Genomic DNA, 228,342 nt, shown 5'->3' with positions numbered 1-228,342 from the left:
GTCAGGTTCTGCAAGCTTGGCTCGGTCAGCGGCCCCACACGGCCATTGCGACCCAGCAGCCGGACGCGCACCCCCAGCAAGGCCAACGCTTGCGCCAGCTCCAGACCGATGATGCCGGTGCCCACCACCGCCACCGAGGCGGGCAGGGTGGTCCAGTTGAAGACATCGTCATTGACGATGAGGCGATCCCCCAACGCGGCGCGCCAATCTTCGGGCACGTTGGGTGTCGAGCCGGTGGCAATGATGATGCAGCGTGCATGCACTTCGTCGTCGCCCACGGCCAGCACGCCGGGTTTGACGAACCGCGCGTGTCCGCGCAGGCGGTGGGCGTCAGGCCAGTCGTTGACGGTGTCCACCACAAAACCGACAAAGCGGTCGCGCTCGCCCCGCACCCGCTGCATCACGGCCTCGCCATCGACCGCATCGAGCGCCGCCTTGAGACCAAATCGCGGCGCTTCGCGCACTGCGTGGGCGGCTTCTGCAGCGGCAATCAGCAGCTTGCTGGGCATGCAGCCGACGCGGGCGCAGGTGGTTCCGTAGGGTCCGGACTCGATCACGACAATTGAATCGGTGTGCTTGCTGGCGGCCCGGTAGGCGGTCATGCCGGCCGAGCCGGCGCCGATGATGGCAATGTCGACGGTGTGTTGGGTCACGGGGCCTCCGGTCAGTCGGTCAATTTTTCGCGCAGCCAGCGGCGGATCGAGCCCGGTCCAACCCCGTGGATGCGCTTGAATGCCTTGCGGAATGCGGCTTCGGTTTCGTAGCCCATCCGCTCGGCAACCTGGGCGACCGACACCGACGGGTCCCGGAGCATCAGCTCTGCCTGGGTCATGCGCCAGCGGGTCAGGTAGTCGATAGGCGGGGCGCCAACACGCTCGGCAAAGTGCTGGGCAAATGCACTGCGCGACATGCCGGCCTCGCTGGCCAACGCTTCGAGGCTCCACGCCTTGCCCGGCTCACGGTGCATGGCGGCCAGCGCCTTGCGCAGACGGCCATCGGCCAAGCCTGCCAGCACGCCGCGCAGGTCGGGCGACTGGTTGATGAAGTAGCGCACCGTCATCACGAACAGCGTGTCGGCCAGCTTGTCGAGCACCGTTCGGGTGCCGACATCAGCGCAGCCGGCCTCGCTGAGCAGCAGTTGCGAGAGGCCTTTCAGCGCGCCGCCACCGGCGGCGCGATCAACCAAAATAACTTCGGGCAACGCCGCAAGGATGGGGTTGCGCTGGCCGGCGCGAAAGTCGAAGTAGCCGCAGACCATGGTGGTGAAAGGGCCGTCACCTTCGGAAATACGACGCGGCTCCTCACCGTTCAGTGTCGGGTCGGCGGTGAGCATGTGCCAGGCGTCGTGCGGCAACACGACCAGGTCGCCGGCATGCATCTGCATCGGCTGATCGCTTGGCCGCGTATGCAGCCAACAAGATCCCGAGCCGATCAGGTGAAACGCGGCGCGTCGAAAGCCGGCAGTGGTGTGTTGCCAATGGCCACAAAACCGCGGGTTGTCGTAAATGCCGGCGTGCAGTTGGTAGGCACTGAGCACCGTTGACAGCAGGTCATCCTGTAGCGCTTCAGACATGGTGAGATTCTCTAGTGTCCCGAGTCAGAAATCCGCAGACAAAACCGTTTGACGGAATCGAGGATTTGGTCTGCGGTCTTGGTCCAGACAAACGGTCTGGGATTTTGGTTGTAGGTTGAGAGGTAATCGCGGATGGCTTGCTCCAGTTCGCGGGTGCTGCGATGAGTGCCACGCCGAATCTGCTTGCGTGTGATCTCGGCAAACCAGCGTTCGACCTGATTGATCCACGATGCAGAGGTCGGGGTGAAATGCGGGTGGAATCGTGGATGTCGTGCAAACCAGCGCTTTACCGCAGGGGTTTTGTGGGTTCTGTAGTTGTCCATCACGACATGGACTTCGGCATCGTCGGGCACGCTTTGGTCAAGCGTTGCCAGGAACTTCAGGAATTCGGCGGCACGATGGCGTCGGTGCAATTGCCCGATCACCTTGCCGGTCGCCACATCCAGCGCGGCGAACAACGTGGTGGTGCCGTGGCGCATGTAGTCGTGCGTGCGCCGCTCCGGCAGGCCGGGCGTCATCGGCAGAATCGGCTGCGTGCGATCCAGCGCCTGAATCTGACTCTTCTCGTCGACGCAGAGCACGACGGCTTTCTCGGGTGGCGCCAGGTACAGCCCAACAATATCCCGCACCTTGTCAACAAACAGGGCGTCGGTGGAAAGCTTGAACGTCTCTTGACGATGCGGCTGCAAGCCAAACGCCCGCCAGATGCGCGACACCGACGACTGCGACAGCTTCATGTGGTCGGCCAAGGCGCGCGTGCTCCAGTGCGTTGCGTCCACCGGCTTGGACTGCAGCGTCTTGGCGATGACGGCTTCCACCAGGTCATCCCCGATGCGCCGGGGCGCCCCCGGTCGCGGATCGTCCAAAAGCCCATCCAGACGGCGCTCCACGAACCGCCGCCGCCACTTGCCAACCATCTGCTTCGAGACGTGCAACCGTGCCGCCGCCTCGATGTTCTGCGCCCCCTGCGCGCAGGCGAGCACGATACGTGCGCGCATCGCCAGCGCCTGGCTGGTCTTGTGCCGGCGCGTCCATTCGACCAGCCGATTGTTCTCTTCCGCCGTGAGCTTCAGTTCCGGCAATGGCCGTCCACGTCCCATGACAATCCCCTCGATATCTCGATGATACCGAGACAGACGGAGTCGTCATTGGTTCATATTATTTATGACTCACGACACTAGGAACAAGGCAGCAAAAGGGGGCAACAGTGGCGGCAACTGGACGATTAGACCCAACGCCAAGACGCTTGGCGGCAGTCCGATTGGGGCAGGCCGGTCACGATGCGCTCACGTTAAAGCCAATTGGTCGCCGTTATGTCACAACGCATTGCGCAATGGTTGCGGTTTCCCGAGCAGGCTGCAGCGCTCGATTTCATCGCCCCCCTGCTGTTACGGCTTTATCTTGCACCGATCATGTGGCTGGCCGGTGTCACCAAACTGAATTCGTTCGAGTCTACGGTGGAATGGTTCGGCAATCCGGATTGGGGCCTGGGATTGCCGTTTCCTTATGTGATGGCCGGGCTGGCCACCTGGACCGAAATTCTTGGCGGGCTCGCCCTGCTGCTGGGCTTTGCGGTGCGCTGGGTCAGCCTGCCCCTGATGGCCACCATGTTGGTTGCAGCCGTGACGGTGCACCTGAAACACGGTTGGCAGGCCATCGCCGACCCGGTGATGTGTTTGTTCAACTGCAACGATGCCGAGGCGGCCAGTGAGCGCCTCGCGCAGGCCAAAAGTATTCTGCGAGAACATGGAAATTACGAGTGGCTGACTGAACAAGGCAGTTTTGCGGTAGTCAATAACGGCATCGAGTTCGCCGCAACTTATTTTCTGATGCTGTTCGTGTTGTTTTTTATCGGCGCTGGAAGGTACTTCAGTCTCGATCATTGGATTGCCCGTGCCTTGGGTCGCGGGTCGGCTGTCGGTTCACGTTGAGCTGCGGCTGTCTATTACCCAAGTGTGGTCTCTTTTAGGAGTTTTTCTCATGTCAAAGAAAACCGTTTCCATCACTGTTGGTTCCGCCCTGCTGGCCTTGGGTGGTATGACCGCTTCGCCGGCATTGTTTGCCGCGTCTGAGCTGCCGCAGGGTTACATGGTTGCCGAAGCGCATGGCGACAAGAGCGGCGAAGCCAAGTGTGGTGAAGCCAAGTGCGGCGAGAAGTCGGGTGAAGCCAAGTGCGGCGAGAAGTCCGGCGAAGCCAAGTGCGGTGAAGGCAAGTGCGGCGAGAAGTCGGGGGGCTAATCCCTTTGGCAACGCCAACCGCCCCGGCACGGCTGGCCCGCGTGTCCGGGGCGGGTTTGGGTTTGCGCCGTGAATTGCTGGCGCCGCTGGCCGAGCTGCCTGCGGACCCGGCAGCCGGTATCGGCTTCATGGAAGTCGCCCCCGAAAACTGGCTACAGATTGGCGGCCGTCTGGGCCGCCAGTTTCGCGCTTACACCGAGCGCTTCCCGTTTGTTTGCCATGGCTTGTCCTTGTCGATTGGCAGCCCGGCACCGCTGGATGTGCCATTCATCAAACGTGTCAAAACCTTTCTGGATGCCCGCGGCATTCATGACTACAGCGAACACCTGACGTGGACCGGTGACGAGGGGCAACTCTATGACCTGTTGCCCATTCCGTTTACCGAAGATGCAGTGCACCACGTCGCCGCCCGCGTGCGTCAGGCGCAAGACCTTCTCGGCCGTCGTATCGCGCTTGAAAATGCCAGCTATTACGCGCCACTCGCCACCGAGCTGGACGAGGCGCAGTTCATCACCGCCGTACTCGAAGAAGCCGATTGCGACCTGCTGCTGGACGTCAACAACGTCTACGTCAACAGCGTCAATCACGGCTACGACCCGGTGGCCTTTCTGGACCGGTTGCCGCTGACGCGCGTGCGCTACCTGCACATGGCGGGGCATTACCAAGAAAGCCCCACGCTGCTGGTCGACACCCACGGTGCCAACGTCATCGACCCGGTCTGGGAGCTCCTTGACGCCACCTATGCTCGGCTCGGCCCAGTGCCGACGCTGCTGGAGCGGGATTTCAACCTGCCGCCGCTGCCGAAGCTGTTCGAAGAGCTGGCTGGCATTCGTGACCGGCAGGCACGTGTAACATTGACGGTCAGTGAGGCGGTTTGATGGGTCATTTCGAAACGGTGCAAAGGCAGTTCATCGCCCACCTGCGCGACCCGCAAGCCTGCCCCGATGCCGGCATGCCCGCCGAGCGCGCCAAGGTTTACGAATCGCTGATCTACAGCAACATCGAGTCACTTTTGAGTTCCGGATTTCCAGTGCTCAAAGGGCTTGACACCGAGGCCCGCTGGCACCAGCGCGTCCGTGCGTTTCTCAAGACCCATCGCTGTGCACCGGCCGAATTCCACCGCGCTGCTGGCTGTTTTGTTGACTTCGTCTTCGAGCAGCCCGACGCCTTGCCGGACGACTGGCCTTTTCTGGCGGAACTGGTCCACTACGAATGGGTGGAGATGGTGCTGGCGATTGCCGCCGACCAGGTCGACTGGGTACAGGTCGAACACGGCGCGGCCGATGACGACTGGGTGCTGTCACCGCTGGCTGCAGTGCTGGCCTACTGCGCCCCGGTGCACGCCATTTCACCCGGTCAGCCGGTGGAGATTGCCCAACAGCCGGCCACTTTTCTGGCCGTGCGCCGAAACCGCCGCGACGCCGTGCAGTTCATGCAACTCAATGCCCTGACCTGGCAATTGCTGGTGTGGATGCGCGACAACGAAGGCGCCGGCATCAATGAGGCCATCGACGCCTTCGCCGAGGCCTTGCCGCAGATCGCTGAAGCCCTGCGTCTGCAGGCCCCCGGACTCGTCGAACACCTGCGCGACAGCGACGTGTTGATCCCGCGACACGCGCTGCGAGCCGATGTGGACTGCTTTCCCGACTCACGTCCGGAAGCCCGGTTGCCGGCGCTGCGGCGTGGCTTGCTGGGCTGATCGGGTTTCGCTCAAAGACTCGGCCGCTTGGTACTCGGGCCGGAAGCGATTGCACCAGAGGGTCCTTCCGCCGAGCCCGGCCGCAGTTTATAATCGCCGGCTTGACGACGCACGTGGTGATGTAGCTCAGTCGGTTAGAGCGAGGGATTCATAACCCCTAGGTCGGCGGTTCGATTCCGCCCATCACCACCATTTTTGCGTCATCGGGTAGAGCATCCGCCCTTGGTTCGTGGCACGCGCCATTTGGCGTGCGTGGTTCTGACTGGTTTCAAGCTCGTTCTGAAGGCGCGCGTTGGCACGTTGCAAGTTCGCCACGGTGTCGTCGTGTTTCAGCTGCCATTCGCGCTGCTGTGCCAGAAGGTCGCGCTGCGACATTTCGACGGCGGAGTCGAGCGTGATGCCCTTCACCGATTCACCCTTTGCCAGCTCGGTCCATTCTTCGGGCTGGAAGCTGAGCGCCCTGAATTTCGTGGGCTCCAGCGCGCCAAGCGCCTGGACAACCTCGATATCTTCGAACTGGTTGAAGAGCTGGAACTGCGCGATGGCGTAGTAGCAGGTGCTCTTGCCGATGTTCAGTTCGGCGCAGGCGGCGCGGAGGGCTTCGCCGCCCTCAGACGCTTGGATATCGGCCAGCCAGTAGCCCTGCATGACACCCGCCACCACTCCGGCATCGCGGCACTTTTTAAGCTCGTTGCGCCGGTGTTCAGGGGCGGCGACATCAAGCTTGGGCATCAGCTCGCTGCGTTCGATGTAGGCCCGCAGCGTTTGACTGAGCTGCGGCTTTTCCACACGTGTGGAAACTGCTTTTCCACTTGTGTGGACAGCCTCAGCATCTTCCACACGTGTGGAAAGAGCGTTTCCACTTGTGTGGACTGGCGTTGTTTTGGCGGCCTTTGTCATTGCGCAGCCCCTTGCGCACGTCCACTCACTGGCATGTCGTCGACCTTTGATCGTTGGGAATAGAAAGCCCCGGCGCGTGGGGCGCCGGGGAAGGTGCGAGCCGCCCACATGGGCGGTCGGAGGAGATCGCGGAGGCTCATGAGCGCTCCAGGTGGCGCGTGAGCGCCTGTTGTTCCCGCGCCAGGCGGGCGGCCTCAAGGCGCAGATGCCCCAAGCGCAGCGTGTCGGCCTCGCGGGCGTCCACCAGGTCCAGGCACAGCGGCTGGGCCAGGGCGCGTAGCGGTAGGTCGCACTCGGTGGCGGCGCAAAACGCAGGCAGGTAGCGGGCGGGAAACTCTTTGTATTCCTGGCTCACGGCCGTCCAGCTATTGAGCTGGCGCAGGGTGATTTTCTTGGCGCCGGGCAGCAGCGCATTCATGCGGTCCACAACACGCTCACGCGTCATTCCGTGCTGACGCGCCATACGCAGTGAGGTGTTCAGGGCGCCGAGCAGCTCGAGGTTGATGTCGAGATCGAGGTCGGGCGGAGGCGGGTCAACCAATTGCTGGAACAAATCAGCCTGATTGCTGGAAGAAGATGTGACCTTCTTCACCCGTGACGCCGTTCTGGCGTTGTGGGAACCTACAATCATGCTGCGGCTCGCAGTTCGGCCAACTCAAGTCGGGGATACCGTCCCGGCCAGAGTTTCGAAACGGGTACGCCGATGGTGCGGGAGATGTGGGCAGCCACCCGACGGCTGACACCTCTGCCGTAGATGACCTGATGCACCGTGCTGGGCGGCACTTTCAGTGCCTTTGCCACCTGCGCACAGGAGGTTCCGGCTTTTTCAAGTGAGGCTTTGATGTCAGCTGCGTGCATGTTGCAAATGTGTAATTTTTTGCATTTGCGACGATCCTATTAGGGGAGTGTCGCAATGTCAACACCACATTCATCTGCTTACGTAAACGACGTGGAATCGGTGCTCCAACGAGTGGCCGTGGTCAGCGGCGCCAAGAACGACAGCCAATTGGCGAAATGTCTTGGTGTCGGGCGGTCGTCAGTGCCCACGTGGCGCAAACGCGGCAACGTGCCGCACGAGGCGATCACCAAGTTCGCAGTTGCGAACAATCACGATCTGCAGTGGCTTCTGACCGGACGGCCATCAGAGGCGAGCGGCGCCCCGTCGGTCGCAGACCTGGCTGATTCGCTGTTGGCGCGCGCAGAGTCGCGAGGTTCGAAAAGACGCTACAGCGTCGAGTCGCTTGAGCAGCGTGCCGCTGCAGTTGCGAGCGCGCTGTCGGTAGGAAAGCTAGAGGATTCGCCCGCGATCGCTGCAGCCTTCCGGCGCCTGGCGCTGGATAACGACCTGGACGCGGATTCGCTCATGCTGCTGGCAGTCGCGATAAGGTCAGACCTGGAGCGCTTGAAATAGCGCCAGCCATCACGGGAGAAACAGAATGAACAGAACCCTTGCAAGCGCCGCCTTGGCACTCGCACCGACGGTCGCGCTGGCCAGTTACTGCCCGAAGTACGAATTCGCCGAGCTGCAGATCATGACGCTGGAAGAACTCAAGGCAGAGCGCGCAATGGTCTCGCGGCGCGTAGTCGACGCGTTTGTTGAAGACCTGGAGATCACCGAGGCTGACCGCGCTGGGTGTGAGGACCAGGGGCGGCGGTTGGATCGGGTGATCAAGGTGCGCGAGAGTGAGGCGGCGACTGTCAGTGGCGGGGAGTGAAAGCCCGAAAAGGTCCGGTTCTGGCGCTTACTGCATCGCGTTTGCCCTCAGCCTTGCTTGGCTCTGCATCTTCGGTTGGGTGACCCTTGAGAAAGGTGGAGTTCACGAGATTCTCGAGCTCGATCTCAATGAATTTGGCGACCTTGCTGCTGGCTTCGCGGCGCCGATGGCGTTGGTGTGGCTGATAGCGGGATACTTCCAGCAGCAGGTTGAGATCCGCCAAAACACTGCCGCACTTGATCAACAGGACGCGAGCCTGAGACTGCAGGTCGATGAGCTGAAATGTTCGGTTGAAGCACAGCTGCTACAGGCCGCAACTAGTCGAGAGCAGCTTACTGTGGCCTCAGCCTCTGCCGAGTTTCATCGCAAGGAAATGATGCGTTCAAAACAGCCTCTAATCAGCATGGCTACTGGTGGCAGTGGTGCGCATCGACAAGCCGGCCAAATCTACATTGATGTCCAAGTTCAAAATCACGGTCACGCGTTAACGCAGGGCAAGTTTACGATCCACCCTGAAGAGGGCAGTCAGATCACTTTCGGAAATGGTCAGGTTAGCGAAAGCATTGATCGAATTGGCGCCGAAGGAACTCATCGGTCCAGAATGGTTTGCCAACCAGGCTTCGTAGGTGAGTTCGCTATGAGCCTTCACTACACCGACGGGCTGGGTGATCGGCAATGCCTATTGGTCACTGCGACCAAAAAAGACCCTCAGAAGATTAAGTTCGAAGTCCACCCGTGGTCCCCATTGGCGGATTGACGCAGAGCACAGACCCACATAGCCTCTAAGTCGTCCAGCTAACTGCCGGGCGAACTGTTTCAGGGGCCTTTCATCGCTCCTCGGTACCGACCATGTCGGTCATGAGCACCGGCATTGAAACCATCCTCCGGCACTACGCCGCCCAACACGATCTGCCCGCCGACCTGGTGGTAGCAATGGCGCGGGTCGAATCCAGCCTCAACTCTTGGGCGCACCGCGCCGAGCCGGCCTATCGCTGGCTATGGGATGTGCGTCGCAACGTGGCGTATCGGCCCAGCCTGGTCCAGGCCAAGGCCAAGGAGCCGCCGGTGGGGTTCCCGGCGCCTGCCGGCATCAGTGCGTTGAGTGAATGGCAGGCACAGCAAGCTAGCTGGGGCTTGCTGCAGGTGATGGGCGCCACCGCCCGCGAGCTGGGCCTGACCGGCCCTATTCCGCAACTACTGGACCCGACTCTGGGCGCCGACTACGGCTGTCGCTACCTCGCAACACTGCGCCGCCGCTTTGTGGCAGATCACGGCTGGCGCGGCGTGGTGCAGGCGTATAACACTGGCCACCCGAATAGTGCCAACGACTACCCTAAAAAGGTGGCCGCCTTCGGCACCGGTGGGGTGCTGGCATGAGCCAGAGTCAAGGCAACCCGGTCGGATTGGTCGAACAGAACCGCGCCCTGGGTGAACGCAATTGCTGCCGAGTGCAGCGGGTCGCCCTGTTGCTGATGGAGTTGGATCAGCACGAGCACGTGATTGGCGGACTGGAGGCCGCCATGCGGGCGGTCACGATGCTGTACGGCGCGGGGGCTGCCGCAACTGCGCGCCAATACTTTTGCGAGTCGGGAGCGGGGCATTGAAGCGCTCTAAGCCATCTCTGGTCACTGACTGGCGCGACGCCTGGCGCTGGTTTTCTGTGCAGGCCATGACGCTGGCCGTGGCCCTGCAGGGCGCCTGGCTGGCGGTACCGGATGACCTGCGGTCGACCGTGCCGCCGGCAGTCGCGCACGGCATCACCATTGGCCTGCTGGTGTTTGGCATTGTCGGCCGTATGGTGGACCAGCCCAGAAAGGTGCCGCCATGCAAGCCGTGATGCAGCGTTTGTCGGGCGCGATGGCGACCTTGGGGGCCGTGCTGGTGGGGCTGTTCGGCGTGGCGATGTGGTTTGCGCACCGATCAGCGATGCGGCGTGCTGATGCGCAATCGATGTCCGCCCTGGCGAACCGCGATGTTCTTGAGGCGGCCGTGCATGCCGAGGCTGCTGACGCGGCGATGAAACGTGCCGACGCGGTGGTGCTGAAACTTGCCGAACGTGTTCAGACACTGAAGCGCGAAGGCCACCCGACCGCCGCCAAAGCACTGGAGAGGCTGAACCGCCATGCGCGTCCTGATTAGCGCCTTATCACTGGCGCTGGTTGCCTGCGCCACCACGCCCACCGCACCCGAACCGCGCGAACCGCGCCGGGTGGCATCCGTAATTGCGTTGCCCGCGCCGCCGGCCGCACATTTGTGCGAGGCCGACACGAGGGTCTGTTACACGCTGCCTGATGCCTGGGCACTGGCCGACACGCTGGATGCGGCTTTTGCCTTGCAGGATCAGGCGATTGCGTTGCATACGGCGGCCGTAGCGCTTGACGCCGAAACCGTTGACCTCCAACGCGCCAGAGAGACCGACGCCGAGACCATTGCCGCGCTGATGGACGCCCACCGCCGCAGCACCTGGGCGTGGCGCATCGGGACCGCAGCAGTCGGTGCACTGGTGCTAGGGGTGAGCTGGTGAACTTCGAACCAGGTTGGGTCATGTTGGCCTGGCAAGTCTTTGTGACGCTGGCCTCGTTGGCCGGGCTGGTGGCAGGCATGTGGGCCAGCCTCAACTTCACCAAGCGCGCCGCGCATGACTCGCTGGCGCAGAAGTTCAGCGAAAAGGAGACGCAGCAGGACGTGCGGCTCACGAAGATCGAAACGTCGTTGAACGACGTGCCCAAGCGTCGCGACCTGGACCTGATCTACACCCAAGTCACCAACGTGGGCAGCCGCGTCTCGAATCTTGAAGGCCAAACCCGGCAGAACAATAAGCTGCTGGGCGCAATTCACGACCACCTGCTGAATCAGAAAGGAGGTGGCAAGTGAGCTACCGCGACACGCTGGCCGAGCACATTCGCATCTGCCTGCTGCGTCTGTTGGAAGAGGCGTCCGACTACGAGCAAAACAACAGCATTCTGTCCGACGGCACGGCCCTGTTCGGCCTGCGGGCCACGCGCGATATGGTGAACACAGAGCTGGCCTGGCTGGCTGAGCAAGGGCTCATCACGCTCAACAAGATTACCGCCACCATCAGCATTGCCCGCCTCACCAACCGTGGCCTCGACGTGGCTACGGGGCGCGCTCATTGCCCCGGAGTGAAGCGACGCGGCCCGGAGGATTAAGCCGTGGCCCGATCCTCTATCGCCAAGCTGGACCCTGGTATCCGCGCCGAGCTGGACCGCCTGCTCAAGGATGACCGTTACACCATCGACCAGGTCACAGCGCACTTGCGCGACCTGGGTGCGCAGGTCTCACGCAGTGCTGTGGGCCGCTACCACCAGCGCTTTGAAGAGATCGGCAAGCGCATGCGCGAAAGCCGCGAGGTCGCCAAGGTGTGGGCCGACCGGCTGGGCAACGAACCGCAGGGCGATATCGGCAAGCTGGTGATGGAGCTGCTGCGCACGATGGCCTTCGACGCCACCCTGGAACTGCAGGATGCCCGCGACGAAGAGGGCAAGCCCACGCTCGATCCGAAGTCCATCAATACCCTGGCGCTCGCCATGCAGCGCCTGGAGGCAGCCGGCAAGTGGAACCTCGAACGCGAGAAGACCATGCGCGACGAGGCGTTGAAGCAGGCGGCAGACACCGCCGCGAAGATTGCCCGCAAGGGTGGCCTTTCGGTCTCGGCGGTTGACGAGATTCGCCGCCAGATTCTGGGCATGCCGGAGTGACGGCCATCCACTCACCGTTGCTGGCATCAGACGCGGCCCATCAGGTCGCGCCAGCCGTTCTGCTGGGCTATCAGCAGCGCTGGATCGATGACGAATCGGCACTGAAGATTGCCGAAAAGTCGCGCCGCATTGGCCTCACCTGGGCAGAGTCTGCCGACGACGTGCTGGAGGCCGCCCGTGAGGGAGGCAGCAACACGTTTTACATCGGCCCCACGCAAGACATGGCACTGGAGTTCATCGAAGCCTGCGCCATGTGGGCACGCGCCTATGACTACGCCGCCTCGCAGATCGAGGAGGGCTTGTTCGATGACGGCGACAAGCAGATCAAGTCGTTCAAGATCACCTTTCCCGCCACCGGCCGACGTGTGGTGGCGCTGTCGTCACGCCCCACTAACCTGCGCGGCAAGCAGGGCAACATCGTCATTGACGAAGCGGCATTCCATAACGACCTGGGCGAGCTGCTCAAGGCAGCGATGGCCATGTTGTTGTGGGGCAACAAGGTGCGCGTCATCTCGACGCACGACGGCGAAGCCAACGACTTCAATGAGCTGATCGAAGAGATCCGCGCGGGCAAGCGCAAGGGCAGCGTGCACCGCATCACTTTTCGCGAAGCCGTGGCAGAGGGGCTGTATCGCCGCGTGTGCATTCGTCGCGGCATTCCCTGGACGGCCGATGGCGAGGCCAAGTGGGTCGCCGATGCCTATGCCTTCTATGGCGACGATGCCGCAGAAGAACTGGACGTGGTGCCCAGCCAGGGCAGCGGTGCATATCTGCCGCGCTCGCTCATTGAGCGCTGCATGGATCCGGCGCTGCCGATCGTTACCTATCGGTGCACGCCTGAGTTCACCTACCGGGCCGACTGGGAGCGCGCGGCCGATACCGCGCAGTGGTGCGAGGCCAACGTATTGCCGCTGCTCAAGGCGCTGGACGCGAGGCTGTCGAAGTACTACGGCAGCGACTTCGCCCGTTCCGGCGATGCTTCGGTGATCGTGCCCGGCGTGGAGGATGCGCAGCTCAATGTGACCGCGCCCTTTATCGTTGAAATGCGCAACGTCCCGTTTGCGCAGCAGCGCCAGGTGCTCGGTTATGTGGTGAGAGGCTTCGGCCGCTTCATGGCCGGAGCGATGGACGCCACCGGCAACGGCGCCGAAATGGCCGAGTGGGCTGCACAGCAATTCGGCAGCACCAACGTGGCCGAGGTGAAGCTGAGTCTGGAATGGTACCGGCAGAACATGCCGCGCCTGAAGGCCGCATTTGAAGATGGCACTTTGCGCCTACCTCGCCACGCAAATGTGCTGGCCGATCTTCGCGCCATCAAAAAGACCAACGGCGTCGCTCGCGTGCCCGACGATGCCCGCGAAAAGGGTGCCGACGGCGAGATGCGCCACGGCGATATCGCCGTCGCGCTGGCCCTGCTGCTGTTCGCCATTGCCGAGATGGAGCCGGTGCCTCTGGAGTTTGAATCGCTGGGCGCCCGAAGCACCCAGGGTGCACTGACCGCGTTCGAGGGCATGAGCTATCGCGCACAAATGACCGACTCAGGCTGGGGTGGCGTGTCGGGCGGCAATGACTTTGGAGGTTTCGCCTGATGGACTACGAGATGGTCAACGGCGTGATGATGCCCGCCAAACCCAAGGTCGCAGAGGCCCGAGAAATTGCCACCACGGCCGACGGTCGGGACATCACGCGCGGCTTCATCGATTCGTTGCCGCTGCTGCCGCCATTGGACCCGGTGCTCGCTTCACGCGGCGGTAGCTACGAGGTCTACGAAGAGCTGCTGCGAGATGACCAGGTTGCGGCATGTTTCAGGCAGTTGCGCCTTGCTGTGGTGGGTGCTGAATGGGACGTGGATGCTGGCGGCAAGAAACGGGCTGACAAGAATGCGGCCGCTTCGCTGAAAGATCAGTTGGCCGCTCTCAACTTTGACGGCGCCTTCGACAAGATGCTCTACGGCGTGTTCTACGGCTATGGCGTCGGCGAATGCATGTGGGGCACCGATGGCGCCCAGACCACCTTGGGCGCCATCAAGGTGCGGAAGTCGCGTCGCTTCGGCTTTGGGCCGCAGGGCGAGCTAAAACTGCTGACCTCAAAAGACCCGCTGGGCGAGGTGATGCCGCCTCGCAAGTTCTGGCATTTCACGTATGGCGGCGACACCGACGACGAGCCCTACGGCACCGGCCTGGCGCAGGCGCTTTACTGGCCGGTGTTCTTCAAGCGAAACGGGCTCAAGTTCTGGCTGATATTCCTGGAAAAATTCGGCCAGCCCACCGCCATCGGCAAGTACCCCAACAACGCGTTGCCGGACGAGAAAAAGCGTCTGCTGGGCGCGCTGGGCGCCGTTCACTCCGATGGCGGCATCATCATTCCCGAGGGCATGATCATCGAGCTGTTGGAGGCGGCCCGCTCCGGTACCGCCGACTACAGCGCCTTGTGTGACCGCATGGACAACGCGATCGCCAAGGTGATCCTCGGTCAAACGGCCACCACCCAGGGCACACCCGGAAAGCTGGGCGGCGACGAGGCCCAGAGCAACGTGGCCGAGGACCTGATCAAGGCCACCAGTGACCTGCTTTGCCAGAGCTTCAATCGTGGGCCTGCACGCTGGCTCACCGAGTGGAACTACCCCGGCGCGGTTGCCCCCAAGGTGTGGCGTCAAACCGAGCCGCCGGAAGACAGCAATAAACGCGCCGAGCGCGATTCAAAGGTCTATCAAATGGGCTTTAAGCCCACTTTGGAATACGTTAAGAAGACCTACGGCGATGGCTGGGAGCCGAGGACATCAACGCCGGCGACGGATGTGCCAGGTGTTTTGTCCGAAACGCTGTTTGCTGAAAATTCGCGGCCGTCGACTGCCCCCGAGCTGCTGGCCGACCGAATGTCAGCCGAGGCGGCAGACGCGCACCGTGCCTGGCTGGAGCAAATTCGACAGATTGTCGACACGGCTCAGAGCCTTGAGGGTCTGCGTGATGCACTGTTGAACGCGGCCAGCGGCCTGTCGGATGACGAGATCGCCAAAGTGATGCAGGCGGGCTTTGCGGTGGCAGACCTGGTCGGCCGGTTCGATGCGCGAGACGGCGGTGGCTGACGCAGCTGGCCAACCCGTTACTCGTGGAGTCCTGCGCGAGCCCTTCAATCAGCAGGTGGCTTTTTTCCGCCAGAAGCTTGGCAACCTGATTCCCACCGAGCGCTGGGACCAGGTGTGGAAGGGGCAGCACGATCGCGGTTTTATGGTGGCAGGCGCGATGAAGGCGGATCTGCTGAGTGACTTTGCGGCTGCGGTGGATCGGTCCATCACAGAGGGCAAAAGCCTCGAGGCCTTTCGCAAGGACTTCGACGATATCGTCAAGCGGCACGGGTGGGATTACACCGGGGAGCGGAACTGGCGCACCCGCACGATCTACACCACCAATATGCGGACCAGCTACGCGGCCGGGCGGCTGGCACAGCTGCGCGAGGGTGGCTTCAGTCACTACATGTACCGGCACGGTGGCTCTTTGGAGCCCCGGCCCGAGCATCTTGCTTGGGACGGCATGGTGTTGCCCGCGAATCACCCCTTTTGGGAAACGCACTATCCGCCAAATGGGTGGGGGTGTTCCTGCCGCGTGGTGGGGCTGCGTAATCCTGAAGACGCACGCAGCCTTGGCGGCGACCCAGATCGCCAGTTACCGGAAGGGTGGGATGCCATCGATGCGGTCACCGGCGAGCCGGATGGCATCGGCAAGGGCTGGGGCTACGCGCCTGGCGACACGGTGAGCGAGGCTGTGCAGCAGATGGCCGCCAAGACGGTCCAGTGGGAATACACGCTCGCCAAGGCCTTCATGCAGAACGTGCCAGAGACGGTGCGCGATGCTCTGAGTCAGTCGTATCGGCAACTGCCGTCAGTGGCGGATGATCTGCGGCGCTATGCCCAGCGGGTGCTGACCGATGGCGCAGCCAACGTTCCGCAATATCGGACGCTGGGGCTACTCACGACGGCGCAGGCAGGGCAGATCAACACGCTAACCGGCTTGAATGTGTCGGGCTTCGATGTGGCGGTGGATGCCCATGCAGTGCGGCATATCCAGCGTCGACACGGCAACGATGTGACGGAGGCGGCCAGGGGCCAGCGAGCAATCACGGCCGCCGACTACGCTCGGCTACCGCAAGTGATCAACGAGCCAGAAGTTATTGAAGACGCCGGTCTTAGCAACAAGAGCAGGCGCCAGCTGGTGAGGCTGATCAAGCAACTGGGTGATGAGCGTTGGGTGGTGGTGGCCGAGGTTCGCGGCGGTCGGCTGATGCTAGCGCTGGAAACGCTCTACATCGTGAAAAGCCGTTGATCGCAACCCGACCCCTACGTCCTGGACGCTTCGAGGTATGAGCCCGACGGTGTGTGCTGCGTCAACGACCAGACAGGAGTGTACGACATGAAGTTCGATATTGAGCTGGACGATAGCGAAGCGCGGCGCGCACTGGCGGCACTGGCGGCGGGCGCCGGCAACCTTCGCCCGTTGCTGGGCGAGCTTGGCGAGTTGATGGTGGAGTCGACCAAGCAGCGGTTCCAATCTTCCACCGGCCCCGACGGGCTGAAGTGGAAGGAGAACTCGCAGGTCACGAAGGAGCGAGCGGCGGGTGCGTTCAGCAATCGACGCCCAGGTGCTCGCGCCAGTCGCGTCGCGAACAAGAAGCCGTTGATAGGCGAGAGTAAGGCGCTGTCGACCACGATCAACTATCGGGCTACTGATGACACGCTCGAATGGGGGAGCCCGATGGAGTACGCGGCGACCCAACAATTCGGAGCCAACAAGGGGGCGTTCGGCAAAACGCGGCGCAATTCACCAATCCCCTGGGGTGACATCCCGGCACGGCCATATTTAGGGGTGTCTGCCGAAGATGAGGTGACAGTGCGCGACCGGTTCAACCGGTACCTGAAGTCCACTTTGAGGTAACTGCGGTGCCGGGCGTTACCACCAATCGATGGATTCTTTACCGGTAATTTCCGGCTTAAACGACGTTTGAGCACGCAATAATGCGTGTCAAACCATCTGTCGCAGGCCGATCCGGCAGTTGGGGCCAAAATCCCCGTCGCTGCGAGCTATCCCGGCCAATCCCTCTTTATCCCGCTGTATCCCAGACCATCTGTCTCAATACAGTTCGGCGTCTCAACGCTCGGGCTGTTCCCAATCCGGCCGACTCTGTTCCTCATCCAGCCAGGCGCGCAGGGCCTCGACGCGATCACGGTTGACGCCGAAATCGCGATAGCCGAAGCGCGAGATCGAGCGGACATTGATCATCTGCCCGTCGCCGACCAGCAGCTCCAAGTCGTCATGGAAGCGCATCTTCGGCGAGACAAAGACCACATGCAGGTAGCCGGGTCCGAGATGTTCGATGCTGGCGCCGGGCAGGCTGCTCAGGTGTCGGGCCATCATCGACATCGTGGCGGTAACGTCGCCGCGCGCCCGCAACGGCGCGATGCCGTGGGTGCCGTCGGTGGCCATTGACGACACGCAACTGGGACGCGCCGGGCAGTCGGTGAATTCGCCGCTGTTGACGTAAAGATGGCCGGGCGTGCGCAGGGTGAAGAACACGGCCATGGCGACCAATACCAGGACCAGGCCGAGGATCCACTTGAGTTTGCGCATGAAGACTTCCGTTGACGGGCAGCGAGGCCGGCATGATAGGCAGCCTTTGCGTCGAGCACCAAGCGGGCCGACCGACCCGCGTTTGCAGGCGTGGTGACGGCCATAAAAAACCCGCCCCGAATGGTTCGGGGCGGGTCGTGATGCCTCACTTCAGCAGCAGAGATGATTCAGGCCAGATCGAAACGATCCAGGTTCATCACCTTGGTCCACGCGGCGACAAAGTCCTTGGCGAACTTGTCCTGCGCATCGCTTGCGGCATACACCTCGGCGATGGCGCGCAGTTGCGAGTTGGAGCCGAACACCAGGTCGGTCACCGTGCCGGTCCATTTCAGCTTGCCGGTTTTGCGATCCTTGCCTTCGAGCACGCCTTCGGTGGCCGATTTTTCCCACTTCGTGCCCATGTCGAGCAGGTTGACGAAGAAGTCGTTGGTCAAGGTCTCGGGCCGCTGGGTGAACACGCCGTGCTGGGTGCCGCCCACATTGGTGCCCAGCGCGCGCATGCCGCCCACCAGCACCGTCATTTCAGGCGCGGTCAGCGTTAGCAGGTTGGCCTTGTCGACCAGCGCTTCGGCGGCCTTTGATTCCGCGCCTTTGACGGCATAGTTGCGGAAGCCGTCGGCACGCGGCTCCAGCGGCTCGAAGGAATCAGCATCGGTCTGCTCGGCCGTGGCATCGGTACGGCCCGGGGTGAATGGCACCTTCAGGTCGTGCCCGGCCTTCTTGGCTGCGGCTTCGATGCCGGCGCTGCCGCCGAGCACGATCAGGTCGGCCAACGAGACCTTCTTGCCGCCACTGGCGCTGGCGTTGAAGTCCTTTTGGATGCTTTCGAGCTTGGCAAGCACCTTTGCGAGTTGTGCAGGCTGGTTGGCTTCCCAGTTCTTCTGCGGGGCGAGTCGGATGCGCGCGCCATTGGCACCACCGCGCATGTCGCTGCCGCGGAACGACGAGGCCGCGGCCCACGCCGTGCCGACCAATTCGGACACCGACAGGCCACTTTTCAGCAGCTTGGCCTTGAGGGCGGCGACATCCTTGTCATCGACCAGCGGGTGATCGACCGCCGGCACCGGGTCCTGCCAGATCAGTTCTTCTTTGGGCACCAGCTTGCCGAGATAGCGTGAGCGCGGGCCCATGTCGCGGTGCAGCAGCTTGAACCAGGCGCGGGCAAATGCGTCCGCAAACTGGTCGGGGTTGTCCTTGAAACGGCGCGAGATTTTCTCGTAGGCCGGGTCCATGCGCATCGCCATGTCGGCGGTGCTCATCATGATGGTGACCTTCTTCGACGGATCGTGGGCCGAAGGCGCCATGTCCTTTTCGTCGATATTTTTCGGATGCCACTGATGGGCCCCGGCCGGGCTTTTGACCAACTCCCACTCGTACTTGAACAGCACGTCAAAGTAGCCGCCATCCCACTTGATCGGGTTTGACGTCCACGAGCCTTCCAGGCCGCTGGTGATCGCATCGTTGCCTTTGCCGGTGCCGTGTTTGTTGAGCCAGCCGAAGCCCTGATTTTCGATGGGCGCGCCCTCGGGTTCCGGCCCCACGTTGGACTCCAGCGCGGCGCCGTGGCACTTGCCGAAGGTGTGACCACCGGCGGTCAGCGCCACGGTTTCTTCGTCGTTCATCGCCATGCGGGCGAAGGTCTCGCGAATGTCGCGTGCCGACGCCAGCGGGTCGGGGTTGCCGTCCGGGCCCTGCGGGTTGACGTAAATCAGGCCCATCTGCACGGCGCCCAGTGGGTTGGCAAGGTCACGGTCACCGGAGTAGCGACTGTTGTCCTTGTCGCTGGTGGCCAGCCACTCGGCCTCGGGGCCCCAGTAAATGTCTTCTTCGGGTTCCCAGATGTCGGCGCGTCCGCCGCCGAAGCCGAAGGTTTTCAGTCCCATCGAGTCGATGGCGACATTGCCGGCCAGAATCAGCAGGTCAGCCCAGGACAGCTTGCTGCCGTACTTTTGCTTGATCGGCCACAGCAGGCGCCGCGCCTTGTCGAGGTTGCCGTTGTCGGGCCAGCTGTTGAGCGGGGCGAACCGCTGCGCACCGGTCCCGCCACCCCCGCGACCGTCGGCAATGCGGTAGGTCCCGGCGGCGTGCCAGGTCATGCGGATGAAGAAAGGACCGTAATGGCCGTAGTCGGCGGGCCACCATTCCTGTGAATCGGTCATGAGCGCGTGCAGGTCTTTGATCACTGCATCGAGTTCGAGGCCCTTGAACGCCTTGGCGTAGTCCAGCGACTTGCCGTAAGGATTCGATTTTTCTGAGTGCTGATGAAGAATTTTCAGGTTGAGCTGGTTGGGCCACCAGCTTGCGTTATTGCGGGCACCGGCAATGGTGTGCCGACCGGGACCGTGCATTACCGGGCATTTCGCGTCGTCTGCCATCGTGACTCTCCTTCGTGTTGTTGGGGATCTGTTTTTGGCTACATACCGAGTGTGGAGTGACCGGGCGGGCGCGGCAAATGAGTTTTGCCAATCGGCTTCATAGGCAGGCGGGCGCGGACCTCGGCAACAAGGACCAATATCGCCGTAGGCTCCGGGCAAGGTCGCCAGGCGTCCGGCTAGGCGCAGCCGGTTAAAATCGCCAATTCGCTTGTGCCCAAGGACCGATGGATGCCAATTAACCCCGACACCTTGCTCAATTGGCCTTTCGCGCCCATCGAGCAGACTTACACCGCCCGCGACACCATGCTCTATGCCCTGGGCGTGGGGCTGGGCACCGACCCGCTGGACCTGCAGCAAATTCCCTTTGTTTATGAAGCGAACTTGCAGGCCCTGCCCACAATGTGTGTGGTGCTGGGCACGCCAGGCTTCTGGATCAAGGACCCGGCCACTGGCATCACCTGGCAGAAGGTGTTGCACGGCGAGCAGGGCTTTGTGCTGCACAAGCCCCTGCCGGCGGCCGGGACGGTGGTCGCCATCACCCGCGTCAAGGACCTGGTCGACAAAGGTGAGGGCAAAGGCGCGCTCGTTTACGTCGAACGCGACATCCGCGACAAGGCCAGTGGCGAGCCGTTGGCCACCCTCACCTCGACCTATTTCTGCCGGGCGGACGGCGGCTTTGGTCAGTCCACGACCACCGCCCCGAAGCCCCCGCCGATTCCCGAGCGGGCCCCCGACGCGGTTGATGAACTGACCCTCGACAAGCGTGCCGGCCTGATCTACCGCCTCAGCGGCGACTACAACCCGATCCACGTTGACCCCAAGGCCGCGACGGCGGCCAGTTTTTCGGCGCCGATCTTTCACGGCTTGGGTTCGCTGGGTGTCGCCGGGCATGCCGTGCTGCGGTCGGTGTGTGATTACCAGCCCAGCCGCCTCACCGGCATGCGCTTGCGCTTCACCTCACCGGTGTATCCCGGCGAGACCCTGCGCACCGAGATCTGGCGCGAAGGTGACCGCGCGCTGTTCCGCTGCACGGTGATCGAGCGCAACGTGGTGGCACTCGACAACGGCGTGGCCACCTTGGCAGATTGAACCCGCCCCCGGTCCTGCAGGCGCTGCGGTCTGTGATGCGGCGTCGCGCAGGCCGGCTTCAGGCCGGTCAGGCAACTGATCGGCTAACCTTTGTGGCATTGCCGATTCGGTGATGCCCCCCACGCCACGCGGTCACTTGATGAATCAGCCCCTGAATCTCGCGCCTGCCGCCACCGACCACCCGCTTGAAGCCTTGCCGGAAACCGCCCTCAACCCGCGCACGCTGCGCCAGCGGCTCCGTGAGGCTACGGATTACGACAGCTGGGCCGAGGCGGCCAAGGCACTGGACCGTCTCAGTGGACGCGAAGTCTGGAAGCAGCGCGATATCAGTGCGCTGTATGACTACCGCACGCTGCGGGATCGCGTCGACCACCTGCGCGCAGTGCGTGCTGCCAATGACCATCACGGCTTGGTGTTTGCCATTGAAGAGGGCGTGCACGGCAACCTCGGCGGCATGGGCAAGCCCCTCCTCTACAACAAGGCGCGGTTTGGCACCAAGCAACTGATCCGCGACTACGTTGACAGCGTGAGCGACGCGCTGCGGCATATCGAGACGCTGTCCGAAAGCGAAATGTCCCTGGCCGCCAAGCTTGACCTGTTTCGCCGTGCCAGCCATTGCTACGGTCGCTCGGCGTTGATGTTCAGCGCCGGCGGCACCTTGATGTATTTTCATTTCGGCGTGGCCAAGGCGCTGCTGGAGCAGGGCATTTTGCCGCGGGTGCTGTCGGGCTCCAGCGCCGGGGCGATCACCGTGTCGATTCTCGGCACCCACACCGACGCCGAGCTGGAGGGCTTCTTTGATGCCCGCAACGTCCGCTTCGGCGAGGAGTGGACGCCCAACTGGTTTGAGCGCAGCACCGGCATCCGGCGCATGTTTCGCGCCAGTTCGTTCGAGCCGACGTTTGACCGGCTGATTCCCGACCTCACCTTCCGGGAAGCCTTCGAGCTGACCGGACGGCACATCAGCATTTCGGTGAGCCCCTGCGAGCGCCATCACAGCCCGCGTTTGCTCAACGCCATGACCTCGCCGCACGTGCTGATCCGCTCGGCAGTGCGCGCCTCGTGCGCTATTCCCGGCCTGTTTGAGCCGGTGCAGCTCATGGCCCGTGACGCGCAGGGCAAAACCGTGCCGTATCTGCGTTCGCGCTGGATTGACGGGCTGTTTGCCGCCGACCTGCCGGCCAAGCAACTGGCGCGCCTGTACGGCACCAATCACTACATCGTCAGCATGATCAACCCGATGATGTTGCCGACATTCCGTGACCACAAATTGCAGAGCGCCGGTCTGCAACCACTGGGCAAAGCGGCCAAGGCCGTTGCCCGCAGTGCGCTGAAGTCGGCCGACGTTTATCTGGGCAAATACTTGCCCGCGTCGTCGCTGGGGGTGGTCAACAAGGTCGCGCACGACCTGCTCTCACAGGACTATGTGGGTGACATCAGCATCGCGCCCAAGCGCAGATTGTTCTCGCCGCTGCGCCTGCTGTCGCCCTTCAGTTATGAAGAAATCGACGCGCTGGTCCTGGCTGGCGAGCGTCAGGTGTGGCCGCGAATCGAGATGATCCGCATCTGCACGCAGATCAGCCGCACGCTCGAAGAGATTCTCGGGCGCCTGGACCGGGGCATCGTCGACGCGATGGAGTAGCAGCCACCCTGTGGGCCTGTCAGTTGAACGCCGCCATGCCGGCCATCATCTGCGCCCGGCACTCGCGCACCATGCGTTGCATCAGCACCTCGCAGGTGGGAATGTCGTCAATCAGCCCCACCGTTTGCCCGGCCCAGACCAGCCCGCGTGACGGGTCGCCGCTCTCCAGCGCTTCGCGGCCCTTGGCGCCGGAGACCAGATGCTGGATGTCCTTGAACTCGCAGCCGCCCGGGCGGTTCTCGATGGCGATGACCGCTTCGGAGACTTCGGTTTTCAGTACCCGGCCGGTGTTGTGCAGGGTGCGGAAAATCAGCGCCGTGTCACGCTCGGTCTTGTCGACCAGCAACTGCTTGATGTTGTCATGAATCGGCGCCTCAACCGTCACGCAAAAGCGCGTGCCCATGTTGACGCCCTCGACGCCGGTGGCCAGCGCGGCGGCCATGGTGCGACCGTCGGCGACGCCGCCCGAGGCGATCAGCGGAATTTTCACCTTGCTGGCGGCAATGGCGAACAGCACCAGACAGCCGACGCCGTCTTCACCCGGATGACCGGCACATTCAAAGCCGTCGATGGAGATCGCGTCCACGCCCTTGCGCTCGGCTGACAGCGCGTGCCGCACCGCCGTGCACTTGTGGATGATCTTGCCGCCGTGGGCCTTGATCTTTTCGATGAAGGCGACCGGGTTGTTGCCGGCGGTTTCGAAGATGCGCACACCCCCGGCCAGCGCGGCGTCCAGATAAGCCTCGTACGGCGGCGGCTTGGCGGTGGGCAGAATGGTCAGGTTCACGCCGAACGGCTGATCGGTGAGGCTGCGGCAACGGGCAATTTCGTCGCTCAGCGCCTCGGGCATCGGTTGGGTGAGTGCCGTCAGAATGCCCAGGCCGCCCGCGTTCGACACCGCCGCCGCCAACTCGGCACGCCCCACCCACTGCATGCCCCCCTGAATGATGGGGTAGCGAATCCCCAGCATGCGGGTGATGCGGGTGTTCATGGCAGGTTCGGGTGCAGCCGTCGTGAGGCGGGTCATGGAAGTGTTTCCTGATTGAAGAGCGATTTCTTGTTGTTGTTCGAGCGCGGGGTAGGCGCGGCGACGCCAATTCGCTACGTTAACCGGACGCCGTCGGGCGTGCCGACAATGATGAAGACGGCCCAAGGCGGTCAGTGAAAATCCCGCGACAGATAAGGCAGTTCGCCGACCCAGTGTGAGCGGTCGTGAAGGCGGCGGGCCATCAGGTGCACGATGCCTTCCTGGCGCTGCAGGATGCCGTCGGCAATCACGAACTGCGCGGCCACTGCGGCGTGGCGTTGGGTGTCGACCAGCGCCGGGCGAATGATCAGATTGACGATGCCAGTTTCGTCTTCCAGCGTCAGAAACATCACGCCCTTGGCCGAGCCGGGACGCTGGCGGAACATGGCCAGCCCCGACACCCTGACGCGCTGGCCGTCGCGCAGCGTGCTCAGGTCGGCATTGCGCGCCACCCGGGCCGTGTCGAGACGCGGTCGCAGCAATGCCACCGGGTGGCGGCGCAATGTCAGCCCGGTTGATTGGTAGTCGGCGACGATGTCGGCGCCCTCGGTCGGGGCGGGCAGTTGCGGCGGTTCGGCCTCCGGCGGCGGGCTTTCAAACAGGTCGGCCTGCCCGCTGCGCCGTTCCATCGTCGCCCAGCGTGCGGCGTGGCGATGGCCGGCCAGACCGCGCAGGGCGTCGGCTCTGGCCAGCGCTTCAAGGGCTTTCTGATCCAGCCCGGCACGCCGCGCCAGGGTCGGCACGTCGGGACAGGGCGTGCGGCAGGCGCTGACGATGCGTTCGGCACTGGGCGTGCCGAGGCCGTCAATCAATCCCAGCCCCAGGCGAATGCCCGGTTGGCCGTCAGCATCGGGGATGAGCGTGCAATTCACCTCGCTGTGGCGCACGTCGACCGCGCTGACGGTCACGCCCATGCGCCGGGCTTCGCGCACCAGCATCGACACTGGGTAAAAGCCCATCGGCAGGCTGTTGATCAGGCCGCAGAAAAAGGCTGCCGGGTGATGGTATTTCAGCCATGACGAAAACCAGGTCAGCAGCGCAAAACTGGCCGCGTGCGACTCCGGAAAGCCATAGGCGCCGAAGCCAAGAATCTGCTGATAGATGCGCTCGGCAAACGTCGGATCGTAGCCGCGCTCGGCCATGCCGGCCATGAGTTTGTCGCGAAAATGTTCCAGCCCGCCCTTGCGCTTCCATGCCGCCATGGAGCGCCGCACCTGATCGGCCTCGCCCGGCGAGAACCCGGCCGCAACCACGGCGATTTGCATCACCTGCTCCTGAAAGATCGGCACGCCACTGGTGCGCTCCAGCACCGCCCGCAGCGCCGGGTTGTCGGGCAGGTCGGGCACTTCCTGCCCCTGCCGGGCCTTGAGGAACGGGTGCACCATGCCCCCCTGAATCGGCCCCGGCCGGACGATGGCGACCTGGATGGCAAGGTCGTAGAGCGACTTCGGCTTGAGCCGCGGCAGCATGTTCATCTGCGCCCGCGACTCCACCTGAAACACCCCCAACGACTCGCCGCGTTGCAGCATCGCGAAGGTGGCCGGGCAGTCGCGGGGGATGTCGGCCAGTTGCCAACCCGGCAGCGAGGTTTGCGGCTGGGCCGGCAAGGTGCCCCAGCGGTTAAGCGCGTCGAACGTCCGGCGAATGGCGGTGAGCATGCCCAGCGCCAGCACGTCGACCTTGAGCAGGCCGAGGGATTCCAGGTCGTCCTTGTCCCACTGGATGATGCTGCGATCGGGCATGGCGGCGTTTTCCACCGGGACCAGATCGGCGACGGCGCGCTCGGCGATGATGAAGCCGCCGACGTGCTGCGACAGGTGCCGGGGCAGGCCGATCAGTTCGCGCGACAGGTTCAGCCACTGCTGAACACGCGGATCGCCGGGCGTGATGCCCAGGGCATCAAGGTGCATCGGCCAGCGCTCGGGGGTGTCCCACCAGGTGTGGTTGCGGGCCAGCGCATCGATGACCTCGCCGGGCATTTCCAGCACTTTGCCCACATCACGCAATGCCGAGCGCGGCCGCCAATGGATCACCGTGGCGGCCAGTGCGGCGCGGTCACGCCCGTATTTTCGGTAGATGTACTGAATGATTTCTTCGCGGCGCTGATGTTCGAAGTCGACATCGATATCCGGCGGCTCGCCGCGCTCCTTCGACACGAAGCGCTCGAACAGCAGATCGGTGAAGTCGGGCGAGACCTCGGTGATGCCCAGCGCGTAACAGACGGCCGAGTTGGCGGCGCTGCCGCGGCCCTGACAGAGGATGCCGAGACGCCGCGCCTCGCGCACGATGTCTTCGACGGTGAGAAAAAAACTCTCGTAGGCCATGTCGGCAATCAATGCCAGTTCGCGCGTCACCGTGTCGCGCACCTTGCTGGGTACGCCGTTTGGCCAGCGTTGCGCAAGGCCCGCGTCGGTGAGGGCGCGCAGGTGCGTGGTCGGCGTTTCACCGGGCGGTACCAGCTCGGCAGGGTATTGGTAGCGCAGGCTGTCGAGCTTGAAGTCGCAGCGCTCGGCAATCACCCGGGTTTGCCGTAGCCAGGCTTTGGGGTAGAGGGTTTCCAGCTCGGCCAGCGGTCGCAGGTAGCGCTCGTGATTGGCAAAAAGCGCCCGCCCGCACTGGGTCACCGGCTTGCCCAATCGCAGCGCGGTGACCACGTCCTGCAACGGGCCGCATTCACGGGTGTGGTGGTGCACCTCGCCGACGGCCACCGGTTGCAGGCCAAAGCGTTGCGCCAGGTGTTTGGCTGCGGTGAAGCGCGGGCGGTCATCGGCCTCGCGATGGCGGGCCATGGCCAGGTGTACGGTGTCGAAACGGTCCCGCAGCCACGCGGCGGTGTCCGGGTTCAGGTCGCGCCCGGGCGCCCACAAAACTTGCAGACCGGGCAGCTCGGGCAGGTCATCGGCGGCGAGGTGATAGTGGCCTTTGGGGCTGTCGCGGCGGGCGCGGGTGATCAACTGGCTCAGGGTCTGGTAGCCGGTCAGGTTCTCGGCCAGCAGGATGAGTCTAGGGCCGTTCGCGAGGGGTAATTCACTGCCGACGATGAAGCGGAAGTCGGGATTCTCTTTGATCTCGTCCCACGCGCGGACCACGCCGGCCAGCGAACACTCGTCGGTCAACGCCAGCCCGCGATAGCCCTGCGCAACGGCCGTGGCCGCCAGCACGTCCGGTGCCGAGGCGCCGCGTAGAAAGCTGAACGACGACACGCAGTGGAGTTCGGTGTAGTCCAGCATCGGTCGCTACACGACGGGTTCATCGGCAGGGCAGGCATGGACCTCGATCGTCACGTGCACCAACCCCAGCGACGCCGGTAACCGCGTCTTGTAGTCGGCTGGCGACAGTGGCTGGTGGGCAACAACAGCGATTTCTGCCGCGTAAATGGCCGGGCCAATCGACCACACGTGCAGGTCGGTGACGCGCGTGTCGGTATGGGCTTCCAGCGTTTTGCGAATCTGCTCCCGCTGGCTTTGCGGCGCCTGTCGGTCGAGCAAGACGGCACTGCTGGCCGCGAGCAGACCCCAGGACCAGCGCGCCACCAGCACCGCGCCGACAACGCCGACCACCGGGTCCATCCACACCAGTCCAAAGTATTTGGCCGCGAGCAGCGCGATGATGGCGAGCACCGAGGTCAGGGCGTCGGCGATCACGTGCAGGTAGGCCGATTTCAGGTTGTGGTCGTGGCCGTGATGGTCATGACCGCCGTGGCTTTCGTCAGGGTCGTGGCCGTGATCGTCGACGCCAAGAATGAACACGCAGACACCGTTGACCAGCAGCCCGACCACCGCCACGGCAATGGCCTGGTTAAAAACGATCTCGACCGGGTTGAGCAGGCGGACGACGCTTTCAATGGCCATGAACACCGCAAACAGCGCCAGCAGCACGGCGCCGGTGAAGCCGCCCAGCGCGTTGACCTTGCCGGTGCCGAAGCTGAAGCGGCTGTTACGGGCATTTTTGCGGGCGTAGACATAGGCAAACGCGGTGATGCTCAGCGCGGCGGCGTGCGAGGCCATGTGCAGGCCGTCGGCCAGCAGCGCCATTGAGCCAAAGGCGATGCCGGCCGCCAGCTCGATGACCATCATCGCCGCCGTGATGGCGATGACGATCAAGGTGCGTGACTCGCCGGGCCGGCGCTGGTCCTGGCCGAAAGTGTGATCGTGTTGCCAGGGTTGGGTGTCGTGTTCGTGCATGGTGTTTGTTTGTGTGATTAAAAAGAGGCGCGGCTTATCCGGCCCAACCGTCAATCCAGGCGCGGTCACCCAGCGGATCGCCGCTGAGATCGCGCCGAATCCATGCCCGACGACCGTCGATGTCGGCCCAGCCGTAGTCGGCGTCCAGCGGCGTGTCGCTCCACCAGCCGCCGGTGAGCCGCTCAATGCCGCTGCGCTGGGGGCATTGCGGCAACAGCACCGGGTCGGGTTGCCACCACAGCGGGCGTTCGGCGGCCGGCGGGGCGGCATCGGCGCCGCCGGGCGCGCCGCGGTCATGGGCCAGCACCGGACGGTGGTCATCGCGTACCACCGGCGTCCACACCGCATCCTTGCCGAGTCGTGCGCGCAGGCGGTCCAGGGTGGCGGTCCAGTCCTGGCCCTGGCGACTGACAATGAAGGCATCGGCCTGATCGGGGCGCGGCTGGCCGCATTCCACGGCAATCAAGCGCAGCGCGCGCACCGGGGCCGGGGGCGGGGCCTGCATCAGCCGCTCACGCAGCGGCGTCAGCAGGCGCTCGCGGGTGCGCGCCGGGGCCAGCAGGTGCAGGTCCACGGCCGGACACTGGTCCCAGGCCAGCTCCAGCTCAAGCCGCAATTTGATCAGCGACAGATCGTGGGCAGCCAGAAAACCCACCAGCTCGCCGAGCAGTCGCTGTAGCGGAAACAGCAGGGTTTCGACGTGGGCAATTTCTTCCAGCAACTCCAATCGCACATTGAACTGGCTGGGCGGGGTGACGGCCCGGAACGGCTCCGGTGCCCGGCCATAAAGCTGATCCAGCGCCCGCAGGCAGGTGGGGCCGAGGCGGCGTAGCAGGCCTTCACGCGGCAGTTGCCGCAGTGCGCCCAGGGTGTCGACCCCGATGCCCTGCAGCGGCTCGCGCCACGCCAGCGGCCACGGTAGTGCGGCAATCGGCAGGGTGGCCAGCCGCGCCGGGAGATCATCGGGGTACAGGCAAGGGTGGGTGTCGCCAACCTGCGCCAGCAACGCGGCGGCAGCGCGACTGGGTGCCAGTCCGATGCGCGTTGTGATCTCGGCGTCGATCAACTGCTCGCAGAGCCGGTCACGAAGCGGCTCCAGACCACCAAACAGACGTTGACTGGCGCCAATTTCGACCCAGACACAGGCCTGCGGCACGGCATAGGCTTCGGCCGGGCCGAGGATTTCGGCCACCACCGGGCTGCCAATGCCATAGGCCATTGCCGCCCGGCTGGCGAGCAGTGTCTGTTCGGCCTGCGCCTGGCGCGGCACGCCCAGCGTCTCGGGGGCCTGCAGGCGGGCCGCGCCCACCGCCATGCCCGGCGTCACCACCCCACACGTCGTGATGGCCCACTGATGCGGGCCATGACGCCCCGCCACCCAGTGCTTTTCAGGGTGACCGCCGATGGCTTCCAGCGGCAATTGCGGAAATTGCAGGCACAGCCAGAGCATGGATCAGACGCCCATCGCGCAACCGGCTTGAGGCCGCCCGCCACGCACCTTGAGCACATCGGCGTGGTGGCCGTTGACGGCAACGCGCAGGGCGGCGGTCGAGGGCGCGCCATGTGCCGATGTGCTGCGCATCCACAGGGCGAACGCCTGGGCCGTTTCGGCCGCCAGGGTCAGGCGCCGGGTGTCGATTTCGTTGAGTCTGCGCACCCACAGGCAGACCGCCGCCGCACCGGCCTGCAGCAACTGGCAGGCGCTGTCGACGGCCTGAGCGTTGGGGGTTTCGAGCACCACGACCTGCGACAGATTGACGCCGGCCTGCGCCCAGCCCGGCGCGTAGGGCCGCAGCGGCGGGGCGATTAGCGCGACGGGACGATGTGCCTGGGTCAGACGTGCCAGCAGCGGCAGCACCAGCCGCAGTTCACCGCTGCCGGGAGCGGCATGGACCACTTCGCTGAGGGCACCGCAGGGCCAACCGCCACCGGGCAATACGGCATCGAGCGCAGCATGACCGGTGGGCTGGGTGCGGGTGGTGCGCGGCACATGGCCGCGCCACAGGCGGCCCTGGTCAAACAGCTGGGCAAGTGCGGCGCTCACAGGTTGCGGGCCATGTCTCCGGCGCGGATCAGGCCCACGGCGCGGCCTTCGATCACCAGTTCCTGACGGCTGAGGTCGATGCGGATCGGTGCGTAGGCGCTGTTGGCGGGCAGCAGTTCGGCAATGGAATCGCGCAGCCGCAGGCGCTTGACGGTGATCTCGTCATCCAGCCGCGCGACGACGATCTGGCCGCTGTCGGCCACCGGCGTGCGGTGCACCGCCAGCAGGTCGCCGCTGTAGATGCCGGCGTCACGCATCGATTCGCCCTGAACGCGCAGCAGAAAGTGGGCGCGCGGCGAGAAAAATCCGGGCTCGACCGGCACCCAGCGTTCGATACCGGCATCCGACATGATCGGCTGGCCGGCTGCGACCCGGCCGACGATGGGCAGGCCAGTGGGCGCGTCGGAACGATCCGCCAGCACACGAATGCCGCGCGCCGCACCGGGCAGCAGTTCGATGGCGCCCTTGCGGGCCAGGGCTTTCAGGTGGTCATCGGCAGCCGTCGGCGAGCGAAATCCGAAGCGCGCCATGATGTCGGCGCGGGTGGGCGGTGCACCGCGATCGCCCAGGTGTTCGTGAATGAAATCGAGAATGGCTTGCTGGCGTTCGGTAAGGGGGACGATGGTCATGGCGGACTCCTGATAGCTGGCCTTGTGTACAGTCCTCTGATTGCTGAAAGCTGTCAATGTGTACAGTTATAAGCCGCTGATTCGCGTCAGGATTCGCCTTCCTGGCGCGTGCTCGTAATAATGCGCGGCCCTTTTTCTCAGTGCCGTTGAGCGCACCGTCATGTCGATCCCCCGCGCAGTATTCGATTCGGTCATGGTCCCGAACTACGCCCCCTCCGCCATCATTCCGGTGCGCGGTGCCGGCGCGCGCTGGTTTGATCAGGCTGGACGCGACTACATCGACTTCGCTGGCGGCATTGCCGTCAACACGTTGGGACACGCGCATCCCGCACTGGTTGCAGCGCTGACCGAGCAGGCCGGCAAGCTGTGGCACGTGTCCAACGTGCTGACCAACGAGCCGGCGCTGAAGCTGGCGCAGAAGCTGGTGGCGAACACCTTTGCCGAGCGCGTCTTCTTCTGTAATTCTGGTGCCGAGGCCAACGAGGCCGCGTTCAAGCTGGCGCGTCGGATGGGCAATCTCAAAGACCCGAACAAGAACCGCATCGTCGCCTGCATCAACGGCTTTCACGGTCGCACCCTGTTCACGGTGAGCGTCGGCGGTCAGCCCAAGTACGCACAGACCTTCGAGCCGCTGCCCGGCAATATCACGCATGTGCCGTTCAACGATATCGCCGCCCTTGAAGCGGCGATGGGCCCGGACGTCTGCGCCTTTGTGGTGGAACCCATCCAGGGCGAGAGCGGCGTGATGCCGTCCGAAAAAGCCTTCCTGCTGCGGGCGCGCGAGCTGACCACCCAGCATGATGCGCTGCTGATTTTTGACGAAGTGCAGACTGGCAACGGCCGCACCGGGCACCTGTATGCCTACCAGCATTTCGGCGTGGTGCCGGACGTGCTCAGCACCGCCAAGGGCCTGGGCGGCGGCTTCCCGATTGGCGCCATGCTGACCACCGAGGCGCTGGCACAAACCCTGCAGCCCGGCACTCACGGCTCGACCTATGGCGGCAACCCGCTGGGTTGTGCGGTGGCCGGCGCAGTGCTCGACGAACTGCTCAAGCCCGAACTGCAGGCCAACGTACACGCGCGGCACCTGCAGCTGGTTGCGGGACTTGAAGCCCTGCAGGCCGAGTTCGGTCTTTGGCAGTCGGTACGCGGTCTGGGGTTGCTGATGGGGGCGGTCCTGGTGCCTGGACAGAGCGCCGGGCCACTGGTGAACGCTGCGCTGGAAGCCGGCGTCTCCCTGCTGCAGGCCGGGCCCGAGGTGCTGCGATTTGCGCCGCCACTGACCATCACCGAGGCCGAGATGGCTGAGGGGTTGGTGCGATTGCGGCAAGCCTTGGAAGCGTTGCGCGAGGGGGGCTAGGTTTGGGTGGGTCGGCTGGAGCGCCTAACGCTCATCGGGCTTCATGCGCCTAAAGCGGACAGCACCGCTTTGGGCTGTTTGGACACAACATGCAATAAGACCCGAGCGGGGCCATGTGGCTCGCGATCACCACGTTCCCAGTGCCGCAACGTGCCGACGCTAATGCCAAACGACGATGCAAACTCCGTTTGAGTCATGCCAACCTGTGCCCGAATGGCTTTAACGTCTATGGCCTTGGGGTAATGAATGCGGGCTTTGACCTCTTCGCCCCCTGCGTGGGCAATGGCCTGGGTAAGGCCGGTCTTGATGCTATCAAATGCGTTGCTCATGGCTTGATCCCTGTGGTTTGAACCAGAATTTTGACCAGCTTGGACAACTCGATTGCCTCTGCCTTGCTCAAATTAACCTTTTGGTTTTTGCCGAAGATGCTGAGTAGATACAGAGGGATACGCTTGTCATGGTAGTAGTAAATAACCCGAACGCCGCCGCTCTTGCCCATGCCCTCACGCGCCCAGCGCAACTTGCGAATGCCGCCTGTGCCCGTCATGAGCGCGCCGGCGCAGGGGTGCTCTGCCAGATGACTGATGAGCGCTTGAATTTCTGACGCGCTCAAAAGACCTGCCGCATTACGCCTGAACTCCGGCATTTCCGCGATGGTGTGCATGGTCAAAAGTGTAATCCAATGGATTACTAAGCGCCAGCCACGGTTGCCCTTTTTGGGAGGACAACTGCGGGATCACGGGCAAGCCGATCTTGGTGCGGCCTTTGTTGGGGCAGCGTCCGTTAGTTGATGCAGTTTACGGGCGGTGGCCTGTCGCTCAGCCCGGCCGCTGAATCAGCACCTTCTGCCCGTCAACATCGATGACCAGCCCGCGCGGGGCGATTTGCAGCAGGCGATGACCGCCGTCCAGCGTGCTGCCTTCGCCGTAGCGCTCGCCGCCGATGAGCACGAATCGCCGTGCCGGGTCATCGTTGTACACATGTACGTTGATGGCGTAAGCCGGAATCCGCTCGCGCACTGCGGCCGGCAGGTCGCGTTGCTGAACCACGTCGTCGGGCAACGCGTCCGGAGCAGCATTTATCGTGTCATTGCTGTCGGGAGTGGGCAGCGGCGGCACGAATGCTGACGATGACGTGGGCGCCGGCTCGGTGACGGTCAGGTCCGGTGTTGGTGCGGCGGCGCTTGCCGGCGCGGCGTCAATCGGTTGCAGCGCCGGCATGGCCAACTCGTCCAGCGAATAAATCTCTTCGAATGACGACGAGACGTCCGGTGTCGTTGAACGTGCGGTGGCCACAGCGGCTGTGGGGCGCGGCGTCGGGATCGCGGCCGCCGGTGTTGGCGTGACCGTGGTCGTTGGCAAGGCTTCCGGCCCTCGTTGCCAGACCACCAGTGCCAGCAGCAGCACCGCGATCAGAATGCCCCACAGCACCGCCAACAGGGCGCGTTGCGAGCCGGGATTGGGTGCGGCTACGGCGCTGCGGTCGTCGGTGCGTGAAGTATCGGGCGTTGGGGGTTCGTCGAACGGGCTCAGCGGCTGTCCGCTGCGGCGCTCGCGGTCGGCCTTGCGCAGCGCATCAAGGAGCAGTGACATTGGCCGGCGGCTCCAGGTTGGGGGTGTCGGGCAGGCCTTGGGTCAGCACCATGAGGGTTTGTGAGCCCACCACACCGTCGACCTGCAACTGTTTCTCAGACTGGAAGCGCCGCACGCGGCGCACCATCGTTGCGTCGAAGCGATCCGGGGGCGGGCGGGCGTCTTCGCCCAGCAGGGTGGTCAGTCGTTCGTGCAGCCAGACCAGGTCGTCGCCGCGCGTGCTGCCATCGAGCCGGCGTGACTCGGTGGGGCGGGCGAACAGGGTCAGAAAATCGCCGGGCGCGAGTATCTCCAGGGTTTCGCGGTCCACGGTGATGGGGCCGTCGGGCGTGAACAGCCCGGCTTCGGTGGCCGAAAGCCACAGCACCAGCACGTGGTGGGTCTGGTCAAGAATGCTCAGCTCGACGATGGCCGGGCGCCCCAGTTGCGTGAGCCGTGCAAAGCCGCCGTCGTCGCGATGGCACTCGTAGCCGTCGGGTTGCAGATCCAGGCACAGGGTGCTGGCACGGATCGGCACCAGGGTGTCGTCCCAGCGTGAAACCAGCGTGCCCAGCAGCTCGGGTAGCGGCCGCATGGCACTGTCGAAGTCGCTCAGGCCTGCAGGCTCTGGCGCGGGTTCGAGGCTGGGCACAGGTGTCGGGGGAGTGACCTCGGTCGCGGCGATGTCGGCCTGTGATTCAGGCGACGGCACGGGTGCGAACAGGGTTGGGGCACAACTGCGCAGCAACAAGACCGACGCCAGCAGCAGCGCGATGACCGGCAGGGCGCGTTCCAGCCACGGCAGCCACGCGCGACGCTCAGTTTGTTGCGCGGCGGGTGCCGGCGGCATCTTGCAATGCTGGTGTCCCAGCGCTTCTTCGGCGGCACGGGCCACCAGCCCGGCATCAATTTGCAGCAGGTGTTCGGCGTAGGCGCCCAGCAGCGCGCGGTCGGCAATCACGTTGATCAACCGCGGCGTGCCGCCGCTTTCACGGTGCAGGGCGGTGAGGGCTTCGGGGGTGAAGATGGGGCCGCGCGCACCGGCCACACGCAACCGATGCCGCACGTACTCGGCGGTTTCGTTGGCGGCCAGCGGCGTCAGGTGAAAGCGCGCGGTGATGCGCTGTGCAAGCTGGCGCAGATCGTCGCGGGCGAGCAGATCATTCAACTCGGGCTGGCCCACCAGCATGATGCGCAGCAGCTTTTCCTTGTGGGTTTCAAGGTTGGTCAGCAGGCGCACCTGTTCCAGCAGCGCCGGGTCGAGGTTCTGCGCCTCGTCGATGATCAGTACCGTGCGGCGACCGGCCGCGTGGGTCTTGAGGAGGTGCTGGTTGAGCGTCGTGATCAGCGCCCGCAGGCTGTCGTCCGTGCTGGCGGGAATGCCCAGCTCATCGCAGACCGAGGCGAGAAATTCGCGCTCCGACAAACGCGGGTGGTGGACCATCGCCACATCCACGTCGTCGATGGGCTGCGCCAGCAAGGCTCGAATGACCGTGGTCTTGCCGGTGCCGACCTCGCCGGTGAGTTGCACGAAGCCGCCGTATTGCCCGGTGCCGTACAGCAGATGGCCGAGGGCTTCCTGGTGGCGGGGCGACAGGTACAGGTACGCCGGGTCGGGCGTGATGCTGAACGGCATCTCCTGTAGGCCAAAGTGCGAGAGGTACACGGGTGACGGAATGTCTTCGCGGTCGGGCGGAGCGGCAGTATAGAGCCCGTGACTTCAGCGCTCGGGTTTCGGCTCGGCCGTGTCGATGACCTGCCCCTCGCTGCGCGGCGTGGTCAGCGGTGCGGCGGGCAGGGTGTTGTTGGCCAGCAGGTCCTTGCCGGAATAGACATCGCCCAGCACTTGCAGCTCAAGGCGCTCGATGTCGCGGCGGCGCATGTCGGCGGCGACGCTACGGGCGGTGTCTTCGTCAACGCCCAACACGCGCAGTGCGGCTTCACCGAAAACGTGGGCCGATTCGACGGTTTCGCGCAACTGATAGTCGACCCCCTGTTGAATGAGCTGCAGTGCGTGTCCCCGGTCGTACGCGCGCGCCATGACCTTGACCAGCGGAAACTCGGCTTTCAGCAAATGCACGATGTGATGGGTCGTGGTGGCTTCGTCGGTGCAAACCAGAATCGCGTCGGCGTGGCCGGCGCCCGAGGCATGGAGGATGTCGAGCCGGGTGCCGTCGCCGTAATAAATCTTGAAGCCAAAGTTGGCGGCATCGCGAATACGGTCGGGGTTGGATTCGATGATGGCGATATTGATGCCATGTGCCAGCAGCGACTGGCTGGCAACCTGGCCAAAACGGCCAAAACCGATCATCAGCACCTGGCCGTGCAGGCCGTTGGCGGCCTCGACGTCGGTCAGGTCGTGCGCGGCGGCAGGCGGCTTCAGGTGTCTGCCCATCAGCAGCACCATCAGCGGCGTCAGCACCATCGACAGAATCACCGTGGCGGTGAGCAGGGCGTTGGTCTGGGCATCGAGGATGCCGTTGCCGGCCGCCGCCGCGAACAGCACGAAGGCAAACTCGCCGCCCTGACCGAGCATCACCGCGCGGTACAGCCCCTCGTGATGCCCGGCGCGCAATCCCCGCGCAACGACATAAATGGCCAGCATCTTGACGGCGCTCAAGCCCAGCACCCACAGCGCCACGGTCAGCCACGCCTGCTGCACCAGCAGCAGGTTGAGCGACATGCCAACGGCCAGAAAGAACAGGCCAAGCAGGATGCCGCGAAATGGCTCGACGTCGGCCTCCAGCTGGTGGCGGAAGGTCGATTCAGACAGCAGCACCCCGGCCAGAAACGCGCCCATCGCCATCGACAACCCGCCCAGCTCCATCAGCAGTGCCGCGCCGAGCACGATCAGCAGCGCGGCGGCGGTCATCATTTCGCGCGCCTTGGCCGCGGCCAGCACCCTGAACAGCGGATTCAGCAGCCAGCGGCCGATCACCACCAGCGCGACGATGGCGCCCACCGCGAGGGCGATTTCCTGGCTACGCTCGGCAGCGGTGGTCTCGACGGTGCCGGGCGCCAGGAAGGCCACCAGCGCCAGCAGCGGCACGATGGCCAGGTCTTCAAGCAGCAAAATCGACACCACGCGCTGGCCCTGCGGCGTGGCGGTTTCGCCGCGCTCGCCCAACATCTGGAAGACGATCGCGGTCGATGACAGGGTAAAACCCATGCCGCCAACGAAGGCCACCAGCGGCGGCAGCCCCAGCAACACGCCGGCGCCGGTCAGCAGTGCACCGCAGGCCGCGACCTGTGCGGCGCCGAGGCCGAAGATGTCCCCGCGCAGCTTCCATAATTTGGACGGCTGCATCTCCAGGCCGATGACGAACAGAAACATCACCACGCCCAGTTCGGCGACGTGAAGAATGGCGTCGGGATCGACGAACAGCTTCAGGCCGAAGGGGCCGATGATCACGCCGGCGACGATGTAGCCGAGCACCGAGCCGAGTTTGAGTTTGCGAAACAGCGGCACGGCAACCAGTGCGGCGCCGAGCAGCGACACCGCCTTGGTCAACTCCGGCACATACCCTTCAGCCGCCATGGTGTCTGCTCAGTCGACGCGCTGGGTGCGAATGGTCGCACCGGCCATCAGGGTTTTGGTGACCGGGGTCTTGCTGCAGATGTCGAGCAGGCGTGCCCACTGTTCCGGGCTGAGTTCGGCACTGCAACGCAGGTCGCGCTCAATGTGGGTGGCACCCTCTTTGTCTTTCAGCAGACGCAGATCCAGATCGATGTTGCCGAGCTGCCAGCCCTTGCGCTCGGCATACATGGTCAGCGTCATCACCGTGCAGGCACCGAGGCCAGCCAGGAGGTACTCGTAGGGCGCGGGCCCGGCGTTCTGACCGCCTGCGGACGCGGGTTCGTCGGCCACCAGCGTGTGGCGACCGGCGGTGACCTCGTTACGGTAGGGCGCGGCGTCAGCGGCGGCGCGGACCGATGTGGCGGCAATGGCTTTCATCTGATGGGTCACCGGGTTTTGAGGTGGAGGCCGGTCAGGTCAGGCGCGACCAAGGGCGGAGAAGGACTGCCGATGACGGCGCCGAAGCCTTGCCCGGCATTCCAGTCGTCGGTGGCTTTTTCAATCTCGGCCTGGGTGCGGCCGACGAAGTTCCACCACAGCAGAATGCGCTCTTCAAACGGGGCGCCGCCCAGGAACAACAGTTGGCAGGACTCGGTGCATGACACCTGCACGTCGCGGCGCCCGGTGCCCAGATAGAGCAGGGTGCCGGGCGCAATGGCGTCACCTTCCACCGTGACCTGGCCGCGCAGCACCAGCACGCCGTGCTCGAAGTCGGGCCGCAGGGGGACTTGGGTGGCGGCCGCTGCGTCGGCCTGTAGGTCAACGCCGAGCAATGGCGTGTGGAAGCGACCGGGCGCTTCATGACCCAGCAGTTCGCCGGCCAGCACCGTCAGTTGAAACCCGTCGCGGTTGATCAGCGGCAGGTCGGGGAAGTGCTCGAACGCGGGTTCACAATGTCGAACGGCGTCGGGCAGGGCAATCCACAGCTGTGCCAGATGCAGGTTGCCAGGATCATCATTCACCGCATCCTCGGAGTGGGCGATGCCGCGCCCGGCGGTCATCAGGTTGACCTGTCCACGGCGGATGATCTGTTCGGTGCCGAGGCTGTCGCGGTGAAAGATTTCGCCGTCGATCATCCACGAAAAGGTCTGCAGGCCGATGTGCGGATGGGGCCCCACTTTGATGCCCTGGCCATGGCCGTAAGCCATTGGCCCGGCGTGGTCGAGAAAGCACCACGCGCCAATCATGCGGCGCTCGGGGTTCGGCAGGGCGCGGCGGATGGTCAGGCCAGCGCCGAGCACGGCGTCGCGGGTGGCGAGGCGCTGCAGCACCGGCTTGCCGGGACAGGCCGGGCAGTCGCGGGAGTCCGAAATGCCGGGCGAAAGGGCTTTGGTGTTGCTCATGGGGCGGGTGACTCCGGCGGTTGGCGAAGGACGTCGCGTTGGTGGTGACCCACTTTAATCAATGCCGGAGCGTCTGACGTTACCGCTGTCGTTCAATCAGCCGGCGTGTCGGCCAGGGTGCGCTCGACGTAGCTGACGCGGTCTTCCACCGACGCTTTCGGATTGCCATCGCGTTCGATCTTGCGCAGGTAAGGCGCCAGACCGGTGCCATTGGCAATTTGGATGGCCAAACCAGGGCGGGCGTTGAGTTCGAGAATCAGCGGGCCCTTGTCGGCATCCAGCACCACGTCAACGCCAAGGTACCCGAGCCCGGTCAGCTCAAAGCAGCCGGCTGCCAGCCGCAGCAGCACGTCCCATTGTGGAATCGCGTGGCCGCCAATGGCATGGCCGGTATCGGGATGATGGTCAATCTTCATGCTGTTGAAGACGCCGTGGTGGGTCACGCCGGTTGCGATGTTGATGCCCGCGCCGACCGCACCCTGATGCAGGTTGGCCTTGCCATCAGAGCTGCGGGTGGGCAGCCGCACCATGGCCATCACCGGATAGCCCTTGAAGACGATGGTGCGGATGTCGGGCACACCCTGGTAGGTGATGTCCTTGAACAGCGGATCAAAGCGCACGCGATATTCGATCATCGCGTGGTCGGGCTGGCCACCGAGGCTGTACATGCCACTGAGAATGTTGCCGACGTGGTGCTCCAGCGACTCCAGCGTGACCAATTGGCCGCTGGCCTTGCGGAACAGTCGACCCTGCCGGCCATCGATTACGACAATACCTTCGCCGCCGGAGCCATGGGCGGGCTTGATGACGAAGTCCTGATAGGGCGCGAGCAGGCTGGCCAGGCGCTGCGCGTCATGATTGGTTTCGACCACGCCGTAAAGCTCGGGGACGGCGATGCCGGCGTCCACGGCAAGCTGCTTGGTGATGAGCTTGTTGTCGACCTTGGGATAGTCGCTACGCCGATTGAGCTGCGAAATGTAATCGCCGTTGCGTTGGTTCAGGCCGACCACGCCCAGCCGCTTCAGCTTGCCTGGCCATGCGAAGTACATTTATTTGGCCAGGTCCCGGAAGCGACGCAACTCGGTGAGCCGGTAGCCGGTGTAGCGGCCCACCAACAGCGTGATGCCCAACACCAGTAACAGCAGTTCAGGGAACACGAACACCAGATGTTCGACCTGCGGGTGGAACATCAACAGGTAACACGCGGCCGCGACGATCAGGCTGCCAATGCCCTGGCGAATGGCGTCACCCGCACCGAGTTCTTCCCAGACGATGGACATGCGCTCAATGGTCATGGCCAGAATCACCATCGGGAACAGCGCCACCGACAGGCCAATTTCAAGATTCATGCGATGCGAAGCGATGGTGACCAAGGCCATCAGCAGAATCACGGTGATGACCACGGCCGCAAGGCGTGGCACCAGCAGCAGCTTCAGCCGTTCCAGATAAAAGCGGATGGTCAGCCCCAGCGCGACGATCAGGGTGAACAGCACCACGCCGCCGACCAATTGGGTTTCGCGAAACGACAGGGCGATGAGCACCGGCATGAACGTACCGAAGGTCTGCACACCAATGATGTTGCGCAGCATCACGATCAGCAGCGCGCCCAGTGGAATCAGCAACAGAACCCGGTAAAGGTTCTGGGTTTGCACCGGCAGGTCCAGCAGCGACACCTTGGACAGCGACGCCTGCTCGGCGCGCGAGCGTGATGCAGCCGTGCTCAGTGCCGGCTCGACGCTCTTGATCGCAGAGAATTGCGCGACCGCATTGCGCGACCGGGTGACCTCAAACAGCGGCGCCTCACCTTGCCACCACAACAGCACGTCGTCGGGCAGACCGATGGCGCCGGTCAACGGGTCCAGCGTCTGCCAGCGTTCGCCGTTGTTGACCTGCAGCCAGGTGCGCGGCTGGATGTCGCGCGCGCCATCGACCAGCGGCAACCCATAGACCTTGCGCGCCGGGATGCGTGCACTGGCCAGCATCTGCACCGCCAGCGCCGCTTTCTCTTCCGCCGTGTTGGCGCCGTCGATCAGCAGCGTGACGTTGGGGCTGGGCTGGGTGGCGTTGAGCTCCATCACCAGAGCCGTCGCGAACGAAAAAATGTCGGCGCTGCGGGCACGCACGTCGTCGAGTACGGCCAGCACCGCGGCCCCAAACGGCTCTTCGTACTCGGGGACCTTCGCCAGCGCTGGCAAGCCCTCAGGCGGGCGCGGCTCGGTGCTGCGCACGACGCGGGCACGGTAATAGAGGGCTTGGCTGCCGGCGGTGCGACGGGTGGTCCAGACGGCGCGGCGTGAGGTGCCGGCCGATTCTGTCGACAGGCCGTAGCCGCGCGAGATGAAGTTTTCGTCCAGCACGGTATAGCCGGGTGGGTCGACGGGCACGTTCAAGGCAGCGCGCGTGGCACCACCGATGGCTTCGAAGCTCAGCTTGGCTTCGACCAGCCAAGTGTCAATCGACGCATCAGGCTTGACGGGATATCCCAGTACTTGCCATTTGTAGCCAGCGATTCCAAGGGCGGTGAGCATCAGCATCGCCGCCAGTACCAGGACATGCCATTTCATCAGCCTTTATCGCCCTTGGCCGGTTTGCATTCGGGTTTGGTTTCGTAACGGCTGCCGGAATCCACGACGATGTGTCCTTTAAGAAAGTTACGGCCGACCAAGACTTGGTAGTTGAAATCGGTTCGGTCCGTGAGGCTGAATTGTGCCACTTGGTACACGTGTCCAACACACATGCCCAACTCGACGACCGGGCGGACGTGCGGCGCGGCATCATGGCGGCGAATGCGCACCGTTCGCACCACCGGCGCCTCAAAGCCGATCAGGTTGTCTTCGTCTTCCGGGTCGATGATGTCGAAGCGAATCCACTCTTCGCCATCTTTCTCGAACGGCTCTTTGTTGATCGCGTTCAGGGATGAGGTGGTGGCGCCGGTGTCGAGCTTGGCCTTGAGTTCAATATCGGGATTGTCGAAACGGACCTTTTCGATGTAACCGAGAATTTCCAGTTCGCCCGGTTTGGCCTTGGCGTGGGCGGTCAACGGCAGTGACGAAATGAGTGCAGCAAAAACATACGCGTGCCAATTTTTCATTGTAGAGACTTTGGTTTTGGGCTCGACGGCGATGATGCGAAACCTCATCCGCACCACTGCTTAATCATCATTTTGCGCTTTGTACTCGCCTTCAAGAATGACAGGTCGCCGCAAATCCGGTCGAGCCTTGGCGATGCCGCTCTGTAGCCGCCCGGCGAGCCGTTCTCGAAGACTGCCACCCAACACCAGCGTTGCGCCGATGACATCGGAAATGACACCGGGCAGCAGAAACATCAATCCGCCGACCAGCTTCATCAGGTCGGCGAGGGGCGATGCCTGGGGCAGCTCGCCCTGCGCTGCCGCGATCTGCACCTTGCGCAGCGCATTCAGACCGGTGTGTTTGATGGTCCACACACCCAACAGACCGGTGAGAAAAATCCACCCGAAGATGGGCCCGGCACCAAAGCGGTTCACCAGTTCCACCAACAGCCAGATTTCGGTGGCGACGAACACGAACAGCATCAGCAGCGGCATTACATGGCCTCGATTTGGCGACGTTGGGCCGCCAGTTGTGCCAGATCGGCATCCTGTTTGGCCAGCAGGTCGCGGGCCAGCTGCTGCACATGTTCGGGCGCTTTGCCGAAGTTGGGATTCCCGACGCGCGCAGCGGTTTTTTCGCGATCACCGTTGAGTTTGGCAAGGGCCTTGTCCAGCCGGGTCAGCTCGGCTTCCTTGTCGATGAGCCCGGCCATGGGCACCAGCAGTTTCATCGTGCCGCACAGCGCCACGGCCGATTCGGGGGCGTCATCGCCGACCATCTCGACCGACTCGATTCGCGCAAGGAAGCGAATCGAACCCTCCAGACGTGCCAGTCGGGCACGGTCGGTGTCGCTGGCGTTCTGGATCAGCAGCGGCAGGGGTTTTCCGGGCGATAGGTCCATCTCGCCGCGAATCTGGCGAATGCCCAGAATCACCGTTTTCAGCCAGTCGATGTCGGCTTCGGCGGCCGTATCGATCCTGGCGGTGTCGGCGACCGGGTAGGGCTGGTGCATGATCGTGGCGCCGGTCTTGCCGGCGAGCGGCGCCAGCTTTTGCCAGACCTCTTCGGTGAGGAACGGCATGATCGGGTGCAGCAGGCGCAGCGCGGTTTCCAGCACCCGCACCAGGGTGCGCCGCGTGCCGCGCTGCTGCTCGGGCGTGCCGGTTTGCAGCGCCGGTTTCGAGAGCTCCAGATACCAGTCGCAGTACTCGTTCCAGATGAACTGGTAGAGCGCCGTGGCCAGCAGGTCGAAGCGGTAGTTCTTGAAGTGCTCGGCGGCCTCAAGCTCCACACGCTGGAGCTGCGAAATGATCCAGCGGTCGGCGGCGGTGAGGCTGTAATGCCCTTCTTTCGCTTGAGCGAGAGAGGGCTGCGCATCGCGCAAAAGGCTTCCGTCGGCTGCGCCGACGCCCTCTCCCTGGCCCTCTCCCGCTTGCGGGAGAGGGGATGAAAGCAGACCGCAGTCTTGGTCTTCACACTGCATCAGCACAAAGCGCGCGGCGTTCCAGATCTTGTTGCAGAAGTTGCGATAGCCCTCGGCGCGACTCGCGTCGAAGCGGATGTCCCGGCCCTGGGTGGCGAGCGCGGCGAACGTGAAGCGCAGCGCGTCGACGCCCACGGCGGCGATGCCGTCGGGGTAATCCTTGCGGGATTTCTTTTCGATCTTGGCGGCCATTTCAGGCTGCATCAGGCCCGTGGTGCGCTTGGCGACCAAATCATCGAGCGTGATGCCGTCCACCACGTCCAGCGGGTCCAGCACATTGCCCTTGGACTTGGACATCTTGTTGCCTTCGGGGTCGCGCACCAGCCCGGTGATGTACACCTCGCGGAACGGCACCTCCTGCTGGAAATACTGGCCCATCATCACCATGCGGGCGACCCAGAAGAAGATAATGTCGAAGCCGGTCACCAGGACCGCGCTCGGGTAGTACTTGCTCAGCTCAGGGGTTTTCTCTGGCCAGCCCAGTGTGGCGAAGGGCCAGATGTCGGACGAGAACCAGGTGTCGAAGACGTCGTCGTCTTGGGTCAGCGGGATGTTCCCCAGCGCGTGTTTGGCACGGACCTCGGCTTCACTGCGGCCGACGTAGACCCTGCCTGCCGCGTCGTACCAGGCGGGAATGCGGTGACCCCACCACAACTGACGACTGATGCACCAGTCCTGGATGTTATTGAGCCAGTGGTTGTAGGTGGTCTTCCAGTTGTCGGGCACGAACTGGATACGGCCGGATGCGACCGCGTCCAGTGCAGGTTGGGTGATCTGGGCCCAGCCGCCGGGGCGTCCGTCTTCCAGCGTTTTGCGGGTGAGGTCCACAAACCACTGGTCGGTGAGGTAGGGCTCCAGCACGGCGCCACTGCGGTCGCCACGCGGCACTTTAAGGGTGTGGTCCTCGACCTTCTCCAGTAAGCCAAGGGCGTCGATGTCGGCGACGATCCTCACGCGTGCCTCGAAGCGATCTAACCCTCTGTATTGCTCAGGGATATGCTGATGGTCAGGTGGGTAAGGCTTTGACTGAAGTCCTGTGTGAACAACTCCTGGTGGATCTTCTGCACGTTGTCCCCAGTCAATATCATCAAATTGTGATCGCTTGAGATGGGCTGATTTCGTAAAGAGGTTGATGGCTCTTAAACCATGCCGCAATCCAACTTGCCAGTCGTTGAAATCGTGCGCCGGCGTGATTTTCACGCAGCCGGAGCCAAACTCAGGATCAACGTAATCGTCGCCAATGATGGGAATCTCGCGGTCCACCAACGGCAGACGAATGGTCTTGCCGATCAGGTGTTTGAAACGCTCATCCTCGGGATGCACCGCCACGGCGGTGTCGCCGAGCATGGTTTCGGGGCGGGTGGTAGCCACCACCAGATGCCCGCTGCCGTCGGCCAGCGGGTAGCGGAAGTGCCATAGATGGCCCTTCTCGTCTTCCTGCACCACTTCAAGGTCCGAGATGGCGGTTTGCAGTACCGGGTCCCAGTTGACCAGCCGCTTGCCGCGATAGATCAGTCCGTCTTCATGCAGCTTGACGAAGTGCTCGATGACCGCCTCTGGATATCGGTCGCGCGGTTTTTCAGGGTTGCCCATCGTGAAAATGTCTCTCGACCAGTCCACCGACGAGCCCATGCGGCGAATCTGTTCGCTGATGGTGCCGGCCGAGTACTTCTTCCATTCCCAGACCTTGTCAAGAAATTGCTTCCGGCCCAGTTCAGCGCGCGACGGTTCACCGGCCTGTTTGAGGTTGCGCTCCACCACCATCTGCGTGGCGATACCCGCGTGGTCGGTGCCGGGCTGCCACAGCGTGTCTTTGCCGCTCATGCGGGCGTGACGAATCAGCGCATCCATGATGGTGTGCTGGAAGGCGTGACCCATATGCAGCGTGCCGGTGACGTTGGGCGGCGGAATCATGATGCTGTAAGGCGCGCCATCGCCCGGCGCGTGCTGGCCTGCGGCAAAACAGCCATCGGCCTCCCAGCTCTGGCGCCAACGGGCTTCTACTGCGGCGGGTTCGAACGTCTTGTCCATGGCGACCGGGTTTTCAACGCGAACCGGCAGGTACGCGCAGGTGAAAGGAGGTCGCGAAGTTTACGCGTTCGTCCCCGTTCGCCGCGACGTTGTGCAGGCTTCTTTATGGGTCTGACCGCAGCAAGGTCAAATAATCGGGATGCTGGCTGATGGAGTTGTGACCAGTGCCTGGAATGACGTATAGGGTTGCGACACCAGGCTGGAAGTACCGCATCAGCGCGTCACTGCGCACGCGCGGGATGACTTCGTCGGCCTCGGCCAGCAAAACGCGTGTGGCTGCCGTCACGTTTGGGGCGTAACGCCACGACTCATATTTGTCGAACATGAGCCACTGCACCGGAATGATTCGCAGCCGCTGCGCTGCCACATTGGCGATGCTGTCGTAAGGCGTGATCAGCGTCAGTCGGCTGACCGGGCGCTGGCTGGCCAGATACACGGCCACACCACTGCCCAGACTGCGACCCACCACGGTGATGTGCGTGTGCGTGGTTTTCACCCGGTCGTAAAGCGCCAGCGCATCGGCAAACAGCGCCGCTTCAGACGGCTGACCGGTGCTGCCGCCATAGCCCCGGTAATGCATCAGGTACAGCGCATGATCGGGGAACGCCCGCGAAAATCCGGCCAGACTGGCCGAAACATCCTCGGCATTGCCACCCAGGTAAATCAGCGCCCGGTTCCCCGGTTTCGGGCGATGGCTGACGCGCAGCGTCGCGCCGTCCACCGGCAGGGTCATGGCGGTGTTGGCGCCCGCTGTCGCGGCGCGCGGGTGGTAAATCAACGACGACTGGGCCACAAACAACAACGCACACACGGCGGCATACCCCAGCGCGCTGCTGATCAGCACGAACAGGGCGGTGCGTTTCAACGGCAGGCCTTCAAGTGGGGCACCGCAAATCTCCGGAGGGGTGAGCCGTTTTCGCCCGGCCAGGTTGAGGGTTGCCCACTGCCCCGTCGCAGTGGGCGAGCGTGCCGCGAGGCGTTCGCCAATGTACCCGCCAAGAAAAAAGCCCGCCGGTGAGGGCGGGCTTTGGGTTGCGGCAGATGCAAAAGTCTGTAGTCAAACCGCTCTATCAACTTACTCCCTTACGTGCCGTCACCACCGTCAGCGATTGCGCCACAAGCGACGACAGTGCCCTGACATCCAGACGGGAGATATTTTGTGTCCTCTTCGTCAACCGCCGCGCAGACCCAACCCGTGATGGTGTCGCCGTCGGCGTTGCAGGACGGGGTAAATGTGAATGCAGCACTGCGCACCGCAGCGGACGTCGGTGCGACAGCGGCCATCGTGAAGGTGATAACGCCAGATTCGTCATGCACTGCGGTCGCGAAGTACTTGCCTGGGTCTGCAGCGTCGTAAACCCCTGTGTCAGGGAAAGCTCCCTGAGCTTGAGCAAAGTCCTCAATGCCTGTCCGTATCGCGCCGGCGGTTACAACGCCTTCAGACACCTGTGACCGAGCGATGTAATCCTGATAAGCCGGAATGGCAATCGCCGCCAAAATGCCGATGATGGCCACCACAATCATCAGTTCGATGAGGGTGAAACCCTTTTGTACGTTCTGCATGGTGAAGTCTCCAGATGGGTTGGTGGATGCAAGGGCGATCCCGGCATCTGGAATGGTTAACGCATGGGTGATGCCAAAGTTTTAACTGCATGATGAGCGAAGAAGCGCGACGTTTGTCATCGTCAATTCGGGTTTGTCTTGATCGCGGCGGGTTTGTCCCGGTCAGTTGAGACACGCGAGACAGCGGCGGGCCGCCAAAAGGGCCTTTTTCGCTTGACCGGGTCGGCATGATTCCAGCCGGTGCCGCATGCGCAGCCCAAGCTGTCATACCGGCGCACGCCGGTATCCAGAACACGAATGCCATACCCGCAATCGGCGGCGCGCTCGTGAGGCGCGGCATCACCCGGTCATGGATGCCGGTTCAGGTCCGGCATGACGCACGGACCAAGAGGCGGTTTGATTCGTGGCGCCGGGCTGTTGCCCATGGCATCAACCTGGGCTCACCCGCCCGATGGCCGGTGGCGCGTTGCCGCGCCGTGCTATATGTGGCGACCGTTGATGGGTGTCGTTGCCCGTTCACGCCCAATCCGATTTCAGGCTCCGATTGATGCGCTACATCTCCCTCTCCACGGCTGCGCTGCTGACCGGCTTGAGCAAGCGCACCTTGTGGCGCCGCATTGCGCTGAAAGGGCTGCGTGCGCGTGGCGGACGCAATGCGGGGGGGGGGGGGGGCACGCGTGTTTCACTGGATGATGTTCTGCCGCTGCTCAGCGTGGTTATCGAGGCGGACGATCACGAGCTGATCATGGCGGTCGACCGGGGCGAGCCGCAGGCGCAATGTGAATTGGCATTGCTGTTCATGGAGCAGGACCTGTTCCCCGAAGCGCAGCCGTGGCTTGAAATGTCGGCGCGTGGGCATTGCCCCGAGGCGATGCTCTGGCTCGGGCGCTGCCGGATCGCGGGTTTGGGCGTTGGCGTGGATGTGCCTGCGGGCGAGGCCTGGATTGGCAAGGCGGCGAGGCTCGGCCATGTGATGGCTGGCCATTTGACGCACTATCTGAACGATCCGGCCCGGCCGGCGCTGGGCCCCATGGCACTGGATGAAGCACTCGACCATGTCGAGCTCGCGGTGGTTGTCAAGGCGCTGGCCAGCGCGTCGACGTCGTAACCGCGCCCGTCGCGTCTCTAATCCAGCGGTGAGACCCGCACCGGAGCAAGACCGCTGTCAATCATGTCGAGCGCCTCGGCACCGCGCCGCGACAGGTCGATCACCCGGCCTTTGACAAACGGCCCGCGGTCGTTGATGCGCACGGTCACCGTGCGGCCGTTTTCGAGGTGTTCGACATGCACGCGGGTGCCAAAGGGCAGGCTGCGGTGCGCAGCGGTGAGCGCCTGTTGGTCCAGGGTCTCGCCGCTTGCGGTTTTGCGGCCGTGGTAACGGTCGCTGTAGTACGAGGCAATGCCCTGCTCGCTGGGGCCCTCGGGGCGCGCGTCGCGGCTGGCGCAGCCGCTTGCCAGCAGGGCCGCCATCAAGGCGGGCATCAGGGTCAACGAGGCGCGCATGCGAAGACTCTTGCGTAAGGACATTTTCGTAAAGTAACCGAGCGTCGCGATCAGCGACGATTCACGGGATTCGGCTAATGTGCCGTCGGTCACCAAACCGGTGACCAAAAAAGGCTAAGGAGAACACCCATGGGCATTCTGTCGTGGATCGTGTTGGGGCTGATTGCGGGCTTGCTGGCCAAGGTGCTGATGCCGGGTCGCGACCCGGGCGGGTTCATCATCACCATCCTGCTGGGCATCGGGGGCGCGTTCGTCGGCGGCTGGGTGGGCACGCAACTCGGCATTGCCAGCTTCAACGGCTTCACTCTGCAAGGCGTGCTGGTCGCCACCGGCGGCGCCGTGTTGCTGCTGGTGCTCTACCGCTTGCTGCGCAAAGCCTGACCCGATGTAACGCGGCGACCAAACGGGTGCTGGCAGCCGCCAGCACCCGTTTTACGTTGAGGCTAAGGACTTGTCAGTCAGGTGCCAAGGTCGTGGGTCTGCAGTGGGAAACCCTTGTCGCGATAGGTCTTGAAGCGCGCCCGACTGACGGCGCGTTCGGCCTCGTTACCCGACACGATTTCGAGGACGCGCTCAAAGCGACCGAACCAGGCTGGAATGTCATCGCCTAGGTTGACCAGCACATCGAGGTGGGTGTCTGGGGGCTCGATGTCACCCAGCAAGACGGCGGGCTGCGGGGCGTCGATGGCTTGCCCGGTCCAGTTCTCGTGGGCGACGAAACTCCCTTGGCGCGTGCTCCACAGCGCGCCGTCCAGCGCGGCCTGACGGTCGGGCGCGGCCCGCACATAGATTTTGTGGCCTTGCGCGGCGGCCTTGTCGCAGAGTTTGCAGACGGTGGAGACCGGGTCGGTCACGGTGGCGCCGAGAATGTAGAAATCGACCCGCGTCATTTTGCAGCCTGATCGACCAGAAACTGGGTGACCAGGGCCACGGGCCGCCCGGTGGCCCTTTTGCCGACCCACGACGAGGCGGCGATGTCCATGTGTGCCCAACGCATGTTCTTGGCAAAACGCTGCAGAAACACCGCGCCGATGATGGCACCCGCTTCGCCTGCACCCCGGGTGGCAATGTTGGGAATGTCGGCGAAGTCGCTGAACAACTGGTCGTCATATTCCTCCCACATGGGCAGACGCCAGGCGCGGTCGGCGGTGTCGGTGCCCGCCTTGAGCAGGCTGTCGGCCAGCATGTCGTCATTGCTGAACAGGCCGCTGGCAGGATGGCCGAGCGCCACGACGCAGGCACCGGTCAGGGTGGCGAAGTCGATGCACACCTCGGGGTCGTGAAATTTCTCGGCATAGGTCAGCGCGTCGCAGAGAATCAGACGTCCTTCGGCGTCGGTGTTGAGCACTTCGATGGTGATGCCGGCCATGGAGGTGACAATGTCACCGGGTTTGTTGGCAGCCCCGTCCGGCAGATTTTCGGACGACGGGATCAGCGCCACCAGGTTGATCGGCAGCTTGAGCAACGCTGCGGCCTTCATGGCGCCAAACACGGTGGCACCGCCACACATGTCGAATTTCATCTCGTCCATTTTCGCTGACGGTTTGATGGAGATCCCGCCGGCATCAAAGGTCAGGCCCTTGCCGACCAGCACGACGGGCTTGGCACCCTCCGGTCCGTTGCGGTATTCCATGATGATGAACTTGGGCGGCTGGCGTGAGCCCTTGGCCACCGACAGCAGTGCGCCCATGCCCAGCGCTTCCATGTCGGATTGCTCAAGGATGCGCGTGACGATGGGCAACTCGGCGGCGAGCTGCTGCGCCACCGAGGCAAGGTAAGTCGGCGTGCAAATGTTGCCCGGCAGGTTGGACAGGTCTTTGGCGAGCGTGATGCCCGCTGCCGTGGCGCAGCCTTGGGCAATGCCCTGCTCAATGGCGGCGGCATCTTCTGGCGCGCCGCTCAGCGTCAGTTTGGCCAGCGTGGCGGGGATGATTTTGGCCTGCGCCGCCTCGCCCTTGCAGCGGTCCATGCGGTAAAGCGCCTCCTCACCGAGGCGCACCACGCGCTCGGCGAGTTGCCGGGCCGAATGGGCGCCGGGCAGGTGGCGCAGATCGAGCACGGCATCGGCCGCGGCGGTGAGCTTCAGGCCGCTGAAGACCGCGCCCAGCACTTTTTTCAAGGCCTTGTCATTCAGCGCGTCCTTGCCGGTGCCGACCAGTAGGAGGCGTGCGGCCAGGTCGCCGCCGTCTGTCGGGATCAGCAGCAGGGTGCTGCCCAGCTTGCCGCTGAAGTCGCCGCGTTTGCGCGCCTGCTCAACGGGCGTGCGCACGCTTTCCGGCAGCTCGGCGAGCGCGGCCGAGGCCGCTTCGCCCTCGGGCAAGGGGAGCACCCGGCAGTCGGTTTTGAGAGCGTCAGTGGCGGCGGCGTGGCGATAGTCCATGTGCTGAAGGGTCCTAAAAAGGCGTGTGGATGGCGGCAGATTGCGCGCATGGCACCAGTGTAAGCAGTCGATCTGCAGTGCGCTGGTAACACGGGTTCCGTGATGGCGTCGATCAGATCACAGCGGCTGCGGTCGCCACCCGGGCATAATTTGTCGATGACCCGTGCACGCCTGTTCGAACGCTATCTGCTGCGTGAAGTGACCCAGAGCTGGCTCGCGGTCACGGTCGTGTTGCTGGCGATCATGCTCGCCACCCGTTTCGCCCGTTTTTTGGGGGATGCCGCCAGCGGCCAATTGCCCGAGGAGCTGCTGTTTCAGGTGGCTGCGCTTTCCAGCCTGCAGTACCTGATTGTGCTGACGCCCATCTCGCTGTTGCTGGCCGTGATGATGGCGCTGGGGCGGCTTTACCGCGATCAGGAGGTCACCGCGCTGCTGGCCTGCGGCGCGCCGCTGGCATCTTTGTATCGGCCGGTCATGTTGTTGGCCGCTGGCATATGCGTGTTGACTGCGGTGCTGTCGTTCGAGCTGGGGCCGTGGGCCGGACGCACCGCTGATCGTCTGGTGGCCGATGCCGCACGCAATAACCGCTACAACCCCTTCGAGGCGGGTCGCTTCACCGATGTCGGTGCGGTGGACGCAACGCTCTACACCGGGCAGGTTAGCAGCGACGGCGCACAAATTCGCAACTTCTTTGCCGTCCAGCGACTCGCGGACGGCCGCGTTGCAGTGGTGGTGTCGGACAGCGGCGGCAGCGCCGCCGACCCGCAAACCGGCGAGCGCGTGGTGACGCTCGAAAAAGGCCACCGTTACGAGGGCCGGCCGGGTGAGGCGGCCTTCGACGTGATCGGTTTTGACCGCCTCAGCGTGCGCGTGCCGCCGCCGGAGTTTGCCGAGCTGAGCAACAAACGCAAGCTGGCGCCGAGCGCCGAGCTGCAGAATTCCGACGCCCTGGCCGACCGCGCCGAATGGGCGTTTCGCATCGCCGTGCCGATGTCGGTGATGATTCTGGCGTTGCTGGCGGTGCCGCTGTCACACGTGCGGCCCCGCAGCGGGCGCTACAGCCGCATGGTGGTCGGTGTGGTGCTGTATCTGGTGTACAGCCAGACGATGACCTTGGCACAGGTTTGGATCGCCAAGGGCACGCTGCCGCCGCTACTGGGCATCTGGTGGGTCCATGCCATTTTTGCGGCCATGGCGCTGGCGCTGATTGCCAAGCAGGCGGGGTGGCGCACGTGAAGCGCTTCGACCGGTACATCGCCCGGCACGTCATGCTGATGAGCGGTCTGGTGGCCTTGGTGCTGATCGCCCTGTTCAGCTTCATCAGCTTCATTGGCGATGTCGATGACACCGGGCAGGGTGGCTTCGGCTTGCTGCAACTGGCCGGATTCACCGTGCTGATGATGCCGACCGCGCTGTACACGCTGTTGCCGGTGATCGCCCTGCTGGGCACCATGGCCGGCATGGGCGTGCTCGCGTCGCAGAGTGAGCTGACCGCGTTACGCGCGTCGGGCATCTCAACTTTCCGGCTTTCCGGCTCCGCGCTGATGGCCGGGGTGATCATCGCGGTGATGGCCGTCGCGCTGGGCGATTTCATCGCGCCGTGGTCCGCCGACCGTGCCGAACGGTTGAAGGCCAGTGCACGCATGGGCGAAGCCGCGGCCGAGGTGCAACGCCCTGCGTGGCTGCGGGTCGGTGATGACGTGGTGCACGTGCTCGACATCCGCTCACCGGTGGAGATGGGCCCGGCCGAGCTGTTCGAGCTGGATCGCGCCGGCGGCCTACGGGCGTGGTCCGAGATCGGTGAGATGCGTTACGACACCGAACGGCAACGTTGGCGGCTGTTTGACGTGAGCCGTACCACGTTCTTCGACAACCGCGTCGAGGTGGCTCGCGAGGACGAGGCCGACTGGGCCGGCGAGCTGTCGCCCGAAGTCCTGCAACTGCTGCTGCTGGAAGCCGACAGCACGTCGATTCGCGGCTTGATGCGGCTGGTGAGTTACCTAGAGGCCAACGCCCTCGACACCGTACGCGCCGAACGCTCGCTGTGGCGCAAGCTGATGGTGCCATTCACCGTGATTGCCATGACCCTGTTCGCGGTGCCCTTCGTGTTTGGTTCGCTGCGCGACAGCGGCATGGGGCAGCGGTTGTTTCTGGGCGTGCTGATTGGCGTCGCCTTTTTCGTGATCAACGAGGTCTCGCTGAGTATCGGCCAACTGTACGGCTGGCCGGCCATCGTCGGCGCCGGGCTGCCCAGCGTGGCGCTGCTGATCGCGGCGTTCTGGAAGCTGCGCCGGGCGCGGTAGGTCTCAGGGCGCTTTCTCGTCCAGCGCCTTGACCACGCGGGTGCCGGCAATAACGTCGTGCAGTGCGCGACGGTCTTCCGAGCTGAAGCTCCAGATGATGCCGAGCGGAATCCAGGTGATGCCGGCCACGAAGCGCAGCATCGCGGTGGGCCAGTTGATGAGATTGCCGTCAGGCGTTTCGACACGCAGCTTCCAGGCGCGGCCGCCCAGGGTCTGGCCGCCGTGGGTCCAGCTCCAGCCGAAGAAGGCGAAGGCCACCAGCATCAGCAGCGCTCGCAAAAGCTCGGGCGGTCGCGGCAGACCCAGGGCGTCGCTGACCACCACCGTGACCAGGGTGGTGGACATCCACAGCGCCACCAGCAGCAGGCCGTCGTAGACGGTGGCGCCGAGCCGGCGGCGCAACGAGGCAGGGATGCGCACGTCGCTCATGGGCGCGCCAGCCGCTGGGCGATGACCTCGAGCACTTCGGGTGCGACGCACAGCCCCAGGTGCGAGGCGTCGACTTCGCGATAGGTCACTTCGGGGTGGTGCGGATCGTGGCTGGCGCCGGGGTGCACCATGCCGTCGTGCGGGGTGAAGATGCTGAGCAGCGGGCAGGGCAGGGCGTGACGCGATTCGTAGGCGTCAACCTTGGCGGCGATGGCATCGAGATCCAGCCCTTTGCGTGCGTACCAAGCGGCGGTGAAGGTGAACTTGGGCCCGCCGACCAGCGGTGAACCCAGGGCGATGAGGTCAGCCACCAGGTCCGGCCGCTTGCGTGCCATCTGCCGGGCGATCACGCCGCCAAGGCTCCAGCCAACCAAGGTCACCGGCTGCTCGCGGCGGGCGACGATGGCCGTCAATTTCGGCAGCAGGCGCTCGACGTCGACTTCGACCTGCCCCTTGTTGATGCCCAGGCCCCAGCCGTAAACGTGGTGGCCGAGGCGCGACAGGCGGCCCCGCAAAATACCGGTGGCCCAGTCGCCGGCACCAAAGCCGGGAATCACCATCACCGACGACTGGCCGCGTGGCAGGTCGGCAAGGTCACGGTCACGGGCGCAGTGGGCGAGGTCCTTGAGCAGCCGCCACTCGCGGAGCAGATCGGCGGCTTTCAACGGCGCCGGGGTGATGAGCGGAATCGCGGGCATCGGGGGATTTTCCTGGGCGGGGCGCATCCACGAGATGCGGCGAAAAGGGACGGTCGATACTATAAGCGCCGTCAGGCCGAATCCGGCCGATCAGGTTGCCGATCAACACCTCGAGGGTGACACCATCACTTCTGTCTCAGAACCCCGGCGCATTCCGCGTGCCGAGCATCCGGTTTCGCGTTCGCTGCTGTCGTCAGCGGCACTGCGAACCCTTTACACCCTGCGCGATGCGGGCTTTGAAGCCTACCTGGTGGGTGGCGGCGTCCGCGACATTCTGGCCGGCATCACGCCCAAGGATTTCGACATTGCCACAAACGCCCACCCCGAGCAGATCAAGCCGCTATTTCGCAGTTGCCGGTTGATCGGCCGTCGCTTCGTGATCTGTCATGTGCGCTTTGGCGGCGAAGTCATCGAATTGACGACCTTTCGCGGCGCCATCAGCGACTCCATGGAGCGTGACGACACCGGTCGCATTCTGTCGGACAACGTTTACGGCACCCTGGAAACCGACGCCTTCCGCCGCGACTTCACCGTCAACGCGCTGTATTACGACATCAGCGATTTCGCCATCGTCGACTACTGCGGCGGCCTAGAAGACCTCGATGCCCGAGTGATTCGCATGATTGGCGATGTGGAATCGCGCTACCGCGAAGATCCGGTGCGTATGCTCCGTGCGGTGCGCATCGCCAACAAGTTGCGTTTTGAGCTGGCGGCCGACACGGCCGAGCCGATTGCCCGGTTGGCGCCGCTGTTGCGTGAGATTCCGGCTGCACGCCTGTTCGACGAAGTGCTGAAGATCCTGCAGAACGTCGATGCCGTCGCCAACTACGAAAGCCTGGCGCACTTTGGCCTGTTCACCGAGCTGTTCCCCGACACTGACCGCCTGTGCGACCGCGAAGACATGGCCGACGACTTCGTCGCCCTGGCGCTGTCGAACACCGCCGAGCGCATCCGCAATGAACTGCCGGTGTCACCCGCCTTTCTCTACGCCGCACTGCTGTGGCCGCCGGTCTTGCAGCGCTACCGGCAAACCCTGCGCAGTGAGGGGCCCAGTCCGGCCGTGGTGATGCAGCAGGCTGCCGAAGAAGTGCTGGCGCGGGCCATACGCCGTGTGGCGATACCCAAACGGTTTTCAATTCCGATGCGCGAAATCTGGCTGATGCAACCGCGCTTTGAGCAGCAGAGCGACAGTCGCGCGCGACGCTTGATGTCGCATCCTCGCTTCCGTGCCGCCTACGACTTTTTGCTGCTGCGCGCAGAAGTGGGCGAGGCGCCGCAGGCCCTTGCTGGTTGGTGGACTGATGCCCAGACCCGCTTGACCGCCGACCGGCTTGACGACGATGCGGGCGTCTTTGATGACGCTGCGCCGGTAGGCGATGACGATGCCGCGCCGCGCAAGCGTCGTCGCCGTCGTCGTTCGCGCAGCCGGCCCGACGCGCAGGCCTGACCCGCCTTGATGTTGGTCAACAGCGCAGCACGGCTGGCTTGGATAGGCCTCGGCAGCAACCTCGAAGGTGTTTGGGGCCCGACCCCCGGCAAGCAGGTTGTGGCCGCCGCGGGCGCGATCGGTCGTCTGCCGGGTGTCGAGTCGCAGGCGATGTCGTCCTTGTACCGCAGTCCCCCCATGGGGCCGCCCGACCAGCCGGACTACGCCAACGCGGTGATGCGCATCGCGACCCGTCTGACCCCAATGGCACTGTTTCGGCAACTGAAGCGTCTCGAGCGCCGCGCTGGCCGGGACCCGGCAAGCGTGCGCTGGGGTGCGCGGGCGCTCGACCTTGACCTGCTGCACATCGACGGGCAGGCCAGTCAGCACGCAGAACTGCAGTTGCCGCACCCCGGCATCGGCCAGCGTGCTTTCGTGTTGCGGCCCTGGGCTGAAATTGATCCTGACTTGCAGGTGCCGGGCGTGGGGGCGATGGCAGAATGCGCGTCCCGCGTCGACGGCGCGGGACTGACGTTGTGGTCCGCCCTGACCGACTGAATTTGGAGTTGCCATGAATGCACCGAATGCGCCGTCCACGCGCCCGCTCAACTGCGGCGACCTGCGCGCCATGCGTGAGAAAGGCGACAAGATCGCCTGTCTGACTGCTTATGACGCCAGCTTTGCGATGCTGGCCGATGAGGCCGGCGTCGACGTGGTGCTGGTCGGCGATTCACTGGGCATGGTGCTTCACGGCCGCGACAGCACCACCGCCGTGTCGGTGGGCGACATCGTCTATCACAGCCGCTGCGTGGCGCCGATGCTCAAGCGCGCCTTCCTGATGGCCGACCTGCCATTTCTCAGCTATGCCACGTTGGAGCGCGCACTCGATGCCAGCCAGCGGCTGATGCAGGAAGGCGGCGCGAAAATGGTCAAGCTCGAGGGCGGCGAAGAGCAGGCGGCCATTGTCGAATACCTGTCGATCCGTGGCGTGCCGGTCTGCGCACACCTGGGGCTGCAGCCGCAGTTCATTCACAAAATGGGCGCCTTCAAGGTGCAGGGCAAAGATGCCGGACAGGCCGAAAAAATGCTCGGTGATGCCCGCGCCTTGGTCGCAGCCGGCGCCGACTGCCTGTTGCTGGAGTGCATTCCGTCGCGCCTCGCGGCGGAGATTCACGCGGCGGTCGACGTGCCGGTGATCGGCATCGGCGCCGGTCCGGCGGTCGACGGACAGATTTTGGTGATGCACGACATTCTGGGCATCTCGCCGATGGTGCGTCACGGTCGCACGCCACGGTTCGTCAAGCCTTACCTGGTCGACGGTCGCGATGTGGCCGGCGCGTTCGCGGCGTATGTGGCCGAGGTGAAGTCCGGCGCGTATCCGGCCGCCGAGCACAGCTTCGGCACCGTCTGAGCATGCGCTCGGTCAACACCGTTCTCGCCCTGCGTGCGGCGGTGGCCGCTGCGCGCAGTGGCGGTGCCCGCATCGCCCTGGTGCCGACCATGGGCAACCTGCACGCCGGCCATCTCAAACTGGTCGAGACGGCCCGGCAGCACGCCGACTTCGTGGTTGCCAGCGTGTTCGTCAACCCGCTGCAGTTCGGTCCCAACGAAGACTTTGATCGCTACCCGCGCACCCTGACGGCCGATGCCGTGGCGCTGGGCGGCGCCGGTTGCGACCTGCTGTTTGCGCCGCCGGTGGATGCGATGATCGCGCCCGGCGCGGCCACCACGCGGGTGGTCGTGCCGGAGGTGACCGACATGCTTGAGGGGGCGCGGCGACCCGGCCATTTCGATGGGGTCAGCACCATTGTCAGCATCCTGTTCCACCAGGTGCAGCCAGATCTGGCGTGCTTTGGCCTCAAGGACTACCAGCAACTCGCCGTGGTGCGACGCATGGTGGCCGACCTACACCTGCCGGTCGAGATCATCGGCGTGCCCACCGAGCGCGCTGACGATGGCCTTGCGCTGTCGAGTCGCAATCAGTACCTGGACGCCGACGCAAGGCAGATCGCGCCACTGCTGTTCCAGACCCTCCAGGCGATTGGTGACCGCCTGAAGCGCCGTGCGGCGTCGCCGGCGGCCCTGGAAACCGAGGCGATGAACCGACTGCGCGAGGTAGGTTTCGAGCCCGAGTACGTGGCAATCCGGGCGCGCGATCTGAGTGAACCGACGGACGGTCCCTGGGTGGTGCTCGCCGCAGCCCGTTTGGGCGCCACCCGGTTGATCGATAACCTGTTGATTTGAGTGTTATAAATTCATTATCTTGCCGCCGTGATGCAATGATTTCAGTGATGGGATGATCAGGTTTAATCCATCGGCCGAATCGACTAGACTAAGCGCCCGCACGGTCAATGCTCAGGCAAACCATTCGGGGTTCAGGGTGCATGTCTTAGTGGGCCACCCCATCTTGAAATAGACGCGTGATCCGGGTGCATGTCTTAGTGGGCCACCCCTTGCGCAACCTTCCAAGAGTCAACTCTCATGCAACTCAACCTGCTGAAGTGCAAGCTGCATCGTGCTCGCGTGACACACGCCGAACTCGACTACGACGGATCCTGCGCCATCGACGGCAAGCTGCTGGATTTGGCGGGCATTCTCGAGTTCGAACAGATCGACATTTACAACGTCACCAACGGTGAACGGCTCACCACGTATGCCATTCGTGCCGAAGACGGCTCGGGCATCGTCTCGGTCAATGGCGCTGCGGCGCACAAGGCGCGGGTCGGTGATCGGGTCATCATTGCGGCGTATGCGCAGATGGATGAAGCCGCTGCCCGCGTCTACAAGCCGCGCTTGGTGTATTGCAATGATGACAACGGCGTGGCGCGCGCCAGTAACGTGATTCCGGTCCAGAAGGCCGCTTGATACCTTTTTGCTTTGTCGAGCCCGCAGCTTTACTGCGGGCTTTTTTATGGCTGAGCCCATGACCGAAGCCCATTTCGCCACGCTGATCTACCGCGCACCGCTACTGACGCGGGGCTTGGTCGACATCAATGCCGACCTGGCCGATGAATGCGAAAAGATTCGTGTGTTTGACCTGCCCGGTCGGCGCTGGTCCGAGGACAATTATCCCGGCGGCTACACCAGCTATGGCTCGATGGATCGCCTGCACCTGTTTTCGTCGACCTTCGACACACTGCGGCGCCGCATCGACCGGCATGTCATGCGCTATGCCGATGCGCTGGAATGGGATGTGACGCCCGATCAACTTGTGATGACCGACTGCTGGATCAACCTGATGCCGCGCGGCTGCGCGCACAGCTTTCACGTGCACCCGCAATCGGTGATCAGCGGCACCTACTACGTGGCCACGCCGCGCGGCGCCAGTCCAATCACGTTTGAAGACCCGCGCCTGACCCGGATGATGGCCGCGCCGCCACGTCGCGCAGACGCCGCGCAGCGCTCGCACCTGCGGGTTAAGCCCCGCGCAGGGGAGGTGCTGCTGTTTGAGAGCTGGTTGCGGCATGAGGTGCCGCCCAGTCGCATTGACGCATTGCGGATCAGCGTCAGCTTCAACTACCACTTGCGCTGAGCGTGACCTAGGGCCTGTTAACAATTGCCATATCGCTGCGTTGCCGTCTGTTTTTTCGCCAGGGCGACCGTCCCCGCACCCACGCTTCGCGCACCGTGGGCCGGTCTTCAGGCGCGACTGAGGAAATCTGGTGATTCCAAATGACGAAGGCGCAACGCCGCATGGCGGAAAAACAGGCAGCAACCCGAAGGGGCCGGCCGGTTATGGCCCTGGACTTCGTGGGTCGTCGGCAGCGGCGACACGGTGTCGTGAGCGCAGCGAGCGTGGGGGTGCGGGAGCCGTTGCATGCGCACGCTCCGAGTCACGAGCGTATTTGGAATGACCAAACCGCGCTTCTCCCGCCTTGCCCAGGGCCATAACCGACTCGGCCGCAGCGATGCGCCAATTGTTAACAGGTCCTAGCAACGGCGCGTGAATTGGTTACGCTCGGGTCCATTACTCGAACCTGCCGGTTGCCCATGTCTGCCGTAACCCCTGCGAACCTTCCTGAATCTCTGGCCCTGCTGGCGCGTGATCCGCCCGATCTTCGCCGAGCGTTGGTCGATGACCCGGGCCGGGCCGAGCGCCTGCAGGTTAGTGCCGCAGGCCTGACCCTGGATCTCGCCACCCAGCGCGTCGACGACAGCACGCTGGCTGCGCTGACCGCCCATCTTCAAGACTGCGACTTCGTCGAGGCGCGACTGCGACTGTTTGCCGGCGAGCGCGTCAATGTCACCGAAGATCGCGCCGCTGCCCACATGGCCCTGCGCGCGCCGCCGGACGCCCATTTCAGTGTCGATGGCCGCGACGTTTCCGGCGACGTCGCCGCGGTGCTCGCCGCCATGAGCGGATTCGCCGAACAGGTGCGCAGCGGCGCGTGGCGTGGTCACGGCGGTGATGTGATCACCGACGTGGTCAACATCGGCATTGGCGGCTCCGACCTAGGGCCGCGCATGTTGGTGGCTGCGTTGGCGGGGCAGGTGATGCCATTGCGCGCGCATTTCGTCGCCAACGTCGATGCCATTGAACTGCGCGATGTGCTGGCGAACCTCGATCCGGCACGGACCTTGTTTGTCATCACCAGCAAGACCTTCACCACCGTCGAGACCATGACCAACGCGCGGCTGGCGCGCGGGTGGCTGCGCCGGTCGCTGCCGGAAGAGGCGGTGGGTCAGCATTTCGTGGCGGTGTCGACCAATCTGGAGGCTGCCAGCGCCTTCGGCATCCCCCGCGAGCAGTGCTTCGGCTTCTGGGATTGGGTCGGTGGACGCTATTCGGTCTGGAGCGCGGTCGGTCTGAGCGCGATGATTGCCCTGGGTTCGACGTGTTTCCGCGAATTGCTGGATGGCGCCTGGGCCATGGATCAGCATTTTCGCGACGCACCACTGGCCGAGAACCTTCCGGTGCTTATGGCCGTTGTCGCATGGTGGAACCGCGAGGCGCTGGGACTGCCCACCCAGGTGGTCGTGCCCTACTTGCAGCGGCTGATCCATTTTGTGCCGTGGCTGCAGCAACTCGAGATGGAGTCCAACGGCAAGGGCGTGCGCCGTGGCGGCGAGGCGGCCACCCGCAGCACGCCGCCGCTGTGGGGCGACGTCGGCACCAACGGCCAGCATGCGTTTTTCCAGATGCTGCACCAGGGGCCGCAGGCGCAGCCGGTGGACTTCATCGCCGCCGCCGCTGCTGGCTCCGACGACCCGGCCGATGGCGATTCGCATCGACTGCTGCTGGCCAACGTGCTCGCCCAGCGTTCCGCACTGGCGCATGGCAAGGACGCGCGTACCGTGGATGCCGAGTTGACCGAGCAGGGCCTTGACGCGGCGCAGCGCGCGAAACTGATCCCCCATCGAGTGTTTTCTGGCAATCGTCCGAGCAGCTTGTTGGTGCTGCCGCGCCTGGATGCGTTTCACCTGGGCGCGCTGATGGCCGCGTACGAGCACCGCACCTTCGTGTTGTCGGTGCTTTGGGATGTACTGCCGTTTGACCAGTGGGGCGTCGAGCTGGGCAAATCGATTGCCAAAACCATCGACCGGGCATGGGTCGAGGGTGGCGAAGACACCTGTTTGGACGCGGCAACCGCCCACTGGGTGCATCGGTTCAGGCAGACTCAAGCTTGAAGTGCTTAGTCTGCGTTGGGTTCATTCACTGGGAGTCACCATGCACGTTAAATCTTTGATTCGTCGCGGTCTTTTGCCATTGTCATTGGCCGGTGCCATGGTGATGAGTGTCCCGGCGCAGGCCGAAACTTTGCTGTCCACCGAAGCGCTGGTCGCGGAAACCACGCAGCAGGATTTGCGTGCCGACATCTCGGCCCAACTGGCGCGCGACGACATCGCCGAGCAGTTGACCGCATGGGGCGTTGACGCCGCCACCATCGACATGCGTCTGGCGCAGCTTTCCGAGCAAGAATTGCAGGCCTTTGCCAACCAGCTTGATGAAGCGCCCGCCGGCGCCGGTGCGTTGGCGGTTGTCGGGGTCGTTTTTGTGGTGTTGCTGGTGCTGGAACTGTTTGGCGTGATCAATGTGTTCAACGCCATTTAACGCGGCACGGATCAACAATCGTTGAACCTCGTTTTCAGCCTCATGCGAAGGTGGGTGCCGTTGCTGGCACTCACCCTCGCAGGCTGCGCCAGCCGCGGCACGGTGCCACCCACCGCCCCTGAGCGCAGCGCCCCGGAGCTGACCGGAACCCCTTTTTTCGCGCAGGACGCCTTTCAGTGCGGGCCTGCGGCGCTGGCCACCGTTCTAGGTGCCAGTGGCGCCGAAACTGCGCCCGAAGCGCTGGTCTCGGAGGTGTACATCCCCGAACGCAAAGGCAGCCTGCAGGCCGAAATGGTCGGGGCAGCGCGCAAGCGTGCGCGGGTTCCAGTGAAGTTGCCTGCCGGGCTCAACGCATTCGAGGTCTTGGCCGAGGCGGTCGGCGCCGGACATCCGGTGCTGGTGATGCAGAACATCGGACTGAGAATCTTGCCCGCGTGGCATTACGCGGTCGTCATTGGCGTAGACGCTGACGCGCGCCAGGTGATCTTGCGGTCAGGCACCGAGCGTCGCTTGGTGATGTCCTTCGACGCGTTCGCCAAGAGCTGGGCGGCCAGCGACACCTGGGGCGTGACCCTGCACGAGGCGGGCGCCCCGCCCCCGTGGGCGGCACTGGACGACTGGATGCAAACGGTGGCGGTCTGGTCGCGCACCCAGCCCGAAGCGGCGGCTGTCGCTTCCGAAGCGGCAACCCGCCAGTGGCCGGATCATCCCGCGCCGTGGTTGGCGGCCGGCAATGCCCGGCATGGCGCCGACGACATTGCCGGGTCGGTCGAGGCGTTTCGCCAAGCTCAGGCCCTGCGGCCGTCGGTGGGCGGGGCGCACAACTTGGCGGTGATTCTGGCCAGCAGTGGCTGCGTTGATGCCGCCCACGATGCATTGAACGCGGTCGATGCCGCCCAGGCCAATCACCCGGCGATGTTGAGCGCCCGCGAGCGGGTGCAAAGTCTGTCGACTCAGGTCGCCGCGGTGGAATGCCCTTTTTGAGCCTGCTCGGCCAACGCCCAGTCAATGTGCTCGATCACCAGGGCATCGGCGCCGATACGGCCTTCGCCGAGCGCCGTGCAGATGTCAGCGCTGAACGGTGCATTGCCCAGCGCAACGGCGAGGTTTCGCCGCCAGCCTGACCAGCCGGCGCGGCGCAGTGCCATGCCCTCGGTTCGTGTCTGCCACTGCGCCTCGGTCCACCACCACAGGTCGAGCAGGCTTGCCCGGTCAAGACCGTGTCGCGGCGCAAAGTCAGGCGCCTCACTCCGCTGTGCGTAGCGGTTCCAGGGGCACACCAGTTGGCAGTCATCGCAGCCAAAGATGCGATTGCCGATGGCGCGGCGCAGGGGCTTGGGGATCGGCCCGCGTTGTTCGATCGTCAGGTACGAAATGCAGCGCCGTGCGTCCAGCCGATACGGACCCACGAAAGCATCGGTGGGGCAAATCTTCAGGCAGGCCTGGCAACGCCCACATTCGGCTTGTGCCGCCTCACCGCTGCCGACCGGTAGCGGCATGTCGGTGTAAATCTCGCCGAGAAAGAACAACGAACCGGCATCGCGGTTGAGCAGCAGGGTGTTCTTGCCTATCCAGCCCAGCCCGGCATTGCGCGCCAGCGCCTTTTCCAGCGATGGCGCGCTGTCGCAGAACACCCGGTAACCGTGCGGCGCCAGTGCGGTGGCCATCCACTCCGCCAGCGTCGCCAGTTGTTTGCGCATGCGCTTGTGGTAGTCCCGGCCAAGCGCATAGCGCGACACGTAGGCGCGCTCCGGATCACGTAGCGCGCTCATAGCGGAATCGACCGTGTCGCTGAGGTAGTTCATGCGCAGCGACAGCACGCTGACGGTCCCCGGCTGAAGGGCGGCCGGAGCGGCGCGCAGGCCGATATTTCGGGCCAGATAGTCCATCTCGCCGTGAAAACCGGCTGTAACGTAAGCCTCAAAGTGGGCGATGTCTTCGCCAAGGTCGAGGTGGGCCAAGCCGACATCGGCGAAACCCAGGGTCAGGGCGTGGCGGCGGATGTCATGCAGTGCCATCGGGTGCGGCGTCGGCGCCAAGGGGACTCCCTATAATTCGGCGATGACCAGTGTGATCGAAGCGGCATTGTACGAGGCCCAAGCCGTTCGCCGGATCGACGCCGCCGCCATCGCAGGCGGCATCCCCGGACAGGTCCTGATGCAGCGCGCGGCCGAAGCCGCGTGGCAGGCCTTGCGTCAGCGTTGGCCGGAGGCGCGGCGCGTCGGGGTGCTGTGTGGTCCGGGCCATAACGGCGGTGACGGCTACGCGCTGGCCGAGATTGCCCGCCGTGCGGGTCACCCGGTTCGCCTCTTCCAGTGGGGCGCGACGCCTACCTCCTCGACCGCGCGACCATTCGTCAGAGCCTGGCAAGCGGGCGGCGGCGACACCGCCCCGCTGGCGGCCGCGCTGGATCAGGACATGGACATCTGGGTCGATGGCCTGCTCGGCATCGGCCTGGACCGCGCGGTGTCGGACGATCTGCAATCGATCATCAAAGCCTTCAACGCGCAAGGTCGTCCGCTGCTGGCCCTGGATGTGCCGTCAGGGCTCAACGCGACCACCGGACAAGTGATGGGGGCGGCATTCGAGGCGCAGCTCACGGTCAGCTTCATCGCCCATAAAATCGGTTTGTGGACCGGTGCCGGGCCGCATTTTGCCGGCGAGCGACAGTTGGCACGGCTCGCGGTGCCGGAGGCGGCATTCGAGGGCGAGGTACCTGCTGCGCAGTTGATCCCCGAAATCGGCGGCGCCGATCTGCCGCGCCGCTTCGCGCATGCCCACAAGGGGCATCACGGGCATGTGCTGGTCATCGGCGGCAACGAGGGTGCGATGGGGGCAGCCCTGATGTCCGCTCGCGCGGCACTGCGCAGCGGCGCCGGTTACGTCAGCGTCGCCACCCGCGCCGCGCATGTTGGCCACATGGTTGGCGCGCAGCCGGAGTTGATGGTCAACGCTGCTGAGTCGCCGTCGGCCTTGGCCGCGCTGATCCGTCGTGCGTCGGTGCTGGCGGTGGGGCCGGGGTTGGGTCAGGACGAATGGGCGCGTTGGGTCCTTGATGCGGCGCTGGCCGCCGGCTTGCCTGCGGTGCTCGATGCCGATGCGCTGAACGCACTGGCGCAACGCCCGCAACGGCTGGGGGGCACGGTGTTGACGCCACACCCGAAAGAGGCGGCGCGACTGCTGGGCATCGAGGTGGGCGAGGTGGAAGCCGACCGGCCCGCCGCCACACGCAGGCTGCAGCGCAATTTCGGCGGTACTGTTGTTCTCAAGGGCGCCGGCACGCTGGTGGCCGATGGATCGCTCACTTTGCGCTGTTGTCCGGTCGGCAATCCGGGCATGGCCGTGGCCGGAATGGGCGACGTGCTGACCGGCGTGATCGCGGCGCTGATGGCGCAAGGTCTTGCTCCCGAGCGCGCCGCAGCCCTGGGCGTACGCGCCCATGCCGAAGCCGGTGATCGCGCTGCAAGTCGCGTCGGTCAGCGCGGCATGATTCCCAGCGATGTCATCGGCCAACTGCCGGGCGTGCTCAACCCATGAAGCCACTGACCCAAGCATTCGACTTGGCCAACCCCGACGCGACCACCGCACTCGGCGCGGCGCTGGCGGACGGCCTGGGCGCCAACCCCACGGGGCTGATTACTCTGGTAGGCGGGCTCGGTGCCGGCAAGACCCACCTCGTGCGGGGCCTGCTGCGGGCGCTGGGGATCACCGACGCGGTGAAAAGCCCCACCTACACGTTGGTCGAACCCTACGATCTGCCCGGTGGCGGGCGCGTCCTGCATCTTGATCTTTATCGTCTCGCAGTAGCGGATGAATGGTGGGGCCTGGGGCTGGAGGACGAGCCACCCGATCAGGCGCTGTGGTGCGTCGAGTGGCCCGACAAAGCTGACGGGCTGTTGCCGTCAGCCCGGCTGAAGATCGAGCTGGCACATTCTGCGATGGGCCGCCAGGCAACCCTGACGTGGCGTGATGCCGGTGACCGCGCCGTGAAAATCGTCACAACTCACATGAAGAGTATTTCGTAACACTCTAAATATTAAATAAAAAATGTTTGCAATTCTGAAATCTGAGGCGTATAAGCGCTGAGATCAGATGATGAAAGGTCCACGATGGCGCCGAGGTTGCTAGTCCTGCTGGGTTTATTGGCCGTATTCGTGCGGCCCGCCGTGGCTGCCGAGCTGCGGGATGTCCGGCTTTGGGCAGGTCCTGAGTCGACGCGCGTTGTGTTCGACCTGGACGGCGCCGTTCAGCACAGCGTTTTCACCCTCGACAACCCCCACCGCATCGTTGTTGACTTGCACGGGATGACGCCCGAAAGCGTGCGCGTGGCCAATCAGGCGACGGGGCAGGGCGTGGTCAAGCGCATCCGCTCCGGCAAACGGGATGAAAAGACCGTGCGTGTGGTGCTGGACGTCGATCAATCCATCACGCCACGCAGCTTCAGCCTGACGCCCAGCGACCAGTTTGGTCACCGCGTCGTGCTCGACCTCGACGTGCCGCTGTCGATGCCCAGCGCGCGGGCGCAGAAGCCGGCGGTGACACTGGGTGAAAAACTCATCACCGTCGCCATTGATGCGGGTCATGGCGGTGAAGATCCCGGCGCCATCGGCTTGGGGGGCACCCGTGAAAAAGATGTGGCTTTGGCGATCTCGCGACGCCTGGCGGCTCTGATCGACGCACAGCCCGGGATGCGTGCCGTCCTGACGCGCAGTGGCGATTACACCGTTGGCCTGCAGCGCCGGGTGGAAGTAGCGCGCGAGTATCAGGCGGATCTGTTCGTCTCGGTGCATGCCAATGCGTTTCGCAAGCGCGAACTCAAGGGCAGTTCGGTCTACGTGTTGTCGAACCGCGGCGCCTCCAGCGAACACGCCCGTTGGTTGGCTCGACGTGAGAACGCTGCCGATTTGGTGGGGGGCATCGAGATCGCCAGCAAGGACAGCGACCTCGCGTCGGTGTTGATCGACCTGTCGCAAAGCGCGTCCTTGGAGGCGAGCTTCGATTTGGGCGGTCGCATCCTCAACTCGCTTGGGCAGGTCAACCGCCTGCAGAAGACGGTCGTGCAACAGGCGGGCTTCATGGTGCTCAAGGCGCCAGATATCCCGTCGGTGTTGGTTGAGACGGCGTTCATCAGCAATCCCGAAGAAGAGCGCCTGCTGCGCGATCCCGGTCACCAAGCACGTTTTGCCAAGTCGATCATGGTCGGCATTCAGGGCTATTTCGATCATTACCGGCCGCAGATGCCGGTGGTGCAGTCGGCCGACTCCAGTTTGGTCATGCGGGACATGCCCTGAGCTGATGAGGGTCAGTGCCGGGTGAACGCCGGGCCCGCGTAAACTGCGCGGCCAGCATGTTCCAACGTCCGCGCCCATGAACGCCATCGCCGTCCTGCCCGACCTGTTGATCGATCAGATCAAGGCAGGCGAAGTGGTCGAGCGGCCCGCTGCCGTGGTCAAGGAGTTGGTCGAGAACAGCCTCGACGCGGGCGCGCAGGCCATCGTCATCGAGGTTGCCGAAGGCGGCCTCAACCGTATACGGGTCACGGATGACGGACGCGGCATTCCCGCCGACGCCTTGGGCCGCGCGCTGGCGCGACACGCGACCAGCAAGATTCGCGCACTGGCCGACCTGGAGTCGGTGGCCAGCCTCGGGTTCAGGGGCGAGGCCCTGCCCAGCATCTTGTCGGTCTCACGCCTGCGGTTGATCAGCCGGCCGTCCGAAGCGGCGCACGCCCACCAGGTCCACGGCGATGGCCGCCTCGCCGACGATGCGGCGACAGAGCCGGCGGCGCATCCGCAAGGCACCACGGTTGACGTACGTGACCTGTTTTTCAATACGCCGGCGCGGCGCAAGTTCATGCGCAGTCCGGCGGCCGAGTTTCGCGCCATCGTCCAGGTGGTCCACAAGCTCGCGCTATGGCGTCCGGGGCTGCGTATCGAGCTGCTGCACAACGGTCGCAGCACCCTGAAATTGCCGCCGCAGTCGCAGGCAGCGCGCATCGCGGCCTTGCTGGGCGAGGACTTTGTCGCCGACAGTATTGCGCTTGATGAGGCCCGGCTGGGGATGCACCTGCAGGGTTGGGTCGGGCTGCCGGCCGCCGCCCGCGCCCGGGCTGATTGCCAGTTCTTGCACATTAACGGCCGCCCGGTGCGTGATCGGCTGATGGCATCGGCAATCCGCCGCGCGTATGCCGACGTGATGCACAGCCAGCATCATCCGGCCTTCGTGCTGTCGCTGTCGCTGGATCCCGCGGCAGTCGACGTCAACGTGCATCCGCAGAAAACCGAAGTGCGTTTTCGCCGCTCGGCGGAGGTTCACGACTTCATATTCGGCGTGATTCATCACCAACTGCGGGCCGTGCGCCCCGAACCTGCGCGTCACCATCAGATCCAGCCCGAGGGTCCAACGCTCCGCCAGGCACCGCTGACGTTCGAGCCGCTGCGCACTGCGAGCGGACCCGACGACCTTGTCCGGGATGCGCCTGAGCATGTCGAGCAAATTCCCGTTGATCGGGTCGAAGATCACGGCTTGCGGCTTCCTTATCCGAGCGCTGCAGCGCCGGCGGTTGCTGCCGGGGCGGTCGCGCCGCTGGGTCAAGCCATTGCCCAGCTCCACGGCATCTTCATTCTTGCGGAGAACGAAGAAGGTCTGGTGGTGGTCGACGCGCATGCCGCGCACGAGCGGGTGCTTTATGAGCGGTTGAAGCAGCAGTTGGCGGCGGGTCAGTCCGCCAGTCAACGGCTTTTGGTGCCCGAGGCCGTGGTGCTCGAGGCGGCCGCCGTGGAAACCTTGATGGCACAGCGCGACGCACTGGCGGCAGTCGGCTTCGAACTGGATCAGGCCGGGCCCGACACGCTTTGGGTGCGGGCCGTGCCGGTCTTGTTGCTGCGCACGCCGGTGGCGGCGCTGCTAAGACGGTGGGCCGGCAGCGGCGACTCAGATGATGAGCCGCTACATCGCATTGAGGACGGCGCGCAGAGCGCCCAGCAGCGGGTGCTGGCCGATGTCGCCTGCAAGGCCGCGATCAAGGCCAATCGGCGCCTCAGCGTGCCGGAGATGAACGCGCTGCTGCGCGACATCGAGCGCACCGAGTTGTCAGGGCAGTGCAACCACGGCCGCCGAACCTGGGTGCAGATCCCGCGCGGGACCCTCGATCACTGGTTTTTGCGCGGCCGATGAGCGCGGTGACGCGACCGCCGCTACTGGTGATTGCCGGGGCCACCGCCAGCGGCAAGTCGGCGTTGGCGATGGCATTGGCCGAGCGGATGCCGGTTGAGCTGATCAGTGCCGACTCGGCGCAGGTCTATCGCGGCATGGACATCGGTACCGCCAAGCCGAGCGCCGCCGAGCGCCAACGCGTGCCGCATCACCTGCTCGACATCTGTGACCCGGCAGATCCTTATTCGGCGGCGCGCTTTGCGGTGGACGCGCGCGCGGCGATTGACGAAGTGCGGGCGCAGGGTCACCTGCCGGTGCTGGTGGGCGGGACGTTGCTCTATCTCAGGGCGCTGCTCAGGGGTCTGAGCCACCTGCCGTCGTCGTCACCGGCGCTGCGGCAAACGCTGATGGCCGAGCACGACCGCATCGGCCCAACTGCAATGCACGCGCGCCTGGCAACGCTCGACCCTGTGTCGGCCGAACGTCTGCATCCCAACGACTGGCAGCGCGTTCAGCGGGCGCTGGAGATCGTGATGCTGACCGACCGGCCCGCCAGCGAGGCCTATCGTGATCCGCTGCAAGTGCCTGATCTGGGGCCGCTGTGCCGGGTGGCGGTCGTCGTTGAAGACCGTCAGGCGCTGCACCAGCGCATCGAAGCGCGTTTTCATCAGATGATGGCCGACGGTTTGCTCGTAGAAGTCGAAGCACTGTTTCGGCGCGGCGACCTTCACGACGCCCTGCCGTCGGTACGCAGCGTCGGTTACCGGCAGCTTTGGGCGGCAATGGCCGGGTCGGTTTCGCTGGCCACCGCAGTCGAGCAGGGGATCGCCGCAACCCGGCAGCTTGCCAAGCGTCAGCTGACCTGGCTGCGCAACGAGCCGGGCTGGCTGCCGGTACAGGGTGATTTGGCACGGCAATTGGATGTTGTGACGCACACCTTGAAACAAGCTGGGCGATGCCCAGATTGACTAACGTGTATCGGTATTCTGTTCCGTCGTCGCTTTAAAAAGTCGTTGGCTGAACAAGGGCTTGACAAGGGCGGAAAGCAAGGGGCCGGTGTACACTCGCGGCCTACCTCCGGGTAGCAGAGTTGCGCAAGACAACAATCACGAAAACAGGGGTCGTCGCATGTCGAAGGTTCACACACTGCAAGAGCCATTTCTCAATGTGCTCCGTAAAGAACGTATTCCGGTTTCCATTTATCTGGTAAACGGCATCAAGTTGCAGGGCCAGATCGAGTCATTTGACTCATTTGTCGTTTTGCTGAAGAACACCGTGAGCCAGATGGTCTACAAGCACGCGATTTCGACGGTGGTGCCCTCGCGCCCGGTGCGTCTGTACGATCCCGACGCGACCGAAGAACCGCAGCAGGACGTGCAGGACGCTTGATCGGCACGCACCCAGATCACGGCTTGGTAAGCGTTTCAGGACCTCGTCGGGGCCGCTGCCCGGCGTGGAATCGTTCGCATGTTTGAGCGCCCCAAGGCCGGTCAGCTGGCGGTTCTGGTTCATCTCGAATTGCCCGGTGGCGATTACGAGGCTGACCGGCTCGAATTTATCGAACTCGCACACGCGGCCGGGGCCGAGGTGTTGTCGGTCATCGGTGGCAGCCGTCGGCAGCCTGACGCCGGCCTGTTTGTCGGGACCGGCAAGGCCGACGAGATTGCCGAGAGCGTCGAGGCGCAGTGCGCCGAGCTGGTCATCGTCAACCATCCGCTGTCGCCCAGCCAGGAACGAAATCTCGAACGCCGGGTGAAATGCCGGGTGGTCGGACGTTCCGGTCTGATTCTCGACATCTTTGCCCAGCGCGCCCGCACCCACGAAGGCAAGCTGCAGGTTGAGCTCGCGCAGTTGCACCACATGTCCACGCGGCTGATCCGTGGGTGGACTCACCTTGAGCGACAGCGCGGTGGTGGCATCGGTTTGCGCGGGCCCGGCGAGACCCAACTTGAACTTGACCGGCGCATGCTGCGTGAGCGGATTGCCACGCTCAAGCGTCACCTCGACGGGGTGCGCGCGCGCCGTGCGCAGAATCGGCAGGCTCGGTCGCGCAACGAGATTCCCATTGCCTCGCTGGTGGGCTATACCAACGCTGGCAAGTCGACGCTTTTCAATGCCCTTACCGATCAGCAGGTTTTTGCCTCCAAACAATTGTTCGCCACCCTCGATACCACCGTGCGTCGCGTCGAGCTGCCAGGGCTTGAACACGCCGTTTTGGCCGACACCGTTGGTTTCATCCGCGATCTGCCGCACGACCTGATTGCGGCGTTTCGCGCCACGCTCGAAGAGGCGCGCAATGCCGATCTGCTGGTCCACGTGGTCGATGCCGCCGACCCCGAGCGGGCTGCGCGGATCGAGCAGGTGGTGGCGGTGATTGACGAAATCGAGGCCGAAACCGTGCCGCGACTGCTGGTCTTCAACAAAATCGACCAACGCGAGGGTGAGTCGCCACGGGTCGAGCGCGATGCCGCCGGCGTGGCGCAACGGGTGTGGGTGTCGGCATTGACCGGCGCCGGCCTCGACGGGCTGCGCGACGTACTCGCCGAGCGTCTGAACGATTCGGATCGACGAACCTATACGCTGCGGATTCCCAGCAGGGCGGGTCGACTTCGGGCACAGTTGTTCGCCCATCGATCCGTCCGGGCCGAGCGTCAACTCGAAACCGGCGAGATGGAAATCGATGTCGAGATGCCCTTCGAGCGCCTGCGCGGTCTCTGTGTGGCCGCCGGTATCGACCCGCCGCCAGATCCCGGCTCGGTTGAGGCGTGGGAAGCGGACACCGTAAAATGATGCGTCGCGGCATTGCCCTGCTTGGCAGCCGCTCTAGAATCTTCGGCCCACGCCTTCGCGTGGGCTGCCAACGAGAAGGACAGCGTAAATATGGCTTGGAATGAACCCGGCCCCAACAAGGACCCATGGAACCAAGGCCCGAAAAAAGGTGGCGGTGGTGGCAAGCCGCCCGATCTGGATGCGCTGTTCAAGCGCTTCAAGGATTCACTCGGCGGTGGCAAAGGCAACGGCACCGGTCTGCCCTCCGCAGGGGGCGGCGGTGGGATACCGCGCGGCCTGGTTTTGTTGCTGGTTGGCGCGTTGGTGGTGCTGTGGGGCCTTTCTGGCTTTTACGTGGTCGACGAGCAGCAGCGCGGGGTCGTGCTGCGCTTTGGTCAGCACATCCAGACCAACGAGCCCGGCCTGCGCTGGCACATTCCGTGGCCGGTGGACAAGGTCGAGGTCATCAACGTCACCGGCGTCCGTTCGGTGGCCGAAAACTCCACCATGCTCACTCAGGACGAGAACATCGTCGATGTCGAGTTGACCGTGCAGTACCGACTCTCGGATGTCGAAAAATACCTGTTCGCCACGTCCGAGCCTGATCGTGCGCTGCGCCAGTCGACCCAGTCGGCCGTGCGTGAGGTGGTGGGCACCTCGTCGATGGATTTCATCATCACCGAGGGTCGTCAGGAGATTGCCGAACGCACCAAGTTGTTGCTGCAGCAGAAGCTCGATGGCTACGAGGCGGGTTTGTTCGTGACCGAAGTGAACTTGCGTGCCGCCCGCCCGCCGGCGCCGGTGCAGAGCGCCTTTGAAGACGCGATCAAGGCGCGCGAAGACCAGGTTCGCCTGGTGAACGAGGCCCAGGCCTATGCCAACGACCGCTTGCCGCGCGCCCGTGGTGCGGCAGCCCGTCTTGTCGAGGAAGCGCGGGGCTACAGCGAGCAGGCCGTGGCGCGGTCCGAGGGTGACGCGTCGCGCTTTACCGCGCTCTTGACCGAGTACAAGCAGGCGCCTGAAGTCACCAAAGAGCGTTTGTATCTCGACGTGATGAGCGAGGTTTTCGGTCGTACGACCAAGGTCATCATCGACGTCGATTCCAATGCGCCGCTGATGGTGTTGCCGCTTGACCAACTTCGCGGCGGGATGGCCGGTGGTGACGCGCGCGCAGACCGCGGCACGTCATCGGGCGGCAGCGCCTCGTCGACCGCGCCGAGCACCGGCGTCACGTTGCAAGATGCCAACCGCGCCTCGCGCGACCGGAGCCGTTGATCATGAAAAACCCGATTGTCTGGCTGGCCGTCGCGCTGGTCCTGTTGCTGACCATCTCCAACGCGTTCTTCGTTGTTGATCAGCGCGAGCGTGCGGTACTGATCCAACTGGGCGAATTCAAGGGCGCGGACTATCCGCCCGGGCTGCACTTGAAGGTCCCCTTCATCCAGGAGGTGCGCAAGTTCGACCGCCGTCTGCTGATTCTCGACAGCGGTACCGAGAGTTTTCTGACCTCGGAAAAGAAAAACGTAGACGTCGACTACTACATCGTTTGGCGGATTGCCGATACGCAGGCGTTCATTCGCGCCACGGGCGGGCAACAGCTGGTCGCCGCCGATCGCCTGTCGTCCATCGTCAACCGTGGGCTGCGAGATCAGTTTGGCTCGCTGACCATCCAGCAGGCGGTGTCCGACGAGCGTGACAGCATCACCACCAAGGTGATTGAGCAGGCCAGCAGGAATGTGATCGAACTCGGAATCGAAGTCGCTGACGTTCGCGTCAAGCGCATCGACCTGCCGCGCGGCGTGAGTGAGTCGGTGTTTGACCGCATGCGCGCCGAGCGTCTTCGCGTGGCGTCCGATCTTCGTGCCCGAGGCGCAGAGGAGGGCGAGCGTATCCGCGCCGATGTGGATCGCGAAGCCCAGGTGCTGTTGGCCGAGGCGTATCGCGAGGCCGAAACGCTGCGCGGGGAAGGTGATGCCAAAGCGGCGGATGTGTACGCCAAGGCCTTCGGTGCCGACCGTGATTTTTACGACTTTTACCGGTCGATCAACATTTATCGCGACAGCTTCAACAGCAAGGATGACGTGCTGGTGCTGGAGCCTAAAGGCAAGTTCTTCCAGCATTTCAACCCGGCGCGGTAACGCGGCGACATCGTGGATTGGGTCGAATTGCTGCGGGCGCTCGCGCTCGTGCTGATCATTGAAGGCCTGATGCCGTTCATTGCCCCGCGCCGCTGGCGCGGGTTCTTGCTTCAGGTTGCTGAACTCGACGTGCGGGCCTTGAGAATCATGGGTTTCACTTTCATCACCGTGGGCGCGCTGGCGCTCAACTTCCTGTGAGCCAGGCGAGATGGATGTTGCCGGAGGGCATGGCCGAGACCCTGGCACCCTCGTCATGGGTGCTTGAGGACCTGCGCCGCAAGCTGCTCGACCACTATCGCGCGGCTGGCTTCGAGTTGATCCTCACGCCGCTGGTCGAACACCTTGAAAGCCTGTTGACCGGCTCAGCCGAAGACCTGGAGCGACAGACCTTCAAGCTGATCGATCCCGAGTCCGGCCGACTGCTCGGCCTGCGTGCCGACATGACGCCGCAGGCGGCACGTGTCGCGGCGCGTCACTACGCGCAGCAGAAGATCGTCAGGCTTTGTTACTTGGGTACCGTGCTGCGCGCCACCGCACCGGAGCCAGGGCAGTCGCGATCACCGCGCCAGGTCGGCTGCGAAATTTTTGGCGAACCCGGTCTGGCGGCCGACCTCGAAGCCATCAACCTGATGCTGCAGAGCATTTCGCTGGCCGGCGTTCGCGCCGTTGCCCTCGACCTGGGGCATGTGGGTGTCTATCGCGGCGTGGTCCAGCATCTGGCCCTGAGTGAAGCGGACGAGGCCGAACTTTTTGGGTTGGTTCAACGAAAATCCGGTCCGGATATGGCGCAGTGGATGTCGGCGCGCGGACTGGAAGGCGCGGTTCGCCAGTTGTTGATCGACCTGCTCGACCTCAACGGCGGTGTTGAGGTGCTCGAAGTCGCGACAACGCGTCTGGCTGCGGCCGGCGACTCGGTGCAGCAGGCGCTGGCGCAACTGCGCGCGGTTTGTGACGCCATCCGCGCGCAAGCGGCGCCACCCGAAATTCACGTCGATCTCGCCGAACTGCGGGGTTACCGCTACAAGACCGGGCTGGTCTTTGCCGCCTTCGTCGCCGACCACGGCCGTGAGATCGCCCGGGGCGGGCGTTACGATGGGGTCGGGGCAGCGTTTGGCGAGTATCGGCCGGCCACCGGGTTCTCGGCCGACATCAACGAGTTGCTGCGTCTCGGTCTCTGAAGCCGCTGCGGTGTTGGGCGCGGGTTCCAATCGTTCATCAGCGAGGCGTCATCGGCCTCTCCGCGCCCGGCGCAATCAAATCAGTCAAGGAGTGGAAAATGGGGCAGTCAGTGGTGGTGATCGGCGCGCAGTGGGGCGATGAAGGCAAAGGGAAGGTCGTGGACCTGCTCACCGATCGCGTGCAGGCCGTGGTGCGCTTTCAGGGCGGCCACAATGCCGGTCACACGCTGGTGATCAACGGGGTCAAGACCGCTCTGAACCTGATCCCCAGCGGCATCATGCGACCGGGTGTGGCCTGCCTGATTGGCAATGGCGTGGTGCTGTCGCTGACGGCCCTGCTGAGCGAGATCGAGAAGGTCGAGGCCACCGGTGCCCAGGTGCGCGACCGGTTGTTCATTTCTGAAGCGGCGCCGCTGGTGTTGCCGACGCACGTCAAACTCGATGTGGCCCGAGAGTTGGCGCGTGGCGAGGCCAAGATTGGCACCACCGGGAAAGGCATCGGGCCTGCCTACGAGGACAAGATCGCACGCCGCGCCGTCCGGGTCGGCGACCTGTTTTCACGTGACCTTCTGGCCGCAAAACTCGGCGAGCTGCTGGCCTATCACAACTTCGTTCTGCGGGAATATTTCCATACCGAGACCGTTGATTTCGACGAGACACTGAACACGCTGCTGGCGCAGGCCCAGCAGGTCAAACCCATGGTGGCTGACGTCACCGAGCGGCTGCGTCAACACCTCGAAAAGGGCGACAACGTGCTGTTTGAGGGTGCGCAAGGCGCGTTGCTCGACATCGATCACGGCACCTATCCGTACGTCACGTCGTCGAATACCACGGCAGGCGGCGCGGCCACCGGGACCGGCGTCGGCCCGCGGCACCTCGACTACGTGCTGGGCATCGTCAAGGCGTATGCCACGCGTGTTGGCTCCGGGCCGTTTCCGACCGAACTCGACAACGATATTGGCCAGCACATTCGTGACAAGGGCATGGAGTACGGCACCGTGACCAAACGGCCGCGCCGCTGCGGCTGGTTCGATGCCATCGCAGCGCGGCGCTCGATCTTCAACAACAGTGTGTCGGGTCTATGCGTGACCAAGATGGACGTGCTTGACGAGCTGGACGAAATTCGGATTTGCACCGGCTATCGCGTTGACGGCAATTCGGTTGACGTGCCCCCCATCGGCGCCGAGGGCTTTGCCCGTGTCGAGGCGGTTTACGAGTCGATGCCGGGCTGGAAGACGTCGACTTACGGCATCAACACGTATGACAGGCTGCCGGTCAAGGCGCGCGAATATCTGAAGAAGGTCGAGGAGGTCACGCGTACGCCGATTGCCATCGTGTCGACCGGTCCAGATCGTGATCACACCATCATCCTGCAAAACCCGTTTGCCGCTGCGTAAGCGGCTGGAGGTCACATGAGATCGCTTTCGGGCAAAACCCTGGTCATCAGCGGCGCATCGCGTGGCATCGGGCTGGCCATCGCACTGCGCGCTGCCCGCGACGGCGCCAACATTGCGGTGCTGGCCAAGACTGTCGAAGCCCATCCGAAGCTGCCCGGCACGATTTACAGTGCTGCGCAGGAAATTGAGGCAGCCGGTGGTCGTGCTTTGCCGCTGGCCTGCGACATTCGCGATACCGAGCAGATCGAAGCGGCGGTGGCCAAAACCGTCGAGACCTTCGGCGGCATCGACATCCTGATCAACAACGCCAGCGCCATCAGCCTAACCGGGACGCTGGCCACCGAGCCCAAGCGTTACGACCTGATGCACGGCATCAATGCCCGTGGCACGTTTTTCATGTCGCGTGCCTGTATCCCGCATCTAAAGAAGGCGGGCAATCCGCACGTGCTCAACCTGTCGCCGCCGCTGGATCTCAACCCGGCGTTTTTCGCCCCGCACACGGCCTACACCCTCGCCAAATACGCCATGAGTGTCTACGCCATGGCCATGGCCGTTGAGTTCAAGCGCGACGGGATCGCCTTCAATACCTTGTGGCCACGCACCATGATCGCCACGGCCGCGCTGCAGGCGATCCCCGGCGCCGGGCAGGTCATTGACCAGTCGCGCACGCCCGCGATCATGGCCGACGCCGCGCACGTGATGTTGACCCGTGACAGCCGCGCCTTCACCGGACAACACTGCATAGATGACCTAGTTCTGGCGGCGGACGGCGTCACTGATTTTTCGGCTTACCGCGTCAAGGCAGGCACGGCGCCTTTGGTCGATGACCTGTTCATTCCCGACAGCATGCCGCCGCCCGACGGCATCATCGTCTGATGGCCGCGCGTTGGGTCGAACTGCACCCCGACAATCCGCAGGCGCGGCTGATCGGGCAGGTGGTGGACGCGGTGCGGGGCGGGGCCGTCATCGCGTACCCTACCGAGTCGGGCTATTCGCTGGGCTGTCATCTGGATGACCGGGCTGCGGCGGATCGGCTGCGCCGCATTCGCAACTTCGACAAGCATCACCAGTTCACCCTGATGTGTCGTGACCTGTCCGAGATCGCCCGCTACGCGCGCGTCGACAACACCCAGTTTCGACTGCTGAAGGCGGCAACGCCGGGGGCATATACCTTCGTCCTGGCCGCCAGCAAGGACTTGCCCAAACGGATTGCCCACGAGCGACGCAAGACCATCGGCATTCGCGTGCCGACGAACCCGGTGGCGCGTGCCTTGCTCGACGCACTCAACGAACCGCTGATTTCATGCACCCTGCAGTTTCCGGGCGAAGACCATCCCGTCGACGAGCCGGAAGACTGGCGCGATCAACTCGACCGTGACGTCGACTGGGTCCTCACCAGCGGTCACTGCGGTGTCCTGCCCACCACCGTGGTCGACCTGACCGGCGATGCACCGGAGATTCTTCGCCAAGGCAGCGGGCCGCTGGAGGTGCTTGGCCTTTGAATCGCCGATCTGCACAAACCCTAATTCCCGATGTAAATGAGGCGTGCGTCGCGCCAGTGATTTGGCTACAATCGCGCCCTCGGTGGTGGCCGTAGCTCAGTTGGTAGAGTCCCAGATTGTGATTCTGGTTGTCGCGGGTTCGAGCCCCGTCGGTCACCCCACTCCCTTTGATCAGTTAATGATGCGGGCTGCTAGCTCAATTGGTAGAGCAGCTGACTCTTAATCAGTAGGTTCCCAGTTCGAGTCTGGGGCAGCCCACCATTGAATTGATCGTTCTCCGCCCATCCAGCGCGAACCAGAGACCACCCCTGCGGTGGTTTTTTTGTGCCCGTTTGAATAGGTCCCCGGCGGCGCTGTCGTGCCGACCGTTATACTCGCTGATTCGCCAACCGCCGCAGTAGACGGCGCTGCCTAGAAGGACATCCCTTTCAATGCTTCAGTCAATTCGTGACAGCCTTTCGGGCTGGGTCTTGTGGTTTGTCGTGGGCCTGATCGCGGTGCCGTTCGCGTTTGTCGGTATCGAATCGTTCCGCATGGGCAGCAGTGACCCGGTGCTGGTTGAGGTCGGCGACACCGAGATCACCGATGCCCAGTTCCGCAATGCGTTTGATCAGCGCTTCCGGCAGCTGCAACAGATGATGGGCGACGACTTTCGGCCCGACATGATCAACACCGCCGACTTCCGCGCCGCCGTCCTGCAGGACATGACCCGTGAAGCGCTGTTGCTTCAGTACGCTCGGCAGAACGGATATCGCGGGAGTGATCCAGAGATCATGGAATACCTGCGCAGCCTGCCGGCGTTCCAGCGTGATGGACGCTTCTCGTCGGAGGCGTATCGCGAGGTGCTTGCCAATCAGGGGATGGACCCCGAGTCGTTTGAAGCCCAGTTGCGCGATGCGCTGGCCATCGACCAGATGCGTGATGGCGTGCTCGACAGCGCCACCATTCCCAATACCCTGCTCGACAATCACATTCGTTTGCAGCAACAGCGTCGCTCGCTGAGTCTCATGGTGGTGCCGGCCGAACGGTTTGTTGACGAGATCGAGCCGACCGAGGCCGAGATCAACGCCCGCTACGAGCAGAATCAGTCGCAGTACCAGTTGCCAGAGCGGGTGAAGCTGGATTACGTGATGCTCGACAGCGCCTCAATGGATGAGGGCCCAGACCCCGAGCCGTCGGTACTCGCAGCGCTTTACGAAGCCGAAAAGGCGCGTTTCATCAACGGCGAAGAACGGCGTGCGAGTCACATTCTGATCCCACTGGATGCCGACGAGGACGCGGCGCGCGAGCAGGCCGCCGAGCTGCGGGAGCGTCTGGCCAGCGGTGCCGACTTTGCCGAGCTCGCCGCCGAATTTTCGTCAGACACCGGTTCCAAAGACCAGGGCGGCGATCTGGGCTGGATCGAACGGGGGCAGATGGCGCCCGATTTTGAAGAAGCCTTGTTCGCATTGGACGAAGGTGAAATCAGCCAGCCGGTGGTGACCGAGTTCGGGGTGCACCTGATTCGTGCCACCGAAGTCAAAGCCGAGCAGGTGCGAACCCTCGATGATGAAGGGGTCCGCGAGCAGCTGCTGAATCGCTATCACGAGCGCGAACGCGCCTTGCGCATGCAGGAGATGCAGGAGCAACTCGACCAATTGGCGTTTGAAAACGCCAGCACATTGGCGCCGGTTGCCGTGGCATTGGAGCTGGAAGTGCAACAGACCGAGTGGTTTACACGCGACGGCGGCGCTGGGCTTCTGGCCGAGCGCGGCATTCTCAACGTCGCGTTCTCACCGGAGTTGATTGACGCTGAAGAAAACAGCCGCCCCATCGCGCTGTCGGACGGTCGTATCGTCGTCGTGCGCAAAGCGGGTTATGAGGCGCCCACCTCGAAGGCACTCGAAACCGTGGCCGATGAGATTCGCACCGAATTGAAGCAGGAAGGTGCGCGTGCCAGGGCGTTCGCGCTGGCCGAGCAGGTCATGGACGAGGCCGCCACCATCGCTTCGGCCGACGAGCTCTCCGCGCTGGCCGACAAGCATGAACTGAGCTATCGCACGGTCGGCGCGGTGACTCGCGACAGCGAGAACGTCAACGCGGCGGTGCTGCGGCGACTGTTTACGCTGCCGCCGCCCGCTGAAGGGGCCCCTCCGCGTCTGAGCGTGGTCGACCAAACCAACGGTGACGCCGCCATCATCGCGTTTTCGGGCATCAGGCCGGCGACCGTCGACGAGGCGGACCGCATCGCCGCACGCGACCGGTTCACTGACGTGCTTGCCGGCCGCGAATTTGACGCCTACCAGGCGAGCATGCGCGACGTCATTCCGGTTGAGCAGCGGCGTTCGGCCAGCGAAGGCGACGCGCCCTGACGCACGCTAAGACAAGCCTTGGTGTGGGCGAGGGCGGGTGCCTGCTAGGCTGCAGCTGATGAAACTTCATTGGCAGATTCTGATTGCACTGGTGGCCGCCTTCGCGGCCGGCTCCCTGCTTGGCCAGGTGCCCGGCTTTCTGCGGCTGATGGACATGGTCGGCACCATGTTCCTCAACGCGCTGCGCATGCTGATCGTCCCGCTGATCGTGTCGGCCATGATCTGCGCGTTGCTCGGGATCGGCAACGGCGCCGGTCTGGCGCGCCTCGGCGGCCGTACGGTGCTGTACTTTCTTCTGACGACGCTGATCGCCGTGGTCACGGCCTTGGTGCTGGTGAATGTCGTCACGCCGGGCATCATCGACGGCGCGCCGGCCGGTGAGCGGCTGGGGCTCTCGGCCGACACGGCGCGCGTCACTGAAAGCGTGTCAGACCGCGGCCAGGGTGATCTGCTCGACATTCTGGTGCGGATGATTCCGGTCAACGTTTTCGAGGCAGCCGCCAAGGCCGACATGCTCGGCCTGATCTTCTTCTCGATCCTCTTCGGCTATTTCGCGGCGCGTCTGCCCGAAGGCTTGCTTCAGTCGCAAGAGCGCTTCTGGCAGGGCATTTACGAGGTGATGATTCGTCTCACCGGCCTGATCATGTGGTTTGCCCCGCTGGGCGTGTTCGCGCTGGTCAGCCAGACCGTGGCGCAGACCGGGCTTGATGCGCTGCTGCCGCTGGCGCTGTTCTTCGGTGTGGTGATCGCCGCGTTGCTGATTCAGATGGCGGTGTGGCTGCCGCTGATCCTGCGAGGATTCGGCCTGTCGCCGCTGCGCCACTTCAGAGCAGTCGGACCGGCGTTGTTAACGGCATTTTCGACTAGTAGTTCGGCCGCGACCCTGCCGGTCTCGCTGCAGCGCCTGCAGACCGAAGCCGGCGTGTCGGCCAAGGTGTCGGGATTCGTCATGCCTCTGGGCACCACCGTCAACATGAATGGCACGGCGCTCTATGAGTGCGCAGCAGCCCTTTTCATCGCGCAGGCCTATGGCCTGGAGCTGGGCGTGCTCACGCAGTTCACCATCGTCGCCCTGGCGTTGTTGACGTCGATTGGGGTGGCCGGTATCCCGTCTGCCAGTTTGGTTGCCATTGCCATCATCCTGACGGCCGTTGGCTTGCCGCTTGAAGGCGTCGGCCTGATTCTGGCGGTGGACCGGGTGCTCGACATGGCCCGCACCGCCGTCAACGTGTTTGGCGACACCGTGGGCGCGGTGCTGATGGCCCACCTCGAAGGCGAAAACGTACTGCCTGACCGTGTCAACACCGGCATCGCCGAATCAGACGCGAAGGCCTGATTCAGCGCTATCTGCGGGGTGCACGGTCTTACTGGCCGGGAAACTGCATGCCCATGATGCGGTAGCCGGCGTCGACGTAGATAATTTCGCCGGTGATGCCGGCCGCCAGGTCGGAACACAAGAAGGCCGCCGTGTTGCCGACGTCTTCAATGGTGACGTTGCGCTTCAGCGGACTGGCGGCAGCGGCACTGGACAACATGTCGCGAAAGCCGCTGATGCCGGCAGCCGCAAGCGTCTTGATCGGCCCGGCCGAGATGCCGTTGACGCGAATGCCCTCACTGCCGAGATCGGCCGCCATGAACCGCACATTGGCCTCCAGACTGGCCTTGGCGGGACCCATGACGTTGTACATGGGCACCGCGCGCACAGCACCGAGGTAGGTGAGGGTGAGCATGGCCGCATCGCGCCCTTGCATCAGCGGGCGCGCCGCCTTGCCGAGTGCGGCAAACGAGTAGGCCGAAATGTCGTGCGAAATCGCAAAGCCTTCGCGGGTCACCGCATCAAGGTAACGCCCCTGCAACTGTTCGCGGGGCGCGAAGCCGATGGAGTGGATGACAATATCGATGCCGCCCCACTGCTGCTCGATCTCCTGCATGACGTGGGCAATCTGGGCGTCGTCCGTCACATCCAGCGGCAGCACCATTTTGCTGTTGCAGCGCGCGGCAACGTCTTCGACCCGGCCTTTCAAACGGTCGCCCTGATGGGTGAAGGCCAGCTCGGCACCTTCGCGCGCGAAGGCCTCAGAGATCCCCACTGCAATTGAGCGATCACTGGCAACGCCGGTGATCAAGGCTTTTTTTCCGCTCAGGAAGCCCATCTTGGCCTCTCCTATTTTTTAGTTAGATGGCCCGCATGAAACCGCGCGGGTTAAAGCAAGACGATGGGGTAGTTGCGAACCGGGAAGGCCGGAACCGACTTGGCGCCAAAATTCATCAGCTGTATACGGGTCAGCAGCTGGCGGTCGACATCGGCATCACCCAGCTCGCTGCTGACCAGCTCGAGATTGCTGATGCTGCCGTCGGGGTTAATCGTGAAGTTGATGACAATTTTGCCGCGCAGATCAGGATTGGTACGCAATGCCCGGTTGACGATGGCCGTGATCGCCCCCTTGTTACGATCAAACACCAGTTGGATTTCTTGCAGGGTGCGCCCTGAAGCGACGGCATCACCGCCCTCGCCGGGACGGGTTCGATCTTCGCCAAAGCCGACCGGGCTCTCAAGCTGCGTGGTGTTGCGCGAGCCCAGGCCAGTACCGGCGTCGGTGCGGCGGGTCTGACCGGCCCCCGGTGTCTGGATGCCGCTGCTGCGGGTCTGTGCCGATTCGGCCACCCGGTCAGGGTTGGCGGCAGTGCCCGAGCCCGAGCCGCTGCCACCGCGTGAGCCGACCACCGTGGATGAGGTCAGCGGTTGCGAGGGGTCGATGCCGGTCAGGGTGTTGTCGCGTAGCGGTGACAGCTGGTCGAACGCTGACGCGGCCTCCTGTGCGCGCTGGCGTGCCGCCTCGTTGGCACGCGCTTCGGCATGCTGTTGGGCGATGGCGGGGTCAACCGTCGGCACCGGCTGCGGGGCGCGGGTTGCTTGGGGGGCAACCACCTCTTCGACCGGTTCAGGGTCGGGCTCGGCTTCCGGCTCGATGGGGTCTTCCTGGTCCTCTTCGGCAGGCGCGGCCTCTTCGGTTTTTTCGGCAACCGGCACGTCTTCGCGCTCGCTGATCAGCTCGACATAACGCTCGCCGGCGAAACTGCCGCCGCCGGGCGTCAGGCCCGTCAAATTAAGGAACGGCAGAATCAGAATGAAGGCCAACACCGGAAGCGCGCAGGCCAGCAGCACGCGGCGGAACTGGCGGTCGGCATCTTCGGCCAGTTCCCAGCTTTGCCAGCGGATCGCGTGAGCGCTCATTCCGACGCTCCGGGCGACTGGGTGATCACCGCCAGCGAGATGCGCGAAAAATTGGCGTCGGTGCAGGTCGCCATCACCCGACGAATCAACTGAAACGGGGTGTCCTTGTCGGCCATGATGTTGACTTCACCACGCGATACTTGCCCCGGCGTGCCGCCTTCGACGGCTTGCAGTGGCGTGGTCAGCAACACGGTTTTCAGAGGCTCGATGATGGCGCCGGAGCTGTTGGCCGCTTCATCGAGACGCATGACCACGCGGCCGTTGATCTGAAGGTCTTCGCGCGACAGCGTCAGCAAGATGTGTTCGCTTGGCTTCTCGGTGCTGACCGAGTCGGGCAGGGTCATCGCCTTGGCGTTGGGCAGCACTTCAACCTGCGCGCTGTTCACCATCAGAAAGAACACCAGGATGGTGAAGATGTCCATCAGTGACACCAAATTCAGGCCGGGTACACGACGTGAATTGGTCGCCCGGCGACTGATGCGCTGGCTGCGGATCGAGGCGCCACGAATCATGGTGCCTGCTCCATGGGCGTGGCTTCGCCGACCGAGATGCGCGGAAACATGTCGACCAGTACGCCATCACCGGCGGCCGGCAAATAGTGCACGGCGTCCATTGCGGCAATGACGGTCTGGTAGGGAATGCCAGGCTCGATCATCAGCGTGATGCTGTCTTCACCCGGCTCGGCGTTCTTGATTTCGGCCAGCACGCGGTTGACTGCTTCGAAGGCGAAATCGGTGTCTTCCTGACGCGGCCAGTTGCGCACCGACCCGGCCTTGTCTTCCAGGGTCAGGGCGTCCTCGCGCACGAACAAGGTCAGGCTGCGACGTTCTTCGTCAAGCGGTTGCGACTCGGAGTTGTCGGGCAGGTTCAGCTGCTTGACCGCCATCTGGGTGAACACGGCGGTGATCAGCAAAAACGGCACCAACACGACCATCAAATTCATGAAGGCCGTGATGTTGAGCTCTTCGGCGTCGACCCGGCGGGCCTTTCGCAGGCGTCCAATCATTTAGCTTTTGAACCCGAAGCTGTTCAGGAATTTGATCGCCGCCATTTCGACGTTCTCGACCAGTTCATTGGCATTGGATTGCAGCACCGCATGCAGCAGCAGCAGCGGGATGGCGACCATCAGCCCGAACGCCGTGGTGTTCATGGCGACCGAGATCGATGCCGAGAGCAGGTCCGCCTTCTCGGCAGGATTGACGTTGGCGACCGCGGTGAAGCCCTCGATCAGGCCGATGATGGTGCCCAGCAGGCCCATCAGCGTTGCGATGTTGGCAAAGGTGGCGAGGTAGTGGGTGCGCCGTTCGAGCAGCGGCGTGACTTCCATCAGCGACTCTTCCATCGCCATTTCGACGTCGGCACGGCTGGACGCTGACTTGGAGCGTGCCAGCCCGTAACCCAGCACCCTGCCAATCGCGGTTTCTGAGTTGGTGGCGGCACGCTCGGCCGCCTCATAGTCGCCCTGGTTGAGCAGCGGCAGCAGTTGGTCCCACAACCGGCGGTTTTCGCGACGCGCGCGCCGCAGGTAGAGAAAGCGCTCAAGCGCGATGGCCAGGCCGATGACCATGACGATCAGGAGCGGATACATGAAAGGTCCGCCCTGCTGGAAGAAGGTGATGATGGTGGCGAATACGTCCATGAAGAATGACTCTCGAAAGATGTACAGGGACCATGACGACTGGCGCCGTCAGGTGGGGTGTCAAGGGGTGTCGATGGGCACGTCAGGTGTGACCTGATTGCGTTCTGCCAAGGCGCCGCTCAGCGCGCGATGGTACTGGAGCTCCCGTAAAAAAACCGGGCGGTCGATGGGCAGCAAATTGGCTTCGACCAACCGCGCGGGACGGTCCATGTCGGCCGCCGCACTGCTGTCGCGCCACGGCATGATGTAAAGCCCGATGGGGGACTCACGATCACCAACAATTACCGTGCCAGCCTGTTCGCCCGACGCGGATTCAGATGGACGCTGGGCGGTGGCGTCGGTCGCTGACTCGACGGCCGGGCGTTCGCCGCCGAGGTTGGAGGTGTCGACGGCGGGGCCCTCTTCCTGCGCGAAGACCGCAGCAGCGGCTGCGAAAACCACGACACCGAGCGGGCCGCGCAAATTGGCAGGAAACATGTGGGTCATGGTGACGGGGCCTCGGATTCGGTGGCTTCGGCCGCTTCGGTCGCGGCGTCGGCCTGCTGTTCAAGCTCGGCGATCCACACCAGCACGCGCAGGTCATCGCCGCCGCTGAGTTCAAGATAGCGGCGATAGTGAGTCAGTGCGCCCTGCGCATCGTTCAGGGGTTGGTCGAGGACCAGCCCGAGGTTCAGGTGCGCTTCGGCCAGCGTTTCGTCGAGCGCGATGGCCTGTTGGTAGGCATCGCGGGCCGCCTCGGCGTTGTCGAGCTGACGCTCTGTGCGCCCCAGTTCGTTCCAGGCCACGGCATTGGCGGGGTTGATGTCGACAGCGCGCTTCAGGGCGGTGCGCGCCTCAGGCAGACGCTTGGCGCGCAGCTGCAGGATGCCCAGATTGGTCGGTGGGCCCGAGGCGTCGGGCGCGTCTTCGGCCAGTGCTTCAAAGGCTGCGCGCGCATCGTCAAACTGGTTGCGGCGCATCAGGTCCAGCGCCTCAAGGTAGCGTTCTTCGACGGTCTGGCCCGCGTCACCGACCACGCTCTCTTCGGGGTCGATGGTTTCGTCGGGTGCATCCTGACGCCCGCCCGGCGCGGCGCAGCCGGCCAGCACCATTGCGGCCAGCAGGGCCGCCAGCGCCGCGCGGCGCGGCTTAGCGGAAGGCTTCATAGATCGAAATCCCACGTTCGTTGCGGCCGTAGATCGCCGGGGCGATTTTCACCAGTTCGCGATAGCTGTCGCGAATGGCGTCGTCGTATATGCCCTGCGGTATGCGCTTGAGGTTGGCCTCGAAGGTTTTGATCGCACGCTCTTCAAACGGGAAGGCTTGTTCCTCGAGCAGCAGTTCGTACTGCTCCAGGGCGAGTGCGTCGAGATTGTCGGGCCGCTGTGATTCGTTGAGTGCGGCAGCAAAGCTCAGGTATACCGCGCCAAGCTGCCGTGTGGCTTCGGTGGTGACTTCTGCAAAGCCAAAGCCGGCGGCCTGATTGAGCATGGCCACGGCCTCTTCCATCGATTGCCGCCTTGCCGCGAGCGATTCGTTCAGGGGCAGGGTGATGCGCATGGTGGCGGTCTGGCTTGCCAGGGCCTGGCCCAGCGCCAGCGACGACTCTGCGGCCATCAGGCGGGTTTCGTCGCTGCGCTCGGCGCCAGCACTGGCGTCTGCGGCAACGATGGCGCGAAGCCAGCGCTCTCGGGCGCTGCGGTCGTTGTTGGCGCTGGCCTCTTCGACCAGACGCTGGCGCGCCACCATGGCGCGGTCAACCGGTCGCGGATAGGCGTTGACATACTTTTCGAACGCGGCAGCAGCTGCTGCTGGGTCGCGGTCTGACGCGTCGTAAAGCGTTGCGGCCAACCATGCGGATTCCTGCTGCACGTCGGGGGCTTCGCCACTGCGATCGGCAATTCGGGCGTAGACCGTCGCGGCTTCGAAAGGCTTTTCGTCGCGTTGATACGCGGTTGCCAGCATTTTGTCGGCGTCGGCGATGCGGTCGCTGTCCGGGTGGTCCTGGCGATAGGCCTCAATAACTTGCGCAGCCTGCACCCAGTCTTCAAGTTCGAACAGCGTCGAGGCGCCGTCAAAGTCGGCAGTGGCCACAATATCGGCCGAGGGTGCGACTTCTTTCACCCGCAGGAAATGGAAGACCGCTTGCCGCAATTCGCCGTCTTCACGGGCGATTTCGCCCTGCCTGTAGACACTGGCAGCGAGCCGTTCGATGGTCTCCGGCCGTTCTTCGGCCCGATCGGACATGATTTTCAGCGACTCGATGAACCCCTTCTCAGCCTCGGGATATTGCTCGAGCGCGTAGTGGCTGTCCGCGGTGATCGCCCAGGCACTGCCCATCAGGCGGTAGTCGACCTCGCTGGGGTGGCTGATGACCCGTTGGGCGACGTCAATGGCCTCGTCGTAACGCTCGAGCTCGTAAAGGTCTTCGGCCGCACGCGTGGTGACGCGCAGGGCTTCACCATGCGACGGAAACGCCTCGGTGAAGCGAAGGGCACCGGTAATTGCCAGGTCGAGCGCTTCTGGCCGCGACGCCGCCGGCTGGTCCTCGGCATGGCGCTGAAAGGCGAGGACCGCAGCATGTCCCGCCTCGGCCGAGCGATCATGTTTGGGGTAGTCGTAAGCCGTGCGCTCATATTCGCGCGCCGCCTCGAGAGGCTTGCCGCCATTGAACAGTGACTCACCGAGCAGGAAGTTCATCTCGGCGACCTTTTCGTCGCGCGGGTAAACCTCGATGATGCGTCGGTAATAGCCGGCTGCCGTCATGAAGTCGGAGGCGCGATCGGCGCCTTCCGTTGATTCGTCGGTCGCCTCCGAGGCCTCGTCGCCGCGCTGACCGCTGGCATAAAAGTGGGCTGACAGGTCGCCGAGGTGCCCGCGCAGTGCGGTCAGCACCTCGGGTGTGGGTGCGCGGTCTTGCCAATAGGCGGCGTCGGGATCGTAGGTTTCGGCGTAGCGCTGCTTCTCGGTGACCACCAGTTGGTTGAAGCCACCCGCGTCGTTGGCGGCGATGACGCGTTCCTGAAAGGTCGGTGCCAACGGGTGTTGCCGGTGTCGTTCTATGAAGGCCGCGTTGGCCTCGGCGGCATCGGTGTAGCGCTGGCGCTCAAGCAGTTGATCGCCGAGTGAGGCGTAGAGCAGCGGGAAGAATCGCGGGTCACCTTCGCGGGCGAAATAGTCATTCGCGGCTTCGCCGCCGCCGAGTTGGGTAAAGGCGAGTCCGATGACCCGGATGGAATCACGCGTGTAGTCGACCTTTTCGCTGTCAACATCGGCCAGCGCTTCCTCGAGGTCATACGCTTCGCCGGGCGGCAGTTCGCGGTCGAGAATTTCGATGAACACCTCGACCGCTGCGTCATATCGAGACTGCCGATAGCGCGACCAGCCAAGCTTGTACTGCGCGATGTCATGGAAGGGCGTGGCGTCGGCCAGCGCCATGACCTCGGCGTACTCAGCCTCGGCTTCCGGATAGCGGGATTCGAAGAACAGCAGCTCGGCACGCCGGAATCGGGCGTCGCCCAGCAGCTCACTTTCGGGGTACTCGGCGGTGAGGTCGGCCAGGGAATCGATGGCGGCCGGCGTGTCGCCGAGGTTCTGGTGGGCGCGCGCCAATTGATAGTGAATCTTGTCGTTGTCGGGCGAGTCGGGGTTTTCAGCGAGCAGCGACTCATACAGGGCAACCGACTCGGTCATCGACTCGGCTGCCGCCTCGGTGGCGCCCTCGGCGTCGGCCATGCGCACCTGCAGGTCGGCAAGCCGTCGCCGGGCCTCTTCGCGGGTCTGGCGGTCCGACTCCAACTCAAGCAGCTCACGATAGTTGTCGATCGCACGCTGTGGGTCGCTGGCGATGGGCTCCGACTTGATGATCGGCAGCACTTCGGGGTCAGGCGCTTCGCGGCCGCGCATGACGTCGCCGACGCTGGGGCCGGGGTCGATGCCGCGCGCCGCGCAGCCGACCAACACCAGCAGGGTGACCAGTGACGCAGTCTGTTTGAGCAAGCGATAAGCCATGAGTGTCAGGGCGCCTCGTCTTCTGATTCTGGCGCCGGGCCCGGGGTTTGCCGCTCTCGGTCATAGAGCCGGGCCAGTGCAAAACGGGCTTCGACCAGGTACTTCTCGATGGTCAGTTGTTGCTCTGACAATTCGCTGAGCGCGATGTCGTTGAGCACCAGCAGTTGTTCGTTGACCGCCAGTTCGAGTTGACGCTGCAGCACGCTGGCCTCGTCTCGTAATTGCACGGCCTGTTCGTAGCTGCCGCTGAAGCGTCCCGGCACGGTGGCGGGCCGCAGTCGAACCGCATCCTCGGCCTCAAAATCGGGTGGCCGTTGATAGCGTCCTGGCGGGGCCAGCGTTGGGTCGGCCTTGAGTGTCAGCACGATGTCTTCGCGCACCGGTTTGCGGTCCAGCTTGGCGGCGGCGAACAGCAGTTCGGGTTCGACCGGCTCGCGGTTGTTTCGCCGATAGATGTGCAGCACCCGGTCGAGGCGGTCTTGCCAGGCTTCTACCGTGCGGCCCAGCAGGCGAAGGTCGCGGTAGCTTTTCAGCCCTTCCTGAAAGCGATGAGATGCCAGCAGCGATTGCAGGTAGTAGGTTTCGGGCACGTCGGGCAGGTCGCGCAACTGCCAATCACGGCTGGATTCGTCATTGGCGTCGCGCAGCACCAGGGTGTTGAGCATCACGCCGCTCTCGATTGATTCTTGCGCGGCGCGTTGGCGCTTGCGGTTGAGTTCGAGCAGGTCAATGGCCTTCTCGTAATACTCAAGCGCCTGCGTGTAGGCCCCGATGCGGTCGAGTGTGTACGGGATGGCCAGCGCCGCTTCCTGGACCGCCGGGTCCATGGGATCGCGGTCCATCAATTGGGTCCAGGCCGCGAGCGCGCGCTGTAGGGACTCTTCTTCGTCATCCCCCATCTTGGCGCGCGAATAGATGGCAAAGCCCGAACGGCGGAAAACACCGTCTTCAATGAAGCCAGGGCGCAGCACGCCGCCGAGGGTCATCAGGCTGTTGAACGGGTCGTTTTCGTCTTCAAGGCGCGAGGTGCGGATCTGTCGATCACCGCGTGGCTGAAGCTCAGCCCAGCCCAGGCCCAGCAGCGCGCGGCTGGACGAAGCGCCCTCAGCGCGGATGCGTTGCAGGGTTGCCTTGGCGGTGCCGCCCTGCTCGTTCTGCAGAAAATGCCAACCCAACACCAAGTTGGCACGGTCGCGAATGGCGTGTTCGATTTCGGTTCGCGCCGGCATGCGACCCACCCGGTCCAGCGTGTCCCGGCCCTCGAGCGCGCGGCCATCGTTGATCAGCGCCAGCCCGAGGTTGTATTGCACGAAGGGGTCAAAGCGACTGCCGTCATCGGTTTCGACCAGCTCCTGCAGCATCTGGATGGCGTCGCCGTATTGTCCCTTGGCGAGCAGCACGCGGGTGACCTGGTATTTCCAGGCGTTGAGCTGAGCTTCGGGCAGGCTGTCGCGCAGTGCATTGAGGGTGCGCAGTGCGGCGTCAAAGCGACCGCGGCGGAAGTCCTGATCCGCAATCAGCATTTGCGTGCGCGCGTAACGAACGCTGTCGTTGCTGCCGACCCCGGCCAAGCGGTAGAGCCGCCGCGCTTCGAGCACTGAGAAGCCCATGTAGGCGTCGCCCATCAGCCACTGGAATTCTTCGGGCATTTCGTCGAGCGGTTTGCCGCCGGCGGTGCCGATCAGTTCGATGGACGCGCTCATGTAGCGCTTCTCAGCGGCCAGGGCCCGCGCCGTTTTGACCCTGACATCCTGGGGGCTGCCGGCCTTGTAGTAGCCGATTGCCTCGGGGTCGCTCAGTGAGGGGTCATCGCCGGCTGTCCGTTCGACGCCTGGCTGCTCGCTGTAGGGCAGGTCGGGCTCGATCCCCGGCACCGTCTGCGCGAACGTCGGGACGGCAAAAGCGCCGGCCAGAAAAAAAAGTCGATGCCAGGGGGTCGGTGATGGTGAACGCATCAGGGTTGCTCGCGCAGAATCTGCACATCGAGATCCGGTCGGCTGACGATGCGTTCGATAAAGGCCTTGCCCGCCTGACCGCGCACCGGTTTGGTCCTGAGGGCGCGGAAGACGACGGAGGTGGTTTTGGGCAGCTTGTCGAATTCCACGGTTCGCTCCATGACCACGGGTGCAGCGTCTGCGTCAGCGCTGGCGTACTGCCCGGTGAGGCTCAGGCGGGCGCGGTGGGTGCCGAGGTCGACATTGGCGAGCATCAACCGCTGCAGACCTCTGCTGCGCAACAGTGCGACGGCTTGGCTGCGTTCGAATTTCACGGTCACGGTCGGTCGGTCGTCAATCTGTATTGCCGCCTCAGACACCAGGAGGTCGTCGAGTTCAACGCCGAGGTAGACCGCCGTGCGCGTCAGTGGGGGATAGCGCACATCGTCTTCAACCGCCTGGGCCGCCGCGTTGAACCGCAGGGTTTCAAGGCGCAGCTGTTCGGTGACCTGATCGCGCTCCAGCAATGCCGGCTCGGTTGGGGCCGCGTGCTGGGCCAGTGCTGGGCCGAAGCAGAGCAACGCTGGGGCAATCAGGGCCCATCGCACGGGTCGATTCATCAAGATCAGGGTTTGGGAAGACACAGGAACGAGTCTAGCAAAGCGCCCCCAAGTGGGCTGTCCGCATTTCTGGACGACTTGCGCCTTTGGTCACGGCTTGGCCGCCGTACAGCGCGCGATCGCACCTTTTTGCACACCCTCGAAGGCGCGCACCGTGATGGACGCGCCGGGCCGGCGACGCTTGGCCTCGACGAGCAGCCAGTCGGCCAGACATTCCACCGTGCTGTCGCTGTCGATCCGGGTGACGGCGGCGCGCGGCAGTCGCAGGTCGAAGTGACCCTCGGGTGCGTCGTAGGCGGTGTGCAACTCGCTGCTCGTGAGGCTGATGACGTCGTCATTGCTGACGATATAAGCGTCGCGCAGCATCTCGCTGAGCTGTGCTTCCAGCGCCGCGTCGCGAGCGCCGCCAACGGTGATCTCGAGCCGGGACCGGTGACCGTGGGCGATACGCTGGCAGGCCCCGTCATGTTTTTTCAGGCCATGCACATAGTGGTAGTGGGCGCCGTCGATGGCCTCGGCGCGCAGGTGCAGGGTGATGCGGGTCACCGAAGCGGGCAGCCCCTGGCGAAGCAAGGTCTCGCAATGTTCGGCCACCGACGCGGCGTTGATGACGTCGGTGAGGATGGGCGTGATGCTGACCGCCGGCACATCAAGGTGAATCGGGCCGATGGCCGTGTCGGCCGAAAGCCGCGTGCGCTGCCCATCCCCAAGGTCGAGGCGGACGCCCGGTGCGTTGCGCGGCACCAGCAGGCTGTGGTCCGGGCCGCTGTCGATGGCGCGCTTGATGCGCCGCTTGACCTCGCCGAAGTCCAACACCATCGACTGGGCGTCCAGATCGCCTTCAAGTTCAAGGTCGACGATCCAGCTTTCACCCACCAGGCCGCGCTGCAGGTCCAGGTAGGCGCAGTCGATGACGGTCAAATGGTCAACAAACAGGGTGGCCATGCAAGACATCAAGCCGGGGTGGGTAGGCCGCGTAGTTTAGAATCACGCGCTTCGTTCTGAGTGGTCATGGTCATGGTTGTGACGCGTTTTGCTCCGTCGCCGACGGGTTATCTGCACATCGGCGGCGCGCGCACCGCGCTGTTTTCGTACTTGTACGCGCGCCGTCACGGCGGACGCTTCCTGCTGCGCATTGAAGACACCGACCGCGAACGCAGCACCCAGGCGGCCGTGGATGCCATTTTCGAGGGCATGGCGTGGCTGGGCCTGACCAGTGATGCTGAGCCGGTCTACCAGACCGCGCGTTATCCGCGCTACACCGAACTGATCGAACAAATGCTCGCCAACGGCAGCGCTTACCGCTGCTACGCCAGTCGCGAAGAACTCGACACCCTGCGCGCCGAGCAGCAGGCGCGCAAGGAAAAGCCCCGCTACGACGGTCGCTGGCGTCCGGCACCGGGCAAAAGCTTGCCTGAGCCCCCGCCCGGTGTGGCGCCGGTGATCCGCTTCGCCAACCCCTTGGACGGTGAGGTGGTGGTCAAGGACCTGATCAAGGGCGACATGCGCTTTGCCAACCGCGAACTTGACGACCTGATCATCGCGCGCGGCGACGGCACGCCGACCTACAACTTCTGTGTGGTGGTGGACGATGCCGACATGGGCATCAGCCACGTGATTCGGGGTGACGACCATGTCAACAACACCCCCAAGCAGATGAATCTGTTCACGGCGCTGGGCTTCACGCCCCCGGCCTACGCGCATGTGTCGATGATTCTGGGTGGCGACGGCGCCAAGCTGTCCAAGCGCCACGGCGCGCTGGGTGTCATGGAATACCGCGCCATGGGTTTCTTGCCCGACGGGCTGCTCAACTACCTGGTGCGTCTGGGCTGGAGCCACGGCGACCAAGAGCTGTTCACCCGCGCCGAGATGGAAGCGCTGTTCGACTTCGATCACGTCTCTTCGAGCCCGGCGCGCTTCGACATGGAAAAGGCGTACTGGGTGAATCATCAGTACCTGAAGACCGCGCCGCTGGCCGTCGTCGAGCCCGAGTTCGACTGGCACCTGCGCAACGCCGGCATCGACCCGGCCGCCGGCCCGGCGCTGGCGCCGGTGATCGAAGCGCAGCGCGAACGCTGCCGCACGCTGGTGGAGATGACCGAGAAATCGGCCTTCTTCTACCGTGATTTCGAACAGTATGTCGAGAAGGATGCCGCCAAACATCTCAAGCCAGAAGCCATGCCGGTGTTGCAGGCGCTGATCGAGGGCTTCAGTGGCGTCGGCGACTGGTCCGCCGAGCCGTTGCACGCGGTGGTCCAACAGGTGGGTGAGGCGCTGGGCGTCAAGCTCGGGGTTGTGGCCCAACCGATTCGCGTGGCCTGCTGCGGCATGGCGGTGTCGCCGCCCATCGACCAAACCTTGGCGCTACTGGGCCGCGAGCGCACCCTGGCGCGGCTGCAGCGCGCCGCAGACTGGATCACCGCGCAATGACCGACCCCGCGCAGTTCCTCACAACGCTGAGCATCTGGGCGATCCCGGTGCTGTTCGCCATCACCCTGCACGAAGTCGCCCACGGCTGGGCGGCGCGCGCTCTGGGCGACAACACGGCGGCGGCACTCGGCCGCCTGTCGCTGAACCCGATTCGTCACGTCGACCCGGTGGGCACGATCGTGGTGCCGGCGGTGTTGCTCTTTCTCGGCGGCTTTCTGTTCGGCTGGGCCAAGCCGGTGCCGGTCAACATGAACAATCTGCACAAGCCGCGCCAGCACATGGCCTGGGTCGCGGCCGCTGGGCCCGCAGCCAATCTGGTGATGGCGCTGGGCTGGGCGATCTTGCTGAAAACCGCGCTGACCTTCGGCGCCGACAGCCCGGTCTGGACATTTCTGGGCCTGATGTCGGTGGCCGGCATCATCATCAACCTGGTGCTGATGATTCTGAACCTGCTGCCCCTGCCGCCACTGGACGGCGGCCGCGTGCTGGCCGGGCTGGTGCCCGCCAACGGTGCGCGGTTGCTCGACCGTATCGAGCCTTACGGGCTGCTGATTCTGATCGTGCTGCTGGCCATGGGCATACTCGGGCAGGTCATCGCCGTGCCGCTGGGGCTGGCCGAAGGGTGGCTGTACGCGCTGTTCGGGCTGGACCCCGCGACCGTCTATTAGTTTTTGCCGGGTGGGTCTTGGCCCACCATTGCCACGTTTCAGGGCGGCCGAGGCCCCCCTACCGGCAGAGCCGGTTCAATTGTTCAGGTGCCTGTGTCCCATGAGTGTCGAGAAACGCCCCACCGTGCTGTCCGGCATCCAGCCATCCGGTCGCCTGACCATTGGCAACTACCTGGGCGCGCTCAAGCATTGGCTGGGGCTGCACGATCAGTTCGACTGCTACTACATGCTGGTTGACCTGCACGCCATCACCGTGCGGCAAGATCCGGCCTTGCTGCGGGAGCGCTGCCACGAATTTCTGGCGCTGTACATTGCCTGCGGGCTGGACCCGAGGCACAACGTACTGTTCGTGCAAAGCCACGTGCCGCAGCACGCCGAACTGGCCTGGGTGCTCAACACCTTCACCCAGATGGGCGAGCTGAACCGCATGACGCAGTTCAAGGACAAGTCGGCCAAGCACGCCGACAACATCAACGCTGGCTTGTTTGGCTACCCGGTGCTGATGGCCGCCGACATCCTGCTGTATCAGGCTGAGCGCGTGCCGGTGGGCGATGATCAGAAGCAGCACCTTGAACTGACGCGCGACATCGCCCTGCGCTTCAACAATGTGCACGGTCCGGTCTTCACCGTGCCCGAGCCGATGATCCCGCCGGTGGGCGCGCGCATCATGGGCTTGCAGACCCCCACGGCGAAGATGAGCAAGTCGGGCGATGCCGAAACCGACGCCATCTACCTGCTCGACGAGCCGGCCGTCATCACCCGCAAGATCAAGCGCGCCGTCACCGACACCGAAAACGCCATCCGTTTTGACGTGGCCAACAAACCGGGCGTGTCCAATCTGCTGAGCATGCTGGCGGCGCTGAGCGACGAAACCATGCCGGCACTGGAAGCCCGCTTCGACGGCAAGGGCTACGGGCATCTGAAGGGCGAGGTGGCCGAGCGCGTGGTGGCATTGCTGGAGCCGATTCAGGCGCGTTACCACGAGGTTCGTGCCGCGCCGGATTACCTGCAGCAGGTGCTGCGAGACGGCGCTGCGCGTGCCACCAAGAAGGCGGCGATCACGCTGGGCCGCGTGCACGACGCGCTGGGCTTCATCCCGCGATGACCGATGCCGCGCCGGGCGCGACCGACCTGCCGCTGTTCGCCCCGGCGGCCGATTTGCCCCCGCTGGCCCGGGTGCGCGGCGAGCCGATGGCGCGCCTGCCCGAAGATCTGTACATCCCGCCGGATGCCCTCGAAGTCATCCTCGATGCCTTTGAAGGTCCGCTCGATCTGCTGCTGTATCTGATCCGCAAACAGAACCTCGACATTCTCGACATTCCGGTGCTGTCGATCACCCAGCAGTACGTCGCTTACATTGAGTTGATGCAGGGCCTGCGGCTGGAGCTGGCGGCCGAGTACTTGGTGATGGCTGCGCTGCTGGCCGAGATCAAGTCGCGCATTCTGTTGCCGCGCCCGCCGCCCAGCGACGAGGGCGAGGTCGAAGACCCGCGCATGGAGCTGGTGCGCCGCTTACAGGAATACGAGCGCTTCAAAGTCGCCGCCGAACACATCGACGCCGTGCCCCGCGTCGGCCGTGACCGCTTTGTTGCGGCCGCCCGGGTTGATGCGGCGCCGGCTGAGGGCGAGCTGCCGCCGCTGGTGCTGCGCGAACTGCTGCTGGCCATGCAGCAGGTGATGGGCCGGGCCGTGCTGTTCACCCACCATCGCATCGCCCGCGAACCGCTGTCGGTGCGTGCGCGCATGAGCCAGATCCTGCAGCGGGTGCAGTCCGGGCCGCAGCCGTTCGAGGCGCTGCTAGACCTCGCCGAAGGCAAGGCTGGTGTGGTGGTGTGCTTTTTGGCCGTGCTCGAACTGGTCAAACGCAACCTCATCGAACTGGTGCAGGACGCACCCTTCAAGGCCATCCTGCTCGACCGCGCCCACCCACAGAACGTCACCGACGATGCTGCCTGATCAAGACCCCGCACCGCTGGACATCGCCTCTGGACAATGGGCCTCGATGCTCGAAGCGTTGCTGCTGGCGGCCGATGCGCCACTGCCGCTGGACGCGCTGCAGCGCCTGCTCGCCGAGCCTGACGCGCCCAGCAAGGCCGAGGTGCGCGCCGCGCTGGCGGCGCTCGATGCCCAGCTTTCGGGCCGCGCGGTGGAACTGGTCGAAGTCGCCAGCGGCTGGCGGTTGCAGATTCGCCCCGTCCACAACGCAGTGGTCGCGCGGCTTTGGCAGGAAAAGCCGGCCAAGCTGTCGCGCGCGCTGCTGGAGACCCTTGCCATCGTCTGCTACCAACAACCGGTCACGCGCGGTGACATCGAAGAAATTCGCGGCGTCAGCCTGTCGGCCGGCATCATGCGCAGCCTGCTGGAGCGTGGCTGGATTCGCGAGGTGGGCGTCAAGGAAGTGCCGGGCCGACCGTCGCTGTTCGGCACCACATCGCAGTTGCTCAACGACCTGGGCCTGCGCAACCTGGACCAGTTGCCCGAGTTGCCCGCCATCAAAGACCCCGAGCAACTTGAGGCGGCGCTGCTGCGGCTCAATGCCCAGGGTCCGCTACTCAGCAACAGCCCTGCCGCCGATGTCGATGACGACAACGACGATTTCACCGACGAGACTGACGAGGCAACCCGACATTGAGCGAGCCATCCAACGAGCGCCTGCAGAAAGTGCTGGCCGACGCCGGGCTGGCCAGCCGTCGCGAGATTGAGCGCTGGATCGAGGCCGGGCGCATCGAGGTCAACGGTGCGACGGCAATCACCGGGCAGAAGGTCAAGGCCAAAGACCGCATCAAGGTCGACGGCCGCTTGTTCACGCCCGCACGTCGCACCGAGCCGTTGCGGGTGTTGCTATATCGCAAGAAGGTCGGCGAGGTGGTGACGCGTGATGACCCGGAAGGCCGACCCACCATTTTTCGCAAGCTGCCGAATCTGGTCAGTGGCCGCTGGATCACGGTGGGCCGACTCGACATCAACACCTCTGGCCTGTTGCTGCTCACCAACCACGGCGAACTCGCCAAGCGGCTGATGCACCCCAGCCATGAGATCACCCGCGAATATGCCGTGCGGGTGCTGGGCGAGATCACGCCGGAGATCATCACCACCCTGACGCGCACCGGTGTGATGATTGACGGGCACCGCGCCAAGTTCGATTCACTCGCGCCGGGGCTCAATGAAGAGGGCGTGAGCGCCAATCAATGGTGGAGCGCCACCCTGCACGAGGGACGTCAGCGCGAAGTGCGGCGATTGATCGAGTCGCAGAAGCTGCAGGTCAGCCGGCTGATTCGCACGGCCTACGGGCCCTTGGTTTTGGGTCGCGGCATCAAGGCCGGCGGTTTTCGCGAGGCCACCGATGCCGAGCGCAATGCCTTGCTCAAGGCTGTGGGGTTGGATGCGCTGATCGATGCGCCAACCGCGCCCGGCACACGCAGCCGCAGCACCATCAGCGCAGCGCCCAAGCGCCCGGTCAAACCGGGCGACGCGCCAAGCTCGGCAAAAGCGCGCCGTGCGCGTGAGGCCGCGGACGCAGGATTTGCCAAGCCCGCACGCGGTGGCAAGACCAAGCCCGGCGGTGCCCGACCCACGGCCCCAGGCCGAACACGTCGAGTGGCCGGGCCGGCCAAACCACGGCGCTGACGCCCGTTAAGCCGGACATGGCCGATAACCACAGCGCCCTGTATTCGTATGCTTGCCTACGATTTATGAAAAAATGCAAGGGTTGCGTTCGGTGTCAAACACTGAGCGCCCCAACCCAGACCCGTGCCACATCGGGTGTGGGCCTTCAATGCTGACCCGTCAAGGATGTGAACCATGAGCCAGAAAGAAGTCTTCGTCGTCTCCGCCGCCCGCACTGCCATCGGTAGTTTTGGGGGCTCGCTCAAAGACATGCCACTGTGCGATCTAGCCACCGTGGCGGTGCGTGAAGCGATCAGCCGCGCTGGTGTGGCTCCCGAGCACATCGGGCACATGGTCATGGGCAACGTGATTCCGACCGAACCCCGCGATGCCTATTTGGGCCGTGTCGCGGCGATGCAGGCGGGTTGCCCCAAGGAAACCCCGGCCTTCAATGTCAACCGGCTCTGCGGCTCAGGCCTGCAGGCCATCGTTTCAGCGGCGCAGACGCTGTTGCTCGGCGATGCCGAGATTGCCATCGGTGCCGGCGCCGAAGCGATGAGCCGCGGGCCCTACCTGATGCCGGCCGGTCGCTGGGGCGCGCGCATGGGCGACGCCAAGATGCTCGACTACATGGTCGGCATTCTTCACGATCCGTTCCAGGCCTTTCACATGGGCATCACCGCCGAGAATGTGGCGGCCAAGTTTGGTATCAGCCGTGACGACATGGACGCGCTGGCCATCGAAAGCCAGCAGCGCGCGGCGCGCGCCATCGCCGAAGGCCGTTTTGACAGCCAGATCGTCACCGTTGAAGTGCCTGGTCGCAAAGGTCCGACGATGTTCAAGGTCGACGAAAATGTGCGCGGCGACGTGACGGCCGATCTGCTCGGGCGGATGAAGCCGGTGTTCAAGAAAGATGGCTTGGTGACGGCGGGCAACGCCTCGGGCATCAATGACGGCGCCGCTGCCGTGGTGCTTGCCACCGGTGAGGCGGTAAAGGCGCACAACCTTAAGCCGCTGGCGCGTTTGGTGACCTACGCGCACGCAGGGGTTGAGCCCGAGATCATGGGCATCGGCCCGGTGCCGGCGACCCGCATGGCGCTCAAGCGTGCCGGCTTGAAGGTCGCCGACCTTGACGTGATCGAAGCCAACGAAGCCTTTGCGGCACAAGCCTGCGCAGTGTCCCGCGAACTGGGCTTTGACCCGGCCAAGGTCAACCCCAATGGCTCGGGCATTTCGCTCGGTCACCCGGTGGGCGCGACGGGCGCGATCATCACCACCAAAGCGCTCTATGAGTTGCAGCGCGTGGGTGGTCGTTACGCACTGGCGACGATGTGCATTGGCGGCGGGCAGGGGATTGCTGCCATCTTCGAAAAGGCTTGATCGGTGATGACAACGCAAAAAGTTGGCGTGATCGGTGCCGGCACCATGGGCCATGGCATCGCGCAGGTCAGCGCCGCAGCGGGGCTGTCGGTGGTGATGGTCGACATCTCGGATGAAGCCCTTGCGCGCGGCATGGCGGCGGTTCAACGCAATCTGGCGCGGCAGATCAAGTCGGGCAAGCTGACCGAGGCCGATGCAGCGGCACTGGTTCGCCGCATTCATGGCACCACCGACTATGCCGCGCTTGCGGACTGCGACGCGGTGATTGAGGCCGCGACCGAAAACCTGTCACTGAAGCTGAAAATTCTCAAGCAGGTCGATGCGCAACTCAAAGACGGCGCTTGGCTGGCCAGCAACACCTCGTCGATCTCGATCACCGAGTTGGCGGCGGCCACGGCCAAGCCGGAGCGCTTTGTCGGACTGCACTTTTTCAATCCGGTGCCGGTCATGGGGCTGGTCGAGGTCATCAGTGGCTTGCAAACTGCCGAGGCCACCCGCAACGCCGCCCAGGCATTTGCCGAAGCGGTGGGCAAGTCGCCTGTGACGGTGCGCAATGCGCCGGGCTTTGCGGTCAACCGTATTTTGTGCCCGATGATCAACGAGGCCATCTTCGCCCTGCAGGAAGGCGTGGCCAGCGCGCAGGACATTGACACCGGCATGAAGCTGGGCTGTAACCACCCCATCGGCCCACTGGCGCTCGGTGACCTGATCGGGCTCGACACCTTGCTGGCGATCATGGACGTGCTGCACCGTGACTTCGGCGATCCCAAGTATCGACCCGCGCCGCTGCTGCGTGAGCAGGTCGCGGCGGGGCGGCTGGGGCGTAAAAGCGGGCAGGGTTTTTTCAGTTACAAACCGTGACATCACCGGTGGCACGCCCACCGGGCATGCCACTGAATAGACTCCACCGAAGTGGAGCGGCGTCAGGAGGGGAATCATGCTGGACCGAGTGACTGCGGGCATCGTCCGTTTCTTCGAGCGCTGGATGCCCGACGCGCTGGTGGTGGCGGTGGTCCTAACCCTGCTCACCCTGATGCTGGTGCTGGGGCTCACCGACACCTCGCCGCGTGGGGCCATCAATGCCTGGGGCGATGGTTTCTGGAGCCTGCTGGCGTTCACCAACCAGATCGCGCTGACCCTGCTGCTCGGCTACATCCTGGCCAGCACCACGCCGGTCCGAAATGCCCTGCTGAAGGTCTCGATTCTGGCGCGCTCGCCGCGCTCGGCCTACGCCATGGTCTGCCTGTTGACCGGCGTGATTGCCCTGTTTTCCTGGTCAACGGCGCTGGTGGCCGCCGGCATTGTTTCGCGCGCGGTTGGCGAGAGCTGCCGCCGACGCGGGATTCGCCTTCATTACCCGTTGCTGATCGCCTCGGCGTTCTCGGGCTTCGTGGTCTGGCATCAGGGTCTTTCAGCGTCGATTCCGTTGACCATCGCGACCCCTGGCCACTTTCTGGAAGCGCAGATTGGCGTCATTGCGACATCCGAAACCCTGTTCACCTGGTGGAACGGACTCACCGTCGCCGCCGTGCTGCTGACCCTGCCGTGGGTGATGTCGCTGTTGCACCCGAAGCGACCAGAGAATGTGGTCGAGATTCCCGACCATCTTTTCAATGCCACTGACCACGCCGATGGCCCTGTCGAGTGCGACACGCAACCGGCCACCCCCGCCATGCGTCTGGAACAGTCCCGCCTGCTGGTCCTCGCCATCGTTCTGGGCGGTGGGCTGTTCTTGCTGACGCACTATGGTGCGCGCGGCGACGGGCTGACACTTAATGTCATGAACTTCACGCTGCTGACGGCGGGATTGCTGTGCGCCGGCACCTTGCAGCGATTTCTCAAGGCTGCGTCCGGCGGCGGCGATATCGTGGTGCCGTTCCTGCTCCAGTACCCGTTTTACGCCGGTATTGCTGGGTTGATTTCAACCACGGGGCTGGGCAATGTCGTCGTCGAGTGGGCGAGCTCTATCGCCACCGCCGACACGCTGCCGCTGGTTGGATTCGCGAGTGCCGGTCTGCTGAATATCTTCATTCCTTCGGGCGGTGCCCAGTGGGCGGTGCAGGGCCCCATCATGATGACGGCCGCGCAGCAGCTCGGCGCTGACCTGCCCGCCACGGCGATGGCGGTGGCCTTGGGTGACCAGTGGACCAATCTGATTCAGCCGCTGATTCTGTTGCCAGTCTTGACGCTGGCCCAGTTGCCGGCACGCGCCGTGATGGGATACACCTTCATTGCGTTGCTGTGGACCGGTGGGCTTTTTTTGATAGCCGTCACTGTCGTCTGATCGTAACCTGCGGGCCTGGTCGTTGCGTCATCATGATCCCAGTTAAGCGGCGTACCAAGAATTATGTCGTTGTTGAATTTTGATGTCTTGACGTCATCCTCGACGCAAAGATAGTATGAAATGCTTACTAATAGTGCGCAGCAATGCGCAGCGAATCAACCTGATCAGGTTGATGACAGTTGAAGGGTTCAGGCCCGACATTTTTTTTGTGCTGGCTGCTAGACTCTGGCTAGTACTAAAGCGAATGGTTGCAACCTCATATGGTTCGTAACCCCTTTTTTTGCGATTGAAGTTTTACCGGAGGAGGCACAATGAGGTCATCAATCACCGCCGTGGTTGCGGCGTTGTTCTTTGCTGGTGTTTCGGCGCCCGCAGTCGCACAGTTGAGTGCTGCGGTTCAAACCAGCCAGCAGACGATCAACGACACCGAGAAGTCCCAGGGGCGTGTCGAGGCGCTGGATGATGAAGTGCAGAGCCTGCTCAACGATTATCGCGCCAACCTCAAGCAGCTCGAACAGCTGACCCGCTACAACGCTTCGCAGGAGCGTCAGCTGGTGGCGCAGGAGCGCGAAAAAGAATCACTTCAGGCAGACATCGCCAACATCGCCGGCCTGCAGCGCTCTGTGCAGCCGTTGATGGAAGACATGCTCAACGCGCTCGAGAAACTGGTCGAAGCTGACATGCCGTTCCAGAGCAGCGAGCGCGCCGACCGCGTCGCGCGCCTCCGTCGGGTGATGGACGATCCGGACCAGTCGCCCGCGCAGCGCTATCGGCTGATCGTCGAGGCCTACCAGATTGAAAACGAGTACGGTCGCACCATCGAGTCTTATCGCGCCGACGCCGAAATTGACGGCACCGCTTACGAGAATCTCGAGTTTGTTCGCATCGGCCGTGTGGCGCTCATCGCCAAGACCGACGATGACAGTCTGCTGAAGATTTATGACAAGGCCTCGGGCGACTGGGTCGACCTTGACAGCTCGTTCCTGTCCCACGTGCGCACCGCCTCGCGCATTGCACGTGAGCAGATTCCGCCGGATCTGATGACGATCCCGGTGTCGGCCCCTGAAGTTGTCAACTGAGGGCGGATGACCATGAACTCCAAAATCTTTCAGAACATTGCAGGGGCGGCAGGTATGCGTAAATTTTCAGCTATCGGTGCCGGCCTGCTGGTCGCCGTTACCGCCTTGACCGCGATACCGGTCCACGCCCAGGACGGCAACACCATCGAGGAAACGTTGGCGGCAATCCGCGCCGAGCGTCAGGCGGTGAGCCAGGAAAATCGTGAGCGGGAGGCCCGCTTCACTGAGCGTCGCAACGAACAAGAGTCGATGCTCGCCGAGGCCGGCCGGGAAGTGGAGGCGGCTGAAGAAGAGTCCACCCGACTTGAAGAGCGGCGTAACGAGAATGACCTTGAGTTGACCGAGCTGCGCGATCAGCTGGCCGACCGTCAAGGTGAATTCGGAGAACTTTTCGGTGCGGCCCGTGCGGCGGCGGCTGACTTGAACGAGCAGCTGGGGGTGTCGCTGGTGTCGGCGCAGTTCCCCGGTCGTGGGACGCCGCTGCGTGAAGTGGCGCAGTCCGACTCACTGCCGACGGTCGAACAGCTTGAGGGCCTTTGGAACACGCTGATGCAGGAAATGACCGAACAGGGCAAGGTCGTGACCTTCGAAGGCAATGTCGTCGGCACGGGCAACGAGCCCGAGCCGCGCTCGGTGACCCGCATTGGCCCGTTCACCGCCTTCAGCGGCGGTGAATACTTGGTCTATGACTCGGGCTCGCTCAAGGAATTGACCCGACAGCCCGGCGGCGGCGCCACGTCAGCTGCCAGCCGCGTCGAGAACCATACCGGCGAAGGCTACGTTGCCGGCGTCATCGATCCGTCGCTCGGGACGCTTCTGGGCTTGACGGTTGAAATGCCGACCTTCCGCGAACGGCTGGCGCAGGGTGGGGGCATTGGCTACCTGATTGTGGCGCTGGCGGTGCTCGGCGTGATCTTTGCACTTTACAAGTGGGCACGTCTGAGCATTACCGGCATGAAGGTTCGCGCGCAGATGCGTTCCGACAAGGCGTCAAGCGACAACCCGTTGGGCCGCGTGATGATGGCCTACGACGAAAATCGCAACGTCGATATCGAGACTTTGCAGTTGAAGCTTGACGATGCGGTGCTCAAGGAATTGCCGGCGCTTGAAAGCGGCCTCAGCCTTGTGAAGGTGCTTGCCGCCGTTGCGCCGCTGATGGGGCTGCTCGGCACCGTTATCGGCATGATCGTGACCTTCCAGGCGATCACACTGTTCGGGACGGGCGATCCGAAACTGATGGCCGGCGGTATTTCGCAGGCGCTGGTGACCACCGTGCAGGGTTTGATCGCGGCGATTCCGCTGCTGGTGCTCCACGCGTTTGCCTCGGGTACTTCGCGTCGCCTTTCGCAATTGCTGGAAGAGCAGTCGGCCGGAATGGTGGCGGAGTACGCTGAGCAGAATCGTACGTAACGGAGGCGATCGTTATGCTCGAAATGCTCAACCCAGTGGCCGCGTACGGCGCCATCATGGGATACCTCGAAGCGGGCGGGCCAGTGGTTTTGGCCCTGATGCTCACCGCATTTTTCATGTGGATGCTGATCATCGAGCGCCTCGTCTTTTTTTCCACCACGGGCGGAAAGTTGGTCGAAGGATATCGGCACACCTGGAATGCGCGCGCCGACCATGAATCATGGTTTGCGCACGTCATCCGTGAGCGATTGATTTCCGAGATGCGCGTGGAGGCGGAACGCAACATGGGGATCATCAAGGTCTTGGTGCTGGTCACCCCATTGCTGGGGTTGTTGGGCACCGTGACCGGCATGATCGAAGTGTTCCAGACCATCACCTCGAGCGGCGGCGCCAACGCACGTGACATGGCGGCCGGGATCTCCCGCGCCACCATTCCCACCATGAGCGGCCTGGCCGTTTCGCTCACGGGGGTCTTCGCTATCAGCATCCTCGACAAGCGCCTTTCCGTGAATGTCGATGGGCTCGCCGACAGCCTCGACATTCACCACGCACCCGTCGCGGTCAAGGGAGTGGCCTGATATGCGCAGACTGAATCGTATGGCCAGTCAGGACGCCGATGTCGACATCACGCCGTTGCTTGATGTGGTCTTCATCCTGTTGATCTTTTTCATCGTGACCGCCACGTTCCTTCAGGAAACCGGTATCGAGTTGGTGGTGCCACAGGAAAACGAGCAAGAAGAGCAGACCCGCCCGCCGCCAACCCTGGTGTTGTCGGTGCGCAGCGACGGCTTCGTCGAAATCGACGGCGGCCGTCTGGTTGATCCGCGCTCTGTGGCGCCGGTTATCGAGGAATTCAAGGCCCGTGAATCGCGTGGCGTGGTGATGGTCAGCGCGGCGCCCGACGCCAAATCGTCCGTGTCCGTCACCGTGATCGATCAGGCCCGTCAGGCCGGTGTTGATCCCGCCATTGCCATTCAACGGACCGGGAGGTAACGCGTATGTTGAAACGTTCAGGCGGTAAACGCGCGGCGGAAGAGGCGAACATCGACATCACGCCGCTGCTCGATATCGTGTTCATCATGCTTATTTTCTTCATCGTGACCTCGACTTTCATCAAGGAGCCCGGCATTGATGTGAACCGGCCCGAGGCCGAAACCGCCGAAGATCAAAGGCTGGTGTCGATACTCGTGGCGGTCTCGAGCGACAACAAGATCTGGATCAACCGTGAAGAAGTGCAGATGGACGGCGTCCGTGCGGCCATCGAACGTCTGCGGCGCGAAAACCCGAAAGGCAGTGCGGTGTTGCAGGTCGACGGTGATGCACACAGCCGTTACATGGTCGAAGTCTTGCAGCGCATCCGCGATGCCGGCGTCGACGACGTGGTCGCCGTCTCCACCAAGCGGAGCTGAAGGCCATGAACTCAAAAATCCGATTGATGCTGGGCTTGCCCGGCGCCGCCATCGTCACGTTCACGCTGTTTTTCATCCTCGCCAGCATGATCAGTCAGGTCGGCGAGATCGAGTTGTCTGAAGACAAATCTGTTGAAATCAACGTCACCCGGCAGCTCGAGGACACGCAGGACGTCAATCAGGCTGACCTGCAACGCCCGGTGCTGGACCAGCCGCCACCGCCGCCGCCCTCGGTTCAGGACGCCAGCTTCCGCCCATCCATCGACGGCTCGGTAGGCGCCATGCCCGACATGTCCAACATGGACCTCGACATCGGTACCGGCTTCAACCCGGACCGTGATGCCCAGCCGTTGGTGCGCATCCCGCCCCAGTACCCGGACCGCTGCCAGACCCGCGCCAAGCCGCAAGAGTCGGTCACCTTGGAATTTGACGTCAATCCTGAGGGGAACGTTGTCAACCCACGGGTGGTCACTTCAACCAACAGTTGTTTTGACCGTGCCGCCATGCGCTCGGTCGAACGCTGGCGTTACGCCCCCAGCGTCCGGGATGGACAGCCCCGTCCACGTCTCGGCGTGCGGACGCGCGTCAGTTTCAATCTCGAAGGATGAGAGGCCCGACCATGTTCAGAAACCCAGTGTTTGGATTGGCGACCGTCGTCCGTCGTTTCGCACTGCCGGCGCTCGTTGCGCTCGGCAGCGCCCTGGTTTTTAACCCTGCGATTGCGCAGGAGGAAGAAGAAGAGCGCGGTGAGCAGGTGCAGTCGCTTGATCCCCGCGTCGCCAAGCAGCTGCTCGGTGCCTACGAGAAGATGGAAGCCGACAACTTTCAGGGCGCACTTGGCGACTTGAACAAGCTGATGCAGCAGGCAGACAACATGAAGCCCTTTGACCGGGCGTCAGTCCTGCAGATTCGCGGGCAGGCGCACGTCAATGTCGATCGTGTCGATCTGGCCATGAAGGACTTTCAGGCCGCGTTGGCTGAAAATGCCTTGCCTGAAGACGCGGCCCTGCAGCTTCAGTACAACGTCGCCCAACTTCATTTCCAGCAGGAAAACTACAAGGAAGCGATTCGCGGGCTGGTGGCGTGGATGCGCGCGACCGAGGAACCAGGTGCCAACGCCTGGTTTCTGCTGGCTGCGGCCCTGTACTACGAAAACGACTACGAGAAGGCCCGTGTGCCGGTCGAGCGCGCCCTGCAATTGGCCGAATCCCGCGAGCGTCGCCATTTCGACCTCGCCAACATGATCTATTCGGAACTGGGTCTGACCGAGAAGCGCTCGCGTCTGCTCAGCATCATGGTCTCGATCTGGGCGGATGAGGTGTCTTACTGGAAGCAGCTTGCCGGGCTGTACATGCAGGAAGAGAAGAGCAAGGACGCGTTGTCGACGATGGAACTGGCCTACAAAAGTGGCCTGATCGACGAAGAAAGCGACATCCTCTCTTTGGCGCAGCTTTATTCGGTCCATAACAATCCCCACCGCGGCGCGGCCGTGCTCGAAGCCGGAATGAAGGCCGACCAAGTCGAGCGCGACGTCGAGAACCTCGCTTTGCTGTCCCAGCTGCTGAGTCAGGCACGCGAACACAAGCGCGCCATCCCGGTCTTGCGGGAGGCAGCCTCGCTGTCAGACACCGGTGAACTCGCTTATCGACTCGGCCAGGTGCTCCTTGCCGACGAGCAGAATGAGGCGGCCGAGGAGGCATTGGCCAGCGCGCTCAACAAAGGCGGGCTGGATGAAGGGCAGCGCGCCAACGCCTGGATGCTGTTGGGTACTGCGCGCTTCAATCAGGCCGGCCCGGGCGACCGGGAACAGCGCGCGGCGGCTGACAAGGCGTTTGCATCGGCGGGTGACTTCGCGCTGACCCGAGTTGAAGCAACCGGCTGGCGCGAATACATCAAGGCCATCAACGACACTGAAGACCGGCAGGCGCGCCTTGAGCGTGAACAGGCCGAAATGCTCGCCGAAGCCGCACGTGAGCGTGAGCTGTCGGCGTGTCGCTCACAGCAAATCGCCGGTCGCACCTTGACCGAAGAGTGTGTCGAAGTGCTGGACGAAGAATCAGAAGGCTGAGTGGCGACTTGACGTCATGGGTTTGGCCCCGCAACCACCGGTTGCGGGGGTTTTTTTCTGGCTGCGACCGGGTGAGACGGCGGCTTGACTGTGTCTCTTTCCCGCTGCAGATCTAGAGGTATTGCGCTGGCGATCCGCCAGATCAGCACCACCCGGCCGTCGGGTACGCGCCGCCGACGGCGAGCAGACCACCACGGGCGCCCTCGGACGCGCCCAACTGCGGCGGGTGGGTTTGTAGTGGTCTTATCTGAGCGTTGAATGGGGTTTCAAGAAGCGCCGATTATGGCGGCATGCCCATCCACCACAGCCAGCCAAGGGCCACCGTCATCGACAGCAAAGTGACGGGAATGCCGACGCGCGCAAACTGGAAAAAGCCGACCGTTACGCCATACCGACGCGCGCTTTCGGCCACGACCAGGTTCACCACGCTGCTGACGATCAGCAGATTTCCGGACAAGGTCGACAGCAGCGCCAGCGCCTGTAGGGTGGGCGAGCGGATGTCGGGCCAAACCTGCAACAGCAGCATCACGAACGGTACGTTGCCGATCAGGTTGGACCCCAGCAGCGAGGCGCCTGCCAACGACAGCGCGGTGTCGGGCAGCAGGCCCTGTGCCGCAAGTTGCGCTGCGTGGTGCTGCGCCCACGGCAGTTCTGATGCTGCGCCGGTGACGATGAACAGGCCGACGAACAGCAGCAGCAGATTCCAGTCCACGGCACCGATGTAATCGCGGCTGGCGTGGTGGCGGGAGGCCATGACCAGCACCGCCAGGGCCAGTGCCGAGAGCTCGCGTGGAAGCGGCGTCGAGAACAGTGCCAACAAGGCCAGCACCGCGAGCCAAGGTTTCCATGTGAAGTGAATGGACTTGTCGTCGCTGTCCACAGCCACGGCGTCATCAACTTGACAGGGGCCAGGCGTCCAGCGTCCCCGCCACAAGACGCTGATCACCCCAAAACCGTGACCAGCGCCAGCAGCGTTTTGGGTCGTCGCGACAGTCGCCCAACACCCACATTCACACGGGCATAAACGCCGGACAACTGAAACTGCACCGAGATGATCATCATCCCCAGCAGCAACAGCAGCGCGTCCCAGTCCAGCCACCCCCCTGCCTGTTTCAGCGTGACGCTGCCGCTGACCAGCAACAGCACCGACGCAGCGAAGGCGATGTGCGCCCGATCGACCTTGAGGCCGGGTACGCGACCGGCGGCCATGCCCAGGTAGGTGAACACAAACACGCTCGCGATCAGCCATGCGCTCATTGCACCGCACTCCGGCCTTCAGTTGCCTCAGAAGTTAGGCGGTTTGCCCGTCGCCGGTGTTCCAGCGGTCTGTCAGGACCGCGGCTGGGTGCGCGCAGGTTGTTCGTCGACCAATAAAGAAGGATCGAGTCGCACGTTGCCCCAGTTGGCGCGCCAGCACAGGTGCGGCCCGGTGGCGCGACCGGTCATGCCGACCTGGCCGATCACTTCACCCTTGGCAACCGCTTGACCGACTTTCACGTTGGTTTTCGACAGGTGGAGGTAGGTGGTGGTGACGCCCAGGCCGTGGTCGATGATCACCGTCTGACCGGTGAAATACAGGTCGGGATGCGCCATCGTGACCAAGCCCGCCGCGCTGGCCTGAATGGGCGTGCCACTGGGCGCGGCAATGTCGACGCCGAAGTGCGGTTGGCGCGGTTCACCATTGAGGATGCGCCTGGAGCCAAACTCGCCCGAGATGCGGCTGCCCTTGAGCGGCCAGATGAAGCCGTCGGCAAAATCTGCAGCCGGTCGCCGCTGGGCGCGGGCTTTGCCGACGTCGCTGTTGTCTTTGGCAATGCGGTCCAGCACCGCCTTGGGCGGCGTCACCATGGCGCCCGGCAGGCCGTCGATGCGGCTTTCCGGATAGCGGCGCTGTTCAACCGGATACTCTTGACGCTCTTTGCGGCCATCGGGATGGGTGACGGTCAGGGTGGCCGCCACCGGGGCATCAAAGCCCAGCCCGAAGGCGAAGGTGCCGTCTTTGGCGATGGTCACCCGCTGGCCATCGAGGGTCATCGTGCTGCCCGGCGCGACTTTCCCGCTTACGAAGCCGCCCTGTATCCACCGACCTTCCAGCTGCAACCCCGAGGCGGGCAGTGTGGCCAGCAAAATCAGCAGCAGACCGACGATGCGCATCAGCGATGCGCCTTGAGCCAGGCCACGGCCTCGGCCAGCGGCAGGGTTTTTTGATGTTCCTCGCCGCGCAGGCGCAGCGTCACGGTGCCTTCTTCAGCTTCCTTGCGGCCGACGACGACAATCACCGGAATGCGCTGCATCGCCAGCTCGCGGATTTTTTTGTTGATCTTCTCGTTCGACAGGTCGGTGTCCGCGCGAACACCGGCTGCCTTGAGCTGCTGGCACACGTCGCGCGCATAGTTATCGGCATCCGACACGATGGGGGCGACCACCGCCTGCACTGGCGACAACCAGAAGGGCAGGCTGCCGGCATGGTGCTCGATGAGGATGCCGGTGAACCGCTCCAGCGAGCCAAAGATGGCGCGGTGCAACATGATCGGCGTGTGGCGGTTGCCGTCTTCGCCGATGTACTCGGCATCGAGACGGCCGGGCAGGTTCAAGTCCACCTGAATGGTGCCGCACTGCCAGTCACGGCCAATGGCGTCGCGCAGCACGAACTCCAGCTTGGGGCCGTAGAACGCGCCTTCGCCGGGGAACAGGCTGTAGTCGATGCCCATGGAATCGAGGGCGTCGGCCAGGGCCGCTTCAGACTGGTCCCAGAGGTGATCGGCGCCGATGCGCTTTTCCGGGCGGGTCGAGAGCTTGATGCGGATGTTGTCGAAGCCAAATTCGGCGTACTGCGCCAGGGTGAGCTCGGTGAAGGCCACACACTCGGATTGCAGTTGCTCGGGCGTGCAGAAAACGTGGCCATCGTCCTGGGTGAAGCTGCGCACCCGCAACAGGCCGTGCAGGGCGCCGGAGGGCTCGAAGCGGTGCACCTTGCCGAACTCGGCGAAGCGCAGCGGCAACTCACGGTAGGAGCGCGTGCCCTGGTTGAAGATCTGCACGTGACCGGGGCAATTCATCGGTTTGAGGCACAGCGTACGGTCTTCGTCACGCTCGGTGGCGAACATGTTTTCGCCGTAGTTCTGCCAGTGGCCCGAGGTTTCCCAGAACGCCTTGTCCATCATGTCCGGCGTATTGATTTCCTGATATCCGGCGTCGAACTGCTTTTTGCGCATGTAACCGATCAGGGTCTGGAACAGCGTCCAGCCCTTGGGGTGCCAGAACACCGAGCCGGGCGCTTCTTCCTGTAGGTGGAACAGGTCCAGTTGGCGCCCCAGGCGGCGGTGGTCGCGCTTTTCGGCCTCTTCCAGCATGTGCAGGTGGGCTTTCAGCTCTTCATCGGTGGCGAACGCCAGTCCGTAGATGCGCTGCAGTTGCGCGTTGTTCTTGTCGCCGCGCCAGTAAGCGCCCGACACCTTGGTCAGCTTAAAGGCGGTGCCCAGACGGCCGGTGGAGGGCAGGTGTGGCCCCAGACACATGTCCAGCCACGACTCGCCCTGCCTGTAGATGGTGAGTTCTTCATCCGCCGCAATGCCATCGCGAATCCACTCGGCCTTGTAGCGCTCACCAATGGTTTCGAAATGCTTCACGGCCCGGTCGTGCGGCCACACCTCGCGGGTGATGGGCAGATCGCGCTTGACGATCTCGCGCATCTTTTTCTCGATGGTTTCGAGATCGGCCTCGGTAAAGGGCTCGGCCCGCGCGAAGTCGTAATAAAAGCCGTATTCGGTGGATGGCCCGAAGGTGATCTGCGTGCCGGGGAAAAGCTCCTGCACGGCCTGCGCCATGACATGCGCGGCATCGTGACGGATCACCTCCACCGCTTCCGGCTGGTTGCGGGTGACGATACTGATCGCCGCATCGCGGGTGATGGGCCGGGTCAGGTCCCAGAGTTCACCGTCCACCTTGACCACCACCGCCTTTTTGGCCAGGCCCGGCGAAATGCCCTGGGCGATCTCCAGCCCGGTCACCGGCGCGTCAAAGGATTTGACGTTGCCGTCGGGAAAGGTGATCTGAAGGCTCATTGAAATGACATCGGGCGGGTGAAGAGCCGAGAATTATACGGGCCGACGCGTCAATCGCCCGGCGGCGCCTTGTCGTCGGGCACGCCGCCATCGTCTGCGGGGGTTTGCTCGGCCTGTGGTGCTTCTTTGAGTTCTTCTTCCTGGCGTTCGATGCCGACGTGATAGGCCGCAAAACCGGGAATCACCGACTGGTTCAGTGCCATGCCGATGACCCGGCCCTTGTGCGGCGAGCGAATCTCGTAACGGCGATTGTTGATGGGGTCGGTCACCGTGCCCAACACCTGATCACGAACGACCTGCGCACCCAACGGCACGCTGCTGACCAGAATGCCGCCCTCGTTGGCGCGTACCCACACTGATTCGTAATACACCGGCTGCGGCTCACGCCAGCGGCGGAAGCGCGGCACCATTTCCAGGTGGTTGAGCAGGCTGCGCAGCGCCCTTACGCCGTGTTCAACTTCCTCGGGCTGGAAGCGGTGCGGCTCACCGGCCTCCAGCGTCACGGCGGGAATGCCGATGTCGGTGGCTGCGCGGCGCAGCGAGCCGGTCGGGCCGGCGCCATTGAGTACCGAGGTGGCGCCGAAGCCACGCGTCAGATGCGCAACCGATTCAATCGACAGGTCACCGCGAATCTGCGGAAGGTTGGTGCGGTGAAACGATCCCGTGTGCAGGTCGACCAGCGCATCACATTGGGTCATGACCTTGGTGAACAGCGAATGGGCAATCCGCGCGGCGGCGCTGCCACGGGCATCACCGGGAAAATAGCGGTTCAAGTCTCGACGGTCGGCCAGGTAGCGGGACCCCTGCCGAAAACCCTGCAGGCTGACGATGGGAATGCCGATGACCGTACCCGCCAGCTGCGTGGCATCCAGGTCGAAAACAATGCGACGCACCATCTCAATGCCGTTGAGTTCGTCGCCGTGAATGGCCGCGGTGAGACACAGCGTGGGGCCCGGCTTGCTGCCGTGCGCCACCAGCACCGGGGTCGGCTCAGAGAGCCCCCCAAAGGAGTCAGGGGGGTACCACGACACCCGCTGTACAGTGCCAGCCGCCACCTTGGCGTCCAGCAATTCGAAGCTGGCCGGGCTGGCCGACGATTCAGTGGACGGTAGCGGCAGAATCTCGCCGGTCGCGGACGAGTCGGTTGGTTTCAGGGTGCCGGCGGCATCGTCGCTGTCAGCGCTGCCTTCAGGGGCTGGGTCCTCGACGGGCGTGGCATCGGCTGGCTCGGCGTCGGCTTCAGGCGCGGACTCCGCAGCGTCAGCGTCCTCCGAGGTTGGCGCTTGTTCAGTCGCGTCGCCCGTTGGGGCTGGCGCCGGCGGTGCTGATTCCGGCGGCGGCGGATCAATCGGCTCGATTGTCGTGGAGGGCGGATCAGGCTCGTTTTCACTGGCAATCGCCTGGCTGATCGCCGCCAGCGCGAAGGCCGTGATCAGCAACGCCTGTCGCGCGTTTTTTGCGAAGCCCACAGCAGTCGGTATCACCATAAAAAAGGCCTGATGCTCATTGCGAATCGTGAGAGTGGGGCGCCGCCCCAGAAGCTCGCATGTTCTACCACGAGGACCTGAATCGCCGTTGCATGACGCACGTTATTCCTCGCGCAGCACCGACGCGTGTCAGACGGCAGCGCCGACCTGCCAAACGGCCTCCAAAAGGGCGGGCAAGCGGTTGTTGGGGCAGCGCTTTCAACTTACTATCCGGCGGACTTGGGGTGAGTTCATCAATTGGGAGTAAGTCGTGCAGAAAGCTTTGTCGACGGGCGGGTGCTGGCTGGCGTGCGCGCTGTTGTTGGGCGCCTGTGGAGGGGAAGCCTCTTTCGGCGGCGGTGAAAACGTCAGCCCGACCCCCACGCTCCCCCCCGATGGCGAAACGCCAACGGCATTGCGCCTCGGCACGCTGGATCAAGGTGCTTTCAGCGAGGGTGCGCTGTCGATTGGCGTGACCGAGCTCTCGGCGGGCGGTCAGACGGCCGTTCGTGTTGACGTGGTCGATGCCGCCGGTGAACGGGTCTCGGACACGCCCCTTTCGGTCAGTTTTCAGTCCGATTGCAGCGCCGCGGGGCTGAGTCGTTTCGAGCCTGTCGTCGTCGACGCCAGCAGTGGCCGTTTCGACACCACCTACATCGCACAGGGTTGCAGCGGTGCCGACGAGATCACTGCCCGCGTGACGCTTGATGACGGCACCGAAACGGCCCGCGGCACCGTCAACGTTGCGGCCGCTGAACTGGGACAAGTTGAATTCGTCTCCGTCGACCCGGCGATCATCGGCTTGATTGGCAGTCCGATTTCGACACAGGCCACCGTGCAATTCAGGGTTCGCGACACCACCGGTGGTGTGGTCCCCAACCAGCGCGTCGAGTTCGCGCTGAGCTCGACGGTGGGGCAGGTCAGCCTGACCCCATCGTCGGCCGTCAGCGACAACCAAGGGATCGTGCGAACGGTGGTCAGCGGCGGGTCGATTCCGACCGCAGTGCGGGTGCGGGCTTCGGTGGCCGTCGATGGCGGATCGGTCATTGCCACGCAGTCGGAGCGACTGGCGATCTCGACCGGCCTTCCCGATCAAGACAGCATGACCCTGGCCTTTGATCGCCTCGCAGTGGACGGCACCTGCACAGGTGAACCCGTCAATGTCAGCGTGCGACTGGCCGACCGATTCAATAACCCCGCCCCCGAAGACACGGCGGTCAATTTCCGCACCGAGGGCGGTGCCATTCAGTCGACCTGCTTCACCGGTGACCCCTTGGGTGATTCGACCCTGGAGTCGGGCGTCTGCTCGGTTGTGCTCAACGTCCGCAACCCCCGGCCCGACAACGGCCGCGTCGCGGTGCTGGCCACGGCGCTGGGCGAGGAAACCTTCATCGATCGAAACGGCAACGGTTTCTTTGACGCGGGCGATGGGTTTGATGACGATCTTCCCGAAGCCTTTGTCGACAACGATGGCGACGGTAGCCGGGGCCCTGACGAGCCATTCGTCGACACCAATCAGGATCAGCAGTACTCGTTGGGCGATGGTGAGTTCAACGGCTACGTCTGCGATGCGCCCGGGCTGAACTGCGAGAGCGACCTGGTGCACGTCAGGGCATCCGGCGATGTCATTTTCTCGCTCGCCCGTAACGGTTTGCTGATCAGTTGCAGTGACGCCGGTGGTCTTTGTCCGTTCCAGCCGGCCGGTGTCGGCCCCGGCGAAACGCTGGGGATCAACATTGAAGTGTCCGACATCAATGGCCAGGTGCCACCTTCCGGAACGACGTACACCCTGATCACGACCGACGGTTCGGTTCTCGAACCGGCGACCGTTGGGCCATTCAACACCAACACCGGTCCACAGCAGGTGTCCTTCGTTCACCAGACGCCTGACGAGGCTCCGGATCCGAACCGCGACATCATCCTGACCTTGCAGGTCGAAATTCCGCCGTCCGAGTGCAGCGGGGCGACCACGTTCTCCCAGATCGTGGGCATTTATCGCCTGTAAGCGCAGCTCACCTTGACGTCGGCCTACGTTCTCCAATCCCGGCCCTACCGTGAAACCTCGGCACTGCTCGAGCTGTTTACGCCCGAGCACGGACGGGTGGGGGCCGTGGGTCGCGGGGCGCGGGCGCCGCGTAGCCGCCTGCGCGGGGCCTTGCAGCCCTTTGCACTGCTCGATATCGGGCTGACTGGCGGTGGTGAACTCAAGACCCTGACGCATGCCGACGTTGAGGCCTTGCCGCCGCCGTTGTCAGCCGAGCGGGTGCTCTACGGCTGGTACCTCAACGAACTGTTGCTGAAGTTGCTGGCGCGCGATGATCCCCATCCGCTGCTGTTCAGTGCCTACGTCCACGCGCTGGAAGCCGTGTCAGGCGCGGCGGCCGACTCGGCACTGCGGCGTTTCGAGTGGCGGCTGCTGCAGGAGGTCGGCTTCGGGCTGGCCCACCTGCCCGAGGGTGAGGGGCAGAGCTGGCGGTGGACCGCGCAGGGTGTGTGGCAACGGGCAGTCGCCGCAGAGGGCATCACGCGGGCGACGCTGGAGGCCCTGGCTGCTGATGAGGCGACTCTGGACGCCGCGCAGTGCATTGCCGCAAGGCGGCTGCTCAAGCCGGTGCTGGATCAGGCCCTGGGTGGGCGCAAGCTGCAAAGCTCGGTGCTGATGCGACAGTTCCGCACGCGGCTGCCCCCGGCATAATGCCCACCCGCCCCCGGAGCCATTTCATGTCTGTTTCTGGTGTCCCGTCACTGCGCCTTGGCGTCAATATTGACCATGTGGCCACCGTGCGTCAGGCGCGTGGCACGGTGTATCCCGACCCGGTCGAGGCCGGGTTGATGGCGGCCAGCGGCGGCGCGCACAGCCTGACCATTCATTTGCGCGAAGACCGGCGCCACATCCAGGACGACGACGTTTTTCGGCTGGTGGCGCGCAGCCCGGTACCGGTCAACCTTGAAATCGCCGTCACCGACGAGATGATTGCGCTGGCCTGTCAGGCCCGTCCGGCGTTTGCCTGTCTGGTGCCGGAAAAGCGGCAAGAGATCACCACCGAAGGCGGCCTCGATGTTGCCGGGCACGCAGCGGCAGTGACCCAAGCCTGCACGCGCCTGCGACAGGCCGGTGTCGTGCCGGCGCTGTTCATTGATGCCGACCCGGCGCAACTTGCCGCCAGCCTTGCCACGGGCGCGCCGCACATCGAAATCCACACGGGTCGTTATGCCGATGCCGAGGGCGACGTACAACACCACGAACTGCAGCGCATTCGCGACTTCGCACGCGTAGCGGCCGACGCCGGGCTCGAAGTCCACGCCGGCCACGGCCTACATTTACAGAACGTCGGCGCCATTGCCCGCATCCCGGAAATTGTCGAGCTCAACATTGGCCACAGCCTGATCGCCCGGGCCCTTTTCGTCGGCCTGCCGGCGGCAATCGCCGAGATGCGCCGCGTGATGACGGATGCGCGTGCCGACCTCCGGCCGCGCGCCGCATGATCGTCGGGCTGGGCAACGACCTGATTCGCGTCAGCCGCATCGAGCGGGTGCTGGCGCGTCACGGCCAGCGCTTCCTCGATCGCTTACTGACCGAAGACGAACAGGCTGATCTGCCCGAAGGCGCCCAGCGCGCCAACCGCGTGGCGAAAAGTTTTGCCGCCAAAGAAGCGCTGGTGAAGGCGCTGGGCACGGGCTTTCGCGGGGTCGATCATCGCGACTGCGGTGTGCGTCGTACCGCCATTGGCGCGCCATCGCTGCAGTTCAGCGCGGCGCTGCAGGCGTTGCTCGATCAGCGCGGCATCAGCCACGCGCATCTCGCGCTCACCGACGACGGCGACTGGGTGTTGGCCACGGTGATTCTCGAACAACACTGAGCGGCGGATGAGGTCAGTCAGCCAGTTCGGCCAGCCGCGCGTCGATCTCGGTCAGGGCGGTGGCGATGGCGCGGTGAACGGCCTCGCACTCGGGGCGTGCGTCATCCGTGGCGGCCACCAGGCGCAGCCGCTCTTCCAGCGCATTGGTGGCTTCACGCAGATGGCCCAGGTGATAGAACGCGGCCGTGCCGCGCAGTTGGTGGGCCGCGTCGCGGGCGACATCAAGCGCGTCGGCGGCGAAAGCCGAGTCAAGCTCGGCCCGCTGTAGCGGCAACTCTTCACGCAGCAGCGACAGCATTTCCGGGTCCTTGCCCAGTAGCCGTGAGGAGGGTGTCGCTTGCCGGGCCGGGGCCGGCAGCAGGGCGTTGAGCAACTGCCGCTCGTCAAACGGTTTGAGCAGAATCTGGTCGGCACCCGCATCAAGAAAGGCGCGCCGCTCGTCCGGCTCAAGGTGAGCGCTGATGGCGACGATGCGTGGCTGCGAGCCCTCTGTCGCCGACTCACGAATGGCGCGCGCGCAACCAGGTCCGTCAAGTCGCGGCATGCGGGCATCGAGCAGCACAAATTCGACCCGGTGCTCGCGGTACAGGGCCAGCGCCTGCTCGCCATCGCGCGCCTCAAGCACCTCCAGCCCCAGCTCGACCGCCAGCAGCGCGAGGTAGCGAAGGTTGCTGAGATTGTTATCGGCAATCAGGGCACGGCGCCGCGCCAGCGGTCTCTGGCTGGCGGTCTGGGTGCTGAGGTCGACCAGCACCTGCAGTAGCGCCTGATGGTCGATGGACTTGGGCACACAGGCCGCGGCGCCCAGCGCTCGGAGCCGCAGTTGTATGTCCAGCGAGGCCGAGGCCACCAATGCCAGCAGCGGCGGCTTGCGGTCACCACAACGCTTGAGCACCGGGTGCAGCGATTCGATCTCGTCGGTGTGAAAGCCGACGATCACCAGGGTGGGGAGCCCCTGCGCAATTTCCAGCCGCTCGGCAAGCCCCTGCGGGCTGTCGAAGCTGATCACCTCGACGCCCCAAAAGCTCAGCCAATGGGTCAGCGCCAGGCGCGCGGTGGGATGCGGTTCCAGCAGCCACACCTTGCTGCCCCGCATACGCCAGTCCGGCGGTGGGTCATCGGCGCGGCCAGCGCTGCGGAAAGGGAGCCGAGCCTTGAAGATCGAGCCCTTTTTCGGTTCACTCTGCAAGGTGATCTCACCGCCCATCATCTCGGCCAGACGGCGGCTGATCGACAAGCCCAGGCCACTGCCGCCCTGACTGTGACCGGCCTGTTGAAACGGCTGGAACAACCGCGCCTGTACCGCCTCGCTGATGCCGACGCCCGTGTCCTGCACGGAAAAATCCAGCCACACGTGCCGCTCATCGGCGTCGCCTTGCATGATGCGCACGACGACTTCGCCGACCTCGGTGAATTTGATGGCGTTGGACAGCAGGTTGGTGAGAATCTGTCGCAGACGTTGGGCATCGCCTGACAACCAGCGCGGCACGTCGTGGTAAACGATACGCACCAGCTCCAGGTCTTTCTGATACGCCAGTGGCGCCAGCAGGGTGGTTACGTTTTCGACCACTTCGTGAATATCGAAGCGCTCCTCATTGAGCCGCAGACGACCCGACTCGATGCGGCTCCAGTCGAGCAGGTCGTTGATCATCGTCAGCAGGCCGCGCGCCGACTTGTCGAGGGTGTCGAGGTATTGCTCCTGCTCGGGATCAAGCGCCGAACGTCGCAACAGGTCGGCGTAGCCGAGAATGCCGGTCAGCGGCGTCCGCAGTTCGTGGCTGAGATTGGCGAACAGGGCGGACTGGCTTTCGGCGGCCGCCTGCGTCTGCAGCAGCGCGGCGCGCATCTCGTTGTTGAGGGTCTGCAGCCGCGTGTGCTCGGCCTTGAGGCGGGTCGTGGATTGCTGCATCAGCCGGTTGTGGTGCTCCTGCGTCTGGCCCATGGTGCGCGCCAGCTGGTTGAGCTGTTCGGCCACGGCATGCAGGGGCGCGGACAGGTCGGAGGGCGCGCGTTGCTCGACACGTCCCTGTGCCAGGGCGTGGCTCGCCTGCGCTAAATGTGCCAGCCCGCGCGACAGGCGCAGCCCAAGCCAGATGCTCAGCACCATGGCGAGTGCGCCCGCCAGTAGTAGCAGGGCCCCTGGGTTGTCGCTCAATGCACTGCCCGGCATCAGCCAGCGCAACAGGCCGACCAGCAGTCCGGCCAGCAACCATGGCTGGATCATCCAGAACACGCAGATTGCAGGGGTCAGCCGCGACTTCAAAACGCCTTCCTCGAAGATAGATCGCTACACTTTAGGCCATGTCTACTCAAACGCTGGCCCACACCATAGGCAACACGCCTCTGGTGCAAATGACGCGCCTGCCGGGCATCGGCAACAACCGATTGTTTGCAAAGCTCGAAGGCAATAATCCGGCCGGCTCGGTGAAAGACCGTCCGGCTTATTCGATGATTTATCGCGCGCAGGAGCGGGGCCAAATCAAGCCGGGAGACACCCTGATCGAGGCCACGTCGGGCAACACGGGCATCGCGCTGGCCATGGCGGCTGCGGTGCTGGGTTACCGCATGGTGCTGATCATGCCCGCCCACATGAGCGCCGAGCGTCGCGCCAGCATGAAGGCCTACGGCGCCGAGATCATCCCGGTGACCCAGGAACAGGGCATGGAGGGCGCACGCGATCTCGCCCAGCAGATGGCGCGTGAAGGCAAGGGCATCGTGCTCGATCAGTTCGCCAACCCGGACAACTGGCGCGCCCATTACGAGGGCACCGGCCCCGAGATCTGGCGCGACACCGGCGGGTCGATAACGCATTTCGTCTCCAGCATGGGGACCACCGGCACCATCATGGGCTGCTCGCGCTTCTTCAAGGAACAGCATCCAGCCCCGCAGATTGTCGGCGTTCAGCCCGATGGTGAGTCGTCGATTCCCGGCATCCGCAAATGGCCCGAGGCGTATCTGCCGAAGATCTTCGAGCGGCCGCGCGTCGATGAGGTGATCGAAGTGTCAGCGGCCGCTGCCGAAGCCACCATGCGTGACATGGCCCGTATCGAAGGACTCTTTTGCGGGCCGTCATCGGGCGGGGCCATGTGGGTGGCACTGCAGCTGTGCAAACGTCTGGAGGGTGCCACCATCGTCTCCATCGCCTGTGACCGGGGCGATCGCTACATCTCGACCGGCGTCTACCCGGCATGAGGCGACGGGCGCGTCGTGTCCCTGAAGGCGAGCACCGGGCCGAAGTCATCGACCTGTCTGAAGACGGTCGCGGCATTGCCCGCATCGACGGCAAGGTGGTGTTCATTGCGGATGCCTTGCCGGCGGAAACCGTCACCTTCAAGTACCTGGCCGCCGGCAAGTCATTTGACGAGGGGCAAACGCTGCGCGTTGAGACGCCGAGTCCCGACCGCGTCACGCCCGGCTGCACGCATTTTGGGGTCTGTGGCGGCTGCGCCCTGCAGCATCTGTCGCCTGAGGCGCAGGTCCGTTTCAAGCAGAAGCAATTGATTGAAGCGCTGGCACGCATCGGCAAAGTCACGCCGACAGACATCGCCGCGCCGGTGACCGGCCCGGTCTGGGGCTATCGCCGTCGCGCCCGCATGGGTGCGAAGTGGGTCATCAACAAGCAGAAGGTGTTGGTCGGGTTTCGCGAGCGGCGCACCCATCTGCTTGCCGAGCTGCAGCGCTGCCCGGTGCTCGATGCGCGCGTCGGCGAGCAGCTCGAGGTCCTGGCCGATGCCCTGGCGCGCACCGGCATTGCCGACAAGATTCCGCAGATCGAGATGGCCGCCGCAGAACATGTCTGCCTGTCGATTCGCGTGCTCGAAAAACCCACTGAAGACGACCTTGCCGTGCTGCGGCAGCTCGCCGAAGACACCGGTTTCGAGCTGCGCCTGCAGCCCGGCGGGCTGAGCACCATCACGCCGCTGAACCCGCCGACGCGGGTGCTCGACTATTCCCCGGACGGCAGCGAGCGGCGCCTGCAGTTCGAGATTGCCGACTTTATCCAGGTCAATGCTTTCATCAGCCAGCGTGTTGTCAACCAGGCCATCGACTGGCTGGCGCCGCAGCCCGGTGAGCGGATGCTGGAACTGTTCTGTGGACTCGGCAATTTCTCGCTGCCGCTGGCCGCGCGCGGCGTCGACCTCACGGCGGTCGAGGGCGACGCCGGTCTGGTGCAGCGCGCTCGCGACAACGCCCGGCGCAACAATCTGTCCATCCGCTTTGAAAAAGCTGACCTGTTCAAGGCGGGGGCCGAGGCGGATTGGCTGGCGGGTCACTTCGACGCCGTGCTGCTCGACCCACCCCGCAGCGGGGCCGAGGTGATGATGCCGCTGATCGCTGCCAAAAAGCCGTCTCGCGTGGTCTATGTATCGTGCCAGCCCGGCACCTTGGCGCGCGATGCCGGCGCGCTGGTGCATCAGCACGGCTATCGGTTGGCGCGGGCCGGGGTGATGGACATGTTTCCGCACACCGCACACATCGAGAGCATGGCGCTATTTGTTCGCGAGGCGTAATGCGCAGGCTTCCGCACACCACCCCTCATCCTTAAGTCTTCAGCCCTTCCCCCATGCCCCTCGAAATCGAACGTAAATTTCTGCTCGCCAGCGCCGCATGGCGTGGCGAGGTATCGCGCCGCCAACCCATGGCGCAGGGCTATCTGGTGGGCGTCGGCGGCAAGTCGTCGATTCGCGTGCGGGTGGCCGGTGATGAGGCGCGACTCAACATCAAGGCGGCGGTGATCGGCGCCAGCCGTGCCGAGTTTGACTACGGCATTCCGCTGGATGAAGGCAAAACGCTGCTGGCCACTCTCACCGTTGGCACGGTGGAAAAAACCCGTCACTTCGTCGAGCGCGACGGGCTGCTCTGGGAAATCGACGAGTTCCACGGCCACAGCGAGGGGCTGATTGTTGCGGAGGTCGAGCTGCGCAGCGAAGATCAGGCCATCGTCCGGCCCGACTGGCTGGGCGCCGAGGTCACCGAAAAGGCCCGTTACTACAACCACGCGCTGTCACAGCGTCCTTTCCGCGACTGGAGTGAGGCCGAACAACGTGGAGATTGACATCGACCTGTCGGCGCAGCGGCTGGTCCTCAGGGACGGCAGCCGCGAACTGATGGATGTCGCGATCTCGACTGGCGCCAACGGGGTTGGCGAGGTCAATGGCTCCGGCTGCACGCCGCGTGGTCGCCACCGGGTCCGCGCCAAGATCGGGCAGGGCGCGCCGGTCGGTGCGGTGTTTCGCGGACGTCGCTGGACCGGCGAGGTCTGGAACCCCGAAGCCCACGCCGCCCAGCCGGGGCGTGACTGGATTCTGACCCGCATCCTCTGGCTCTCGGGCTGTGAGCCGGGCTTCAATCGGCTGGGGTCGGTCGACACCTTTCGTCGTTACATCTACCTGCACGGCACGCCGCCGGTCACACCGCTGGGCACGCCCGGCTCCAAAGGCTGCATCCGCATGAACAACGCTGACATCATCCAACTCTTCGATCAGGTCGCGCCGGGTACCGTGGTGACATTGCATGAATAAGCCGTCGCTGATCGGTCCGCTGATGCTCGACGTCGGCGGGCTCGAAGTCACCGCCGAGGATCGTGAAGTGCTGTCGCATCCGCTGGTGGGCGGGGTGATTCTCTTCACCCGCAATTATCGCGACGCGGTGCAGCTCAAGGCCCTCTGTGACGACCTGCTGGCAATCAAAACGCCTCGTCTACTTTTGGCGGTCGATCACGAGGGTGGACGTATTCAACGCTTTCGCGTCGGCTTTTCGCGCCTGCCGGCCATGCGCAGCATCGGCGAACGACTGCGTGAATCGGTCGCCAACGCCGAGGCCGAGGCCGAACAGGTGGGTAACACCATTGGCACCGAGCTGGCCGCCTTTGGCATCGACCTGCCGTTTGCGCCGGTGCTCGATATTGACCACGGCGTGTCCGGCGTGATCGGTGACCGGGCTTTTGGCAGTGACGTGCAGACCGTCATCCAGTTGGCCCGCGCGTTTCGTCGCGGCTTGAACCGTGCCGGGCTCAGCGCCACCGGCAAGCATTATCCCGGCCACGGCGCGGTGACCGCCGACTCGCACCATGAGCTGCCGGTCGACCGCCGACCGCTGGCCGACATCGAGCGCGGCGAGCTGCAGCCGTTTGAGGCGCTGATTCGCGACGGCCTTGAATCCATCATGACCGCTCACGTGCGCTACACCGCAGTGGACGACACCCCCGCGTCGCTGTCGGCGCACTGGGTCAAAACCGTGCTGCGCAAACAACTCGGCTTTCAGGGCGTGGTGTTTACCGACGACCTGTCGATGGGGGGCGCGGCAGCGGTCGGCAGCATGGAAGACCGCGCCCGCATGGCGCTGGATGCCGGCTCCGACATGTTGCTGGTCTGTAATGACCGTCCGGCCAGCATTGCCCTGCTCGACGCACTGCGCGATGTGCGGCCCCGACCGACGGCCAGTGTTCGCCTGCACAATCTCTACCGCCGGGAGCCCGCATGAGCACGCCCAGCCGCTTCGCCGAGGCCCAAGCGGTGCTGCTTGACGCCGATTGTCTGTTCGATGCCAGCGCCGTCAATGCGGCCTACGACCGAATCTCGCGGGCCATACGGGTCGAATACGCCACGCTCAATCCGGTGGTGCTGTGCGTGATGATTGGCGGGTTGATTCCGACGGTCGAAATCATCAAGCGCCTGAACTTTCCGTTCGAGCTGGATTATTTGCACGCCACCCGCTATCGCGGTGAGACGACGGGCAGCCAGTTGGTCTGGAAAGTGGAGCCCAGCACCGTACTCACGGATCGCCACGTGTTGATCATTGATGACATTCTTGACGAAGGACACACCCTGCTCGCGATCCAGCGTGCGGTTTTGGCGCAGTCGCCTGCGAGCCTCAAGACGGCGGTGCTGAGCGAGAAGCGGCACAGCCGCAAGGCCCCTGGCGTGGCCGCCCAGTTTGTCGGTTTGCCGTTGCCTGATCGCTACGTGTTCGGCTGCGGCATGGACTACAAGGAATATTTCCGCCAGCTGCCGGGCATTTATGCGGTTGGCGCGGCGAGCGGTGACGCATGACAGCCACCCTCGCCCTCATCGGCGGCACCGGCATCAACCGCTGGCCGGGCCTGGACGTCGTGCAACCGCATCGCCTCGAAACGCCCTGGGGTCCGCCGTCGGGGCCGCTGATCGAGGGACGACTCGGCGGTCAGTCGGTGGTTTTCCTGGCACGCCACGGCGACGGCCACAAGATACCGCCGCATGCCATCAACTATCGCGCCAACATCGCGGCGCTGGCCGCGCTGGGCATCACCCGCGTGGTTGCCATTGCCGCTGTGGGCGGGATTGCCGAGTGGCTTGCCCCCGGTGGGCTGGCCTTGCCAGAGGACCTGATTGACTACACCACCGGGCGTGAGCATAGCTATTCGGACGGTCGCCCCGGCGCGCCGCTCGACCATGTCGAGATGACACCCGCTTACGACGCCGACCTGCGCGCCGACCTGCGTTTGGCAGCGGCAGCGTCTGGCGTGACGCTTTGCGGCGAGGGCGTGCTGGGGGTGACCAACGGGCCACGCCTCGAGACCGCTGCCGAGATTCGCCGCTTGCAGCGCGATGGTTGTGACATGGTCGGCATGACCGGAATGCCTGAAGCGGCACTGGCGCGTGAGAAGGGTCTCGCGTATGCCTGTCTTGCCGTGTCGGTCAATTGGGGCGCGGGGCTCAAGGGCGGCGGCAGCATTCACGCCGAAATCGAAGCCTCTATCGCGCGCGGCATGACGCAGGTCCAGGCCTTGATCGCGGCCTTGATCAGCGGTGCCGCCGCGACCGCATGACCGACCCCGGATCCGTCGATTCCGCTGCGCTCAGCGTCGCCGACACCGCGGCGCTGGGACGCATCACCGAACGAATGCGTGCCGCTTTGGGGCTCGACATAGGGCTTTTCAAACGCGACCTGATGCTGGCGCGCCTGGACAAGCGCAAACGCACGCTGTCTCTCTCCAGTCTGGACCAATATGCCGACCGTCTGGCCATGTCGGTCGGCGAATGTGAACGGCTCGGGCAGGCACTGCGGCCACCGGCAGTACCGCTGTTTCGCGACCCACGGCTGTTTTCCGGCGCGTTTTCGTTGCTGGGCAGTTGGGCCGCCGCGCCGCGCAGCCGCATTGTTTGGGTGCCTGGCTGTTCCACCGGGGAGGAGGTTTTCGCCTTCGCATTGATGTCGCTTAAGGCCGGCCTGACCGAGGTCACGGTGATCGGCACCGACAGCGACATATCGGCGCTGAGCATCGCGCGCGAGGGGCGGCTGGCGCCCGACGCACGCAAGGGCATTCCCAAGGTGTTGCAAGCCTGGACGCGGCAAGACGATGAGGGCGATGGCGTGATGCGCTTCGCCCCCGAGGTGATGCGCCGCTGCCAGTTCGTGCGCCAGGCGCTCCTGGACCCACTGCCGCGACTGAGCGTCGATCTGATCAGCTGCCGTGGCCTGCTCACCACGCTCGACATGCAGGCCCAGCGCCAGTTACTCGAGTATTTGCATGCGGCGCTGGCCCCGCACGGCCGACTGGTCGTCTCCGATAACGAAGCGGGCTTGATGCACCGCGACCTGTTTGTCGAGGTCAGCGTGGTTGAAGGCGACTTGTCCGGTCTGTTCCGCCGCATTGAACGACGACAACCCGGGGTGCACGCGTCGCGCCAGGCGCAGCCGCCAGCCCCCATTGCGTCTGAGGGCGCGCTGTCGGCGCTGAACAGCGTTTTCGAGATGAGCCGTGAGTCGGCCGCCCTCCTGGATGCCGCGGGCGTGATCCAGTCGGTCAATGCGGCCTGGCGCGATCGCGTACAGCGTCTTGATGACCGGCGCGTCGGCATTGATCTGCTCGATCTGATTGACGACCGTGACCCGCTGGGCCACCTCAGCGACTGGCTCGGTCATGAACCCGGCAGCCAGACCGAGCGGCTTGTCCGCTTTCGGCTCAAGGGCGGCGCTCGCGACGTGCGACTGTGCCTGCGGCGTGCCGAAGGCGGTGCGGCGGCGGCAACGCTGTTGCTCGACACCGTTGAAAGCAGTCTGGTTCAAGCACTTGACGAGCAGCGTCAACGCAGCCATTTCGTCGGCACACTGCTGCGCGAGGCGGTGATCGTCACCGACAAGGCGGGCTGCATTGTCGAGTTTTCTGGCGCGGCTGAGCGCATGACCGCGTGGCGCGCTGACGAAGCGCTCGGGCAGCCGGTGGACCGTATTCTGCTGATCCTTGAGGGTGGCGGCGCCCATGTCGATTGGTTCGCGCTCGGTCCGCTCGGTGATGACCGCCAGTCGCTGCATTTCGAGTCGGTGTCGCTGGTCAGCCGCGAAGGCCGACGTTTGGCGGTACGGGTTGATGCCAGCCGATTCGATTGGCGTGGCAATGGTTCGTCGGGCGCGGTGTTTATCGTCGCCGATATCACGGTCAATGTGCTGCTGGCTGAAGAGCTGAACTACCGCTCGACACACGACGCCCTGACCGGTCTGCTCAGCCGAGAAGAATTTGAGCGTCGCCTGTCGGCCATGATCAGTGAGGCGCGCAGTGATCATCGGCATCACGCATTCGCCTACCTTGACCTCGACCAGTTCAAGGTCATCAACGACACTTTGGGACACTTTGCCGGCGATGAGCTGCTGCGCCAGTTTGCCGGGCACCTGCGCGCCTTGCTGAGCTCTCAGGACGTGTTTGCGCGGCTCGGCGGTGACGAGTTCGGCGTGCTGATGCCCGATCAGGATCTCAAGGCCGCCGAGCAGGTGATGCGAAAAATCCTGGAGGCGACCCGCGCCTTCCGCTTCCAGTGGGACGGTTCGCAGTACGGACTCACCACCAGCATCGGACTGACATCGATCTCTGATCAGACCGCCAGTGCCGCTGTGGCCCTTTCGGAGGCTGACGCCGCTTGCTTTGCCTCCAAAGATGCCGGGCGCGACCGCTTGCACATTGCCGGCGCCAGCGACGAGATCCACCGCCGCCGCGGCGAGATGGGCATGGTGTCACGGATCAACCGGGCGCTCGATCTTGATCGCTTCGAGCTGCATTACGAAGATGTGGTCCGTTGCCGCGACCCCGGGCAGGTGGTTTACCGTGAACTGCTGGTCCGCATGAAGGACGACGAGCATCCCGGTCAACTGATCTCGCCGGGCCTGTTCATTCCTGCAGCGGAGCGTTATTTCCTGATGGGTGCCCTCGACCGCTGGGTGGTCAACAAGGCCTTTACCGGCGTGGGCCGTCACGCCGCTGACGGGGTGCTCTATGCGGTGAATATTTCGGGCTTGTCGGTCAATGACGACGACTTCTACGCGTTCGTGCTCGACTGCATGAACCGCCACGGGGTGGCCGCCGAACAAATCTGTTTTGAGCTCACCGAGACCGCCGCAATCTCGCACCTGAAGGAAGCGCGCAATTTCATCGAGCGACTGACCGACGTCGGCTTTTGTTTTGCCCTCGATGACTTCGGCGTCGGCATGTCGTCGTTCTCGTACCTGAGGAATCTGCCGGTCTCGTTCCTGAAAATTGATGGCAGCTTTGTTCGTTCGATGATGCAGAATCCCATTGATCGCGGCATGGTGGAGGCGATCAACCGCATCGGACACGAGATGAATATCAAGACCATTGCCGAGCATGTCGAAAACATCGAGGTGCTGGGCGCACTCAATGCCATGGGAGTGGATTACGCCCAAGGCTGGGCGATCTCACGCGGTCGGCCGTTCGACGCCATGACACCCTCCGCATGAGGGGAACACGTGGTCTGCAGGTGGTGCTCGCCACGATAGTGGCCTTGGGGTTTGTCATGCCCGCGCCGGCCAGCACGGCGGTGTTCGTGGCCCAACACGCCGAGCGCGCCGAACATCGTGCAGCCGAGTCGGGAAAGACGACGGCGCTGACCACAGGCACCGCCTTGCAGTCGCTTGATCGCGTGGTGGTCGACGAGCAGGGCGAGGTTGATCTGGTGATTAGCCGTCACGGCCGGGTCGAGTTGGGGGCTGACACCGCCATGGTGCTTGAGCGAACGCCGTTTTCGACCTTTGATGTCAACCTGTTGACCCAGCTTCGGGTTGAGCGCGGCTATCTGCGGCTGGTTTGGAAGTACCCCGACTTCGGCGCACGCTGGCCGATGGTGGTTGACGTGGGGCCGTTTCGCATCAATGTCACCAGCGGTGAATATTTTGTCGAGCACCATCCCGATCGCACCGTGCTGTGCATTGCCGAAGGCCAGGTGGCCATCAGTACGCCGGGCCAGGCCGAGGCGGCGGTGTTCACGGCGTCGTCGTGCTATCGCTTGATGTCGGGCGCGGCGGCGCAACACGCGGAGATCGCGCCTGACCAGTTTGTTGCCGTGCGTCAGCAACGTGCGCTGATGCCGCTGGCGGTTGCTGTCGGTCTGGCGGGCGGGCAAACCCGGGTTGCGCAGGTCGGGTCAGCCGCGGCGCAAGCACCTCGCGATCCAGCGCCGACCGCAACATTGACGCCGCGCGGCCCCGCTGCGCCATCGCCCCAGCCAACGGCAACCTCAGCGCCCAGCATTGACGACGCCCGTGATCGCGCCATTCGTGGCGCGTTGGGTTCGGCGCCGCGCGACAATGCGCCGCCTTCTGAGCGTCGCCCGTCCCCTGAACCCACAGAGCGTGCCCGTCCAACGACGAGCCCGGCGCCCCGCGCCGCGCCGGCCCCCAACGACGGCCGATGGGCGCTGAACGTGGCGTCGCTGAGTCAGCGTGAAGACGCCTTGAAGGTGCAGCAGCGCCTGATCGGCAAAGGCTTCACGCCCGATATCGTGGACGCGACGGTCAATGGGCGACGGTGGTTCCGCGTGCAATTGCGTGGTCTCGCCGACGCCGCCGAGGCGCGCGCGCTGGCCAAGCGCCTGGAAGCGGAGGCGGGGTTCAGCGGTGCTTGGCCAGTGCCGCCGGCGCGCTGAAAACCTGGACGTTGCAGCCTTGGGCTTGTCCGTCAATGGATCGGACACGCGTGACCAACCGAGCCTAGTCGTCAGTCCGTACCACGCGCGCCAGAAGACCAAGTCGCGGGCTGTCGAGGTAATGCAGCTCGCCGCGACGCACGCGGCGCCGTTCACGCATCGGGTAGATGCGCGGCGCCCCCGATTCTGATGACACGTAGCGCAGGTCGGCATCGATGTGCAGAAAGCGGCCCATCTCGAGTGCAATCGAGCCGCTCAGGGCCAGGATCGGCGTGCTGCCATCCTCGCCGTAGGTGACCACCGCGCCATCCTCGATGCGCAGGCGCGGGCCATTTTTCTCGGGCGGGTTGTCCTGCAGCCAACTGAGTCGCACCAAGGGCTCGTAGCGCTGGGCATTGTCGAGACGACGCCATTGCTGGCTCAGGGCAAAGTCGTCTTCGGGCAACAACGAGATGCGCGCCTGGACGAGACCCAATCCGTCGTCAAGCTGCAAGCCTGGCGGCAGGTTGCGACCCGGTAGCGGCTGGCCGCCTTCAGTGGAGGCGTGTCGGTCAAGAAAGACGATCACATCGACCCGGTATTGCGGCCCCTGGGCCAACGCGCTGCCGCCCACCAGGCCCAGTGCGAGGAGCACGCCGGCCAAGGTGCGCAACAGGGACGTTAGAGAAAAGTAAGGCATCAGGCTGAGACTTCCAGTGGGGCAGTGGGGGGCAACAGTTTGAACAGTGGCGCGAGACGCTCGATGCGCTCGGCAGGGTTGCTGAAGTCGGCGTGTACATGCAAGCGCTTCTGCCCTTCAAGCCGGTAAAGCTTCGGGGCCTTTTGCACCAGTGTGACCAGTTGCAGCGGGTCGAAGCGCGCCACCGGACCGAAGTCCAGCGCCGCCGACTTGGCGCCGATGCGCGCGCGGCTGAAGCCACGTGCCACCAGATCGATCCGCAGGCTGGCCTGGTCGAACAGCCGCGCGGTGGCGTCGGGCAGCGGGCCGAAGCGGTCAATCATCTCGGCCTTGAGTGCGTCCAGCGTGTCGGCGTCGGCGGCTTCGCTGATGCGCTTGTAAAAGGTCAGGCGGGTGGCGATGTCAGGCAGGTAGTCGTCGGCAATCAGCGCGGTCACGCCCAGGTCGACCTCGCATTCGCTCTGGCCAAACGGTGCGTCGTTAAGCGCGCCACGCTGAATGGCCTTGACCGCGCGGGCCAGCAGCTCGGCATAGAGCGTGAAGCCGATTTCTTCGATCTGGCCCGACTGGTCGTCGCCCAGCAGTTCGCCGGCGCCGCGAATCTCCAGATCATGGGTGGCCAGCGCGAAGCCGGAACCCAGCTCGCCCAGCGCTTCGATGGCGGTCAGCCGCTTCTCGGCATCCGGACTCATGTTGCGCTTGCTGGGCACCAGCAGATAGGCGTAGGCGCGGTGATGACTGCGCCCGACGCGACCGCGCAACTGATGCAACTGCGCCAGCCCCAGATGATCGGCGCGGTCGATGAGAATGGTGTTGGCGCTGGGGACGTCGATGCCCGACTCGATGATGGTGGTACACACCAGAATGTTGAAGCGCTGGTGGTAGAAGTCGAGCATCACCTGTTCCAGCTCGCGTTCGCGCATCTGGCCGTGGGCGATGCGGATGCGGCCCTCGGGCACCAACTCGGCAAGCTTGGCGCCGAACAGTTCGATGTCGGCGACTTCGTTGTGCAGGAAGTACACCTGCCCGCCGCGTCGCAATTCACGCTGGATGGCCTCGACCACCAGGCCGTTATCCCACTCGGCCACGGTGGTTTTGATGGCGATGCGGTTGGCCGGCGGCGTGGCGATGATCGACAGGTCACGCAGGCCGGCGAGGCTCATGTTGAGGGTGCGCGGGATCGGCGTGGCGGTGAGCGTCAGCAGGTCGACGTTGGCGCGCAGGTTCTTGAGTTTTTCCTTGTGGCGAACGCCGAAGCGGTGTTCTTCATCGACCACCACCAGGCCCAGATCCTTGAACTTGACGTCGGGCTGCAGCAGGCGGTGGGTGCCGATGACCACGTCCAGCGAGCCTTTTTCAAGCTGATCGAGCATGGCCTTCTGCTCTTTGGTGGTGCGCATGCGCGACATGGCGGCGACGCGAATCGGCCAGTCGGCGAAGCGGTCATTGAAGTTCTTGGCGTGCTGTTCGGCCAGCAGGGTGGTGGGCGCCAGCACGCACACCTGACGACCCGAGCGTGCGGCGGCAAATACCGCGCGCAACGCGACCTCGGTCTTGCCGAACCCTACATCGCCGCAGACCACTCGGTCCATGGGCTTTTCGGCGAGCAGGTCGGCCAGCACCGCGTCAATGGCCTTCTGTTGGTCAGGCGTCGGCTCGAACGGAAAGCCATCGCAGAAGCGCTGGTAGTCAGGTTCGTCCAGTGCCAGTGCCTGACCGGTCTGTGCCTGTCGCCGGGCCTGAATCTGCAGCAGTTCGGCGGCCACGTCGTGGGCCTTGGACTGCGCCTTGTCGCGCGCCTTTTTCCATTTGTCGGCGCCCAGATTGTGCAGCGGCGCGGTGGCATCGTCGCCGCCGGTGTAGCGGTGAATCAATGACAGCGAGGCGACCGGCACATAGAGCTTGTCGCCGCCGCCGTATTCCAGCACCAGGTACTCGGTGGCGACGCCGCCGGCGTCGAGCCGCTCCAGCCCCAGATAACGACCCACACCCTGTTGCACGTGCACCACGGGCGCGCCAATCTGCAAGCTCGACAGGTCGCGCAGCAGGGTGTCGGGGTCACGGACCCGCTGCGCCCGGGCGCGGCGGATGGTGGCAGTGGGCGCGCGGCCGGTGAGCGCGGTCTCGGGGACGATGCCGTAGCCGTTGTGGGCGTCGATCAGCCCTTCATCGACCGGGCCCAGCACCACGCTGAAGCGCTTGGTCTGCTGCTCGAACGCCGGCCAATCATCGAGTTGCGCCGGGGCCAGGCCATTGCGGCGCAGACGCTCGATCAACACCTCGCGGCGACCCGCGGACTCGGCCACAAACAGCACACGGCCTTCGCTGGCGGTGCAGTAGGCCAGCACCTCGTCGGGGGTTTGCGGCAAGGGCTGTATGGCGGGGCGGTCTTCGATGCGCTCGAACGGCAGCAGCCGATCAAGCGCCTTACGCGGCGTCAGATAGAGTTTGTCGGGCGGCAGCAGCGGGCGGCTCAGGTCGCCGGAATAGCGCTGGAAGCGCTCGCCGATCTGCTTCCAGTCGCGGTCCAGTTGTTCGCGTAAGTCACAGGCGATGAACAGCTTGGCGGTGTCGGGCAGGTAGTCGGCCAGGCAGGCGGTGTCGTCAAAAAAAAGGGGCAGGTAGGCCTCGATGCCGCCGGGCATCACGCGTTTGCTGACATCGCTGTAGATGCGGCTGCGTGCCGGGTCGCCCGAAAGTGCCTCGCGGTAGCGACGACGGAAGCCTTCGATGCCCTCGCGGTCGGTGGGAAATTCGCGCGCCGGCAGCAGATGAATACGTTCCACCTTGCCCTCGCTGCGCTGGGTTTCCGGGTCGAAGGTGCGAATGGTTTCGATGTCTTCGTCGAACAGGTCGATGCGATAGGCGGCGGTCGAGCCCATCGGGAACAGGTCAAGCAGGGCGCCGCGCACCGCAAACTCGCCCTGGGTCTGCACCTCGGTCACCGCCGCATAGCCGGCGTGAACCAGCCGCTCGCGGAAACGCTCCAGCGGTAGACGATCACCCACCTTGAGATCAAAGCGGCGACCGTCCAGCCATGACCGGGGGGGCAATCGCTGCATGGCGCTGTCGGCGGTGGCCAGCAGCAGGGCCGGTTGCCCGTCTGCCAGTGCGGCGAGCGCGGCCATGCGCTGCGAGACCACTTCTTGATGCGGCGAGAACGGGTCGTACGGCAGCACCTCGGTGTCGGCAAGGTGAATCAGCCGCAGCCGGTCAGCCAGAAAGAACTGCAGCAGTCCTTCAAGTCGGTAGGCGTGCTGTTCGTGATCGGTGATCAGGACGGTGAGACCGGGGTGCGCCAGCGCAGCACGCGCCGCCGCCAGGGCATCGGCAGTAAGGTTCACAAATAACGAGACAGTGCAATGAAGGGCGCGTAGTGTACCGATCCGACGCGGCATCCCCGACCGCGCAGGTCTGGAGTTCTGCCGATGCGTTCAATCAGTCACATCATCATCGCCGTGGTGCTGGCCGCCGCAGCGGTTGTTGCCTCGACGCAGATTGCCGATGGCCTGCGGCAGTTTCGTTCGTCGGACCGCAACGTCACGGTCAAGGGGCTGGCCGAGCGCGAAGTGGCCGCCAACCTGGTGATCTGGCCGGTCAATTTTGGCGAGGCCGACAACAGCCTCGAAGCCCTCTACAACCGGCTCGAGGCGCACACTGCAGCCGTGCGCGCCTATCTGCAGCGCCAGCAGGTGAGTGATGCCGAGGTCAGCGTCGGACTGCCGCGCGTGCAGGACATGCAGGCCGATGCCTACGGCGGCAACATGGCGCGACCGTTTCGCTATCGCGGCGAACTGACGCTGACGGTGCGCAGCGCGGAGGTGCCGCTGATGAAGACTGCCATTCAGAACGCTGGTGAGCTGGTGCGCGACGGGGTGGTGTTTGGCGCGTACAACGAACCGCCGCAGTTCATTTTCACTGAACTGAACGCCCTGAAGCCCGAACTTCTCGCCGATGCCACCGCCAACGCGCGGCTGGCGGCCGAGCAGTTCGCAGCCGATTCGGGCAGCGAGGTGGGGGCGATTCGTGATGCCAATCAGGGCGTGATCAGCATCAACGACCGCGACGCCGCGACCCCGGACATCAAGGTTGTGCGGCTGGTATCCACCGTGGTCTATCAGTTGCGCTGAGCGGCAGCGGTGAGGTTGATTTGTCGGTCCAGCGCGAGGTAGCGCCGCAGCCGCCGTGAGGCACTGTCCACCGCAACATTGAGCAGCACCGTGGCCAGCAGGAGCGGCAGCAGACGATCGAGCCGCAGCTCGGCGAGTGCCGAATCGATGTAGAAGCCCAGCGTGTAGATGCCGAGAATGCCGACCACGGCCGATTCGCGAAGGATGATCTCCCAGCGATAGAACAGGTAGGCCAGAAACGGCGCGAACAACCGCGGCACCACCTCCCAGAGGTAGTGGTTGAGTCCGCCAATGTGGTCTGCGCGCTGCGGCAACTGATCGGCGGTGCGTGCCAGCAGGAAGGCGATGATGGCGGCGTTGTGCAGCATCAGCGCCACCACGGCCGGCAGCATCGACGGGCCCCACAGCAGCAGCAGCAGGTAGGCCAGCAGGTATTCGGGCGTGGCCCTGAGCACCAGCAGCCCGAGGTGGCCGCCGGCCTGGCCGAGGCGGCCGCTCACGGCGCGGATCGCCAGCGGCCAGAGCAGCAGCGTCAACAGGGCCGTGGCGGCCAGGGCCAGCACGCTGAGCAGCAGCGTCTGGATCAGGCCGGGAATGATGGCGTTCTGGAGTACCTGCAGCAGCCACTGGCCATAGGCCGGCCCGTCGCCGCGCAACAACGCCGCCGGCCACAGATCGCGGCTGACCAGGTCCCAGAACGCCTGACCGCTGAGGCGCCACTCCCCCGGCAGCAGCCACGGCAGGCCCAGCAGCCACAGCGGCCAGCTCCACGCCGGCACCAGCAGGCGGAAACTGCCGATCAGGGCCACCAACGCCAGCAGGTAGGCGCCGGCCTCGGCGTAGGCGCCGTAGGACAGCGCTGCACCGAGGTGATAGCCCAGGGTCGGCAACCCGACAAAGCCGAGGACTGCGCTGGAACGCAGCCCGCATTCGGCGCGGGTGAGCAGGTAGCGGCGCATCTGCGGCCACGCCTGGGGCAGGCGCACACACAGCCAGACGCTGAGCGGCGCGGTACCCGGCGGCAACTGCCGCACCGCGTCGTCGGGCTGTTCGGCCAGGATCTCGGCAAACACCTTGGCGAAGATGCCGGTGTACGGAATGGCGATGGCCAGCAGGCCGGTGAGCGGCGTCAGGCCGAATACGTGCAGAAACAGCAGCGCCCAGAACAGCTCGTGAATGGCGCGCACGCTGGCGGCAAAGATTCTGACCGCGCGAAACCGCCACAGCGTGGCCAGCACCAGGCCCAGCGGGGCCGCCAGCAGGGTGCCGAGCAGACCGAAGGCAAAGGTCAGCGCCAGCGCCCGGAGGATGACCGGCAGATTGCTGAAATCGGGCTGGATGAACCCGCTGGCGATGCGCTGCAGCTCGGCGCCCGGCTCGGCGGTGATGATGGCCAGGTCGGCGAACGGCACCAGCAGCAGGGCCCCCAGCAGCGCCAGCAGGCTGAACCGGGTACGGCTCACATGCAGCCGCGCGGAACCGTGAGTCGCGTCTGCTGCGGTGCCGATTCGGCGCCGTGTGTCGCGCCCCCGTACAGCGACTCGAGCAGCGTCGGCGTCAGTGCCTGCGGCGGCAGGTCGAAGGCGATCCGGCCGTCGGTGACGCCCAGCACCCGGGTGGCCAGCTGCAGGCCGGCATCGACATCGTGCATGGCGCAGATCAGCGTGCCGAAGCGCGCACCGAGGTGGGCGATGGCCTGGCGAGCCCGCTCGGGGTCCAGCGCGGCGCAGGGTTCGTCGGCCAGCAGCAGGTCGCCGCCGCGGTACAGCGCGCGGCCAATTGCCACCCGTGACTGCTGGCCGCCGGAGAGCCGGTCAACGGCGTGGTCGAGCGCGTCGATCAGGTCCAGCGATGCGGCGACGTCGCTGATCCGCGCCCGCTCGGCGCGCGGCATCCAGCACAGCGATTGCAGATTGCGCCACAGCGGCCGCTGGTCGATCAGTCCCAGCGCGATGTTGTGCGCCGCGCTCAGCGGTCCGACCAGTCCGTGTGGCTGCGGAATCAGGGCCGCGGCCGCGCCCGCCGCGCGGTACAGCGCAGTCAGCAGCGTGGTCTTGCCGGCGCCACTGGGCCCGAGCATGACCACCCGCTCGCCGCGCCGCACCGTCACATCGACATCGTGCAGAACCGCAGTACCGCGATACCCCAGCGTCGCGGCCTGCAGCGTGAGCATCAGCGCGGGGCGCCGTCTTCAATGATGCCAACGGCGCGGGCGGTGGCCTCGATCGGGGCATAGTCTTCGTTGCGGGCGGGGATGAAGCCGCTGCGTGGAAACCGTGCCAGCAGGTCGGGATCGGTCATGTTCAGCAGCGCCTGCTGAACCCGCGCGGTGAAGCCGTCGCCGTAGCGGGCGTCGGCATCGCCGCGGATGGTCCATTGATAGTCGGGGTATCCGGGCGAGCGCCAGATCACGCTGACCTTGTCGGCGTCCACGGTGCCGCGGGCAACTTCGCTGTCCCAGGTGGTGTAGCCGAGCACGCCCAGCTCATAGGCGCCGGACTGCACCAGTTGCAGGGTGCGGGTGTGATCGCCCGAGTAGCCGACCCGGCTGAAAATCTGCCCCGGCGCCTCGCCAAAGTGCTCGCGCAGGAAGTATTCCGGCATCAGGCGTCCCGAGGTCGATCCCTTGTCGCCAAAGGTAAAGGTGCGCCCGCGCAGGGCGTCGGTGAGCGTTTCGCCGGGCGGCAAACCGGTGCTGTGGTGGGCAATGATCAGGCTGTGGTATTCGGGGTCTTCGGTGCCCTGGGCGATGGCCCGCGCACCATCCTGGCGGAGCCGCGCCTGGACGCCGGACAAGCCGCCGAACCATGCCAACTGGACCTCGTCATTGAGAAATGCCGTGACCGCCGCCGCGTACGAGGTGACCGGGACATAGCGCACCGGCACGCCGAGTGCTGCTTCGAGTTCGGCGGTGACCGCCGAAAAGCGCGCTTCGAGCTGCCGCGCATCGCGATCCGGAATGGCGGTGTAGACAAAGACATCGTCGGTCTCGGCAGCCGGGCTGACGGCATCAACGGTGTCGGCCGACGGCGTACAAGCGACTAGGCCCAGGGCCAGAATCCAGCAGGAAAATCGGGTCATGGGATCGGTCCGGGTACCGCCGTCTCAGTAAAGGGATACCACGCGATCATTGACGAAGGTGTAGCGCGGCTGCTTGTACCAGCCGTAGAGCAGCGAGCGGCGCGGTTCCTTGTGAATCTTCTCGTCGTAGATCTCGAGCACGCCGTTCTGCGGGTCCATCCAGAAATCGAGGTCGTAGAGCTTCTTCTCGTCGCCGACCACGTGAAAATCGGTGCACGCGAAATAGGTGTTGCTGCCGATCCGCCGAACCGGGTCGTGAATCTCGACGAACTTCAGTTCCAGCGTTTCATCGGTCTTGCTGTCGTGAATGCGGAACACGCCGTTCTCGTCGGCGCGTTCGGCGATGAAGGCCATCATCGCTGCCTTGATGTCTTCAACGTAGTACTTCTCAGGTACCGCCGCCTCCGCCGCAGCCGTTTCCGGTGCGGCGGCGGCAGCGGGTTCTTCACCGGCCAGCACCATGAGGGGTGCGCTGAGCAATAAAGCGATCCAATGGTTCATGACAATCCTCATGGTGTGGGCCGGGTCCGTCAGGCGGGGCCTATTCCTTGGCTTCGGCGGGTTCGCCCGCGTGTTCCTTGGCGGCAGCAGGCTCGCCCGCATGCTCCTTGGATTCGGCTGCTTCGCCGCCGTGTTCCTTGGACTCTGCGGCTTCGCCCGCGTGCTCCTTGGTTTCAGCGGCCTTGCCGCCGTGCTCGTCGGCGGGCTTGCCCCCGTGGTCCGCTGCAAACGCGGCGAAGGGCAGGGCGAACATCAGTGTTGCGATCAGCTTTTTCATGGACATAACTCCAGTACGTGAGTGAATCAAACAACGCGGGTAAAACGTTACCGTCCGACACCTTCATGGCGTGAAGGCTGCTGCGAGGGCGATTGCCCCAGGTCCAGGTTGCGGACCTTGAAGGGTTCAGAAAGCCATGCCAGCGGCGAAAAGGCCAGTTGTCGGGCGTGTGGCAAACCGAGGCTCCCCGGTGCGGCGGTGGTCGCACCGCCATCGGCGGGTCGTGCATAAGTTCTGAACATAAAGTCCCATACGCTGAAGATGGTCGAAAAGTTGCGGTTGCCAAAATTTTGATCGACGGCGTGATGGGCGGCGTGAAAGCGCGGGGTCACGACCAGCTTCGACAGCCAGCGCTCGACCCGGTCGGGAAAATCGATATTGCTGTGGTGAAACTGGGCACACAGGCTGACCAGTGCCTCGAACAGGAACCACGCGACCACCGTCGGTCCCCAGACGACGATCCACAGCGTTTTGATGGTCGCGGAGATCAGCAACTCGCCGGGGTGGAAGCGCAGCGCGGTGGTGATGTCCATCTCGGTATCGGCGTGGTGGGCCTTGTGAAAGCGCCACAAAAACCGCACCCGGTGGTTGGCGCGGTGCCAGACGTAGTCGAAGAAGTCGATGACGATGATCGAGACGATGATCTCGGTCCAGCCCACCAGTCCCAGCCAGCGGCTGATGCCCCAACCCTCTTCCTCGACGTGCACCAGCCACAGTAGAAAGGGCACGTAGGCTACGACCCGAATGATCACCGTGTTGAGGGCCGCGACGCCGGCATGAAAGCCCAGTCGCTGCCAGCGGGCCATGCCGGAGCGACGTGCCGGGAACAGGGTCTCGATCAGCAGAAACAGGCCGAAGCCGCCGAGAAAGACGATGAGCTTGCCGGTATCCAGATCCAGCGACATGGGCGGTTCCTGATGAAGGGACCGCTAGGCTAGCGCGCCCGGGCGGTGCTCGCAGGTCCGCGCGACGATCAGGACGCGCCGGATGGGCGCGACCGAACCCTTATCGGGTCTTGCGTCGGTAGCCGCCGCCGCCGCGACGCACGCTTTTGCCCTCGATGGCAACCGGCGCCACGGGCTTGCTGAACAGGGCGCTGAAAAAGTCAGACCCCTTGCCCATGTCGTTCAGCGACATGTGATCGAGCGCGTTGTTGAAGTACTCGACCCCCCGTTGCCGCATGTCGCGTACGAAGGCGGCTCCGGCGGGTGTGAGGGTGACGATTTTCTCGCGTCCCGAATGCGGGCTTTCACGCTGGCTCAGAAAATTCAATGGCGGGCTGGCGAGGTCACGCAAAATTTTCGACACGTTGGAATTGCTGGTTTCGTACCATTCGCGCAGGCTGCGTTCGATGTCTTTGCGCAGCATTTCGTGGTCGGCACCGACCTCGGAGGCCACCAGCCACAGCACCGCACCCTGGGTGCGCGACACCACGCCGTCGCACATGGCCGCTTCCAGCGTCATGCCCAAGCGGTAGTGCACTTGATAAAAGAAATCCATGAACTCGCCATAACGGCGGCTGCGGGATGTGGCGGGTTTCGGGCGAGCAGGGGTGGGGGTTTTGGGCATGGCGATGGGGTGCGAGCAGGGTCGCGCGGGTCATTTCTAATCGGGTATGTAGGTGAATACTACATTATGGAAACAGTGTGAATCCGGCACCTCAAGCGCGCGCGATCTGAAAAATTGCCAAGGTCAGACGTGGTAATCGGCCAACGGGCGTTGCGCCGATCAGTGCCGCCGATATCCCCAGTCTCGGCTCGGTGTGGCACTCTTCGTCTCCCGAAAAACCGGCCGGCGCGTCAGTCCCGGCCAAAAACGACAACCTGCACGAGAGCCCCGATGAGCAGTCTTCAGCCCAGTCATACCGTGGTCATTGTTGGCGGCGGCCAGGCCGCTGGAGAAACCGCGTCAGAGCTTCGCAAGCAAGGCTTCGAGGGTCGGGTGGTGATTGTCAGCGACGAATCACAACCGCCCTACAAACGCCCACCCCTGTCAAAGGCGTATCTGGCCGGCGCCGTGGAGCAGGCGCAGTTGTTCGTCATGCAGCCGTCCATCCTCGAGAAGCATCGCATCGAGTTTATGGGCGGTGCCCGCGTCGCCAGCATTGATCGGGTGGGGCAGGCCGTCGTGCTGGCTGACGGTCAGCGCTTCACCTACGACCGACTGGTGCTGGCCACTGGCGGCCGGGCGCGGCCGCTGCCCATCCCGGGTGCCGACGCCGCAAATGTCTTTCTGCTGCGCAGCATCGATGACGTGACCCGCATTCGCGCGCGCTGCGCCGAGGGCAAGCGGGTGGTCATCGTCGGCGGTGGGTTCATCGGCCTCGAAGTGGCGGCGGTGCTGCTCAAACAGGGCTTGCACGTCACCGTGCTGGAAGGCCTGGACCGGGTACTGGCGCGGGTGACGGCGCCCGAGGTATCGGCATTCTTTGAGCGGGTGCATCGCGAGGCGGGCGTCACCGTGCACACCGGCGCGCAGGTCGCTGAACTGGTGGGGGCGCCGGAGGTGACGGCGGTGAAGCTCGCTGATGGCCGCGAGATCGTCGCCGACTTCGTGATTGCCGGTATCGGCCTGATCGCCAACACCGAGCTGGCCGCAGAAGCCGGGCTGGTGGTTGACAACGGCATCGTCGTTGACGAGTTCGCGCAGACAAGCGACCCCCTGATTTACGCTGCGGGCGATTGCACCAATCACCCCAGCGCATTTTTGGGTCGTCGAGTGCGTCTCGAATCGGTGCAGAACGCCATGGAGCAGGGCCGGGCGGTCGCTCGCAACCTCATGGGCAACACCGAGGCCTACCAGAACGTGCCGTGGTTCTGGTCGGACCAGTTTGACCTGAAGCTGCAGATGGTCGGCATCTCCACCGGCTACGAACAATTGGTGCTGCGCGGCGACCCGCAAACCGAGCGCAGCTTTGCGGCCTTTTATTTGAAGGGCGGCAAACTGGTCGCCGCCGACGCTGTCAGCCGCCCGAAAGATTTCATGTTTGCCAAGAAGCTGGTGGCGGCCGGTGCGGTGGTTGACCCTGCGGTGCTTGCCGACCCCGAGGCCTCACTGAAAGATTTGGCGGTCTGAGCGCGGCCCCCGCGTTTTAGGCGCATTGACAGGCGCATTGACAAAGGTCGCATGCCGTCGTTCTGTTAATCGCTTTTTAGGTGCCGCTGAGTTTTCGGCGCAAGCCCGTCAGCACCGCGTCGTTGCCGGCCAGTGCAACCAGCGAGCGCTGTTCAAGCGTCAACTGATCGGCCAGTGACGCTTCGGCGCTGCCACGCAGCAAGGCGCGAGTGGCGCGGGCGGCGGCGCCACAGGCAATGAGTGCCTGGGTGCGCGTGATGACCTCGGATAAAAAAACATCGTCGTCGCCGTCGATCAGCGCATTGAAGAAGCCCAGTGTCAGCCCCTGTTCGGCGCGGACCGCGTCGCCGCCCAGCATGAATGGGATCGCCTGGCGCAGCCCGATCCGTCGCGGCACGAAGTACGTGGTGCCGCTGTCCGGTGACAAACCCAGCTTTGAAAACCCTGCGCGTAGGGTCGCGGTGGGGCGGGCGTACGCCACATCACAGGCGCAGACCAGACCGAGCCCGGCGCCGGTGGCCGGCCCGTTGACCGCCGCGACCAGCAGCGGACCCGCCTCAGTCAACCGACGCAAGGCGCTGTGGACGGTGGTCGCCAAACCGTCCAGCAGCGACGCCAGCGTCTCGGGGCTTTCATCATCGGCAAGGGCGTCCTTGAACATCGCCAGGTCGCCGCCGCTGCAGAAGGCGCGACCCGCGCCGGTGAGAATCAGCGCGTCAATGTGCGGCGATTGCTCCACGCGCTCGGCCAGGGCCGTCAGTGCATCACCCATCGCCCGGTCGATGCCGTTGGTGGCGTTGGGACGGTTGAGGGTGGCGATCAGCAGCCGTTGGTCGCGGCGCTCATCAATGAGGATCGCGTCAGTCATGGCGAGGTTCACAGGGACGGAAAATTGCCGAGGCGCATGCCGCCGTCGCAGTCGAGAATGGTGCCGGTGACGTAGCGGGCATCCGGGCTGCCCAGATACGCCACGGCGCGGGCAATGTCCGACACCTCGCCAAACGCCTTGAGGGCCGTGTTGTTGCGCACGGCAGTCTCGATCTCGGGCGTTGCCGACAGGCGCGCCAGCCCCTCGGTGCCGGCGATGGGGCCGGGCGACACGGCGTTGACCCGTACGCCCTTGGCGCCCCATTCCAGCGCCAGACACTTGACCAGCATGTCGATGCCGGCCTTGGCGGCGCAGGCGTGCGCCTGATTGGGAATCGCGCGCTGGGCCTGCGGCGCGGTGATCGCCAACAACACACCGCCGGGTTTGCGGGTGTGCGGCAGGGCAGCCGAGAAGACATTAAAGGTGCCAATCAGGTCGATGTCGATGACGGTCTTGAAGCCGTTGGCGCTGAGCTTGTCGGCGGGTGCGAAAAAGTTGCCCGCAGCGGCGGCAATCACCAGGTCAAGCGGACCGTGCTGCTGCGCGACGTCGGCCAGTCGCTCGACGATGCCGGGGGCGTCGCGCACATCCACCGAGTACCCGACCGCGTTACCACCTTGCCCGGCAATGGCGGCCGTGGCGGCGTCGAGCTTGTCCTGCGAGCGACCGAAGATGACGACGGTCGCACCCAGCGTGGCCAGGTGATGGCTGATGCCCAAACCGATGCCGGACGAGCCACCCGAGATAACGACGACGCGGTTTTGGTAGTGATGACTGATCGACGTCGGGCCCATGACGGGGTCGACAATGTTGGATGCCGGAACCATCTTCGAGCTGACCTCTAACAGGAATCGGCGCGAACTATCGCACGATCAGTCGCGCCGGGCTGTGAGGGCAAACCTGCAGGGTCAGCGCGCAGCAGTGACCAGCGTCTTGGCCGTTTCGGCCTCCGGGTAGTAATGAGTCAAGGCGCGCACGGCCACCTCGTAACCGCGGGTGTCGCCGGTCCGCGCCAGCGCGTAAGACCACACTTGCAGCAGTGACTTGCTGGGCACGCCGTCGGACTTGCGTACGTCGGTGATCAACTGCCGGGCCGATTGTTGTGCGGCCGGGTAGTCGCCCTGCAGAAACAGCGCCTTGGGTGCCAGTTCAAGCGTCGCCAGTGACTGGCCGCCGTCAGCGCGGTAGCGGGCGACCCAATCGAGTGAGCGCACCAGGTCCCCTTCGAGGTAGTACGTGACCGCCAGTGTCTGTTGCAGGTATTCGACCGCAGCCGGGGGTGCCTCGCCGGTGCTGATGGCCCGCTCGTATGCCTTGGCCATTTCCAGCGGCTTGCCCTGTTCGGAGAGTGCGCGTGCGCGGAGCATCGCCTCGGTGTAGACCTCGTCGGGTTTGAGGCTGCGCAGGTCAACCGCCCGATCCAGGCGGCGCAGCGCCTTCTTGGGTTTGCCTTCGTCGATGAAGCTCTTGGCGGCGATGAAGTAGGCGGCCAGTTTCGAGTCGGCCGGTGCCTTGCGATCTCCGGCGCGCAATGAGGTGCGAGAGGGGCCGGCTGCGCTGCTGCCGATGGCGGCGCCGTGCATGGACCGATCCTGGATGTCGCACAAGCTGCCCATGGCAAGCGCCGTTCCGGGGAGTGCAAGCAGACTGCCGATCATCAGCGCGCGAACCGTGTGACGGGTGTTCATGGCGTGTCTCCTCTTAGTGCGTGTCTACCGCTACGCCGATTCCGGGGGCTTGGATTCAGCGTGGACTCATCTCACAATTCATGTTGCGCGCGCCGGTAACGCCTGGCAAACCCCGTTCGGGGATTCAGCCGAGGCTGGCCGGGTCAAAGTCGGCCTTCCAGTAGTGGGGCCGAATGATGGGAATGCCCAGCGACACGAATGCGCGGTTGTCCTCGAAGAAGGTTGATTCCAGTCGAATGCGACCCTCGGCGTCGTATTCATGAAAGGTCGACCCGATGGTCTCCACGGTCTTGCCGCCGGTCGGGATGCCGCGATAATGGTTCGCACCCTCAATGCGCAGGTTCCACAGAATCAGCCCCCAGCGGGCATCACCCAGGTATTCGGTGGGCGTGAAGGTGTAGCGGCCGTGCTGCCCGCCGGCCATGCCCCCGTAGTGCTGCAACAACATGTCGCGGTTGGTCAGCGTGTCGCGCAGGTGATCGTCGACCTTTGCGTACTCAGACGTAAACGCATCGGCGTAGAGCTGGCTCAGCACCTCAGCGTCGCCGCCCAAGGCATTACACCAGTCGGCGGCGAAGGCGAGGGTGCCTGCCTTGGCACCGCTCAGCACCACGTTTCTCGAGCGCACAGGCCCGTCTGTTTGCGGCGCGCCCGTGGGCAACTTGGTTGGGTGTTGCGGACCGGCAGCGCGCAGGACCTCGGCGGCGTCCCACCATGATGATTCCCGCTGAATCAGGCCCTTGTCGTCATAGATGTGAAAGGTATGACCCTGTGTGGTGAAGGGCTTGCCGGCAACGTCCAATCCCAGAAACACTTTGGCGTGCTCGGGGGCCCACTCCCAGCGCAGCAGACCGCAGCGCGCATCGCCGATGTAGGCGCGAATCCTGAAGTTGTGAATGCCGATGCCATTGTCCGGGTCGTTGTTGGCATAGGGACCAAACAGCCGGTGCAGGTCCGCCTGGGTGGTGACCCGGTGCTGGTCCAGCATTGGATCTTCGAACAGGAAACCGTCGCCCGGTCCGTAGAGCTCGCAGATCGCCTCAGGGCTGCTGCGGAAGGCCTTGAGCCACTGGATGCCGAAGCTGTAGTGCATGACGAAGGTTCTCCAAATTAATTGTTATGGGCGCCGGATGGGCGCGCTTGTCGCTGTCGGCACAGATCAATTGATACGCACTGTTACCAAGCATCGATCGGTCGCGAAGCCTCTTGCACGCTGCACCACGTAAAAGACACTCGCCAGAAACATGTCAAGAAAGTATTGTGTCGTAGGAATACGGTGTGATACGTTTCTGATCTTAGAAGAAAGTGTCGAAGCGTCGATGTTAAGTCAGCGGTCAGTTGATGCCAATTCAACGAGCCGGAAGACCGACAGGCGGCAAAAACAAGCACTGAACATTCAGTGCAGTACGTGCGGATTGACATCCTGAGGAGGGCAAGATGAGAAAACTGGTTCATGCCAGCGTTGCAGCTGCGTTGACGTTTGCGCTAACGCCGCTTTACGGCCAAGACGACGCGCCAAGTGCGGCCGAAGTCGACACCGAGACCGATGCGGCGGCTGAGCCCGCACCCCGGCGCCGGTTGTCGCGGTCGGTTGAAGAAATAGTGGTCACCGCGCAGAAGCGTGAAGAAAACCTTTCAGACGTGCCGATTTCTGTGCAGGCCTTCAGCGCTGATGCGCTGGATGCCCGCGGTGTGAAATCAACGCTCGACCTGATGAAGGTCACGCCAGGTCTGGACTTCGGCGTACAGGCCGGCGACTTTGCCAGCGTCTTCCTTCGCGGCATTGGCTCCGAAGCGTGGTTGACCTCCGACCCCAGCGTCGCCAGCTACGTCGACGGGGTGTACTACTCCTTCACGCCATCGCTGATTCAAGACTTGGGCGGCGTTGAGCGCGTCGAAGTGCTGAAGGGTCCGCAGGGCACCCTGTTTGGCCGCAATGCGATTGCCGGTGCGATCAACGTCATCACCAAAGAGCCCGACTTTGATGACCGCAGCATCACGGTCGACAACTTTAGCGGCAGTTACAGCAGCCGCAACGATCTGTCGATCAACAAGACGACAATCTTTGCCAACATGCCGGTGACCGACAACTTTGCGATGAACGTCTCGGCATTTTACGAGTACGACGCCCAGCAATGGTCCGAAGACGCGAGCATCGCCGGTGGGCCGGTGCCGGCCAAGACCACCTTCAGCGGTCGTTTCAAGTTCCGCTGGATTCCCACCGACAATCTGGAAATGCGCGCCACGATCTTTGGCTCGAAGCGCGAGGGCACCTCGACCTTGGCGGCCAACATTAACCCGACACCGCTCGGTCAGGTCCTGGGCATAGACGGGGTCAAGGAACGTGCGCGCTCACCGCAAACCGACCTCGATATGTATGGGCACTTGAGCTCCCTGGTGGGCTCGGTCACGGCCATTTACAATGCCGAACCGTTCGATACCAAGTTGATTTTGAGCAAGCAGCTTCACAGCAACCCTTACAACTACGACTACGACGGTAGCGAGCAAACATTTGCAGAGTTCATCGTGCATCGGCACTACGCCAAGATCAACGAGGCCGAAATCCAGTTTTTGTCCAACGAAACCTCGTGGGGCTCGGACTGGTTGACCTGGACGGCTGGCGCCTTCTTCTTTCAGAACGATCAGGGCTTTGACCCAGTGGAACTGACTGTTGGAGGTCTGGACCCTCAAAATCTGGGCGCTCAGACTTTCCTGGGTCTCGTCGAGATTCCAGATATCGTTGTTGCGGGTACCGATTTGGTGCTTCCGGCGATTCCGTTGGTTGATGATCTCACCGCCGGTTTCCCCAGCTATGCGCTGTCTAACACCGGCTTAGTCGAAACCGAATCGGTGTCAGTGTTTCTCCAAACCACGTTTAAGATTACGGACTGGTTCTCGCTGACGCTGGGTGGCCGCTATCAAGATGAATTCCGTGGCGTTTTGGATTCGCGAACCGCCATTCGTGTCGGCGTACCCGGCGAGATCGGCTTCCGGACCGAGGTGCTGGATTGGCAGCAGGCGCGTGATGCGCGCGGCGGCACGGCGCTCGGTATTCCAACCGACAACTTCCGGCCCGACAGTGACTCAACTCGGGCGTTCACCCCGAAGATCTCACTGGACTTCCGTCCGTTTGACGACGACACCCTGATTTTCCTGTCGGCACAGGAAGCGGTGAAGGCGCACTCGTTCAACGCCTTTGCGTTCTATCTGCCGCCGGCTTATGTGCCGGAGGAAACCATCCAAGCGGTGGAGTTGGGCATCAAGGGTTCGTTGTTTGAAGGGTCGATGCGCTACACGGCGGCAATCTTCCACTACGAAATCGAGAACCTGCAGACGCAGTTCATCTCATTGCTCAACGGTGGCGCACTGTCGCTGGACGTCGCCGGTGACGCGCGTTCGATCGGCTTTGACTTCGACGTAATCGTGGACCTGTTCCCGAGCATGTTCGACGGCCTGTCACTGACGGTGAATGGTGCGTTCCTAGACGCCGAATACACCGAGTACACCAACGGCGACGGTCAAGACCCGACCACCGGCATCTTCCTCGACAACCTCAACGATTACACCGGCAACCGCGTCACCCGCACGCCGGACTTTTCCGGTTCGGTGTCGCTGGCCAATGTGTGGTTGATTCCCGGTGGTACGTTTGAGGCCAGCACCAATGTCTACCACAACTCTGGCTTCTTCTATGTGGCCTCTGAAGATCCGCGTTATGAACAGCCGGCCTACACGACCGTCAACGCACAGCTGAGCCATTACTGGGAGCGGTATCGCCTGCGGACCACGCTGTCGGCCGAGAACCTGACCGACGAGTTCTACACCACCGGCACTCTGATTCTGGACCCCGGCATGTTGGCGACTCTCGGGCCGCCGCGCATCCTGGGCCTCAAGTTTCAGTGGACTTTCTAAGTCCACTTGCAACCAACAATTCGACCAGGGCGCGGCGTCCGGAGTCTGCAGGCGCCGCGACCCAAACGACATATCAGGGAACCAGTCATGACTAAATTTCGTTTGACAACATGTGCCAGTGCGCTGCTCGCATGCAGCGTTCTGTTGCCGGGTTTTGCCCAGGCGCAATACGGCGACGGCGGTGGTGGCGGTGGTGGCGGTGGCAACGAAGCCGAACAAGGCGCCGCTGCTCGTAACGTTGTGGACCTGCTCAATCGTCCGCTTTTCGACGGCTCGTACGGGGCGGTGCTCGGCCAATATCGTTTTTCACAAAGTGATCCGGTCCTCGACGGCGGCCCTGGCATCAATGCCCTGCTCGGTTATCGCAACCAGGTTTATGGCCTGGAAGCCGGTTTTGGCTACAACAGCGAGGACAGCGTCAAGCTCGGCCATTTCATCTTCAACGTCTTGGTCTATCCATTCGACTCAGTGCAGTTCCTCTACGGCTTGGTGGGCGTCGGCGCCTCGCGCTACCAGGACTACCCGTTTGAACGTTCGCCGCGCCCGGTTGAAGGCAACGATGGCTTCAACACCGCCAATGTTCAGGGCGGCATTGGCTACGTCTACCCACTTCGCTGGGGCAACTACGAGTACGGGCTGCGTGTTGAGACGCTGTATCGGCTGAGTGATCGTTTCACTGAGCGTGAAAGCGACAACATTCCCGACATTGCAGCACCCGACACGTTCAAGGACATCCTGCTGAACGTCGGTCTGCACATGCCGATGCGCGGGCTTCCGCCACCGCCACCGCCACCAACGCCTGAGCCGGTTGCCGTGGTCGTCGACAGTGACGGCGACGGTGTGAATGATGATCGGGACCAGTGTCCGAACACGCCGCGCGGAGAAGAGGTTGATGCCGTCGGATGCCCGTTGCCACCGCCACCTCCCGCCTGCGGGGAGGTCAGCAATGGCGGTGTGCCGTCGCTTGAGGGCTGCGGCGTCGGTGATTCGATCGTGCTGCGGGGGGTCAACTTCGACACCAACGAGGCATCGCTGACCGTCAATGCCCAGACGTTGCTCGATGACGTGGTGCGTGACCTCAAGGAGTTCGAAGACGTCGAAGTCGAAGTTGGGGGTCACACTGACAGCCGTGGGGCGGCCGACTACAACCAGCAGTTGTCCGAGCGTCGTGCCAAGAGCGTTCGTGACTATCTGGTGGGCAACGGCATTGCCGAGAACCGACTGACCACCGTGGGCTATGGCCTTGAACGGCCGATTGGCGACAACGAGACCGCTGAAGGTCAGGACCGCAACCGCCGCGTCGAGCTGCGGATTGTGGGTGGGACGGCCGTGCGGTCGTCCGGCGGCGGCTCAGCGGCCCCGGCTGACGAACCCGCGCCGGTCGATGATGGTGGTCTTGACGCGCTGACCGACGATGCGCCTGCCAGTGAGGTGCCCGAGGAAGCCGACTTGCCCGAGCCGGAAACGACCCCGGAGCCCACCGCCGCGCCGGCCTCTGAAAGTGATAGCAGCGATGACACCGACGAGGCACTCGACGACTTGTTCGACTTCTAAGTCCCTCCTTAGAACGTCGAAACCACTGCCCGGCGCTCAATGAGCGCCGGGTTTTTTTATGACTGCGCCGTTCCGACGGGGGCTGCGCCATGAAACGAAAAAGGCCCGCTCGGGCGGGCCTTTCTGGCGACAGGGTGAGTCTGTCAAATCACCAGCGTGAAACGAATATGGTGCCTAGGGAGAGACTCGAACTCTCACACACTCACGTGCGGGGGATTTTGAATCCCCTGCGTCTACCGATTCCGCCACCCAGGCACGGGCAAGCGCGGCATTATACGCGGCCTTTGATCGATCTGAGCGGCACATTTGTCGCCACGCCTTCATGCAATTGTCCGACTTCAATTACCACCTGCCGCCCGAGTTGATCGCGCAACGGCCGCTCGCCGAGCGCTCGCAGGCGCGTCTGCTGGTGCTGGCCGACGCGTCGCTGGAAGACCGGCAGGTGTCATCGCTGCCGGACCTTCTGTCGCCCGGCGATTTGCTCGTGGTGAACGACACCCGCGTCGTGCCAGCGCGCCTTTTCGGACAGCGGCCCAGCGGCGGCAAAATTCAGGTGATGGTCGAGCGGGTGTTGGACGCGCAGCGGTTCTTGGCGCAGCTGGCTTTCAGCCGGGCGCCCAAGGTTGGTGAGGTCCTGACGGTCGAAGGTGCGCCGGTACGCGTGCTGGCGCATGACGGCGCCTTCTTCGAATTGACGCTTGAGCACACGGACGAGACGGTGCTGGCGTTTCTGGAGCGCTGCGGCAAATTGCCCTTGCCGCCGTACATTCGCCATGCGCCTGACGCCGACGATGCCGTGCGCTACCAGACGGTATTTGCCAGCGTGCCCGGCGCGGTTGCGGCGCCCACTGCCAGCTTGCATTTCGATGCGGCGCTGTTGAAGGCCCTGGACGTGCGCGGCGTTCGGCGGGCCACCGTGACCCTGCATGTGGGCGCCGGCACATTTCAGCCCGTTCGGGTTACCGACCTGCGCGAACATCGCATGCACGCCGAGTCCTACGAGATTCCACAGTCCACCCGCGACGCGATTGACCAGACGCGGCGCGCGGGGGGCAAGGTTGTTGCGGTGGGGACCACCGTCTGCCGGGCGCTCGAAAGCGCAGCCGATGAAGACGGGCTGCCGCGCATTGAGCAACGTGACACGCATTTGTTCATCACCCCCGGCTACCGGTTTCGCGTGGTGGATCGTATGTTGACCAATTTCCACCTGCCCGAGTCAACCTTGCTCATGCTGGTCAGCGCATTCGCCGGCCACACGCGCATCAGGTCGGCTTACGCGCACGCCATCGCGCAGCGGTACCGATTTTTCAGTTATGGCGATGCGATGTTGCTGAGCCGCACCGCATGAGTCTGCTCGTCGCCGTCGCGGCTGCTGCGCTGTTGTGGACGCTGGTGCTCACCTTGCGCGCGGCGGGCGCCGGCCTGTGGCAACGCAGCCTGACCCCGTCGTTGGCGCTGGTGGTGCTGGGCTTGCCGCTGGTCGATCACAGCCTTCGACACTTGGCCCTGCCGCTGTTCTTCGTCGGTTCGGGATTTGTGCTGCTGGTGGCACTGATCGGCCTGCTGCTGCTCGACCCGAACCGCCGTGCGTTGCTGTTGCGCGATTGGGGCGCGTGGTCGGTGGGCGGCGTGTTGCTCGCGTGGCTGCTGCTGCGCGGTGTGGCGCCGTCGTTCGACTCGTTCGGGGAGAACATTTTTTCACTGCGCTACGTGCAGAGCCTGCGGCTGGCCGAGGTCTATCCCGCCGCCGACCTGTGGGAGGCCGCGCCGACGGTTGCCGGGTACTACACCTGGTTGCACAACATTGCCGCGTGGCTGTCACGGGTGTTCCTGCTGCCGGTGCCCATGGCGATGCACCTGGCCAGTGCGGCGCTGTTGGCGCTGATGAGCGTGGCGCTTTACGAGGCCTTTGCAACCCGCACCCAAGCGGTCGTGGCGGCGGTCGGGGCGGCGGTGGTGATGTTTGCAGGGACGGGCCTGTCGATCCTGCTGGCGCGACCGCTGCACAGCGCCGACAGCATCATGCTGGGCTATCCGCACGTGCGCCTGTACTCGATGGGGGCCAACGAGTTCCACCAGCCGTGGATGGCGGCCCTGGCCGAGACCAGCCCCGATCTGCCAGTCGAGACACCGCTGCACGTGGCCTTGTACCTGGGCGATTTTCACCCGCCGCTGTTGGGCTTTGCGCTGGTCGCTTTGCTGGTCTGGGCGGCGGCGCACCAGACGCGCGTACGCGGCGTCATGCCGGCTCTGCTGGGCGCGCTGCCGGTGTTGATCTGGGCGGCCAACCCCTGGTTTGCACCACACGCCTTCGCACTTGCGGCGGGGTGGTGGGCGCTGGACGTGCGTTTGCGCCGTCAGTGGCGGTGGGTGCTGATGGGTCTGGTCAGCACCGCCGTGGTGATCGCGCCGATTCTGATGCAGGCCGACTTCAGAGCGGCAGGCGTCAGTTTTTCGATCTTGCCCGCGACGCTGCGCTCGCCCTTTGAAGCCTTCATGGCGGTCTGGTGGCCGGCGCTGGCCTTGGCCGTGGCGGCGATGCTGGCGCGCGATGGTCGCTGGCGACTGTGGTTGTGGCTGGCAGCGCTGGTGTTGAGCATGGAGTTCGTTCACTTCAACCAGGGCGACATCAGCAGCCCCGGCGCCCGTTTTAACGGCGTGCTCAAAGTGTGGAGCCCGCTGCATTTTCTGATGATCGGACTGGGCATGCTCGGCGTCATGGGCTTGCGCGGACGGGCGCGCTGGGTGGCGCTGCTGGCGGTGCCATTGGTGCTCAGCGCGGCCATCCACGGTCGCGACCTGTTGCGCTCACAAATCAACAAAGGCCATGCACCGCTGGAATGGAGCGGCGCCGGCAAGCTGACGCAACGCGCCGACCGCGCCTTTCTGCTGCGCCAGATGCAGGCGCTCAAGCCGGGTCGCAGCCTTGAGCGTCTGGCGCGCTCCGAATACGACCTGGCGCCCCTGACCTCGCTGCTCGCGGCACAACCCACCGCGTCGGGCTGGGCGCATCACATGTCGCAAGCCAGTGGTGACGGTGGGCGTGAGCAACAGCGGGTCGCACGGATCCGCGCCTGGTTTGAGGGCCGCGATGCCCAGCCGCTGGAACTGCTGCGCGCCTGGGACATCGGCGTGGTGCTGGTGGATTGGGATGCCGATTGGAAATCAGGGCAACTGAGCACCTTGCAAACCCAGCTTGCCGCCCATTACCTGTGGCTGGCTGGACCGGACGGCGCCGAGGGGCGTGTCTCCGGACTTTTTGTTCGTATGGATCAACCATGAGTTTTGACGTCTTGGCCCGCGACGGCCACGCCCGACGGGGTCGTTTGCAACTGGTTCACGGGGCCGTCGAGACCCCGGTGTTCATGCCGGTGGGCACCTACGGCACGGTGAAGAGTCTGACGCCCGATGACCTGCTGGCGGTGGGCAGCCAGATCATTCTCGGCAACACCTTTCATCTGATGTTGCGCCCGGGCAAAGCCGCCTTCGAGCGGGTCGGGGGGCTGCACCGCTTCATGAACTGGGACAAACCCATCCTCACCGACTCGGGCGGCTTTCAGGTCTGGAGCCTGTCCAGCCTGCGCAAAATCACCGAGGACGGCGTGCATTTCTCGTCGCCGGTGAATGGCGACAAATTGTTTCTCTCGCCTGAAACCGCCACCGAGATGCAGCATGCCCTGAACGCCGACATCGTCATGCAGTTCGACGAATGCACGCCGTATCCGGCCACCGAGGCACAGGCCGAAAAGAGCATGAACCTGTCGACGCGCTGGGCCCTGCGCTGCAAGGACGCGCACGGCGACAACCGCAACAAGCTTTACGGCATCGTCCAGGGCGGCATGTACGCGGAGCTGCGCCGGCAATCGCTACGCGCGCTCGAAGCCATTGGTTTTGATGGCTACGCCATCGGCGGCCTCTCGGTGGGCGAGACCGAAGACGAGCGTCTCGCCGTGCTGGACGCCCTGGCCCCGCGCTTGCCCGCCGACAAACCCCGTTATCTGATGGGCGTCGGCACCCCACGCGATCTGGTGCAGGCGGTGGCGCGCGGCATTGACCAGTTCGATTGCGTCATGCCCACGCGCAACGCGCGCAATGGCCACCTGTTCACCAGCCAGGGGGTGGTGAAAATTCGCAATGCCAAGTATCGCGATGATGACGGCCCGCTCGACCCCGCCTGCGACTGCAACACCTGCACGCATTACTCGCGTGCCTATCTTTATCACCTGGACCGTTGTGACGAGATGCTCGGGCCGCGGCTCAATACCGTCCATAACCTTCACTACTACCATCGACTCATGGACCGTATTCGCGCGGCCATTGAGGCGGGAACCTTCACCCAGTTCGCGGCGGATTTTTTGGCCTCACCCGCCGGGGCGGCGCGTCATTCACGACGGGACGCGGAGGCACCGTCGCCTTGAGACCCGATCATTTGATCAGTGCTGACTGAACTCAATGAACACTAGCCGCCTTGTCCCTCGTGTGCGGCCAACCCAATGTCGTCATGCAACGCGTCAGGCGATTCGGCGTTAACGTCAGGGTTGTGGCCCGTACGCTTCGAGACCCATGACCACCCGCAACCTGGACGCGTTGTTCAAGCCTCGGCGCATCGCCCTGATCGGTGCCAGTGCGCGCGAGCGATCGGTGGGGTCGGTGCTGGCCGGCAACCTGTTGGACGGCGGCGATCCCGAGCGGATTGATCTGGTCCACCCACGCTTACAGACCTTGCGCGGCCGGCCGGTCTACGCCTCGGTGGCCGCGTTACCCGAGACGCCTGAGCTTGCGGTCATTGCCACCCCGCCCGAGGTGGTGCCGGGGCTGATCAAACAACTTGCCGAGCGCGGCACCCGCGGCGCCATCATCATCACCGCCGGTTTCGGTGAGCTGGAAGATGCTGCTCGCCAGCGTCTGCAACAACAGATTCTTGATGCGGCGCGGCCCAGTCTGATGCGCATCATCGGGCCGAATTGTTTGGGCGTGGCGGCCACCGCCAGCGGCCTGAACGCCAGCTTTGCCCATCTGCCGCTGCGCGCCGGGCGCCTGGCGTTCGTGACCCAGTCAGGCGCGGTCATTTCAGCGGTGCTCGACTGGGCCGCGCCGCGCGAGATTGGCTTTTCGCATCTCGTGTCGTTGGGTGACATGGCCGATGTCGACTTCGGCGACATGCTGGATTATCTGGCAATGGACCGCGATACCGGGGCCATTCTTCTGTACATGGAAACCCTCAGCGCGCCGCGCAAATTTCTATCGGCGGCGCGGGCGGCATCCCGTCAGAAGCCCATCATCGCCGTCAAGGCAGGCCGCTATGCGGTGCTGCCTGCAGACCCCCAGACGCACACCGCAGCGTTGATGGACGCTGATGCCGTCTATGGCGCGGCGCTGCGTCGTTCGGGCATTGTGCGTGTCGACCGGCTTGAGGACCTGTTCGATGCCGCCGCCACCCTGGCCTCGGCACCGCGACGTTACGGGCGCAGGCTGACCATCGTCAGTAACAGCGCCGGACTGGGGTTGCTGGCGGCCGACGCCTTGCGCGGGCAGGGCGGCGAGCTGGCTGAGCTATCACCTGCCATGCGCCAGCGGCTGGACGCGGTACTGCCCCGAAGCTGGTCAGGCCGCAACCCGATCGACCTAGTCGGCGATGCCGACGCCCAACGTTATCGCGCCGCGCTCGACGTGTTGTTGGCCGAGCCCGACACCGCCACCGTGCTGGTGTTGAACTCGCCGACCGGTGTTGCCGACAGCCTTGCCACCACGCGGGTCGTGGCCGAAGCCGCCGCCGCGCACCCGAATGCTGCGGTGCTGACCGCCTGGGTCGGCGCCCACACGGCCGAGGCCGCGCGCCGCTGGCTGATCACCCATGGCCTGCCGAGTTACGAGGGGCCCGCCCAGGCGGTGACCGCGTTCTTGCACCTGGTGCACTACCGCGAGGTGCAGGCCGAGGTGCTCGAAACGCCGCCATCGCTGCCCGAGCACTTCGCGCCCGATGCGGCGTCAGGCCGGCAAGTGCTCGACGCGGCAGTCAAGACGGGATCGCCTTGGCTGAGCAGTCCGCAATGCGCGGCTTTACTGCGCGCCTATCAGGTGCCGATGGTTGATGAGCGCTTTGCCAAGTCGCCGGACGAGGCCGCCGCCATCGCGCTCGATTGGGCGCGGCCGGTGGCCGTCAAAGTGGTGACGCACGAGCGACGTGACAAATCCGAGGTCGGTGGCGTGCTGCTCAATCTTGACGGGCCCGACGCAGTGCGCGCAGCCACCGCAGCATTGCAGGTGCGGCTGCGCGCCACGCATCCAAAGCTGCACATCAAGGGTTTTGCCGTGCAACCGATGGTTGACGCGCAGCAGGGCATCGAATTGCTGGTGGGCATCGCCGAAGACCCCCTGTTTGGACCGGTCATTCTGTTTGGTCACGGCGGCACCGCCACCGAAGTGATCGCCGACACGGCCGTGGCGCTGCCGCCGCTGAACCTGCAGCTCGCCAGGCGCCTGATCGACCGCACCCGCGTCGCTCGGCTTTTGGCTGAGCATCCGGGCCGGCAGGCGCTGGACCGTGACGCACTGGCGTTGATTTTGGTCAAGCTCTCGCAGTTGCTGATCGACCAGCCGCAGGTGCGCGAACTCGACATCAATCCGCTGCTGCTGACGACCGATGGCCTGGTGGCGGTCGATGCCCGTTGCCGAATTCATCTGCGACCCCAGGTCGATCGCCTCGCCATCCGCCCGTACCCGCGCGAGCTGGAGCAGACCGTCGACCTGCCGGACGGACGCCGCCTGTTGCTGCGCCCCATCCGCCCCGAGGATGAGCCCGAGTTGCAGGCCGCGTTCAGTCGGCTGACGCCGGAAGAGGTGCACCTGCGGTTTCACGCCTTCATGCACGGGATGGGCCACAGCTTCGCCGCGCGGCTGACGCAGATCGACTACGACCGCGAGATGGCCCTGGCCCTGGTGGGACCGGGCGTGCCCGGCAAAGCACAGATTCATGGCGTGGTGCGGCTGGTCATCGATCCGGATCGCGAGCAAGCCGAGTTCGCCATCATCACCGGCCAGAGCGTGCGCGGGCAGGGCATGGGGCGGCGCATGTTGGCGCGGATCATCGACTACGCGGCGGCGCAGGGGGTGCGGGCGGTGATAGGCGACGTGCTCGAATACAACGAGGTGATGCTGTCGTTGAGCCGATCAATGGGGTTCACCGTGACCCGCAGTCCGGCGGACCCGGGGGTCAGGCGCGTGACGTACACACTGCCGCAGGCGGCGGGCGACGCATGAGCGCACGGCGCACCGATTACGTCACCCACCCAGCGTGCGCACTGCATGACATGGGCGACGGACACCCCGAGCAGCCGGCGCGGCTGGTCGCGATTGAGCGCCAACTGGCCGCAGACGGTCTGCTCGACCGCCTGCAACGGCAGACCGCCGGCCCGGCCAGCGACGCGCAACTGGCCCGTGCGCACACGCCGGAGATGCTCGACGGGTTGGCCCGCATGGCGCCCCGCGCCGCCGGCCAACAACGCGCCGTTTGCCCCGACACCGTGATGACCCACCTCAGCCTTGATGCCGCCCGCCACGCAGCCGGTGCGGTGGTGGCGGCGGTTGACCGGGTGCTGAGCGGCGCGGCCGACGCGGCGTTCTGCAATGTTCGCCCGCCGGGGCACCACGCCGAGCGCGGGCGTGCAATGGGCTTTTGTTTTTACAACAACATCGCCATCGGGGCCCTGCATGCGCTGGAGGCGCACGGCCTGCAGCGGGTGGCGATCATCGATTTCGATGTGCACTACGGCAACGGTACCGCCGATATCGTCGCCGATGACCCGCGCATTCTGTTGTGCTCGCTTTATCAGTACCCGCTGTATCCGCTGCTGTACCCGGCGGGCAGCGCTGCCGGACAGAGCAACCTGATGCTGCGCCGTGGCGACAGCAGCGCGGAGTTTCGCCACGGCGTGTCGCAGACCTGGGTGGCGGCGCTTGAAGCGCATGCCCCCGAGTTGGTGTTGTTCTCGGCTGGCTTTGACGCCCACACCGAAGACCCGCTGGCCGAGCTGAACCTGACTGACGACGACTTTGCCTGGGTGACCCGCAAGGTATTGCAGGTCACGGCGACCAGCGCCCAGCATCGCGCGGTTTCGGCCCTGGAAGGCGGCTATGACCTGGCCGCCCTGGGCCGCGCGGCGTCGGCGCACGTGGCCTCACTGATGGCGCCCGAACCCTGATTGTCACCTTGGCCCGGGCGTTGGGCGGCTTCGACTAAAATAGAACGGTTGCGCCCGCCGGCCCTGCCGAGCGGCCGCCCTCCACTCGAATTCTTTCAGGACATCTCAAACCATGACCCAATCTGTTTCCGTTGGCGGCCTTCAGGTCAATGCGGCCCTCAAAGCGCTGGTCGACACCGAAATCTCCCCCGGAACCGGCGTTTCACCCGAAACGGTCTGGGCGGCGTTCGACGCCATCGTTCATGAATTCGGCCCGCGCAACCGCGCGTTGCTTGTGCACCGCGACGCGCTGCAGGCAAAGATTGATGACTGGCACAAGGCGCGCAAAGGGCAGCCCCACGATGCGGCGGCGTACAAGGCATTCTTGGGCGAGATCGGCTACCTGCAGCCCGAGCCGGCCGACTTTGAAATCGACACCGCCAACGTCGACACCGAGATTCGCGAACAGGCCGGTCCGCAGTTGGTGGTGCCGGTAAAAAACGCCCGCTATGCACTGAACGCCGCCAACGCGCGCTGGGGCAGCCTCTATGACGCGCTCTACGGCTCGGATGTGATCTCGGAAGACGGCGGTGCCGAGCGCGCCGGCGCCTACAACCCGGTCCGCGGCGGCAAAGTGATCGCCTTTGCCCGCCAGCATCTCGATACCGCTGCGCCGCTGGCAACCGGGACGCACGTCGATGCGACGGCCTATGCCATCGTTGATGGCGCGCTGCAGGTCACGCTCAAGGACGGCGCGACCGTGGGGCTGGCGCAGCCGGAAAAGTGCGTGGGGTATCTGGGCGATGCCGCCTTCCCCAGCGCAGTGCTGCTGAAGAACAATGGCCTGCACATCGAGATTCAGATCGACCCGAAGAGCCCCATCGGCGCCACCGATGCGGCCGGCGTCAAGGACCTGCTGGTCGAGGCGGCCATCACCACCATCATGGACTGCGAAGACTCCGTGGCGGCCGTTGACGCCGAAGACAAGATCGAGGTCTACCGCAATTGGTTGGGCCTGATGAAAGGCACGCTAGAAGAACAGATGGTCAAGGGCGGCAAGACCATCACCCGGCGCCTCAACGAAGACCGTTTTTACACGGCGCTGGACGGCGGGGAGCTGCGCTTGCCCGCCCGCAGCCTCCTGTTCGTGCGCAACGTCGGTCACCTGATGACCAACCCGGCCATTCTCGACAAGGACGGCCATGAGGTCTTCGAGGGCTTGATGGACGGCATGTTTACCGTGCTGGCCGCCATGCACGATCTGAAAGCCGACAAGTCGCTGCGCGACCACAAAGGCAACTCACGCAGCGGCTCGGTGTACATCGTCAAGCCGAAAATGCACGGCCCGGACGAAGTCACGTTTGCCGACGACCTGTTCGCCGCCATCGAAAAAGCGCTGGGCCTGCCGGCGTATACCCTGAAGATTGGCATCATGGACGAGGAGCGCCGCACCACGGTCAACCTCAAGGCCTGCATCCATGCCGCCCGCCACCGGGTGGTGTTCATCAATACCGGCTTCCTTGACCGCACGGGCGACGAGATTCACACCTCGATGCACGCCGGCCCCATGGTCGCCAAGACCAAGATGAAACAGCAGAAATGGATCAGCACCTACGAAGACTGGAATGTCGACGTGGGCATCGCCTGCGGGCTCGCCGGCAAGGCACAGATCGGCAAGGGGATGTGGGCCATGCCCGATGAAATGGCCGACATGCTCGAACAGAAAATTGGCCACCCCGAGGCCGGTGCCACCACCGCCTGGGTGCCGTCACCCACCAGCGCCACCCTGCACAGCACGCACTATCATCAGGTCGACGTCTTTGCCCGCATTGAAGAACTTCGCAGTCGGGCGCCCGCCAAGGTTGACGACATCCTGCAGATTCCCGTGCAGGCCGACGGCGACCGGCTCAGCGCCGAGCAGGTGCAGCGAGAACTGGACAACAGCGCGCAGACCATTCTCGGCTACGTGGTGCGCTGGATCGATCAGGGTGTGGGCTGCTCCAAGGTGCCGGACATCAACGATGTCGGTCTGATGGAAGACCGCGCCACCTTGCGCATCTCCAGCCAGCACATTGCCAACTGGCTGCTGCACGGAATCTGTAAAAAAGAACAGGTAATTGAGACGTTCGAGCGCATGGCGAAGATTGTCGACCGGCAAAATGCCGGCGATCCGCGCTACCAGCCGATGGCGCCGGGCTATGACGGTATCGCCTATCAGGCGGCGCTGGCGCTGGTGTTCGAAGGGTGCGCGCAGCCCAGTGGTTACACCGAGCCGCTGCTGCACGGTTACCGTCTTAAGCGCAAGGCGGCCTGATGCGGCCAGCCGTCCCTGCGGGCCGTGTTACCGCGCGACGGTTGGGGTGCTGACCGACATCGTCGTGCTGGACTTCAAACTCAGAGGATGTTGCAGCGGCTTGGATGCGGCAGGTGAAGACGCGGGTCGGGCGCCGGCGTCGGCATATGCGACCTCGATGAGGGCGCGGCTGCCGTTGACGGTCAGCACCAAGCCGGCCAACAAGCCGAGGGCGAAGGCAATGCCGAGGCGGCGGTTCTGGACGCGTCGCAGGCTGTCCTGGTGATAGATTTTCAACATGCCCGGTCTCCAGAAATGAGGGTTGGTGGCGGGTGGTCGACAGCGTCGCCGATCAGGGATGGCCTCGCCAGCCAAAATGCGGCGTCGTCGACCGGCGGCACCGCTGAGCCGCAGAACGGCCGGTGAGCAACTCGCCCGTCGCCGAGCCGACCCGACAACCGCGCAATTCGGTGCCGGTCAAATCGTTCTGCGCCTTCGTCGCCAAGACCGGTGATCTGGACCTGCGCTTCACGCCGGTGCCGACCGCCGAGCAGGGCATGGCCGGGCACAAGGCGGTCGTTTACTCACGGCATTCGACCTACACCGCCGAGGTGGCGGTGGACGGCGTGATCGACGGCTTGCACCTGCGAGGTCGCATTGACGGGCTGGATGCCGAGGCCGCAACGCTCGATGAAATCAAAACCCATCGCGGCGCGGTAGAGCGCATTCCCGCCAATCACACCGCGTTGCACTGGGCGCAATTGCGAACCTATGGCGCGCTCTACGGCCGCGCCGAAGGGCTCGATGCGCTGACCTTGCGGCTCTGCTATTTCGACATTGACGAGCGGCGCGAAACCCAGTTCACCGCGACCGTGTCGGTCGCTGATCTGGAAGCCGAGTTGCGGGTCAGGGTGGAACGGTACAAACGCTGGATGGCGCAACAGCGCGCCCACCTGCAACGCCGCGACACCATGCTCGACAGCCTGGTGTTTCCGCACGACTCGGTGGCCGAAGGGCAGGCGCAACTGATGCGTGCGGTAACCGCGAGGCTGGAACAGGGCGGGGCGCTGATGGCACAGGCGCCCACCGGCGTCGGGAAAACCATCGGCGTGCTGTTTCCGGCGCTCAAGGCGCTGGGGCTTGGCCAGGTCGACAAGCTGTTTTACCTGACCGCGCGTAACGCCGTGCAAGACGAGATCGACAAGGCCCTGCGCAGTCTGACGTCGCCCGGCAAGCCCCTGCCGCTGCGGGTCTTGCTGCTGTCGGCCAAGGCGCGTGCCTGCGTGTATCCCGACCGCGCCTGCCACGGCGAATCCTGCCCGCGTGCCAAGGGGTTTTACGACCGGCTACCGGCCGCCCGCGAAGCGGCGCAACACATTCCGGGCCTGACGCTAGAGACCCTGAAGGCGGTCGCCCAAGCCCATCAGGTGTGCCCGTACTTTCTGGGGCAGGAGATGGCGCGCTGGGCCGATCTGACGATTGGCGACGTCAATTACTACTTCGATGGCAGCGCCATCCTTTACGCGCTGACCGAACAGCAGGGTTGGCGGGTGGCGGTGCTGGTGGACGAAGCCCACAACCTGGTGGACCGGGCGCGTGCCATGTACTCGGCCAGCCTGTCGCAAGACACACTGCGTGCCGTCGCGCGGGGCGTGCCGGGCAGTCTCAAGCGCGTGCTGGGCGGCATCGACCGGGCGCTGATCGCGATGCGTGACTTCTGCGCTGCCAACGATGTTATGCCCAGCGAGCCGCCGCGCGTGTTGCGCGATGCCATGACCCAGGCCGTGCGCCAGATCGGCCGCTGGTTCGCCGAAGACGCCAGCCGCCATGACGCGCCGCTGCTGGAACTCTACTTTGACCTGATGGGCCTGCAACGCCTGACCGAGCGTTACGGCCCGCACTCGCTGTGTGAGGTCACCGAAGGCGAGGGCGCGGCGCTTGACCTGCTGCACGAGTCGACCGTGACCTTCTCGCTGCACAACGTGGTGCCCGCGCCGCACCTGCTGCCCAGGCTGTTTGCGGCGCACGCCGTGATTGCATTCTCGGCCACGCTCAGCCCGGCACACTATCACCGGCGGATGCTGGGCTTGCCCGATGACACGGCGTTCTGCGATGTGCGCAGCGGCTTTGCCGCCGACCAGCTTCGCGTGCGGGCGGTCCGCCATATCAACACCGTTTATCGCGTTCGCCACCTCGCCGCGCAGCCCATTGCCGCACTGATGGCTGAGGCTTACGCCGAGCGGCCCGGCAACTACATCGCCTACTTCAGCAGCTTTGCCTACCTTGACCAGGTGGCGGACGCGTTCGTAAGGGTTGCGCCGGGCATCACCACCGTGAAACAGACCGGACAAATGTCGCCCGATGATCGCCAAGCGTTTCTGCGCAGCTTCACGGCGGGGAGCCGACAGATCGGGTTTGCCGTGATGGGCGGCAGCTTTTCTGAGGGCATCGACCTGCCGGGCAAACGGTTGGTGGGTGCATTCATCTGCAACCTGGGCTTGACGCCGTTCACCGCGCTGAACGCGCGCATGGCCGAGCAGGTTGACGCCATGTTTGGCCGCGGCCACGGCGAGCAGTACATCTACCTGTACCCGGCCATCCAGAAAGTCGTGCAAGCGGTCGGCAGGGTGGTGCGCACCGCGTCAGATCGCGGCACGGTGTATCTCATCGACCGCCGCTTTGCCGAGGCGCGTGTGCAGCAATTGCTGCCCCCCGCGTGGCAACTGACTCCGTGGCCGGCCCCGCCATAATGGCGACATGAATCTGCCCTACGCCCATGGTGGCCCACCCTTGACGGCGCGGCTGCGCAGCACGCCCGAGGATTTCACCGTTGACGAACTGCACGACCGAGTGCCCGATGACGAGGGCGACCACGTCTGGTTGTGGGTGCGCAAACGCGGCGCCAACACCGATTGGGTGGCCCGCCAACTGGCGCAGATCGCGGGCGTGAAGCCGCTGGACGTCGGCTACGCCGGCCTCAAGGACCGTGACGCCGTCACCACCCAGGTTTTCACCGTGCACCTTCCGGGACGCGAGGCGCCGGACTGGTCGGGCAGCTTGCCCGAGTCGGTCACGGTGCTGGCTGCACACCGGCATCGGCGCAAGTTGAAACGCGGCGCCCTGCACGGCAACCGATTCGGCATCGTGCTGCGCGACGTACAGGGCGACCTGCCCGCCGCCGAGGCCTGCCTGCAGGCCATCCAGGCGCGTGGCGTGCCGAACTACTTCGGGGACCAAAGATTCGGGCTGGGCGGTGCCAATGTCGCGCGCGCCGAAGCCATGTTTGCCGGCAAAGCGGTGGACCGACCAACGCGCTCCATCCTGCTGTCGGCGACGCGCTCTCACCTGTTCAACACGGTGTTGGCGCAGCGCGTTGAGGCGGGTCAGTGGGACCAGCCCTTGGCGGGCGAAGTCTGGTCGCTGGCCGGCTCGCGTGCGTGGTTTGGCCCGGAGGCCTTGACGGATGATTTGCGCGAACGTCTGCGCAGCGGGGACATTCATCCGTCCGGGCCGCTGTGGGGTCGCGGCGCGCTGCCGACGGCAGATCACGCCCAGGCCCTTGAAGCAACAGCGCTGGCGCCCTTTGACACGCTCAAGGCCGGCCTGGAAGCTGCCGACATGGCGCAGGACCGTCGCGCCCTGCGGCTGTTGCCGTCACAGTTGCAATGGCAATGGCGTGACACCACCGCGCTGCACCTCAGCTTCGAATTGCCGCCCGGCTGCTACGCGACCGTGGTGCTGCGTGAGCTGGCCGATACGTCTCAGCCCTGAGGGTTGAGACGGGCTGCAATCTGCTCGAGTCGGCCAATGGCCGCGTCCAGATCGTTGTCTGCGGACGGTTTTTCAGCACGCATGCCTCGGCGGGTCCGGGCGGTCGAGCTGCGTATTCACAAGTTGCGTAAGGGCAGTTACTTTCCCAGCTTCTTGAAGTCGCGCCGGATGCTTGAAAAAGCCCGACGGCCGTGATCCAGGAGGCCAACATCCAGGGCGTCTCCACCCGCAGGATGGATGACTTGATTCAGACCATTGACGGCAGCGGGACCTACAAGAGCTGGGTTTCTCGGTCGTTTTCAGAAATCGACTGGTGGGTCCAAGCGCTTCTGAAGCGGCTGATGGAGCGCGCCTGGCCCATTCTGTGGATCGACGCGATCTGTGTGAAGGCTTGGCTGGCAGGCCGCATCGTGTCGGTGGAGTGATCATTGCCGTGGGCGTCAGTGCCTATGACTGCCGTGAGGTCTTGGGCAGTGACATCGGCCCATCCGTAGCGTTCGGCCGGAAAACGATTCGCCGGATCGCTTCCTTATCAGTCTGACCCTTCTGGCAAGGCTTCCTGCGCAAGCTGGCGCGATCCGGATTGCTTGGCGCCAACCTGGCGATCTCCGACAGCGAGGAGGGAATCAAGGCCACCGTCTCAAAGGTGCTGACCGCCACCTGACAGCGCCACCGGGGCGATGTGCTGGAACACGCCGGTCTGCACGGACAGCGCTTAAGCTTTCATCATCACCAACTTTGCACAGATCGACGCCCAAGCTGCTGGCCAGTCGTGGAGGCGTGTTGCCGATTGGTTCAGAAGCAGCGTGCCCAAATGGGCTGCCCTAACGGATGATGCTGAGCCTGACGTGTTGGCCTACGCGAGTTTTCCGGCAGAGCACCGTACGAATCCGCTTGGAGCGGCTCGTCGGCGCCTCCTTACGGAGCAACTCGGGACACGATCTGAGTGGCATTTAACGCCCGCAGCACGCCCGTTGAATCGTTGTTATGAGCCGGAGTCAGGCCTCGTCGGCGAAGATGCTGCTGACGCAGATATAACCCAGCGACTGGGTGATCTTCTTCAGGTTACGGTCCGACTGCTTACCGGCAAAGCGGGTGCAGTAGAGCAGGATCATCCACGCGAGCGCGTCGGCCACGTCGTTGTTGGCGGCGTCGCGACTCTTGCCTTTGCTTTTGACGATGGCCATCGAGCGGCGGCAATGCTGGGCGATGGTGTCCATCATCTGCTCATAGAGCCCCGCCACGTTTTTGTCGTGCGGTGCCATGTCACTCACGGCGGCGACAATGGCATGGTGTTTACGGAAGGTCTTGGCGACGCCATCAACGGCGGCGATGATGTCCGAGCGGTCAGCCTTCTCGGCATGAGCAAGCCAGGTGCCGGTGCTGACCACGATCTCGTCGGTCACCACTTTCATCAGCCGCGCAACCAGTTCGCCCTTGTCGCGAAAGTGCAAGTAAAAGGTGCCGCGAGACATGCCCGCTTCGCTGGTCAGTTGTTCAACGGTCAAGGCACCGAAACTGTGGCCTTGATCAAGCAAACGCTCGGTCGCGGCAATCAGGCGCTCTTCAACACTGGGTTTGCGCTCACCGTTCTTGGCGCGTGTCTTTCGGGTCGGGCGTGGCTTGATGGGTAGACGCTGGGCTGAGTCGGCAGTTTGTTTCATGATGTGGATTATGAACTTGAGAAGATCAATGCGGTGCACAGATCGGGCCAATTTGTCAGGAGTTGTGTCGGCGGATCATCGATGAAACTGGCCGTCGCGTTATTGGCGGTCTATCTGTCTTGGGGCTCGAGTTACCTGGCGATTCTGGTCGGCGTGCGGGATGCGCCCGCGCTGCTGTTTGCCGCGAGTCGCCTGCTGCTGGCCAGCCCGCTGTTGTTGCTGTTGGCGTTGCTGTTTGGCGACCGTCCACCGAAAGACCGCTCGTCCTGGCGTGCCTTGCTGGTTGGCGCGCTGCTCATTCCGGTTGCGTCTGGCGGCTTGGTCGCTTGGGCATTGCAGTCGGCTGCCAGTGGCGAGGCCGCCATCATCATTGCCAGTGCGGCGCTGTGGATGGCGTGGTTCGGCAGTTGGGGACACAAGGGGGATGCGGTCAGCCTGCCATTGGTCGCCAGCCTGATGCTCGGGCTGGCCGGTGTGGCCCTGATCATGAGTGGTGCGCTGCATGGCGATGAGCGCAGCAGTCCGGCGGCATATCTGGCCCTGATGCTGGCCAGCATCACCCTGGCCGCCGGCAGCGTTTACCAGAAGCGCCACACGGTGACCTGTGGCGTGATGATGAATGCGGGGCTACAGACCGCCGCCGCCGGAGTGATGCTGCTGACCGTCGCGCTGGTGTTGGGTGAGTCGGTTGGGGCCTGGTACGAAAGCCAGCATGCGTGGTGGGCATTGGCGTACCTCGTGATCGTGGGCTCGGTGATGGGCTACTCAGCCCTGTATTGGCTGATCAGGGTCACATCGCCGGCGATGTTGGGCAGCTACCTGTATGTCAGTCCCGCAGTGGCCATCGCCCTGGGGTGGCTCTTTCTTGATGAGCGCCTGAGCCTCTTGCAGTGGGGCGGGGCGGGACTGATCCTCGCATCGGTCATGGCGGTGAGTCTTTTGACCCGACGCCCTGCCATTGCGGCCGACTCGTCGGCCGGAATGGCAGGCGCGTGGTCACCACCACCCGATCAGAAATCGAACAAGTCGTCGAGCGCTTCGTCGGTGTCCTGATCGTCGGCCGACGGCGCGGCGGTGGGTTCCGGCGTGCTGACCGGATTCTGTTCATCGGTGTTGGCGTCAACATCGGCGCCAGCGTCTTCGTCCACTGCCGACGGCGTGGGTGACGGACTTGAACTGCCCTCATCCGATGCCCGACGAACGGCCTCGCCACGGGTGATTTTTAGCTCCACCCGGCGGTTACGGTCCTGGCCTTCGGCCGTGTCGTTATCGGCGACCGGGGCGGTCAGGCCGTAGCCCTTGGCGGTGAGGCGATCACCGTCGATGCCGTTGCTGACCAGATAGTCGAGAACACTGTTGGCGCGTCGTTCAGAGAGGCCCTGGTTGTAGTCAGCAGCGCCGCGGCTGTCGGTGTGGCCGCCCACTTCAACGTCGATGTCGGGAAATTTCTCAAGGTCCGCGACCACGTCGTCGAGCAGGGTCTTGGCATTGGCATCGAGCCGCGCCAGGTTGGTTTCGAAGTAAACACCGCGCAGGACAATCGAGTCGCCCTCGCTGCAGCCTTCGATGGACGGCACGCCGCCGTTGACAACCTCGCCACAGTCAGGCGGCGGGGGCGGTAACGGGCAACCGACGCTGTCAACCGACTCGCCCCGCGGCGTATTGGGGCACTGGTCACGACCATCGTCCACACCGTCGCCGTCGCTGTCGACCGGTTCGGTCGGCGGCACGACGCTGGTGGGGTCTTCGGTGGGTTCGGGCACTGGCGCCGGCGCCAGGCGCGTCGGCAATTGCAGACCGAGGTTCAAGGCGATGTGGTTGGGGCTTCGTGGTGCGTCAATGTCGATGTCAAGGTCATTGAAATCGCGCTCACGGCGGCCGGCGCGGTAGCGCACTTCGCTGCGAATGCCGTAGTCGTAACGGCCCCAGCTCAGCGGGAAAATGTAGCCCACGCCGCCATCAACATTGTTGCTGTTGAAGTCTTTCAGGTCGCCGGAAGGCGTTTCATAGTCCTTGTAGTTGAAGCCTGAGATGCCTGCCGTGAAGTACAGGTTGGGCAGCCCGCTGAAAGGGAACAGCAGGGTGTTCAGCGCGATGCCCTCAATCGTGGCGGTGCCGACATCGGCACCGATGCCGGCCAGCTCGAAGGCATAGAAGCTGCTCCGGTAACCAAGGGCCAGCGTACCGCCGATGCCGTCATCCAGACCGTCGTCATCGTCGGTCAAGAAGCCGCTGACCATGGGTGACACGTAGGCGCCCTGGCGCAGTGGAGAGTTGCTTTCTTCGGCGTGGGCGGCGGTGATCAGGCTGCCGGCCAGGAGCGCGACGGTGAGAGCGCCGAAACGGGACGCGAGTTTCATGGTGTGATCCTTGTCAAAGCGCGGCGTGGCGTCGTGTTGACGCAGGCGTGAGGTCTTGAGAATTCGGATGAGGGTCATGATCAGAACTCCCAGGTCACGCGCACGCCGTAGATCGCCGGCTGGGCAACGGTGAAGACGCCGCCGAAGTCGGTCGAGATCACCCCTTGGGTATAAAACTCGTCAGTGATGTTGTTGCCGAACACGCGAACGTTCATGTCCCACGGCAAATGGTTGTAGCTGACGTAAGCGCCGACCAGGTTGTAGTCCTCCTGTTCGTAGGCAGGGTCATTTGACGCGCTGTAGAAGAAGCCGCTGTTGTAGTAGTAGTCGGCGCCGATTTCGAGCTCGCCGCTGCCGAATTCCCACATCTTGGTCAGCGCGATGCTGCCCGAAAACTCGGGCGTACGCGTCTGGCGATTGCCCGAAAAATCGTTGTTCGGGCTGAAGAGGCCGGTGGTCGGGCTATAGCCTGCTGCTCTAGGATAACTGCCAAAAGTGGCGTCAATGTAGCCCGCGTTGGCCGCCAGCGACACGCCGTTGAGGACATTCGGGAAAAGCGCCGTGACCATGTCGAACTCGACGCCCATCGACTCGGCTTCGGGCGCGTTTTCAAACGCCAGGGCGCCGCCGGAGAGCAGCGAGATGTATTGGGTCTGCATATCTTTGATGTCGTAGTAAAACGCCGCAGCGTTGAACTGCATCAGGCCATCGAAGAAGTTGGTTTTAACGCCAACTTCGTAGGCCGTGGTTTCTTCAGGACGAATGTACTGCGGCCGCAGATAGATGGCGAACGCGTTGTAAGCGTGCGCCTTTTCGGCCACCTGGTAGCTCATGTAGACCAGCGTGTTGTCTTCAAAAGGCTTGAAGTCGAGCGTCACCTTGGGGAAAAAACCTTTGGTGGTATCGGTTCCCGGCACCACGCGGTTGTTTTCATCGCGCGCCATGGTCCAGACGATGGGCGGGCCGCCGAGGAAGGTTTCACCCACGTCCAAATCACCAACCACCGCCGAGATGGTGGACTTGGCGAGACCGCGCTCTTCGTCCTGATACCGGCCGCCGAGGGTCAGTGAGAACCAGTCGGTGACATCAAAGGTGGCCTGCAGGTAGTAGCCGATGGACTCGGTTTTGACCTGTGCCGATGCGCGGACGCGGTAGAGGCGGCCATCGAGGTCGGTCAAATCACCCAAGATGGTGTCATCAAGGTTAAGCCCGCCAAGAATCGGGCTGAGTATGGGGCCGACGGGGTTGATGTTGCCGACGGTGAGCTCCACCGGATCGAAACCTTGCGTGTTGCGGAAGTAGAAGACCCCGCCGGTGAGCTTAAGCCAGTCGCTGCCAGGCATACCGTTGGTGGAAATCAACTGGAGTTCGCCCTGCTGAATGTCCGCGGGGTGACCCGGCACGTCGAAAGACACCAAGGGCAGGTTGGAGCCGTCGAAGTCGTAGTTGTAGAGCAGGCTGCTCTGCTGGTCACTGCCCAACAGTTTGATGTCCAGCCACGGCGCGCTGTAGGTGGCTTCACCGCTGATCAACTGCGTGTTGGAGACGCCGTAGAGACGTTCGTCGACGTTGACCGTCGTGGGATCTTCGGGAGGACGAATCAACGTGACCTGACCCAACGGGCTGGGGTTGAGGTTCTGGCCTATGGCGCCGTTGTTTTGGTTGCGGGTGCGGGTGAAGCCCGCTGTCAGGTCGAGGTTGTCCATCGGAATCCAGCGCGCCTTGATGCGCACGCCCTCGTCAATCTGCTCGCGCAGGGGTTCGCCGCCGGAGGTGCCGTCAAGGTGGTAGTCCGAACGGGAGTAGTAGGCGCTCACATTGACGGCGAAGTTGTCGGACAGCGGGATGTTGGTGTAAATGCGCGGCTTGATCAGATTGAAGTTGCCGGCCGTGACATCCACGGTCGTGGTCTGTTCTTCAAAGTCCGGCGCTTTACTGGTCACACTGATGGCGCCGCCGACGGCGTTTCGGCCGAACAGCGTGCCCTGTGGGCCTTTCAGCACCTCGACCCGCTCAACCCCTGCAAAATCCTGGATGAAAGTCGGTGAGAACGGGAAGTAAACGCCGTCTACATAACTGGCGATGCTGGGGTCGGCGGTCAGAAACGCCTCGGTGCCGATGCCGCGCAGAAAGATGGTGGCGTAGCCGGCCTGGCTGCCCACGTCGAGGCTGGGTACCGCCCGCATCAAACCAATCTGGTTTTCGATGCCGCGCGCGGCCAGCGCGTCAGGCGTGAACGCCTGGATGGCGATGGGCACGTCAGAGATATTCTCTTCGCGCTTCTGAGCGGTGACAACGATTTCCTCTAGCAGCCCAGTGCGGCGTCGCGGCGCGGGCTCCGGTGGCGTGGCATCTTCGTCAGTGACGACCGGATCAGTGGCCTGGGCGGACACCGTCTGTGCGCCGCAGGCGAACATGGCGGCGGCAACCCCGATCACGAGGCGACGGGAAGGATCGAACATGGTGTAACTCCTCATTTATTTGCCGCCCCGTCTGGGCTGGGGCTGGCAACCCTCGATTACATCGGAAAGCAGAGGGTGCTCGTGAAACGATGCCGAACACTTTCTGCCTGCTTGATGACGTCTGTTTGTTATCGCCGTGCCCGGCCAGACGGCCGGACACGGCTTTTACCCTCAGGCGGCGGCTTCGAGATCCGAATCCGCTTCAGTCGGCGTGTCGTCATCCGGGTGGATGATCACTGCGCCGCTGTCGCCGTCCAGCGTGATGGTCGCGCCGTCGGGAATCAATTGCAACGCGCCTTCGATCTGCACGCCCGGCAGGCCAAACTCACGTGCCAGCAGCGCGCCATGACTGATCAGACCGCCGGTTTCGAGCACGATGCCCTTGATCAACATGAACACCGGCGTCCAACCCGGATCGGTGGCGTGCACGATCAGAATGTCCCCCGGCTTGACCTTGCCGATCTGGCTCAGCTCGAACACCACGCGTGCGGTGCCGGTGACCTTGCCGGTGCTGGTGGTCTTGCCCTTGAGCACGCCGTCACCCGAGAGCTCGGGCTGGTCGATGGGCGCCGGACGGTCGGCAACGATGAACGCGGCCGGGTGCTTGGACTTGGTGTTCATGGCATCGAAGTTCTTGCGCCGCGCATCGATCTTGGCGCGGGTGAGACGCTTGTTCTCGGTGCCGGCGAGCACGGCGTAGAGCTCTTCCATGGTCAGGAAGTAGGCTTCTTTCATTTCCTTCAGACCGCCACGCTCGACGCAGCGACGACCGACCTCTTCGAAGCAGATCTTGATGTCGTAGGTCGACCAGTCCATCACTTCACGCTCGTTGTCGCGGTACTCGATGGCGTTGTGCGAGAAGTCGATGAGAAACTTGAACAGCTTGGCCTTGAAGATGCCGTACTCGGGCTGCCCCGCCAGGTTGTCGTAGACGTGCTGGATGGTTTCTTCCAAACGCTGCCGGGTCTTGAGTTCGTGGATACGAGGGTCGGGCGTGCCGAACAAGCCGGGGAACATGCGCAGGTCGACCATCACGCTGTCGGCGCGGCGGTCGAAGTAGATGTCACGATCGGGATGGCCGCGATGCCCACGCTCGCGCACATGCTTTTCGTACTTCTTCTTGAACTTGGGCCCGTCGACACACTGGCCGATGAAGTCGAAGAAGCGCTCGTCCGGGTACTTGCGGAACAGCTCCAGCAACTCGGGCGACTTGTAGATGTCGTTGGCCAGATCCCACAGGGCGTGAGACTCGATGCCGGTGATGCACTCCTTGCGGGTGCCGGTCATCAGGTCCATGAAGATGGCTGGACGGCCGCCGGTGTACCAGTTTTGTGTGATCCAGCCGATCCAGCCTAGGGACTCGCCCATGTACCAGAGCAGGCCGTACCACGGCGGATCGTAGGATGAGATCTCCAGTCGGATGACCTCGGCCAGATGCGCCTTGAGCTCGTCATCGCTCATCGCGCGCCGCTCTTCTTCGGTGCGCGGCCGGGTGGCTTCACGGTAGGTCGGGCTCTCGATGAAGTCTTCCTTGATCGCCTTGGGCCAGTTGAAGCCCATGTCGGGACGCAGAGTTTCAGTGCGCAGGAAAAACTCGATATAACGACCCCAATCGAAGTCGGCGTTCATCACTTCTTCGTGCCAGGCCTTCGGAATCTTGTGCAGCATGCCCGGGCGCAACTGCGGCGGAATCGACTGCTTGATGCGGTGACGGTCGGCCTCGACGTTGTAGTACGACACGCCCTTGTAATAGCGCCACAAGCGGCGGGTGGTGTAGTCCTGCTCGGGGTAACCGGCCACATGCACACCGACGCTGTGGCACTGGTTCAAACCCCAGCAGCGCCAGGAGAACATCAGCGGGCTGATGGCGCCGGTCCACATTTCTTCGGGGAAGACACGCGACCAGATGTTGTCGTAGGGCACCGCATCTGAGTTGCCCTGCACCGATTCGGTGACGTCGGCGTCCCAAGAGAACTCAACGCTGGTGACCGGGCGTGACTGCAACATGTAGAACTGGCCGCCGGCGTAGCCCCACTCGATGTCCTGCGGCATGCCGTCGTAGTAGGCCTGGATACGCCGGCCGATCTCAGCCAGTTCGCCGGCCTTGGTGTCGTTCAGGGTGAATTTCTTGGCGCGCTTTTCTTCGACGTCGCGATGCAGCGTGCCCGAGCCCTTGGACGGATCGCGGACGATCTCGACCTTTTTGGTGCCGAGGGTTTTCTGCAGTACCTTGAGGTTGCGATGGCTGACGATGTACTCGTCCGGCGTGACAATGCCTGACACCACGGCTTCGCCGAGGCCCCAGCTGGCGTTGATCATCAGCTCGTCGGTAGCGGTGTTGATCGGGTTGCCGGTGAACATCACGCCCGATACTTCCGACTCGACCATGGTCTGCACGACGATGGCGATGGCCGGGAACGCGGTGAAGCCCTGCGACTTGCGATACGACACGGCGCGGGCGGTCCACAACGAGGCCCAGCAACGCTTGACGGCATCAATGACGTCGGCGTTGCCCTTGATGTCGAGGTAGGTGTCGTGCAGGCCGGCGAAGGAGGCGCCTTCGAGATCTTCGGCGGTGCCGGATGAACGGACGGCGACGTAAATGTCGCCAAGGCGCTGATAAGCCGCGATGATTTCGCTGCTGACCGTGGTTGGCATTTCGCCATCGGTGATGATCTTGCGAATCTTCTCGACGACTTTGTCGAGCTGATCGGCATCGTTGTAGTCGACGCTGGCGAGCAATTCAGAAATCTGGCCCTTCAGCTTTTCGATGTGCGCGTTGTAAGAATCAGTGGGCACCACGAAGCCGGGGGGCACGACGAAACCGGCGCCGGTGAGGCGGCCCAGGTTGGCGCCCTTGCCACCGACACGGGCATGGTCAGTGGCATCGGGATCGGCGAACCAGATGGGGGTGATGTTGTGCGTCTCGGACATGTCTCTCTCCAGGGTTAAGTCGTCGCTCTTGAACTGGCGTCGATTTTCGATGTGAAAAATGAACATCGTGTTCAGTATTAATTCACAGTCTGTTACCAGACGCAAGTGCGTCGGGTCATCAGTCGGCGATCCGCTGCGTGTGCCCGACGCAGCCCCTGTTGAGCAGGCTGAGCCGTGGCAAGGGACGGTCGCGCCTCACGCCGCAGCCGACGCATGAAAATAGGTATGGACTGATACCATTCGGCACGTCAACGGCGCGTTCTGCTGCAAGCACCCGAGGGCTTTCCGAAGGTGTCGGCAGGGCCCGCGCGATCCTTGAGGAGCATCAATCAATGCGCTGTCGTTTCCGTTTCGCCAGTCTGGTCGTGGGGCTTTTTACCCCGGTCCTGTGGCTGTTCTCACTTCAGGTCCATGCCGAGGCCGCGCCGACCAAGGCCGTCGGCGGTGTGCAAGGCATGGCCCTTGAGAAGGTGGTGATGTTGCTGCGCCATGGCGTGCGTTCGCCCAACCAGACGGCGGAGCAATTGTCGGAATCGTCGTTCCGGCCGTGGCCTGACTGGGGCATCGAACCCGGCGACCTGACCGTGCACGGCGCCAAGCTCATCGGTTATCTGGGGCGCTATTACCGGATGCATTACGCCGACCTGGGCTTGCTCTCGCCCACCGGGTGCCCAACAGAGGATGCGGTGTCGGTCTGGGCCGACAACTCCACGCGACGCATTCCCTTCAGTGCCCAGGTACTGGTCGAAAATGTGTTCCCGGGATGTGATCTGCGCACGGGCTTCATGCCACAGACGGCGCCGGACAAACTGTTTCACCCGGTGGAGTTGGGCACCTGTCCATTGGCCGTTGGCCGCGCCGAAGACGCGCTGCTTGCCGCCGTTGACGGGGATATCAACCAGCCGATGCGCGAGCTGCAAGCGCCCCTGGAGTTCATGCAGTCGCTCCTCAAGGTTCGTCCACGCGGCGTGTGCATCGGCAACCTGTCCGCGTGCGGTATTGACCAGTTTGCCAATGCCATCCGCGCCGAGCCTGAAGGCATTCGCCTCGAGGGCGGGCTGATGGCTGCCGCCACAGTGGGCGAGAACATTCTGCTGGAATACGTGGAAGGTTTTCCTGCCGATCAGGTCGGTTGGGGGCAGGCCGCCTCGCCCGAAGCCTTGGGCAAGTTGCTGGCGCCACGCAACCGCTACCTCGACATCACCAAGCGGACGCCGTACCTGGCTGCGCAGCACGGCACGCCACTGATGCGGGTGCTGCTGGGCGCACTGGATGACCAGTCAGGCCAGACCCCGCAGGTGACGGTCCCGCCGCCTGGCGAAGACTTTGTGGCCATCGTTGGCCGTGACCTCCACCTGGCCGTCATCGGCGCGTTGCTGGGGTTGAACTGGACCTTGCCGGACCAGCCCGACCGCCACGGCTCCGGCGTCACCATCGCGCTGGAGCGCTGGCGGCATACGGTCAATGATCAGGTTTACGTCCGGCCGGTCATTCATTACCAGACCCTGTCGCAGATGCGCGGCGCCGAGGAACTTAACCGCGAAAATCCACCCGGACGCGTGGTGTTGACGTTCCCTGGTTGTGAAGACGATGCGGTGAGCGGCGCTTGCCCGTTGTCAGTGGTGCGTGAGCAGGTGAACGCGCGCCTGGCGCCGGAGTGCCCAACAGTCGACTGAGGTGTGCCACATAAAAAGGCCGCGTCACGATGATCGTGACGCGGCCTTTTTGAACTCAATAATGGCGACGGCTTAGCCGTGCATCGTCAGCCCGCCGGAGACACTGATGGTCTGGCCGGTCATGAAGCTGGCGTCGTCGCTGGCGAGAAACGCGACAAGGCCGGGGTAGTCTTCGGGCTCGCCGATGCGGCCCAGCGGCACGCCGCGGACCATGGCGTCACGAATCTTCTGGCCTTCTTCGCCGGTGCCGACAAAGGCATCCATCGCAGGCGTGTTGGTCGGGCCGGGGGCGACGCAGTTCAGTGTCACGTTCTTGCGCGACACTTCACGCGCCAGCGCCTTGGCAAAGGCAATGGTGGCGCCCTTGGTGCCGGAGTAAACGACTTCGCCGCTGGAACCCACGCGACCGGCATCCGAGGCGATGAAGATCACCCGGCCGCCGCCACGCTTGACCATGCCTTGCACCACGGCGTGGGTCATGTGTAGCGGGCCCATGTAGTTGATGTCGACGACTTTCTTCCAAAAGTCCGGTGTGGTCTTGAGGAAGGGGATGGGCTTGTCCCAGCCGGCGTTGTTGACCAGCGCCCAGGTCGGGCCAATCTTGGCTTCGACTTCGGCGACCGCCTTGGTGACCGCGTCGTAGTCAGTGATGTCGCAGATGCCGGCCTCGGCCTTGCCGCCAGCGGCCTTGATTTCTTCAACGGCTTTGGCCGCCGCTTCAGCGTTCATGTCGAGCACGCCGACCACCATGCCTTCTTCGGCCAGGCGCTTGGCGATGGCCAAACCGATACCGCTTGCCGCACCGGTGACCAGGGCAACTTTGTCTTTCAAACCACGCATTTGGATCAACTCCTTGGTGAAACCATAAAAAACAGGTGCGTGCGCTCCGGATCTGGCGTGCGACGCGAACGAGCGCCTCAGGGCATCTTGGCGGTGTGACTCTCGTCGGTGAACTTGTCGTAATGGATGGCCTCAAGACGCATGCCTTGCTCGGTCATTGATGCGATGCCGGCATCGATCATCCCCGGCGGGCCGCACATGTAGCCCTCGGCCTCGGCCCAGTTGATGTCGGGCATGGCGTCGGTGATGAACTGGGTCACCAAGCCACGCGCGCCGGTCCACGAGGTGTCGGCCGCTTCGTGCGACAGCACCGGCATGAAGACGAACTTGCCCGCCCAGCCGGCCGCGAGTTCCTTGATCTGCTCCATGGCGTACAGGTCGGCCTGGGTGCGGGCGCCGAACAGCATGATGCAGGGACGGTCGACCCGATCACGGCGGGCGGTTTCCAGCACGCTGAGCAGCGGAGCAAGTCCGCTGCCGCCGGCGATGCAGACCATCGGGGCGCTGCCGGGATGCAGGTGGAAGTTGCCGTGCGGGCCGTCGACTTCAAAGGACACGTCTTTCAGCTTGCCGTCGAACAGCGCTTCGGTAAACGCGCCACCCGGCACCTTGCGGATGAAAAAGCTGACCTCGCCGCGGCCCTTGAGGTGCGCAGCATCGGCAAACGAATAGTTGCGCGCCTTGGGCAAGCCTTCGTAGCTGAGGTTGGCGTACTGGCCGGCCACATAGAGGAGGGGCCGATCGAGCTGCAGGGTGACCTTGAGAATGTCGTGGGTCATTGATTCGCTGGACACCATCTTGGCGGTGAACTTTTCCGCCTCCGGCATCACCACGCCGTCGCTCTCGACATCGATTTCGGTGAGCGCGTCCTTGGGCACCGCCTGGCAGGCGAGGATGAAGCCGGCCTGCACTTCCTGCTGGGACAAGGTGTAGCCGAAGTCGGTGAGGGCGCTCACGCGACCCGACTTGAGCTTGCACTTGCACGAGCCGCAGGTGCCGACGGTGCAGTTGTGCGGAAACTTGACGTTGTTGTTCAACGCGGCTTCGAGGACCGTCTGACCGCTGGGGACTTCAAAGTGGGCGCCCAAGGACGCCACGGACACCATTTTGGCTTCTTTGGGGCCAAACAACGATTTCAGAAATCCCATCTTCACTCCTTGCGGATTTGCGCGCGCAGACCCGTCAGTACTTGATTGAACGCTCGCCACCCAGGTCGGTGGGCCGGGCCAGAAGTATGCCCCTGACCCGGCGACAACCTAGTGACGGCGTTCGGCTTGGCTTACGCCGTTTCACCGCGTTTGATGCGACTGAACATGTCCTTGGCGATGATGTGTTTCATGATCTCGATGGAGCCGCCAGCGATCTTGACGATGCGCGCGTCGGCATAGGCGCGGCAGATCGGGTATTCCCACATGTAACCCCAACCGCCGAACAGTTGCAGACATTCATCGGCAATCTTGCAGTGCAGGTTCGAGAGCCACATTTTTGCCATCGCGGCATCGACGGGATCGAGCTCGCCGGCCATGAACTTTTCGATGCAGCTGTCGGTAAACACCCGGCCAATGACCGCCTCGGTTTTCAGCTCGGCGAGCTTGAACTGGGTGTTCTGGAAGTCGGCAATGGTTTTGCCGAAAGCCTTGCGATCAGCGGTGTACTCGGCGGTGATCTGCACCAGGTGCTCCGACACGGTGGCTGAGCGGATCGCCTGGGCCAGCCGTTCCTGCGACAACTTGGTCATCATCAGCGGGAAGCCCTGGCCGGGCTTGCCGAGCATGGCGCTGGCTGGCACGCGCAGGTCTTCGAAGAACAGTTCGGAGGTGTCCTGCGCCTTCAGACCCAGCTTGTCGAGATTGCGGCCACGCTTGAAACCGGGCAGCGAGGCATCGACCAGGAACAGCGTCACGGCGCCTTTCTCGGCGTCGTCGCCGACCTTCGTGGCCAGCACCAGCACGTCGCACATCTGACCGTTGGAGATGAACACCTTCTGACCGTTGATGACGTAGTCGTCGCCGTCGCGAACCGCTTTGGTGCGGATGTTGCGCAGGTCGGAGCCGGCATGCGGTTCGGTCATGCCGAGCGAGCCGATGGCCTCACCCGAAACCATCTTCGGCAGCCAGTGCTTTTTCTGCTCTTCGGTGCCGAAGGATTTCACATAGGTCGCGACCAGATCGCAGTGAATGAGAAAGCCCGGGCCGGTGTAGCCGCAGCGGGCGATTTCTTCGAAGACGATGACGTCAAACAGGTAATCAAGCCCGAGCCCGCCGTACTCCTCGGGCACGGTGCAGCACAACATGCCGGCTTCACCCGCTTTCAGCCAGACCTCGCGGGGGACCACGCCGTCGTGTTCCCACTGCTCATGGTAGGGCGCGATCTCTTTTTCAATGAACTTGCGAACGGAGTCGCGAAACATCTCGTGTTCTTCGTTGAACAATTTTCTCTGGAACATGGGGCAGACCGGTAATGAAAGGTGATGAGGCCGAACGCGCGAAGGGCGCGTGTCAGTAAGATTTGGGCTGACCGAGCACTTTTTCGGCGATAAACGACATGATCATCTGCTCGGTAATCGGCGCGATGCGGGTCACCGTGACCTCGCGCAGCAATCGTTCGACGTGGTACTCCTTGGCATAACCAAAGCCGCCGTGGGTCAGCACCGCCTGCAGGCAGGCGTCATAGCCCGCACGCGCGCCGAGAAACTTGCCGGCGTTGGCTTCGGCACCGCAGGGCTGGTCGTTGTCGTAGAGCCACGCGGCCTTCTGCACCATCAGATAGGCGGCTTCCAACGCCATCCAGTTTTCGGCGAGCGGGTGCTGAATGCCCTGGTTCATACCGATCTGACGGTTGAAGACCACGCGCTCCTTGGCGTACTGCGAGGCACGACGCAGCGCGTCCTGGCCAATCGCGATGGCTTCGACCCCGATTAGCACGCGTTCCGGGTTGAGGCTGTGCAGGATGTATTTGAAGCCCTTGCCTTCCTCACCAATACGATCTTCATCGGGGATGAACAAACCGTCGATGAAGATTGAGTTGGAGTCGACTGCCTTGCGGCCCATCTTGGGGATTTTCTTGACTTCGATCTTGCTGCGGTCGAGGTCGGTATAAAAGATGGTGATGCCGTCGGTGGGCTTCTTGCAGTCTTCGAGCTTGGTGGTGCGGGTCAGCAACATGACCTTGTTGGCGACCTGCGCGGTCGAGGTCCACACCTTCTGTCCGTCGACGATGTAGCCGCCGTCGACTTTGCGGGCGAAGGTCTTGATCGCGGTGGTGTTGAGGCCGGCGTTGGGCTCGGTAAAGCCGAAGCAGCACTGGTCCTTGCCCGCCACCAGGTTCGGAATCCACCGCTCTTTCTGTTCATGGGTGCCCATCACGATGATCGGGTGGGGCCCGAACAGGTTGATGTGCACTGATGAGGTCGCGGCCATGCCACCGCCGTGGCTGCCCACCTCATGCATCATCACCATGGCCTCGGTGACGCCCAGGCCGGAGCCGCCGTATTCTTCGGGCATGGTCAGGCCCAGCCAGCCGCCGTCTGCCATGGCGCGGTGGAACTCCGTTGGGAATACGCCGTCCTCGTCGCGTGCCAGCCAGTACTCGTCGCCAAACGATTTAACGACGGCGCCGACACCGTCACGGATGGCCTGATGATCCGAATTGGGGGAGAAATCCATGGTGCACTCCGACTTCAGTTGGGTTTGGTTTGATTCGCTGATGAACAGCGGCTCATCAAATGGGGGGCTTGATTGCCCACGACCACATGGTAACCGATAATCGGTTCGCTTGTGTACCGTATGTAACAATACTAATAACACCGTGCTCAGCTGACAAGTTCGCCGACCGTGCTCAGGCGCGCTCTGCAGTGAGATGATCCGGCCTGCCGCTAAAAGGCTTGCATCGCCGCGTGGAAGTCCATTCTGCCGATTGAGTCCTTGATCTTCTGCAGCGCCGTGACCAGCGTGGCCCGCTCCTCGGGGGTCAGATCGGCCAGCACCTGCTTGTTGAAGCTGTGCTCCATCTTGGTCATCCGAGCGATCAGCGCGTGGGCCGGACGGGTCAGGAAGACCCGCTTCGCCCGCTTGTCGTTGGGGTCTTCCTGGCGTGTCAGCCACCCGCTTCGCTCGAGCTTCTCGATGAGGATGCCGAGGCTGGCCTTGCCAACATCCAGCACGGCTGCCAACTGGGTCTGCATCATGCCGTCCTGGCGAGACAGGTTGGCCAGCACCCACCACTGGGCACGGGTGATGGCCAGCGGCTTCATGAACTGGTCATAGGCGCTGCGCCGCATGCGCGAAACGTCGTGAATCAGAAAGCTGAGCCGGATCGCGTTCTTGTCATCGTCAAGCGAGGCTTGATCAACATTCGCGCGGGCAGCCGAACCCGGCTTGATCGTTGCGCCGAATGGGCGAGCGGCCTGCAGCCGTTCTCGATTCAACGGCTTCCGTGCCCGTTTGTTCGGCAAGTTTGTTTCCCCATCCATCGCGGTTTGCTCTCGTGTTTTTCTTTTGTATAACTGACTTACACATGGAGCATAAGCTGACTGCTTGGGTAGGGCAAACCCGTCTGGTTCCATACTACATTCCCAGCGACAGACAGAAAAAACCCGGCGCTCATTGAGCGCCGGGCAATGGTCTCGACCGTCTAAGGAGGGACTTAGAAGTCGAACAGCTCATCCAAGGCTTCGTCCGTGTCGTCGTCCTCAGAAACCGGAACCGTGGTTGCCTCGGGCGCTGGTTCGGGCGTGGCCTCGACATCGTCCGAAGTGTCGTCGGATTCGTCTTCCGGAATGGCCGCTGGCGCCGAATCTTCGGCCGCCTCTGGCGTGGTGGGCGAAGACGAGCCACTCGGCGCTGCACCACGAACCGCTGAGCCGCCGGTGATGCGCAGTTCGACGCGACGATTCTCGGCCTGACCCTCGGTGGTTTCGTTGTCGCCGATAGGCCGGGTGAGTCCGTACCCGACGGTGCTCAGCCGGTTGTCCGCGATGCCGTTGTCGACCAGATAGTCGCGGACGCTGTTGGCGCGACGCTCCGAGAGCTTCTGGTTGTAGCTGGCGTCGCCACGGCTGTCGGTATGGCCACTGATCTCGACTTCCACGTCAGAGAAGTTTTTGAGGTCGGCCACCACATCATCCAGCAGGGTCCGCGCGTTGGCATCAAGGTTGGACTTGTCAGTGGCAAAGTTGACCCCGCGAAGCACGATGGACTCGCCGACGTCGCAACCTTCGACAGAGGCCACGCTGCCGCTCATGGCTTCACCGCAAAGGGGTGCGGGCGGCGGCAGGGGGCAACCGACGCTGTCGACCGCTTCGCCAGACGGCGTGTTCGGACACTGGTCGATGTCGTCCGGAACGCCGTCGTTGTCGGAGTCGGTGGGCTCGACCACCTCGGCCGGTGCCGGCGGCGCCGGCTCCTGTTGACGGGAAGTAGTTCAGTGACCAGAACAAGGTGCAGGCTTCGTAGTCGCTGACAGATTCGGAGAACTGCTGGCGCTGGAACACGACGGAGTGGAGTTCTCAGCTCCGCCAGCAGGTCGAACGCAATCTGCTCTTCTGTAAACCGTCACTTCTTCACCGTGTAACCCCGTTTCCATTACGGGGCCCCGAGTGCCAATTTTTCTACCTCAGCACGGCACAGTTATCAGGGTGTGATTCATGGCGGAGACGTTTTCCTGCTCGCGGGTCTGAAAGGGATAGGCGTGATCAGAAAATCGTCAGGTCCGGGTGGGCTGCCCCTGAGGAGGGAGGGCGGGGCAAACATGGGGTGATGTCTTTGCCAACCCGGACATGACGAAAGGGGGAACGTCGGGACGCCTCAGAAGATTGAGATCTGGCCAGGTGGTCGTAATCCATCGGGATGACAGCGGCGTCGATACAGGGGCCGACGCCGCGACGGGCCGCGGTATCGAGAATGCTCATCAGCTTTTTTTTGAGAATGCAGACGCAGACCCAACATTGGCTTCAGCGTGCCGGTAGTCGGCACCTGCCGGGTTGTGGACGTTGGCGTCTCGGTTGGTAATGAAAGCGGGCATCTTTATAGTCGTTCGAGTTTGGCGCGGCGTTGACTGCGGAAGTCAACCGTTTTTTGGCATTGGGGTAGTCTCGACCGCGCTGATGGGCCCGTCTTTCGATTCCGGCTACAGACATTGTTCAAAACGTGCTCGCAGGAATCAGTGGCGTGTGGGGTATTTGGCCGGCTGCCGATGGAAATAAAATGAAGCATGAGCAGGACGCCAAGCAGTGCGCAGGAGGAGAAAATCATGGGTTGCACTCCGGAACGGCGTGCGTTGGACTCGATGCGTCAAGGCGTAAATGTGCTGTCCCCGGTGCGGTCACAGCAGACCGCCTCCTGGGGCGGGATGGCCGTTTGTGAATGGAAGTTGCCATGGGTCGATGGCTTCGAGCTGTCCGAAAACGATGATTTGGTGATCGCCCTGCACAGCGAGGGTTCGCGTAAAGTTCGAGCCGCCTGCAATGGCCCCTGGAGCACAGCACTCTCGATGCCAGGGCTCCTGAGCGTGGTACCGCCGGGTCGACACGTGCGATACAGAATCGATGGCGAGGTCAGCTTCGCCACCATTCATGTGCCGCGACAGGTGGTGGAAAGTCTGGCTCTGGCCTCGGTCAGCCATGGACTGGACTTCCGGTTCGCGTTTGATGACGCCTTTGCCGTGCAATGCATGGAGATCTTGCGCGCAGAAGCGCGACAGGCCGATGCTGGTAATTTCCCCTACGTCCACGCCGTGACCCGAGCGCTGCTGCTACATCTGATGCGAGGTTTCCGTCGAGCTGAAGCGCCCGTGGTGACCGCTAGTGACGTGGCTGAGCATCCGCACACGTTTGCCAAGCTTGATGCCATGCTGGATTTCATTGATGCGCACTTGGACGAGCCGCTGAAGCTTGAAACGCTGGCCGCCAAGGCGGGCGTGAGTCGCTCCCACTTCGTGCGCCGTTTTCGCCGTCTGACCGGGCTGACGCCACATCGCTACCTCACGCAGCGCCGCATCGAACGTGCCCGGAAGCTGTTGAGAACCACGCAACAGCACCTGGTGGACATCGCGCTGGAAGTGGGCTTCGGCAACCAGTCACATTTCACCCAGGTTTTTCACAGCATCACCGGCATGACGCCCAGTCAGTTCCGGCGCCAAGCCGAGATTGCGAGAGGCGTTTCTGCAAAAGCCGAGCCCGGCGATACGGTTTAATCCTTGAAATCGTGGCGAACCGCGCGTGCAGCGCGCGATTCGTCAGCGGGTGCTGGTGCCGTATGTCCAGGTGCCGGGAACTCGCGAAATCAACCGACAAGGAGAGGCAACCAATGAACCCGGAACTTTGGCTCGATGGTCACGCCCTGGTCACCGGCAGCATTGCCCGCGCACGCATCCGCAGCGCTGCGGGTGATTGCCTACCGCGATCTGCTCGACCAGGTTGAGCGTAGCGCCAGCTTGTTCAAGGAGATTGCCGATGACCAGCGCTCGGTGGTCACCATCATCCTGCCGATGCTGCCCGAGGCGCTGATTGCCGCGTGGGGCGCGTCGACCGCCGGCATTGCCAACCCGGTGAACCCCTACCTGGAGTTGAAGCAGGTCGCGGCGATCATGAACACCGCCAACACCACGGTGCTGCTGACCACCACCGACCAGTTTGGCCCCGGTATGTGGAATAAACTCGATGAGCTGATCACGTTGGTGCCAAACCTGCGCAAGGTGTTGCTGGTCGGTGTGGACGACGCCAGCAAAGACACCACCACCGTGCTCGCCGCCCGCCAGCCCGGCCTCGGCTTCACGCCGCAGACTGATGGCAACGCCGAAGCGGTGTAACTGCCCACCGACGGCACCACCGCGGCACCCAAACTGGTGCGCCAAACCCATTACGGTCAGTTGATCAACGCCTGGACCACTGGCGCCATGTCGGGGCCGTCGACCGACGGCGTGGTCGGCCACGCCATGCCCAACTTCCATGTCGGTGGCTGCGTGATGCTGTCGCTGCGCGCCATTCTGGATGAGCCGACAGTGCTCACCCTGACCACCGATGGCTTTCGCAACCCCGGCATCATCAAAGACTTCTGGGACATTGCCCGGCACTACAAGATGACCTCGGTGATCGCCACCCCGGCGACCGCCTCGGCCATCATGGCAGTGCGCGGTGCCACCTCGGACGGCCACTGCATCCAGAGCTTCAATGCCGGCGGTAGCACCGTGCCCCTGCGACTGATTCGTGCGTTTCACGAAGAATCTGGCGATCGGCGGGCCTGGCGTCACGCCGGGGTATGTCGACTCCAGCCTCGACAAGGAGTTCTTTGTCCAGGCCATGCTGGGCGATCCGCGCTGGGCCAACACCGGGGACGTTGGTGTGGTTGATGAAAACGGACGGCTCTGGCTGTTCGATCGCGCCAAGGACGTGATCGTCCGCGGCGAACACAACATCGATCCGGGCATGATTTAAGAGGAGCTGGTCGGCCATCCAGCGCTGCCGATGACTGCCTTGGGCAAGATCAACAAGCCCGCGCTGCGCGTCGATATTCTGCGTCGCGTCGCCGAAGAAGTGGCCGGCGGCGTCATCGACGGCGGTGGCACAGTCTCGTTGCGGGTCGATGAAAGCGGTCGTCGCCCCTGCGCGGTGATCACCAACAAGGTGCGCGATCCGGCTGCCGTCGAGGGCAAGCTCAAGGACGCCTTCACCACCTTCGAGTTTCAGACCGCGTGGACATTCAGGCGGCCAAATACTCGCTGCCCCAAACGCCGTCTCGACGGAAAAGGGCGAACTTGGGGATGCGCGCGGGGTTCCTGCCGCCGTAACGAAAAACCCGCCCTTGCCAAACGGCACGGGCGGGTTTCGAGGTTCAGACGGTTGATCAACCCGCGGGCAGGTAGACCGACTTGTAGGCCAGATAGCTGTTCAGCGATTCCGGCCCCAGCTCACGACCCATACCGCTGGCCTTGACGCCGCCAAACGGCGCGTTGATGTCAAGCATGTAGCCGTTGACGCCGATGCTGCCGGTCTGCACGCGGCGTGCCACGTCCTGGGCGTGCAGCGAGTCCTTGGACCACACCGTGCCGCCCAGTCCGAAGTCGGAGTCGTTGGCGATGCGCACGGCGTCGTCTTCGTCCTTGTACTTGATGATGGACAGCACCGGCCCGAAGATTTCTTCCTGGGCGATGGTGGCTTTGTTGTCGACGTCAGCAAACACGGTGGGCTCGACGAACCAGCCGTTGCCGACATTTTTCGGACGACCGCCACCGGCGACCAGCCGGGCCTCGCCCTTGCCGGTGGCGATGTAGCGCTCGACCACGTTGCGATGCGCTTCGGAGGCCATCGGGCCGATCTGGGTTTCAGGATCGAGCGAGTTGCCCACCTTCAGTGACTTGGCCATGCTGGCCACGGCATCAACAATTTCGTCGTAACGGCTGGCCGGCACCAGGATGCGGGTGCTGGCGGCGCAGGTCTGGCCGTTGTTGCCGAACGAGGCGAAGCCCATGCCTTCGAGCAGCGGCGCAATTTCGGCGTCTTCCAGAATAATGGCGGCCGACTTGCCGCCGAGTTCCAAAGTGACCGGGCGCAGCAGGCGGCCGCACACTTCAGCGATCTTGCGACCGGCAGCGGTGGAGCCGGTGAAGGCCACCTTGTTGATGCCGGGATGCGCGACCAGGTGTGCGCCGACTTCGCGTTCACCGGGCACCCAGTTGATGACACCCGCCGGAATGCCGGCTTCCTGCGCGGCTTCGGCAATGATGTAGCTGTCGAGCACGGTGCCGGGTGAGGGCTTGAGCACCAGGGTGCAGCCCGACACCAGCGCCGGGCCGATCTTGAGGATCGACAGCACCACCGGGTAGTTCCACGGCACGATGCCGCCGACCACGCCGAGCGCTTCGCGGCGCACCAGGGTGTCAAAGCCCATCGGTGACGGACGCCGCTCTTCAAACTGCATGGTGCTGGCCATGTTGGCGTAGTAGCGCAGTAGGCCGACCACATAGGCGCCTTCGAGCTGCGACGACAGGCTGATGGGCATGCCGTTCTGCGAACTGACCGCCGCGCTGATTTCGGGAATGCGCTTCTCGATGGCGTCGGCAAACTTGTTGATGATGGCGCCGCGCTCGGCGCCACTGGTGCGGCCCCAGGCGCCATTGAAGGCGGCGCGCGCGGCGACCACGGCACGGTCGATGTCGGCAATGCTGCCTTCCGGCACGCTGCCAATCACTTCGCCGGTGTTGGCGCCAATGACCTTGAAGCGCTTGTCTGTGGCGGGCTTGACCCACTCACCGCCGATAAAAAAGGCATCTCGGGTGGACTGCTCGGTTACTGCCATTTGGATCTCTCCTCACGCGTTAATAGGGTACGTATCTGCAAAGACGGGCAACTTGATGACGTTAGTATTGTGTCTTGGCGAACGGCCAGAAAATATCAGGAATGTGCTGGGTCATGAGTGAACCGATGAAGGTGATGGTCCGCGACTTCGCCGATTGCAGCGTATTGATTGTCGGTGGAACGTCGGGTGTGGGTATGGCCACCGCCATTCAGTTGGTCGACTCGGGCGTCCGACGTATCGCGTTGGTGGGCCGCAACGCTGAACGTGGCGAACAAGCCCGGCAGCGCGTGTTGGCGGCGGCGCCGGATGCCAAAGTGATGTTCGTGCAGGGGGATGCCAACCGTGTCGATCAAGCGCAGCGCATCGTCGCCGAGGCACACGCGGGCATGGGCAGTATCGACACGCTGGTGAACGCCACCATCGGGGTGTACACGCCCGACCCCTTGATGAAAATTCCCATTGAAGATATCGAGCCGATCATCCTCTCGGTGGTCATGGCGCCGATGCTGATGTGCAAGCTGGTGCTGCCACTGATGGCCGAACGTAAGGGCGGGGCGATCATCAACATCGCCTCCGACGCCGCCAAGGTGCCGACGCCGGGCGAGACCGTGCTGGGCGCGGCCATGTCGGCCATTGTGGTGTTTTCGCGCACCTTGGCGATGGAGGCCAAGCGCAACGGCATTCGCGTGAATGTGCTGACGCCATCATTGATCGAAGGCACGCCCACCGCTGCGCGCAACCAGGCCAGCGGCTTCAGCGCCAAACTGTTTGCCAAGATCAAACCGATGGCGCAGCTCGGCGTCGCCACGCCGGAAGACCTCGCATCACTGATTGTCTATCTCGCAAGTCCGGCGGCGGGTCGGTTAACTGGACAAACCATCAGTGTCAATGGTGGGGTTTCGGCGGGCTGAGTGCCGGCGGGCCGTTCGGGCCGGTTCCAAGAAGGGCGAGGACTCGTTTTGCTGGGTGCCGAAGCGGCCTGACGGCCTGACGGACCTTGCCCCGTCATCACCGCACGTTGCTGAACAGGTTGATGGGCAACAAGCCCTTCACCCGTGGCGGTCGGATCCGCATCGCCGACCGAGTGCTGTACAGCTGTCTTGACTTCGCACCCGGCGTAAGCCAGCCTGCGGATTCTTCCTTGGATCCGCTTCACAGATGGATGAAGCGAATGTCCGAGCGGCCCAGCGCGACCGCCAGCCTGCACCCTGCGTGGGCGCAAGTGAAGATGCGCGGCTGAGCGGTGCGCTGAACGATGGCACTGGTGTCTGTATCGGACGCCCGTGCCGTGACAGCGAACAGGAGGACATCATGGGACGCGTCATCACCTTGCTGTACGGCGTGGTCAGCTACGCTCTTTTTCTGGCGGTGTTCCTCTACCTGATGGCCTTTGTCTGGGGCCTGCCGGTCCCCAAAACGGTCAATAGCGGCACGCCGGGTCCGGTCTGGATGGCGTTGCTCGTCAACCTCGGTCTGATGGTGTTGTTCGGCGTTCAGCACAGCGTGATGGCCCGCCCAGCATTCAAGCGCCGCCTGACCGCGTGGTTGCCGCAGGCCGCTGAGCGCAGCACCTACGTCATGGCCACGAACGTCGTATTGATCGTGCTGTACGCGGCATGGCAGCCGCTGCCGGGTACGGTATGGCAGGTCGAATCGGCAGCCCTGTCGTCGGTGCTGTGGGGCATCAATGTCTTCGGCTGGCTGCTGGTGCTGGTGGCGACCTTCCTGACCAATCATTTCGATCTGTTCGGCTTGCGACAGGTGTGGTTGAACATGGCGCGCCAGGCGTATACGCCCGTCGCTTTCAAGGAGTACTTGCTCTACCGCTGGATTCGTCACCCGATGATGCTGGGGTTGCTGATCGCGTTGTGGGTCACGCCGCAGATGAGCGTCAGCCTGCTGCTGTTCAGTGCCGGGATGACCGTCTACATCCTGATCGGGGTGCACTTTGAAGAGCGCGGTCTGCGCGCCGAACTGGGCGACACCTACGTGCGCTACCAGACACGAACCGGCCGATTTCTTCCGAAACTGTCCTGAGGCGATACGGGAGCAGGGTTACCGTGCGCTCAGCCAGGCATCGCCCTGCTCGCCGGCCACACGCACCAGATCGCCCTGGGTGAGCGATACATCGATCAGGTGCAAGCCCCAGCCGATGCCGCCGAGGAATTCGCCGGGGTAGTCGTTGGCACGCGGCCCGTCGGGCTCGGGGGTCACGCGCACTTCGAGATAGCGGGTGCCGTTGTCGTCGGTGACGCACTGGCCGCTGATCTGTCCGGGCACGGTGAAATACGGATCGCTCAGCAGCAGGTTGGTGGTGATGTCCTGGTAGGGCCCGCCACTGCCACGTGGAATCAACAGCGTTTCAAATGCGGGTGGCTGACGCCGCGGAAAGCGCACGTCCAGTGCCGCCCGGCCCCCGGAGAGTGCCGCGGGATTCACGCACAACGCCTCGGTCAGGGGGCTGAGGGTGGTGCCAAACAGCGGTTCGTCGAGCTGCGGATCACCTTCACGGTAACTGGCGTAGCTGATTACGCAGCCGGTCTGGCGCGCGCTACCGCAGGCGGGCACGCGGGCGAAAGAGCCGCCCACGTCGTCGCTGATCGGGACCGCCACCGAGGTACCCATCAAGTGGGCGCCCACCAGACGGTCGTGCAGCAGAGGATCGTTCTCGATCTCCTCGGCAATCAGTCGGCGCAGCAGTGACGCGCCCTGTGAGTGACCGACCAGCAACACCCCGCGGCCGTCGTTCTGATCGGCGAGGTAGTGCAGGAACGCTTCGCGAACGTCGGAGTAGGCCAGTTCCAGCGCCTCGGCCGAGCCCTGAAGGTCGACCAGCAAGCCGGCCGCCACCGCCGCAGCAAGGCTGGTCAGGGTGCGCTGCCGGTAGACCGGCGCAAAGGTGCGGCAGTGCTCGCCGTAACGCGCGAACTGTACCTGCGTGACCTGGATTTCCTGCGGGCCGGGGAACAGGTCGGCGTTCTCGCCCGCATCAAGACTCGCCGTGGGGTAGGCATAGAAGCAGTCGAAGCCGGGGTCGGCGGCGCGCTGGGACGGCAACACGGTCGCTTCGCCTGATGCCGCCACCGAGAGGGTGTCGAGCCCGGTGGCACAGGCATCCTCGCTGTCCGGCAGGTCCGGGTGGCAGATCCAGCGACTTAGTGGTGTGTACTGCGCGCTCAGGGCGCCAACCATGGTCGGCGGCGGCTGCGGATTACCGGCGCCGGAGCCTGAGCCCGAGCCGCTTGACCCGCCGCAGGCCACCAGACTCCCGGCCAGCAGCATGCACACCAGGGGGCAAACGGAACCGCGGAAGCCGACGAGTGCAAGCATGGCGCACGGACCAAAAGAGTGAGCGGACCACGCTAACCCATGTCGCGGAAGGACGTTGGTGCGGCAGCGTCTACCCCAGCGCCCTGCCGCGCGCGGCAAACCGCTCGCGCAGGTCACGTTTGAGGATTTTGCCGCTGGCATTCTTGGGCAGGGTGTCGACAATCTCAGCCAGCTTGGGTGCCTTGTAGCCCGCCATGCGTTCACGGCAGAACGCCAGCAGCTCATCAGCGGTGAGGGTCTGCCCGGCACGCGGCACCACCACCGCCATCACCGCTTCAATCCATTTGGGATGCGGCACGCCGAACACCGCAACTTCCGAGACGGCCGGGTGGGTGAAGATCAGTTCCTCGACCTCGCGGCTGGCGACATTTTCGCCGCCGGTCTTGATCATGTCCTTCTTGCGGTCGACGACGCTGAGGTAGCCCTCGTCGTCCATCACGCCCAGATCGCCGCTGTGGAACCAGCCATTGCGGAAGGCCTCGGCGGTCTTCTCGGGGTTTTTCCAGTAGCCCAGCGTGGTGTGCGGGCTGCGGTGCACGATCTCACCCACGGTACCCACCGGGACCGGGTTGTCGTCGTCATCCACCACGCGGGTCTCGACGTTGATCGACGGCCGCCCGGCCGAGCCCAGCTTGCGCAGCTGGTCTTCGGGTTTGAGCACCGTGGCCACCGGCGAGAGTTCGGTTTGGCCGTACAGGTTGAACAGCCGCATCTTGGGCAGCCGCTGGCTGAGCTCCTTGACGATTTCCACCGGCATGATCGAGGCGCCGTAGTAGCCCTTATTAAGGCTGGACAGATCGGTGGTGTCGAAGTCGGGATGGCGCAGCAGGGCGATCCACACCGTCGGCGGGCAGAACAGCTTGTTGGCCTTCTCCTGCGCAATGGTTTTCAGCAGCAGCCCGGCGTCCGGGCCGGGCAGGATGATGCTGGTGGCGCCGAGGTAGAGATCCGGAGTGAGAAACACATCCAGCTGCGCGCAGTGGTACAGCGGTAGCGAGTGCACCTCGACATCGTCGCTGCTCATCTCGCCGTCGACCGTCACGCTGGCGTAATGGGCGTAGAGACTGCGTGCCGACAACACCGCACCCTTGGGGCGCGACTCGGTGCCGCTGGTGTAGAGCATCTGTACCGGGTCGTCGTCGCCAATCGCCACGTCGGGCTCGGTGGCGTTGGCATGCTGCATCCAGTCCTGTACGCATTCCCAGCCTTTGGGCGTGTCACCGCGTTTTTCGCGTATCGCACCGCGTACCTTCATGCGGCGCCTGGATTCGACGATGGCCGCGTCAGCGACCTCGGCCAGTGCGTCCTCCACGACCATGCCGCTGACGTCGCCATTGTCGAGAATGAAGGCCACCTCGGAGGCGTTGAGCATGAAGTTGATCGGCACCACCACCGCCCCGAGCCGCGCCAGCGCAAATCGGATCACCACGAAGGCGTGGTTGTTGTGCGACAGCAGCGCCACATGGTCGCCCTTCACCACGCCGCGTTCGGCAAGCGCATTGGCGGTGCGATTGACGACGTCATCCAGCTCGGCAAACGTCTGCCGTAGCGCGCCGTAGACCAGCGCCGTCTTGTTCGGCAGACGCGCAGCGCTGCGCCGTAGCAGATCGCCCAGATGTTGACGCCTGGCAGACGCAATCAGGTGCTCGATCGGCGGGTTGGACACGGTCATCAGCCACTCCTCTGTTTATGGTTAAACAAGCTTTGAATTGGAGCACAGGCCAGCCCCTGTCCGGGCCTACCTGAATTTAGGGGCTGCCGGCGTCGCCGCTGTCCCGCGGCGGGTCGGTCGACTGGATAACCCATCAGCGTCAACGGCAGGGTTTGGGCGGGCTGAGTGCCTCGGTTGTCACAACCGGCCTGCGGACATGGCGATGTTGCGGCCGGTCATTCGGCGCGTCTGCAGGACTTGTCGGCCGGGTTGGGCCAAACTAGGCCGCATGATCACCAATCAAACGGCACCCGAAAAATGACGCGTCGGGCCCTGCGCGCATGAGCCTGGCTGACTTGGCGGCCGCAGGCATCACGGCGCTGTTGGCGGCCGCCACCTTGCTGCCGCTCTCGCGAATTGAGCACTGGCGCGTTCGCGGTCTGGATTTTCCACGGCTGCAGATTGCCTGCGCGCTGGCGGCGTTGCTGCTGGCACAGACGCTGATGCTGCGAGATGACGTGACGCTTTTGCGCGGGTCGCTGTTGCTGGCCACGGCAGGATGTCTCGCGCTGCAGGCGTGGTGGATCGTGCCTTACACGCGGCTGTTTCGCCCGGAGGTGCTGTCTGCCAAAAAGCAGGATGACGCCAACACCGTGCGCATCATGACCGCCAACGTCCTGACACCGAATCGCGATGCGCCGGCACTGCGGGCATTGGTGGCGCGTCACCAGCCCGACCTTCTGGTCACGCTCGAAACCGACCGTTGGTGGCAAGACCAGCTGTCGGCGCTGCACGACGACTACCCCTACCGGGTGCAGCAGCCGCAGGACAATCTTTATGGCATGCACCTGTATTCCCGCTATGCACTCAGCGACACCGAAGTACAGTTTCTGGTCGAAGACGATGTGCCGTCGATCCACACCCAGGTGACCTTGCCGTCAGGTCGCCGGGTCAGCCTGCATTGCCTGCATCCGGCGCCGCCCAGCCCCACCGAAAACGACACGTCTTCCGAGCGGGATGCCGAACTGGTGATGGTCGGCAAGCGGGTGCGTGCCAGCGAACTCGCGGTGATCGTCACGGGCGATCTCAACGATGTCGCGTGGTCAGCGACGACGCGACTGTTCCGCAAGGTCAGCGGGCTGTTGGATCCCCGCGTCGGGCGCGGTATGTTCAACACTTTTGACGCCCGCTATGCGGTTCTGCGTTGGCCGCTGGATCATTTATTTCACAGCGCACACTTTCAGCTGCTCGACATCCGCCGCTTGCCGTCTTTTGGCTCGGATCACTTTCCGATGCTGGTGACGCTGCTGCACACCAGCCATGTCAGCGCCCGCCAGGACGGCCTTTCAGCCGACGCGGACGACCGCGCGCTGGCGCGTGACAAGGTCGAGGATGAAGGGGTTCAGGTGGCCGACGTGCACCTGCCGGGCCGGGCAGGCGATGCCGCTCAGTCGGTGTAGAGCGACGACACCGACTCTTCAGCCGACACACGGCGAATGGTTTCGGCCAGCAGTGAACCGATCGACAACTGCCGAATTTTCGGGCACGCGGCAGCGGCGGGCGCCAGGGGAATCGAATCGGTGACCACCAGCTCGTCCAGCTCGGAATCGTTGATGTTGCTGACCGCCGGGCCGGAGAGAATGGCGTGCGTCACATAGGCCACGACGCGCACCGCGCCATGTTCCTTCAGAGCCGTGGCCGCTTTGCAGAGCGTGCCGGCGGTGTCGGCCATGTCGTCGACCAGTACGCAGGTGCGGCCCGACACATCACCGATGATGTTCATCACCCGTGACTCGTTGGCGCGCGGGCGGCGCTTGTCGATGATGGCGAGGTCGGCATCGTCAAGCCGCTTGGCAACGGCACGGGCACGCACCACGCCGCCCACATCAGGCGACACCACCATCAGGTTGTCGTACTTCTGGCGCCAGATGTCGCCGAGCAAGACCGGACTGGCGTAAACATTGTCGACCGGGATGTCGAAGAAGCCCTGAATCTGGTCGGCATGCAGATCGACGGTCAGCACGCGGTCGGCGCCACACTCGCCAATCAAGTCAGCGACCACCTTGGCCGAAATCGGCACCCGTGAACTGCGAGGACGACGGTCCTGCCGGGCGTAGCCGAAGTAGGGGATCACCGCGCAGATGCGGCCCGCCGAGGCGCGTTTCAGTGCGTCGAGCATCATCAGCAGTTCAACGATGTTGTCGTTGGTGGGCGCGCAAGTGGGCTGGATGACGAAGACGTCGCGACCGCGGACGTTTTCGAGGATCTCGATCTGCACTTCCCCATCCGAAAAACGACCGACCATGGCCTGGCCGAGCGGCATTTTCAGATAGTTGGCGATGTCCTTGGCAAGCTTGGGGTGGGCGTTGCCAGAAAACAGCGTCAACTTTGTATCGACCATGGGGACTCGCGGGTAATCGGATTTGGATCAGCCCAGAAGCCCATTGCCGGCACGGCAGGTGCTCAGGGACGCGAAAGTCGGATCAGCACGGCCGACCGAATGAATGAAATTGATCAGGATTGGCTGGGGCGGATGGATTCGAACCACCGAATGGCGGGATCAAAACCCGCTGCCTTACCACTTGGCGACGCCCCAACACGGTTTACCTGATGCGCTGCGTTACAGCCCGCGCAGTATAGCCGCGAGTGGCGAATGATTCAGCCCCTGCACCACGCGTTTGGTCCAGTTTTTTGGCAATTGGTCGATCACCATCTGAGCCGCGTGTTGCGAATCGCAGGGGAGGAACACCGCCGCACCGGTGCCCGAAAGCCGGGCCGGACCCAGCTTGCGCAGTGCAGCCAGGGCTTCGGCAACCTCAGGGTGGCGTCGACAGACGACCGCCTCGCAGTCGTTGACGCACGCGCCGGCCTCGAAGGTCGCCCAATCCACCCGCGCGTGATCGCGTGGCAGCGCCGGGTCCTTGAAAATACTGGCGGTCGATACCGACACGGGTGGCACCACCAGCACAACGGGGGTCTCGGGCAAGGTGACGGGCATCAACCGTTCGCCGATGCCTTCGCCCCAAGCCGCTCGGCCTCGCACGAACACCGGCACGTCGGCGCCAAGGATGGCGCCATAGCCCGCCAGCTCGTCCAGGGGAAACCCAAGGTTCCAAAGTCGGTTCAACGCCACCAGCGTGGTGGCTGCGTTGCTGGAGCCGCCGCCGAGACCACCGCCAACGGGGATGCGCTTGGTCAGGTGAATGTCGGCGCCAACCGGGACGCCGCTCATGCGCTGGATCAGTCGCGCGGCGCGCAGGATCAAATTGTCGTCACCTTGCAAGCCCTCGGGGGCATTGTGCAGGTGAATGTCGCCGTCACCGCGCGCCGTGAACACCAGCTCATCCTGCAGGTCGATGAACTGGAACACGGTTTGCAGCGTGTGGTAACCGTCGTCGCGACGACCGGTCACGTGCAGAAAATGGTTGAGCTTGGCCGGCGAGGGCCAAATGAACCGGGCAGAGAAGGGGTCGTCAGTCACGGGCATCGGGCGTCAGGCGGACCGCATGCCGCGGTTCCAAGGGAGGCGGATTATGGCCTGCGCTGCCAGCGATCGTTGATCAGCGTCACGGTCTGCGCATCGCGCTGCCATTCAATTCGGGTTGGCAATGCCGGCTCGGAGTCGCCGTAACCGGTCACGGTCATGGTCCAGCCGGCCTGCTCGAGGCGCACCAGACGACCTTGTGCATCAAGATGAAAGCGCGCCGGCACGCCGGGTTGGGGAAGGCCACGCGCCCAATAGGGAAGGGCGGTCAAGGGGGGTGACCAGCCGAGCAAGGCCTTGAGGTCGGCTTCCGGATCGGTACTGGTCCAAGTGTCGCGTCGCGCCTGAATTTCAACGCGACCCGGCGTGCCGCGCAAGCGCATGGCGCCGAGACCCACCGGCCCGCTCAAGCGCAGGTCGAACTGTTGATTTTCCGCCTGCAGCCAGCGCAGTCGCGCGCTCAGAGCTTGGCCAGTGGCCGCCACTCGGCCTTCAAGCAGAAACTGCTCCCACTCGACCAGGGCTTCGCGGTGGGAAGCCCAGCGCGTCAGCCGGGTGTCCTGATCGACCACGTCGACAGATGGCTGCGGCGGGCGCGTGGCACAGGCCGCGAGTGTCAGCAACGCGCCCAGAACCCATAGTTGCGAGACGGCACGGCGGCTCATTTTTCCGGCACAAGCCGTTCCAGGGTTTGTGTCAGCACCGGGTGTGAGGCGTCGGTGACGAGAGCGGCATCCCATATCTGCTGGGCTTCATTTTGGCGCCCCAGAACCCACAGCACTTCGCCCAGGTGTGCGGCAACTTCGGGATCGGGATAGGCCGCGTGGGCACGCTCCAGCCAGGGCAGGGCGGCGCTGGGATCGCCCTGCTTATAGAGCAGCCAGCCTTTGGAATCCATGATGGCCGGGTCTTCGGGCTCGATCACCAGTGCGCGGTCGATGAGGTCGCGCGCCTCGTCCAGCTTGCGCTCCTGCACGACCAGCAGATAGCCCAGCGCATTGAGCGCGCGGGCGTCGTTTTCGTCGTTTTCAAGGACGTGGCGCAGGTCGGCTTCAGCGCGCGGCAAATCACCGGCTCGTTCCAGAGCCAGTGCGCGGGCGTAGCGCAGGTCGGGGTCGTCCGGCGCATCTTCCAGCGAAGTGTCGAGCAGCTCCAATGCCGAAGCATGGTCGTCGGCGTCGACCAGCAATTCGACCTCGACCATGATCAATTGCGGCGCGGCCTGCGGCAATTCGTTGCGGACCCGTTGTAAAAGCTGACGGGCCTCTTCAAGCCGATCCACTTGCGCCAATACCACCGCGCGACGGGTCAGTGCGTCAAAGGCAGCGGGTCCGCGGCGGACCCGCGCGTAGTAAGTCAGCGCTTCCTCGAACCGGGCGTCCTGTTGGGCAAGCTGACCCAGCTGCATTGCCGCTTCCTGCTCGCGGGACGTGTCCAGCAATGATTTGAACCAGCGCTCGGCGGTGGGCCAGTCTTCGTTTTGCGCGGCGATGGCGCCCAGCAGATAGCGGGCATCGACCAGCTCGGGGTCTTCCTCGAGTGCGGTTTCGAGCATGGCCGCAGCGGGTTCAGGCTCTCCGGCCTCCAGCAGCACACGGGCAAAGGTCATGCGCAGATCGCCGCGGCTCACCTTCGGCTGCGCAGCAAAGGCCTGTTCGGCCAGCGCCAGCGCTTCGTCGATGTCACCCCGCCGTACCTTGATGCCGGCCAGTAATAACGCGCCGGCCTGGTCGTCAGGGTGATCGGCCATCGCCTCGCGCGCGGCTTCTTCAGCAAGGTCCAACTCGTCGAAGCGCAGGGCCAGACTGCCGTAAGCCACGGCGCTGCCACTGCCGTCGATGCGTCGATCGCGGACATTTTCCATCACCGCCAGCGCCGAGGGCCCGAGCCGCGCCGGCACGCGCGCCAGCAGCAGTCCAAGGTGACGAAAGCCTTCCTCGGGACCGGCCGCGTGTCCATCGACCACCGCCAGCGCATGTGGCAGTGCTTCTTCGACGCGCTCGTTGATCAGGTGCACGCGCAAAATCACTTCGCGGGCATCGCCTTCCTGAGTATCCAGCTTCAGCCAGATGCTGGCGGCCTCAAGCGCTGCCACATCATCGCCAGCCTGCAGTGCCAGCTGGGTGGCACGCTTGGCCAGTTCGAGGTCTGGAACCGACCGCAGGGCGGCGAGAAACGCCCGGGCGGCAATCTCGGGCTGGTCACGTCGCACCGCCAGCTCGCCAACCAGAATGTGGTAGGTCGCGGCCGCGTGGGTGTCGATGGGCTGCGGTTGTCGCACCGGCTCGTCGACCCGTGGCACTGAGGTGTTAGGCGTGGTGACCGGTGCTGCATGAGGTTCAATCTGGGTGCGCTCGGGTGACCGACCGCCCATCGCGCAGCCGGCGAGCACCAGCACGCTGCACAGCGTCAGGCCACGGATGGCAGTCCAATGTCGTTGCATGTTGAAACGATCCTCTACGCGTGATGATGGACAGCGTAACCGGGCTACACCAAGTCGGTATGGCCCAGCCCGGGCACATCGGCTTGTTGTTGTGCGTGCCATGCCGGAAAATCATTGCATGACGCCTTCCTTTCACTCGTCTGGCGGCGGTCGGGATCCAGCATGACCCTGATCACCCTCGGACTGAGTCACCATTCCACCCCCATCGAGCTGCGTGAGCGCATGGCCTTCGCCGAGGCCGACCTGGTCGATGCGCTGGCGCGCCTGCGGGCACTACCAGGGGTGGCCGAGGCGGCGATTCTGTCGACCTGCAACCGCACCGAGCTCATGACGGTTGGGCGTGCGGTCGACGAAGCGGCATTGGTGGCGTGGTGGCAGGCGGACCGCCGGGTGGTTGCACTGGATGCACAACATGTTTACTGCCATCACGAGCGCAGCAGTGTCGAGCACACGCTGGCGGTGGCATCCGGACTCGATTCAATGGTGCTGGGCGAACCGCAGATTCTTGGCCAGATGAAGCAGAGTTTTGCCATTGCCAACGAGGCTGAAAGCCTGGGTCCCGTGCTGTCACGGCTTTTCCAGCATGCGTTTTCGGTGGCCAAGCAGGTGCGCAGTGAGACCGACATCGGCGCCCACCCGGTGTCAGTGGCCTACGCCTCGGTGCAGATGGCGCGGCGCATTTACGAGGACCTGACCCAGCAAACCGCGTTGCTGGTCGGCGCGGGGGAAATGATCACGCTGGTCGGGCGCTACCTGCAGCAGCAGGGCGTCAGGCAGATCACCGTCGCCAATCGCAGCCTTGAGCGCGCCGAAGCCCTGGCGGCTGATCTCGGCGGACGTGCCATCAGCCTTGCGCAGCTTGATGACGCGCTGCCGGGTGCCGATCTGGTGGTCTCGTCGACGGCCGCACGCGAGGCGGTGATCAGCTTTGATGCCATGCGAAAGGCGCTGCGCCAGCGGCGCCGAAAACCGGTCTTCATGATCGACCTGGCCGTGCCACGCGACATCGAACCGCGCATCGGCAAGCTGGCCGACGTGTACCTCTACACCATCGATGATCTGCGTCATGTGGTGGCAGAGAACATGAAATTGCGCGAAGGCGCAGCGGTTGAGGCACGGACACTGATTGCCGGACAAGCCGATGTCTTCATGCGCTGGCTCGATGCCCGTGACGCCGGCGACACCCTGCGCGCACTGCGCCATCAGGCGGCCCGCCAGCGCGATGAAGTGCTCGACAAGGCGCGTCGCCGGCTGGTCAACGGTGAAGCGCCCGAGGCGGTCATGCAGTTTTTGGCCGACACGCTGACCAACAAGCTGCTGCACGCTCCGGTGTCGCGACTCGGGCAGGCTGATCGCGTCGAACAGGGGGTACTGCTCGAAGCCACCCGGCGCCTGTTTGGACTCGACGGATCCGTGCCGGGGGATGACGACCACGAGCGTTAGCGAAGCGGGCGAGCTACGCGTTGCCGCATACACTTCGCTTCGTTTACCGGTTCATCCATGAAAGCTTCACTGATCGACAAATTGCAGACGCTGGTTGACCGGCGCGCCGAACTGGCCGAAGAGCTGGCCGCACAGGATGCCGCACGCGACGCCGATCGCTTCCGGCGACTCTCGCAGGAATATGCGCAGCTCGGGCCAGTGGCCGAGGCGTTCTCGGCCTACCGCGCCGCCGTCAATGACCTGGCCGGGCTCGACGAGATGGCGGGCGAGCCCGACCCTGAAATGCGCAGCATGGCGGCCGCCGAGCGGCCCGCGACCGTCACCCGCATCAACACCCTGGAAGCCGAGCTACAACGCTTTCTGGTGCCGCGTGACCCGCTGGACGGCAACAACGTATTTCTTGAAATCCGCGCCGGCACCGGCGGCGACGAGGCGGCGATTTTTGCCGGTGACCTGTTCGGCATGTACAGCCGCTACGCCGAATCACAGGGTTGGCAGGTTGAAGTGCTGTCGGCCAGTGACGGCGAGCACGGCGGTTACAAGCAGATCGTGTCGCGGGTGATCGGCTTCGGGGTCTACTCGCAACTCAAATTTGAAAGCGGTGCGCACCGCGTGCAGCGCGTGCCCGAGACCGAAACCCAGGGGCGTATTCACACCTCGGCGGCCACCGTTGCCGTGCTGCCCGAGGTTGAAGCTGAAGACGTCGAAATCAACCCGGCTGATCTGAAGTTCGACACCTTCAAGAGCTCTGGCGCCGGCGGTCAGCACGTCAACAAAACCGAGTCGGCGATTCGCGTCACCCACCTGCCGACCGGCATCATCGTTGAGTGTCAGGAAGAACGCAGCCAGCACAAGAACCGGTCGAAGGCGCTGGCGCTGTTGGCGTCGCGAATGATTGACGCCCAGCGCAGCCGCGAAGCCGCCGAACGCGCCGCCACGCGCAAGAGCCTGGTTGGGAGCGGTGATCGCTCGGAGCGCATTCGCACCTACAATTTTCCGCAGGGGCGGGTCACCGATCACCGCATCAATCTGACGCTCTATCAGCTTGACCGGGTGGTTGCCGGCGATCTGGGCGCGGTCATCCAACCGCTGTTGGCCGAACATCAGGCCGAGCTGTTGGCTGAGATTTCGGGGATCGGGTGATGCGCCTGGCCGAAGCCATCGCCGACGCCATGACCCGCTTGCAAGCGGTCAGCGACAGCCCGCGCCAGGATGCTGAATGGCTACTGGGTGATCGGCTCGGCTACTCGCGGGCGCAGTTGTTCACGCGCCTCGACCATGAGCTGGCGCCGGTCGATGCCGAGTTCTTTGAGCGGCTGATTGCACGCCGCGCCAAGGGCGAGCCTGTGGCCTACCTGCTCGGGGAAAAAGGCTTCTGGACCTTCAGCGTGGCGGTGAGCCCGGCGGTCTTGGTGCCGCGCCCAGAAACCGAGCTGTTGGTCGCCTGGGCACTGGCGTGGTTGAACGACCTTGACGCACCGACTGTGGTCGACCTGGGCACCGGCAGCGGCGTCATCGCGCTGGCGCTCAAGCTGGAACGACCGGACGCACAAGTCACCGCCATCGACCTGTCGCCCGAAGCGCTGGTGGTGGCCCGGGGTAATGCTCAGCGGCTGGGCGTGGCCATTGATTGGCAGACCGCCGATTTCGGTGAATGGTTACTGGGGCAGGGCGCTGCGCAGGATCTGATTGTCAGCAACCCGCCGTATGTTGCCGCCCGCGATCCGCACCTGGCATCGCTGCGTTTCGAGCCACAGATGGCGCTCACCGACGGTTTCGACGGACTCAACGCGCTGCGCGTGATCATCGCCAACGCGCGCCATCGGTTGCGGCCGGGGGGCGGGTTGATGGTCGAACATGGCTTCGACCAGCGCCCAGCCGTACAGGCCCTGTTCGTCGAGGCCGGGTTCGACGGCGTCGAAACGCGGCTTGATCTCGGCGGCCAGCCGCGCGCCACCGTTGGCCGCGCGCCATGACTGACCTACAGCGCTACTCGCGCCAGATCGTGCTGCCCGAAATTGGGATCAACGGCCAGCAGATGCTGCGTGATTCCACGGTGATGCTGTTCGGCATGGGCGGGCTCGGCAGCGCCAGCGCGCCGTACCTCGCCGGCGCCGGGGTCGGGCAGCTGTTAATTGCCGATCCCGACCGCCTGGAACTGAGCAATCTGCAGCGCCAAGTGCTGTATCGCGAAGCCGATGTGGGCCGACACAAGATCGAAGCCGCCGCCGCCCAGTTGCGGGCGCTGAACCACGACATCGACGTGGTGCCGCTGCAGCCCGCCGCGGCGCTGGCGCGCCTTCACGAGGCCGATGTGGTACTCGACGGCACTGACCGTTTCTCGGCCCGCTTTGCCATCAACGCCGCCTGCGTGGCTGCGCGCAAGCCGCTGGTCAGCGCGGCAGCGATCCGCTTTGAAGGCCAGATTGCGGTGCTCGACCCGACCCGGAGGGGCGGCTGCTACGCCTGCATGTATCCACCGCAGGGTGAAGACGCCGAGCGCTGCGAAGACGCCGGTATTGCCGGACCGGTGGTCGGCACGGTGGGCGTGATGCAAGCCTGGCTGACGCTGCGCCGGCTGCTGGGGCTCGCCGACGATGCCGGAACCCTTCACACTTGGTCAGCCGAGCACCTTCAATGGCGGCGACTGACCGTCTCTCGCGATCCGAATTGTCCCGTCTGTGGAACCCATGACCTTGACCCTGCCTGATCCTGTTCGTCTGCCGCGCCGGCTGGCGATTGACCTGTTGCACCGCGCGCAGATTGCCCAGCCCGCAGCGATACGCGGTTACGTCAGCGCGCAGTCAGGGCGACCGCTGGCCTGGACTACCCAGCCGCCACCGCAGTGCTTCGCGCGCCTGTGGTCGATACCCGACGCGCCCGCCGTGCCGACGCTGGATGAGCTCGACGGTGCGGGCCTGAACCTGATCATTTCGCTCGACACCAAGGGCGTACTCGAGCTTCGCGCCTGGCAGCGCGGTGCGCAGGCCCCCGTCGAGCGGGTGCTCATGCTGGAAGATTGACGAGTGCAGCGCTTCCAACAATTCATTCGTTCTGGCGGCGCGCTTGCGCACAGCGCTTCGTTGCTCATCGTCGCGATCGTGCCGGCTAGCCCTCCTTTTCGCGCCTCGATCTGCACTCAATCGCACGCGCTATCTCCTAACGCCTTGTCAGAAGCGCTGCATTAGCATCCGCTTCATCACGCCAGCCCCACTTCCAACTCTGATTACCGTCAACGCCCCATGCGCCTTTCCCGCTTTCCGCTGTCCACCGCCAAAGAAACCCCGGCCGATGCCGAGGTCGTGTCTCACCAGCTCATGCAGCGCGCCGGTTACATCCGCAAGCTGGGCAGCGGCCTCTACACCTGGATGCCGATTGGCCTGCGCGTGCTGAACAAGGTCGCGGCCATCGTTCGTGACGAAATGAACCGGGCCGGTGCCGTCGAGGTGCTGATGCCATCGATACAGCCCGCCGAGTTGTGGGCGCAATCCGGCCGCTGGGCGCAGATGGGCGGCGAGATGCTGCGCATCAAGGACCGCCATAACAATGACTTCTGCTATGGCCCGACGCACGAGGAAGTGATTACCCACCACGTCAAGCAGGACGTGCGTTCGTATCGCCAGTTGCCGCTGAACCTGTACCAGATCCAGACCAAGTTCCGCGACGAACGCCGCCCCCGTTTCGGCTTGATGCGCGCCCGCGAATTCCTTATGAAGGATGCCTATTCCTTCCATATCGACGAGGCCGATCTGGGTCGTGAATACCAGGTAATGCGCGAGGCCTACACCCGCGTGTTTGACCGCTTGGGCATCGACTACCGCATCGTCCAGGCCGACGCCGGCAACATCGGCGGCAACCGCTCGGAAGAATTTCACGTGCTCGCCGGCTCGGGCGAAGACCTGCTGGCGGTGTCTGACAGCGGCCCGTTTGCCGCCAACGTTGAAGCTGCGCCCTGCGTTGCGCCGGGGCCGCGCGGCGCCCCCACGGCCGACATCATCAAGGTGTCAACGCCGGGCCAGAAAACCTGCGAGCAGGTCTCGAAGTTCCTGAACACGCCGCTCACTGCCAAGGTCAAGCTGCTCGTCGTGCAAACCGCTGGCGGCGAACTGCGGGCCATCGCCTTGCGCGGCGATCACCAGCTCAACGAAGTGAAGGCCGCCAAACATCCGATGATCGGCGCCGGGTTCATCATGGCCTCACCCGAAAAAGTGGAGGCGCTGTTCGGGTGTGAAGTGGGCTACCTAGGGCCGGTTAACAGCCCGATTCCGGTGATTGCCGATCACGCCGCAGCGGCCATTGCCGATTTCACCTGCGGCGCCAACGAAGCTGACTTCCACCTACAGAACGTCAACTGGGGCCGCGATTGCGCGGAACCGGAGGCCGCCGACCTGCGCAACATTGTTGAAGGCGACGCCAGCCCGGACGCGGTGGGGCGCATCAAGTTTTACCGCGGCATCGAGGGCGGGCACATCTTCCAGCTCGGTCGCAAGTACAGCGAGGCGATGGGCCTGTCCGTACTCGACGAAGCCAGCCAGTCGGTGACGCCGTGGATGGGCTGCTACGGCATCGGTGTGTCGCGGTTGGTGGCGGCCATCATCGAACAGCGCCACGACGACAAGGGCATCATCTGGCCGGCCAGCGTGGCGCCGTTTACGGTGGTCATCTGTCCGATTGGCCTTGATCGTTCCGAGGCCGTGCAGGCCAAAACGGCCGAGTTGTACGACGGCCTGCAGGCCGCCGGCATCGACGTGCTGCTCGACGACCGTGGCCAACGGCCCGGCGCGATGTTCGCCGACGCCGAGTTGATCGGCATTCCGTATCGCATCGTGATTGGCGACAAGGCGCTGGCCGACGGGCAGGTCGAGTTTAAGGCGCGCGACGCCGCCGATGCCGAGCGGGTGCCGTCTGGTCTTGACGCCGTGTTGGCGCGGATTCGCGGCTAGGCATATTGGCCGTGCGCGCTCTGATGCAATGGCGAGGCTGGGCCGTGTTGGGGCTGGGCTTGTGGGCGGCCGGGGCAGGGGCCCAGCCAATTGCGCCCGACCCCGATCCTGAGTTGCGCGCGGCGCTCAGCGAGGCGGTGGCGGCATCTGACAGCTTTGGCGACCGCTTCGACGCCGAAGTTTGGCTGCTCGACATGTCCGGTCGGCTGCAGCGCTTCATGCCGGATGACGCCGAGCGGCTGGAATTTTTGCGGCTGGTGCACGCCGAATCACGCCGCGCCAACCTGTCACCTGAGTTGGTGCTGTCGTTGATCGAGGTGGAGTCGCTTTTCGACCGCTTTGCCATCTCCAGCGCCGGCGCTTTGGGCTTCATGCAGGTGATGCCGTTCTGGCTCAAGGAATTGGGCCGGCCTGACGACAATCTGTTCAATCCGCAGACCAATCTGCGCTACGGCTGCACAATTTTGCGTCACTACCTTGACCGCGAGCGCGACGACCTGATTCCCGCATTGGCGCGCTACAACGGCAGCTACGGCAAAACCTGGTATTCCGAACGGGTGCTCAAGGCCTTCGACCATCGGTGGACGCCCTAGCGTCCTGCGTCAGAGATTCGCGTAGGAACTCGCCTGCCTTTTGACGCCGGCACTCTCAGCCCGCGTCGGCGCGAAGCTGAAGGACCAGTTGTCCAAATCGCTCCAGATAGGCCGAGAGGAACTTGCGGGTGCCTTCCACGGCAATTGCGCCACTGTCATCGAGCAGGTCAGGCTTGAATTGAATGTAGGCCTCACCGCCCACCACCTGCGCGTTAAGCACGCCCAGAATCTGCCGAAGGTGCAACTGCGCGGCAATCGTGCCCATCGCGCCGGGGCTGGTGCCACAGATCACCACGGGCTGGTTGGCCCAGACGTTGGCCTCCATCGGCTTCGACCCCCAGTCAATGGCGTTTTTCAGCACCGCCGGCAGTGAGCGGTTGTGTTCGGGCGTCACGATCATCAAGCCGTCGCAGGCGGCCACGGCATGCGTGAATGCATTGACCGACGACGGACGGTCCGCTTCAAGGTCGCCGTTGTACATCGGCAATGCCTCAAGACCGATGAACTCAAAGGACAGATGACTGGGTGCCAGCTTGACCATGGCCTCTGCCAAACGACGATTGATGGACGCTTGGCGCAGGCTGCCGACGATGACACCGATCTTGTAGGTCTGACGCATGAATGTGCTCCGCGTGAGTGGATTCAATGGGGTGGCCCACCTTAGAGCAAGCGACGAAAAAGGGCTCGGAAAAGCCTGCTGTGGCACAACGTTTGTCCACCTTTAATAAATAACTTGACATAATATACATTATGCGTTGAAACGAAAGCTCACCCGGTGGTTGCGGGTGTTATCCGCCCGCCTAGGGCGTGCGGCGGCGCTTGAAGCCGCGCCGTGTTGAATGTTTGCCGCTGCGCGTCGTGCGGTTCCCGCTACTCCTTTTGCAGCGTCAATCATGGTGCGGCTGCTGGTCTGCGCAGTGTGGTTGTGTCTGCGCTCGCGTCAAGGATCAGGCCAGCCGACAGCCGGTACCTGAAGCCGTACCGTCTGACGCCTGACCTGACCGCTACGCGGCTGCGTCCTTGACCCGATGCTCGCCAAAACCCCCCTGACTTCGCCAGCGGCCGCTGGTGATCTCGAGGTGAGGACATGAACGAGCTGATGAGGGTGGATACGGTTGAAAGCCGAATCGACGTCTGGAACAGTTGGACCGAATTGGAACGGGCGTACTGGATGGGAAAGGCCGGGACAGCGACACCGTTTAAAGCGGTGAAGTGTTGGATCGAGAACGGTAGGCCAAGCACGATCATTGAGGACATGGAGAAGTAAGAGAGAGCCCGCTTCGGCGGGCTTTTTGTTGTGCGTGAGCATGCCGGGATTCCCAGCATGAAAGGCGTTTAACTCAACTGCCTGATTGATCAAAGCCACTAAAGATGCCCGGCATCGAGGTGGTTTCAGGTTGCGAGCTCGATGAACCAGAGCGCGAACCGCCAGCGTTTTGACGTGCTTCGAGCTCGGAGATCAGCCGGTCGTTGTCTTCCTGGCGCTGGGCTGACCAGTCGAAGTCGCCGGCTTTGAACCAGGCAACACACTGGCTGGTGTCCATCGGAACAATCGAGCCTTGTTGATCGGTGCAGGTGCATCGATCTTCACGCCATGTCTGTATGCGTGAGCAGCCAGAAACGTACGGCATGACCTTGGGAGACACCATGTCGCCATAGAACGGCGCAGACCATGGCAGGCCCTCGATCTGAGGGTCTAGCGCGTTGGTGAGGCGTTCAAGGCTGTTTGCGAGGGTCTGAATCTGCTGGCCAGTAACGGCTTGCTGTGCGGTGAGCTGGTCGAGCTGCTGAGCCATGGGGTCATGTTCCGACGCATCGCCCCAGCTGATGATTTTCAGAATGACGAAAATGACCAGGCCGATTGCGGCCGCGATCATGACGCCAATCCCGATCAGCTTCGACCACGGCGGCCGAGCTTGCTGGGTGTGCATGTCGGCCGACTTGTAAACGCCGAAGAACTCTTTGGGGAACGGTCGTTTTCGGGTCAACGCCTGCTTGCGTGCGCCAATGTCACCAATGTCGGTGACTTGCTGCCATTCGTAGAGAAAAGACATCGAGACGCCCCAGGGGCGCACGACGTGGATATGGCGATTGACCAGGCGGCGTAGCCAGACGTCGACCAGCATCGGGTCTTGGGTGACCAAGTGCAAATCGACGCCAAGGTGACGGTGGGTTGATAGATCCGTGACGAAGTCCGGAGCCTTGCCCTTTTCCCTGACCGGGAAGTGTTTTTGCGCTTCGTCAACAACGAGAATCGAGCCGACCGGTAGGTCTTGCCATTTGGTTGGGTCTTCCCAGTAGAACCACCCTTCTAGGGTGAGCTCCGGGATGCCGTGATAGTAGATCGGGCGCGGTGGTGGCTTGGTCGGATCGGCGTTGTGCGCCTTCGCCTGCGCTTTGCGTTCGGCTTCGAGCTCGAACAGCAAATTCAGTGTTTTGCCATTGCCGGGTTTACCCGTCCAGAGGGTAAGCATTAGTTGGTGACCCCTGGCGTGCCCTCAGGTAAACGAGGACCGAAGCGGCCAGCGAGACCGTAGGTAAAACGGAAGGTATAAGCGCCGAAGATGACAGCGATCGCGTAGTCGAGCGCAAGGATGCGCATGAGCTGGGCAACAGCAGCGGGAAGATTTCCGAAGGAGGTCAGCAACGCCTGTTCCGCAGCGTCTACGAGTTGAAGGCCACCGACGAACACGGTGACGCCAAGGCCGAGGGCGAGCAGTGTGCGGACGACCAGAAAGATCGAAGCGGCACGAAGAACGAAGGCCAGCGCGGTCGCAATTAAGGGCATGGATTAGCTCGCAAAGGCGATGCGAAACGCACCGATCGTTGAGGAAAAAATGACGAAGAAACTCATGATGCTGAGGAAGTCACAAATGAAGTCGAACTTGAATTCGACGGTTTCGCCAAGGGCGGTGAAGGTCATCGGAGCCGGACAGGTGTCGCCGCTGTACTGAGGCAGGAACTCGGAGATCCACGAGGACACATCAACTTCCGTCTCGAGCTCATCAGCGGCAGCCTGTTCAGCGGTAGATATCCCGTCGTTTAAGCCAACACTGGCGACCAGCTGAGCCGCTGCAGCTGGCGTGGTGCCGTCCTCGAAGGCAAAGGTTTTGCAGTTGGAAGTCCAGACCTGACGGAGGATCGCGCATTGAACGTGGCCAACGTCGGTGCAATCGGGTTCGTTGGAACAGCTCGAGGAGGCAGTGCCGCCCCCTCCCCCGCCATCTCCGCATTCTTCGGTTTCAGGGTCACAGTCACCACCGTCACCGGGGCCGCATTCTTCAACTTCAGGATCACAGTCGGGATCGGGGTCAGGGTCATCGCATTGCTCGACTTCGGGGTCACACGAACCATCGCCGCTGCCGTCTCCATCACCACTGCCGTCGCCCTCAGCGGGCGTAGGAGGCGCATTAGGTGCAGGAGGGTTAGGAGGCGGCGGGGTGTTGCTTTCAGGCGCTGGGGGGGTCTGCTGTGGCGGCGGGTCGTTGGTCATGACGTTGTCAGTCGTCGTGCGATCCCAATGCTGGATTAGCGCAAGCGTCTGAGCATCAGAAGTAAGAATCACCGAATCAGGGGGAATCGGTGTGTTGTTGACATTGGGCCGGGACTGGGAGGGTGCACCACCGCCGCAAACGATGGCGCCAGAAGGGGTGGTCACACATTCGTTGGCATTGGGGTAATTCTTGGGGATGCAGGTGTATTCACCGCCAACATGGCCACATTGAGAATCGGGCTCAGGTTGGAGCGTGGTGTTATCAGCTGACACCTGGGCGGTGCCATCGTGTTCGATTAGGGCGATTTCGGGTTCTGGTGGGACTTCACACAAAAGGCCGGTTGATTGATAAACCCAAAGCTCAGAGCCGGTAGCGCAGGAATCGGGACTGCCAGCAGAACACGTGCCGTAAATGCCGTGCTTGCGGACAGATAAAAACTCGCAATTGTCTTGACAATGGGTGGCAGGCGGAGAACCTGAAGAAAGGTCGAAAACAGGAACAATGTATTCATCACCGGTTGAAACGTCGCAAACCTCAATTGGAACAGAGCAGGTCGCTAAATGATCTTTTATTCCTGTAGTAGTAACAACGCCGTCGCTAGTTTGAGTGCGGGTAAAACTACCACTATAACGATTAGAAGCACCAGAAACCCCAACAAAAGAAATACTAACATCTGTGACCGTATAGGACGAAGTACTATAAGGCAAACAACTCTGATAAGCGGACAATGCGGACCCACTACTGTAAGAAGTACCTGAGAGCAGAGTAATAGCGTCGTTAAGACACGTGTTTAAACCAGAAGGTATACTGGCAAAAGACGATGGGCCATTAAAAACCAATGAGGTTCCTGAGGGACATTGAATCTGACCAAATGCCAAATGAGGTAAGACTAAAAAAATGAAAATAACTGAACGATAAATCATTTGAACAAAACCAGAAGGCAGCAAAAACCGGTGAGGAGTGCCCAGACAATCAAGATCGTTTCGTTCATATGAAAAGGGCGGGTTTCCCCGCCCTACCCTTTGAGGTTTTGGTTAGTTGCCGCCTGCTGCGCCACGAACCCAGCGGAAGCCCGCGAAGGTTGCAGCGACGATCAGGAAGACGGCTCCGACTGCGGCGATTCCGGTGACGATTTCGCCGGTGATAAAGGACGTGACGCCGGCGGTATCGATCGTGGGTTCGGTCTGAGCCAAGACCGGAGAAGCCACGACAGACGACGCAACAAGGGCCGAAACGTGAGAGGCCTTGGCCGAAATACGCGCAAGGAGGTTTTTGAAGGCTTGAAACATAGGTGAATCTCCATAAAGGCCGGAAGGAAGAAGTAACCGCAAACCCGGCTTATCTGCGGTTTTGGGTGAAGTCGAACACTTGACGAAAACCCCAGGCGACAGCCATGGCGAACATGGTTGCCCCAAGGAGTGCAGCTGCATCGGTGAGCGTGAGCGTGGTTGCCAAGCTCGAGCTAACAGGTAGATCAGCAACGTGGACCCAAGACGCTTGAGCGTTGGTGCAGGTCGGAACATCCGCAGCGCTCATAGCCCCGGCGGGTTGGAAGCCAGTGGCATCCGAGGTGGCGCAGACGAAGACGTACATCAGGCGGCCTTTTTGTCAGCCTTGGGGGTGGTGATGTCGTGGGGAATGGCGGTGACGTTGGCAATCACGTTTTTCGTTTCATTGCCGTTGGTGACGCGCATGAACTCAACTTCTGCGAGAAGTGGGAATTCATGACGATTCATCAGTTCCATCGAAACGGAAGCTTTGCCAGCTTTATAAGCTTGGGTGGCGTAGCCTTTGGCGCGACCTGTGGTGAAGTCGAGCATTTCTTCGACGAAGATGGTGCCGGAGTCGATGTCCTTTCCATCAATTGAGCCTTGAAAGAACTTAACGCCTGTGATTTTGACTTTTTCAATTGCCATTAGAGAAACTCCTGAAATAAAGGGAAATTAACCGAACTTCTTTTTGTACCAATCAGGTGCGGCGAGTGCTGCGATTTCTACGGTCCGGACCCTGATTGGTATAGAACGAACAGTAGAGGGGATTGAGATGTCAACACCGTACTTAATGAGTTCAGTGCGATGTTTATAAAACTGAGACTTTTTCAGATTGATCTTTTCGCCGTTTCGCCAAGCGTAGTAAGTCGCTTTAAGGTGGCGAGGTAGTTCATTGGTGTCTTCATACTTGACCATGTCAAAGCGCCTTAATTGTGAGCGTGAAACGTAAATGTCGTAGAGAAGGGATTGATTGATTTCGCCGAGATAAAGCAATCCTTGTTGAGCTAGATAATTTCGTTTTAGCTCTATTTCCTCACGCATCACACCGTTGTTGATTACCCAATCGATTAAATCAGGGTCAGTGTCCCTGCCCTTTTTCTTTTTAGAATGCTTTTTCATTTCAGTTCCCTTGATATAGCACTTGCCATAGACGTAATGAGAGCCAGAACCATATTCAATGGTTTGACCATCAGGACGGAGGGAGCCTTTTTGTCGGCCGACGTGGTGGCCGGAGAGAACGCGAAGCAGCGCTTCTGCGTTGTCGTGTGACCCTGTGAGGTAGTTACAGGTCAGGTCAATACGAGTAACAGTACAACCGTCCAGCCATTTGACCCCGGAGTCAGCGAATCGAGTACGAACACCAAGGGAAAACGGAGGAAGATCGAGAAGATTAAGCAAGTGATTAATCCGGCGAAAAGTATCACCAAGCGAGAACCCGAATAAATTATCGCGTCTTCCAAATCGCGAGATATTCCCCGAGAACTCAACTCTTTTACCATCTGAGCGAATCTGAATAGAAGATTCATAAGAGCCCTCAACCTTCATATGCAGACCAACATCAAAAATGATTTGTTGATCAGAATCAATTTTGATGACTTGACCGTTATTGATGACGGGGCAGCCGTCAGGGTGGGTCTGATGGCAGGAAATCCAGTCGATGAAGACCGGAAGGGCGTCCAGGCCGTCAGGGGTCAGGTCCCCGAAGTGAGGGGGGAACAGGTGGACGGTCACGGGGCGGAAAACGGTTGGTCTTTCCGCTGGAACGGACTAACTATGGGTGTAACAAACCCATAGACCCCAGCAGCCGGGGTGCGCGGGGTGCCGGCGGCTACGCCGCTTCGGCACACACCCACCCCGCCGCCGAACCACTCACCACCCTCATCGAACAGATCCATTTGATCGCCGACAGTGGGGGGCGCAATCACAACGTCTGGCCGACCATCCCAAAGGCCGGGAACGACTTTGATGCGGTAGTTGCGCAACCAGCCACGCTCAGCCAGAACACCGCGCCAGCGACCTTGGCGAAAGATGACGAAGGAACGCGCAGGCAGTCCGACGCCTGCAAGGTGGCAGCGCCAGCAAAGGGAGGCGTCATCCCACAACGCCCAGAGACCACGCTGAGGCTGGGGGTTGCCGCTCACGTAGAACAGGGCCCGAGCGGTTGACCATTGGCGATCGAGGGCGATCACAAGGACAAAACACGCTCGGCAGCGGCGTCGATTGCATCCTGAGCAGCTGCGACGTGATCGAAGGCGGCCGGATCGTTGTGATTGAGGGCTACGAGTGCGCGAGCGATGGCGTCGTAAGCGTCACCAAGGTGAACCCGGGCGAGCTGGCGAGCTTGGATTGCGGCGGGGACGTCGACGAGATCCGGCAGTGACATTTGAGGCTCCCGAGGTTGCGGAAGCGCAACCATCGAGCCGAAAGGTTGCTTATCCGCAACCTAAAGTCAAGACGTTTTTTGAAATCGGTCGGGACTAACGACCGCAGCCAGCTCGGGTATAGGCCCTAGCGTTGGCCAAAAGGCTATCGCGGATGAACTGCGTTGAGCGATGCACGCCCTGGCGATTGATCGTTTCGCGGGCTTTGCGAATTTGGTAACAGCGCAGGGACTCGCCGGCGTGAGCATCTGGGGCAACAAGTGCGGAGTGTTGTTGAACCTGTGGTCGACCGGACGATGGGACTACGGGCGACGTTCTGGACGAAATGGGTGGCCTGCCTAAGGTCGGGGCGGCGATGACGGTGAGGGGGGCAGACGAGACATAGCCATCACTAAAGTTTCGCTCTCGAAGCATCTTGGCGCTATCAGGGGGCGCCGGCGAGACGCGAGACTCAACACGAACTGCAGCGTCGGCCGGATTGACCGATAGACGATCAGGGAAGGATTCAACAGTCTCTGACACAGTACGAACGTCAGGAGCAGGACCAGGCTCAACCGCAGAGGGAGATGAGAACGGGCGTGCAAACCAGGCGAACACAAAAACCATCAAGAACGCTGCGCAAGCGAACGGCCAGATGGGGAACGCAGCCTTCGGTCTTGGCGAAGTGCGGATCGAGTGCGTAGGGCTGATTTTTTGACCAGATGGCGACACAGCGGCACTCGAGGGTTCAGGGCGCAGGCGTAGGATAACGCCGCAACCGCGAGGGACAACCCATGACGCTGATCGAACTACTGGACAAAGCCAAAGAACAGACGGGATCAGACCCGAAAACTGCCGAGAAAATCGGGGTTTCAAAGGGTGCACTGAGCCACATACGAGCGGGCACAAGACCACTACCCATTGATGCGGCTGTGACGCTGGGAAAAATGTTGGGGTTGCCCTGGCACCAAGTGGTGGCAGCTGCAGAGGCGCACAGACGGAACTGTGTAGGCGATCAAGATGGGGCGAAGCGATGGGCCAAAAGAACCGTAGCACCGGGGTTCGTAGTCGGGGCCGCTCTGATGATGGTATGCCTTTGGCCTCAGGGGGCGCACGCCGCCGACTTCGGGACCGCAATCAATAACTTAGCGTCGAATATTCACGATATACATTATGCGTTGTTCTGAAATTGTTCAGAAGCGTCTTGCGGATGATGGCTGGGACGAACAGCGTCACGCGTTGCAAGATCACGTTTTACCCGTGCTTATGTATTTAGCTCTTAAACGCAAACAGCTATCATTCGTGAAATGGAAATCACCCTCTCGCAGCTTGCCCGTTGCCAACCCGGTTGGATTACGCGGGTCACGCCGGCCGTCGAGAATGACGCTGTGGCGAAACGTCTGGCTGATCTGGGCTTTGTCGCCGGCCGACGCGTCGAAGTGTTGCGTGCGGGGCCTTTTGGTGGCGATCCCCTGCTGGTCAGGATCGGCGATACACGCTTCGCGTTGCGCCGCGCGGAGGCTGCGCGCATCTCGGTGGACGCCGTCGCGCCATGACCGCCTCGGCGCGCCATGCCGCCTTGGTCGGCAATCCCAACTGCGGCAAAACGGCCTTGTTCAATCGGCTGACCGGCAGCCGCCAGAAAGTGGCCAATTACGCTGGCGTGACCGTCGAGCGCAAAACCGGCATACACCGGCTCGCAGACCAACAAACGCTCAACATCATCGATTTACCGGGTACGTACAGCCTGCAAGCGACGAGTCCGGATGAGGCGGTCACACGGGATGTCTGTCTGGGCCGATTTGAAGGCGAGGTCGTTCCGGATGTACTGGTCTGCGTGGTTGACGCGCTAAATTTGCAGATGCACCTGCGGTTCGTACTGGAAGTGCGGGCGCTGGGACGGCCGACGGTGGTTGCGGTCAACCGGATGGACGTGGCCCGGAAACGTGGGGTGCAAATTGATCTGCAGGCGTTAACGCAACGTCTCGGCATGCCCGTCGTGGGGACGGTTGCGGTGCAGCGCGACGGTGCGCAGAGCCTGTCAGCCGCGCTGCAAACCATTCCGCCGGCCCCGACGCCACAGTTGTTCGACGACCCGGGTCGCTGGCACGCCGATGCGGATGCCTTGCGCGAGGCCTGCGTCACAGGCACGAAGATCGGCGATGACCTCACCGAACGTGCCGACCGCTTTCTGTTGCATCCGGCGACGGGTCTGCCGCTGCTGGCGGCGCTGCTGTTCGTGATGTTTCAGGCGGTGTTTGCCTGGGCGGACCCGCTGATCGGGGTCGTCGAAAGCGTGGTCGGTGGGCTTGGCGCGTGGGTGGGCGGCGCCCTGCCCGCCGGCCTGCTCAACAGCCTGTTGGTCGACGGGGTGATTGCCGGCGTTGGCGGCGTGGTGGTGTTTCTGCCGCAGATTCTGATCCTCTTTGCCTTCATTCTTTTGCTCGAAGAGTCGGGCTACTTACCTCGCGCAGCTTTCCTGCTCGACCGCCTGATGGTCGGGGCCGGGCTCAGCGGGCGCGCCTTCATTCCCTTGTTGTCGAGCTTCGCCTGCGCGGTGCCGGGCATCATGGCGGCGCGCAGCATTCCCAGTCCGCGCGATCGTCTGGCGACGATTCTTGTGGCGCCACTGATGACCTGTTCGGCACGGCTGCCGGTTTACACGTTGCTGATTGCGGCGTTCATTCCGCAGCAGTCGGTGCTCGGCGTCTTCAACCTTCAAGGGCTTGTTCTGTTCGCGCTTTACCTGGCCGGCGTGCTCAGTGCGGTGGCGGTGGCGTGGATCATGAAACGCTGGGGCGGCGCGGGTCGTGAAGAGCAGCCGCTGCTGCTGGAGTTGCCCGCCTACCGCCTGCCCCACCCGCGCGACATTCTTATTGGTCTGTGGGAACGTGCGGCCATCTTTTTGCGTCGGGTCGGCACCATCATTCTGGCGCTCACCATTGTGTTGTGGGCGCTGTCGACCTTTCCGGCGGCGCCGACGGGCGCCTTGGGGCCGGCCATCGAGTACAGCGCTGCGGGTCACCTGGGCCGCTGGATGGAGCCCATCTTCGCGCCGCTGGGCTTCAGTTGGCAGATCTGCATCGCGCTGGTGCCGGCCATGGCGGCGCGCGAGGTCGCGGTGAGTGCGCTGGCCACGGTGTATGCCGTGTCGGCCAGCGACGAAACGGCTGGCACGCTGCTGGCGCCGCTGATCGCCGGTGATTGGTCACTGGCCACCGCCTTGTCGCTGCTGGTGTGGTTTGTTTACGCGCCGCAGTGCATCTCAACCCTGGCCGTGATCCGCCGCGAGACCAACCAGTGGCGCATGGTGGCGCTGTCGGCCGGTTATCTCTTTGCGCTGGCTTACGGCATGGCGCTGGTCACCTACCAGGTGGCGCGGAGCCTGGGCGGATGAGTTACGCCGAGCTTGAGGGCGTACTGGTCGGCCTGGTGGTGATCGCGGCCGTCGCCTATGCGCTGTGGCGCTGGCGTCCCGGCAAGCAGCGCGCACCAGGCTGCGACTCGGGTTGCGGGGCGTGCAAGGGTTGCGGACCCGGGGCCCGTCCACCGAACGATGCACCGCGCGAGCAGCCGGTGAACTTCCACCGCTGAGCGCCATGCTTACTGAATGGCGACGCAGCCGTGTGATTACTTGGAGCGCACAACCTTCAGCGACGGCCGCCGGGCAGCGCGCGGCGCCGTGGGTGCGTCCGGTTGATGCGGATTGACCGACTGTTGTGCCTTGAGGTGGGTCATGCAATTGGCCAGTGTCTGGCTGATGACCGTCTGGTTGCGGATCATTTCCATGCGGGGCCAGGTGGCGCGCTCGCCCTCGCGGATGAAGCGCTCCAAGGACTCAACCGAAGGGTTTGAGGTGACGTTGGCATACCGCCACAGGCTGATTTCGGGAAAGATGTTGATGTTGCCGCGGTATTCCTGGTCGAGCACGCTGGAGGCCACATCCAAGGTTTTGCGGGTGCGCCCGGCGCCCGACATTGCGTTGCGTGCCAAATCGACAACACCTTTGGCCGTGCCGCGCACGCTGGAACGCGCGAAGTCGCGCGCCGAGTTGCGGATGCCCTCACCGCCCGGTTCACGGCGACTCAAAAAGGGCAGCACATGCGGGTTGGTCTGGCTGACGATGAAGTGGTTGACGTTGTGCAGACGCCGCAACCGCAGCGTTGGCAGGTCCGACTTCAAGCTGCCGTCCACCCAACGCAGCAGTGGCATGTAGGGGACGCGGCGGCCGCGTTCATCCTGGGTCATCAGCATCACCGGCGGGAACAGTAGCGGCACGGCACACGACGCCAGAATGGCCTCGTACAGGTACAGATATGGGAACGTCAGGTAGTTCAGCAGTCGCGGCGGCTGGTTAACGCCCGCGGGCGACACGGTGATGTCAATGATGCGACCCGAGCGCTCGTGGGCCTCGGCAAAGGTCAGGTCTTCGATGTTCTGTTCAAGCGCGTGGCGCAGCTGACCCTGGTCCATCACCGAGCCGCGCCGGAACCACAGACGCCACGGCAGCAGGCGCCAGAAGTTGTGATAAACGTTCATCGGGTCGAGCAGAATTTCGGCCTGGTCGACCGGGCGACTGGCCAATGTGGCGGCGACAATCGAGCCGGCGCTGGAGCCGGAAATGACCTCGGGCAGCAAGCCCTCGAGATACAACGACTTGACCACGCCAACATGAAACAGCCCCAGCGTCGCGCCGCCCGAAAGCATCAGCGCCGAACGGCCGAACGATTGCGAGAGCTCGTCAAAAAAGCGCCGCTTGGCATCGGGCGGGAATGCCGGATCGTCACGGTGCGCCAACTCCACCAGTGTTTCGGCAATTTCATTGACGTAGTCGTGCACCAGCATCTTGGTGCCGACGCGCGACACGCCGTAAAGCGCCGGGTTGCCCAGATTGCCCAGATTCCAGTGCAGGCCCTGGCGCAGGTGATGGCGCAGTTTGGCGCCGTGCTCCGGGTTGCTGCGCATCTGCCGAACCTGCCGCAAGCGCGAGCGAATCAGTCGCCAGTCGTAATTTTCTGAGGACGTGTCGTCCTCGCGCCATTCATCCAGGCCGTCGTCCACATCAAGCTCATTGGCGATCTGCAGCCACTCGGCATAGCTGTCGGCGGCATCAAGGGCGCGGTTGAGTTCGCGTTGTTTGCGGGACATTCGGGCTCCTCTTCGGCGCCGATACGTGACGCGGACAAAGTATTGACCGCTTGGTCGGGGACTGCAATCCAATAATCGCGCAAGCCTGCTTGTCGCGTCGGGCCGGTGCGAACGCTCATCGTCTGGCGTGGCCTTTGCGTATAGTCGCGGGCCCCAAATTCTCGCAAAGAAATCAGCGCATGAAGGCCGCCGTCAGCCACACTCTCGAAGCACTCGAACGGGTCATTTTGGGCAAACCACACGAAGTGCGCCTCGCTGTCGCCTGTCTGCTGGCACAGGGTCATCTGCTCATCGAAGACGTGCCCGGCGTTGGCAAGACGACCCTGGCTTTGGCGTTGGCGCGCGTGCTGGGTCTGGACTTTCAGCGCATCCAGTTCACCGCCGACCTGCTACCCGCCGACGTGCTGGGCGTGTCGGTGTTCGAGGCCAGCAGCAACGGCTTTCGGTTTCATCCGGGACCGGTGTTTGCCCAAGTGGTGCTGGCCGATGAAATCAATCGCGCCAGCCCGAAAACACAATCGGCCCTGCTCGAAGCCATGGAAGAGCGTCAGGTCAGCATCGAAGGCCTAACGCGACCGTTACCGGTGCCCTTCTTCGTCATCGCCACCCAGAACCCGCTTTCCCAACTCGGCGTGTTTCCGCTGCCGGAAAGCCAACTCGACCGCTTCTTGATGCGGCTGTCGATGGGCTACCCACCGCCCGAGGCCGAACGCGCACTGTTGGCACAGGCCGACCGTCGCAGCCTGCTCGCCGACCAGCCACCGGTGCTCGACGCCGCGCAGTTGCAGCTTTTGCAGGCGGGCGTCAGCGAAGTGACGACGCGCCCCGCCCTGCTCGATTACATCCTCGCGCTGGTTCAGGCCACGCGTGAGCACGCGGGCCTGCGGCACGGCGTCTCGCCACGCGCAGGGTTGGCGCTCAAGCGTGCTGCACAAGCCTGGGCGTTTCTCATGGGACGTCCGGGTGTGTTGCCCGAGGACGTGCAGGCGGTGTTTCCCGCAGTCATGGACCATCGCCTGCTGGCCGCCCACGCGGCCACGCGAGCGCCGCCAACGGCGAGGGACTTGCTGGCCGCCGTGCCGATTCCCTGAGCATCGGTGATGCGCAGCAGTCTATTCAGCAGCAGTCTATTCAAGCGTCGGGCGGTGAAGGCCTCGACCGTGCGACGCAGCTGGATAGACCGCTGGATTCTGCGCCGCCTGCAGCCCGCCGCGCTGCCCTGGTCAGTCAACCGGCGACGCGTCTACATCTTGCCGACCCGCTTCGGTGTCGGTTTTGCGTTGCTCTGCGTGGTGATGCTGCTCGGCGCGATGAATTATTCCAACAGCATGGGCTTTGCCCTGACCTTTCTGCTGGGCGCGATCGGTCTGGTCGGCATGCACCACACGCACGCGCAGCTGGTGGGCCTGCGGTTGCGCGAGATCGGCCATTCGCCCGTACACGTCGGCGCTGAAACCCGCCTGCAGATTCTGGTTGACCAGCCGTCAAAGGCGCCACGGCTGGGCATTCAGGTCCACTTTGCCGACACGGCCGCAGCAGAGGGGCCCGGCGTGACAGTGGCAACCTCGGCCCGGCTCAGTCTGCCGTTCGCACCTGCAAGGCGGGGTTGGAATGCGCTGCCGGTCCTGACCGTGGCCAGCAGCGCGCCCGTCGGCCTGTTTCGCGCGTGGACCTTCGTGCTGCCCGAGGTGCGGGTGCTGGCCTACCCACAACTGGCCCCGCCGGGCCTGCGTCCACCTCCTACCCTGGCACTGGAGCAAGGTGAAGCACGACAACTGCAGCCGGGCCTGACCCAGTTCGCCGGTCTACGCAACTACGTGCGTGGCGACAGCCTGCAGCGCATTCACTGGAAGAGCCTGCCAAAAACCGGCACACCCATGGTCAAGCAGTTTGAAGACGGCGAACAGCCCGAATGCTGGCTGGATCTGGCGCTGACACCCGGCGCCGACCTTGAGGCCCGTCTGTCGCAACTCGCGCGGTGGGTGGTCGACCTTGCCGATACCTCGGTCGCCTTCGGGCTGCGCCTGGGCGCCGAACAGATCGATCTCGATCGCGGCCCTGCGCACTGCCATCGCTGCCTCAGCGCGTTGGCACGCTTTGGGCTGCCCGCATGACGCTCACACCGGCCGACGTGCTGCCGCGCGCCACGCTGCTGCGCCTGATGGGCCTGCTGGTGCTGGTGCTGGCGCCGCACGTGCTCAGGGTGCCGCCGTGGGAGACCGCACTGGTGGTCGCCGCCCTGGCGTGGCGACTGCTGCACCTGCAACGCGGTCTGCCGCTGCCGGGCAAGGTCCTCAAGGCACTGCTGACCGTCGCGGCGTTTGCCGGTGTGTTCGTCGCCTATGGCCGTATCAATGGCCAGCATCCGGGCACCGCGCTACTGGTGTTGATGGCCGCGCTCAAGCTGCTGGAGATGCGCAGCCTGCGCGACGTGCGGGTGATGGTGGCGCTGCTTTATTTTCTGGTGTTCACGCACTTTTTGTTCTCGCAGGAGATCTGGACGGTGCTGTGGCTGCTGGGCACGGTCGTCGGCATCACCGGCCTGCTGGTCGAGGTCAACACCCGCGCCGCGACAGCCGACACCGAGACCGATCCGTGGCGGCAGCACTGGCGCGCTGGCGCGGTGATCGTTGCCCAGGCACTGCCGTTGATGGTGGTGTTCTTCGTGCTGTTTCCGCGTATCCCCGGGCCGTTGTGGGGCTTGCCGGCCGATGCCGGCAGCAGCCGCAGTGGCGTGCCCGACAGTATGAGTCCGGGCGACATCGCCGAACTGATCCTCAGCGATGAGCTGGCCTTTCGCGTCCGCTTTGACGAGGCGGCACCGGCACAGCGGCAGCTGTACTGGCGCGGCCCGGTGTTCGAGCGCTACGACGGACGTCGCTGGGATGCTTATGAGCGCGGCGGTGACCGCAACCCGCCCGCACTGACGCTGACGGGCGAGCCGGTGACCCTGGAAATGATGCTCGAATCGACGCGCGGCTTCAGCCTGTTTGGTCTTGAGATGAGTGACCCCGACGCCCTGCCAACTGGCAGTCGACTGGATCGCGACGGCCAACTGCTGGCAACCCGGCGCATCACCGAGCGGCGTCTGCTGCGCCAGCAGGCCTACCCCGATTACCAACTTGATGCCGATGGTCTGGCCGGCTGGCAACGCAATCGCAACCTGCAACTGCCACGCGGCAGCGCGCCCGAAACCCGGGCATTGATGCGGCGCTGGCGCGCCGAAGCCGGCGACGACGCGGCCCTCATCAACCGGGCGCTTGTGTATTTTCGCGAACAGCCGTTCCGCTACACCTTGCGGCCGCCGCGACTCGGCAGCCAGCCGGTGGACGAATTTCTGTTCGACACCCGCGCCGGCTTCTGCGAGCACTACGCCAGCAGCTTTGTGGTGATGATGCGCGCCGCCGGCATCCCCGCCCGCGTGGTCATCGGCTACCAGGGCGGCGCGCGCAGCCGCGTGGGTGAGGACTGGGTCATTCGCCAGTCCGACGCCCACGCCTGGGCCGAAGTCTGGCTGGACGATCAGGGCTGGCGACGCGTCGACCCGACCGCGGCCGTGTCGCCAGACCGTATCGAGCAGGGATTGCGCGGCGCCTTCGATGACGCCAGCGGCGAACTGCCGGATTTTCTGCGACGCAACGGCGACAGTGTCTGGGCAATCAGCCGCGCGCAGTGGGACTTTCTCAACGCGCAATGGAACCGCTGGTTCCTGGCCTACGGGCCCGAGTTGCAACAGGCGTTTTTATCGCGGCTGGGCGTGCAAGGCTGGACGCAGATGCTGCTGTGGTTGACCGGGCTGGTCACCGCATTGCTGACCGCCGTGGGCGCCTGGCTATTGTGGCGCAGCCGCCCCGCCCCGCCACCGGATGTCGCCAGCCGAAGTTGGCGCCGCCTGCAACGTGCCGCGCGGCGCGACGTTGATGCGCCTGCCGGTGAAACGGTAGGCGACTGGTGTCAACGTTTGGCGAAGCGGCAGCCTCAGGTGCAGCCCGCACTCTTTGCGGCACGCGATGCCTATCAGGCGTTGCGCTACGGACCCGACGCTCTGCAGGCCGAGGCACAGCAACAGCAGCTCGACCAGTCGATCCGTCAGGTGATCAAGTCGCTGCGGCGGCGTCGCAGTCCGCCCGCGCGGGATAAAATCAGGCCATGACCGAAACTCAAAATGTCGATCCGGCGGACATCGCCCGCTTCTCGGCGGCAGCCTCGCAGTGGTGGGACCCGGCCGGTGAGATGGCGCCGCTACACCACATCAACCCGGTACGTAGCACCTACATCGACCAGATTTGCGGCGGGCTGACGGGGCAAAAAGTGATCGACGTCGGGTGCGGCGGCGGCCTGCTCAGCGAGGCGCTGGCACGTCGAGGTGCAGTGGTGACGGGCATCGACCTTGCCGAGGCGTCAATCGCGATCGCGTGCGAACATGCCGCCAAATCGGATCTGCAGATTGATTACCAGTGCGTCGCCACCGAAGCCATGGCCCAGCGCGCGCCCAACGCCTTTGATGTGGTGTGCTGCCTGGAAATGCTCGAGCACGTGCCGGATCCCGAGGCCATCATCGATGCCTGTGCCGACCTGCTGCGGCCCGGCGGCATCGCGGTGTTCTCGACACTCAACCGCAGCCCACGCGCTTTCGCGCTGGCCATCGTCGCCGCCGAGCATGTGCTGGGGCTGATTCCCAAGGGCACGCACCAGTTTGCGCAGTTCATCCGCCCCTCCGAGCTCAGCCGGGCGGCCATGGCCGCAGGCTTGCAGTTGGTGGAAATGAAGGGTCTGCACTACAACCCGATCCTCAAAAATGCGCGCCTCAATGACGATCTGGCGGTCAACTATTTTCTGGTCGCGCGCAAACCATGATCGAGGCGTGGTTGTTCGATCTCGACGGCACGCTGGTGGACACCGCGCCCGATCTGGCGGCTGCGGCCAACGCCCTGCGTGCGGCGCGTGCCTTGCCGCCGTTGCCGCTGGCGCATTACCGGGCGTACGCCTCATCCGGTGCCCGGGGCCTGATTGATCGCGCGCTGGGTATCACACCGGACGACGCGTCGTTCGAGTCGCTGCGACAAGCCTTTCTTGTCCACTATCTCAAGCATATTGCCGACCACAGTGGCCTCTTCGATGGTCTCGATGCAGTGCTGGGCTGGCTTGATCAACGCGGCATCGCCTGGGGCGTGGTCACCAACAAACCCAAGCGGTTTACCGACCCGCTGCTGGCGGCATTGGGACTGACGGCCCGCGCGGCGGTGGTGGTCAGCGCCGATGAAGTGCCGGCCGCCAAGCCCGCACCCGATGCCCTGATCGAGGCCTGCACGCGCGGCGGTTTTGAGCCGCGACGCTGCGCGTACGTCGGCGATGACCTCCGCGACATTGACGCCGGGCGCGCCGCCGGCATGCGCACGGTGACCGCCGAGTGGGGCTATCTGGGCACCACTGAACCGGCTGCCTGGCTGGCCGACGACCGCTGCGCGACACCGGCCGAGCTGGTGACCCTGATGCAAGAACTTTCCCAACAAGGCTGAACATGCTGCCCGTGAATGCACTGCCGTCCCAAGATCCCGCGCCGGGTGCACTCAACGGCCAGGTGATGCTGATCACCGGCGCCGGTGACGGCTTGGGCAAGGCCGCCGCACTGCAGGCCGCGGCCTTGGGTGCAAGCTGTGTGCTGCTCGGCAAGACCGTGAAAAAACTCGAGGCCACCTTTGACGCCATCGTCGCGGCGGGTGGGCCGGAGCCGGCGATCTATCCGCTGAACCTCGCCGGTGCCAACTGGGGCGATCTTGCCGAAGTGTCCATGACCATCGAGAAAGCCTTTGGCCGACTCGACGCGCTGTGTCTGATGGCCGCGCACTTCAAAACCTTCACCCGCATGGACAACGTCGAGCCCAAGGATTGGCTGGAAACACTGCAGGTCAACCTCACCGCCAGCTTCGCCCTGACCCGCCACTGCCTGCCGCTTCTGCAGGCCGCAACGATGGGCCGGGTGGTCTATGCCACCGATATCGGTGGGCGCGTGGCCAAGCCGTTTCAGGGCGCCTACGGCATCAGCAAGGCCGCACTCGAGGCCATGGCGGCGCAATGGGCGCTTGAAAGCGGGCCCAGTGGCGCGCCACGCTTTCACACGTTTGATCCCGGCCCGATGCGCACTGGCATTCGCTTGAAAGGTTATCCCGGCGAGGTGCTGGAGCAGACGCCGCCGCCACAGGCTGCGGCCCGTGCCCTGATGCGCCTGCTGGTCAGCGATGCGCCCAGCGGCGCCTGGTCGGCGCGGGCGACTTGAGTCGCAGGCGGCGAAGCACCTGACAGGGTCGTCACCGTGTGGCAGTTTGTTGGCCTACACCGCCGAAAGAGGTCTTCGCATGCGCTCCGGTCCTTCTGCTGACCTCACGCCACTCAGGGCGGTGCTCAAGGCCGCGCCACCTGCCGAATTGGCCGCGCAACTGACTGATGCGCAAGTGGTCGCGTTGGCGGAGCTGATCCGCAATGCCCATGCCCGACAACAGTCACAACTGACGGCGGCGCTGGATCATGCATTGCGTTATGTGCCCGGATTCTTGCGCGGCACCGTACGCGGCATTCTCTTCCCTTAGGCATGCGCGCCGACGCGCCGCCATTAATTAAAACAACCGGTCGCACGCCGAAACGCTTGCAGACCCTGAGGGGAGATCCCACGTGAGCAAACTCGCGACTCAAGCCGAGCGACTGAAGCTGGCCCGCTTGCTGGACGTGCCCGGTGATGCCTTGTCGGCGCTCGACACGCTGGATGCCGGTACTTTGCGTGGCCTGCGCGAACTGGCCAGCAATGCTTTTTTTGAGGCCGATGCACAGATGTTCCAGCGCATCGCTCTGGCCTCGAAATTATTGCCGGCAGCGGCCATCGCACTGATTGCCGAGAAAGTCCTGGGCCCGATGCTCAGCGGTCGGGTCGCCGGTCAGCTCAGCCCCGAATCGGCGGTTGCGGTGGCCAAGCGTCTGCCAACCCCGTTTCTTGCCGAGCTGTCGCTGAGCCTCGATCCGCAGCGCGCCGAGGCCATCATCGCGGCCATTCCGCCTGCACGCATCGCCGAGATTGCGGTTGAGCTCAGCCAGCGCCAGGAATTCATCTCGATGGCGCGCTTCGTTGACGTGATCAGCGATGCGGCCATTCGTGCGGTTCTCGCCGCTCTGAGGGATAACGCCGCGCTGCTGAAGATCGCCTTTTTCATTGAGCGCAAAGCGCGCCTGAACGACATTCTCGGGCTGTTGGACGAGGCCCGACTGGTGGCGGTGATCGAGGCGGCTGCAGCCGAGGACGATCTGTGGCCCGAGGCGCTGGGCCTGCTTGAACATGTTGATGTGTCGTGGAAAGCAACGCTGGGCAACCTCGCAGCCGGCCTGGACCCGCAAGTGCTCGACACCATGGTTGCCTCGGTGCACCGCAACGATCTGTGGACCGCAGCCCTGCCAGTGGTCACCCACATGAGTGCCGAGAGCCAGGCGCGCTTCGCCAACCTGGCGCGGCTGCAGAACGAGTCGGTCATGGCCGACCTGATGCGCGCCGCAGGCGCCGACGGCCTGTGGCCGCAGGTGTTGCCGCTGGTGCCGCAGATGGATGAAGCCGGTCGGGCCTTGGCCGCGCGGCTGTCCGCTGGGCTGGACGGCGAGCAACTGCTGGCCGTGGCCGCTGCAGCGACCGAGCAGCAGCACTGGCCGGTGGTCATCGACCTGATTCAACTGATGGCACCCGGGCAACAGCAAACGGTATTCGGACTGCTGGGCGTCGCCCCTGCCCGGGCGCTCGATGGCCTGCTGCAGGCGCTGGAATCCGAAGGGCAATGGGCGCTACTGGACGCGGCGCTGCCCTCGATACCGACAATGCATCAGTCCCGGCTTGCCGAGCGCGGCGCGGCGCTAGGTTTTGCAACGCATTTCTCTGGTGTCAACGTGTCGGCACCGGTGAACCCGCGAGACCCGATCAGCCGTGCGACGAGCCCCCCGACGAAGACCGTAGGGCAAGGGTCTGTAGCAGAAACGGCTCACGACTTCGCCACGTTAACGCGCGACCTCAAGACCTTGAAGCAGGCTCAGCAGGCACTGCGAGCCGACTTGCGCCAGGCGCTGGACGCGCGTACCGACCTGCAGGATCTGCTCAATGCCACCGCCCACGCCAATCGCACGCTACGCCAGCAGATGCGACAAAACGCGAGGTGGACAGATCTGGCGCTCACTCTGGCGCTTGCGGCAGCGGGGCTCGCGACCTTCGGGCTATTGCGCTGAAAACCCCGCCGACACTGCATTTGTGCTTCGGGCTCGGTATATGCTCCACCGGTGGCAAGGGCCACTCATCAATGGCGGGGGCCACGGACCAAATGAATGAGGAAGCGCCGCGTAGCAAGCAGGGCCCGCAGGGCACACAGTTCTTCTCCAAAGAAGATCTGGATCGTCTAATTTCAGGCGCAGTCACCGAACCCCCGAAAGGTGCGCCTGTGGCGCTTCGTGGCGCGTCAGAATCCGTTGCTGGGCGCCTGTTTGGGCTCGACCAGCCACGGGTGCTCGTCGGTCGCAGTGCGCACTGCGATATCGTGGTCAACGATCCCAGCATCTCCTCCGAGCACGCCCGCCTCGCCTCCGCACCCGGGGGCTGGGTGATCACCAATCTGCTCTCGACCAACGGTACGTTTGTGAATGGCAAACGTGCGACCACGGTGCCGTTGAAGCACGGTGATCACGTTCGCATCGGGCGCATTGAATTCGTGTTTGAGATGCCTGACGGTCAGTCGGGCGCGACACCCTCACAGCTCCGATCACGCACTGCAGCGTGGGTCGGCTGGTCTGTGGTCGTGGTGTTGGCCGTTGCCGCCGCTGTTGTGGGGTGGTGGCAGCTCAGTTGAAAGAGCAAATGAAGGTTTTCTCGCCCCCCAACCGTGAAACTTTGATGATGAGAACGCGCTTCGTCCGCAAGCACGGCGGTGGCGACATCATCAAGCCCGGAACAAACCAAGGCGTTGCTCGAGCCGGGCGTGGCCTTTGGTCAAGGCGATCTGTTAGGGCGACCCGCACTGCGATAAAAAGGCTGCCCTGGAAGGGGCAGCCTTCGCTTGGCCAACGGCTCCTCTAGCGCAGCGCGACGCTGAAGGTGGCTTCGGTTTTGGCGGTGATCTCGTCTAGGGTCACGCCGGTCGCCAGCTCGGTGAGCGTCGCGCCGCTGCCATCGGGGTTGATCTCGAACACACCAAGATCGGTGATCAGTAAATCGACCACGCCCTTGCCGGTCAGCGGCAGGCTGCATTCCTTCTTGAATTTGGAGTTGCCGGCCTTGTCGCAATGGTCCATGACCACGACCACGCGCTTGACGCCGGCGACCAAGTCCATCGCGCCGCCCATGCCCTTGATCATCTTGCCCGGCACCATCCAGTTGGCGAGATCACCGTTTTCGGCGACTTCCATGCCGCCGAGAATGGACAGGTTGATGTGGCCGCCGCGGATCATCCCAAAGCTGTCGGCACTCGAAAAATAGCTGGTGTGCGGCAGGTCTGTGATGGTCTGCTTGCCGGCGTTGATGAGGTCGGCGTCTTCTTCGCCCTCATAGGGAAACGGGCCCATGCCGAGCATGCCGTTTTCACTTTGCAGGGTGACGGTCATCCCCTCGGGGATCATGTTCGCCACCAAGGTCGGGATGCCAATCCCGAGGTTGACGTAAAAGCCGTCACGCAGTTCTTTGGCAGCACGCGCCGCCATGTCGTCACGAGTCCAGGCCATCAGGCGTTCTCCGTCCGCGGGCGGGTGGTCCGCCGCTCGATGTGTTTGTCGTAGTGGGCGCCGACCACGATGCGATCGACAAAAATGCCCGGGGTGTGAATCTGGTCCGGGTCAAAGGTGCCGACCGGGACGATCTCTTCCACCTCGACCACGGTGACCTTGCCCGCCGTGGCAATCATCGGGTTGAAGTTGCGTGCGGTCTTGCGATAGATCAGGTTGCCTTCGGCGTCCGCCTTCCAGGCCTTGACCAGCGACAGGTCCGACACCAAACCGGTTTCCATCACGTACCACTCGTCGTTGAACTGCCGGGTCTCTTTGCCTTCAGCCACCTTGGTGCCGTAGCCGGTGCGGGTAAAGAAGGCTGGAATGCCCGCCCCGCCCGCGCGAATACGTTCGGCCAGCGTGCCTTGCGGGTTGAATTCGATCTCGATCTCGCCGCTCATGAAGCGGGATTCGAGAATCTTGTTTTCGCCGACATAGCTCGCCAGCACCTTCTTGATCTGGTTGTTGGCCAGCACCAGCCACATGCCGTGGTCATCGCAGCCGACGTTGTTGCCGATCACGGTCAGATCCTTGGCACCGGTATCACGCAGCGCAACGATCAGATTTTCGGGAATGCCGCACAGACCGAAGCCGCCCGACATGACGGTCATGCCGTCAAAAGTCAGGCCGGCCAGGGCCGCAGCGGCGTCGGGATATACCTTGTTGTTCACTCAGTCCTCCTGGGTTAAACCAGCACTGCGCAGCATCTGCTGCGCACTTTTCAGATGCGGTACGTCGAGCATTTTGCCGTCCAGCGACACCGCGCCGGCACCTTGAGCAAATGCGGCAATCACCTTTCTTGCATGGGCAATCTCATCATCGCTGGGCGTGAAGGCCGCGTTGATGATGGGCACCTGGTCGGGGTGAATGGCCACCTTGCCGACGAAGCCGTCATAGCGGGCGGCCAAGCTGTTGTCGCGGCAACCGTCGGGGTTGCGGAAGTCGACGTACACGGTGTCGATGGCCTCAATGCCGAGGCTGTGGCAGGCCAGCAGGCACTGGTTGCGGGCGTACTCGTACATTGACCGCCAGCGGCCATCGGGATAGCGCGGATCACCGGCGCCCAACGCGGTGCTGAGGTCTTCCCCGCCCCACAGCATGCCGGTGAGACGGGGGCGGTGGCGTTGCACCAACTCACCCATGCGCAGCACCGCCGAAGCGGTTTCGGTGCACACCGCCAGAATTTTGGTTTGGCCTGCCGGCACGTTGTTGGCGGCCTCGGCCATGTCGAGGTAGTACCCGACGATGTCGAGGTCTTCCGGGCCGCTGATCTTCGGCAAGACGATGCCCACCGGCTGCATCGGCACCACAGCCGCCAGGTCTTTCAGCAGCTCGCCGGAGGCCAGATCGTTGACGCGTACCCACAGCTCGCTTTTACCGGTGTAGGCGGCGGCGTAGGCGCCCAGCATCTCGCGAGCCAGCGGCTTGCGCGCCGGCAGCACGGCGTCTTCCAGGTCGATGACCATGGCGTCAGCGCCGCAGCTTTCGGCTTTGGCGAGCTTGCGCTCGCTGTCGGCCGGCACGAACAGAAGCGACTTCATGCCTGGGCCGCAGGCTTCCGCAACTGCAGCGCCGAACGTTTGCAGTGGGCCACCAGATCGCCCTTCTGATTGAAACCGCGATGCATGAAGACAACGATGCCGGCGTTGGGGCGCGACTTGCTTTCGCGCAGTTCCAGCACCTCACTCTCGACTCGCAGGGTGTCGCCATGAAACAGCGGCTTGGGGAAGCGCACTTCGTCCCAGCCGAGATTGGCGACGGCGGTGCCATGGGTGGTGTCGTTCACCGAAATGCCCACCATCAGCCCCAAGGTGAAGGCACTGTTGACGATGCGCTGACCGAACTCGGTCTGCGTGCGGCAATACTCTTCGTCAAGGTGCAGCAGCGCTGGGTTGTGGGTGATCGCCGTAAACCAGACGTTGTCGGTTTCGGTGATGGTGCGGCGGATGGGGTGGTCAAATTTCTGACCGACTTTCAATTCTTCAAAGAAAACGCCTGGCATGGTCGGGCTCTTGTCGTTGTGGGGGCAATCGGGCGGCGCGCGCATAACCCTGAAGGGTTGGGCTGCGCCATGGTGCACCAAGAAGACAGGTCACCTCCGTATCAGTGCATATGATAAGCAAGTGTACGAACGAGGTAAATCACCCGTCCACACAAGCCAGCTTTGATCAGTCTGCAGTGAGGGGCCTGCGGCCGGTTGTTGACACCGGAACGCCGTCCATGGCCTTGAGGTTGCCTTTCATCTTGGCCAGAATTTCGATGAGTTGTTGCTCCTCGGTCGCAGTAATGTTCTCCATAATCTGCTGATTCACGCCCAGCGCGATCACTTCAAGCCGGTCCAGCAGCGCCCTGCCCTTGGCCGACAACTGCACGCGCTTCGACCGTCGGTCGTCCGCGTCGGAGACTCGATGAACGAGGTCATTTTTTTCGAGTCGGCTGATCAACCCGCCCAGCGTGACCTTGCCGATATCGAGCAGACGCGCCAGCTCGATCTGTGAAAAACCGTCGTCCTTGGAGCGGTCAAGATTACTCAGCACCCACCACTGCGAGCGGGTGATGCCCAAGGGCTTGAGCCGCTGATCGAAGACCGTGCGGCGCAGCCGGGACACGTCATGAATCAAAAAGCCGGCACGAAATGGCGTCTTCTTAACTTTCGGGTTGACCATGGGCGGTTCGGATGGAAGGTGGTTGAGCTGCATGGGTTTGCACCCTGAAGTCCCAATTGTACGCAAGATAACGAAATGAAAGGATCACCCCCCTGCCCCGCCCTGTCGTCCCGCAATCTCAGCCGGCGCCCGACCACGGCGTTGACGAAAAAAGTCGCGGAGCACCGTCGCGCATTCGGCTTCCAGCACCCCGCCCGTCCAGTTGACGGCGTGATTGAGTCTGGGCCGGGCAATGACGTCGTAAACCGACTGCACCGCGCCGGCTTTCGGATCGGCCGCGCCGAACACGACGCGTGACAGACGTGCGTGGGTGATCAAGCCAGCACACATCACGCAGGGTTCCAGCGTGACGTAGAGCGTCGCCCCGACCAGGCGATAGTTCTGAAGCTGTCGCGCCGCATCGCGCAGGGCCAACATTTCGGCGTGTGCCGAGGGGTCATTGAGCCGGATCGGCTCGTTGTGGCGGCCGGCAACCCGTTGCCCGTCCACCACCACCACCGCGCCGACCGGCACCTCGCCAACATCGACGGCCTGGCGCGCCAACAACAGCGCCTCGGCCATCCAACGCTTGTCGTCCTCTGTCGCGGCGATATTGAGTGCAGCCAATTCGGTCAACAAGTGCCGTCTCCGGGTCGTTTCCGGCAGTCGCGCATGATCAGCAGGGGGCTGGTCGTCAGAAAACTGCATGCTACAATTATCGCTTGATTGGGGCGGTA

At 63.7% G+C, this 228,342-nt stretch carries 215 protein-coding genes, 6 tRNA genes and 2 pseudogenes (2 of these 223 only partly in view); 125 read left to right on the top strand and 98 right to left on the bottom strand.

Annotation, left to right across the window (positions count from 1 at the left end):
- The 3 genes in view from U741_RS0113380 to U741_RS0113370 are tightly spaced (at most 11 nt apart) and all read right to left on the bottom strand, a layout consistent with a single transcriptional unit that may run on beyond the window.
- Positions 1–653: the 5' portion of a dihydrolipoyl dehydrogenase gene (locus tag U741_RS0113380; protein ID WP_029890960.1), read on the bottom strand. The gene continues 784 nt to the left of window position 1, outside the view; only the first 653 of its 1,437 coding nucleotides appear in the window; its start codon is at positions 651–653; its stop codon lies beyond the left edge, outside the window.
- An 11-nt stretch (positions 654–664) separates the two neighbouring features.
- Positions 665–1,573 carry an AraC family transcriptional regulator gene (locus U741_RS0113375; protein WP_029890959.1) on the bottom strand — a complete coding sequence of 303 codons (909 nt, stop codon included), beginning with the start codon at positions 1,571–1,573 and terminating at the stop codon, positions 665–667.
- 11 nt (positions 1,574–1,584) lie between these two features.
- Positions 1,585–2,673 (bottom strand): IS630 family transposase, encoded by a 1,089-nt coding sequence (locus U741_RS0113370; protein WP_029888901.1) that lies wholly within the window; start codon positions 2,671–2,673, stop codon positions 1,585–1,587.
- Between the two features lie 213 nt (positions 2,674–2,886).
- On the opposite strand from U741_RS0113370, the gene U741_RS0113365 reads away from it, so the two are divergent.
- The 5 genes from U741_RS0113365 (at position 2,887) to U741_RS0113345 (ending at position 5,702) form a co-directional block, all read left to right on the top strand.
- Entirely contained in the window at positions 2,887–3,504 is a 618-nt protein-coding gene (locus tag U741_RS0113365) for an HvfX family Cu-binding RiPP maturation protein (protein WP_043110286.1), read from the top strand.
- Positions 3,505–3,553: 49 nt separating this feature from the next.
- Positions 3,554–3,811 (top strand): HvfA family oxazolone/thioamide-modified RiPP metallophore, encoded by a 258-nt coding sequence (locus U741_RS0113360; protein ID WP_029890957.1) that lies wholly within the window; start codon positions 3,554–3,556, stop codon positions 3,809–3,811.
- Positions 3,812–3,816: 5 nt separating this feature from the next.
- Positions 3,817–4,689: an HvfB family MNIO-type RiPP peptide maturase gene (locus tag U741_RS0113355; protein ID WP_235200421.1), complete on the top strand. Its 873-nt coding sequence runs from the start codon at positions 3,817–3,819 to the stop codon at positions 4,687–4,689.
- Positions 4,689–5,510, top strand: coding sequence for an HvfC family RiPP maturation protein (locus U741_RS0113350; protein WP_052378816.1), 822 nt, complete (start codon positions 4,689–4,691; stop codon positions 5,508–5,510). Before U741_RS0113355 ends, U741_RS0113350 begins: the two co-directional genes overlap by 1 nt.
- Before the next feature lie 115 nt (positions 5,511–5,625).
- Positions 5,626–5,702 (top strand) — tRNA-Met (locus tag U741_RS0113345).
- Here the strand turns inward: U741_RS0113345 and U741_RS19025 are convergent.
- The 3 genes from U741_RS19025 to U741_RS20025 all read right to left on the bottom strand — a co-directional run bounded on the left by U741_RS19025 (position 5,694) and on the right by U741_RS20025 (position 7,268).
- Complete coding sequence (locus U741_RS19025; RefSeq protein ID WP_029890954.1) at positions 5,694–6,299, bottom strand: hypothetical protein; 606 nt, start codon at positions 6,297–6,299, stop codon at positions 5,694–5,696. The two genes, U741_RS0113345 and U741_RS19025, sit on opposite strands and share 9 nt — an antisense overlap.
- Before the next feature lie 247 nt (positions 6,300–6,546).
- Positions 6,547–7,041, bottom strand: coding sequence for a hypothetical protein (locus tag U741_RS0113335; protein WP_152551614.1), 495 nt, complete (start codon positions 7,039–7,041; stop codon positions 6,547–6,549).
- Complete coding sequence (locus U741_RS20025) at positions 7,038–7,268, bottom strand: helix-turn-helix domain-containing protein (protein ID WP_084154870.1); 231 nt, start codon at positions 7,266–7,268, stop codon at positions 7,038–7,040. Before U741_RS20025 ends, U741_RS0113335 begins: the two co-directional genes overlap by 4 nt.
- Before the next feature lie 55 nt (positions 7,269–7,323).
- Between U741_RS20025 and U741_RS0113330 the strand changes: the two genes are divergently transcribed.
- From U741_RS0113330 to U741_RS17925, 15 genes are all read left to right on the top strand, one after another.
- Entirely contained in the window at positions 7,324–7,821 is a 498-nt protein-coding gene (locus tag U741_RS0113330) for a helix-turn-helix domain-containing protein (protein ID WP_043110284.1), read from the top strand.
- Between the two features lie 25 nt (positions 7,822–7,846).
- Positions 7,847–8,125, top strand: coding sequence for a hypothetical protein (locus tag U741_RS0113325; protein ID WP_029890951.1), 279 nt, complete (start codon positions 7,847–7,849; stop codon positions 8,123–8,125).
- Positions 8,126–8,204: 79 nt separating this feature from the next.
- The gene (locus U741_RS18600) at positions 8,205–8,882 is read left to right on the top strand and encodes a hypothetical protein (RefSeq protein ID WP_152551613.1); all 678 of its coding nucleotides are present in this window, start codon (positions 8,205–8,207) and stop codon (positions 8,880–8,882) included.
- Between the two features lie 92 nt (positions 8,883–8,974).
- On the top strand, positions 8,975–9,502 hold the full coding sequence (locus U741_RS0113315; protein ID WP_043110283.1) for a transglycosylase SLT domain-containing protein: 528 nt from the start codon (positions 8,975–8,977) through the stop codon (positions 9,500–9,502).
- Complete coding sequence (locus U741_RS0113310; RefSeq protein WP_029890948.1) at positions 9,499–9,729, top strand: hypothetical protein; 231 nt, start codon at positions 9,499–9,501, stop codon at positions 9,727–9,729. Before U741_RS0113315 ends, U741_RS0113310 begins: the two co-directional genes overlap by 4 nt.
- Positions 9,726–9,962 carry a DUF7940 domain-containing protein gene (locus U741_RS0113305; protein WP_029890947.1) on the top strand — a complete coding sequence of 79 codons (237 nt, stop codon included), beginning with the start codon at positions 9,726–9,728 and terminating at the stop codon, positions 9,960–9,962. The genes U741_RS0113310 and U741_RS0113305 overlap by 4 nt, the downstream gene beginning before the upstream one ends.
- A complete protein-coding gene (locus U741_RS0113300; protein ID WP_029890946.1) occupies positions 9,950–10,264 on the top strand; it encodes a hypothetical protein in 315 nt (104 codons plus the stop codon). Before U741_RS0113305 ends, U741_RS0113300 begins: the two co-directional genes overlap by 13 nt.
- On the top strand, positions 10,248–10,649 hold the full coding sequence (locus U741_RS0113295) for a hypothetical protein (RefSeq protein WP_029890945.1): 402 nt from the start codon (positions 10,248–10,250) through the stop codon (positions 10,647–10,649). The genes U741_RS0113300 and U741_RS0113295 overlap by 17 nt, the downstream gene beginning before the upstream one ends.
- 20 nt (positions 10,650–10,669) lie before the next feature.
- On the top strand, positions 10,670–10,999 hold the full coding sequence (locus U741_RS0113290) for a DUF2730 family protein (protein ID WP_029890944.1): 330 nt from the start codon (positions 10,670–10,672) through the stop codon (positions 10,997–10,999).
- A complete protein-coding gene (locus tag U741_RS0113285) occupies positions 10,996–11,295 on the top strand; it encodes a VpaChn25_0724 family phage protein (protein ID WP_029890943.1) in 300 nt (99 codons plus the stop codon). Before U741_RS0113290 ends, U741_RS0113285 begins: the two co-directional genes overlap by 4 nt.
- A 3-nt stretch (positions 11,296–11,298) precedes the next feature.
- Positions 11,299–11,844, top strand: a complete 546-nt coding sequence (locus U741_RS0113280; protein ID WP_029890942.1) for a DUF3486 family protein — start codon at positions 11,299–11,301, stop codon at positions 11,842–11,844.
- Positions 11,841–13,433 (top strand): hypothetical protein, encoded by a 1,593-nt coding sequence (locus tag U741_RS0113275; RefSeq protein ID WP_084154868.1) that lies wholly within the window; start codon positions 11,841–11,843, stop codon positions 13,431–13,433. The genes U741_RS0113280 and U741_RS0113275 overlap by 4 nt, the downstream gene beginning before the upstream one ends.
- Positions 13,433–14,929 (top strand): DUF935 domain-containing protein, encoded by a 1,497-nt coding sequence (locus U741_RS0113270; RefSeq protein WP_200872729.1) that lies wholly within the window; start codon positions 13,433–13,435, stop codon positions 14,927–14,929. Before U741_RS0113275 ends, U741_RS0113270 begins: the two co-directional genes overlap by 1 nt.
- The gene (locus tag U741_RS0113265) at positions 14,907–16,163 is read left to right on the top strand and encodes a PBECR3 domain-containing polyvalent protein (protein WP_052378814.1); all 1,257 of its coding nucleotides are present in this window, start codon (positions 14,907–14,909) and stop codon (positions 16,161–16,163) included. Before U741_RS0113270 ends, U741_RS0113265 begins: the two co-directional genes overlap by 23 nt.
- Before the next feature lie 87 nt (positions 16,164–16,250).
- A complete protein-coding gene (locus U741_RS17925) occupies positions 16,251–16,772 on the top strand; it encodes a phage virion morphogenesis protein (protein WP_084155105.1) in 522 nt (173 codons plus the stop codon).
- Between the two features lie 213 nt (positions 16,773–16,985).
- On the opposite strand, the gene U741_RS0113255 is transcribed toward U741_RS17925, so the two are convergent.
- Positions 16,986–17,465: a DUF1499 domain-containing protein gene (locus U741_RS0113255; RefSeq protein WP_052378812.1), complete on the bottom strand. Its 480-nt coding sequence runs from the start codon at positions 17,463–17,465 to the stop codon at positions 16,986–16,988.
- A 167-nt stretch (positions 17,466–17,632) separates the two neighbouring features.
- Positions 17,633–19,840: a catalase/peroxidase HPI gene (gene katG, locus U741_RS0113250; RefSeq protein ID WP_029890936.1), complete on the bottom strand. Its 2,208-nt coding sequence runs from the start codon at positions 19,838–19,840 to the stop codon at positions 17,633–17,635.
- Between the two features lie 228 nt (positions 19,841–20,068).
- Here katG and U741_RS0113245 point away from each other — a divergent pair, with 228 nt between their 5' ends.
- Entirely contained in the window at positions 20,069–20,929 is an 861-nt protein-coding gene (locus U741_RS0113245; protein ID WP_029890935.1) for a MaoC/PaaZ C-terminal domain-containing protein, read from the top strand.
- A gap of 139 nt (positions 20,930–21,068) precedes the next feature.
- Entirely contained in the window at positions 21,069–22,571 is a 1,503-nt protein-coding gene (locus U741_RS0113240) for a DUF3336 domain-containing protein (protein ID WP_052378811.1), read from the top strand.
- 19 nt (positions 22,572–22,590) lie between these two features.
- On the opposite strand, the gene U741_RS0113235 is transcribed toward U741_RS0113240, so the two are convergent.
- The 6 genes from U741_RS0113235 to lexA form a co-directional block, all read right to left on the bottom strand.
- Entirely contained in the window at positions 22,591–23,562 is a 972-nt protein-coding gene (locus U741_RS0113235) for an NAD(P)H-dependent flavin oxidoreductase (protein WP_029890933.1), read from the bottom strand.
- A gap of 167 nt (positions 23,563–23,729) precedes the next feature.
- A complete protein-coding gene (locus U741_RS0113230; RefSeq protein ID WP_029890932.1) occupies positions 23,730–26,828 on the bottom strand; it encodes an error-prone DNA polymerase in 3,099 nt (1,032 codons plus the stop codon).
- 6 nt (positions 26,829–26,834) lie between these two features.
- Positions 26,835–27,782, bottom strand: a complete 948-nt coding sequence (gene dmeF, locus U741_RS0113225; RefSeq protein WP_029890931.1) for a CDF family Co(II)/Ni(II) efflux transporter DmeF — start codon at positions 27,780–27,782, stop codon at positions 26,835–26,837.
- 34 nt (positions 27,783–27,816) lie between these two features.
- The gene (locus U741_RS0113220; RefSeq protein WP_029890930.1) at positions 27,817–29,232 is read right to left on the bottom strand and encodes a Y-family DNA polymerase; all 1,416 of its coding nucleotides are present in this window, start codon (positions 29,230–29,232) and stop codon (positions 27,817–27,819) included.
- Positions 29,233–29,235: 3 nt separating this feature from the next.
- Positions 29,236–29,826 carry a translesion DNA synthesis-associated protein ImuA gene (gene imuA, locus U741_RS0113215; RefSeq protein WP_029890929.1) on the bottom strand — a complete coding sequence of 197 codons (591 nt, stop codon included), beginning with the start codon at positions 29,824–29,826 and terminating at the stop codon, positions 29,236–29,238.
- Complete coding sequence (gene lexA, locus U741_RS0113210; protein ID WP_029890928.1) at positions 29,823–30,455, bottom strand: transcriptional repressor LexA; 633 nt, start codon at positions 30,453–30,455, stop codon at positions 29,823–29,825. Before lexA ends, imuA begins: the two co-directional genes overlap by 4 nt.
- 160 nt (positions 30,456–30,615) lie before the next feature.
- Between lexA and U741_RS0113205 the strand changes: the two genes are divergently transcribed.
- Complete coding sequence (locus U741_RS0113205) at positions 30,616–31,815, top strand: acetylornithine/succinyldiaminopimelate transaminase (RefSeq protein WP_029890927.1); 1,200 nt, start codon at positions 30,616–30,618, stop codon at positions 31,813–31,815.
- Positions 31,816–31,856: 41 nt separating this feature from the next.
- Here the strand turns inward: U741_RS0113205 and U741_RS0113200 are convergent, their stop codons facing one another.
- From U741_RS0113200 to U741_RS17920, 14 genes are all read right to left on the bottom strand, one after another.
- A complete protein-coding gene (locus tag U741_RS0113200) occupies positions 31,857–32,144 on the bottom strand; it encodes a helix-turn-helix domain-containing protein (protein ID WP_029890926.1) in 288 nt (95 codons plus the stop codon).
- Positions 32,141–32,479, bottom strand: coding sequence for a type II toxin-antitoxin system RelE/ParE family toxin (locus U741_RS0113195; RefSeq protein WP_029890925.1), 339 nt, complete (start codon positions 32,477–32,479; stop codon positions 32,141–32,143). The genes U741_RS0113200 and U741_RS0113195 overlap by 4 nt, the downstream gene beginning before the upstream one ends.
- Positions 32,480–32,633: 154 nt before the next feature.
- Positions 32,634–33,407 (bottom strand): general secretion pathway protein GspB, encoded by a 774-nt coding sequence (locus U741_RS18595; RefSeq protein ID WP_052378810.1) that lies wholly within the window; start codon positions 33,405–33,407, stop codon positions 32,634–32,636.
- Positions 33,391–35,022, bottom strand: coding sequence for an ExeA family protein (locus tag U741_RS0113185; protein ID WP_052378809.1), 1,632 nt, complete (start codon positions 35,020–35,022; stop codon positions 33,391–33,393). Before U741_RS0113185 ends, U741_RS18595 begins: the two co-directional genes overlap by 17 nt.
- 84 nt (positions 35,023–35,106) lie before the next feature.
- Positions 35,107–36,924, bottom strand: coding sequence for a monovalent cation:proton antiporter-2 (CPA2) family protein (locus U741_RS0113180; protein WP_029890922.1), 1,818 nt, complete (start codon positions 36,922–36,924; stop codon positions 35,107–35,109).
- Between the two features lie 9 nt (positions 36,925–36,933).
- A complete protein-coding gene (locus U741_RS0113175) occupies positions 36,934–37,341 on the bottom strand; it encodes an OsmC family protein (protein WP_029890921.1) in 408 nt (135 codons plus the stop codon).
- An 8-nt stretch (positions 37,342–37,349) separates the two neighbouring features.
- A complete protein-coding gene (locus U741_RS0113170; RefSeq protein ID WP_029890920.1) occupies positions 37,350–38,306 on the bottom strand; it encodes a pirin family protein in 957 nt (318 codons plus the stop codon).
- A 92-nt stretch (positions 38,307–38,398) separates the two neighbouring features.
- Positions 38,399–39,355 carry an alpha-L-glutamate ligase-like protein gene (locus tag U741_RS0113165; protein WP_029890919.1) on the bottom strand — a complete coding sequence of 319 codons (957 nt, stop codon included), beginning with the start codon at positions 39,353–39,355 and terminating at the stop codon, positions 38,399–38,401.
- On the bottom strand, positions 39,356–40,873 hold the full coding sequence (locus tag U741_RS0113160; RefSeq protein WP_029890918.1) for an inactive transglutaminase family protein: 1,518 nt from the start codon (positions 40,871–40,873) through the stop codon (positions 39,356–39,358).
- Positions 40,870–41,397 (bottom strand): ATP-dependent zinc protease family protein, encoded by a 528-nt coding sequence (locus U741_RS0113155; RefSeq protein WP_084155103.1) that lies wholly within the window; start codon positions 41,395–41,397, stop codon positions 40,870–40,872. The genes U741_RS0113160 and U741_RS0113155 overlap by 4 nt, the downstream gene beginning before the upstream one ends.
- A 60-nt stretch (positions 41,398–41,457) precedes the next feature.
- A complete protein-coding gene (locus U741_RS0113150) occupies positions 41,458–41,871 on the bottom strand; it encodes an FxsA family protein (protein ID WP_029890916.1) in 414 nt (137 codons plus the stop codon).
- On the bottom strand, positions 41,871–44,891 hold the full coding sequence (locus tag U741_RS0113145) for a valine--tRNA ligase (RefSeq protein WP_029890915.1): 3,021 nt from the start codon (positions 44,889–44,891) through the stop codon (positions 41,871–41,873). Before U741_RS0113145 ends, U741_RS0113150 begins: the two co-directional genes overlap by 1 nt.
- Positions 44,892–44,994: 103 nt before the next feature.
- Complete coding sequence (locus U741_RS0113140; RefSeq protein ID WP_029890914.1) at positions 44,995–45,756, bottom strand: alpha/beta hydrolase; 762 nt, start codon at positions 45,754–45,756, stop codon at positions 44,995–44,997.
- Between the two features lie 218 nt (positions 45,757–45,974).
- On the bottom strand, positions 45,975–46,454 hold the full coding sequence (locus tag U741_RS17920; RefSeq protein ID WP_052378808.1) for a pilin: 480 nt from the start codon (positions 46,452–46,454) through the stop codon (positions 45,975–45,977).
- Positions 46,455–47,001: 547 nt separating this feature from the next.
- Here U741_RS17920 and U741_RS0113130 point away from each other — a divergent pair.
- Positions 47,002–47,562 carry an SEL1-like repeat protein gene (locus tag U741_RS0113130; RefSeq protein ID WP_029890912.1) on the top strand — a complete coding sequence of 187 codons (561 nt, stop codon included), beginning with the start codon at positions 47,002–47,004 and terminating at the stop codon, positions 47,560–47,562.
- A gap of 17 nt (positions 47,563–47,579) precedes the next feature.
- On the opposite strand, the gene U741_RS0113125 is transcribed toward U741_RS0113130, so the two are convergent.
- Positions 47,580–47,957 (bottom strand): septal ring lytic transglycosylase RlpA family protein, encoded by a 378-nt coding sequence (locus tag U741_RS0113125; RefSeq protein ID WP_200872724.1) that lies wholly within the window; start codon positions 47,955–47,957, stop codon positions 47,580–47,582.
- A gap of 129 nt (positions 47,958–48,086) precedes the next feature.
- Between U741_RS0113125 and U741_RS0113120 the strand changes: the two genes are divergently transcribed.
- Positions 48,087–48,338 carry a GlsB/YeaQ/YmgE family stress response membrane protein gene (locus U741_RS0113120; RefSeq protein WP_029890910.1) on the top strand — a complete coding sequence of 84 codons (252 nt, stop codon included), beginning with the start codon at positions 48,087–48,089 and terminating at the stop codon, positions 48,336–48,338.
- Between the two features lie 77 nt (positions 48,339–48,415).
- Here the strand turns inward: U741_RS0113120 and U741_RS0113115 are convergent, their stop codons facing one another.
- Positions 48,416–48,847 carry a DNA polymerase III subunit chi gene (locus tag U741_RS0113115; RefSeq protein WP_029890909.1) on the bottom strand — a complete coding sequence of 144 codons (432 nt, stop codon included), beginning with the start codon at positions 48,845–48,847 and terminating at the stop codon, positions 48,416–48,418.
- Positions 48,844–50,337 carry a leucyl aminopeptidase gene (locus tag U741_RS0113110; protein ID WP_029890908.1) on the bottom strand — a complete coding sequence of 498 codons (1,494 nt, stop codon included), beginning with the start codon at positions 50,335–50,337 and terminating at the stop codon, positions 48,844–48,846. The genes U741_RS0113115 and U741_RS0113110 overlap by 4 nt, the downstream gene beginning before the upstream one ends.
- A gap of 156 nt (positions 50,338–50,493) precedes the next feature.
- Here U741_RS0113110 and lptF point away from each other — a divergent pair, with 156 nt between their 5' ends.
- A complete protein-coding gene (lptF, locus tag U741_RS0113105) occupies positions 50,494–51,573 on the top strand; it encodes an LPS export ABC transporter permease LptF (RefSeq protein WP_029890907.1) in 1,080 nt (359 codons plus the stop codon).
- Positions 51,570–52,640 carry an LPS export ABC transporter permease LptG gene (gene lptG / locus U741_RS0113100; protein WP_029890906.1) on the top strand — a complete coding sequence of 357 codons (1,071 nt, stop codon included), beginning with the start codon at positions 51,570–51,572 and terminating at the stop codon, positions 52,638–52,640. The genes lptF and lptG overlap by 4 nt, the downstream gene beginning before the upstream one ends.
- A gap of 3 nt (positions 52,641–52,643) precedes the next feature.
- Here lptG and U741_RS0113095 read toward each other — a convergent pair whose 3' ends face one another.
- Both U741_RS0113095 and U741_RS0113090 read right to left on the bottom strand, forming a co-directional pair.
- Positions 52,644–53,069, bottom strand: coding sequence for an RDD family protein (locus U741_RS0113095; protein ID WP_029890905.1), 426 nt, complete (start codon positions 53,067–53,069; stop codon positions 52,644–52,646).
- Entirely contained in the window at positions 53,066–53,767 is a 702-nt protein-coding gene (locus U741_RS0113090; protein ID WP_052378806.1) for an alpha/beta hydrolase, read from the bottom strand. Before U741_RS0113090 ends, U741_RS0113095 begins: the two co-directional genes overlap by 4 nt.
- Positions 53,768–53,801: 34 nt before the next feature.
- Between U741_RS0113090 and pcnB the strand changes: the two genes are divergently transcribed.
- From pcnB to U741_RS0113045, 9 genes are all read left to right on the top strand, one after another.
- On the top strand, positions 53,802–55,214 hold the full coding sequence (pcnB, locus tag U741_RS0113085; RefSeq protein ID WP_084154864.1) for a polynucleotide adenylyltransferase PcnB: 1,413 nt from the start codon (positions 53,802–53,804) through the stop codon (positions 55,212–55,214).
- 9 nt (positions 55,215–55,223) lie between these two features.
- Positions 55,224–55,751 (top strand): 2-amino-4-hydroxy-6-hydroxymethyldihydropteridine diphosphokinase, encoded by a 528-nt coding sequence (gene folK / locus U741_RS0113080; protein WP_029890902.1) that lies wholly within the window; start codon positions 55,224–55,226, stop codon positions 55,749–55,751.
- Positions 55,752–55,764: 13 nt separating this feature from the next.
- A complete protein-coding gene (panB, locus tag U741_RS0113075; RefSeq protein ID WP_029890901.1) occupies positions 55,765–56,604 on the top strand; it encodes a 3-methyl-2-oxobutanoate hydroxymethyltransferase in 840 nt (279 codons plus the stop codon).
- A gap of 2 nt (positions 56,605–56,606) precedes the next feature.
- Positions 56,607–57,437 (top strand): pantoate--beta-alanine ligase, encoded by an 831-nt coding sequence (gene panC / locus U741_RS0113070; protein ID WP_029890900.1) that lies wholly within the window; start codon positions 56,607–56,609, stop codon positions 57,435–57,437.
- Between the two features lie 237 nt (positions 57,438–57,674).
- A complete protein-coding gene (panD, locus tag U741_RS0113065) occupies positions 57,675–58,058 on the top strand; it encodes an aspartate 1-decarboxylase (RefSeq protein ID WP_029890899.1) in 384 nt (127 codons plus the stop codon).
- 58 nt (positions 58,059–58,116) lie between these two features.
- Complete coding sequence (locus U741_RS0113060; RefSeq protein ID WP_029890898.1) at positions 58,117–58,725, top strand: TIGR02466 family protein; 609 nt, start codon at positions 58,117–58,119, stop codon at positions 58,723–58,725.
- A 458-nt stretch (positions 58,726–59,183) separates the two neighbouring features.
- Positions 59,184–60,821, top strand: coding sequence for a glucose-6-phosphate isomerase (gene pgi / locus U741_RS0113055; protein WP_043110282.1), 1,638 nt, complete (start codon positions 59,184–59,186; stop codon positions 60,819–60,821).
- A gap of 40 nt (positions 60,822–60,861) precedes the next feature.
- A complete protein-coding gene (locus U741_RS0113050; RefSeq protein WP_043110281.1) occupies positions 60,862–61,245 on the top strand; it encodes a PA2779 family protein in 384 nt (127 codons plus the stop codon).
- Positions 61,246–61,266: 21 nt separating this feature from the next.
- Positions 61,267–62,229, top strand: a complete 963-nt coding sequence (locus U741_RS0113045; RefSeq protein ID WP_152551612.1) for a PA2778 family cysteine peptidase — start codon at positions 61,267–61,269, stop codon at positions 62,227–62,229.
- Here U741_RS0113045 and queG read toward each other — a convergent pair.
- Positions 62,199–63,284 carry a tRNA epoxyqueuosine(34) reductase QueG gene (gene queG, locus U741_RS0113040; protein ID WP_043110280.1) on the bottom strand — a complete coding sequence of 362 codons (1,086 nt, stop codon included), beginning with the start codon at positions 63,282–63,284 and terminating at the stop codon, positions 62,199–62,201. The two genes, U741_RS0113045 and queG, sit on opposite strands and share 31 nt — an antisense overlap.
- A 22-nt stretch (positions 63,285–63,306) precedes the next feature.
- Here queG and U741_RS0113035 point away from each other — a divergent pair, with 22 nt between their 5' ends.
- The 18 genes from U741_RS0113035 (at position 63,307) to U741_RS0112950 (ending at position 81,071) form a co-directional block, all read left to right on the top strand.
- Complete coding sequence (locus tag U741_RS0113035) at positions 63,307–64,782, top strand: bifunctional ADP-dependent NAD(P)H-hydrate dehydratase/NAD(P)H-hydrate epimerase (protein WP_029890893.1); 1,476 nt, start codon at positions 63,307–63,309, stop codon at positions 64,780–64,782.
- On the top strand, positions 64,779–65,270 hold the full coding sequence (tsaE, locus tag U741_RS0113030) for a tRNA (adenosine(37)-N6)-threonylcarbamoyltransferase complex ATPase subunit type 1 TsaE (RefSeq protein WP_029890892.1): 492 nt from the start codon (positions 64,779–64,781) through the stop codon (positions 65,268–65,270). Before U741_RS0113035 ends, tsaE begins: the two co-directional genes overlap by 4 nt.
- Before the next feature lie 84 nt (positions 65,271–65,354).
- On the top strand, positions 65,355–66,536 hold the full coding sequence (locus U741_RS0113025; RefSeq protein WP_043110279.1) for an N-acetylmuramoyl-L-alanine amidase: 1,182 nt from the start codon (positions 65,355–65,357) through the stop codon (positions 66,534–66,536).
- Between the two features lie 76 nt (positions 66,537–66,612).
- Positions 66,613–68,421, top strand: coding sequence for a DNA mismatch repair endonuclease MutL (gene mutL, locus U741_RS0113020; protein WP_029890890.1), 1,809 nt, complete (start codon positions 66,613–66,615; stop codon positions 68,419–68,421).
- 5 nt (positions 68,422–68,426) lie between these two features.
- Positions 68,427–69,368, top strand: a complete 942-nt coding sequence (miaA, locus tag U741_RS0113015; protein WP_084155101.1) for a tRNA (adenosine(37)-N6)-dimethylallyltransferase MiaA — start codon at positions 68,427–68,429, stop codon at positions 69,366–69,368.
- A 160-nt stretch (positions 69,369–69,528) separates the two neighbouring features.
- Complete coding sequence (gene hfq, locus U741_RS0113010; RefSeq protein ID WP_029890888.1) at positions 69,529–69,789, top strand: RNA chaperone Hfq; 261 nt, start codon at positions 69,529–69,531, stop codon at positions 69,787–69,789.
- A 78-nt stretch (positions 69,790–69,867) separates the two neighbouring features.
- A complete protein-coding gene (gene hflX / locus U741_RS0113005) occupies positions 69,868–71,190 on the top strand; it encodes a ribosome rescue GTPase HflX (RefSeq protein WP_043110278.1) in 1,323 nt (440 codons plus the stop codon).
- A gap of 90 nt (positions 71,191–71,280) precedes the next feature.
- Positions 71,281–72,444 carry an FtsH protease activity modulator HflK gene (gene hflK, locus U741_RS0113000; protein WP_029890886.1) on the top strand — a complete coding sequence of 388 codons (1,164 nt, stop codon included), beginning with the start codon at positions 71,281–71,283 and terminating at the stop codon, positions 72,442–72,444.
- Positions 72,444–73,307 (top strand): protease modulator HflC, encoded by an 864-nt coding sequence (hflC, locus tag U741_RS0112995; RefSeq protein WP_436240260.1) that lies wholly within the window; start codon positions 72,444–72,446, stop codon positions 73,305–73,307. The genes hflK and hflC overlap by 1 nt, the downstream gene beginning before the upstream one ends.
- A gap of 27 nt (positions 73,308–73,334) precedes the next feature.
- Positions 73,335–73,505 (top strand): DUF2065 domain-containing protein, encoded by a 171-nt coding sequence (locus tag U741_RS0112990; RefSeq protein WP_235200394.1) that lies wholly within the window; start codon positions 73,335–73,337, stop codon positions 73,503–73,505.
- 14 nt (positions 73,506–73,519) lie between these two features.
- Positions 73,520–74,485, top strand: a complete 966-nt coding sequence (locus U741_RS0112985) for an ATP phosphoribosyltransferase regulatory subunit (protein ID WP_029890883.1) — start codon at positions 73,520–73,522, stop codon at positions 74,483–74,485.
- A 98-nt stretch (positions 74,486–74,583) separates the two neighbouring features.
- Positions 74,584–75,882 carry an adenylosuccinate synthase gene (locus tag U741_RS0112980; protein WP_029890882.1) on the top strand — a complete coding sequence of 433 codons (1,299 nt, stop codon included), beginning with the start codon at positions 74,584–74,586 and terminating at the stop codon, positions 75,880–75,882.
- Between the two features lie 15 nt (positions 75,883–75,897).
- Positions 75,898–76,758 (top strand): SDR family oxidoreductase, encoded by an 861-nt coding sequence (locus tag U741_RS0112975; protein WP_029890881.1) that lies wholly within the window; start codon positions 75,898–75,900, stop codon positions 76,756–76,758.
- The gene (locus tag U741_RS0112970) at positions 76,758–77,384 is read left to right on the top strand and encodes an L-threonylcarbamoyladenylate synthase (RefSeq protein WP_029890880.1); all 627 of its coding nucleotides are present in this window, start codon (positions 76,758–76,760) and stop codon (positions 77,382–77,384) included. Before U741_RS0112975 ends, U741_RS0112970 begins: the two co-directional genes overlap by 1 nt.
- Before the next feature lie 85 nt (positions 77,385–77,469).
- Positions 77,470–77,545: transfer RNA gene (locus U741_RS0112965), tRNA-His, on the top strand.
- A 24-nt stretch (positions 77,546–77,569) separates the two neighbouring features.
- Positions 77,570–77,645 (top strand) — tRNA-Lys (locus U741_RS0112960).
- A 170-nt stretch (positions 77,646–77,815) separates the two neighbouring features.
- Positions 77,816–79,735 carry a SurA N-terminal domain-containing protein gene (locus U741_RS0112955; protein ID WP_029890879.1) on the top strand — a complete coding sequence of 640 codons (1,920 nt, stop codon included), beginning with the start codon at positions 77,816–77,818 and terminating at the stop codon, positions 79,733–79,735.
- 58 nt (positions 79,736–79,793) lie between these two features.
- The gene (locus U741_RS0112950) at positions 79,794–81,071 is read left to right on the top strand and encodes a dicarboxylate/amino acid:cation symporter (RefSeq protein ID WP_029890878.1); all 1,278 of its coding nucleotides are present in this window, start codon (positions 79,794–79,796) and stop codon (positions 81,069–81,071) included.
- A gap of 28 nt (positions 81,072–81,099) precedes the next feature.
- Here the strand turns inward: U741_RS0112950 and U741_RS0112945 are convergent, their stop codons facing one another.
- From U741_RS0112945 to U741_RS0112895, 11 genes are all read right to left on the bottom strand, one after another.
- Positions 81,100–81,888: an enoyl-ACP reductase FabI gene (locus U741_RS0112945; protein ID WP_029890877.1), complete on the bottom strand. Its 789-nt coding sequence runs from the start codon at positions 81,886–81,888 to the stop codon at positions 81,100–81,102.
- Between the two features lie 50 nt (positions 81,889–81,938).
- Positions 81,939–82,970 (bottom strand): AgmX/PglI C-terminal domain-containing protein, encoded by a 1,032-nt coding sequence (locus U741_RS0112940; RefSeq protein WP_029890876.1) that lies wholly within the window; start codon positions 82,968–82,970, stop codon positions 81,939–81,941.
- The gene (locus U741_RS0112935; protein WP_029890875.1) at positions 82,967–83,482 is read right to left on the bottom strand and encodes an ExbD/TolR family protein; all 516 of its coding nucleotides are present in this window, start codon (positions 83,480–83,482) and stop codon (positions 82,967–82,969) included. The genes U741_RS0112940 and U741_RS0112935 overlap by 4 nt, the downstream gene beginning before the upstream one ends.
- Positions 83,479–83,976, bottom strand: a complete 498-nt coding sequence (locus U741_RS0112930) for an ExbD/TolR family protein (RefSeq protein ID WP_052378801.1) — start codon at positions 83,974–83,976, stop codon at positions 83,479–83,481. Before U741_RS0112930 ends, U741_RS0112935 begins: the two co-directional genes overlap by 4 nt.
- Entirely contained in the window at positions 83,977–84,609 is a 633-nt protein-coding gene (locus U741_RS0112925) for a MotA/TolQ/ExbB proton channel family protein (protein ID WP_029890873.1), read from the bottom strand.
- A gap of 60 nt (positions 84,610–84,669) precedes the next feature.
- On the bottom strand, positions 84,670–85,086 hold the full coding sequence (locus tag U741_RS0112920) for a hypothetical protein (protein ID WP_029890872.1): 417 nt from the start codon (positions 85,084–85,086) through the stop codon (positions 84,670–84,672).
- Between the two features lie 5 nt (positions 85,087–85,091).
- Entirely contained in the window at positions 85,092–85,754 is a 663-nt protein-coding gene (locus tag U741_RS0112915) for a tetratricopeptide repeat protein (protein WP_052378800.1), read from the bottom strand.
- The gene (locus U741_RS0112910) at positions 85,738–88,599 is read right to left on the bottom strand and encodes a tetratricopeptide repeat protein (RefSeq protein ID WP_052378799.1); all 2,862 of its coding nucleotides are present in this window, start codon (positions 88,597–88,599) and stop codon (positions 85,738–85,740) included. The genes U741_RS0112915 and U741_RS0112910 overlap by 17 nt, the downstream gene beginning before the upstream one ends.
- A 5-nt stretch (positions 88,600–88,604) precedes the next feature.
- Positions 88,605–90,554, bottom strand: coding sequence for a tetratricopeptide repeat protein (locus U741_RS0112905; protein ID WP_029890869.1), 1,950 nt, complete (start codon positions 90,552–90,554; stop codon positions 88,605–88,607).
- Positions 90,554–91,141, bottom strand: a complete 588-nt coding sequence (locus tag U741_RS0112900) for a hypothetical protein (RefSeq protein ID WP_029890868.1) — start codon at positions 91,139–91,141, stop codon at positions 90,554–90,556. The genes U741_RS0112905 and U741_RS0112900 overlap by 1 nt, the downstream gene beginning before the upstream one ends.
- Positions 91,142–91,243: 102 nt before the next feature.
- On the bottom strand, positions 91,244–92,098 hold the full coding sequence (locus U741_RS0112895; RefSeq protein ID WP_029890867.1) for a 6-carboxytetrahydropterin synthase: 855 nt from the start codon (positions 92,096–92,098) through the stop codon (positions 91,244–91,246).
- 72 nt (positions 92,099–92,170) lie between these two features.
- On the opposite strand from U741_RS0112895, the gene gltX reads away from it, so the two are divergent.
- The 16 genes from gltX to U741_RS0112815 all read left to right on the top strand — a co-directional run bounded on the left by gltX (position 92,171) and on the right by U741_RS0112815 (position 107,487).
- Positions 92,171–93,583, top strand: coding sequence for a glutamate--tRNA ligase (gene gltX, locus U741_RS0112890; RefSeq protein ID WP_029890866.1), 1,413 nt, complete (start codon positions 92,171–92,173; stop codon positions 93,581–93,583).
- Positions 93,580–94,251, top strand: coding sequence for a site-2 protease family protein (locus U741_RS0112885; RefSeq protein ID WP_029890865.1), 672 nt, complete (start codon positions 93,580–93,582; stop codon positions 94,249–94,251). Before gltX ends, U741_RS0112885 begins: the two co-directional genes overlap by 4 nt.
- Positions 94,252–94,351: 100 nt before the next feature.
- On the top strand, positions 94,352–95,356 hold the full coding sequence (gene trpS / locus U741_RS0112880; protein WP_029890864.1) for a tryptophan--tRNA ligase: 1,005 nt from the start codon (positions 94,352–94,354) through the stop codon (positions 95,354–95,356).
- Positions 95,353–96,207: a segregation and condensation protein A gene (locus U741_RS0112875; RefSeq protein WP_029890863.1), complete on the top strand. Its 855-nt coding sequence runs from the start codon at positions 95,353–95,355 to the stop codon at positions 96,205–96,207. The genes trpS and U741_RS0112875 overlap by 4 nt, the downstream gene beginning before the upstream one ends.
- Positions 96,197–96,883, top strand: a complete 687-nt coding sequence (gene scpB / locus U741_RS0112870; RefSeq protein WP_084154862.1) for an SMC-Scp complex subunit ScpB — start codon at positions 96,197–96,199, stop codon at positions 96,881–96,883. Before U741_RS0112875 ends, scpB begins: the two co-directional genes overlap by 11 nt.
- Positions 96,880–97,878 carry a pseudouridine synthase gene (locus U741_RS0112865; RefSeq protein ID WP_084154860.1) on the top strand — a complete coding sequence of 333 codons (999 nt, stop codon included), beginning with the start codon at positions 96,880–96,882 and terminating at the stop codon, positions 97,876–97,878. The genes scpB and U741_RS0112865 overlap by 4 nt, the downstream gene beginning before the upstream one ends.
- 174 nt (positions 97,879–98,052) lie before the next feature.
- Positions 98,053–99,237, top strand: a complete 1,185-nt coding sequence (locus U741_RS0112860; RefSeq protein WP_029890860.1) for an acetyl-CoA C-acyltransferase family protein — start codon at positions 98,053–98,055, stop codon at positions 99,235–99,237.
- A gap of 6 nt (positions 99,238–99,243) precedes the next feature.
- Positions 99,244–100,098, top strand: a complete 855-nt coding sequence (locus U741_RS0112855) for a 3-hydroxybutyryl-CoA dehydrogenase (RefSeq protein WP_029890859.1) — start codon at positions 99,244–99,246, stop codon at positions 100,096–100,098.
- A 76-nt stretch (positions 100,099–100,174) separates the two neighbouring features.
- Positions 100,175–101,521, top strand: coding sequence for a short-chain fatty acid transporter (locus tag U741_RS0112850; RefSeq protein WP_029890858.1), 1,347 nt, complete (start codon positions 100,175–100,177; stop codon positions 101,519–101,521).
- Between the two features lie 311 nt (positions 101,522–101,832).
- Positions 101,833–102,600: a DUF3450 domain-containing protein gene (locus U741_RS0112845; protein WP_029890857.1), complete on the top strand. Its 768-nt coding sequence runs from the start codon at positions 101,833–101,835 to the stop codon at positions 102,598–102,600.
- Between the two features lie 54 nt (positions 102,601–102,654).
- Positions 102,655–104,010, top strand: a complete 1,356-nt coding sequence (locus tag U741_RS0112840; RefSeq protein ID WP_029890856.1) for a MotA/TolQ/ExbB proton channel family protein — start codon at positions 102,655–102,657, stop codon at positions 104,008–104,010.
- A gap of 14 nt (positions 104,011–104,024) precedes the next feature.
- Complete coding sequence (locus U741_RS0112835; protein ID WP_052378796.1) at positions 104,025–104,588, top strand: MotA/TolQ/ExbB proton channel family protein; 564 nt, start codon at positions 104,025–104,027, stop codon at positions 104,586–104,588.
- A 1-nt stretch (position 104,589) separates the two neighbouring features.
- Positions 104,590–105,003, top strand: a complete 414-nt coding sequence (locus U741_RS0112830) for an ExbD/TolR family protein (protein ID WP_029890854.1) — start codon at positions 104,590–104,592, stop codon at positions 105,001–105,003.
- 5 nt (positions 105,004–105,008) lie between these two features.
- The gene (locus tag U741_RS0112825; RefSeq protein WP_029890853.1) at positions 105,009–105,419 is read left to right on the top strand and encodes an ExbD/TolR family protein; all 411 of its coding nucleotides are present in this window, start codon (positions 105,009–105,011) and stop codon (positions 105,417–105,419) included.
- Positions 105,420–105,424: 5 nt separating this feature from the next.
- Positions 105,425–106,027, top strand: coding sequence for an energy transducer TonB (locus U741_RS0112820; protein WP_084154856.1), 603 nt, complete (start codon positions 105,425–105,427; stop codon positions 106,025–106,027).
- Positions 106,028–106,038: 11 nt separating this feature from the next.
- Entirely contained in the window at positions 106,039–107,487 is a 1,449-nt protein-coding gene (locus U741_RS0112815; protein WP_029890851.1) for a tetratricopeptide repeat protein, read from the top strand.
- Between the two features lie 280 nt (positions 107,488–107,767).
- Here U741_RS0112815 and U741_RS19560 read toward each other — a convergent pair whose 3' ends face one another.
- From U741_RS19560 to U741_RS17910, 5 genes are all read right to left on the bottom strand, one after another.
- Positions 107,768–108,373 carry an SLC13 family permease gene (locus U741_RS19560; RefSeq protein ID WP_200872723.1) on the bottom strand — a complete coding sequence of 202 codons (606 nt, stop codon included), beginning with the start codon at positions 108,371–108,373 and terminating at the stop codon, positions 107,768–107,770.
- Between the two features lie 56 nt (positions 108,374–108,429).
- Positions 108,430–108,744: an SLC13 family permease gene (locus U741_RS19555; RefSeq protein WP_052378794.1), complete on the bottom strand. Its 315-nt coding sequence runs from the start codon at positions 108,742–108,744 to the stop codon at positions 108,430–108,432.
- A gap of 72 nt (positions 108,745–108,816) precedes the next feature.
- Positions 108,817–109,641: a M23 family metallopeptidase gene (locus tag U741_RS0112805; RefSeq protein ID WP_029890850.1), complete on the bottom strand. Its 825-nt coding sequence runs from the start codon at positions 109,639–109,641 to the stop codon at positions 108,817–108,819.
- Positions 109,641–111,551: a threonine--tRNA ligase gene (thrS, locus tag U741_RS0112800; RefSeq protein WP_029890849.1), complete on the bottom strand. Its 1,911-nt coding sequence runs from the start codon at positions 111,549–111,551 to the stop codon at positions 109,641–109,643. The genes U741_RS0112805 and thrS overlap by 1 nt, the downstream gene beginning before the upstream one ends.
- Positions 111,552–111,601: 50 nt before the next feature.
- A complete protein-coding gene (locus U741_RS17910; protein ID WP_052378793.1) occupies positions 111,602–113,020 on the bottom strand; it encodes a succinylglutamate desuccinylase/aspartoacylase family protein in 1,419 nt (472 codons plus the stop codon).
- A 268-nt stretch (positions 113,021–113,288) separates the two neighbouring features.
- On the opposite strand from U741_RS17910, the gene U741_RS0112790 reads away from it, so the two are divergent.
- From U741_RS0112790 to acpS, 4 genes are read left to right on the top strand one after another with little or no spacing between them, the layout of a single operon-like run.
- Positions 113,289–115,022 (top strand): Ig-like domain-containing protein, encoded by a 1,734-nt coding sequence (locus U741_RS0112790; RefSeq protein ID WP_029890847.1) that lies wholly within the window; start codon positions 113,289–113,291, stop codon positions 115,020–115,022.
- A 12-nt stretch (positions 115,023–115,034) separates the two neighbouring features.
- Entirely contained in the window at positions 115,035–115,712 is a 678-nt protein-coding gene (gene recO / locus U741_RS18580; protein ID WP_029890846.1) for a DNA repair protein RecO, read from the top strand.
- 26 nt (positions 115,713–115,738) lie between these two features.
- The gene (locus tag U741_RS0112780) at positions 115,739–116,503 is read left to right on the top strand and encodes a pyridoxine 5'-phosphate synthase (protein ID WP_029890845.1); all 765 of its coding nucleotides are present in this window, start codon (positions 115,739–115,741) and stop codon (positions 116,501–116,503) included.
- Positions 116,500–116,877 carry a holo-ACP synthase gene (gene acpS / locus U741_RS0112775; RefSeq protein WP_029890844.1) on the top strand — a complete coding sequence of 126 codons (378 nt, stop codon included), beginning with the start codon at positions 116,500–116,502 and terminating at the stop codon, positions 116,875–116,877. The genes U741_RS0112780 and acpS overlap by 4 nt, the downstream gene beginning before the upstream one ends.
- A gap of 13 nt (positions 116,878–116,890) precedes the next feature.
- On the opposite strand, the gene U741_RS0112770 is transcribed toward acpS, so the two are convergent.
- Positions 116,891–119,140: an ATP-binding protein gene (locus tag U741_RS0112770; protein ID WP_152551610.1), complete on the bottom strand. Its 2,250-nt coding sequence runs from the start codon at positions 119,138–119,140 to the stop codon at positions 116,891–116,893.
- Positions 119,141–119,178: 38 nt separating this feature from the next.
- On the opposite strand from U741_RS0112770, the gene cysM reads away from it, so the two are divergent.
- The 9 genes from cysM to U741_RS0112725 are packed head-to-tail and all read left to right on the top strand — an operon-like array spanning position 119,179 to position 128,789.
- The gene (gene cysM, locus U741_RS0112765) at positions 119,179–120,069 is read left to right on the top strand and encodes a cysteine synthase CysM (protein WP_029890842.1); all 891 of its coding nucleotides are present in this window, start codon (positions 119,179–119,181) and stop codon (positions 120,067–120,069) included.
- On the top strand, positions 120,066–121,388 hold the full coding sequence (gene rlmD / locus U741_RS0112760; RefSeq protein ID WP_029890841.1) for a 23S rRNA (uracil(1939)-C(5))-methyltransferase RlmD: 1,323 nt from the start codon (positions 120,066–120,068) through the stop codon (positions 121,386–121,388). Before cysM ends, rlmD begins: the two co-directional genes overlap by 4 nt.
- 53 nt (positions 121,389–121,441) lie before the next feature.
- Positions 121,442–121,933 carry a CYTH domain-containing protein gene (locus U741_RS0112755; protein WP_029890840.1) on the top strand — a complete coding sequence of 164 codons (492 nt, stop codon included), beginning with the start codon at positions 121,442–121,444 and terminating at the stop codon, positions 121,931–121,933.
- On the top strand, positions 121,923–122,399 hold the full coding sequence (locus tag U741_RS0112750; protein ID WP_029890839.1) for a L,D-transpeptidase family protein: 477 nt from the start codon (positions 121,923–121,925) through the stop codon (positions 122,397–122,399). Before U741_RS0112755 ends, U741_RS0112750 begins: the two co-directional genes overlap by 11 nt.
- A complete protein-coding gene (gene nagZ / locus U741_RS0112745) occupies positions 122,392–123,360 on the top strand; it encodes a beta-N-acetylhexosaminidase (protein WP_029890838.1) in 969 nt (322 codons plus the stop codon). Before U741_RS0112750 ends, nagZ begins: the two co-directional genes overlap by 8 nt.
- Entirely contained in the window at positions 123,357–123,929 is a 573-nt protein-coding gene (locus tag U741_RS0112740) for a hypoxanthine-guanine phosphoribosyltransferase (RefSeq protein ID WP_029890837.1), read from the top strand. The genes nagZ and U741_RS0112740 overlap by 4 nt, the downstream gene beginning before the upstream one ends.
- Entirely contained in the window at positions 123,926–124,684 is a 759-nt protein-coding gene (locus U741_RS0112735) for an S-methyl-5'-thioinosine phosphorylase (RefSeq protein WP_029890836.1), read from the top strand. The genes U741_RS0112740 and U741_RS0112735 overlap by 4 nt, the downstream gene beginning before the upstream one ends.
- Positions 124,681–127,605 (top strand): EAL domain-containing protein, encoded by a 2,925-nt coding sequence (locus tag U741_RS18575; protein ID WP_052378792.1) that lies wholly within the window; start codon positions 124,681–124,683, stop codon positions 127,603–127,605. The genes U741_RS0112735 and U741_RS18575 overlap by 4 nt, the downstream gene beginning before the upstream one ends.
- Positions 127,602–128,789 carry an SPOR domain-containing protein gene (locus U741_RS0112725; RefSeq protein ID WP_084154854.1) on the top strand — a complete coding sequence of 396 codons (1,188 nt, stop codon included), beginning with the start codon at positions 127,602–127,604 and terminating at the stop codon, positions 128,787–128,789. Before U741_RS18575 ends, U741_RS0112725 begins: the two co-directional genes overlap by 4 nt.
- 64 nt (positions 128,790–128,853) lie before the next feature.
- On the opposite strand, the gene U741_RS0112720 is transcribed toward U741_RS0112725, so the two are convergent.
- Together U741_RS0112720 and mfd are read right to left on the bottom strand one after the other, a co-directional pair.
- Positions 128,854–129,468 carry a CsiV family protein gene (locus tag U741_RS0112720; RefSeq protein WP_084154853.1) on the bottom strand — a complete coding sequence of 205 codons (615 nt, stop codon included), beginning with the start codon at positions 129,466–129,468 and terminating at the stop codon, positions 128,854–128,856.
- Positions 129,468–132,812 (bottom strand): transcription-repair coupling factor, encoded by a 3,345-nt coding sequence (gene mfd, locus U741_RS0112715; protein WP_052378791.1) that lies wholly within the window; start codon positions 132,810–132,812, stop codon positions 129,468–129,470. The genes U741_RS0112720 and mfd overlap by 1 nt, the downstream gene beginning before the upstream one ends.
- An 84-nt stretch (positions 132,813–132,896) precedes the next feature.
- On the opposite strand from mfd, the gene U741_RS0112710 reads away from it, so the two are divergent.
- Entirely contained in the window at positions 132,897–133,598 is a 702-nt protein-coding gene (locus U741_RS0112710) for an SIMPL domain-containing protein (RefSeq protein ID WP_029890831.1), read from the top strand.
- On the opposite strand, the gene U741_RS0112705 is transcribed toward U741_RS0112710, so the two are convergent.
- The 7 genes from U741_RS0112705 to U741_RS17900 form a co-directional block, all read right to left on the bottom strand.
- On the bottom strand, positions 133,586–135,061 hold the full coding sequence (locus tag U741_RS0112705; protein ID WP_200872722.1) for an ABC transporter permease family protein: 1,476 nt from the start codon (positions 135,059–135,061) through the stop codon (positions 133,586–133,588). The two genes, U741_RS0112710 and U741_RS0112705, sit on opposite strands and share 13 nt — an antisense overlap.
- Positions 135,058–135,771, bottom strand: coding sequence for an ATP-binding cassette domain-containing protein (locus U741_RS0112700; RefSeq protein WP_052378790.1), 714 nt, complete (start codon positions 135,769–135,771; stop codon positions 135,058–135,060). Before U741_RS0112700 ends, U741_RS0112705 begins: the two co-directional genes overlap by 4 nt.
- Positions 135,771–136,679, bottom strand: coding sequence for a putative selenate ABC transporter substrate-binding protein (locus U741_RS0112695; protein ID WP_029890828.1), 909 nt, complete (start codon positions 136,677–136,679; stop codon positions 135,771–135,773). Before U741_RS0112695 ends, U741_RS0112700 begins: the two co-directional genes overlap by 1 nt.
- A gap of 24 nt (positions 136,680–136,703) precedes the next feature.
- The gene (locus U741_RS0112690) at positions 136,704–137,180 is read right to left on the bottom strand and encodes a hypothetical protein (RefSeq protein ID WP_152551609.1); all 477 of its coding nucleotides are present in this window, start codon (positions 137,178–137,180) and stop codon (positions 136,704–136,706) included.
- Positions 137,181–137,220: 40 nt separating this feature from the next.
- The gene (locus tag U741_RS19550; RefSeq protein ID WP_152551608.1) at positions 137,221–137,457 is read right to left on the bottom strand and encodes a hypothetical protein; all 237 of its coding nucleotides are present in this window, start codon (positions 137,455–137,457) and stop codon (positions 137,221–137,223) included.
- A 47-nt stretch (positions 137,458–137,504) separates the two neighbouring features.
- Complete coding sequence (locus U741_RS0112680) at positions 137,505–138,362, bottom strand: sterol desaturase family protein (RefSeq protein ID WP_052378788.1); 858 nt, start codon at positions 138,360–138,362, stop codon at positions 137,505–137,507.
- 100 nt (positions 138,363–138,462) lie between these two features.
- Positions 138,463–138,957, bottom strand: coding sequence for a winged helix DNA-binding protein (locus tag U741_RS17900; protein WP_029890824.1), 495 nt, complete (start codon positions 138,955–138,957; stop codon positions 138,463–138,465).
- 339 nt (positions 138,958–139,296) lie between these two features.
- Here U741_RS17900 and U741_RS0112670 point away from each other — a divergent pair, with 339 nt between their 5' ends.
- The gene (locus U741_RS0112670; RefSeq protein ID WP_029890823.1) at positions 139,297–140,532 is read left to right on the top strand and encodes an NAD(P)/FAD-dependent oxidoreductase; all 1,236 of its coding nucleotides are present in this window, start codon (positions 139,297–139,299) and stop codon (positions 140,530–140,532) included.
- A gap of 76 nt (positions 140,533–140,608) precedes the next feature.
- Here the strand turns inward: U741_RS0112670 and U741_RS18570 are convergent, their stop codons facing one another.
- From U741_RS18570 to U741_RS0112650, 4 genes are all read right to left on the bottom strand, one after another.
- Complete coding sequence (locus U741_RS18570) at positions 140,609–141,400, bottom strand: enoyl-CoA hydratase/isomerase family protein (RefSeq protein WP_152551607.1); 792 nt, start codon at positions 141,398–141,400, stop codon at positions 140,609–140,611.
- Positions 141,401–141,408: 8 nt separating this feature from the next.
- On the bottom strand, positions 141,409–142,227 hold the full coding sequence (locus tag U741_RS0112660) for an SDR family oxidoreductase (protein ID WP_200872721.1): 819 nt from the start codon (positions 142,225–142,227) through the stop codon (positions 141,409–141,411).
- A gap of 81 nt (positions 142,228–142,308) precedes the next feature.
- Positions 142,309–143,088 (bottom strand): hypothetical protein, encoded by a 780-nt coding sequence (locus U741_RS0112655; protein ID WP_029890820.1) that lies wholly within the window; start codon positions 143,086–143,088, stop codon positions 142,309–142,311.
- Between the two features lie 124 nt (positions 143,089–143,212).
- Positions 143,213–144,181 carry a nuclear transport factor 2 family protein gene (locus U741_RS0112650; protein ID WP_029890819.1) on the bottom strand — a complete coding sequence of 323 codons (969 nt, stop codon included), beginning with the start codon at positions 144,179–144,181 and terminating at the stop codon, positions 143,213–143,215.
- Positions 144,182–144,525: 344 nt separating this feature from the next.
- Between U741_RS0112650 and U741_RS0112645 the strand changes: the two genes are divergently transcribed.
- Complete coding sequence (locus tag U741_RS0112645) at positions 144,526–146,997, top strand: TonB-dependent receptor (protein WP_084154850.1); 2,472 nt, start codon at positions 144,526–144,528, stop codon at positions 146,995–146,997.
- An 87-nt stretch (positions 146,998–147,084) separates the two neighbouring features.
- Entirely contained in the window at positions 147,085–148,551 is a 1,467-nt protein-coding gene (locus U741_RS18565) for an OmpA family protein (RefSeq protein WP_052378786.1), read from the top strand.
- Between the two features lie 168 nt (positions 148,552–148,719).
- On the opposite strand, the gene U741_RS0112635 is transcribed toward U741_RS18565, so the two are convergent.
- A tRNA-Leu gene (locus tag U741_RS0112635) sits at positions 148,720–148,806 on the bottom strand.
- Between the two features lie 67 nt (positions 148,807–148,873).
- Here U741_RS0112635 and queA point away from each other — a divergent pair.
- From queA to U741_RS0112605, 6 genes are all read left to right on the top strand, one after another.
- Positions 148,874–149,899, top strand: a complete 1,026-nt coding sequence (gene queA / locus U741_RS0112630; RefSeq protein WP_029890816.1) for a tRNA preQ1(34) S-adenosylmethionine ribosyltransferase-isomerase QueA — start codon at positions 148,874–148,876, stop codon at positions 149,897–149,899.
- Positions 149,896–151,833 (top strand): hypothetical protein, encoded by a 1,938-nt coding sequence (locus U741_RS0112625; RefSeq protein WP_029890815.1) that lies wholly within the window; start codon positions 149,896–149,898, stop codon positions 151,831–151,833. Before queA ends, U741_RS0112625 begins: the two co-directional genes overlap by 4 nt.
- On the top strand, positions 151,830–152,969 hold the full coding sequence (gene tgt / locus U741_RS0112620; RefSeq protein WP_029890814.1) for a tRNA guanosine(34) transglycosylase Tgt: 1,140 nt from the start codon (positions 151,830–151,832) through the stop codon (positions 152,967–152,969). Before U741_RS0112625 ends, tgt begins: the two co-directional genes overlap by 4 nt.
- A 145-nt stretch (positions 152,970–153,114) precedes the next feature.
- The gene (locus U741_RS0112615) at positions 153,115–155,811 is read left to right on the top strand and encodes a bifunctional acetate--CoA ligase family protein/GNAT family N-acetyltransferase (RefSeq protein ID WP_029890813.1); all 2,697 of its coding nucleotides are present in this window, start codon (positions 153,115–153,117) and stop codon (positions 155,809–155,811) included.
- A complete protein-coding gene (locus U741_RS0112610; RefSeq protein WP_029890812.1) occupies positions 155,808–156,752 on the top strand; it encodes a histone deacetylase family protein in 945 nt (314 codons plus the stop codon). The genes U741_RS0112615 and U741_RS0112610 overlap by 4 nt, the downstream gene beginning before the upstream one ends.
- Before the next feature lie 112 nt (positions 156,753–156,864).
- The gene (locus U741_RS0112605) at positions 156,865–159,045 is read left to right on the top strand and encodes a malate synthase G (protein ID WP_029890811.1); all 2,181 of its coding nucleotides are present in this window, start codon (positions 156,865–156,867) and stop codon (positions 159,043–159,045) included.
- A gap of 27 nt (positions 159,046–159,072) precedes the next feature.
- Here U741_RS0112605 and U741_RS0112600 read toward each other — a convergent pair whose 3' ends face one another.
- Complete coding sequence (locus tag U741_RS0112600; RefSeq protein WP_029890810.1) at positions 159,073–159,324, bottom strand: hypothetical protein; 252 nt, start codon at positions 159,322–159,324, stop codon at positions 159,073–159,075.
- Positions 159,325–159,446: 122 nt separating this feature from the next.
- Between U741_RS0112600 and U741_RS0112595 the strand changes: the two genes are divergently transcribed.
- The 3 genes and pseudogenes from U741_RS0112595 to U741_RS19740 form a co-directional block, all read left to right on the top strand.
- Positions 159,447–161,774: an ATP-dependent DNA helicase gene (locus tag U741_RS0112595; protein ID WP_052378785.1), complete on the top strand. Its 2,328-nt coding sequence runs from the start codon at positions 159,447–159,449 to the stop codon at positions 161,772–161,774.
- A 7-nt stretch (positions 161,775–161,781) separates the two neighbouring features.
- Complete coding sequence (gene truD / locus U741_RS0112590; protein ID WP_029890808.1) at positions 161,782–162,795, top strand: tRNA pseudouridine(13) synthase TruD; 1,014 nt, start codon at positions 161,782–161,784, stop codon at positions 162,793–162,795.
- Between the two features lie 39 nt (positions 162,796–162,834).
- Positions 162,835–163,730, top strand: a pseudogene (locus U741_RS19740) (transposase); the annotation flags it as partial.
- Positions 163,731–163,793: 63 nt separating this feature from the next.
- Here U741_RS19740 and U741_RS18555 read toward each other — a convergent pair.
- Complete coding sequence (locus U741_RS18555; protein ID WP_152551606.1) at positions 163,794–164,459, bottom strand: TetR/AcrR family transcriptional regulator; 666 nt, start codon at positions 164,457–164,459, stop codon at positions 163,794–163,796.
- 81 nt (positions 164,460–164,540) lie between these two features.
- On the opposite strand from U741_RS18555, the gene U741_RS0112575 reads away from it, so the two are divergent.
- Positions 164,541–165,512 carry an EamA family transporter gene (locus U741_RS0112575; protein WP_052378782.1) on the top strand — a complete coding sequence of 324 codons (972 nt, stop codon included), beginning with the start codon at positions 164,541–164,543 and terminating at the stop codon, positions 165,510–165,512.
- On the opposite strand, the gene U741_RS18550 is transcribed toward U741_RS0112575, so the two are convergent.
- From U741_RS18550 to U741_RS18545, 3 genes are all read right to left on the bottom strand, one after another.
- On the bottom strand, positions 165,470–166,897 hold the full coding sequence (locus U741_RS18550) for an OmpA family protein (protein ID WP_052378781.1): 1,428 nt from the start codon (positions 166,895–166,897) through the stop codon (positions 165,470–165,472). The two genes, U741_RS0112575 and U741_RS18550, sit on opposite strands and share 43 nt — an antisense overlap.
- Positions 166,898–166,899: 2 nt before the next feature.
- Positions 166,900–169,281 carry a TonB-dependent receptor gene (locus U741_RS0112565; protein WP_029890804.1) on the bottom strand — a complete coding sequence of 794 codons (2,382 nt, stop codon included), beginning with the start codon at positions 169,279–169,281 and terminating at the stop codon, positions 166,900–166,902.
- 171 nt (positions 169,282–169,452) lie between these two features.
- Positions 169,453–172,215 (bottom strand): PEP/pyruvate-binding domain-containing protein, encoded by a 2,763-nt coding sequence (locus U741_RS18545; RefSeq protein ID WP_161776225.1) that lies wholly within the window; start codon positions 172,213–172,215, stop codon positions 169,453–169,455.
- A gap of 332 nt (positions 172,216–172,547) precedes the next feature.
- Here U741_RS18545 and U741_RS0112555 point away from each other — a divergent pair, with 332 nt between their 5' ends.
- On the top strand, positions 172,548–173,891 hold the full coding sequence (locus U741_RS0112555; protein WP_029890802.1) for a histidine-type phosphatase: 1,344 nt from the start codon (positions 172,548–172,550) through the stop codon (positions 173,889–173,891).
- A 72-nt stretch (positions 173,892–173,963) separates the two neighbouring features.
- Here U741_RS0112555 and U741_RS0112550 read toward each other — a convergent pair whose 3' ends face one another.
- The 6 genes from U741_RS0112550 to U741_RS0112525 all read right to left on the bottom strand — a co-directional run bounded on the left by U741_RS0112550 (position 173,964) and on the right by U741_RS0112525 (position 180,107).
- A complete protein-coding gene (locus tag U741_RS0112550) occupies positions 173,964–174,731 on the bottom strand; it encodes an SDR family NAD(P)-dependent oxidoreductase (protein WP_029890801.1) in 768 nt (255 codons plus the stop codon).
- A 77-nt stretch (positions 174,732–174,808) separates the two neighbouring features.
- Positions 174,809–175,879: a 2Fe-2S iron-sulfur cluster-binding protein gene (locus tag U741_RS0112545; protein WP_029890800.1), complete on the bottom strand. Its 1,071-nt coding sequence runs from the start codon at positions 175,877–175,879 to the stop codon at positions 174,809–174,811.
- Between the two features lie 131 nt (positions 175,880–176,010).
- On the bottom strand, positions 176,011–177,177 hold the full coding sequence (locus U741_RS0112540; RefSeq protein WP_029890799.1) for an acyl-CoA dehydrogenase family protein: 1,167 nt from the start codon (positions 177,175–177,177) through the stop codon (positions 176,011–176,013).
- A gap of 52 nt (positions 177,178–177,229) precedes the next feature.
- Complete coding sequence (locus U741_RS0112535) at positions 177,230–178,396, bottom strand: acyl-CoA dehydrogenase family protein (RefSeq protein WP_029890798.1); 1,167 nt, start codon at positions 178,394–178,396, stop codon at positions 177,230–177,232.
- Positions 178,397–178,605: 209 nt separating this feature from the next.
- Positions 178,606–179,295, bottom strand: coding sequence for a MarR family winged helix-turn-helix transcriptional regulator (locus U741_RS0112530; RefSeq protein WP_200872720.1), 690 nt, complete (start codon positions 179,293–179,295; stop codon positions 178,606–178,608).
- An 80-nt stretch (positions 179,296–179,375) separates the two neighbouring features.
- Positions 179,376–180,107: an OmpA family protein gene (locus U741_RS0112525; RefSeq protein WP_052378778.1), complete on the bottom strand. Its 732-nt coding sequence runs from the start codon at positions 180,105–180,107 to the stop codon at positions 179,376–179,378.
- Between the two features lie 909 nt (positions 180,108–181,016).
- On the opposite strand from U741_RS0112525, the gene U741_RS18540 reads away from it, so the two are divergent.
- Positions 181,017–181,922 (top strand): AraC family transcriptional regulator, encoded by a 906-nt coding sequence (locus U741_RS18540; RefSeq protein ID WP_052378777.1) that lies wholly within the window; start codon positions 181,017–181,019, stop codon positions 181,920–181,922.
- Between the two features lie 135 nt (positions 181,923–182,057).
- Positions 182,058–183,077, top strand: a pseudogene (locus U741_RS19735) (AMP-binding protein).
- A gap of 494 nt (positions 183,078–183,571) precedes the next feature.
- On the opposite strand, the gene U741_RS0112495 reads toward U741_RS19735, so the two are convergent.
- Positions 183,572–185,023 (bottom strand): aldehyde dehydrogenase, encoded by a 1,452-nt coding sequence (locus U741_RS0112495; RefSeq protein WP_029890792.1) that lies wholly within the window; start codon positions 185,021–185,023, stop codon positions 183,572–183,574.
- A gap of 113 nt (positions 185,024–185,136) precedes the next feature.
- Between U741_RS0112495 and U741_RS0112490 the strand changes: the two genes are divergently transcribed.
- A complete protein-coding gene (locus U741_RS0112490) occupies positions 185,137–185,934 on the top strand; it encodes an SDR family NAD(P)-dependent oxidoreductase (RefSeq protein WP_029890791.1) in 798 nt (265 codons plus the stop codon).
- A gap of 400 nt (positions 185,935–186,334) precedes the next feature.
- Positions 186,335–187,060, top strand: coding sequence for a methanethiol S-methyltransferase (gene mddA / locus U741_RS0112485; RefSeq protein WP_043110600.1), 726 nt, complete (start codon positions 186,335–186,337; stop codon positions 187,058–187,060).
- An 18-nt stretch (positions 187,061–187,078) separates the two neighbouring features.
- Here the strand turns inward: mddA and U741_RS0112480 are convergent, their stop codons facing one another.
- Positions 187,079–188,353, bottom strand: coding sequence for an alpha/beta fold hydrolase (locus U741_RS0112480; protein WP_052378776.1), 1,275 nt, complete (start codon positions 188,351–188,353; stop codon positions 187,079–187,081).
- Positions 188,354–188,423: 70 nt separating this feature from the next.
- Positions 188,424–190,025: an acyl-CoA synthetase gene (locus U741_RS0112475; protein WP_029890788.1), complete on the bottom strand. Its 1,602-nt coding sequence runs from the start codon at positions 190,023–190,025 to the stop codon at positions 188,424–188,426.
- A 320-nt stretch (positions 190,026–190,345) separates the two neighbouring features.
- Here U741_RS0112475 and U741_RS0112470 point away from each other — a divergent pair, with 320 nt between their 5' ends.
- Complete coding sequence (locus tag U741_RS0112470) at positions 190,346–191,464, top strand: endonuclease/exonuclease/phosphatase family protein (protein ID WP_029890787.1); 1,119 nt, start codon at positions 190,346–190,348, stop codon at positions 191,462–191,464.
- Here the strand turns inward: U741_RS0112470 and U741_RS0112465 are convergent.
- The 5 genes from U741_RS0112465 to U741_RS18535 form a co-directional block, all read right to left on the bottom strand.
- Positions 191,452–192,405 carry a ribose-phosphate diphosphokinase gene (locus tag U741_RS0112465; RefSeq protein ID WP_029890786.1) on the bottom strand — a complete coding sequence of 318 codons (954 nt, stop codon included), beginning with the start codon at positions 192,403–192,405 and terminating at the stop codon, positions 191,452–191,454. The genes U741_RS0112470 and U741_RS0112465 overlap by 13 nt on opposite strands.
- Positions 192,406–192,525: 120 nt before the next feature.
- Positions 192,526–192,600, bottom strand: a tRNA-Gln gene (locus U741_RS0112460).
- 24 nt (positions 192,601–192,624) lie between these two features.
- The gene (gene ispE, locus U741_RS0112455) at positions 192,625–193,491 is read right to left on the bottom strand and encodes a 4-(cytidine 5'-diphospho)-2-C-methyl-D-erythritol kinase (protein WP_029890785.1); all 867 of its coding nucleotides are present in this window, start codon (positions 193,489–193,491) and stop codon (positions 192,625–192,627) included.
- Between the two features lie 44 nt (positions 193,492–193,535).
- Positions 193,536–194,153, bottom strand: a complete 618-nt coding sequence (gene lolB / locus U741_RS17875) for a lipoprotein insertase outer membrane protein LolB (RefSeq protein ID WP_052378775.1) — start codon at positions 194,151–194,153, stop codon at positions 193,536–193,538.
- Positions 194,150–195,931 carry a tetratricopeptide repeat protein gene (locus tag U741_RS18535; RefSeq protein WP_052378774.1) on the bottom strand — a complete coding sequence of 594 codons (1,782 nt, stop codon included), beginning with the start codon at positions 195,929–195,931 and terminating at the stop codon, positions 194,150–194,152. Before U741_RS18535 ends, lolB begins: the two co-directional genes overlap by 4 nt.
- A 162-nt stretch (positions 195,932–196,093) precedes the next feature.
- Between U741_RS18535 and hemA the strand changes: the two genes are divergently transcribed.
- The 7 genes from hemA to U741_RS0112410 all read left to right on the top strand — a co-directional run bounded on the left by hemA (position 196,094) and on the right by U741_RS0112410 (position 202,910).
- Positions 196,094–197,374, top strand: coding sequence for a glutamyl-tRNA reductase (gene hemA, locus U741_RS0112440; protein ID WP_029890782.1), 1,281 nt, complete (start codon positions 196,094–196,096; stop codon positions 197,372–197,374).
- A 57-nt stretch (positions 197,375–197,431) separates the two neighbouring features.
- Entirely contained in the window at positions 197,432–198,517 is a 1,086-nt protein-coding gene (prfA, locus tag U741_RS0112435; RefSeq protein WP_029890781.1) for a peptide chain release factor 1, read from the top strand.
- Positions 198,517–199,350, top strand: coding sequence for a peptide chain release factor N(5)-glutamine methyltransferase (prmC, locus tag U741_RS0112430; protein ID WP_029890780.1), 834 nt, complete (start codon positions 198,517–198,519; stop codon positions 199,348–199,350). The genes prfA and prmC overlap by 1 nt, the downstream gene beginning before the upstream one ends.
- Positions 199,347–200,084, top strand: a complete 738-nt coding sequence (locus U741_RS0112425) for a HesA/MoeB/ThiF family protein (protein WP_029890779.1) — start codon at positions 199,347–199,349, stop codon at positions 200,082–200,084. The genes prmC and U741_RS0112425 overlap by 4 nt, the downstream gene beginning before the upstream one ends.
- Entirely contained in the window at positions 200,065–200,397 is a 333-nt protein-coding gene (locus U741_RS0112420) for a hypothetical protein (protein WP_052378773.1), read from the top strand. Before U741_RS0112425 ends, U741_RS0112420 begins: the two co-directional genes overlap by 20 nt.
- 219 nt (positions 200,398–200,616) lie before the next feature.
- Positions 200,617–202,317 carry a proline--tRNA ligase gene (locus U741_RS0112415; RefSeq protein WP_029890777.1) on the top strand — a complete coding sequence of 567 codons (1,701 nt, stop codon included), beginning with the start codon at positions 200,617–200,619 and terminating at the stop codon, positions 202,315–202,317.
- Positions 202,318–202,340: 23 nt separating this feature from the next.
- A complete protein-coding gene (locus U741_RS0112410; RefSeq protein WP_029890776.1) occupies positions 202,341–202,910 on the top strand; it encodes a lytic transglycosylase domain-containing protein in 570 nt (189 codons plus the stop codon).
- A gap of 55 nt (positions 202,911–202,965) precedes the next feature.
- On the opposite strand, the gene U741_RS0112405 is transcribed toward U741_RS0112410, so the two are convergent.
- The 7 genes from U741_RS0112405 to U741_RS0112360 all read right to left on the bottom strand — a co-directional run bounded on the left by U741_RS0112405 (position 202,966) and on the right by U741_RS0112360 (position 209,406).
- Positions 202,966–203,529, bottom strand: coding sequence for an NADPH-dependent FMN reductase (locus U741_RS0112405; RefSeq protein ID WP_029890775.1), 564 nt, complete (start codon positions 203,527–203,529; stop codon positions 202,966–202,968).
- A gap of 721 nt (positions 203,530–204,250) precedes the next feature.
- Positions 204,251–205,384 carry a zonular occludens toxin domain-containing protein gene (locus U741_RS18530; protein ID WP_052378772.1) on the bottom strand — a complete coding sequence of 378 codons (1,134 nt, stop codon included), beginning with the start codon at positions 205,382–205,384 and terminating at the stop codon, positions 204,251–204,253.
- Positions 205,384–205,698 carry a DUF2523 domain-containing protein gene (locus U741_RS0112390; protein ID WP_029890772.1) on the bottom strand — a complete coding sequence of 105 codons (315 nt, stop codon included), beginning with the start codon at positions 205,696–205,698 and terminating at the stop codon, positions 205,384–205,386. Before U741_RS0112390 ends, U741_RS18530 begins: the two co-directional genes overlap by 1 nt.
- Positions 205,699–205,701: 3 nt before the next feature.
- A complete protein-coding gene (locus U741_RS19285) occupies positions 205,702–207,327 on the bottom strand; it encodes a virulence factor TspB C-terminal domain-related protein (RefSeq protein WP_152551605.1) in 1,626 nt (541 codons plus the stop codon).
- 111 nt (positions 207,328–207,438) lie between these two features.
- Positions 207,439–207,693 carry a major capsid protein gene (locus tag U741_RS0112375; RefSeq protein WP_029890770.1) on the bottom strand — a complete coding sequence of 85 codons (255 nt, stop codon included), beginning with the start codon at positions 207,691–207,693 and terminating at the stop codon, positions 207,439–207,441.
- A gap of 303 nt (positions 207,694–207,996) precedes the next feature.
- Positions 207,997–208,320 carry a hypothetical protein gene (locus U741_RS0112365; RefSeq protein ID WP_052378771.1) on the bottom strand — a complete coding sequence of 108 codons (324 nt, stop codon included), beginning with the start codon at positions 208,318–208,320 and terminating at the stop codon, positions 207,997–207,999.
- Positions 208,321–208,347: 27 nt separating this feature from the next.
- Positions 208,348–209,406: a phage/plasmid replication domain-containing protein gene (locus U741_RS0112360; RefSeq protein WP_200872719.1), complete on the bottom strand. Its 1,059-nt coding sequence runs from the start codon at positions 209,404–209,406 to the stop codon at positions 208,348–208,350.
- Positions 209,407–209,836: 430 nt separating this feature from the next.
- Between U741_RS0112360 and U741_RS0112355 the strand changes: the two genes are divergently transcribed.
- From U741_RS0112355 to U741_RS0112340, 5 genes are all read left to right on the top strand, one after another.
- Positions 209,837–210,055: a hypothetical protein gene (locus U741_RS0112355; RefSeq protein ID WP_029890766.1), complete on the top strand. Its 219-nt coding sequence runs from the start codon at positions 209,837–209,839 to the stop codon at positions 210,053–210,055.
- Between the two features lie 774 nt (positions 210,056–210,829).
- The gene (locus U741_RS19280; protein ID WP_152551604.1) at positions 210,830–211,222 is read left to right on the top strand and encodes a helix-turn-helix domain-containing protein; all 393 of its coding nucleotides are present in this window, start codon (positions 210,830–210,832) and stop codon (positions 211,220–211,222) included.
- A 120-nt stretch (positions 211,223–211,342) separates the two neighbouring features.
- Positions 211,343–211,591, top strand: a complete 249-nt coding sequence (locus U741_RS0112350) for a FeoA family protein (RefSeq protein WP_152551603.1) — start codon at positions 211,343–211,345, stop codon at positions 211,589–211,591.
- On the top strand, positions 211,588–213,432 hold the full coding sequence (feoB, locus tag U741_RS0112345; protein WP_029890764.1) for a ferrous iron transporter B: 1,845 nt from the start codon (positions 211,588–211,590) through the stop codon (positions 213,430–213,432). The genes U741_RS0112350 and feoB overlap by 4 nt, the downstream gene beginning before the upstream one ends.
- Positions 213,429–213,629, top strand: coding sequence for a FeoB-associated Cys-rich membrane protein (locus tag U741_RS0112340; protein WP_029890763.1), 201 nt, complete (start codon positions 213,429–213,431; stop codon positions 213,627–213,629). Before feoB ends, U741_RS0112340 begins: the two co-directional genes overlap by 4 nt.
- 36 nt (positions 213,630–213,665) lie before the next feature.
- Here U741_RS0112340 and U741_RS0112335 read toward each other — a convergent pair whose 3' ends face one another.
- Positions 213,666–215,183, bottom strand: a complete 1,518-nt coding sequence (locus tag U741_RS0112335) for a DUF3336 domain-containing protein (protein ID WP_052378770.1) — start codon at positions 215,181–215,183, stop codon at positions 213,666–213,668.
- A gap of 179 nt (positions 215,184–215,362) precedes the next feature.
- Here U741_RS0112335 and U741_RS0112330 point away from each other — a divergent pair, with 179 nt between their 5' ends.
- The 9 genes from U741_RS0112330 (at position 215,363) to U741_RS19425 (ending at position 224,050) form a co-directional block, all read left to right on the top strand.
- A complete protein-coding gene (locus tag U741_RS0112330) occupies positions 215,363–216,274 on the top strand; it encodes an AAA family ATPase (protein ID WP_029890761.1) in 912 nt (303 codons plus the stop codon).
- A 9-nt stretch (positions 216,275–216,283) separates the two neighbouring features.
- The gene (locus tag U741_RS0112325) at positions 216,284–217,297 is read left to right on the top strand and encodes a DUF58 domain-containing protein (protein WP_052378769.1); all 1,014 of its coding nucleotides are present in this window, start codon (positions 216,284–216,286) and stop codon (positions 217,295–217,297) included.
- The gene (locus U741_RS0112320) at positions 217,294–219,336 is read left to right on the top strand and encodes a transglutaminase TgpA family protein (protein ID WP_043110276.1); all 2,043 of its coding nucleotides are present in this window, start codon (positions 217,294–217,296) and stop codon (positions 219,334–219,336) included. Before U741_RS0112325 ends, U741_RS0112320 begins: the two co-directional genes overlap by 4 nt.
- Positions 219,333–220,040 carry a bifunctional 2-polyprenyl-6-hydroxyphenol methylase/3-demethylubiquinol 3-O-methyltransferase UbiG gene (gene ubiG, locus U741_RS0112315; RefSeq protein ID WP_029890758.1) on the top strand — a complete coding sequence of 236 codons (708 nt, stop codon included), beginning with the start codon at positions 219,333–219,335 and terminating at the stop codon, positions 220,038–220,040. The genes U741_RS0112320 and ubiG overlap by 4 nt, the downstream gene beginning before the upstream one ends.
- The gene (locus tag U741_RS0112310; protein ID WP_029890757.1) at positions 220,037–220,702 is read left to right on the top strand and encodes an HAD family hydrolase; all 666 of its coding nucleotides are present in this window, start codon (positions 220,037–220,039) and stop codon (positions 220,700–220,702) included. The genes ubiG and U741_RS0112310 overlap by 4 nt, the downstream gene beginning before the upstream one ends.
- 2 nt (positions 220,703–220,704) lie before the next feature.
- Positions 220,705–221,460 (top strand): SDR family NAD(P)-dependent oxidoreductase, encoded by a 756-nt coding sequence (locus U741_RS0112305; protein WP_029890756.1) that lies wholly within the window; start codon positions 220,705–220,707, stop codon positions 221,458–221,460.
- 79 nt (positions 221,461–221,539) lie between these two features.
- Complete coding sequence (locus U741_RS0112300; protein WP_029890755.1) at positions 221,540–221,770, top strand: hypothetical protein; 231 nt, start codon at positions 221,540–221,542, stop codon at positions 221,768–221,770.
- A gap of 82 nt (positions 221,771–221,852) precedes the next feature.
- Positions 221,853–223,436, top strand: coding sequence for a hypothetical protein (locus U741_RS19430; RefSeq protein ID WP_052378768.1), 1,584 nt, complete (start codon positions 221,853–221,855; stop codon positions 223,434–223,436).
- A gap of 92 nt (positions 223,437–223,528) precedes the next feature.
- Positions 223,529–224,050 (top strand): FHA domain-containing protein, encoded by a 522-nt coding sequence (locus tag U741_RS19425; RefSeq protein WP_052378767.1) that lies wholly within the window; start codon positions 223,529–223,531, stop codon positions 224,048–224,050.
- A gap of 223 nt (positions 224,051–224,273) precedes the next feature.
- Here U741_RS19425 and U741_RS0112285 read toward each other — a convergent pair whose 3' ends face one another.
- The 6 genes from U741_RS0112285 to tadA form a co-directional block, all read right to left on the bottom strand.
- The gene (locus tag U741_RS0112285) at positions 224,274–224,918 is read right to left on the bottom strand and encodes a 3-oxoacid CoA-transferase subunit B (RefSeq protein ID WP_029890752.1); all 645 of its coding nucleotides are present in this window, start codon (positions 224,916–224,918) and stop codon (positions 224,274–224,276) included.
- A complete protein-coding gene (locus U741_RS0112280) occupies positions 224,918–225,631 on the bottom strand; it encodes a CoA transferase subunit A (protein ID WP_029890751.1) in 714 nt (237 codons plus the stop codon). Before U741_RS0112280 ends, U741_RS0112285 begins: the two co-directional genes overlap by 1 nt.
- Positions 225,632–226,501: an HpcH/HpaI aldolase/citrate lyase family protein gene (locus U741_RS0112275; protein ID WP_029890750.1), complete on the bottom strand. Its 870-nt coding sequence runs from the start codon at positions 226,499–226,501 to the stop codon at positions 225,632–225,634. It abuts the gene before it with no gap.
- A complete protein-coding gene (locus tag U741_RS0112270; protein ID WP_029890749.1) occupies positions 226,498–226,962 on the bottom strand; it encodes a MaoC family dehydratase in 465 nt (154 codons plus the stop codon). The genes U741_RS0112275 and U741_RS0112270 overlap by 4 nt, the downstream gene beginning before the upstream one ends.
- 166 nt (positions 226,963–227,128) lie before the next feature.
- Positions 227,129–227,659, bottom strand: coding sequence for a MarR family winged helix-turn-helix transcriptional regulator (locus tag U741_RS0112265; RefSeq protein WP_052378766.1), 531 nt, complete (start codon positions 227,657–227,659; stop codon positions 227,129–227,131).
- A gap of 51 nt (positions 227,660–227,710) precedes the next feature.
- Positions 227,711–228,244, bottom strand: a complete 534-nt coding sequence (tadA, locus tag U741_RS0112260; protein ID WP_235200381.1) for a tRNA adenosine(34) deaminase TadA — start codon at positions 228,242–228,244, stop codon at positions 227,711–227,713.
- A gap of 89 nt (positions 228,245–228,333) precedes the next feature.
- On the opposite strand from tadA, the gene U741_RS0112255 reads away from it, so the two are divergent.
- Positions 228,334–228,342 (top strand) — tRNA-Ala (locus U741_RS0112255) (it continues 67 nt past the right edge of the window).

This window comes from Polycyclovorans algicola TG408 (genome assembly GCF_000711245.1).
Lineage (GTDB): Bacteria > Pseudomonadota > Gammaproteobacteria > Nevskiales > Nevskiaceae > Polycyclovorans > Polycyclovorans algicola.
This window is presented reverse-complemented; position numbering and strand designations above follow the sequence as displayed.

Coding starts and splice junctions, on each gene's coding strand:
- U741_RS0113375 (WP_029890959.1), bottom strand. CDS start 1,573: ATGTCTGAAGCGCTACAGGATGACCTGCTGTCAACGGTGCTCAGTGCC.
- U741_RS0113370 (WP_029888901.1), bottom strand. CDS start 2,673: ATGGGACGTGGACGGCCATTGCCGGAACTGAAGCTCACGGCGGAAGAG.
- U741_RS0113365 (WP_043110286.1), top strand. CDS start 2,887: ATGTCACAACGCATTGCGCAATGGTTGCGGTTTCCCGAGCAGGCTGCA.
- U741_RS0113360 (WP_029890957.1), top strand. CDS start 3,554: ATGTCAAAGAAAACCGTTTCCATCACTGTTGGTTCCGCCCTGCTGGCC.
- U741_RS0113350 (WP_052378816.1), top strand. CDS start 4,689: ATGGGTCATTTCGAAACGGTGCAAAGGCAGTTCATCGCCCACCTGCGC.
- U741_RS0113335 (WP_152551614.1), bottom strand. CDS start 7,041: ATGATTGTAGGTTCCCACAACGCCAGAACGGCGTCACGGGTGAAGAAG.
- U741_RS20025 (WP_084154870.1), bottom strand. CDS start 7,268: ATGCACGCAGCTGACATCAAAGCCTCACTTGAAAAAGCCGGAACCTCC.
- U741_RS0113330 (WP_043110284.1), top strand. CDS start 7,324: ATGTCAACACCACATTCATCTGCTTACGTAAACGACGTGGAATCGGTG.
- U741_RS0113325 (WP_029890951.1), top strand. CDS start 7,847: ATGAACAGAACCCTTGCAAGCGCCGCCTTGGCACTCGCACCGACGGTC.
- U741_RS0113315 (WP_043110283.1), top strand. CDS start 8,975: ATGTCGGTCATGAGCACCGGCATTGAAACCATCCTCCGGCACTACGCC.
- U741_RS0113310 (WP_029890948.1), top strand. CDS start 9,499: ATGAGCCAGAGTCAAGGCAACCCGGTCGGATTGGTCGAACAGAACCGC.
- U741_RS0113300 (WP_029890946.1), top strand. CDS start 9,950: ATGCAAGCCGTGATGCAGCGTTTGTCGGGCGCGATGGCGACCTTGGGG.
- U741_RS0113295 (WP_029890945.1), top strand. CDS start 10,248: ATGCGCGTCCTGATTAGCGCCTTATCACTGGCGCTGGTTGCCTGCGCC.
- U741_RS0113290 (WP_029890944.1), top strand. CDS start 10,670: ATGTTGGCCTGGCAAGTCTTTGTGACGCTGGCCTCGTTGGCCGGGCTG.
- U741_RS0113270 (WP_200872729.1), top strand. CDS start 13,433: ATGGACTACGAGATGGTCAACGGCGTGATGATGCCCGCCAAACCCAAG.
- U741_RS0113265 (WP_052378814.1), top strand. CDS start 14,907: ATGCGCGAGACGGCGGTGGCTGACGCAGCTGGCCAACCCGTTACTCGT.
- U741_RS17925 (WP_084155105.1), top strand. CDS start 16,251: ATGAAGTTCGATATTGAGCTGGACGATAGCGAAGCGCGGCGCGCACTG.
- U741_RS0113255 (WP_052378812.1), bottom strand. CDS start 17,465: ATGCGCAAACTCAAGTGGATCCTCGGCCTGGTCCTGGTATTGGTCGCC.
- katG (WP_029890936.1), bottom strand. CDS start 19,840: ATGGCAGACGACGCGAAATGCCCGGTAATGCACGGTCCCGGTCGGCAC.
- U741_RS0113245 (WP_029890935.1), top strand. CDS start 20,069: ATGCCAATTAACCCCGACACCTTGCTCAATTGGCCTTTCGCGCCCATC.
- U741_RS0113240 (WP_052378811.1), top strand. CDS start 21,069: ATGAATCAGCCCCTGAATCTCGCGCCTGCCGCCACCGACCACCCGCTT.
- U741_RS0113235 (WP_029890933.1), bottom strand. CDS start 23,562: ATGAACACCCGCATCACCCGCATGCTGGGGATTCGCTACCCCATCATT.
- U741_RS0113230 (WP_029890932.1), bottom strand. CDS start 26,828: ATGCTGGACTACACCGAACTCCACTGCGTGTCGTCGTTCAGCTTTCTA.
- dmeF (WP_029890931.1), bottom strand. CDS start 27,782: ATGCACGAACACGACACCCAACCCTGGCAACACGATCACACTTTCGGC.
- U741_RS0113220 (WP_029890930.1), bottom strand. CDS start 29,232: ATGCTCTGGCTGTGCCTGCAATTTCCGCAATTGCCGCTGGAAGCCATC.
- lexA (WP_029890928.1), bottom strand. CDS start 30,455: ATGACCATCGTCCCCCTTACCGAACGCCAGCAAGCCATTCTCGATTTC.
- U741_RS0113205 (WP_029890927.1), top strand. CDS start 30,616: ATGTCGATCCCCCGCGCAGTATTCGATTCGGTCATGGTCCCGAACTAC.
- U741_RS0113200 (WP_029890926.1), bottom strand. CDS start 32,144: ATGAGCAACGCATTTGATAGCATCAAGACCGGCCTTACCCAGGCCATT.
- U741_RS0113195 (WP_029890925.1), bottom strand. CDS start 32,479: ATGCACACCATCGCGGAAATGCCGGAGTTCAGGCGTAATGCGGCAGGT.
- U741_RS18595 (WP_052378810.1), bottom strand. CDS start 33,407: ATGTCACTGCTCCTTGATGCGCTGCGCAAGGCCGACCGCGAGCGCCGC.
- U741_RS0113185 (WP_052378809.1), bottom strand. CDS start 35,022: ATGCCGTTCAGCATCACGCCCGACCCGGCGTACCTGTACCTGTCGCCC.
- U741_RS0113180 (WP_029890922.1), bottom strand. CDS start 36,924: ATGGCGGCTGAAGGGTATGTGCCGGAGTTGACCAAGGCGGTGTCGCTG.
- U741_RS0113175 (WP_029890921.1), bottom strand. CDS start 37,341: ATGAAAGCCATTGCCGCCACATCGGTCCGCGCCGCCGCTGACGCCGCG.
- U741_RS0113170 (WP_029890920.1), bottom strand. CDS start 38,306: ATGAGCAACACCAAAGCCCTTTCGCCCGGCATTTCGGACTCCCGCGAC.
- U741_RS0113165 (WP_029890919.1), bottom strand. CDS start 39,355: ATGTACTTCGCATGGCCAGGCAAGCTGAAGCGGCTGGGCGTGGTCGGC.
- U741_RS0113155 (WP_084155103.1), bottom strand. CDS start 41,397: ATGAAAAATTGGCACGCGTATGTTTTTGCTGCACTCATTTCGTCACTG.
- U741_RS0113150 (WP_029890916.1), bottom strand. CDS start 41,871: ATGCCGCTGCTGATGCTGTTCGTGTTCGTCGCCACCGAAATCTGGCTG.
- U741_RS0113145 (WP_029890915.1), bottom strand. CDS start 44,891: ATGGACAAGACGTTCGAACCCGCCGCAGTAGAAGCCCGTTGGCGCCAG.
- U741_RS17920 (WP_052378808.1), bottom strand. CDS start 46,454: ATGCAGAACGTACAAAAGGGTTTCACCCTCATCGAACTGATGATTGTG.
- U741_RS0113130 (WP_029890912.1), top strand. CDS start 47,002: ATGCGCTACATCTCCCTCTCCACGGCTGCGCTGCTGACCGGCTTGAGC.
- U741_RS0113125 (WP_200872724.1), bottom strand. CDS start 47,957: ATGCGCGCCTCGTTGACCCTGATGCCCGCCTTGATGGCGGCCCTGCTG.
- U741_RS0113120 (WP_029890910.1), top strand. CDS start 48,087: ATGGGCATTCTGTCGTGGATCGTGTTGGGGCTGATTGCGGGCTTGCTG.
- U741_RS0113115 (WP_029890909.1), bottom strand. CDS start 48,847: ATGACGCGGGTCGATTTCTACATTCTCGGCGCCACCGTGACCGACCCG.
- U741_RS0113110 (WP_029890908.1), bottom strand. CDS start 50,337: ATGGACTATCGCCACGCCGCCGCCACTGACGCTCTCAAAACCGACTGC.
- lptF (WP_029890907.1), top strand. CDS start 50,494: ATGACCCGTGCACGCCTGTTCGAACGCTATCTGCTGCGTGAAGTGACC.
- U741_RS0113095 (WP_029890905.1), bottom strand. CDS start 53,069: ATGAGCGACGTGCGCATCCCTGCCTCGTTGCGCCGCCGGCTCGGCGCC.
- U741_RS0113090 (WP_052378806.1), bottom strand. CDS start 53,767: ATGCCCGCGATTCCGCTCATCACCCCGGCGCCGTTGAAAGCCGCCGAT.
- pcnB (WP_084154864.1), top strand. CDS start 53,802: ATGCGGCGAAAAGGGACGGTCGATACTATAAGCGCCGTCAGGCCGAAT.
- folK (WP_029890902.1), top strand. CDS start 55,224: ATGTTGGTCAACAGCGCAGCACGGCTGGCTTGGATAGGCCTCGGCAGC.
- panB (WP_029890901.1), top strand. CDS start 55,765: ATGAATGCACCGAATGCGCCGTCCACGCGCCCGCTCAACTGCGGCGAC.
- panC (WP_029890900.1), top strand. CDS start 56,607: ATGCGCTCGGTCAACACCGTTCTCGCCCTGCGTGCGGCGGTGGCCGCT.
- panD (WP_029890899.1), top strand. CDS start 57,675: ATGCAACTCAACCTGCTGAAGTGCAAGCTGCATCGTGCTCGCGTGACA.
- U741_RS0113060 (WP_029890898.1), top strand. CDS start 58,117: ATGACCGAAGCCCATTTCGCCACGCTGATCTACCGCGCACCGCTACTG.
- pgi (WP_043110282.1), top strand. CDS start 59,184: ATGTCTGCCGTAACCCCTGCGAACCTTCCTGAATCTCTGGCCCTGCTG.
- U741_RS0113050 (WP_043110281.1), top strand. CDS start 60,862: ATGCACGTTAAATCTTTGATTCGTCGCGGTCTTTTGCCATTGTCATTG.
- U741_RS0113035 (WP_029890893.1), top strand. CDS start 63,307: ATGACCAGTGTGATCGAAGCGGCATTGTACGAGGCCCAAGCCGTTCGC.
- tsaE (WP_029890892.1), top strand. CDS start 64,779: ATGAAGCCACTGACCCAAGCATTCGACTTGGCCAACCCCGACGCGACC.
- U741_RS0113025 (WP_043110279.1), top strand. CDS start 65,355: ATGGCGCCGAGGTTGCTAGTCCTGCTGGGTTTATTGGCCGTATTCGTG.
- mutL (WP_029890890.1), top strand. CDS start 66,613: ATGAACGCCATCGCCGTCCTGCCCGACCTGTTGATCGATCAGATCAAG.
- hfq (WP_029890888.1), top strand. CDS start 69,529: ATGTCGAAGGTTCACACACTGCAAGAGCCATTTCTCAATGTGCTCCGT.
- hflX (WP_043110278.1), top strand. CDS start 69,868: ATGTTTGAGCGCCCCAAGGCCGGTCAGCTGGCGGTTCTGGTTCATCTC.
- hflK (WP_029890886.1), top strand. CDS start 71,281: ATGGCTTGGAATGAACCCGGCCCCAACAAGGACCCATGGAACCAAGGC.
- U741_RS0112985 (WP_029890883.1), top strand. CDS start 73,520: ATGTTGCCGGAGGGCATGGCCGAGACCCTGGCACCCTCGTCATGGGTG.
- U741_RS0112980 (WP_029890882.1), top strand. CDS start 74,584: ATGGGGCAGTCAGTGGTGGTGATCGGCGCGCAGTGGGGCGATGAAGGC.
- U741_RS0112975 (WP_029890881.1), top strand. CDS start 75,898: ATGAGATCGCTTTCGGGCAAAACCCTGGTCATCAGCGGCGCATCGCGT.
- U741_RS0112970 (WP_029890880.1), top strand. CDS start 76,758: ATGGCCGCGCGTTGGGTCGAACTGCACCCCGACAATCCGCAGGCGCGG.
- U741_RS0112955 (WP_029890879.1), top strand. CDS start 77,816: ATGCTTCAGTCAATTCGTGACAGCCTTTCGGGCTGGGTCTTGTGGTTT.
- U741_RS0112950 (WP_029890878.1), top strand. CDS start 79,794: ATGAAACTTCATTGGCAGATTCTGATTGCACTGGTGGCCGCCTTCGCG.
- U741_RS0112945 (WP_029890877.1), bottom strand. CDS start 81,888: ATGGGCTTCCTGAGCGGAAAAAAAGCCTTGATCACCGGCGTTGCCAGT.
- U741_RS0112940 (WP_029890876.1), bottom strand. CDS start 82,970: ATGAGCGCTCACGCGATCCGCTGGCAAAGCTGGGAACTGGCCGAAGAT.
- U741_RS0112935 (WP_029890875.1), bottom strand. CDS start 83,482: ATGATTCGTGGCGCCTCGATCCGCAGCCAGCGCATCAGTCGCCGGGCG.
- U741_RS0112930 (WP_052378801.1), bottom strand. CDS start 83,976: ATGATTGGACGCCTGCGAAAGGCCCGCCGGGTCGACGCCGAAGAGCTC.
- U741_RS0112925 (WP_029890873.1), bottom strand. CDS start 84,609: ATGGACGTATTCGCCACCATCATCACCTTCTTCCAGCAGGGCGGACCT.
- U741_RS0112920 (WP_029890872.1), bottom strand. CDS start 85,086: ATGTTTCCTGCCAATTTGCGCGGCCCGCTCGGTGTCGTGGTTTTCGCA.
- U741_RS0112915 (WP_052378800.1), bottom strand. CDS start 85,754: ATGAAGCCTTCCGCTAAGCCGCGCCGCGCGGCGCTGGCGGCCCTGCTG.
- U741_RS0112910 (WP_052378799.1), bottom strand. CDS start 88,599: ATGGCTTATCGCTTGCTCAAACAGACTGCGTCACTGGTCACCCTGCTG.
- U741_RS0112905 (WP_029890869.1), bottom strand. CDS start 90,554: ATGCGTTCACCATCACCGACCCCCTGGCATCGACTTTTTTTTCTGGCC.
- U741_RS0112895 (WP_029890867.1), bottom strand. CDS start 92,098: ATGGCCACCCTGTTTGTTGACCATTTGACCGTCATCGACTGCGCCTAC.
- gltX (WP_029890866.1), top strand. CDS start 92,171: ATGGTTGTGACGCGTTTTGCTCCGTCGCCGACGGGTTATCTGCACATC.
- U741_RS0112885 (WP_029890865.1), top strand. CDS start 93,580: ATGACCGACCCCGCGCAGTTCCTCACAACGCTGAGCATCTGGGCGATC.
- trpS (WP_029890864.1), top strand. CDS start 94,352: ATGAGTGTCGAGAAACGCCCCACCGTGCTGTCCGGCATCCAGCCATCC.
- U741_RS0112875 (WP_029890863.1), top strand. CDS start 95,353: ATGACCGATGCCGCGCCGGGCGCGACCGACCTGCCGCTGTTCGCCCCG.
- scpB (WP_084154862.1), top strand. CDS start 96,197: ATGCTGCCTGATCAAGACCCCGCACCGCTGGACATCGCCTCTGGACAA.
- U741_RS0112860 (WP_029890860.1), top strand. CDS start 98,053: ATGAGCCAGAAAGAAGTCTTCGTCGTCTCCGCCGCCCGCACTGCCATC.
- U741_RS0112855 (WP_029890859.1), top strand. CDS start 99,244: ATGACAACGCAAAAAGTTGGCGTGATCGGTGCCGGCACCATGGGCCAT.
- U741_RS0112850 (WP_029890858.1), top strand. CDS start 100,175: ATGCTGGACCGAGTGACTGCGGGCATCGTCCGTTTCTTCGAGCGCTGG.
- U741_RS0112845 (WP_029890857.1), top strand. CDS start 101,833: ATGAGGTCATCAATCACCGCCGTGGTTGCGGCGTTGTTCTTTGCTGGT.
- U741_RS0112840 (WP_029890856.1), top strand. CDS start 102,655: ATGCGTAAATTTTCAGCTATCGGTGCCGGCCTGCTGGTCGCCGTTACC.
- U741_RS0112835 (WP_052378796.1), top strand. CDS start 104,025: ATGCTCGAAATGCTCAACCCAGTGGCCGCGTACGGCGCCATCATGGGA.
- U741_RS0112830 (WP_029890854.1), top strand. CDS start 104,590: ATGCGCAGACTGAATCGTATGGCCAGTCAGGACGCCGATGTCGACATC.
- U741_RS0112825 (WP_029890853.1), top strand. CDS start 105,009: ATGTTGAAACGTTCAGGCGGTAAACGCGCGGCGGAAGAGGCGAACATC.
- U741_RS0112820 (WP_084154856.1), top strand. CDS start 105,425: ATGAACTCAAAAATCCGATTGATGCTGGGCTTGCCCGGCGCCGCCATC.
- U741_RS0112815 (WP_029890851.1), top strand. CDS start 106,039: ATGTTCAGAAACCCAGTGTTTGGATTGGCGACCGTCGTCCGTCGTTTC.
- U741_RS19555 (WP_052378794.1), bottom strand. CDS start 108,744: ATGAGCGCATGGCTGATCGCGAGCGTGTTTGTGTTCACCTACCTGGGC.
- U741_RS0112805 (WP_029890850.1), bottom strand. CDS start 109,641: ATGCGCATCGTCGGTCTGCTGCTGATTTTGCTGGCCACACTGCCCGCC.
- thrS (WP_029890849.1), bottom strand. CDS start 111,551: ATGAGCCTTCAGATCACCTTTCCCGACGGCAACGTCAAATCCTTTGAC.
- U741_RS0112780 (WP_029890845.1), top strand. CDS start 115,739: ATGTCTGTTTCTGGTGTCCCGTCACTGCGCCTTGGCGTCAATATTGAC.
- acpS (WP_029890844.1), top strand. CDS start 116,500: ATGATCGTCGGGCTGGGCAACGACCTGATTCGCGTCAGCCGCATCGAG.
- cysM (WP_029890842.1), top strand. CDS start 119,179: ATGTCTACTCAAACGCTGGCCCACACCATAGGCAACACGCCTCTGGTG.
- rlmD (WP_029890841.1), top strand. CDS start 120,066: ATGAGGCGACGGGCGCGTCGTGTCCCTGAAGGCGAGCACCGGGCCGAA.
- U741_RS0112755 (WP_029890840.1), top strand. CDS start 121,442: ATGCCCCTCGAAATCGAACGTAAATTTCTGCTCGCCAGCGCCGCATGG.
- nagZ (WP_029890838.1), top strand. CDS start 122,392: ATGAATAAGCCGTCGCTGATCGGTCCGCTGATGCTCGACGTCGGCGGG.
- U741_RS0112740 (WP_029890837.1), top strand. CDS start 123,357: ATGAGCACGCCCAGCCGCTTCGCCGAGGCCCAAGCGGTGCTGCTTGAC.
- U741_RS0112735 (WP_029890836.1), top strand. CDS start 123,926: ATGACAGCCACCCTCGCCCTCATCGGCGGCACCGGCATCAACCGCTGG.
- U741_RS18575 (WP_052378792.1), top strand. CDS start 124,681: ATGACCGACCCCGGATCCGTCGATTCCGCTGCGCTCAGCGTCGCCGAC.
- U741_RS0112725 (WP_084154854.1), top strand. CDS start 127,602: ATGAGGGGAACACGTGGTCTGCAGGTGGTGCTCGCCACGATAGTGGCC.
- U741_RS0112720 (WP_084154853.1), bottom strand. CDS start 129,468: ATGCCTTACTTTTCTCTAACGTCCCTGTTGCGCACCTTGGCCGGCGTG.
- U741_RS0112710 (WP_029890831.1), top strand. CDS start 132,897: ATGCGTTCAATCAGTCACATCATCATCGCCGTGGTGCTGGCCGCCGCA.
- U741_RS0112700 (WP_052378790.1), bottom strand. CDS start 135,771: ATGCTCACGCTGCAGGCCGCGACGCTGGGGTATCGCGGTACTGCGGTT.
- U741_RS0112695 (WP_029890828.1), bottom strand. CDS start 136,679: ATGACCCGATTTTCCTGCTGGATTCTGGCCCTGGGCCTAGTCGCTTGT.
- U741_RS0112690 (WP_152551609.1), bottom strand. CDS start 137,180: ATGAACCATTGGATCGCTTTATTGCTCAGCGCACCCCTCATGGTGCTG.
- U741_RS19550 (WP_152551608.1), bottom strand. CDS start 137,457: ATGAAAAAGCTGATCGCAACACTGATGTTCGCCCTGCCCTTCGCCGCG.
- U741_RS0112680 (WP_052378788.1), bottom strand. CDS start 138,362: ATGTCGCTGGATCTGGATACCGGCAAGCTCATCGTCTTTCTCGGCGGC.
- U741_RS17900 (WP_029890824.1), bottom strand. CDS start 138,957: ATGGATTTCTTTTATCAAGTGCACTACCGCTTGGGCATGACGCTGGAA.
- U741_RS0112670 (WP_029890823.1), top strand. CDS start 139,297: ATGAGCAGTCTTCAGCCCAGTCATACCGTGGTCATTGTTGGCGGCGGC.
- U741_RS18570 (WP_152551607.1), bottom strand. CDS start 141,400: ATGACTGACGCGATCCTCATTGATGAGCGCCGCGACCAACGGCTGCTG.
- U741_RS0112660 (WP_200872721.1), bottom strand. CDS start 142,227: ATGGTTCCGGCATCCAACATTGTCGACCCCGTCATGGGCCCGACGTCG.
- U741_RS0112655 (WP_029890820.1), bottom strand. CDS start 143,088: ATGAACACCCGTCACACGGTTCGCGCGCTGATGATCGGCAGTCTGCTT.
- U741_RS0112650 (WP_029890819.1), bottom strand. CDS start 144,181: ATGCACTACAGCTTCGGCATCCAGTGGCTCAAGGCCTTCCGCAGCAGC.
- U741_RS0112645 (WP_084154850.1), top strand. CDS start 144,526: ATGAGAAAACTGGTTCATGCCAGCGTTGCAGCTGCGTTGACGTTTGCG.
- U741_RS18565 (WP_052378786.1), top strand. CDS start 147,085: ATGACTAAATTTCGTTTGACAACATGTGCCAGTGCGCTGCTCGCATGC.
- queA (WP_029890816.1), top strand. CDS start 148,874: ATGCAATTGTCCGACTTCAATTACCACCTGCCGCCCGAGTTGATCGCG.
- U741_RS0112625 (WP_029890815.1), top strand. CDS start 149,896: ATGAGTCTGCTCGTCGCCGTCGCGGCTGCTGCGCTGTTGTGGACGCTG.
- tgt (WP_029890814.1), top strand. CDS start 151,830: ATGAGTTTTGACGTCTTGGCCCGCGACGGCCACGCCCGACGGGGTCGT.
- U741_RS0112615 (WP_029890813.1), top strand. CDS start 153,115: ATGACCACCCGCAACCTGGACGCGTTGTTCAAGCCTCGGCGCATCGCC.
- U741_RS0112610 (WP_029890812.1), top strand. CDS start 155,808: ATGAGCGCACGGCGCACCGATTACGTCACCCACCCAGCGTGCGCACTG.
- U741_RS0112605 (WP_029890811.1), top strand. CDS start 156,865: ATGACCCAATCTGTTTCCGTTGGCGGCCTTCAGGTCAATGCGGCCCTC.
- U741_RS0112600 (WP_029890810.1), bottom strand. CDS start 159,324: ATGTTGAAAATCTATCACCAGGACAGCCTGCGACGCGTCCAGAACCGC.
- truD (WP_029890808.1), top strand. CDS start 161,782: ATGAATCTGCCCTACGCCCATGGTGGCCCACCCTTGACGGCGCGGCTG.
- U741_RS18555 (WP_152551606.1), bottom strand. CDS start 164,459: ATGAAACAAACTGCCGACTCAGCCCAGCGTCTACCCATCAAGCCACGC.
- U741_RS0112575 (WP_052378782.1), top strand. CDS start 164,541: ATGAAACTGGCCGTCGCGTTATTGGCGGTCTATCTGTCTTGGGGCTCG.
- U741_RS18550 (WP_052378781.1), bottom strand. CDS start 166,897: ATGACCCTCATCCGAATTCTCAAGACCTCACGCCTGCGTCAACACGAC.
- U741_RS0112565 (WP_029890804.1), bottom strand. CDS start 169,281: ATGTTCGATCCTTCCCGTCGCCTCGTGATCGGGGTTGCCGCCGCCATG.
- U741_RS18545 (WP_161776225.1), bottom strand. CDS start 172,215: ATGTCCGAGACGCACAACATCACCCCCATCTGGTTCGCCGATCCCGAT.
- U741_RS0112555 (WP_029890802.1), top strand. CDS start 172,548: ATGCGCTGTCGTTTCCGTTTCGCCAGTCTGGTCGTGGGGCTTTTTACC.
- U741_RS0112550 (WP_029890801.1), bottom strand. CDS start 174,731: ATGCGTGGTTTGAAAGACAAAGTTGCCCTGGTCACCGGTGCGGCAAGC.
- U741_RS0112545 (WP_029890800.1), bottom strand. CDS start 175,879: ATGGGATTTCTGAAATCGTTGTTTGGCCCCAAAGAAGCCAAAATGGTG.
- U741_RS0112540 (WP_029890799.1), bottom strand. CDS start 177,177: ATGTTCCAGAGAAAATTGTTCAACGAAGAACACGAGATGTTTCGCGAC.
- U741_RS0112535 (WP_029890798.1), bottom strand. CDS start 178,396: ATGGATTTCTCCCCCAATTCGGATCATCAGGCCATCCGTGACGGTGTC.
- U741_RS0112530 (WP_200872720.1), bottom strand. CDS start 179,295: ATGGAACCAGACGGGTTTGCCCTACCCAAGCAGTCAGCTTATGCTCCA.
- U741_RS18540 (WP_052378777.1), top strand. CDS start 181,017: ATGCGTCAAGGCGTAAATGTGCTGTCCCCGGTGCGGTCACAGCAGACC.
- U741_RS0112495 (WP_029890792.1), bottom strand. CDS start 185,023: ATGGCAGTAACCGAGCAGTCCACCCGAGATGCCTTTTTTATCGGCGGT.
- U741_RS0112490 (WP_029890791.1), top strand. CDS start 185,137: ATGAGTGAACCGATGAAGGTGATGGTCCGCGACTTCGCCGATTGCAGC.
- mddA (WP_043110600.1), top strand. CDS start 186,335: ATGGGACGCGTCATCACCTTGCTGTACGGCGTGGTCAGCTACGCTCTT.
- U741_RS0112480 (WP_052378776.1), bottom strand. CDS start 188,353: ATGCTTGCACTCGTCGGCTTCCGCGGTTCCGTTTGCCCCCTGGTGTGC.
- U741_RS0112475 (WP_029890788.1), bottom strand. CDS start 190,025: ATGACCGTGTCCAACCCGCCGATCGAGCACCTGATTGCGTCTGCCAGG.
- U741_RS0112470 (WP_029890787.1), top strand. CDS start 190,346: ATGAGCCTGGCTGACTTGGCGGCCGCAGGCATCACGGCGCTGTTGGCG.
- U741_RS0112465 (WP_029890786.1), bottom strand. CDS start 192,405: ATGGTCGATACAAAGTTGACGCTGTTTTCTGGCAACGCCCACCCCAAG.
- ispE (WP_029890785.1), bottom strand. CDS start 193,491: ATGCCCGTGACTGACGACCCCTTCTCTGCCCGGTTCATTTGGCCCTCG.
- lolB (WP_052378775.1), bottom strand. CDS start 194,153: ATGAGCCGCCGTGCCGTCTCGCAACTATGGGTTCTGGGCGCGTTGCTG.
- U741_RS18535 (WP_052378774.1), bottom strand. CDS start 195,931: ATGCAACGACATTGGACTGCCATCCGTGGCCTGACGCTGTGCAGCGTG.
- hemA (WP_029890782.1), top strand. CDS start 196,094: ATGACCCTGATCACCCTCGGACTGAGTCACCATTCCACCCCCATCGAG.
- prfA (WP_029890781.1), top strand. CDS start 197,432: ATGAAAGCTTCACTGATCGACAAATTGCAGACGCTGGTTGACCGGCGC.
- prmC (WP_029890780.1), top strand. CDS start 198,517: ATGCGCCTGGCCGAAGCCATCGCCGACGCCATGACCCGCTTGCAAGCG.
- U741_RS0112425 (WP_029890779.1), top strand. CDS start 199,347: ATGACTGACCTACAGCGCTACTCGCGCCAGATCGTGCTGCCCGAAATT.
- U741_RS0112420 (WP_052378773.1), top strand. CDS start 200,065: ATGACCTTGACCCTGCCTGATCCTGTTCGTCTGCCGCGCCGGCTGGCG.
- U741_RS0112415 (WP_029890777.1), top strand. CDS start 200,617: ATGCGCCTTTCCCGCTTTCCGCTGTCCACCGCCAAAGAAACCCCGGCC.
- U741_RS0112410 (WP_029890776.1), top strand. CDS start 202,341: ATGCAATGGCGAGGCTGGGCCGTGTTGGGGCTGGGCTTGTGGGCGGCC.
- U741_RS0112405 (WP_029890775.1), bottom strand. CDS start 203,529: ATGCGTCAGACCTACAAGATCGGTGTCATCGTCGGCAGCCTGCGCCAA.
- U741_RS18530 (WP_052378772.1), bottom strand. CDS start 205,384: ATGCTTACCCTCTGGACGGGTAAACCCGGCAATGGCAAAACACTGAAT.
- U741_RS0112390 (WP_029890772.1), bottom strand. CDS start 205,698: ATGCCCTTAATTGCGACCGCGCTGGCCTTCGTTCTTCGTGCCGCTTCG.
- U741_RS19285 (WP_152551605.1), bottom strand. CDS start 207,327: ATGATTTATCGTTCAGTTATTTTCATTTTTTTAGTCTTACCTCATTTG.
- U741_RS0112375 (WP_029890770.1), bottom strand. CDS start 207,693: ATGTTTCAAGCCTTCAAAAACCTCCTTGCGCGTATTTCGGCCAAGGCC.
- U741_RS0112365 (WP_052378771.1), bottom strand. CDS start 208,320: ATGGCAATTGAAAAAGTCAAAATCACAGGCGTTAAGTTCTTTCAAGGC.
- U741_RS19280 (WP_152551604.1), top strand. CDS start 210,830: ATGACGCTGATCGAACTACTGGACAAAGCCAAAGAACAGACGGGATCA.
- U741_RS0112350 (WP_152551603.1), top strand. CDS start 211,343: ATGGAAATCACCCTCTCGCAGCTTGCCCGTTGCCAACCCGGTTGGATT.
- feoB (WP_029890764.1), top strand. CDS start 211,588: ATGACCGCCTCGGCGCGCCATGCCGCCTTGGTCGGCAATCCCAACTGC.
- U741_RS0112340 (WP_029890763.1), top strand. CDS start 213,429: ATGAGTTACGCCGAGCTTGAGGGCGTACTGGTCGGCCTGGTGGTGATC.
- U741_RS0112335 (WP_052378770.1), bottom strand. CDS start 215,183: ATGTCCCGCAAACAACGCGAACTCAACCGCGCCCTTGATGCCGCCGAC.
- U741_RS0112330 (WP_029890761.1), top strand. CDS start 215,363: ATGAAGGCCGCCGTCAGCCACACTCTCGAAGCACTCGAACGGGTCATT.
- U741_RS0112325 (WP_052378769.1), top strand. CDS start 216,284: ATGCGCAGCAGTCTATTCAGCAGCAGTCTATTCAAGCGTCGGGCGGTG.
- U741_RS0112320 (WP_043110276.1), top strand. CDS start 217,294: ATGACGCTCACACCGGCCGACGTGCTGCCGCGCGCCACGCTGCTGCGC.
- ubiG (WP_029890758.1), top strand. CDS start 219,333: ATGACCGAAACTCAAAATGTCGATCCGGCGGACATCGCCCGCTTCTCG.
- U741_RS0112310 (WP_029890757.1), top strand. CDS start 220,037: ATGATCGAGGCGTGGTTGTTCGATCTCGACGGCACGCTGGTGGACACC.
- U741_RS0112305 (WP_029890756.1), top strand. CDS start 220,705: ATGCTGCCCGTGAATGCACTGCCGTCCCAAGATCCCGCGCCGGGTGCA.
- U741_RS0112300 (WP_029890755.1), top strand. CDS start 221,540: ATGCGCTCCGGTCCTTCTGCTGACCTCACGCCACTCAGGGCGGTGCTC.
- U741_RS19425 (WP_052378767.1), top strand. CDS start 223,529: ATGAATGAGGAAGCGCCGCGTAGCAAGCAGGGCCCGCAGGGCACACAG.
- U741_RS0112285 (WP_029890752.1), bottom strand. CDS start 224,918: ATGGCCTGGACTCGTGACGACATGGCGGCGCGTGCTGCCAAAGAACTG.
- U741_RS0112275 (WP_029890750.1), bottom strand. CDS start 226,501: ATGAAGTCGCTTCTGTTCGTGCCGGCCGACAGCGAGCGCAAGCTCGCC.
- U741_RS0112270 (WP_029890749.1), bottom strand. CDS start 226,962: ATGCCAGGCGTTTTCTTTGAAGAATTGAAAGTCGGTCAGAAATTTGAC.
- U741_RS0112265 (WP_052378766.1), bottom strand. CDS start 227,659: ATGCAGCTCAACCACCTTCCATCCGAACCGCCCATGGTCAACCCGAAA.